We start from the raw sequence: 228018 nt of genomic DNA, 5'->3' as shown, positions 1-228018 counted from the left end.
ATCGTCAACATGGCGCTGGTCGGCGTGTTCGTCGGCTACGCGGTGGCGGTGGCGCTGCGCCCCCTCGCCCGCCGCAGCCGTGCCGGCCTGGTGGCCACGGCGTTCGTGGCCGCGTTCGTGAACACGGTGGTCGCGTCGCTCGCGTTCGTCCTGGAGTACGCGATCGGCGGCGCGGGTGGCGCCTCGCTCGGCACGGTCTTCACCCTGATGATCGGCCTCCACGTCCTGATCGGCATCGGCGAGGGGGTCATCACCGCGGCCACCGTCGGAGCGGTCGCCTCGATCCGGCCCGATCTCGTCCACCTCCTGCGCGGTACCGCGCCGCCTCTGCAGCTGCGCCGAACCACCGAGAACAGCGCCACCGAGGGGAACCCGTCATGACCGCTCCCGCACCGAACCGGCGGGTTACCGGCTTCTTCCTCGGCTTCCTCGCGGTCGCCCTGCTCGTCGCGGGCGCGCTGTCCTACTTCGCCAGCCCCCATCCCGACGGGCTGGACACCGTCACGCTGCAGGGCTGCCAGGTCGTCGAGTCCGACGCCGGGGAGCAGCTCGAGGGCACCTGTATCGCGCAGAACGCCACCGACCATTCGCTCGCGGGCAGTCCGCTGGCCGACTACTCGGTGGAGGGCGGCGAGGGCACGGTCGGGGCCGCAGGCGTGATCGGTGTCCTCGTCACGCTCGTCGTGGCGGGCGGCCTGTTCTGGGTGCTGCGCAGGCGCGGCCCGAAGCACGAGCGCTAGTGGCGGGCACCGGCCACGGCCACCCGCTCCATCTCCCCGGCACCTCGCCGGTGCACCTGCTCCCGGCCGAGGTGAAGATCGTCGCCGCGTTCCTCGGCGTGGTCTGCGTGGTCCTCACGCCGCGGGAGGCCTTCCCGGTCTTCGGCGGCTACCTGGCGCTGCTGGCCACGATCTGGGTCGTGGCCCGCATCCCGCCGGGGTGGATGCTGCGGCGGTCGGTGATCGAGGCGCCGTTCGTGGTGCTCGCGGTGCTCCTGCCGCTCACCGGAGGCGGCCCGCACGTCGAGTGGCTGGGCCTCCAGCTCTCCGAACCGGGGTTGCTCGGGGCGTGGAACATCCTCGTCAAGGGCACCCTCGGCGTGCTGACCTCGCTCACCCTGGCCGCCACCACCTCGCTGCGTGACCTGCTGCTCGGGCTGCAACGGCTGCACGCGCCCGCTCTGGTCGTCACGATCGTCACCCTGATGCTGCGCTACGTCGACGTGATCGCCGCCGAGGCCCGCCGGATGCGGCTGGCCCGGATCTCCCGGGGCCACGACCCGCGCTTCCTGTGGCAGGCCGGGGCCACCGCCCGCGGCGTCGGGTCGCTGTTCGTCCGCTCCTACGAACGCGGCGAACGCGTACACCTCGCGATGCTCTCGCGCGGCTGGACCGGCGCCATGCCCCGGCTGAGCGACGCCCCCACCACGCGGCGGGACTGGATCGCCGGGCTCGCCCCGGTGGCCGTCGCGCTCTGCCTGGCCGTCACCGGATGGGCGATCGCGTGATCTCGCCCGACCATGCCGCCCTGCCGGACAGCTCGCCGTCGGCGACCGCACCGCCGTCCCTCCAGGTCAGCGACCTCGCCTTCGCCTATCCGGACGGTCGGCAGGCCCTCTTCGGGGTGGACCTCACCATCAACCGCGGCGAGCGGGTGGCACTGCTGGGCCCCAACGGCGCGGGAAAGACCACGCTCGTGCTGCACCTCAACGGCATCCTCGCGGCGGGCCACGGGACGGTCACCGTGGGCGGCCTGGCCGTCGCCAAGCAGAACCTGCGGGAGATCAGACGGCGGGTCGGCATCGTCTTCCAGGATCCGGACGACCAGCTGTTCATGCCCAGCGTCGCCGAGGACGTGGCCTTCGGGCCGGCCAACTTCGGAGTCACCGGCGACGACCTGCGGGCCCGGGTGGACACGGCTCTCGCCACGGTCGGCATGCAGGAGCACCGCGACCGCTCCCCCTTGCACCTGTCCGGTGGCCAGCGCCGGCGGGTCGCGCTGGCCACCGTGCTGGCCTGCGAGCCGGAGATCCTCGTGCTGGACGAGCCATCGTCCAACCTCGACCCGGTGGCCCGCCGCGAGCTCGCCGAGGTGCTGCTCGGCCTCGACGCCACCATGCTGATGGTGACCCACGACCTGCCCTACGCGCTGCAGCTCTGCCCGCGGGGCGTGGTGCTCGACGACGGCGTCATCGTGGCCGACGGGCCGATGCGCGAGCTCCTCGCCGACCCCGACCTGCTGCGCCGCCACCGCCTCGAGCTGCCCTTCGGCTTCACCCTGTCCTGACCGGCGGGGGCGGCGCAGACCCGGACTACTCCTGGGTGGGCGGCTTCTCGAGATCCGGTGCCGGGGGCACCTGGGGGATTCCGCGCGGCGGAGTGGGCACCGCACTCTCCGGCAGCGCCCGCTGCGCGGACGCGGACGGGTTCTGCAGCTGCGGGGCAGGCCCGTTGTTGTGGGGCACGTGCGGCGTGGACAGGTGCGGGGTCTCCGCGCCGAGCGCGGGCACCTCCTTGCGGGCCTGCGCCTCGGCGTCGGCCACCACCTTCGCGATCGCCGGGTCACCCGCGGTGTCGAACCAGTCCTTGATCGCCTCGTCGTCCTCCTCGGGCTTCGACACCGCGTCGTCCACCGGAGAGGGCTCGAACCGGAACACGCCGTCCCCGCCGGGCGCCCCCAGCATCCGCGTGAAGCCCTCCAGCGCCTTGCCGAAGTCGGACGGGACGATCCAGACCTTGTTGGCGTCGCCCTCCGCCATCAGCGGCAGCGTCTGCAGGTACTGGTAGGCGAGCAGCTCCGGGGTGGGCCTGCCCGCCTTGATCGCGGCGAACACCTTCTCGATGGCCTTCGCCTCGCCCTGCGCCTCGAGGTAGCGGGCAGCACGGTCACCCTGGGCGCGCAGGATGCGGGACTGCCGCTCGGCCTCGGCGTTGAGGATCGCGGCCTGCTTGGCGCCCTCGGCGGTGAGGATCTGGGCCTGCTTCTGTCCCTCGGCGCTGCGGATCGCCGACTCCCGCTGCCCCTCCGCGGTGAGGATCGTCGCCCGCTTCTCGCGGTCGGCCTTCATCTGCCGCTCCATCGACTCCTGGATCGACGCCGGCGGGTCGATGGCCTTGATCTCCACGCGGGCGACCCGGATCCCCCACCGGCCGGTGGCCTCGTCGAGCTCGCCGCGCAGCACCGTGTTGATCTCGTCGCGGGAGGTGAGCGTGCCCTCCAGGCTCATGCCACCGACCACGTTGCGCAGCGTCGTGGTGGTGATCTGCTCGACGCCGACGATGTAGTCGTTGATCTCGTAGACGGCGGACTTCGGGTCGGTGACCTGGTAGTAGACGACCGTGTCGATGTTCACCGTGAGGTTGTCCTGCGTGATCACCGGCTGCGGCGGGAACGAGACCACCTGCTCGCGCAGGTCGATCCGCTCGCGGACCTTGTCGATGAACGGCACCAGGAACACCAGCCCGGGGTCGGCCGTGCCCTTGAACCTGCCCAGCCGCTCGATCACGGCGGCGGTGGCCTGCGGAATGATCTGGATCGCCTTGACCAGCGAGACCACGACCAGCAACACAACCAGCGCCACGATGACGAGCAGCACCGTAGAATCGGTCACCGCTTCTCCCTCCCTCTTTCCATCCGACGCTGGATGTCAGCGGTCGGGTCCTCGCACGCCGGCTCGCTGCTGGTGACTCCGGTGTACTCCTGTTGCACCAGGACTGCTCCGGTCAGTCCTGCCCGACGACGAGCGCCGTGGCCCCCGAGATGTCCAGGACCGTGACCTTCGCCCCCGGCTCGATCACCTCGTGCCCGTCGCTGGACCGGGCGGACCACACCTCGCCGCCGATCTTGACGCGGCCCCCGTGCCCGTCGACCTGTGCGACCACCACACCGGTGGTGCCGACGAGCGCCTTGTGGTGCATCACCGAGTGGTCGATCCCGCGGTTCAGCTTCCGGCGCAGCGCCGGGCGCACCGCGAAGACCAGCAGAACCGATGCGATGACGAACGCAACCGCGCCGACGACCGGCCCGGCGACGACGAACGAGACACCGGCCGCCGCGAGCGCCGCCCCGCCGAGCATCAGCAGGACGAAGTCGCCGGAAAGCACCTCGGCAGCGATCAGCACCAGGCCCAGGATGAGCCAGATCACAGCGGCCGACATGGGACGATCCTGCCAGAAGACGGCGTGCGGTGATCAGCCCGTTACGAAATCGATGAGCCGTTCCACCGAGTTGATCAGGGGCACTTCGAGGTCGCGGAAGCTGCGGACCGCGCCGAGCACCCGGCGGGCCCCGTCGGCCGGTTCGCCCCAGCGCAGCGCCGCGCAGACCCCGGTCTTCCAGTCGGTACCGCGGGGCACCTCGGGCCACGCCCGGATCCCGACGACCGACGGCTTCACCGCCTGCCACACGTCGACGTAGGGGTGCCCGGCGACGAGCACGTGCGCACCCGCGACGGCCGCGGCGGCGCGCGTCTCCTTCGAGCCCTCCACGAGGTGGTCCACCAGCACACCGAGCCGGCGATCCGGTCCGGGACCGAACTCGGCAACCGCGGCCGCGAGATCGTCCATGCCGTGCATCGGCTCGACCACCACGCCCTCGACCCGCAGGTCGTGGCCCCACACCCGTTCCACCAGTTCGGCGTCGTGCAGGCCCTCCACCCAGATCCGGGCGGCCCGCGCCGTCCGGGCGGTGTGCCCCTGCACCTTCACCGAGCCCGATGCGGACCGAGCCGGAGCCGCCGGGGCGCGCTTCGGGAGCACGAGCGTGGCGGGAGCGCCCTCGAACAGGAACGCGGCCGGGCGCAGCGGGAAGACCCGCCGGCGGCCGTGGCGGTCCTCCAGCGTCACCTCACGCACCGTGGCCGCGACGACCGCGCCGCAGAAGCCGCTGGCGGGATCCTCCACGACGAGGCCTGCCTCGGCGGGAACCTCCGGGATCTGCCGGCGCACCGTGGCGCGGGAGCCGTCGGCGCCGAACATCCCTCGGTAGTCGTGCGAGCGCGTCACACCCGTTTTCTACCGTCGCGCGGGCCGCAGAGGCCGTCGCGACACGCGCAGACCGTTGATCCACCCGGTCCGACCTGCGGCAACGCAGTGTATTCGGGTTCACCCGCACGGCAGCGGTGCTCCTGACCCCGGACGTGGCTAGCCTGACGCCCGTGCCCTGCCCCTCCGCCACCTTCACCGTGTGGACATCGGCCTGGCTCGCGGGTGCTGCGGCACCCGACGACGTGCTCGATGCGCTCGGCCCGTGGGCCGACGCGCACGACGTCCAGGCCGCCGACGCGGACACCGCCCGCGTCACCGCGCTCCCCTCACCCGGCGAGCCGGTGTCCTCGGTGACGTTCCTCCTCGCCGCACTCCGTCGTGCGGCGCCGCGCGGACCCGCGCGGCTGGTGCTCCCCGTCCCCGGTGACGTGCGCGGGCTGCCCGGTCCCGGCCACTTCAGCCAGCAGGCCCTGGCGGCGGGCGAGGGCGTGCTGTTCGCGGACGCCGGGCTGGGCATCGTGCCGACGGCGGTCGCCGACGGCGTCCTGCGCTGGACGGTCTACCCGGTGCCCGACCCCGGTCCTCCCCCGGAGTTCGTCGCGTTGAACCAGGCCGAGCGGGAACTGCGCGACCAGGTCCGCCAGTCGGCGTCGGTACTCACCTCGCTCGGCGTGGCCCGGCACCGGCCCGGCGTGCGGGAGGAGATCGCCGCGGCCCTGAGCGCGCGCCCGAAGTCGCTGTGGCCCGTTGGCATGCCCGGGCAGCCGCTGCGCGTGCTGCAGCACGCCGACGAGGTGGAGGCCATCCTCGCCGCTGCGTCCGTCGACGAGCCGGGCGGCGCGCTGTCCGCCTCGGCCGCCGCAGCCCGCCGGGAGGCCCTGCGCCCGATCGAGACCGCGGTGCGGGTGGCCCGGCGGGCCGCCGTGGCCGAGGCCGTGCGCGTGCTGGCCACCAGCCCACTGGTCTGACCGACCGCGCCTGACGCAGATCCCGGACGGGATCTGCGTCTTGTGCTGTGATGGTGGCGATACGAGTGGGAAAATAGAGCGACACCCGCTTGCCCGGAAGAATTCTTGCAATTTCACCCGGTCGATAGCACTTCCGGCCGAGAACACCACGACGGCATGAGATTGCTCTTCTGTGCATCAATTGTTGTCGACACATTGACCAACGATCAGATCAGTGATGCGGTCGTGCGCGTGAGGTATCCGCCCGCATCGAGAAATCTGACGCCGCCGACCCGGAGCCGAGAATTCGCGCGGCACCGTGGCGGTGGTGTCGAATTGTTTCCAGTAGCCGGACATCATCGTGCGACTCCGGACGTGGATCTCGTCGAGGACGACGGAGGGCTGGTCACGGCGCTGCTCGTCACGGAGGTGACCCGCGCGCCGGGCGCCGGCCTCACCACCGAGGGCGGCCGCACCAGGTTGCCCGGCAGCCGCCGACAGGCCCCGGGCCCCCGATTTCCGTGGTCACATTACGCAATCTGTGGCATATGCTGAACGCCACTGTGGACTCGTGCAGCGGATCAGTTCGACGACAGGTCCGGCCCCGGGTTACCGCAGCACCTGGCCCTTCGTCTCGGGCAGGGTCAGGATCACCAGGAAGGCGATCGCCGCGCCTGCGGCCACGTACCAGAAGAACGCCTCGGCGACGCCCGCGCCGGACAGCGCCTGGATCACCAGCGGCGCCGTGCCGCCGAAGATGGCGACGGTCAGGTTGTACCAGGCCCCGATGCCCAGCCCCCGCAGCTCGGTGGGGAACAGCTCGCTCATCACCGCGGGAGCGATGGAGGTCATCATCGTGTACAGCCCGAGGCCGACGCAGAACACGACGAGCAGGTTGCCCAGCCCGGGCCCGATCAGATACGACAGCGGGACGATCAGCACCGCCGTCGCGGCCGACCACACCAGCAGCTGCGGCCTGCGGCCGAACCGGTCCGACACCGCTCCCATCGGGTACTGCAGCGTGACGAACAACGCGGTGGCGATGGACAGCGCGACGAAGACCTCGTTGGCGCTGGCGCCCCGCGAGGTCACCGCGAACGGGGTGAGCGCGGAGAAGAAGGTGTAGTAGCAGAGGGTCGAGAGCAGGGTGAACCCGATGAGCTGCCCGACGGCCTTCGGGTGCTCGCGCAGCGTCGTCATCAGCGGGTGGCGCAGGGCCTGGGCCGCCGCCTTGTTCTCCTCGAACTGGTCGGTCTCCGGCATGGCCCGGCGCAGCCACAGCCCGACGAAGCCGAGCACGCCCCCGATGAGGAACGGGATCCGCCAGCCGTAGGAGGCCAGCTGCTCAGGGTCGAGCACCTGGGTCAGCAGCGCGCCGAGCAGCGACGCCACGAGCACCGCCGAACCGGTCGAGATGTAGAAGAAGGACGAGTACCGGCCACGGCGTTCGGGCGGGGCGATCTCGGCCAGGTAGGCCGAGGCGTTGGACACCTCCCCGCCCAGTGACATCCCCTGCGCGATGCGCGCGATCAGGAGCAGCGCGGGCGCGAGCCAGCCGACCATCGCGAACGTCGGCAGCAGCCCGATGGCGAGCGAGCCGAGTGCCATCAGCAGGATCGTCACGAGCATGGCCGTGCGGCGACCGTGCAGGTCGGCGAACCGGCCCAGCAGCCAGCCGCCCAGCGGGCGGAAGAAGAACGCCACCGCGTACGTGGCCAGCGTGCTGAGCAACGCCAGCGCCGCGTTCTCCTTCGGGAAGATCTGCGTGGCGAAGAATATGCTGAACGTCACATAGATCGTCCAGTCGTACCACTCGATGGCGTTCCCGATCGACGCGGCGAACAGCGTGCGGACGGGCAACCGGTGTCGGTCGGTGGTACCCCCGGCCGGATCGGGCGATGTGGATGTCGTCTGATCGGACACAGTGACCCCTGGCTGCCGGCGACGGAGGATCGGCAGAGGGTAGCCAGTTGTCCGGCCGCCGTCACCCGCTAGGACGTCGACACTGGATCCGCAGCCACCAGGAGTGGCCGGGGCCGGGCGCTACCCGGCGCGTACGCCCTCGATGAAGGCACCGGCGAGGTCGAGCAGTTCGGCGCTGGTCGTGGTGGTCTGGCCGAAGTCGATGAACACCTCGTCCGCACCCACCTCCACGAGCGAACGGGCGTAGTCGACCTGCTGGGCGAGCGTGCCCTGATTCGGAACCTGCTCGACCTCGGCCTTCTCGTCGGTCAGGTGGGGGTTGATCCGCACGATGCACCGGATGTCGGCGGGGTTGCGACCGGCCTCCTCGGCCTCCCGGCGGACGTTGCCCCACAGGTACTGCAGCGCAGGCAACGGGGCACCCACACCGAGCCAGCCGTCCGCCCGCCGTCCGACGCGGCGGATCGCGGCAGGTGAGAAGCCGGGGAGCAGGATCGGCGGCCGCGGCCGCTGCACGGGCTTGGGCTCGATCGGCGCCGGGACCACCGTGAACAACGGACCGTCGTGATCCACGACGTCCGAGGTCCAGATCTTCTCGAGGAGGTCCAGCGTCTCCTCCAGCCGGGCGCCCTTGCCCGTCCACGGGACGTTCACCGCGGTGTACTCGTCACGCATCCACCCGATCCCGAACCCGGCGTCGAGGCGTCCTCGGCTGAGGATGTCGAGAGTGGTCAGCGTGCGCGCGAGGATCACCGGCGGGTACCACGTGGCGTTGAGCGTGCTCGTGCCCAGCCGGACGCGCTCGGTGTGCGCGGCCGCGAACGTCAGTGCCGTGAGCGGGTCGAGGTACGTCCCGAACTGGGGCGGGATCACGCCGCCGCTCGGGTAGGGGTCGCTCGGCTCGACCGGGATGAAGAGGCGATCTCCCGTCCACAGGCTGTCGTAGCCCATGGCCTCCGCAGCCTTGCTGACCTCTACCAGGGTGTCGACGGTGGCGAGGTCGCCGTAGTGGGGCAGGCCGAGACCGATTCGCATGGGGACCCTTCGGATGATCCGCGCTGCGGGCGGCGTCTCCGCCCGGCATCGCCGATCACGGTACCCAACGGCCTCCGGTCCCCTGAGCAGGCCATTCCCCCGGAATGGCAATCTCCACGAACAGGACAGACGCCCCGCGAGTCGCCCGTTCCCCACCCGCGAGTCGCCCGTTCTGGGTGCGCGAGTCGCCCGTCCCGCGCGACGCAGCGCCGCCGGGGACCCCGGTTCAGCCCGCTGGACGGTCGGTGGAGACGGCCAGGTCCGCGTAGGCCTCGAGGTCGGCGAGCTGACGCTGCAGCTTGTCGCGGATGCGATCGACGGCCGCCGCTCCCAGCGGCAGCCGCAGGGGCCCCGACCCCGCTCGGACCGTTCCGATGATCGCCTCGACCGCCAGTACCGGGTCACCCGGTTGCTGCCTGTCCTGGTTCGAGAACCGTTCACGCAGCTGACCGGGCGCCCCGTCCTGGTAGTCCGGGATCGGCGTGGCCTTGCCGAGCGACCGGCCCAGGAAGTCGGTGCGGAACGGCCCGGGTTCGACGATCGTCACCCGGATCCCGAACGGGGCGACTTCGCCGGCGAGCGCCTCCGACGCCCCCTCCAGCGCGAACTTCGACGTCGCGTAGGCCGCGTGGCCCGGGTTCCCGACGACCCCGCCGACCGAGGAGATCTGCACGATGTGCCCGCTGCGGCGGGCGCGCATGTGCGGCAGCACGGCGCGCGTGACGGCCAGGGCGCCGAACAGGTTGACGTCCAGCAAGCGGTGCAGCTGCTCGTCGGACAGTTCCTCGAGCGCCCCGAGGAGACCGCGGCCCGCGTTGTTGACGAGGACGTCGATGCCGCCGCTGTCGAGCGCGGCCCCGACCGCCGTCGCGATCTGGCCGGGGTCGGTCACGTCGAGCGGCAGGGCGAGCGCCGCCCCGGGGTAGCGCTCCGGGAGGTCGGAGATCGTCTCGGGGTTGCGTGCGGTGGCCACCACCTGATCGCCCTGGGCCAGCAACGTCTCGGCGAACGTGCGCCCGAACCCGGTGGATGCCCCCGTGATGAACCAGCGGAGTTGCGTCATGCTTCCATCCTGCGCCTGGCCCCTGCGCGGCTCGGCACCCACTCGCCGCGGCCGGCGGCTCTTCACGCTGGACCGACATCGACGGCGTCGAGTACCCGTACTCGGACCAGCTCGTCTGGGCCGGTCTGGCCACCATGCCCGGCCTGCCCGCCACCGCCGTACCAGCGGGCCTCAGAAGGTCTCGCGCGCCGGACGGCAGATCCTGGAGGTCCGCGCGACATCCCCTTCCGCAATGGTCAAGGATCGTTGACCATTGCGCGCATACCGACCGATGATCTTCCCGAGACGTTCCACGTCACCACGGACGAGCAACTGCGCGCCGTCTCCAACCTCACCCGCCACCGGATCATGGCCGTGCTCCGCTTCGAGCCGGCGACGATCACGCAGATCGCCGAGCGGGTGGGCCTTGCGAAGGGGAGTTCCAGCGATCACGTGCGGCTGCTGGAGCGGGCCGGCCTGGTGAAGGTGGTACGGACGCGAAAGGTGCGGGGTGTCATCGAGCGGTACTACGCGATGGCCGCCCGGGCGATCGCGCTGCCGGATCCGGGCGAGGGAGGGCCGGATGTGCTGATGCGCCATGGGGTGGCGGACCTGGAGGCGTCGCCGGTGGATGAGCGGCACGTACGGATGGCGCATCTGCGGCTCACCGAGGAGCAGTTCGCGCAGCTGGGGGCGCGGCTGCAGGCACTGGCGGACGAGTACCAGGAGCTGTCCGATCCGTCGCTGCCGGACGCGTCACCCGTCTTCGCCCTCTTCCACCCGGCACCGCGCGAGCAGGCCGAGGGGGGCGCCAAGTGACCTCGGACGTTCGGGAGTTTCCGACCGGGTTCGGACGGCTGTGGACCGCGCAGACGGTGTCCTCGCTCGGTGACGGGGTGTCGCATGCCGCGCTGCCGCTGCTCGCGTTGACGTTGACGCGGGATCCGATGGCGCTCGCCGTCGTCACGGCCGCCGGGACGCTGCCGTGGCTGCTCTTCGGGGTGCTCGGCGGTGCGCTGGTGGACCGCTGGGACCGCCGGCGCACGATGTGGGTCACGGACGCGGCGCGTGCGGTGCTGCTCGCGATCCCAGCGGCAGCGGCCGTGCTCGACGTGCTGAGTATTCCGCTGCTCGCGGCCGTCGCCTTCCTGCTCGGCCTCGGTGGACTCGCCGCCCTCCTTCTGTCGATGACGGCCGTCACGGCATCCATGACCAGCAACCGCCGGGTCGAAGCGGCGCTGCGTGCCGCCGCCCCGGCCGGCGGTCCAGATCACCCGGCAGCTGAGGTTCCCGCCCAGGAGAGTGCAGCCGCGGGGCGCACCGAGTAGCCGGCTCGGTCGGGTGTGCCGGCCGTCAATCCTCAGAGTCCTGGCTCAGAAGCCTGATCAGCCATATCTGCCCGATTCTCGGCGACTGCCACGGGGAAGCCCTCACCCCGCACCGCCGCCGTGACGAGGGCCCGCAGCTCGTCGGTGTCCCGCTCCCGCACGGCGGTCAGCTCGGCCCGGACCCGTGCGAGGTCGGCGTGGGCCCGGTCGACCTCCGCGCGCAACCGCTCCAGCTCACGGTCGGCGCGGTCCCGCAGGGCCACCTCGGTCTCGACGCGCGCCTGTGCCGCGGAGAGCGCCTGCTCCGCCTGCTGCCGCGCCTCCCGCTCGCCGGCCAGGGCATCGATCGCGGCGCTCGCCCGGCGTACTGCGTCGTCCCGGGCGTTCGTGCTGGTGGTCAGCTCGGCCCGAACGGCGTCGCGATCGGTCCGGCTCTCCTCGGCCTCCGTCCGCAACTCCTGCGCACGTGCCTGCGCCGCGGCGCGTTCGGCGTCGGCCCGCTCCGCCCGCACGACCGCCTCCTGGCCCACCCGCTCCGCCTCGGCAGCCCGCCGGGCCTCGGCGGTGGCCCGCTCCTCGGCGGCCTGGCGGGCGCGCGTGGCCTCCTCGGCCACCTGCCGCGCCGCGCCGAGCGCCTCGGTCGCCTCCAGCGCCTGCCGGGCCGCGGCCGTCGCCCGTTCGACGGCCGTGGCGCGCTCCTCCACCGCTCGCGCCGTCCGGTCCTGAGCCTCCCGGGACTCCCTCTCGGCCCGTTCCCGGGCCTGCTGCGCCTCGAGCCGCAGCGCCTCTGCTTCCGCCGCGCCGCGGTTGGCGGTCTCGACGGCGGCGAGAGCAGCGCCCTCCACCTCCTCCAGCCGCTCCATGACACCCGCGAGGGCAGCGGCCAACTCCGTGACGGGCCCCCGTACCGCGTCGACGTGCTCCCGCAGCCGTTCGGCGTCGAGACGGAAGGCGGAACGCCCCGAGTCGAGCCCCAGCGCGTCGAGGGCGTCGCGCTCGGCCTTGGCCATCTGGGCGCAGGACCGCCCACCGGGCCAGCGCGTCTCCCGGCAGAAGGAGCGGCGACGGCCGCCCTGCGGGCCCGGAGGGGGGAGCTCGGCCCGGCACTTGCTGTAGCCGCAGCGTACGGCCTCTTCGATCATGGTCGGGACCGTACCAGTTCGATGCTTGCAAACGATCGAACTAGTTCGCTGTTTCGAAAACTGAACGTGCTACCAACGAAACCTGTGTTTCGTTGGTCGGCCCCGAGCGCAGGCGGCACGAAGACTGGGAGCGTTGTCCTGGCTCAGCGGAGGTGATGCCGGCGCAGGTGAGCTGATGCGAAGGCCGGGTTACCTGATGCCTGACTCAGGAAAGGTGATGGGGCCCTGCCACCATTGGCTGTCGCGGTTCCAGGTCGACCACGTCATCGCTGGCCTTACATGACCTGGCTCAGCGGACTCGACAGCGCTCAGTGCACACGCCGGCGAGCATGGGGTCGGCGCCGCAGACCTCTGGCCTGCTGCGCGGCGACCCTTGCTGCTGGCCATCCAGTTCGGGATGGTCCGGCGGACCCTCACCGCCGCTCCGACCGGGTGCTGGCCGCAGAGCTGTCCACGCATAAATGCCCGACGCCTGCAACCTGGCCGGTCGATGGCCTGTTCGCATCGCGCGTGGCCCCTTCATCGTGGCCTTCGTCATCCGGATCGTGATCCGGCTCACCCAGGCGAGGCTTTCTCGACCTGGGCCGGAACCCTCATGGTCGCCACCCTGCTCGTCGTTGTCGCTTCGCAGGTCCCGAAGCTCGGTGACCGCGGTCCCGTTCTACGTCGTGTTCCTGGTCGTCATGGCGGGCCTCGGACTGGCCGTCTCCCGGGCCTTCCGCCTCGATTCGAGCGCTCGACGCGCGATCATCTTCACCGGCGCGACGCGCAACTCACTCGTCGTGCTCCCCTTGGCGTTGGCCGTGCCGACCCCCGCGACCGCGGCCGTCGTGATCGTGACGCAGACACCGGTCGAGGTGCTGGGCATGGTGGTCTGCGTGCGAGCGATCCCGCGGCTGCTGCCGGAATCGGTCGACGGCTAGCCCGGGATCACCCCTCGGGCTGTGCCGGCCGAAGTGGCCGCCGTCCTGAGTGGTTCCCGCTCGGGAGCTGGCTGAGGCGTTCACGCCGACGGTCGCCGAGGGTGCGTGGGCTCGGGAGAAGACGCAGAACGATCAGCATCTGCTGGCCTTGGTGGTGTGGCTGAAGTCGTATCAGCGGCTGGGGTTTTTCCCGAAGCTGGACGAGGTTCCCGCGGTGGTGGTCGAGCACGTACGCGGCTTGCTGGGGCTGTCCAGTCAGGTGACGGCCGAGCATGACGCGGACCGGACCGCGAAGTGGCATCGCGGGCTGGTCCGGGCAATGGTGGGCGTGGAGTACGACGCAGGCAAGGCCCGCGTGATCGCCGAGGAGGCGATCCGCAAGGCGGTCACCACGAAGGACAACCCGGCCGACTTGATCAACGTGGCGTTGGAGGAGCTGGTGCGGGCGCGGTGTGAGCTGCCCGGGTTCTCCACGCTGGACCGGCTGGTCGCGGCGATCCGGTCGACGACGAACATCGCGCTGTACGCGATGGTCGCGGCCCGGATCGACTTGACGGGCAAGGCCCGACTGGCGCGGCTGCTGTGGCTGGACCCGACCTCGGGCCGCAGCGAGTTCGACCGGCTCAAGACACCGGCGAAGGCGGCGTCGCTGGGAAAGTTCAAGCTGCGCCTGGCCCACCGGCAAGCGCTCGACGAGCTCGGCGCGACCGAGCGGTGGCTCGACGGCATCCCGGCGACGAAGATCGCGCATTTCGCCGGAGAGGCGCGGGTGACCGACGTCGGCGACCTGCGGGACATCGGCGAGGCGAAGCGGTGGACGCTGCTGGCCGCCTGCTGGACGTGTTCGGCGACGTCCTGGCCGGCGCGCGGGAGGCCACCTCCCCTCCCGAGAACGCCGCGGCCGCGGTGGCCGAGCGGGCCGGGAGGCTGGTGCTCAAGACGTTCGCGGACGCGGGCGGGATCGAGCGGCTCTCGGCCGCGCACGAGGTGGTGGTGGCGGCGCACCACGGCAACAACTACTTGCCGCTGCTGGAGAGGTTCTACAAGAGCCACCGCTCCGCGCTGTTCACCCTGCTCGACACCCTCGGCCTGGAGCCGACCAGCGCCGATCACAGCGTGATCGACGCGGTCGAGTTCCTGCGCGCGATCCGGGGCCGCACCGGCGAATATGTGCCCGAGAAGGTGACCGTCGGCCGCGGGGACGACGCGGTGACGGTGGCGATCGATATCGACTTCGTCACCGAGGCGTGGCGCAAGATCCTGGTGGTGAAAGACCGGCCCGGGAAGCTGTGCGTCGCCACCTGGAGGTGTGCGTGTTCTCCTACCTTGCCTCGGAGCTGCGCTCCGGCGACATCGCCGTGGCCGGCGCCGATTCCTACGCCAACCTGCACGCGCAACTGATGTACTGGGACGAGTGCCTGCCGCTGGCCGGGAAGTTCTGCGGCCAGGCCGGGATCCCGTCGGACCCGAAGCAGCTCACCGCGCATTACCCGGCCGCTTTGGGCGACATCGCCGCGGTGGTGGACGCCGGGTTCCCGCACAACACCGATCTGTCCTTCGAGGAAGGCCGCCCGATCCTGCGCCGCCGCAAGGGCGCCGACCGGCGCCCGTCCGCGCTCGCCCTGGAAGACGCGATCCACCAGCGGCTCCCGGAACGCGGGCTGCTGGACATCCTGGCCCGTACCGCACACCTGCTGGGCTGGACCCGGCACTTCGGGCCGGTGTCGGGGTCGGATCCGAAGATCCGCGACGCGATGGCCCGCTACGTCCTGACCGTGTTCGCCAACGGCACGCTGCTGGGCCCGGCGCAGGTCGCGCGGCACATGCGCGACCAGGTCAACGCCCATGAGCTGTCGGTCGCGGCGAACAAGCACACGACGTCCGCGAAGATCGACGCCGCCTCGACGGACGTGATCAACGAGTACGCGAAGCTCGACGTCACCGGCATGTGGGGCGACCGGCGGGTGGTCGCCGCCGACGGGACGCAGGTCGACACCTGGGAGAACAACATCCTCGCCGAGTCCCACATCCGCTACGGCGGCTACGGCGGGATCGCCTACCGGCACATCTCCGACACCTACATCGCCCTGTTCAGCCACTTCATCCCGTGCGGGGTGTGGGAGGCCGTCTACATCATCGAAGGGTTGCTGCGCAACGACTCCGACATCCAGCCCGACACCATCCACGCCGACACCCAGGGCCAGTCGCTGCCGGTGTTCGGGCTCGCGGCGCTGCTCGGGTTCGACTTGCTCCCACGCATCCGCAACTGGGCCGACCTGAACTTCTACCGCCCCAGCGTGGACACCGGGTACGAGCACATCGACTCGCTGTTCGGCGACAACGTGATCGACTGGGGCCTGATCGAGACGCACTGGACCGATCTCCTGCGCACCGCGATCTCGATCAGCGAGGGCCGCCTGTCGTCGGTCACCCTGTTGCGCCGGCTGGGCGACAACTCCCGCAAGAACCGCCTCTACCGGGCCTTCCGCGAGCTCGGCCGGGTGATCCGCACGATCAACGCTGCTGCGATTCCTGGCCGATGCGCAACTGCGCGAGCAGATCACCGCGATCACCAACAAGGCCGAGGCGTTCCACGGGTTCTCCGCGTGGCTGCGCTTCGGCGGCGAGGCGATCGGCCGCAACGACCCGGACTACCAGGAGAAGATCGTCAAGTTCAACGAGCTACTGGCCAACTGCGTGATCTACTCCAACGCCTGCGACATCACCGCCGCGGCGAACGCCCTGGCTGCCGATGGGCACCCGATCGACGCCGACGACCTGGCCACGATCTCCCCGTACATCACCCACACCATCCGCCGCTTCGGCGACTGGGTGCTGGACCTGTCGCCGCCGGAGGCGGTGCCGGTCACCACGCTCGACCTGGTGCCGGGTGCGTTGTTCCCCGGCGACATCACCACGGCCGTGGTGCCGGCCGCCACCGCGCCGCGCCGGACACGGGCGCGCGCCATCTCGAGAAAAGGTTCCTGATGACCACTCGCTGGGCCCGCTACGTCGTCCCGGTCATGGTCGAGATCGACTGCAACAACGACGCAATCGACTGTGGCGTCGCCCTGCCCGGCGAGACGAGGGAGGATCGCGACGACCGCGGCCAGTTCTGCATCTACGGGACCTACGCGAGCCATATGGCAGCTTCGGCTCACCTCGAACTCCGAAGCTGCCTCGCCCGGGCTCTGTGCACGGGCGTCGGCGATGATTTGGTCCAGTTCCCCGTCGTGCTCGGCTGCTGCGCGCCGGACCACCTCGCCGTGCGGCAGTGGGAGGTGTGCGGTCAGGGCGGTGACGGCGTCGAACACACCGTCGAGGGCGATGACAGCGAGGCGCCGCTCATGGGCTGCCGCTCGAGGCGCCAGGTAGCCGCCGAGGCCCAGACGGGCTCACCACCTTGGCCAGTGCCTGACCGTGAAGACCCAATCCCGGTGTGCGGGCGTTGATTCCGTAGACGATGCCGCCGAGTCCGGCCAGGCTTACACCCAGCCGCACCGGCCACCATCGCCGTGGCACCCATTGCCCCGTCACTACCACCGTCGTCGCTCCTTATCTGCATCTGCCGTAGCGCAACGATGTCACTGACCAACCCGAGCAGGCCACAGCGCACCGATCGATCACTCGTGCAAGCCAGATCACCCTGGTCGCGCGGCCTCAGCCTTGCGACCAGGGTGGGAGAACGATAGGGGTGGTTAACGCCGTCGGCGCCCCCGCATCTTGAAGGCCATCACGCCCACCACGGCGAGGACAGCCACGGTCAGCCACACCGCGGTTGGCACACCGGACAACAGTCCAATGGCAGTCAGCAGGGATCCGATCAACATGGGTGGTGCTCCTTCGATGGTCACTATCGCGACGGCATAACCGTTGATGACGACGCTACGAACACCGCCCCGGGTGTGTCGTCGGTTCGCGGTAGGAAACCGCGGTGGAGATTTCCCAGGCAGATATCCACCCCGATCTCCACCTCCAGCACGAGGACACCCTGCCCGGAAACCGCCTAGTGTCACCGCCGATCGCCTCAGTGACCGCACGGGATCAGGGAGGGTGTGATGGCGAGCATGCATGCTGCATCGGCGCCGGTCAGGGCGGTGCGGACCCCGGCAGGGGATCCGGCCTGGTTGGTCAGCGGCTACGACGAGGTGCGGGCGCTGATCGCTGACTCGCGTCTGTCGTGGACCACGAGCGCAGCGGGTGCCTCTCGCTACTCGCAGGCGGCGATGATGGGCCACCCCGATGCGCCTGGGCAGAACTCCGGTGCGGGTATGTCCTTCGCGAAGGTGCTGGCCCGCTCGTTTGCTCCTCGCCGCATACAGCGGCTGCGTCCGCGGGTGCAGCAACTCTGCGATGACCTGCTGGATGAGCTCGCCGCACAGACCCCGCCGGTCGATTTCCACGAGGCGGTGTCATTCCCGCTGCCGGCGATGGTGATCTGCGAGGTCCTCGGTGTGCCACCGCAGGACCGGACCGAGTTTCGCATCTGGTCGGACGAGGCAGCCTGCACGACCGACCGGGGCCGGGCGCAGGCCGGCCGGGACCAGCTGCACACCTACATGGCTGCACTGATCGAGGACAAGCGTGCCCACCCCGGCCAGGATGTGCTCACGGACCTGGTCGCGGCCGCCGACGCGCAGGGCCACGATCCCCAGAAGGTGGTCGTCCGGTTGGCTGCCGGGTTGCTGTTCGCCGGGCACGAAACCACGGTCGGAGCCAAGATCGGCCTGACCGTGGACTCGCTGCAGATCCAGAGCATCGACGACCAGGATGTCGGCTACATCCAGGCGATGGCGGCCCCGCACAACGCGGCCATCCAGCGCGAGGCGCAGATCGCGCAGGCGCGGGCGAACCAGGCCGCCGCGGAGGCGCAGCAGGAGTCCCAGCGCAACCAGGCCGAGTACGCGCGGCAGACCTCGATCGTGCAGGCGCAGTACAAGGCCGAGGTGGACAAGGCGCAGGCCGAGGCCGGTCAGGCCGGGCCACTGGCGCACGCCCAGGCGCAGCGCGACGTGATCGCCGCGCAGACCGAGCTGGCCCAGCGGCAGGCCGAACTGCGGCAGCAGGAGCTGGTCTCCGAGGTGGTCAAGCCGGCCGATGCGGAGGCCGAGCGGGTGCGCATCCTGGCCCTGGCCGAGGCCGAACGCACCACCATTCAGGCCGAGGCCGCCGCCTCGCACAACCGGGTCGCGCTGGACCAGCAGCTGATCGCCCAGCTCCCGCAGATCGTGCAGCAGGCCGCGCGGGGCCTGTCCGGTGCGAACGTCATCGTGCTCAACGGCACCGACGGGCTCGGCGATCTCACCGCCGGCCTGGTCAGCCGGGGGCTGCGGATCTTCGACTCGGTGCGGCAGAACCTCGGCAACGACGCGCCTGGTACGGCGCCGGCAATGCGCCAGGACGGGGACCGGTGACCGACGTCCTGATCGCGGGCGCCGGACCCACCGGGCTCACGCTGGCCATCGAGCTGGCCCGCCGGGGCGTCGACGTGCGCATCGTCGACCGAGCTGCCGAGCACTTCCCCGGTTCGCGCGGCAAGGGGCTCACCGCACGCACCCAGGAGGTGCTGGACGACCTCGGTGTCGCCGACGAGGTGCTGCACTACGGGTTCCGGCACCTGCCACACCGGCGGTACCTCGACGGCGACCTGGTTGCCGAGGCCGACCCGCACGCCCAGCGGACACCCACACCGGATCGGCCCTACGACGGCGGGCTGCTGATCCCGCAGTGGCGGATCGAGCGGATCCTGCGCGCGCGGCTCGCCGAGCACGGCGTGCGGGTGGAACTGGCCGCAGGCCTCGCCGAGTTCAGCCAGTCCGCGAACGGTGTGCATGCGGTGCTGGATACCGGCGAGCGGGTGGCTGCGCGCTACCTGGTCGGCTGCGACGGCGGCCGCAGCACCGTGCGCAAGGCACTCGGCGTGCGCTTCGAGGGCCAGAACGGGGAGCAGGCCATGCTGCTCGGGGACGTCGAGCTCGGCGGGCTCGAACCGGACGCCTGGTACCAATGGACCGTCCGCCGGCGCGGGTTCCTGGCCCTGTGCCCGTTCCGCCACGAGCGGTCCTGGCAACTGCAGGCCGTACCGTTCAGCGACTTCGGCGCGGAGGGCAGCCTCCCCGAACCCTCGCTGCCGTACTTCCGGCGGATCGTGGACGATCTCGCCGACGGGCACGGCATCCGGCTCTCGAAGGCAAGCTGGCTGTCCACGTACCGGGTGAACGTGCGGATGGCCGACCGGTTCAGGGTGGGCCGGGTGTTGCTGGCCGGCGACGCAGCGCACGTGCATCCGCCGGCCGGCGGCCTCGGCATGAACACCGGCATCCAGGACGCGTACAACCTCGGCTGGAAGCTCGCCATGGTGTGTTCCGGCGCGCGGCAGTCGCTGCTGGACAGCTACCAGGAGGAGCGGCTCCCGGTCGCCTCGTGGACGCTCGGCGTGAGTGCCGAGGGGCTGCGCAGGGTCGCGGGGCGGTTCGTCAACGGCGGCAGCACGGACATCGCGGGCGGCGCGCCCCCGGACGGCCAGCAGCTCGGGCTCGGCTACCCGGCCAGCTCGCTGTCCGTCGACGGCGACGCCGGGAATGGACCGCGCGCCGGTGATCGTGCGCCCGACGCGCCCTGCGTGGACAGCTCCGGCACGCCACGGCGGCTGTTCGACGCCTTCCGCGGCCCGCATTTCACCCTGCTCGGCTTCGGCGAGTCCTGCGCCGGTCCACTGCAGGACGTCGGCACCGCCCACCGTGGACTCATCAAGCCGGTGGCGGTCGGCGCGCCGGGCAGCGGTGCCGATCTGGTGGACGTCGAGGGGCACGCGCGGACCGCGTACGGCGTCACCGGGGACACCCTCGTCCTGGTGCGGCCTGATGGCTACCTCGCGCTGCGCGCACCCGGCGCGAGCAGGACTGCCGTGCAGGACTACCTGGACCGGGTCGGCGTCAGCCGGAGCGCTTGACCGCCGAGACGTCGACGTCCAGGGTGACCTTGTCGCCGACCAGCACGCCGCCGGCCTCCAGTGACGCGTTCCAAGTGATACCCCAGTCCTTGCGGTTGACCGTGCAGCCGATCTCGAACCCGATCCGGTCGTTGCCCATCGGGTCGTGCGCCGCCCCGGTGAACTCCACGTCCAGGGTCACCGGCTTGGTCGTGCCCTTGATCGACAGGTCACCGGTCACCCGGTAGCTGTCGCCGCCGCCATGCTCGACGGCGGTGCTGGTGAAGGTGATCTCCGGGTAGGTCGGCATGTCGAAGAAGTCGTTGCTGCGCAGGTGCTCGTCCCGGTCCTTGACGCCGGTGTCGATGCTGGTGGCCACGATGCGCAGGGTGCCGCTGGAGCGCGTCGGGTCCTCGCCGTCGACGTGCAGGTGGCCCTCGAACCAGCAACGGTGGCAGCATCCGGCGGTAGTAGTTCGAGTACGAGGATCGCAGCACGGTGCGTACCCGTGCTCGGAAGGCACGCTCGTTGGCTTTGGCCTCCCGGACCAGTTCCCACAACGTTTTCTCGCCTACCACTGGAAGTAGGCATCCCGCACCACATCGTCCGGGTGCTCGACGGCCGCCTCGGCCAGCCGGAACAGGATGCCCTCCTTGCCGCGAACCCAGACCGCGCTACTGCGGGCCATCGCCGAGAGCCAGGTCAACAACATGGGCGGCCACACCTACTACGGCCGCACCGACGGAGGCCGGTACCAGAAGCTGACCGCGCGGGTGCGCGACCTTCGCGACCTTGGGCTGATCAACCCGTACGGCGTTGCGATCAAGCACGGCAAGACGATGCCGGCGACCGAGCAGTTCGCCGACCACTTCGTCGTCACCCTCACGAACCACGGGGAACAAGCCCTCGCCACGACGGAAGTCCCGTGACATGAACGAACAGAACCTGCCGACCTGGAAATACATCCTGCACAACACCCGCGCCAGCCTGACCACCGCCCGGACGTCGCTGGCCGACGCACGCGACCACCTCAGCTCCGACTGGCGCCCGGTCGGCACCGAACTCGCCCAGCACGAAACCGACGCCCGCACCTGCGCGTTCGCGCTGATCGGCCAGGCCAAAGCCCTGATCGGCAAGGCGAAGAACGTGCTCTACGACGCACAGCGATAGCCGCGAGGAAACCGCTGACCAGCAGATTTGCAGGCTCATTGCCCGTTTCGCTCATATCCCGGCAGGCCCCCTACGTCGCCGACCTGGTCATCGGCGGGTCGATCCCGAGCACGGGCACCGGCGCTCGGGGACGGCGACGAGGACTACACCGGGCTCGACGGCCGCCGGGCGGGCATCGCGCGCATGGTCCGGCTGCTGAACAGTCGCGTGGGCGCCCAGGCCGTCGACTGCCCGTGGTGCTTGGCACCCGCCGGTGAGCCCTGCGTCGGCTCGCGCGGTCCGCTGGTTCGCTCGGCCACCAAATATCTCGGCAGTCACTCCGACCTCACCGCCGGCGCCCTGATCGCCCGGCCGACCTCCTCAGCCCGGTGAGTCTGTGGCGCAAGAACCTCGGTCAGGTCATCGCCCCGGAGACCGCGTTCCTGCTCGCCCGCTCCCTGCGGTCCCTGACCGTGCGCGTCGCCGCGCAGAACGCCACCGCCGCCGCGGTCGCCGTCTTCCTCGCCGCACATCCCCCGCATCGGGCAGGTCAACTACCCCGGCCTGATCCGCCTCTCCGTCGGCCTCGAGGACGCCGACGACCTCATCAAGGACCTCTCTCAAGCACTCGGCGCCTCCTGACCCCGCCCAGGAAAGGACCGGGGTATCCGGGTGGCTCCTGCGACCGGCCACCTTGGCCGCGCTGGTCCTCACCTAGGCCGCTGACCGTCCGGATCGGTGACGATCGCGTAGCTCAAGCCCTTGCTGTCGAGTCGGGTCTGGATGTCGGCGGCGAGTTCGTGCGGGCGCAGCGTGGACGGTCCGGGCTCCATCACATCGTTCGCGACCGCGGTGGGTTCGGGGCCGTCGAGCCTGCTGCCGCGGAGCCTGCCCAGGAGGACACCCCCATCGGTGGTGGCGAGCGCGAAGCCGTACGCCGAACGCCGAACGCGATCACGTACTTCGGCGATGAGTTCGGTCGGTCCGACGGTGACGACGTCGTTGCGCAGGTAGCGGCCGATCGTTCGGCGGACGGCATCGGTGCCCTCGACCGCGAGGTTGCGGGCGAGCCAGTCTACCTTGCCGGCCACATAGTCATAGATCTGAGCGAAGTCGAGCGTGGCGAGCCGACACGCCGCTCGGGGGCTCAGATCTCAAAGGCCGTCCCAGCAGTACACGATCACGGGTCTGTCTCGCTCGAGAGCGGCGGTGGTGGTTGCGTCCATGGCCCGAAGCGGGATGTTCACCGCCCCCGGAAGGTGCATCTCCGTGTACTCCTCCTCGGGCAGGACCTCGACCAGTTGTGCGCCCTCGTCGCTCTGCGGACCACCCCTGACCGGAGTCGGTACCGCGCGCCTCTCCGGGGTCCCCGGTTTTGACTCGGTGGTAACCGTGACGGGTCGAGGAGGTCAGAGTCCCGGAGAACCTCGAGCAGCAGCTGAGGGAGCAGATCGTGGCGTGCATGCGTTTGCAGGCCTGCACCGCACCCAGGCAGGCTGAGACGGTTCGGTTCGTGGCAGACCTGCTTGGCCCCGGACATACCTACCAGCAGGAGGCCGAGTTCTCCGGTCAGCAGCAGAGCATGAGGGGTGCTGGCGGTGATGCACCCGGCACGCCTCGCGGCAACACTGGTCTCCCAGAACCGGTGCAGCCCCGTGCGCTCCACCTGGCACGGCTGGCGACGAATGACCGGACGGTCCACAAGCGATCGGAGTACACCCTCGTGTCCCTCGACCACACTGAATTCCTCCGATTGAGCAGGATCGCAGAATCCCTCAGAACAACCGACCCGGAGCTGGCCCGTAAGCTTGCCGCTCCCATGCGCCGTCGCTCGCTGTGGTGCGTGCTCGGGCGAGCGTTCGCCGGCAAGTGCGCAGCAGCTACACCACCGCCCATAGCGCCCGCGCGGCCATGAGCCTGAGCAGGCCCGGCCACGAGCTTCTTGTTCGTGGTCTTTGGACGGGCCGAGGCTGTGGTCGCCAGGAAGGTCAGCTCACGAGTTGAGTTCGGGCCGCTTTGGCAGGCGAGGTCGTCGCGGGCGCAGTAATCCCTGAAGTGGTCGGCGTAGGTGTAGTAATCCCTGAGGTGGTCGGCGTAGGCGTCGAGGTTTCCCGGGGAGCGATGACCTGGGCTCCTTGGGACCAGCCCAGCAGCACGACGGCCTGGTGTGGCCGGGCTCGGGCATTGTCCTCCAGGAGGGTCAGCAGTGCTGTGACGCCGAGCTGAGGGCTTTCGCCGAGGTCGAAGCGGGCCGGGTAGCCGGCGTCGAACTGGACGTAGGTCGCCGGGTAGTGCAGTTCGGTGTCAGCCACGGGCACGGGCGATCTGGCGGCGATCGCCTGCGCGACAGGGAGCAGTAGTCGGCTTCCGCTTTGTGGCTCGGTGCTGCCGCGCACCGACACGATGTGTACAGGTGCAAGATCGGCTCCGACGAAGCCCTCGCGTGAGGAACTGGAGTTCATTGCCGTTCCGGGTGGACGTGGTGAGCGTGACGAGGCTGTCGGCGTCGGCTGGCGGAGGCGAGGCTCCGTTGCCATTCGAGCCCGACGTAGCCCAGGCCCGGATGGATGGTGGACAGCCCGCGCAGTTGCTGGGGCGCCCCACTGGTGTCGAGCGCGCCGAGCCCGGCCAGGTAGCCGAGGTCGGGGCGGTAGCCGGTGGCGAGCAGGATCGTGTCGACTTGTTCGCTGTGCCCGTCGGCCCAGGTGAGGCGGGTGCCGTCCATGCCGGTGAACAGCGGTGCGCGTGGTGGCCGGTCGGCGTTGATGGCGGTGCGATAGGTGCCGGTGTCGAAGACGGGCACGGTCGGTTTGGTGCGCAGCTGCGGTCCGATGGGCAGGTGGTCGATCCCGAGCGCGGCGAACCAGCAGTGAAGGTCGCGCCCCAGTGGGCGTTGCGGCACGTAGTTCACGGGTGAGCGGGTGGCCAGCGTGACGCGGGCGTGTTGGGCGAGTTCGACGCCGATCTGGACGGCGGTTCCCGGCGCCGACGATCGCGACGTGCTGCCCGGCGAACCGTTCAGGGGATCGGTACCGGCTGGCGTGTAGAACCTCGCCGGTGAAGGTGTCCAGGCCGGGCAGCGGGGGCCGGTAGGGGTTGCCGAAGCCGCCGGTGGCGGCGATCAGCATCGGGGCGGTCAGTGTCTGGGTCGGGGTGTGCACGGCGAACCCGCCGTTGTCGGCGTGGACGGCGAGGGCGCGCTGTCCGGTCTTGATGTCGGTGTCGAGGGTGGCGGCGTAGCGGCGTAGGGATTGTTCATGGGCACCTCAAAGATCCAGTCCTCCGGATGGGGGAACCGTGGGTCAGCAGCTACGGCGGGTTGAGCGGCGCTGTCCGCGGGGTCTTGTCAGAGGTCGTCGGTGCGGCGGCGCTCCAGGAAGACGGTGTCGCGCCAGACGCCGTGGTGTTGGCCGATGCGTTCGCGCATGCCGAGGGTGCGGAACCCGGCGGACTGATGCAGGGCGATCGCGGCCCGGTTCTCGGGGAAGATCGTCGTCTGCAGGGTCCAGAGGCCGGCGTCGTCGGCGGTGGTGACCTGCCGGTGGATCAGCGCCTTGCCGACGCCACGGCCGCGGAAGCCGTCGCCCACGTAGATCGAGGTCTCCGCGACCCCGGAGTAGGCAGGCTGGCTGGAGACTGCGCGGGCGGCGGCCCAGCCCACGACCTGGCCGTCGAGCTCGGCGACCCAGCGGTGGTCGGGCAGCCAGGCGTGATCGAGAGAGCGGCGCTCGGGCACGCTGGTTTCGAAGGTGGCGTTGCCGGTGGCGATGCCTTCGGCGTAGATGCGCCGCACGTCGGCCCAGTCGCCGCGTTCGAGGGCGCGGACGCCCACGTCGGCGGGCAGGTCCTGCGGGCAGCACGGGCGCGGCCCGAGCATGCCCATCACCGCGTCCGCGGCGTGCGGCAGCCCGGTGCAGCAGGTCGGGTTGACCGACACCAGAGTGGCCGTGCGTTCCTTGCGCAGCTGTACGAATCCGACGTCGGCAAGCTTGCGCAGGTGGTGTGAGCAGGTGGACTGGGTGATGCCCAGCTGCCCGGTCAGCTCCCCGACCGTCACCTCGCCCCCGGCCACGGCGACTGCGTGCAGCAGCCGTACCCGCATCGGCTCGGCCAGGCAGGCGAACCACTCCGCGTAGGTCGCCGCGTCCTGGGTCGCCAGTTGCGGCGCCGGCTGGGGCACGACGGTCAGGGGCACAGACACGCTCATGCCCACACTTTATCGACGAAAACCGATGCGTCAATCGATTTGCATCGATAGAGTCGGCATCGTTGGATCGACGCAGATCGATGGAGGACGTTGTGGACGACGTTGCGAACGCGACCGGGCTGCCGGTCGTCGTGATCGGTGCGGGGCCGGCCGGCCTGGCCGCGGCAGCGCACCTGGTGAGCCGAGGGCTGACCCCGCTGGTGCTGGAGGCGGGCCCGGTGGCCGGGGCCGCCGTGCGGCAGTGGAATCACGTGCGACTGTTCTCCCGTTGGGGCGAGCTCGTCGATGCCGCTGCGGAGAAGCTGCTGGCTCCGACCGGGTGGCAGGCGCCGGACCCGGATGACTACCCGACCGGGGCGGTGTGGGCGCAGCGTTATCTGCAGCCGCTGGCCGACGTGCTTGGCGATCAGGTGCGGTACGGGGCCCGGGTCGTCGGGGTGGCTCGGCAGGGCTGGGACCGCGTGGTCGACGCCGCGCGGGCGGCCGAGCCGCTCACGGTGCGGGTGCAGACATCCGACGGGGAGGAGCGGATCACGGCGCGGGCGGTGATCGACGCGTCCGGGACGTGGGGGTCGCCCAACCCGTTGGGCGGGGACGGCTTGCCGGCGCTGGGCGAGCGCGCGGCCGCGGATCGGATCCGGTACCGGGTGCCGGACCTGACCGACCCGGGTGAGCGCGCCCGGTACGCGGGCAAGCGGATTGCGGTTGCCGGCAGCGGCCACTCGGCGCTGACCGCGCTCGTGGCCTTCGCCGAGCTCGCCGAAGACGCGCCCGGCACCCACGTCGACTGGTTGCTGCGCCGCGGGGAGGTGGGCGACACGTTCGGCGGTGGGGACGCCGACCAGCTGCCTGCCCGGGGTGCGCTGGGTCAGCGTGCCACCCAGGCCGTGGCGGCCGGGCACATCGCCACGGTGACAGGGTTCCGCACCAGCGCCGTGCACCACGACGGCGATGCACTGGTGTTGGAGTCGTTCCACGGGGCCCGGACGGGCCCGGTGGACCAGGTCGTGGCGCTGACCGGGTTCCGCCCGGATCTGAGCTTTCTGTCCGAGATCCGGCTGGATCTGGACCCGGTGCTGCAGGCGCCCAGGGCGCTGGCCCCGTTGATCGACCCGAACGTGCACTCCTGCGGCACCGTGTACCCGCACGGCGCGGTGGAGCTGGCCCAACCCGAACCCGACGTCTACCTGGTGGGCATGAAGAGCTACGGGCGCGCGCCGACGTTCCTGTCGCTGACCGGCTACGAGCAGGTCCGTTCCGTCGTTGCGGCGATCGCCGGCGACCGGGAGGCCGCAGAACGGGTCGAGCTGGTGCTGCCCGAGACCGGCGTGTGCTCCGGCGGCGGCCTGGTCGACCAGACCGACGACGACGCAGCGCCCGGCGGGTGTTGCGGCCCGACGGCGCCGGTCGAGCTGTCCCTAGCCGCTCCGACGGGGGCCGGAGCGGACCGCTGACCGAGCGAGTCGACCCAGGTGCAACCGGAACAGATGACCGCGGAGCCCGGCGCGCTGTCGAGCGCTGGGCTCCGCCGGGTGCTCACGATCCTGTGCGTCACCGAGATCACCAGCTGGGGGGTGCTGTATTACGCCTTCCCGGTCCTCGCCCCGAGCATCGCCGCGGACACCGGCTGGTCGATCGGCACGATCACGGCCGCGTTCTCTCTCGGCCTGGTGGTCTCCGCGCTGGTCGGCATCCCGGCCGGGCGCTGGCTCGACCGCCTCGGGCCGCGGCTGATCATGACCGGCGGGTCGGTGCTGGCGGCGCCGGCCCTGCTGGGCATCGCCACGGCCCCGTCGCTGCCGTGGTTCTTCGCCGCATGGGCGCTGGCCGGGGTGGCCATGGCGTGCGTGCTCTACCAACCCGCGTTCGCCGCGCTGACCCGCTGGTGGGGGCCGCGGCGGGTCACCGCGCTGACCGCCGTCACGCTGCTGGGCGGGCTGGCCAGCACCGTCTTCGCCCCCCTGACCGCAACCCTGGCCGAGCACCTGGCCTGGCGCCACACCTACCTGATCCTCGCCGCCGTTCTCGCGGCAGTGACGATCCCGGCGCACCTGTTCGGACTCCGCGGACGCTGGCCGCGACCCGACCCGGTCGAGCAGCACGCGCATGCCCACCGCGATCCCGGCGTGATAGCACGCAGCCGGGCGTTCGTGCTGCTGGTCGCGGCGATCGGCCTGGGCACCTTCTCCGGATTCGCCGTGGTCGTCAATCAGGTGCCCCTGCTCATCAGCCGAGGCCTGTCGACCTCCACCGCGGCCTGGGCGCTCGGGCTGGGCGGGCTGGGGCAGGTGCTGGGACGGCTGGGCTACGGCACCCTCACCGCCCGCACCAGCGTGCGGCTGCGCGCCGTGGTCATTCTCGCCGCGTTCGCCGCGGCGACCATGCTGCTCGCCGTGCTTCCCGGCCCGGCCGCGCTGCTCATCGCCGCAGCGATGCTCGCCGGCTCCGCCCGCGGGGTGTTCACCCTGCTGCAGGCCACCGCCATCAGCGACCGCTGGGGCGCCACCCACTACGGGCGCCTCAACGGGATCCTGACCGCACCGGCCATGGTCGCCACCGCCCTCGCGCCCTGGGCCGGCGCCGCCCTGTCGGAGGTCCTCGGCGGCTACCCCACCGTGTTCTGGCTTCTCGGCGGGGTCGCCGTGCTCGCCGCCGCTCTGGCTGCGGGCAGCGTCCCCTCCGCCGCCCCGGCCGAGCGCGCGGCCGAGCATCACCGGCGCGGTGACGACAGCGGAGGGGCCGAGCCGGGTGCAGCCTGAACGGATGACCGCGCAGCCCGGTGCCCTGTCCCGCGGCGGGCTCCGCCGGGTGCTGGTCGTCCTCTGTGTCACCGAGATCGTCAGCTGGGGCGTGCTGTACTACGCCTTCCCGGTCCTCGCGCCGAGCATCGCCGCGGACACGGGCTGGCCGGTCAGCACGATCACGGCGGCGTTCTCCCTCGGCCTGGTGGTCTCCGCGGTGGTCGGCATCCCGGCCGGGCGGTGGCTCGACCGGTGGGGGCCGCGTCCGGTGATGACGATCGGGTCGGTGCTGGCGGCCCCGGCCGTGCTGGGGATCGCGACCGCACGATCGCTGCCGTGGTTCTTCGCCGCGTGGGTGCTGGCCGGGGTGGCCATGGGCGGGGTGCTCTACCAGCCCGCTTTCGCCGCGCTGACGCGCTGGTGGGGACCGCGTCACGTCGTCGCGCTCACCGCGCTGACCCTGTTGGCCGGGCTGTCGAGCACGATCTTTGCCCCCGTGACCGCCGCGCTGGTCGAGCGGCTGGAGTGGCGTCGGACCTACCTCGTCCTGGCCGTGGTCCTGGCCGTGATCACGATCCCCGCTCACCTGTTCGGCCTGCGCGGAGCATGGCCGAAGCCGCAGCCCCACGAGACGGAACAGGACCCGGACGCCATCGCGCGTGGCCGGCCGTTCGTGCTGTTGGTGGCGGCGATCGGGCTCGCGTCGTTCAGTGCGTTCGCGGTGGTGGTCAACCAGGTTCCGCTGCTGATCGAGCGCGGATTGTCCACGACCGCGGCCGCCTGGGCGCTCGGGCTGGGCGGCGTAGGTCAGGTCCTCGGCCGGTTCGGCTACGGCCTGATCACCCGCACGACAGGGATCCGCACCCGCGGCGTGCTGATCATCGGCGCCGGCGCTGTCACGACCGCCCTGATGGCAGTCCTACCCGGCCCCGAAGCACTGCTCATCGCCGTGGGAATGCTGGTCGGCGCGGCTCGTGGCCTTCTCACCCTGCTCCAAGCGACATCGATCAGCGAGCGGTGGGGATCTGCGCACTACGGCCGGCTCGGCGGGTTGCTCGCGGCACCCGCGATGTTCGCGACCGCTCTCGCACCCTGGGCGGGAGCGGCGCTCGCCGATGTGCTCGGGAGCTATGCCGACGTCTTCCTCCTCCTGGCCGTGCTGGCAGTGGTGGCTGCCGTCCTCATGGCCGGCAGCGTCCCCGCTACCTCGAGGGAGACAGCCCCGAGCGGGGAGGCGTGATCGCGATCGCGCGTGTCGCCGGCCAGCTCGTCGACGTGCTCGTCGCGGTGGCCCGTGTGTCGTACCCTCCCGGCTGACCGAACGTCTGAACCTCAGCTTTGACGAGCGCACGGCACAGCCGGTCCGCGAGCGCGGGGCAGCGCGTAGGTGGTCCAGCCCCGTCGGCTGATCCGACGCACCCTCGATTGAGTGCGTGGAGCCGACTGGCTCGCGACGGAGTTCCCACGCGCCGCATGTCCCGCGTCTCGTACTGGGTCAGGGTCGTCGCGGGCTCGAGCTGCGTCTCCATCGCTTCTCGCCCTCCTCGGGGCCGTTGACAGCCGACCATTACCTCAGCAAGTATTGAGTCAATGACTACTGAGCGATCTGACCGGCTGGTGCGGAGGGCCGCCCTGCACGGCGCGCTGAGCGATCCGGGCAGGTTGGCGATCGTCGACGCTTTGATGCTCGGTGAGGCGTCGCCCTCGGAACTGCAGACGCTGCTCGACATGTCCTCGAACCTGCTGGCACATCACGTGCGGGTACTCGAGCAGGCCGGCATGATCCAGCGACACCGCTCCGAGGGCGACCGGCGCCGTACCTACCTCGCCCTGGTCTCCGGCACCCTGGACGTACTGCGCCCGAGCGCGGTGCACGATGCCGTGCGGGTCGTGTTCGTCTGCACCGAGAACTCGGCCCGGTCTCAACTCGCGGTCGCACTGTGGTCCGGGGAAAGCGCTGTGCCCGCCGCCTCGGCCGGGACGGCCCCCGCTCGAGCCGTGCATCCCGGCGCCGTGGCCGCCGCAAAGCGACGCCGGCTCGAGCTGACCCCCACGACTCCGCGTCATGTCGACGAGGTTCTCCACCCCGACGATGTCGTGATCACGGTGTGCGACGCGGCCCACGAACACCTCGGCGCCGGCCCCGACCGGCTGCACTGGTCGATTCCCGACCCGGCACGCAGCGGCGAGGACGCCGCCTTCGATCGGGCCATCGACGCGCTCGGTGACCGCATCTCCCGGCTCGCTCCCGCGATCCGGCCCGCCACCTGAGGAGTCGACTCATGCCCGCCACCGTCCGCCGCCCCGACCTAGCGATCGACCAGCAACTCGCGCTCCGCACGGCGGCGTCGAATCTGGCCCGCGATTTCGACGGCATGTACGGGGCCGAGACCATCGAGCGGTTCCTGCACACCTCCTACGCCGAGTTCGCCGACCGGGCCGTCGTCATCAACTACCTGCCGCTGCTCGCCGAACGCTTCGCGCGCCAGCGTCTGCGCGCCCTGGCGAAGATCGAGGGCAAGTGCACCACGGGAACACCGGTCGCACTGTTCCTCTGCACGCACAACGCCGGCCGTTCCCAGATGGCGATGGGCTTCTTCACCCACCTCGCCGGGGACCGGGCCACCGCCTGGTCGGGGGGATCCGAGCCGGACACGCGGATCAACGCCGCCGCGATCGACGCCATGGCCGAGCGAGGCATCGACATCTCCGGCGAGTACCCCAAGCCCTGGACAGATGAGGTCGTCCGCGCCGCGGACGTCGTGGTCACCATGGGCTGCGGCGACGCCTGCCCGGTCTTCCCCGGCCACCGCTACGAGGACTGGCCCGTCGCCGACCCGGCCGGCCTCGACGTGAACGAGGTCCGGCCCATCCGCGACGACATCGAACGCCGAGTCCGCGGGCTCCTCGCCGAGCTCGCCATCCCGCTCGCTTAGACCGGCTCCCCACTCGCGGGACAGCTGATCGCCCGGAGGTGACCGTCACATTGCCAGGTTGCTTTGAAGGACTTCAAAATAGACGCGTGTCGAAGTATGAGCTGCCCGTCATCGAGGTATGCGAACCGGCCACCCTGACCGGGGCCGCGTTGAGCCCGGCCGACGCCGCAACGCTCGCTGCCGCGTTCCGGGCCATCGCAGACCCCACCCGCTTGCGGCTGCTGAGCCTCATCGGCGCGCACGCCGGCGGCGAAGCCTGCGTGTGCGACCTGACCGGCGAATTCGACCTGACCGGACCGACCATCAGCCACCACCTCAAGGTGCTGCGCGAGGCCGGCCTGATCACCGGCGAGCGCCGCGGGACCTGGATCTACTACCGGGTCGTCCGCGACGCCCTGGCCACCCTCTCGCAGGCACTCTCGCCCGCCGCCCACGAACTGGAAGTGACCGCATGACCACCACTTCTGAGATCGACGCCCCGGTCGTTGCGCGGCTGTCCACCCTCGACCGGTTCCTGCCTGTCTGGATCATCGCCGCCATGGCCCTCGGTCTGATCTGTGGCCGTCTCATCCCGGGTCTGGGCTCAGCACTGGACGCGATTTCGGTCAGTGGTGTCTCGCTGCCGATCGCGCTCGGCTTGCTGATCATGATGTATCCGGTTCTCGCGAAGGTCCGCTATGACCGCCTCGACTCCGTCACCGGCGACAAGAAACTGTTGGTGGCATCCCTGGTCCTGAACTGGGTGCTCGGCCCGGCCCTGATGTTCACCCTCGCCTGGTTGCTGCTTCCCGACCTGCCCGAATACCGGACCGGTCTGATCATCGTCGGGCTCGCGCGATGCATCGCCATGGTCATCATCTGGAACGACCTCGCTTGCGGCGACCGCGAAGCCGCGGCCGTGCTCGTGGCGATCAACTCGGTGTTCCAGGTGATCGCGTTCGCCGCGCTCGGCTGGTTCTACCTCGATGTACTGCCCGGCTGGCTCGGCCTCGCCCAGACCGACCTCAACATCTCACCCTGGCAGATTGCCATCTCGGTGTTGGTCTTCCTCGGCGTTCCGCTCGTCGCCGGCTACCTGACCCGGACCTTCGGGGAACGCGCGAAGGGCCGCACCTGGTACGAGTCGAAGTTCCTGCCCAAGATCGGACCCTTCGCGCTCTACGGCCTGCTGTTCACGATCATCATCCTGTTCGCGCTGCAGGGCGACGCCATCACCAGCAAGCCACTCGACGTCGTGCGCATCGCGCTGCCGCTGATCATCTACTTCGCGGTCATGTGGGCCGGCTCCTACGGTCTGGGCCGGGCAATCGGCCTGAGCTACGAGCGCACGACGACGCTGGCGTTCACCGCAGCGGGCAACAACTTCGAGCTCGCCATCGCCGTCGCCATCGCCACCTTCGGCGTCACCTCCGGCCAAGCCCTGGCCGGCGTGGTCGGACCACTCATCGAGGTGCCCGTGCTCGTCGGGCTCGTCTACGTCTCCCTCGCCGCCCGCCGCCGCTGGTTCCCCACCGCCAAGCCCACGGCAACGGCACAGGCAACGGCCCAACCCACCCAGGAGTCCTGATGGCCGAGATCCCCACCGTCCTGTTCGTCTGCGTGCACAACGCCGGCCGCTCCCAGATGGCCGCCGCCCTACTCGCGCATCACGCCGCCGGCGCCGTCGAGGTCCGCTCCGCGGGCTCCGAGCCCGCGGACGCCGTCAACCCGGCCGTCCGCGAGGTGATGACCGAGCTCGGCATCGACCTGTCAGCCGAGAAGCCCAAGCGGCTCACCACCGACGCCGTCGAGGCCTCCGACGTCGTCATCACCATGGGCTGCGGCGACGCGTGCCCGATCTTCCCCGGCAAGCGCTACCTCGACTGGGACCTCACCGACCCTGCCGGCAAGACCATCGAGGAGATCCGCCCGATCCGCGACGACATCGATTCCCGCGTCCGGATGCTGCTCGCCGAGCTGGTACCCAGCCCTACCAGCTGAGGCATCACTCCCTGTAGCATCGTCCCGCTCGGAGCAGGAGCCCAGCATGCACCTGTGACCAAGGTCAGGCCGGGGAGCAGGTGAGGCCGACGAGACGAGCATTGCCCGGACGCTGTCCGCGCTGCTCGACCGCGCCGGTGCGGGCCCCGCCCGTCCCGAGGACGAACGTGTTGCCACGCACGGCGCGGCGGCCGCGGCGCGACCGCCGATCAAGCCGGTCGACCTTCGCGAGGGCGACGACTTCGACGCCGGTTCGGAGAGGCCCGGCTGACGTCGCTGCTCAAGGTCCACGAGGTTCTTCCCCCGAAGGTCGGCGCCGCTGCGGTGGCGGCTGCCGCTCAGCAGTCGCTCTCGTCCCGCCGAGCCCGTCGCGGCGAACCTGTCCTTACCGCCGCCCAACTGTCCCGCTGACCGAGGTCGGAACTGGTTCAGCCGGCGATCCCGTTCATCCGGTCCCGGAGAGGCTTCGTGCCATCGTCGGCGCTCAGCGCCTCGGAGACGGCCCGGGCGCCGGCCCGCAGCGTCTCGCTGGTTCGCGCGGTCTCGATTGCGGCGATGAGGGCGTCCGACCGCAGACCCTTCGCGGGCAGCGGGCGGGTGCCGGCGTCGAGGGCGGCCAGCCTGCGGCCCCAGAACGGCTGGTCCGTGTGCACCGGCACCGGCACCGACGGCACACCCGCCCGCAGCGCCGCGGCGGTGACCCCGGCGCCGGCCTGATGCACGACCGCAGCGGCGCGAGGCAGCAGCAGGTTGTGCGGGACGTCCCCGATCGCCAGGACGTTCGGAGCGTCGATGTCCATGCCCTGGACCATCGGCGGATACGCGGAGCTGGGCTCCGCAGGCTGCAACAACGCCTCGACGGACGGGACGCCCAGCGCCTCGGCGATGTCGTGGCCGTACGGGGAGATCGCATTGGTCAGCACCGCCTCCGCACCGGGGGAGGCGGTCAGTGCGGCTGCCGCGGCCACGTCCATGTAGGCCCGCAGAGTGGCCAGGTAGCCACGAACACCCGCGGCATCGGATGGCGGTGTCATCGGCGCCTCGATGGCGACGTGGGTGCAGCCCGCCCCCGTACCAGGTGCCCGTACTCGGCATTCGCGACGATCGTCACCTCGTGCCCGTCGGCGGCGAACGCGCTGCCGAGTCCGGACGCAGGCACGACGTCTCCGCGTATCCCAGGGCTCAAAATCAGAATCTTCACTCTTCCCACCTCACGCGGGTGCCGCGAACACGAGCACGAGCGCCGGCCTCGCCAGCGCCTCGATTCCGGCGAACCACAAGGAACGCCACCGACTGCAGAGCGTCGCGCGCCTGACGTGCGACGTCGTCGACGAGAGCCATGAACACCAACCCGGCGCCGACTCCCACCCCGCCGACGGCAAGGCCGAAGCCGAGCACGCTGATCGATCCTGTGATCGCCATCCGCCCCTCGGGGGGTTGCTCTTGCCGACTGTTTAGCGAACAGTGTTCGCAATCGTACGTCATGCGAACACCGTTCGCTAAACGGGAAGGTGCCCCAGGAAAATAGGTTACGGTGCGTTGCGTATCCCGAGAATGTATGCCGCGGTCAGCGCAACGGCACGGTCGTCGTCGTGCGACAGATCTGCGAGGGCGTGGGACGCCGTGCCTCCCGGGATGTCCGCGAGCGCCTGTGTCAGCCTGAGCCGAGCCGACGGTTCGACGGCGGTGCGGGCGAGACGATCGACGAGCCGGGTGGCGATCCGGTCCGCCGACCCGGGACAGCTCGCCAGCGCGCTCAGCGCATCGGCCGCGTCGACGTCGTTCGTCCCCTCCACGACCATGTCGACGAGGGTCGGGACCGCGTCGGCGACTCCACGTGCCCCCAGCGCCAGAGCGGCATACCTGCGGACCACGACGTCGGGGTTCGCGAGGGCGGCCTGCAGCAGTGCTGTCGCCGCACCGTCCGGGATCTCGGCGATGGACTGGACGGCACGTTTCCGCACCTCGGCCGTCGGTGAGCCGAGACCCTCCGCCAGCAGCGCCGCGCCGCCATCGCCCGACTGAGCCAGCGCCCAGTGCAGGGCTCCGGCGACGTGGGGGTCCGCCTCGGTCAGCGCTGCCTCGACCAGCGCTTCCACCGGCACCGGGACCTCGTCGACCGAGGACAAGGCCGCGCGCTGGCGCTTCCCGGCGCTCGGTGACCCCAACGCCTGCAGGAGCGCGACGACCTGGAGGACCTCCTCCCAGCCGGCGGGTTCCACGGCACCGATCCGGGACAGTCGCGTGAGCAGTTCGGTCTCCCGTGCGATGCGTTCTCGCGTCTGGCGGATGAGGTCGTCGACGAGTGCGGTGGGCGTGAAGCCGGGGTCATCGAGCGCGCGCCGGACATCACGCAGCGACAGCCCCAGCGACCGCAGGCTCTCGATGTGGAAGATCCGCCGGATGTCCTCGCCGGAGTACTCGCGATAGCCGGCGCCGGTACGACCCGTCGGCCGCACCAGCCCGAGCGAGTCGTAGTGCCTGAGCATGCGGGCGCTGACCCCGGACCGTCGTGCCACCTCACCGATCAACACTGCCCATCATCCCTCCTGGCCCATCACGCCTCCTGACCGGTCCTGCCGAGGGCTACGACGCGCTTCGCCTCCTCGACCGCGAACCCGAATCCGGCATCAGGGTCGCGCAACAGCCGTTCCGTGGCGATCGCGTGTGCGCGTACGCGAGGGTCGCGGTGCGTCATCGCAGCGTGCAGAGCCGGCACGATCACCTCACCGAGCGCGATCAGCGCCCGGCTGAGGCTCAGCTGCGTCTCCCGTTCGCCGCGCCCCAGCTGGGTCGACAGCACTGCGGCCAACCCGGGCTCGTCGCCGTCGGGCACCAGCACGACCGCTGCCCGCCAGGCGCTCCGCGCCACCTCGTCGTCGGCGTCGGACAGAAGTGCCCGGGTGATCGACGGCCACGCCTGCCGATCCCCGATCTTGGACAACGTGTGCAACGCCTGGCTTCGAGCCTGCGCCCGCTCCGAACGCAGCTCGTGGAGAAGCGCTGGGACCGTCGTCGATGCCGGGTGCCGGGTGAGTGCCCACGTCAGCATGTCGCGCACGTAGAACTCCGGTTCGACCGCGCATCGTTCGATGAGCGCGTCGACGAATCGCGGGTCAGGGGTGGTGCCCACCGCCAGCGCCGCCCGCAGCCGCACTGACGAGTTGCTGTCCTCCAGCCCCCGGAAAACCCGAGTCGTGTCCGTGGCCTCTGTCGGCATGGTCATCGGAACCACCTCCTCGGCACAGTGAAGGGCTTGTCACCATGTCAAGGTCAAGCGGAGCCACGCCGACGACGACCCCGTCCACGCAGTGGACGGGGTCGGTTCGAATCGGTCACGCGCTGTCCGGTCGCAGCCGGCCTCCGGCCCATCGGTGCGGACCGGCCGGAGGTGGCTACTGCTGGGCGAGCCACTCGTCGAAGGTGATCTCCCCGCGCTGGGCGTCCGGCTCCGGGATGAGGGTCCGCTCGCTCAGCAGGGCACCGGAGTAGCGGGCCTGCTCGTCGGCGACGACCTTCCTGGCGTCGCCGGTGGCTGCGAGGCTCTTGCCCACCAGCTCGTCGAGCCGGAACACCTCGGGGCCGCCGACCTCGCGGATCCCGTTGAGCGGCTCCCCCACCGCCACGCGTCCGACCGCGGCAGCGACGTCGTCGGACGCCATCGGCTGGAACAGGACGGGCGCGAGGTGGACCTCGTCGCCCACCGTGCTGAAGTCCGCGATGGCCTTGACGAACTCGAAGAACTGGGGGGCGTGCACGATCGAGTACGGCCGTCCCGACTCGCGGATCAGCTTCTCCTGGGCGTTCTTCGCGCGGAAGTACCCCGACTCCGAGAGCCGGTCGGTGCCGACCACCGACAGCGCCACGTAGTGCCCGACGCCCGCCTTCGCGGAGTACTCGAGCAGGTTGGTGGTGGAGGTCCGGAAGAACTCCATCACCGGGTCGTCGGCGAACGAGGGCGAGTTCGACACGTCCACAACGACCGCCGCCCCGTCGAGGACCTCCGCGAGCCCTTCGCCGGTCAGCGTGTTCACGCCGGTGCTCGGGGCTGCCGGCACCGCCTCGTGCCCGTGCTCTCCCAGCTTGGCCACCAGCTTCGAGCCGATGAGCCCCGTTCCACCGATCACGACAAACTTCACGACGAGTTCCTTCCGTTCGACGACCTGATACCGCCGTCCCCTGCCGTGTGCAGGGTGGCGTCGGAAGGAGGACAGGACGGCCGGCGGATTTGTGACGGTGGCTCCCGGAGCGCGCCGGGGGGTCGCTAGTGGACGTTTCTCGCCCGCACCGCGGCGGCGATGCGCTCCAGCTTCGGGGGGTTCAGGACCCAGTAGATGCGATCGATGCCGTCCCCGGTGCCGCTGACGGTCAACCACGCCACCGGCACGTCGTCCCGGGAGACCAGCACGGACGGGCGGCCGTTCGCCTCGACCCACTCCACCTGCACCCCGGTCCAGAACCGGGGGGCGAAAGCCCTGACGTACTTCGCCACCTGCGTGCGACCGAACACCGGGATGCGCGACGCGCCTCGCACGCCGCCGCCGTCGGTGTAGCTGGCGACCTCCGCGGCGAACAGCGACTCCAGCTCGTCGAAGTCCCCCGCCTGCGCGGCGGAGAGGAACGCCGACAGCAGCCTCCGCTGGTGCGGCGCGTCGACCGACGTCCGCCGCTCCGCCGCGACGGCCTGCCGCGCGCGGCTGAGGAGCTTGCGCGCGTTGCTCGCCTTCGTCTGCAACACCTCGGCGATGCGGTCGTACGGGTAGTCGAACGCCTCCCTCAGGACGAACGCCGCGCGCTCGCTCGGCGAGAGCTTCTCCAGGAGGACGAGCACCGCGGTCTCCAGCGCCTCGCCTCGCTCGGCGCCCAACTCGGGGTCGGCGGTGGTGTCCACCGGCTCCGGGAGCCAGGGGCCCACGTAGGTCTCCCGCCGGGCGCGGGCCGTCTGCGTCGCGTTGATCGACAGCCGGGTGGTCATCGTGACGAGGAAGGCGGTGGCGTCCCGCACCGTGGCGCGGTCCTGGGCCTGCCACTTCACCCAGACGTCCTGCACGATGTCCTCGGCGTCGGCGGCGCTCCCGAGCATCCGGTACGCGATCCCGAACAGACGGGGGCGGATCTGCGCGAAGTCGGCCGCCACGCCGTCCAGCCCACCGTCCTGACCCGACGGCCCGGGCTCGACGCTATCCACGGCGCGCCTGCCGTGCCGGGAGCAGGTCGTCCGCGGCGCGGCTCCGCGTGGCTGACGCACTCGCCGTCGACATGGCTCTCCTCGAGATGACCGACCACCGGCCACGTTAGCCCATCGGCGGGCGCGCCCGACCGACCGCAGCGGCGGTGTAGCGGCGGGCCAGGTGGGCGAAGGGGGCCCGGTCGGGGTGCGCGGGGTGATCCGGTCGGCGCGGAAGGTGCGCCAGTCCTCGCGGTCGAGGTCCCAGGCGACGAGGTACCAGCGCCCGCCCCAGGTGACCAGGTGATGGGGCTGCACCCGACCCGGTGGGGGCGGCGGGTAGTCGAAACGCAGTTCCTCGCGGGCGTGGACGGCGGCGCTGAGCGGCGTGAGCACGCTGCTGTCGACCGGTGGGTCCGGTCGGGTCGAGCTGGCGCAGGCGGTCGACATCACGGCGCACGGTGCGCAAGCAGTCGCGCCGAAGTCTTGGGCACGATCCCGGTGGTGCCCGGAGAAGCGGCCACTCCCCGACCGCTTCGTCTGCAACTGTCGTCGGGTGCCGGTCGACGACATCACCGCGCCCACCCTCGACGCCGAGCGGACCGACCTGCTCGCCGCCCTGGCGACCGCGCGATCCGCCCTGACCACCACCGTCCGGGGGCTCAGCGACGAGCAGCTCGGCGAGCGCCCGACGGCCAGTGCGCTGTGCCTGGGCGGGCTGATCAAGCACGTCGCGTCCATCGAGGAAGGGTGGCTGCGCTTCGTGCTCGACGGGCCCTCGGCGCTGCGCTACGACCTGCCCGACGGTGTCACTGGGCCGACCTCGCGGCCCGCCGAGACCGCCCAGCACGCCGGCCACGCCGACATACTGCGGGAGACGCTCGACGGGCAGAGATCCACCTGAGCGGATGACCGTTCTCGACACCCGGGCGCTCAACCGCGCGACGCTCGCCCGGCAGTTGTTGCTCGAGCACGCCGACGTGCCGGTCCTCGACGCCGTCGCGCACCTGTGCGGCCTGCAGGCGCAGGAGCCGCAGGAACCGTTCGTCGGGCTCTGGTCGCGGGTGCGCGCGTTCGACCCGGCGGTGCTCTCGGACCTGCTGGTACGGCGGAGCGTGGTGCGGACCCACCTCATGCGCCGCACCGTCCACCTGCTCACCGCCGACGACACCCTGGCCTGGCGGGCCCGCCACGACGCCATGCTGCGTCAACGGGTGCTCGGTACCTACCGCGGCGAGCTCGCCGGAGTGGACCTCGAGGAGCTCGCCGCCGCCGGCCGCGCGGTGATGGCCGACGGTGAGCCCCGCTCGATGACCGAGCTCGCGCGGGCGGTGGCCGAGCGCTGGCCGACGCCGGGCTCGCGGGCACTGGGCGAGATGCTGATCGCCGCCCTCATCCCGGTGGCGCAGCTTCCGCCGCGTGGGCTGTGGCGCACGAGGGCGGGAGTGCGCAACGTCGTGCTCTCCTCCTGGCTGGGGCGCGAGGCCGACCCGCCCGGCCCGGAGGGGTCCGATCCGGTCGGGGAAGCGCTGGTACGGCGCTACCTCGCCGCGTACGGCCCGGCCGCCGCGGCCGACCTGCGCGCCTGGTGCGGGCTCGCCGGACTGCCCGCCGCGGTCGCCGCGATACGCGGGGAGCTGGTCTCCTTCCGTGACGAGCGGGGCCGGGAACTGCTGGATCTCCCGGACGCGCCGCGCCCCGATCCCGACACCCCCGCCCCGGTGCGGTTCCTGCCGGCGTTCGACAACGCGCTCCTCGGCTACCAGGACCGCGGCCGCATCATCGACGACGCCCACCGCGGCCTGTCCGTCGCCGGGGCTCGCGTCGTGCTGGTCGACGGTCGGGTTGCCGCGACCTGGGGCGTCGAGGCCGACACCGTGATCGTCACCCCGCTGCACCGCTTCTCCCGGGCCGACCGCACCGCCGTCGGCGAGCAGGGACGGGCGCTGGCGGCGTTCCTCTCCGACGGCGCGAGCCGGCGCCTCCAGATCGCCGCGTCGCCCCGCTGAACGAGCGGGCAGATGGCCGTTCGATCAACGGCGAGATCGACGTGGGGGTGGTGGGGGTGCGGCCGCGGCCACGCTGATGTCGATGGCGACGTCAGGGACCAGGCCGTTCACGCTTGTTCGAGTTCCTGGTCCCTGATCCGGTCGTAGTCGATGAACAGGTGTTGCGGGCCGCGGAAAATCTGGTTGCGCCGGTACGGCGGCGGATCGACGACGAGCCGTGGGTTCTCCACACGGCGCAGAAAGACCTCCAGCGCGATGTTCACCTCCAGGCGCGCCAGTGGACCGCCGAAGCAGGTGTGGATGCCGCTGCCCCAGCCGAAGTGCTCGTTGGCGCGACGTTCGGGGTCGAACCTGCCCGGGTCGGGGAACCGGCCGGGATCACGGTTGGCGGCGCCGTACATCAGGAAGATCGCCGAGCCCTCCGGGATGACCGTGCCACCGACCTCGATGTCGGCGGTGGCGGACCGGCTCGGGAAGAACTGGACCGCCGACTGGAGGCGCAGCACCTCCTCGATGGCCCGCGGGATCAGTCCTGGCCTGCGACGCAGAAGCTCGATGCTCCCGGGGTTGCGCAGCAGGGTCAGCACACAATGGGAGATCGTGTTGACCGTGGAGTCGTGACCGGCGATGAGCAGCAGCAGCGCGTTGGCCGATGCTTCCGCGGGCTCCATGGGCCCGTCCGGGCCACCGTCGTTCACCAGTCCCGAGAGCAGGCCCTCGCCGGGTTTCCGGGCGTAACCCTCGACCAGCGCTCGCAGATACTCGGTGAGCGCGGCCGTGCTCTCCTTTCCTTTCGCGGCCCGGACCTGCCCTTCCTCGGTGGCCGCCTCCGGGCCCAGGTCCAGACCCGCCATGAAGTCGAAGATCCAGCCATGGAACGCCTTCTCGTCCTCCAGCGGAACTCCCAGGACCTTGCAGATCACCGTCACCGGAACCAGGTAGCCGTACTCGTCGACGACGTCGATACGGGTCTTGTCGGCGGCCTTCCCGAGCAGGTCGTTGCAGAGCCGCTCGATACTCGGTTCCATACTCGGGATGAGGTCCGGCGAATGGGGAGGGCCGAAGTGCCGCATGGCCTGGCGGCGCGCTCGGTCGTGGTAGGGCGGATCCGACATGATCATGCTCGGCTGCCTGCCGTATGCCGTCAGGTGCTCGGCCCCGGGCGGGGGCTCCTCCGCGCCCGGCCGCATGGCCGACACCGGACTACGACTGATGTCGGAGCTCACCCGCGGATCGTGGGCCAGTGTCAGGAGTTCCCAGTAGCCGGTGACGACGTAGATGTCGTCCGCCACCCGCGCAACGGGAGTCTTCCGGAGCTCGTCGAAGAACCGGTACGGGTCGGGCCGGTTCTCGAACTTCATGGCCTCCGCCCAGGCGATCTCTGGCCTCATGGATGCCTCCTCTGTCGCCTCGCGGCTCAGCGCTTCTTCGGCCGGTACTCGTACGTGGCTCCGCGCTCGGTCGGGTCATGGCCGGTCAGGACGACATCCGGATTCCCGGTGGGCAAGCTCGGTTTCGGGAACCGAGCGGGCACGGGTTCCATACCGTTGGCCTGGTCGTAACCCGGCGGAGGGGGCGGGAACGGAGCCGACCGCTCGATCAGTGCCCCGTAGTACTCCAGCCATTTGCCGTGGTTGAACGTGACCGCTGCGACAATGCGGCCCTGGTGGCCATAGGCGGCAGCGAAACGCCGGTCCGCAACGGATCCCTGGGTGATGACGATCTCGTCAGCGAAGGGGCCGACGCCGACGCCCTTGATGTTGACGCCGAACTGACCCGACCAGAACGCGGGCAATGGCAGGTGCGGAAGGCGCTGGGGCTCGATGCTCACCATGTTGTGCGCCGCGATCCGGCCCCCGATATCGGCATTGTCCCAGTGCTCCTGCACGAGGAACTGGTAGTCGTACAAAACGTGCGGGGCGCGTGCGATGTCGCCCGCGACGAAGATGCTGTCGGTCACCACCCCGTTGATGTCGAAGACGCGGCAGCCTGCATCGCAGGCGACGCCCCAACGGCCGGTGGCGAGACCCGCGCCCTCCAGCCACTCGGTGTTGCGGATCGAACCGAGCGAGGCCACGACCACGTCGACGTCGAGGGTGGTCCCGTCGGAGAGCCGGGCCCGGCGCACGTGCCCCTCCGCATCTCCCTCCAGCGCCTCGACCGAGACTCCGGTGCGGAGGTCGACTCCGTGGTCGCGCTGCATGTCGGCGGCGATGTCGCCGATCACGCCTCCGAGCGCGCCGACGAGTGGGCCATCGGCGCGCTCGGCGACGGTCACGGTTAGATCGAGCTCGCGACAGACCGAGGCCATCTCCGAACCGATGAAGCCGGCGCCGATGATCAGGACCCGGCCCGGGCCGGCTGCCAGTGCCGCCCGCAGCCGGCCCGCGTCATCGGCCGTGCGCAGCGTGAACACTCCCTCCAGCGCAGCCTCCTGCGGGTTGAACCACGGCCGTGAGCGCGTGCCGGTCGCGATCAGCAGGCGGTCGAACGGAACCTCCTCGCCGGTGGCCAGGCGCACCTGTTTGGCGCGGCGGTCGAGGCCGGTGGCGGCCACCCCGAGCCGCCAGTCCGCATCGACCTTCCGCATTCGCGGAAGCAGGGTGTGGTCGGCCCGCGCCAAGCCCTTCAGCACCTGTTTGGAGAGCGGAGGACGGTCGTACGGCTCCTGCTTCTCGTCCCCGATGATGGTCAGCGGCCCGGTGAAGCCCTCGTCGCGCAGGGTTTCGGCGGCACGGAGCCCGGCCAGCGAGGCTCCGACGATGACGATCCGGCCGTTGGCCTTGAACTCCGCCACCACGTTCGCGACGAGCTCCGACCTCACGAGCTATCCCCGATCTCGTCCAGCCGGTCCACGACGATGGCCTGAACGGGGCAGGAAGCCGCGGCTCGCAGGACGTGCTGGCGCAGCGAGTCGTCCGGGTTGGGGTCGTACATGAGCGCCTCCTCGCCGTGCAGATGGAGGACCTCCGGCGCCAACGGGACGCATTGCGCATATCCTTGGCATCGATTCAGATCAACGACCATTCGCATGGGTATTCCCTCCGCCGATCCGGGACGCCACCGTCGACGGCCCCGACCCGGCGCGCATCACCCGCAACGGGCGATTGGCTCCTGCGGAGGCGTGCTCGGCCGCCGGGGACCTGGCCGGGGCTGCGTCCGCGCCCACTTACGATCGTCGGCTATGGAACATGCGCGCGTGCGTGACGCGGTCGACCGGGCGTGGGCGGACCATGTGATCCCCAGCCTGTCGGAGCTGGTGGAGATCCCTGCCGTGTCTCCTGCCTACGACGCCTCGTGGCGGGCCGCCGGCCAGTTGCACGCTGCGGTCGACCACGTGCGGCGGTGGGTCGAGTCCTACGACCTGCCCGACGCGGTGTGCGAGGTGGTGGAACTCGACGGCCGTACCCCCCTGTTGCTGGTGGACGTGCCGGCGACGCCGGGGTCGGCCGCGAGCGGGACCGTGGTCTTCTACGGGCACCTCGACAAGCAGCCCGCCTTGGGCGAGTGGTCGCCCGGGCTGGGCCCCTGGCAGGCGGTCCGGCGCGGAGACCGGCTCTACGGCAGGGGCTCGGTCGACGACGGGTACGCGGCCTATGCGGCGGTGACCGCCCTCGGCGCAGTGCGCGCTGCGGGCGGAGAACACGCCCGGGCGGTGGTGCTGCTGGAAACGGGCGAGGAGTCCGGCAGTCCCGACCTGCCCGTCTATCTGGAGCATCTCGCCGACCGGCTGGGCGACGTGACGCTGGTGGTGTGCCTGGACAGCGGGGGCGACGACCACGAGCGGCTGTGGCTGACCTCCAGCCTGCGCGGCGCGGTCCAGGCCACGGTGACAGTGCGTGTCCTCAGCGCGCCCGTCCACTCCGGGCTGGGCGGCGGCATCGTGCCCAACCCGTTCCTCGTCATGCGCCGGCTCCTCGACCGCCTAGAGGACCCGGCGACCGGCGAGGTCAGGGTGCCCGAGATGCACACCCCCCTCCCGGACGGTCTGCGCGAGGAGATCGAGGAGCTCGTCGCCCTCGACCCGGGTGGGGTCATCCGGCGCTTCCCACTGGTCGACGGCGCCGTGCCGCTCCACGCCGACGACGTCGAGCTGATCGTGAACAACACCTGGCGCCCGGCGCTGTCGGTCATCGGCGCCGCCGGTCTCCCGGACGCCCCGAGCGCGGGCGCGGTCCTGCTCGATGCGGTGTCGCTGCGCCTGAGCTTCCGCCTCCCGCCCACGGTCGACGCCGAGACGGCCCGCGCCGCGCTCGACAAGGTCGTGACGACCGACGTGCCCTTTGGCGCGCAGGTCGAGGTCACCGACGTCATGACCATCAACGGGTGGCACGAGCCGGCGGTGGCGCCGTGGCTGTCCTCCGCCTTGGCGGACGTCGCCCAGCAGGTGTTCGGCGAGCCCTGCCGCCGTGCCGGTCTCGGCGGCGGCATCCCGTTCATGGACACGCTCGGGAGGCGCTACCCGGACGCCCAGTTCGTCGTCACCGGAGCCCTGGGGCCCGACTCGAACCTGCACGTGCCGGACGAGTGGCTCAACATTCCTTTCGCCCGGCAGCTGACCGAGTCCATCGCGCACATCGTCGACGCACACTCCGCAAGCCGGTAGGTCCGGCGTACGTCCGGATCATCGGGCTCATGTCGCCGTATACCGCCCACACCTCGGATTGCGCATAACTGCGCGGCCATGCTCGCATTCCTGACACCGGAGTGGGAATTGCCGACCGTGTCGTGTGCGAATCCCCACGACCCGTGGGCACATTTCTGAGTTCCGATTAGCGTGCCTCGCATGATCATCGTGATTCGGCGGAACGATCGGCCACGTCGGGGTGCCGAGTGACCACGGTCGACGGCGACAGTGGCGCCGCCACCCCGGCCGGCGCTTCGCGGGTGCCCCCGTCGCCGTATTTCGTGGGTCCCGCGGAGTTCCAGCGGGTACGCATGCACACCGGCGGCAGCGCCGGGATCTGCTGGATCACCCTCGACCGGCCCGAGCGGCTCAACGCCTTCGACTGGCGGATGCTCGTCGAGCTTCGGGCGGCGCTGTGGCAGGCCACCTTCGACGACGGGATCCGCGTGGTCGTCATCACCGGCGCCGGGCGCGGCTTCAGCGCCGGCCGCGACATCAACGACCTGCGCTGGCAACGCGGCCTGCCGGGCAACAGCTACCGGTCCTACGTGCGGACCAACCACTCGACCTTCGACGACATCGAGACCATCGAGAAGCCGGTGATCGCGGCGATCAACGGGCCGTGTGCCGGCGGCGGGGTGGAACTGGCGGTCTCGTGCGACTTCCGGATCGCCGCACAGGAGGCGACGTTCACGCTCCCGGAGATCAACATCGGCGTCCTCCCGGCGTCCGGTGCGTGCTCACGGATGAGCCGTCTCATCGGCGTCGAGCGGCTCAAGGAGATGGTCATGACCGGCCGGCAGTACAGCGCCGCGCAGGCCGGGGCGATGGGGCTCGTCTCCGAGGTGGTGCCCGGGGCCGAGCTCGTGGCCACCGTGGAGGCGCTCGCGGCCGATCTCATGACGGGCGCCCCTCGGGCGGTCGGCCTCGCGAAGCACGTGATCAACATGTGTGAAGGCGTGGATCCGCACACGGGTCGCGACATCGAGCGGCTGGGCCAGTCCTGGCTCGCCCAGAGCAACGACTCGTGGGAAGGCCTCTCGGCGTTCCTGGAGAAGCGGTCGCCCGATTTCCGGGGCTAGATCAGCAGATACACGGGACGCATCAGATTCGCGGATCAGGAGAGGGAGGGGCACGGAGTGGCGGTGTTGACGGACCCGTATCACCGGGCGCTGCGGGTGGGGGACGTGCCGCGGTTGCACGCGTCCAACCCCGCCAGTAGCGACCGCGTGTCGGTGGTCGAGGGTGAGCACACGCGCACCTGGCAGCAGCTCGAGGACCGCTCCACCGGCATCGCCGCCGGTCTCGCGCACTACGGCGTGCGCAGCGGCGACCCGGTCGGCCTCTACTCGGGGAACCGGATCGAGTACATCGAGCTCATGTACGGCCTGGCCAAGGCGGGCTGTCCGATCGTTCCGCTGAGCCCGCGCCTCGTGGCCGGGGAGGTGGCGCGCACCCTGCGCTTCACCGGGGCGACGGCGGTCGTCACCGACGTGCTCGACGCCCTGGGCCCGGCGGGTGCCGGCGTCCCGGCCGGGGAGCTGGCCGTGGCCCGGCTGCGGGACACCCCTGGCGACCCGGCGGCGCCCCTGCACGAACGCGCCGAGGACGTCCGACGCTACGAGGACGTCGTCGTCGACCCCGCCGGCGCGCGGCTGCCGGAGATCGACGAGTCCACGCCGTTCCGGCTGGCGCTCACCAGCGGGACGACCGGATCGCCGAAGGTGTGCGTGATCCCGCACCGGGTGACCGTCCAGGGCTGGGCCGAGATGAGCGTCGAGCTCGGGATCGGCCCGCATGACGTCGAGCTGGTGGTGGGGCCGCTCTTCCACGGCCTCGGGTTCACCTGTGCACTGCAGCAGCTCTACGTCGGAGGTGCGCTGAACATCCACCGCCACTTCGACGCGCGGCGCGTGCTCGACTCGATCGCCCACGACCGGCCGACGGTTCTCCCGGGCGCGCCGGTGATCTTCGACCGGCTGGCCGACGCGGCGGAAAGCTCGGCCGAGACCGTCGACACGACCTCGCTCCGCCTGGTGCTCAGCTCCAGCGCCCGCGCAGGCGGCACGCTGAAGCGCCGGCTCGCCAGGGTGTTTCCCGAGGCGCGGATCGGCGAGTTCCTGGCCGGCACCGAGACGGCGTGCGTCACCATCAACCTGGAGGACCCGTTCGGCCCGAAGGCGGAGTCCTGCGGGCGGCCGTTCTTCCGTACCGAGGTGGCCATCCTGAACCCCGATGGAGGGTTCCAACCGGCAGGCGAGGTCGGGGAGGTCGCGAAGCGGGGCCTGCTGACCGGACCGGTCTACCTCGGCGACCAGAAGCGCACCGACGAGGCGTTCCGCGACGACTGGTTCCGGACCGGAGACCTGGGCTACCAGGACGAGGACGGCTTCGTCTTCATCGTCGGGCGCCTCAAGGACGTCATCGTCAGTGGCGGCATCAACATCTACCCGGCCGAGATCGAGGAGACCGTTCGCGGCATCGCCGGTGTGCGGGAGGTCGCCGTGGTCGGCGTGCCCGACGAGGAGTGGGGCGAGAGCGTCAAGGCCGTGGTGGTGCTCGAGGACGGTGCCAGCCACACGCCTGAGGACATCGAGCGGCAGTGCCGGGTGGAGCTCGCCGGGTACAAGGTGCCCCGGGTGATCGCGTTCATCGACGCGCTGCCGCGCAGCCCCTCGGGCAAGGTGCTCAACCGCGAGGTCGCCGGCCTGTCCGGCGGCTTCCGGCGCACCGGGAACGGCTGGCAGAGCACCAGCACCGAACCGGTCCGGCAGCGGCAGGGCTCCGCAGCGGAAGCGCAGCGTTAGGCTGCCGATCATGGCAGCGTCCGAGCCGTTGGCCGTCCTGGAGGCGCTGGCCGACCACCGCTCTGCTGCCGCACCCGCAGTCACGGCCTCGGGCGTCTCGGACTGGCCTGGCGTCGCCGACCCCGAAGGGCTGCGCGCCCAGCTGATCGACTGGCTCGGGCAGTACGCCAACGGCGGCACCCGCCGCACCTACGCCTACGCGCTGGGTCTGCCGATCGCCTGGGTCGACGCCATCGGCGGAGCGAGAGCGGAGGGCTCCGGCCGTGGCGCCCCACCGCCCGCCCCGGCCGGACCGCTGCACGACCTCGCCTGGTTCCGGTGGTGCGCCCGCCAGACCCTCGACCCCCGCGACGCAACAGCGCGTCACGTCAAGGCCTGGTTGCACGCCCTCGACGCCGCCGGCGCGCAGCGGCGCACACGCCAGCGGATGCTCTCCACGCTCTCGGCGCTCTACGGGCACCTCGCCGAGACCGGCGTCGTCGCGGCGAACCCGGCAGCGCTCAACCGGGCCCGGCTGGGCTTGTCGTCCACCGCCCGGGACGCCTCACCGACCGTGCGGCTCACAGCCGAGCAGCTCAAGGCACTGCTCGTCGCCGCGGCCCGCCTGCCCTACTCGCGCAGCCCACGGCTCGCCCGGCTCTACGCCTTGCGCGCGGTGGCCATGGTGGCACTGCTGACGCTGGGACTGCGGATCTCGGAGGTGGTCGGCCTCGACCGCGGCGATCTCTACCGGACGGGCGGCGACGACGTGCTCCGCGTGCTCGGGAAGGGCGGCCTGCACCGCGAGGTCTACCTCACCGATCTCGTTCGTGACGCGCTGGTGGCCTACCTCGCCGAGCGCGACCGCCTGAGCGACTCGGCCACGCCGGCACGCCGGGGCCGCACGGGCGCGGACAGCACACCGATGCTCGCCACCCGCGGCGGCGGCCGCTGCTCACGCGTGGACCTCTACACGCTGCTGCGGCGCATCGCGGCCCACGCAGGGCCGGCGCTGGACGGCCTCGCCGACCGCGTGCACCCGCACGCCCTGCGGCACGCCTACGTGACGATCGCCCTCGAGCAGGACGCCCGGATCCAGCACGTCCAGGCCGACGTCGGACACGCCACGATCGCCACCACCCAGCACTACGACCGGGGCCGACGCTCCCGGGCGAGCACGGCGGCCGACCTGGTGGCTGCGGCGATCGCGGCCGCGCCGGCCCCGGCCGACCCCCTCCCCTGACCCACTCCCCCATGGCCCCCGGTCAGCTCTCCGGGAGCAGGCGCGTCACCATCGCGTCGATCAGTACGTCGAGCCGGTGGGGCGCGAGCAGATCCGGGACGGTGAGGTCGTCGATGATCAGTCCCAGCATCGCCAGGTAGAGCAGGACCACCGCCGTGCGGTCGCCCGGCAGGCCCGGGTCCGCCTCATCACCTGACCCAGCAGTTCGGCATCGCATCCACCCTCGACGGATTCATCGCCGGGCCGGACGGGAGCGACCCCACCGGCCCCGACGGCTTCTGGCCCGTCCCCCAGGACTACATCGAGCACCTCGCCACCGAGCTCCCGGAGATCCTGCCCGGGCCGGCCAGGGCCGCGTTGTCGGTCACCGCGGAGGGCAGCATTTCGACACGGCGAAGGTCACCGAAGCTACGAGATCGGGCTGACGGCCGGGATCGCCGACGCCTACCCGCACCTGCGCCACCTCGTGTTCTCCCGGACCCTCACGGCGAGCGCGGACCCGCACGTCGAACTGGTCGCCGCCGACCCGAGGGCGGTGGTCCGGGGCTGAAGCGGGAGGACGGCAAGGACATCTGGCTGCTGGGCGGGAGCGAGCTCGCGGGAGCGTTGTACCCGGAGATCGACCGGCTGATCGTCAAGCTCGGCCCGCGGACCATCGGCTCAGGCATACCGCTCTTCTCCAGGGAGACCGCGTTCGACCCGCGCACCTGGCAGATGACCGACCACACCGTCCTGACGAGCGGGGCGGCGTTCCTGACCTACGCGCGCCGCTGAGCCAGCCCGAATGCCGGCCATTGCTTATATAAGGGAGTGCTGCTACTTTCCTGCTGTGCACGCCTTCGACGTTCTCGGGGACCCGGTTCGCCGGCGGATCCTGGAGCTGCTCGCCGGCGGCGAGATGACCTCCGGAGCGGTGTGCGCAGCGATCCAGGAGGAGTTCGGCATCTCCCAGCCCGCCGTCTCCCAGCACCTGCGGGTACTGCGCGACAACGGGTTCGCCACCGTCCGCCCCGAGGGCACGCGCCGGCTCTACAGCGTGCGACCCGAGCCGCTGCGTGACGTCGACACCTGGCTCGACCACTTCCGGCGCTTCTGGACTCCCCATCTGGACGCGCTGGCCACCGAACTGGCCCGCGGACGGCGCGAGCGCCGGCTCCGCGAGTCCGACGAGAGGACCGACCCATGATCGACGTGACCCACCAGATCAACTCCGTGCAGCGCACGGTCGGCACCCGCACGCTCGAGGCGGGTGAGGCCCGCGTCATGACCATCAGCCGGACCTACACCGCCGACATCGACGACCTGTGGGACACCTGCACCAACCCGGGGCGCATCCCGCGGTGGTTCCTCCCGGTGTCCGGGGACCTCCGCGTCGGCGGGCGCTACCAGCTGGACGGCAACGCAGGCGGCACCGTGGAGCGCTGCGACCCCCCGCACGCCTTCGCCGCGACCTGGGAGTTCGGCGGCGAGGTGAGCTGGATCGAGGTCCGGCTCACCGAGGTCGCCGACGGGCGCACCCGGTTCGAGCTCGAGCACGTCGCCCACGTCGACGACGAACGCTGGACCGAGTACGGCCCCGGCGCGGTCGGGGTGGGCTGGGACCTGGCCGTCATCGGGCTCGGACTGCACGTGTCGTCGGGTCAGCCGGTCGACCCGGCGGCGGTCGAGGTCTGGTCCGGCTCGGACGAGGGCAGACAGTTCATCACGTCGTCCAGCGACCTGTGGTGCGATGCGGCGGTGGCGGCAGGCACCGACCCCGCAGCTGCCCGCGCCGCGGCCGACCGCACCACGTCCTTCTACACCGCAGTGCCCGACCAGGCCTGAGGCTTCTCGTTCACTCCGGACGTGCCGGACGCCGGGCCGGCATGCAGCAGTCCACCGCACACGGCATCCCGTTGACCGTGCACCCGGCCCCCGTCACGTCCCCCAGGTGCCGCGGGGCCGACTCGTGGAGATGCTCGGCGATCAGCTCCACCACCATGTCGGCGAACCGCGGGTCAGGACCGGCCGTCGACGCCCGGGCGAAGCCCATACCCAGCTCGGCAGCGCGTTCCTTCGCCTCCGTGTCGAGGTCCCAGACCACCTCGACGTGGTCGGACACGAACCCCACCGGGCTCACGACCACCGCAGGGACGCCTCGGGCGTGCAGCGCGTCGATGTGGTCGACGATGTCGGGCTCCAACCACGGCACCTGCGGTGGTCCCGACCGCGACTGCCACACGACGTCGTACTCCGCAACTCCCAGATCCTCCGCTACCAGCCGCGCCGCCTCGGCCACCTGCCGCGAGTAGCGGTGGCCGCCCTCGTCGGGCGGGCCCGCGGCGGCATCGGCTGCGGTCGGCACCGAGTGGGCGGTGAACACGAGCCGCGCGCTGTCACGGACGTCGGCAGGAAGCCGGGCGGCGGCCGCGCGCACGGCGTCGGCGTTGGCGGCGATGAAGTCCGGGTGGTTGAAGAAGTGGCGCAGCTTCACCAGCTGCGGCGCCTCGTCCCCCACCGCCTTCCGCGCCCGTGCGATGTCCTCCTGGTACTGCCGGCACGCCGAGTACCCGCCGTACGCGCTGGTGGCGAACACGAGCGCGCGGCGCACCCCGTCGCGCGTCATCTCGGCGACGGTGTCCTCGACCAGCGGGTGCCAGTTGCGGTTGCCGAAGTACACGGGCAGGTCCGTGCGCTCGCGGATCGCGGCGATCAGCTCACGGTTGCGCGCATTCAGCGGGCTTACGCCACCGAAGTGCTGGTAGTGCTCCTCCACGGCGTCGAGCCGCTCCGGAGGTACGCCGCGGCCGCGGACCACCCTCTCCAGGAAGGGCCGCACCTCGTCGGGCCCTTCGGGCCCGCCGAAGCTCAGCACCAGCAGAGCGTCCGCCTGTTCTCGCACGGTCTGATTAGACACCGATCGCGTGGAACCCGCCGTCCGCCCACACCATCGAGCCGGTGGTGACCGGCAACCAGTCCGAGAACAGCGCGCACACCGTCTTCGCGACGGGCACCGGGTCGTTGACGTCCCAGCCGAGCGGCGCACGCCCGTCCCAGGCGTCCTCGAAGGCGGCGAAGCCCGGGATGGACTTCGCGGCCATCGTCCTGACCGGTCCGGCGGCGACGAGGTTGACCCGGATGCCCTTCGGCCCGAGGTCACGCGCCAGGTACCGGGTGACCGACTCCAACGTGGACTTGGCCACGCCCATCCAGTCGTAGGCCGGCCAGGCCTGCCGGTTGTCGAAGTCCATGCCGACGATCGAGCTGCCCGGCCCGAGCAGCGGCAGCACAGCCGTGGACAGCGACTTGAACGAGTAGGCGCTGACCTGGATCGTCGTGGCCACGTCCTCCCACGGCGCGTTCAGGAACGCGTTCTCACCGAGGCACGACGCCGGTGCGAAACCGATCGAGTGCAGCACGCCGTCGAGCTTGGGCTCGTCCTGCCCGGTGGCGGTGAGGTGCGGCGAGACCCGCTCGACGAGGCTGTCGAGCTGGGACTGGTCCGACACGTCCAGCTCCACGACCGCGGCCGGCTTCGGCAGCCGCTGCGCGATCCGCTCCACCAGCCGCATCCGTCCGAAGCCGGTGAGCACCACGTCCGCGCCCTGTTCCTGGGCGATCTTCGCAGCGTGGAACGCCAACGAAGCGTCCGTGATCACACCGGTGACGAGCAGGCGCTTGCCATCGAGCAGTCCCATGTGAGCCTTTCCGTGTTCCGGGAGCGAGTGACTAGTGGCCCATGCCGAGGCCGCCGTCGACCGGGATCACCGCGCCGGTGATGTACCCGGCGGCCTCCGAGCCCAGCCAGGCGACCGTGTCGGCCACCTCCTCGGGGCTCGCGTACCGACCCAGCGGCACCTGCGTGAGGATCTCGGCGCGCCGCGCGTCGGACAGGGCGCGGGTCATGTCGGTGTCGACGAAGCCGGGGGCCACGACGTTGGCCGTGATACCGCGCGAGCCCAGCTCACGCGCCACGGAGCGGGCCAGCCCGACGAGGCCTGCCTTGGAGGCCGCGTAGTTGACCTGGCCGGCCGAGCCGCTGAGGCCGACCACGCTGGAGACGAACACCATGCGGCCGCTCCTCGCCTTGAGCATCCCGCGGGAGGCGCGCTTCGCGACCCGGTAGGCAGCGGTGAGATTGGCGTCGACGACCCGGGTGAACGACTCCTCGCTCATCCGCATGAGCAGGCCGTCGTCGTTGATCCCGGCGTTCGAGACCAGCACCTGCACCGGCCCGTGCTTGTCCTCGACCTCACTGAACGCCGCGTCCACGGCGGCGGTGTCGGTGACGTCGCACTGCACCGGCAACAGCTCGCCGGGCAGGCCCTCCACAGGGCTGCGGTGCGTCACAGCCACCTGGTCGCCCTGCGCCGCGAACGCCTTCGCGATCGCGAGCCCGATACCGCGGTTGCCTCCGGTCACCAGCACGCTGCGTCCCACGCCGCCACCCTATGGGCCGCCGCCCGGCCCGCGGAAACCGGGCGACTCGGGAGCGCAATCCGGGCGACTCGCGCGGACAGAACGGGCGACTCGCGGGACCACAAGGGGCGACTCGCGGGGCAGCGCAGCCCCCCGCGAGTCGCCCGTTTCGTGCGCGCGAGTCGCCCGTTTCGTGCGCGCGAGTCGCCCGGTTCCTGCGCGCGAGTCGCCCGGGTTTAGGGGAAGCGGCGGCCCAGGGCCAGGCCGCTGCCCACCCCCACCACGAGCAGGAGGGCACCGCCCGCGAGCCACGGCCTGCTCGTGTCGACGCGCCGCACCTCGTAGCCGATCTGCTCGCCGAGCTCGGCGTACACCTGTCGCAGCTCGTCCTCGGTGGCTGCGGTGAAGAACTGGCCGCCGGAGAGCTCGGCGATCTGGCGCATCGACGCGTCGTCCACCGCGACCGGCGTGCGCTCCCCCGGGTTGATCTCGATCGAGCCGTAGTCGGTGCCGAAGGAGATCGTGGAGACGGGAATGCCGGCGGCAGCGGCCGCGCGGGCCGCCGTGAACGAGCCGCGGGGCTCCTCCTCCGGCATCACGCCGCCCGGGACGGTCTGCTTGCCGTCACTCATCAACACGATCCGGGCGGGTGGCGGCCCCTCGGCGGCGGCCCCGGCGATCGCCTGAGAGAACGTCTCCACCGACTGCATCGCGGCGAAGATCGCCTCGCCGGTGGCGGTCGACTCCGACAGCTTCAGCCCGTCCACCGCACGCTTGATCGGCTCGCGGTCGACGGTGGGCGAGACGAGCACCGCGGCCGTACCCGCGAACGACACCAGTCCCAGGTTGATCCCGGGGGTGAGCTGGTCGGCGAACGCCTTGGCCGCGGCCTGTGCCGCGGCCAGCCTGCTCGGCTCGACGTCGGTGGCCTGCATCGACAGCGAGACGTCGATGACGAGGACGACCGTGGCCCGGTTGCGGGGCACCCGCGCCTCCGCCTGCGGCCCGGCCAGCGCGATGGTCAGCACGGCGAGGGCCGCGATCAGCGCCGCCGCCGGAACGTGCCGGTACCAGTTGGGTCTGTCGGGAGCCACCCGGTCGAGCAGCTCCAGGTTCGTGAACCGGACGACGTCGCGACGGCGCCTGCGCAGCAACAGCACGTACCCGGCCGCCATGGCGGCGACCACGGCGAGCAGCAGCAGCCACCAGGGGTTGGTGAACATCTACCGCCCACCCCCCGACCAGGCGCGCTTGCGGGCCAGGACGAACCGCACGATGTCGGAGATCCAGTCGGAGTCGGTGCGCAGCGTGAGGTGCGCGGCGCCGCAGCGGCGCAGGGTGGCGGCCACGCGATCCCGGTGCTCTGCTGCGGCGGCGGCGAACTCCCGGCGCAGCAGCGGGCTGGTGACGACCTCGCGCTGACGACCGGTCTCGGGATCGGCCAGCACCACGGTGCCGACGTCGGGCAGTTCCAGCTCACGCGGGTCGAGCACCTCGACGGCCAGGAGGTCGTGCCGGTTCGACAGCGCGCGCAGGGAGCGTTCCCACTCGGGTTCGCCGAGGAAGTCGGAGATGACGACGGCCAGCCCCCGGCGCCGGGGTGGGCGGCGTAGCTGCTCGATCGCGGCGGTGAGGTCGCCGCGGGTGCCGTCGGGTGCCCGGGGGGTCAGGGCGACACGGCGCAACAGCCCGCGGGCGTGCGCGAGGCCGCCCCGAGCCGGGATGCGGACGGTCTGCTCCCCGGTGGAGACGAGAGCGCCGATCCGGTTGCCCCCACCGCGGGTGAGATGGGTGACGGCGGCGAGGGCCGCGATCGCGAGGTCACGCTTCTCGCACGACGCGGTGCCGAAGTCGAGGCTCGGCGACAGGTCGAGCACGACCCACGTCTCCAGCTCCCGGTCGGCCACGGTCTCCCGGACGTGCGGCTGCGTGGTCCGTGCGGTGACGGCCCAGTCCATGCGGCGGACGTCGTCGCCGGGCTGGTAGGCCCGCGCCTCCCCCGGCTCGCTGCCGGGCCCGGGAACGAGGCCGAGGTGGTTGCCCTGCAACAGCCCGTCGAGCCGGCCCCGCACGGTGAGCTCCAGCGTCCGCAACGCCGCCTCGACCCGTCCGTCGCGGAACGACGGCGGCGCGGCAGGCGCGGGACGCCGCCCAGGTTCAGGAAAGCCACTTTCCTGAACCGGCGGGGCCGGAAGGTGGCCTTCCTCAACCCCGGGCGTCGGGATGGTCACGTCGAGCTGCCCGCCGCCGTGTAGGGCGCCGCGGCGGCCGGGTCGTGCTGTGGGCGGGCGGTGACCTGCGGCAGCGGAACGGTGGCGAGCACCCGGGAGATGATGTGGTCCATGGGCACGCCGTCGGCGACGGCGTCGTAGGACAGCACGAGCCGGTGGCGCAGCACGTCGGGCGCGACGTCGAGGATGTCCTGCGGGAGCACGTAGTCGCGGCCGCGCACCAGCGCGAGTGCCCGCGCGGCGGCGACGATGCCGAGGGTGGCTCGCGGTGAGGCGCCGTAGGACACCCAGCCCGCGATGTCGGTGAGCCCGTGGTCGGCGGGCGTGCGGGTGGCGACCACGAGCCGCACGACGTAGTCGACGAGCGCGTGGTGGACGAACACCCGGGACGCCACGGCCTGCAGCCGCAGGAGCTCGCCCGGGTCGATCACCTGCTGCGCGACGGGCGGCTCGGCGCCCATCCGGTAGACGATCTCCCGCTCCTCCTCCACGCCCGGGTACTCGACGATGATCTTGAAGAGGAAACGGTCGCGCTGCGCCTCCGGCAACGGGTAGACGCCCTCGTTCTCGATCGGGTTCTGGGTGGCCAGCACGAGGAACGGCTCGGGCATCGGGAACGTCTTGCCCCCGATCGAGAGGTGCCGCTCGGCCATCACCTCGAGCATGGCCGACTGCACCTTCGCCGGCGCGCGGTTGATCTCGTCGGCGAGCACGAAGTTGGCCACGACCGGCCCCAGTTCGACGTCGAACTCCTCGCGACCCTGGCGGTAGATCCGGGTGCCGAGGATGTCGGCGGGCACGAGGTCCGGGGTGAACTGCAGGCGCGAGAACGAGCCGCCGACGACCTTCGCGACGGTCTCGACCGCAAGGGTCTTCGCGACGCCGGGCACGCCTTCGAGCAGCAGGTGACCCTTGGCCAGCAGCCCGACGAGCATCCGCTCGACAAGCCGGTCCTGGCCGACGATCACACGCTTGATCTCGAAGACGACCCGCTCGAGCCGCTCACCCTCGTGGGCCGGGCTGGGGACGGACTCCTGCACAGTCACCGCGCCATCCCACCCTGCCGAGCGTGAGACGCCGGTGAACCCGGCGCGGGGCATGACCTTCGTTTTCAGGGCAGTCGGCCCGGAGGGCCGTCGATGTCAATGTTTGATGCACTTTTCGTTGGCGTCAATGTTTCATTGACACCAGAAGGGGACACCTGCTCTGACCTCCGACGATCACCCCGTTCACAGCACCCGGGTCGCCTGCGGCACGAGGCCCTTCGTCCGCAGCGGCACCACCCGGACCCGCGCGCCCGTGTAGGGAGCTTCGACCATCTGCCCGTTGCCGATGTAGAGCGCGACGTGGTGGATGGGCGCTCCCCCGTTCTTGTAGAACACCATGTCGCCGGGGCGGAGGTCGGAGATCGGCACCTTGCGGCCGGCGTTGTACTGGTTGCGACTCACCCGGGGCAGCGACACGCCCACGCCGTTGAACGCGAAGAGCATCAGGCCCGAGCAGTCGAAGCCCACGCGGTTGAGCGGTGAGCCGAGGCCGTCGGGAATCCCCGTGCTCGGACCACGGCCGTTGCCGCCACCCCAGACGTACTGCCTGCCGAGCTGCGACAGCGCGCGGTCGATCACCCGCCGCACGGCCGCACTCCCCCTGCGGGGTGCGTCGTCATGGCCGCCCAGCCTGGACTCGGCCGCCTCCCGCGCGGCCCGTTCCCTGGCGGCCTGCTCCTGCGCCAACCGGCGCTGCCAGTCGTCGAACCGGGCGCGCTGCTGGCGCAGTCCGGCGTCGGCCGACTCGGCGGCGTCGAGGCGGCGCTGCACCTCGGCCCGCTCCGCGGCGACGGCCGCGAGCTGCTCGGCCTGCGCGCGCGCCGCCGACTCGGCGGCGGCGACAGCCGCATCGGCAGCCAACTTCGCGGTGTTCGCCTCGGCCTCGCGGGCGCGCGCGTCCTCCAGCGCGGCACGGGCCGCGGAGTCCGCGTTGGCCTTCTCGACGCGGGCGCGCTCCAGCCCGTCCTGCGCGGTGATCTGGGCCCGGGCGATCAGGTCGTTGGCCTCGGCCCGCGCGACGAGGTCCTCGGGACTGGTGGCGTCGGTGAGCAGCCCGAGCGGACCGATGTCCAGACCCCGCTGGTAGGTGGCGGTGACGAACTCGTCGAGACGGGCGCGCGCCTCGTCGATCGCGACGGAGGCGGCCCGGGTCGCGATCCTGGCCGCGACGGCCCGCTGGGCGGCCGCGGCCGCCGCGTCCTGAGCCGCCTGCAGATCGACGAGTGCGGCCTCGGCCGTCTCACGCTGTGCGGCCAGCGCGGCCTGCAGATCGTCGGTCCGGCTGTCGAGCTCCGCGAGCCGGGCCGACAGGCGTCCGACCTCGCCCGCCCGCTGGTTCACGTCGGTGCGACTGCGCTGCAGGTCGTCGTCACTCGGGTTCGGCGGTGGCGGCGGCGGCTGGGCGCCCGCGGTGGACGTGGTCCCGCCCAGCAGCGCGACCAGCACCACCAGCACGAGCCCGTGGCGGCGCCATGCCGGGAGCCCGCTCCCCCGGTCCCGCCCCGACGACGACCGCGGCCCGCCTCGATACCGCACGCGCCGCCTCCGTCCCCTCGTGATCTCCAGGAGCGAGCGCACTGTGGCACCCGGACGGCGGGCGGCCAGGGAGCCACACGCGTATCAGGACGAACATTGACCACACGGGTGAAAGGGACATGCCGAGCCGTGACCGACGAGCCGGATCGAGATCGCTCGTCACCCGGTGGGAGGACCCCTCCCCCGGCTCGACCATGTAGCAGGACAAGCGTACTGTTTTGACTGGACGGGGTCGCTGCGCCGGGGACGCGCCGGTGCACCAGACTCCGAAAAAACCTCATCTCAGCGACATTCGAGCGGCATCCCAGCGCCCACCACCGCCAGGAGGACAACGACGTGGCCAGCACGGACAGCTTCGGAGCGAGAGGAACGATCCAGGCGGGCGGGGGCGAGCACGAGATCTACCGGCTCTCGGCCGTCGAGGGCGCCGAGCGCCTACCGTTCAGCCTCAAGGTGCTCCTGGAGAACCTCCTGCGCACCGAGGACGGCGCGAACGTCACCGCGGAGCACGTGCGTGCGCTGGCGAACTGGGATCCCGCAGCAGAGCCGGACACCGAGATCCAGTTCACCCCCGCCCGCGTGGTCATGCAGGACTTCACCGGCGTCCCCTGCGTGGTCGACCTGGCCACCATGCGCGAGGCCGTCACAGAGCTGGGCGGTGACCCCGCCAAGGTCAACCCGCTCGCGCCCGCCGAGCTGGTGATCGACCACTCCGTGATCATCGACGTCTTCGGCCGCCCGGACGCGTTCGAGCGCAACGTCGACTTCGAGTACCAGCGCAACAAGGAGCGCTACCAGTTCCTGCGCTGGGGCCAGGGCGCGTTCGACGAGTTCAAGGTCGTCCCGCCGGGCACCGGCATCGTGCACCAGGTCAACATCGAACACCTGGCCCGCGTGGTCATGACCAGGAACGGCCAGGCCTACCCCGACACCCTCGTCGGCACCGACTCCCACACCACGATGGTCAACGGCCTCGGCGTGCTGGGCTGGGGCGTCGGCGGCATCGAGGCCGAGGCGGCCATGCTCGGCCAGCCCGTCTCGATGCTCATCCCCCGCGTGGTCGGGTTCAAGCTCACCGGTGAGATCCCGGCGGGCGCCACCGCCACCGACGTCGTGCTGACGATCACCGAGATGCTGCGCCGCCACGGCGTGGTGGGCAAGTTCGTCGAGTTCTACGGCGAGGGCGTCGGCGCGGTGCCGCTGGCCAACCGCGCCACGATCGGGAACATGAGCCCGGAGTTCGGCTCCACCGCGGCGATCTTCCCCATCGACGACGAGACCGTGCGCTACCTCAAGCTCACCGGCCGCTCCGCCGAGCAGATCGAGCTCGTCGAGGCCTACGCCAAGGAGCAGGGGCTCTGGCACGACCCGTCCCGCGAGTTCGTCTACTCCGAGACCCTCGAGCTCGACCTCTCGACGGTCGTCCCGTCGATCGCCGGCCCGAAGCGCCCGCAGGACCGCATCGCGCTCTCGGAGTCGAAGGAGGCCTTCCGCGAGGCGCTGGTCGACTACGCGGGCGCCCCCGACCAGCGCGACCCCGACGACGCCGCCGGCACCCCCTCCTCCGTGGACGAGGCAGGCGAGGAGAGCTTCCCGGCCAGCGACCCGGCGTCGCCCAGCAGCGGCAACGGAGACGGCGCACCGCGCACCGCGGTGTCCGCGGCCACCGGCGCGACCGGCCGCACGACCAAGCCGACCCGCGTGGCACCGGCCGACGGAGCGTCGTTCGAGATCGACCACGGAGCCGTGGTGATCGCCTCGATCACCTCCTGCACCAACACCTCCAACCCCTCGGTGATGCTGGGCGCAGCCCTCCTCGCCAAGAACGCCGTCGACAAGGGCCTCGCGGTCAAGCCGTGGGTGAAGACGTCGATGGCGCCGGGCTCGAAGGTCGTCACCGACTACTACGAGAAGGCCGGCCTCTGGCCGTACCTGGAGAAGCTGGGCTACCACCTCGTCGGCTACGGCTGCACCACCTGCATCGGCAACTCCGGGCCGCTGGCCGAGGAGATCTCCGCCGCCGTCAACGAGGCCGACCTCGCGGTCGTCTCGGTGCTCTCGGGCAACCGCAACTTCGAGGGCCGGATCAACCCCGACGTCAAGATGAACTACCTGGCCTCGCCGCCGCTGGTCATCGCGTACGCCCTGGCCGGCACGATGGACTTCGACTTCGAGAACCAGCCCCTCGGCCAGGACACCAGCGGAAACGACGTCTTCCTCCGCGACCTCTGGCCCTCGGCCCAGGACGTCCAGGCCACCATCGACAGCGCCATCAGCCAGGAGATGTTCACCAAGGACTACGCGGACGTCTTCGCCGGTGACGAGCGCTGGCGCTCGCTCCCGACCCCGGAGGGCAGCACCTTCGCCTGGGACCCGGAGTCGACCTACGTCCGCAAGCCCCCGTACTTCGAGGGCATGCAGCCCGAGCCGTCGCCGGTGCAGGACATCGCGGGCGCGCGGGTGCTGGCACTGCTGGGAGACTCCGTGACCACCGACCACATCTCGCCCGCCGGTTCCATCAAGGAGGACACCCCTGCCGGGCAGTACCTGCGCGGGCACGGCGTGGAGAAGAAGGACTTCAACTCCTACGGCTCCCGCCGCGGCAACCACGAGGTCATGATCCGCGGGACCTTCGCCAACATCCGGCTGCGCAACCAACTGCTGGACGGGGTGAGCGGCGGGTACACCCGCGACTTCACGCAGGAGGGTGGCCCGCAGGCATTCATCTACGACGCCGCCGAGAACTACGCCGCGCAGGGCACTCCCCTCGTGGTGCTGGGCGGCAAGGAGTACGGCTCGGGTTCGTCGCGTGACTGGGCGGCCAAGGGCACCGCGCTCCTCGGCGTCACGGCCGTGATCGTGGAGAGCTACGAGCGGATCCACCGGTCGAACCTCATCGGCATGGGCGTGCTGCCGCTGCAGTTCCCGCAGGGCGAGTCGGCCGCGTCGCTCGGCCTGGACGGCACCGAGACGTTCGACGTCTCCGGCGTCACCGCGCTGAACGACGGCCCGACGCCGCGCACCGTGCACGTCACGGCCACCAAGGAGAGCGGCGAGAAGGTGGAGTTCGACGCCACCGTCCGCATCGACACCCCCGGCGAGGCCGACTACTACCGCAACGGCGGGATCATGCAGTACGTCCTGCGCGGAATGCTCCGCAACTAGTCCCACTCCCCCTCGACGGCGGGCGCCCGGTTTCCGGGTCGCCCGCCGTCGTCGTCGCTGCGTGCGGTGATGTCGTCGATAGATCGACGGAGCGCTGGCGTCAATGTATGATTGACACCAGTTCTCTTGATCAGAGCGAGATTCGGGTTTACGGTCCTCCAGAGGGCGAAGACGCGGATCGCGCAACGATCATGCTGGTACGCACCTGGTGGCTGGACACCCGACACTCCCCCACGGCGCCGTTGCCGCGGGCGGGCGGGCCGGTTACGCCAGCTGCTTGGGACGGGTCATGCCCTCTCCCACCTTGGCCATGGTGGCGCGGGGCAGGAAGCGCGGCATCAGCGCGGTGAGCTTCCACCGCAGCCCGACGACGACGAGCGGCCGGTTCCTCTCGACGGCGGCCAGGGCCGCGGCGACCACGCCCTGCGGTGGGGCCTTGGGACCGAAGCGGGCCTCCTCGTCGTTGCCGAGCACGTCGTAGTACTCGGTGTCGGTGGCCGCGGGGCAGACGGCGACCACACGCACCCCACGCTCCCGGTTCTCCGCCCACAGCGCCTCGCTGAACGACTGGGTGAAGGCCTTCGACGCCGCGTACACGGCCTGGTGGGCGAGGGGCTGGAACGCCCCTGCCGACGACACGTTGATCACCACCCCGTCGCGCCGCTCGACCATTCCGGGCAGGTACGCATGCGTCAGGTCGACGATCGCCGCGACGTTGACCATCACCTGGGCGTGGTCGGCGTTCGGATCGATGGTCTCGTAGCGACCATAGGTGCCGAAGCCGGCGTTGTTGACCAGCGTGTCGACGCGCACGTTCAGCGCGTCGGTCCGGCTCCGGATCTCGGCCACGGCGCCCGGCCGGGCCAGATCCGCCGCCACGACGTGCGCTGTGATGCCGTGAGCCCGCTCCAGCTCGCCCGCCAGGTCGGTCAGCCGGTGCTCCCGGCGGGCGACCAGCACCAGGTTGCAGCCTCGGACAGCGAGCTCGCGCGCGAAGGCCGCGCCGATCCCTGAAGACGCCCCGGTGACCAGGGCGGTACGGCCTGCATAGCGCATCGTGACCTCGCGGTACTCGAACTCTCGAACTTCGGACGGCCGAGCGTACTGGTACTCAGTTCCGATTGGGACACAGTCCCATTCGGGCCACGGCTCTATAGTCGTCGCTCGTGACCGACCCCGCGCCGCTCTCCCTCCGCGAGCGCAAGCAGCAGCGCACCCGGCAGGCCATCCGGGACGCCGCTCTGGAGCTCTTCGCCGAACACGGCTACGACGCGGTCAGCGTCACCGAGATCGCCGCCCGCGCCGAGGTGGGCCGCAGCACCTTCTTCCGGTACTTCGCCGACAAGCAGGAGGTGCTGTTCGACGACGACTCCGGGATGCACCTGCTCCTCGCGCAGGCTGTCGGGCGCGCCGCGGCTCCGATGGCCCCGCTCGGCAGTTCCCTGCGCAACGCAGTGCGCGCCTTCCACTCCGCCGCGGTCGTCCTCGCCGAGGCGAAGGCACGCGAGGCAGTGCACCACAGCCCGGTGCGCGACCAGCTGATCGCCACCCACCCGCAGCTGCAGTCGTGCAATCTCGCGCGGGAACGCGGGTATACCGACGCGGGCCTCGCCGCGCTGATCGAGCACGGGGCCGACCCCCAGACCGCGCGGCTGGCCGCCCACATCGGCACGGTCTGCTACGCGCTGGGCCACGACGAGGTGATCGACGACCCGCTCCGCCTCCCCGATGCCGTCGACAAGGCGTTCCGCCGGCTCGCGGAACTCCAGGAGCGGGAAGACAGCGCCTGACAGCCGGCCGCGGAGCTACGCTCGGTCAGGGCGGTGGTGACTCCTGGCGCGGTGGCCCCGCCCAGCGGCGCGCCTCCGGAGCCGGCAGGTCCAGCTGGTCGAGCACCCGCGACACGATGTGGTCGACCACGTCGGCCACGGACTGGGGGTGGTTGTAGAAGGCGGGCATCGGCGGCACGAGCACCGCTCCCATCCGGGTCAGCGCGAGCATGTTCTCCAGATGGATCTCGCTGAGCGGGGTCTCGCGCGGGACGAGCACGAGCTTGCGGCGCTCCTTGAGGGTGACGTCGGCGGCACGGGGCAACAGGCCGTCGGCGTACCCGGTGCGGATCCCGGCGAGGGTCTTCATGCTGCAGGGGACGACCACCATCCCGTCGGTCCGGAACGAGCCCGACGAGATCGGGGCGGCCTGGTCACCGTGGCCGTAGACAGCGTCGGCCAGCTTCCCGACCTCACGCACGGTGTAGGGGGTCTCCAGCTCGATCGTGACCCGCGCCCACCGGCTCAGCACCAGATGCGTCTCCACGTCCGGCATCTCGTGCAGCGCCTCGAGCAGCCTGACACCGAGCGCCGCACCGGTGGCCCCGGTCATCCCCACGACCAGCTTCATGCCCCGCTCCCCTCGTTCGCCTGGTCAGGTCGGCACGCCCGCACAGCGACCCCGGCCAGTGGGTGCGCGCACTCGTCCCGCCCTCGAACGGCGCGCCGAGGTGACCACTCCCCCTTGCCCGCGCCGGCCGCCGCCGGGCCGGGCGTCACCGGCGGTCGGGAGCAGCACCCGAGCAGCCCCAGCCTACGGTTCGGGGTGTTCTTCCCGGCCGCACCGAACGGCCCGGAACGGCCGGTCCGGCCCGGCACGGGCGCTTCGGAGCAGCGCCGACAGGACCGAACGGCCCAATACGGGAGCCTCCGCAGCGGCCTGTCGTTCCGGATGTGACCTCTGCCGGGTCGCCGGCCGGCCCCGTCAGGAGCCACGAGATACCGGTCACGTTCAGGGCGCCGGGTGCGCCGGGTCCGTCCAGAGCACCTGCTCGGGTTCGCTCACGCCCTCGATGTCCAGGTTCACCACGATCGGTTCCTGCCCGCTGCGCGTGAGCACGCACTCGAGAGGCTCGTCGTCCAGCGCGTTGATCTCCTGGTGCGGCACGAACGGCGGGACGAAGATGAAGCCGCCCGGACCGGCCTCCGCGGTGAACTCGAGGTTGTCGCCCCACCGCATCCGGGCCCGCCCGCGCACCACGTAGATCACGCTCTCCAGCTCACCGTGGTGGTGGGCGCCGGTGCGGGCACCCGGGTGGATGGTGACCGTGCCCGCCCACAGCTTCTCCGAACCCACCCTTGCGTGCGTGACCGCCGCCGCGCGATGCATACCCGGCGTCTGCGGGGTGTTGCTGTCCAGTGCATCCCCGGGAATCACCCGCACCCCGCTGGTCCGCCACGCCCCGTCGTCGCTCATCGCACGAGATTAACCCCGCGCGCACATCGCACGGAGGAGCCGTAGTGCTGTCGGAGGCCCCCTCCAACAGCACTACGGCTCCATAGTTCCGCCGGGTCGTCAGGCGGCGGTGGCGAGGGTCAGTGCGAAACGGTCCTGGGGGTCGGTCCACACGCGGGTGACCGTGAAGTCGGCGGCCGCCAGCATCGCGCGCACCCCGGAGGGGCGGAACTTGGCGGAGATCTCGGTGCACATCTCCTCGCCCTTCGCGAACTGCACCTGCAGGTCGAGCTCGGCGAGCGTGACGGTGATGTCGCGCCCGGCCACCAGCCGCATCTCGATCCACTCCCGCTCGGTGTTCCACACCGCGCGGTGGGCGAACGCCTCGACGGGGAAGTCGGCGCCCAGCTCCCGGTTGAGCACGCGCAGCACGTTGCGGTTGAAGTCGGCCGTGACACCGGCCGGGTCGTCGTAGGCGCGGACGAGCACGTCCTCCTCGATCACCAGCCCGGTGCCGAGCAGGAGCTGCTCGCCGGGCTGCAGCACCGCGCGCAGCTGGTGCAGGAACGCCGCCCGCTCCACGGGCCGCAGGTTGCCGATGGTGCCCCCGAGGAACGCGACCATCCGGCGGTCGCCCCGCGGCAGGCGGTCGAGATGGCTGGTGAAGTCGCCGACCACGCCGTGGAGCTCGAGCTTCGGGTACTCCGCGGCGAGGGCGTCCATCGCCTGGCGCAGGGCCGCCTCGCTGACGTCCTGCGGCACGTACCGGCGCAGCGACCCGGCCCGCGCGAACGCGTCGAGCAGCAGCCGGGTCTTGGCCGAGGACCCCGACCCGAGCTCCACGAGCGTGTCGGCACCCGAGGCCACCGCGATCTCGTCGGCGCTGCGGTCCAGCAGCGCCCGCTCGGTGCGGGTCGGGTAGTACTCCGGCAGCTCGGTGATCATCTCGAACAGCTCGCTGCCCCGGGCGTCGTAGAACCACTTGGGAGGCAACTGTTTGGGGACCGCCGTCAGACCGGCGCGCGCGTCGGCGCGCAGTGCGGCGTCGGCGTCTCCGTCGGTGAGGTGGATGTCGAGCAGGGCGGGGCTCATGAATCTCCCGATGTCGTCAGTTCTTCGACGCGCTGGTGACCCGGACGGGCCACCACGAGGTGCCGGTCCGGCACCGCGTTCCAGGTGGGGGAGCTGTCGATCGGCTCGGAGGCGACGAGCACGGAGTCGGGGGTGGTGCGCACCGACAGGGCGTGGTCCCAGGCCGTGGCCCAGATCCCGCTCCCGTCGGTGAGCAGCAGGTTCAGCCGCGATCCCGGCGCGGCCGCGGCCACCCCGGTGACGACGGCCGCCAGTGCGTCGGCCGGGTCGGCGCCGGCGCGCAGCCGGTGGCGCACCAGCGCCCACAGCAGCGCTGCGTCCGTCGGCGCGTCGAGCGTGATCAGGTCGACGGCGGGGAGACCGGAGGCGATCGGGGCGACCGACTGCGGCCAGCCGCGGACCACGCCGTTGTGGCTGAACAGCCACCGGCCCTCGACGAACGGAGCGGCGGCCGTGTCGGTGACCGGCATGCCGACCGTGGCCGACCGGACGGCCGCCAGCAGGGCGCCCGAGCGCGTGGCCCCCGCGGTGGCCGCGAAGGAGGCGTCGGACCACAGGGGAGCCGCGCTGCGGTAGCGCACCGCGTCGGCTCCGGCCGCGGGGTACCAACCGGCACCGAACCCGTCGGCGTTGATCGTGCCGCCCCCGCGCATGTCCGCGGGGGCGTAGGACTGCCGCAGCAGCCCGTGGGGTGCCTCCAGGACCAGTGACGACACTGTCACCGGCGGCCCGAGGTACGCCAGATGTCGGCACACGCCTCGCTACGCCGACTCGCCGGGTGAGACGTCCCGCGCGCAGCGGAAGCCCGCGAAGATCTGCCGGCGGATCGGGTGGTCCCAGTTGCGGAACGTGCCCCGGACGGCCCCCGGGTCGGTGCCGAAGGACCCGCCGCGCAGCACCCGGTAGTCACCCCCGAAGAACACCTGCGAGTACTCGGCATAGGGGAACACCTCGAATCCCGGGTAGGGGTGCCAGCCCGAGCTGGTCCACTCCCACACGTCGCCCATCAGCTGCTGGACGCCCAGCGGGGACGCCCCGGCGGGGAACGCTCCGGCCGGCGCGGGCTGCAGGTACCGCTGCCCGAGGTTGGCGTGCTCCGGGGTGGGGTCCTCGTCGCCCCACGGGAACCGCCGCGAACGACCGGTGGCCGGGTCGAACCGCGCGGCCTTCTCCCACTCCGCCTCGGTGGGCAGGCGCTTGCCCGCCCACCGCGCGTACGCCTCCGCCTCGTGGAAGCAGACGTGGACGACCGGCTCGTCGGCGGCCACCTGCTCGAGCACACCGAACCGCCGCCGGTACCACTCCCCCGAGCCGTCGCGCTCCCAGAACTGGGGTGCCGTGAGCCCGTCCTGCACGCGGTGGGCCCAGCCTGCCTCGCTCCACCAGCGCTGGTCGTCGTAACCGCCCGCCGCGATGAACTCGGCATACTCACCGTTGGTGACGGCCGCCGCGTCGATGACGAACGCGGGGACCTCCACGACGTGTGCCGGGCGCTCGTTGTCCAGCGCCCACGGCTCCGTGGACGTGCCCATCGTGAACGGGCCACCCGGCACCAGCACCTCACGTGCGGCGAGCGGCCGCCCGGCGGGCGGGGCGGGCGCGTGCAGCACCGGAGCGCCGACGCGGAGCTGGTGGGTGGCGAGCATGGTCTCGTCGTGCTGCTGCTCGTGCTGCACGATCATGCCGAACGCGAACCCGTGCTCCAGCAGCCTGCGCCCCGTGAGCGGGCTGCGGTCCAGGGCGTCGAGGGCCTTGTCGCGCACCTCCGCCACGTAGGTGCGGGCCTCTGCCGGGGTGAGCAGGGGCAGCTCGATGCGGCTGGCGCGGGAGTGCTGGAACGCGTCGTAGAGCGCGTCGATCTCGGGGCGCAGCGGATCGCGGCCGCCGACGTCGCGGACCAGCCAGAGCTCCTCCTGGCTGCCGATGTGGGCGTAGTCCCACACCAGCGGCGACATCAGCGGCGAGTGCTGGGCCACGAGGTCGGCCTCGTCGACGGCGTCGGTGAGCGCGGTGCTGCGAGCACGGGACGCGGTGAGCAGTGCGGCCACGCGGGTGCGCAGCTGTTCGGCGTCGGACGCGATCTGGTCGCTGACGGTCATGACGTCTCTCCCTCCGGAGGCTCCGGATGGTCGGCGCAGTCCTGTGCGCGGTCTTCTGGGCTGTCGTCTGCGGGATCGGGTAGGGAAGCCCTGGCGTGGTGGTCGGCGGGGCACAGGCCGCGCAGCACCAGGCGCTCGGTCATGTCGCCCAGGTCGTGGGTCACCCACGGCGGTGCACCGAGGGCCGGGAGCCGCGCGCCTGCCAGCTCGAACAGGACGCCGGCGGCCCGCGCGAGCACCGGATCGGCCAGGCCGTGGCGGGCGGCGTCGTCCCAGCGGTCCTGCGCAGGCTCGCACGCGGCCCGCGCCTGATCGGTGACGGCGGGGTCGGACAGCAACGCGGCGATCACAGCGACGGGCAGCGCCCACCGGCGCCCCGGCTGGGCGTCGACGTAGCGCACCTCGAGGTGCCCGTGCGGACGGACCGGCGGGAACAGTGTGGACACGTGGTAGTCGAGGTCGGCGGTGGTGGGCGGCACCGGGAGAGCACCCTTGATCCAGTCGGCGAACGTGATGCCGTGGGGCACCTGCCAGCCGTCGTCGCGGCGCACGACCAGCACCGTGGTGTCCAGCACCCGACGGGCCCACGCCCCGCCCGGATCGAACCCTGTGACGTCGGACACCGGCGGCGGGACCGTGCGCGCCGGATCGGCCCGCTGCCAGGACGCCCACCGCGAGGACTTCCAGCCCGTGCGCCTGCCGTGCATCAGTGGTGAGTTGGCGAACGCGGCCAGCAGCGTCGGCCCGAACGCGTGTACCGCGGCCCACCGACCTGCGACGTCGTGCTGCTCGCCCGAGTCGATGCACACCTGGACCGCGGCGGTGGAACACATCGCGCTGCGTCCGTGCGGGCCCAGCCGGTCGAACGCCTGCTCCATGGCCCGGTAGCGGGGAACGTCGAGCAGGCGGACCGGCGGACGGAGCGGGTCGGCGGCGCGGAGGTGGGGCTGGAGCCCCTGAGTGGCGAGCATCCGGTGCAGGGCGTCGGCGTCGGCGCGGACGGTCTGCAGGAGCCCCCCGAGATCGGGAAGGGGCCGGCTCGCGAGTTCGATCTGGCCGCCCGGTTCGACGGTGACGTCGGAGCCGGCCGGGAGCGGGAGGGCGGACGAGGACGGGTCGAGCGTGGTGGGCGTGTGCGGCCCGAGCGCTGTGACCAGCGCGGAGATGTCGGGCGGCACCTCGGGAGCCGACGGCCGGTGCAGCAGCCATTCGAGCTCCACCCCGACGAGCCGAGGTGGGCCGATCTTGAAGCAGACCGAGGCTACGTAGGCCTCCGCATCGGCGCAGTCGCGCAGGACGGATGGGCCCGCGTCGGGCGGGGCGGGGGCCGGAGCACCCACCGCCGAGACCATCGCTATGCCCACGTTCTCAGCCACGCCCGAGAACGCTACCCGCGGACTCCGACGATTTCAGGTCCTCGGACCCTCAGCCGTTGCTGATCCGTAAGGACTCTTCCCAAGACGTACGTACGTCCGGCTTCTCGCTATCCTCGACGGATGCCCCGCGTCAGCGCCGATCAGCTCGCCGCGCGGCGCCAGCAGATCCTGGACGGGGCCCGGTCCTGCTTCGCCCGCCACGGCTACGAAGGAGCCACGGTGCGCAGGCTCGAACAGTCCACGGGCCTGTCGCGCGGCGCCATCTTCCACCATTTCCGCGACAAGGACGCATTGTTCCTCGCACTCGCCGAACAGGACGCCGAGCGCATGACGGACATCGTCGCCCAGCAGGGCCTGGTGCAGGTGATGCGGGAGCTGCTGTCCTCACCCGAGCGGATCGACGCGGGCTGGACGGGCACGTTCCTGGAGATCGCCCGCCGGGGACGCACCGACCCGGGGTTCCGCGACCGCTGGCGGGCGCACGCCGAGGCACTCACCGCCGCCACGCAGGAACGGCTCGAACGCCAGGCGCTGGCCGGCACGCTGCGCGACGACGTCCCCGTGCCCGTACTGGCCCGTTATCTGGAACTGGTGCTGGAAGGCCTGGTCTCGCACCTGTCGATGGGCCTGCCCGCCGAGCATCTCAGTAGCGTGCTCGACCTCGTGGAGGGTGCGGTCCGGCGCCGCTGACGGCCCGGTGGGCGCCGTTCAGCCCCGCCCGCCGCCGATTCCCCGAGCCGGGTTCCAGCCGCCGGTGTCGGGCCGCTGAGCGTCGGGGGGAAGCGTCTCACCGCACGCCACGGCGCCTGCCGGGTGGACGTAGGAGTACCGCCACACCATGCTGCCGTCGGCATAGGCCTCCGCGACGTGGGCCAGGCGGACCACGGCCTCGCCATCGCCGATGGGCGCGTAGCAGCGCTCGCAGATCATGATCATGGTTGTGCTCCAGCCCGGCTGCACGTCGCCGACCGAGGACCGTCAGGGATTTGGGCGCTGCAGTCGGCGTCGACTCATCCGTCCAGAACTCCATCGTCCCTCGTCAACGCGCCGCCCGGACGTGTCCTCCCCCACGCCGTGCACCGGTCAGCCGACCAGGTGCTCCTCCCGGTGGCGCACGGTGCAGCCCTCGATGCCGCATTCAACGCCGACCGGCTCCGGCCCGTCGGCGGCCGTGGCAGCGGCGTCGGCGGCGGCGTCGGCGTCGGCGGCACCGTCGGCGAACTGTGTGCGGTGCAGCACCGCGTAGCGGCCGTCGAGTGCGAGCAGTTCCTCGTGGGTCCCCCGCTCGACGATCCGCCCGTGGTCGACCACCGCGATCTCGTCGGCGGCGCGGATCGTGGAGAGCCGGTGGGCGATCACGATGGCGGTGCGGCCCGCGAGCGCCTCGGCGAGTGCGGCCTGCACGGCGACCTCCGACTCGGAGTCGAGATGCGCCGTGGCCTCGTCGAGGATCACCACCCGCGGCCTGGCCAGCAGCAGACGGGCGATCGTCAGCCGCTGCCGCTCCCCTCCGGAGAGCCGGTACCCGCGCTCCCCCACCACCGTGTCGAGGCCGTCGGGCAGCGTGGCGAGCACCTCGCCGAGGCGGGCCCGGCGCAGCGCGTCGACGATCTCGGCGTCGGTGGCGTCCGGCGAGGCGTAGCGGAGGTTGGCGCGGATGGTGTCGTGGAACAGGTGCCCGTCCTGGGTGACCACGCCGACCGCGCCGCGCAGCGCGGCGAAGGTGAGGTCCCGCACATCGATCCCGGCGAGCTCGACCGCGCCCGCGTCGACGTCGTAGAGCCGCGGGACCAGCGAGGCCAGCGTGGACTTGCCCGCGCCGGAGGACCCGACGAGGGCGAGCAGCCGCCCGGGACCGACCTCGAGGTCGATCCCGTGCAGCACCTCCTCGTTGACCCGGTTGTCCAGCACGGCCACCTCCTCCAGGGAGGCCAGCGACACCTGCTCCGCGCTCGGGTAGCCGAACCGGACGTCGCGCAGCCGCACGCCGACCGGCCCGTCGGGCAACGTGACGGCCCCCGGCTTCTCGCTGATCATCGGCCTCAGGTCGAGCACCTCGAAGACCCGCTCGAACGACACGAGCGCCGTCATGACGTCGACGCGGGCGTTGGCGAGCGCGGTCATGGGCGTGTACAGGCGGGTCAGCAGCAGGGCGAGGGTGACCACGGTGCCCGGCTCGATCTGACCGGTCACCGCGAGGTAGCCGCCGAGGCCGTAGACCAGCGCCTGGGCCAGCGCCGACACCAGCGAGAGCGCGGTGACGAAGACCCGCGAGACCATCGCGGTACGCACGCCGATGTCGCGCACCCGCTCGGCCCGCTCGCCGAACTCGCGGGCCTCCGACCCCGGATGGCCGAAGAGCTTCACCAAAGTGGCACCCGGCGCGGAGAACCGCTCGGTCATCTGCGTGCTCATGCCGGCGTTGAGGTCGGCCGACTCGCGCCGCAGGTCGGCGATCGTGCGGCCCATCCGGCGGGCCGGCAGCACGAAGACCGGGAGCAGCAGGAGCGCCAGCAGCGTCACCTGCCAGGCGAGGCTGATCATCACGGCGAGGGCGAGCACCAGCTGGACGGCGTTGCTCAGCACGGACGCCAGGGTCGACGTGATCGCCGACTGCGCGCCCATCACGTCGTTGTTGAGCCTGCTCACGAGCGCGCCCGTACGGGTGCGGGTGAAGAAGGCGATCGGCATCCGCTGCACGTGCTCGAAGACCGCGCGGCGCAGGTCGACGATCAGCCCCTCGCCGATGCGGGAGGAGAACCACCGCGACACCAGGCCGACCACCGCCTCCAGCACGGCGAGGACCGCGATGCCGACGGCCAGGCCGAGCACGGTGCCCGCGGCCGTGGAGACGTCACCGCGGGCCACGATGGTGTTCACCACGCGTCCCGCCAGCACCGGGGTGAGCACCCCGATGGTCGCGGAGACCACCGTCAGCAGCAGGAAGGCCAGCAGCCACCGGCGGTAGGGCCGGGCGAAGGTCCAGATCCGCGGGACCGTGCCCTTCTTCACCGACGTCGGCGCGTCCACGCCGCGGGCCACGCCCCGCATCATCCCCCAGGCCCGGTCCACCGCGGCCCCCTTACTTACACGGTTACAGAAGCTGTCTCAGCGCAGCAACGCCGCGACGGCGTCCGTTTACTCCCGCTCGCGCCGGATCAACCCTCGGCGGGGACCATGGCCCGCAGGAGGCGCAGTTGCGCGGCCCGCTCGGCCGAGAGGGCGTCTGCGGGGTCGAGACCCTCGGCCACCCCGGAGAGCAGGCCGAGGGTCTCGGTGGCGGCCCCGGGTGGAGCGGTGAGAAGGGCGGAGACGAGGGCGTCGACCTCGGCGTCCAGTTCCCCGACGGGAACCGCACGCAGTGCGAGCCCCGACGCCACCGCCTCCTCCGCTCCCACCCGGCGCCCGGTCAGGCAGATCTCCACGGCGCGGGCGTAGCCCACGGCGTGGACGAGCGGGTGGGTACCGCCGAGGTCCGGGACGATCCCCAAGGAGGTCTCCGCCATGCAGAACTGCACGTCGTCGGCCACCACCCGCAGGTCGCAGGCCAGCGCGAGCTGGAATCCCGCTCCGATCGCGTGGCCCTGCACCCCCGCCACGGTGACCCGTGCCGGGTGCCGCAGCCACGAGAAACCGGCCTGGAAACCGGCGATGACCGCGTCGGCTTCCCGGTCGGGCAATGTCGCGATGCCGGCGATGCCGGGCGTTCCGTCGATCTCCTGCGCCGTGAAGAAGCGCTTGTCGAGACCGGCCGAGAACGCCCGACCCTCGCCACGTACGACCACCACTCGAACCTCGTCGGGAAGCGCCTCGCCTATCGAGCGAAGCGCCTCCCACGTGGTGGGCATCTGCGCGTTCAACACCTCGGGTCGCGCGAGCCTGATCGTCGCCCGCGAACCGTCGATGTCGAGCACGATCCCGCCGCGCTCGAGGAGACCGGGGTCCATCACCGCTGTCGTCATGCGGGCAGGCTAGCCCGCAGCGGATCTTCTACTTCTTCTTCGTACGCGTTGCCCCGCCGCGACCCCGCAGCGGAACGCCCGTCTCGCTCAGGACCCGGTGCACGAATCCGTACGACCGCCCCGTCTGCTCAGCGAGGGCCCGGATGCTCGCGCCCTTCTCGTACTTCTTCTTGAGATCTGTAGCGAGCTTGTCGCGCTGGGTGCCGGTGATACGTGCACCCTTCTTCAGGTCGGCCACGGCCGTTTCCTCCTCTGTCCGCGGCGGAACTTCCGCGCGCGGTTCGTTCCCGGCCCCCCGGTGCGCGCAATGATCGTCCTCCATGGAAGCTCTAACCAGGAGATCCACTCGATGATCGGTGAACGGTTCCGCCGAACGGACCACGCGGACGGGTGATCATTGCCGCACCGATCTCACCTCACTGTCACCCCCACGCCACCCCTTTGTCGCTCAGGAGAGCGCACTCGGGACTCCGTACGGATCGGAGGATCACCGCAGGTCAACACGACACGCGGAATAAGTTTGTCCGATCGGGTGGTACTCGCGGGGGTGCAAATCCCCCGATCAGGCCAACTGCACGAGCTCCAGATACTCGGCGGACCAGAGATCCTCGGTGCCATCGGGCAGCACGATCACCTTGTCCGGGTGTAGCGCCTCCACGGCACCGGAGTCGTGCGTGACGAGTACGACGGCGCCCGCGAAGCGACGCAAAGCATCGAGAACCTGTTCTCGGCTCGCCGGATCGAGGTTGTTGGTCGGTTCGTCGAGCAAGAGGACGTTGGCTGCACTCGAGACGAGACCGGCCAACGCGAGGCGGGTCTTCTCCCCACCGGAGAGCGTGCCGGCCGGTTGCTGGAGCTGGTCGCCGGAGAACATGAACGAGCCCAGCAATGTGCGGAGTTGCTGTTCCGGAGTGTCCGGAGAAGCGTGCCGAACGTTCTCCCACACGGTGGCATCGAGGTCGAGAGTGTCGTGCTCCTGCGCGTAGTAGCCCGTGCGCAATCCGTGGCCGGGCAGGACGCGTCCCGCGTCGGGCGCCTCGGTGCCGGCCAGCAGCCGCAGCAGCGTGGTCTTCCCCGCGCCGTTGAGCCCGAGTACGACGACCTTGGCCCCCCGGTCGACCGCGAGGTCGACGCCGGTGAACACCTCCAGCGAGCCGAACGCCTTGCTCAGCCCCTCGGCGGTGAGCGGGGTGCGCCCGCACGGCGCCGGGTCCGGGAACCGGATCTTCGCCACCCGGTCGTTCTTCCGCTCGGGCTCGAGGCCCGCAAGCATCTGGTCGGCGCGGCGCGCCATGTTCTTGGCGGCCACCGCCTTCGTGGCCTTGGCGCCCATCTTCGCGGCCTGTGTGTGCAGCACGGCCGCCTTCTTCTCGGCGTTGGCGCGCTCGCGACGGCGGCGCTTCTCGTCGGTGGCGCGCGCCTCCTGGTAGCGCTTCCAGTCCATGTTGTAGACGTCGACCTCGCCGCGCGTGGCGTCGAGGAACCACACCTTGTTGACGACGGCGGCCAGCAGTTCGGTGTCGTGGCTGATCACCACGAGACCACCGTCGTGGGCGGCGAGGAAGGACCGCAGCCAGGTGATCGAGTCGGCGTCGAGGTGGTTGGTGGGCTCGTCCAGCAGCAGCGTGGTGGCGCTGGGCGCTCCCCCGCCGCCGCCGTCGGACGCGGCGAACAGGATGCGCGCCAGCTCCACGCGGCGGCGCTGGCCGCCGGAGAGGGTGGCGATCTGCTGGTGGAGCACGCGGTCGGGCAGGCCGAGGTGGGCGCAGATGCGGGCGGCCTCGCTCTCGGCGGCGTACCCCCCGAGTGCGGAGAACCGCTCCTCGATGCGCCCGTACTCGCGCACGGCCTTGTCGTTCTGCGCCCCGTCGACCAGCTCGGCCATGGCCGTCTGGGCCTTCTCCATCTTCCGCAGCATCTCGTCGAGGCCACGGGCGGACAGGACCCGGTCCTTCGCCGTGACGGTCAGGTCGCCCTCGCGAGGGTCCTGGGGGAGGTATCCGACGGAGCTGTTGGCGCCGACCGTGCCGCCGTACGGCTCGCCCTCGCCCGCCAGCACCCGCATCGACGTGGTCTTGCCCGCGCCGTTGCGCCCGACGAGCCCGATGCGGTCGCCCGCCTGGACACGCAGGTTGGCGCCGGACAGGAGGATGCGGGACCCGGCCCGCAGTTCCAGGTCTGTAGCGGTGATCACGAGGAGAACTCCAGGAGGTCCGGAAGAGGGCGTGCGCGGGCAGGGAGAGCCACTGCTTCGCTACTCGGTCCGGACCACGCACCCAGAGTACCGACCGGCACGAGCGGATTCGGTCAGTAGGGTGCCGCGCATGACCGATCTCACCGACCTGTCCGGCCGGGCCGCCCTCATCACCGGTGCGAGCCGAGGCATCGGGTTCGCCATCGCAGGCGAGCTGCTCTCCCGCGGCGCCTCGGTGACGATCACGGCACGCAAGCCCGACGAGCTCGCCGCCGCCGCCGAGAAGCTGGTCGCCGACGCCGCTGGTGGCGACGCCTCCCGCGTGCTGGCGGTGGCGGGCAACGCCGGCTCCGAGGAGGCACGCGAGGAGGCGGTCACGAAGACCGTCGAGGCCTTCGGCAGCCTCGGGATCCTGGTCAACAACACCGGCATCAACCCGATCTACGGTTCCCTCATGGACGCCGACCTGGGTGCGGTCCGCAAGATCTTCGACACCAACGTGGTCGCGGCGCTGGCGTTCGTGCAGCTGGCCTACCGGGCGTGGATGCGCGACAACGGTGGCGTGGTGATCAATCTCGCATCCACAGCGGGGCTGCGTTCCACGGGGGCGATCCCGGTGTACGGCGCGTCCAAGGCCGCGCTGATCCGGCTCACCGAGGAGCTGGCATGGCAGCTCGGGCCGGGCATCCGCGTCAACGCCGTGGCGCCGTCGGTGGTGAAGACGAAGTTCGCCACCGCGCTCTACGCGGAGGGCGAGGAGAAGGTCAGCGCCGCCTACCCGCTGAAGCGCCTCGGCGAGCCCGAGGACATCGCCCGGCTCGTCGGGTTCCTGGTGTCCGACGCGGCGTCGTGGATCACCGGGGAGACCGTGCGGATCGACGGGGGGATCCTGGCCACCGGCTCGCTGGGTTCCGGCTGACCCCGCCGGGGGCTTTCCCCTACAGCACAGCCGCGTCGGTCCAGAGCCGCGCGGAGCGGCCGGTCAGCACGTCGAGCAGCGCGCTGGCCTGGCCGTCGGTCAGGGACGCGACGTAGTCCACCACCGCGCGGCCGCGGGCCATCCGGTCCACGTCCGGGGCGGGTACGAGCGCGGCGAACTCACCACGGGCGAGCTCCACGAGGTCGCGCAGCCGCGGGGGCTTGTGCGTCTCGTCGTCGTCGTGGGACAGCCAGTCGTGCAGCGCACCGACCAGCCCGGCGAGCACGGTGGCCTGTCCGCGCTGGTGGGAGGCGAGGTCGGCGCGCTCCAGCACGAACCGGCGGTGCACGAACTTCAGCACCGCCACCTCGTGCCACTGCTCGGTGGCCAGCGTGACGTGAGCCGAGCGGACCGGCGGGTCGGACAGCACCCGCACCCCGCCCACGAGGCGGGCCGTCCAGCGGGCGGAGAACTCCGCGACGGCCCGCTCGGCCGCCATCGACCCGTCGAACGACGCGGCCAGCAGGCCGTCCGCCAACTCGGCCCGCACCCGTTCGACGGCGGCGGCGAACGCGTCGTCCTCGTAGGCCCAGCCGTCCTTGTCGCGCAGCCGGCGGCGCAACCGTTCCAGGGCGCCCCCGGGACGGTCCGGACCGGCCGCGGCACCGGCCCGTTGCCACCCGCGGAGCTCGCCGGCCACCCCGGCCTGCTGCAGCACGCCGACCCGGTGGAAGTCCTCGACGTCGTGGATCGCGTAGGCGATGTCGTCGGCGATGTCCATCACGGCCGCCTCGACCGTCTGCTGCCACGGCCCGACCTGGCCGAACGCCGCGCGGCTCGCCCGCAGGTCGTCCAGCTCGGTGGAGTACGCGGAGAACTTGGCCGACCCTGCCTCCGGCGCCCCCGGCAACGGGCCGGCACCGCGCGGCGGCAGTGCGGCCGCGCTCGGGTGCGGATCGGGGTGGCCCAGCCGCGACCACGGGTACTTCAGTACGGCGGCGCGGACCGCGGCGGTGAGGTCCAGCCCCGTGCCGCCGGGGCCGTGCAGGTCGATCGTCGTGACGATGCGGAAGCTCTGCGCGTTGCCCTCGAACCCGTCGGGCAGCCCGAGTCGCCCGCGGGCGAGCCGGTCGAGCACCTGCTCCCCGAGATGCCCGAACGGCGGGTGTCCGAGGTCGTGGGCCAGCGCCGCGGCCTCCACGACATCGGCGTCGAGGCCGCCCAGCCGGTCGACCACGGCCGCCGCGGCCGCGTCGCCCGTCAGGCGTTCGGCGATGGCCCGGGCCACCTGCGCCACCTGCAGGCTGTGGGTGAGCCGGTTGTGGACCAGCAGGCCCGAGCCCGTCGGGCTGACCACCTGGGTCACCCCGGCGAGCCGGGCGAAGAACGGCGAGGCCACGATCCGGTCCCGGTCGACGCGGAACGGGCTGCGGGCCAGTGCCGCACCGGTCTCCGCCGTCCGCGAACGCCGGGCCACGCGCGCCGTGTGGTCCACGGCGCCGGCTGCCGCCACCGCGCCCGTCCCGACGGGTGCCGGGCCTCGTCCGGGCGTCGCTCCTGGAGCGAGCGCCCCCTGATCGGTCACCGCAGCAGGCTAATGGCCGCCCGTACCGGTAGAACGGGCCCGTGCCCCGCCCCGCAACGGACGTCCTGGTGGTCGGCGGCGGTCCCGCCGGTCGGGCACTGGCCGCGGAGTGCGGCCTCCGCGGGCTGCGCACCGTGCTGCTGGATCCGGCGCCCGCCGCGCCGTGGCGGGTGACCTACGGCTGCTGGGCCGACGAGCTCCCGGCTGCCCTGCCCGCGTCGGTCGTCGCCGCGAAGGTGCAGGGGCGGGCGACCGCACTCACCCACCACGACCTGGGCTGGGACTACGCCGTGCTGGACGTCCCCGCGCTGCGGGCGCACCTCGACTCCCGGCTCGCCCGCGCAGGCGTCACCGTCACGGCCGGGCGGGTGACGGGGTGGACAGCCCCTGGCACCGTCGCGCTCGCGGACGGCCGCCACGTCGGCGCCGCGGTCGTCGTCGACGCCGGTGGCCGCCGCCAGCCGCTCCGGACGGCGCCCGAGCCGGGACACGAGCGCCCGTCGGCGGAGCAGACGGCCTACGGGGTCGTGGTCGACGAGTCGGCCGCCGGCCCCGTCGTCGCCCCGGGTACGGCGCTGTTCATGGACTGGCGCCGCGACCACGGCGAGCCGGGCTGGCCGACGTTCCTCTACGCCGTCCCGCTCGGCGGCGGCGCGGTACTGCTCGAGGAGACCTCGCTGGCGCGGCGACCCGCACTCCCCGTGCCGGTGCTGCGGCGCAGGCTGCTCGCCCGGCTGGCGGCCCACGGCGTCACCCCGCAGGCGGACGCGCCGGTCGAACGCGTGCGCTTCCCGGTCGACTCGCCACGGCACCGGACGCCCGGGGTGCTCGGCTTCGGCGCGGCGGCCCCGCTGGTGCATCCGGCCACCGGGTTCAGCGTGGCGACCTCGCTCACCCTCGCGCCGGCGGTGGCGGACGCCGTCGCCGCCCACCTCCCGGCCGGCCCTCGCCACGCGCTGGCCGCGGCCGAGGCGACCCTCTGGCCTCCCGCGGCCCGTGCCGTCCACCGCCTGCGCCGCATCGGGCTGGAGGCCCTGCTGCGGATGCCGGCCGCCGAGGTGCCGGGGTTCTTCGAGGTGTTCCTCGGCCTGCCGGAACGGCACCGGTGGGCCTACCTCACCGGGCGTGACGATCTGCGCGGCATGGTGGCCACCATGAACGCGCTGTTCGGCCGGGCCGACTGGCAGCTGCGCAGGCGGTTGGTGGGGCCCGCACTGCGTCCACCTGCTCCGGCCGCGCCCGACGAGGCCGCCCGGGCCCGGTGACGGGGGAACCGGGCGGCGGTCGCTCCGGCTACCGGCGGTAACCTCACGGCCGACGTTTCCCCCAGACGGAGGCACCCATGTCCGCCTACCGCACCATCGTCGTCGGCACCGACGGTTCAGCCACCTCCTTCGCCGCCGTGGACCGCGCCGCCGCCGTGGCCGGCGACAGCAACGCCGAGCTCGTCATCGTCTGCGCCTACACCCCGGCGGGCCGGGACGACACCGCCCAGGCCGAGGACATCCTCAAGGAGGAGGCCTACCTCGTGCGGGGCTGGACCCCGGCGGAGGAGACTCTGCGGTCGGCCGAGGAGCGCGCCCTCGCCGCGGGCGCGGGCCGGGTCCGCACGGTCGCGGCCGACGGCGCACCGGTCGAGGTGCTGCGCAAGGCGGTCGCCGACGCGAACGCCGACCTGCTGGTCGTCGGGAACCGCGGGCTCAACACGCTGAGCGGGCGGCTGCTCGGCTCCGTCCCCTCCGACGTCGCGCGCCGCGCAGGCGTGGACGTGCTCATCGTCCACACCACCTGACGTGGCCGGGGCCGACGGCGGGTGGCTGGCGGGCATCGCCCGGCTGCTCCGCGGACGGCAGCCGGTCGGCCGGTCCGACCTCCCTCTCGACGAAGCGCTCGAGGAGGTCGTGCTCGGAGCGCCGCGGCGCTACACGCGGCTGCAGGTGAGCGCGGCCGCCGGGCTCGACCACGAGGAGGGCCGCAGGCTGTGGCGCTCGCTCGGATTCGCCGAGGTGGCCGACGACGCCGTCCTGTTCACCCAGCCCGACATCGACGCGGCGCAGCTGATGTCCGGCCTCACGGAGGCGGGCGTGCTCGAACCCGACGTCCGGGAGGCGGTCGCCCGAGCCGTCGCCCAGCAGATGTCGCGGCTCGCGGAGTGGCAGGTCGGCCTGGTCAGACGGCTCGTCGAGAGCCGGCCGGAGGAGGTCACGGCGCAGCAGGTCCTGGAGATCACCGCTGCGGTCGTGCCGGCGCTCCAGGAGCTGCAGACCTACGTGTGGCGCCGCCACCTCGCCGCCGCGGTCGACCGGCTGCTGGCGACGTCCGGGTCCGTCGACGGCTCGCCCGACACCTGGCCGCTCGTCGTCGGGTTCGCGGACATGGTGGGCTTCACCCGCACCACCCGGCGCCGCTCCACCGCCGAGCTCGGCGAGATGATCGAGCGGTTCGGCTCCAGCACCACCGAGGTGATCGCCGACGGGCGCGGCCGGATCGTCAAGACGGTCGGGGACGAGGTGCTGTTCGTCGCCGACGAGATCGCCGACGGCGCGGCGATCGCATTGGGCCTGCTCCGCCGCGTGCGCGCCGAACCCGCACTCCCCCGGCTGCGGATCGGGCTGGCCGCCGGGCCCGTCCTCGTCCGGTACGGGGACGTGTACGGCGAGGTCGTCAACATCGCCGCGCGGCTCACCACCCACGCCCACCCCGACTCCGTGCTCGTCGACCGGACGGTCGCCGAGGCGCTGTCGGGCGACCCCCGCTTCACGGTGCGCCCGCTGCGGCCGCTGGCCGTCCGCGGCTACCGGAACCTGCACCCGTGGTTGCTCGAACCAAACAGTTGACCACAACCCGGGTGCGGCTCCCACAATGATCCATATGACCGTCACCAGCCTGGAAACCCCGGCTCTGACCGCGTATGTCGACCGGATCGGCTCACCCGAGGTCACCGGGCCCGACCTCCCGACCCTGCGCCGCATCGTCGCGGCGCACAGCCGGTCGATCGCGTTCGAGAACCTCGACCCCTTCACCCGCCGGGACGTGCGGCTCGACCAGGAGAGCCTGACCGCGAAGCTCGTGGCCGGCCGCCGGGGCGGCTGGTGCTTCGAACAGAACCACCTGCTGCGCGGAGCCCTCGACGCGCTGGGCTACCGCACCACCGGCCTCGCCGCGCGGGTGCTGTGGGGCAGACCTGCCGACGCCCCCGTCCCGGCCCGGGGCCACATGCTGCTGCGCGTCGATCTGCCCGAGGGGCCGCACGTCGTCGACGTCGGCTTCGGGGGGCTCACCCTCACCGGCGTGCTGGCGATCGAACCGGACGTCGAGCAGCCCACCCCGCACGAGCCGTTCCGTCTGCTGGCCGACGGCGACGACTTCGTGATGCAGGCCCGGGTCGGTGCCGAGTGGCGGCCGCTGTACCGGTTCGACCTGACCCCGCAGCACCCGGCCGACTACGACATCAGCAACTGGTACCTCGGGCACCACCCGGCGTCGCACTTCCTCGCCGGTGTGATGGCCGCCCGTCCCGACACCGACCGGCGCTACGCCCTCAACGGCACCGGCTTCGCGGTGCACCACCTCCACGGCCCGACGGAGCGGCGCACCCTCGAGAGCCCGGCCGCGGTGTGCGCCGTGCTGGAGGAGCACTTCCGCCTCGACCTCTCCGGGCTCCCGGACCTGGAGACCGCACTCGCCAGGCTGTTCTGATCACGCCGTCGGCACGAGCGTGCTGCTCTGGACGTACTCCATCGCCGCGATGAACCCGGGCTCCCCGGCCCGGCGTTCCGCCTCCTGCGCGTCCACCTCCACCACCCGTGTCTGGATCCACCAGAGGTTGCCGAACGGGTCACGCACCCGCCCCACCCGGTCACCCCAGAACAGCTCGGTCATCTCCGTCACGGCCGTGGCGCCGGCGGCGAGCGCCCTCCGGAACACCGCGTCGCCGTCGGGGACGTAGAGACGCAGGAACGCCGGCGTGTCGGGCCACTCGGGGCGCCCGTCGAACATCATCACCACGGCGTCGCCGATCCGGACCTCGGCGTGCCCGATCACACCGTCCGGTCCGGCCAGCCGCTCGATCTCCTCGGCCCCGAACGCCTCCCGCAGGAACTCGATCAGGCCCGCGGTGTCGCGCCCGATGATCCATGGCGTGACGGTGGTGTAGCCCTCCGGAACAGGGCAGATCGCCTTCTCGGTCATGGGGGGACGGTAGGGACCGTACAGGTCAGTTCCTGACCTGTACGCCGGGACCGGAGCGCGTTGCATGATCGGCACGAGACCCGCGTTCCGGCCCCCAGCAGGGCGAACAGCCACACCTCACGCCCACCAGCCGCCGCCCCGGACCCCGGCGAGTCGCCCGATTTCTGCGGCCGACTCGCCCCCGCCGGTCACCAAGATCGGCTCGAGATCCGCATGTCCGCCCTCCGGAGGGCGAACAGCCGAATCACGCAACGATCATGACGGCCGCGGCACCCGGCGCGTCCGCGCGGAGGTTGGCGCCCGGTTACACCGTGACCGGCCCGGTCGGTACCGGGTCGGCGATCGGGTAGGGGAGGTCGCCGGGCAGGAGCATCTGCGGTATCTGCTCGAACCGCCAGCCGTTCCCGTTGCGGGTGAAGGTCCACACGACGTCGTAACGGTCACGAGGCCAGTGGGTGGGCGGGGCCGGGGTCACGTCGCCCAACTGCTCGACGATGCTGTGGATGTTCTCGTGGTTCCAGGCCACCACGGTGGCACCCGGGCGGGCGTTGAGCTCCCTGGCCAGGTGCGCCTCGTCGCCCGCGGCGTAGCGCCTGACCACGTCCAGCCCGAGCCGGGCGGCCAGCGGCGACACCGTCTGCACCGACCGCTTGCTGTGGCCGTTCTCGTACGCCGTGCCGTACACGGTGTCCGGCCGATGGAGGCCGGCAGGCGGTTCTCCCCGGGACGGGGCGAACAGCCCGACCAGAGCCCCCGCCCGGATCCACCCGTACACCGTGAGGGAGTGCCGGTCGAACTGCCCCTCCGGGGTGATGCCGCGTGGAGTGCCGGCATGGCCGGGCTTCTCCGCGTGCCGGATGATCATCACCACGTGCTGTGCCGGGGTCGGCTCTCCCGCGTGCGGCCAGCCGCTCGTCGTGGTCGTCATCCGCGCACCCCCGGGGTCACCGCTTCCTCGGCGGGCAGCAGATCAGCAGGCAGCATCTCCGTCAGTGGCTTCTCGACGGGCAGGGCCGGTGGCTCGTCGAGGACGCCACCGCGGCGCAGGTGCACCGTGCGCGTGGCCAGCCGGGTCAGTGCGGGTTGGTGGGTGGTCATGATCACCGTGCGGTCCTCGACCAACCGGGTCAGTGCTTGCACCACGAGCTCCTCAGCATTCACGTCCAGCCCTGCGGTGGGTTCGTCCAGCAGCACCACCGGCGCGTCGACCAGCAGGGCCCTGGCGATCCCGACGCGCTGGCGCTGGCCGCCCGACAGGCCGATCCCGCCGGCGGAGATGGTGGTCTCGAGGCCGTTGGGCAGCCGGTCGGCGAACTCGTTGACCAGCGCGTTCTCGGCGACCCGCGCTACCTCGTCGTCGGTGGCGTCGGGCCGGCCGTAACGCAGGTTGTCGGCCAGCGTGCCCGAGAACAGGAAAGTGTCCTGCAGAACCATCGCCACCTGCTGGTGCAGCCAGTGCTCGGGCGCGTCGGGCACCGACAGCCCGTCGAGCAGCACCTGCCCGCAGGTGGGCCGGTACAGGCCACCGATCAGCGACAGTGTCGTGGACTTCCCGGCGCCGTTGTCGCCCAGCAGCGCGATACGTTCCTGGGCGCGGATGGTCAGGTTGAGGCCGTTCAGCACCGGGCCACGGCCGTAGTCCAGGCCCACATCGCGCAGCTCGATCTCACCGCTGACCCGGCCGGGCAGCCCGCTGATGGAGCCGAGGTGTTCCTGGGGCTGGTCCAGGATGGCCGAGATCCGCTCCGCGGAGGCGGCGGCCTGGGTGAAGCTCGGGAGCAGCTTCGCCAGGTCCTTCATCGGCTTGAGAATGTTCTGCAGGTAGCTGGTCACCACGACCAGCAACCCGACCGTCCACCAGCTCTGCAGCACCCCGAAACCACCGACGAAGAGCAGCACCGCGGTTCCGATCGCGGCCACCGACTCCAGCGCCGGGGTGAACCGGGCGCTCAGATCCACCCCGCGCAGCCCGAGGTTCAACACCGACTTGTTCGTCGAACCGAAACGCCGGTCCTCCAGGTCCTGGCTGCCGAAAGCGTGCACCGTGCGGATGCCCTGCAGCGACTCGGTGACGAAGCCCGTCAGCTCCCCCACCGCCGCCCGGCGCTGGCGCGAGTTCACGCGCGTCAACCGGGCGTAGCGGACCGCGGTGAGGAACACCAACGGCGCCGCGCAGAGCATGATCAGCCCGAGGCGCCACTCCACCGAGATCAGCACTGCCGCCGTGCCGACCAGCGCGAGGACACCGGGAACCAGCGTGGAGAACAGATCGGTCAGGCTGCCCTCGATCCGCTCGGTATCCGTCACCACCCGGCTCGTCAGCTCACCGATGGCGTGGTGGTCGTGATAGTCCTGCGGCAGCCGCTCCATGTACCCGAACACGTCGGAGCGGATGCGCGAGCTGATCCGTTCGCCCGCGCCGTTCATGAACAGGTCACCCAGGTAGTCGAAGAGGCCGGATGCCACGGTGATCACCAGCACAGCGACCGCGGCGACCGCGAGCATGGCCACCGCCGACCCACCGAACCACTGGGCCACGTACCGGAGGGGACCGCTCTTGTGCTGGCCTCGGATCAGGTCGTCGATCACCAGGGCCAGCGGCCACGGCGCAGCCAGGTCCGCGGCGAGTTCACAACCGCGCATCCCCACCCCGAACAACAACGGCCGCAGCTCGGACTGCCCGTAGGAACGGAACCGCCACAGCGCACGCAGCGTCCCGACGTCCCCCTTGGCGGGACCACCGGCACTGAGCGCCCCGGACCCGCCACCCGACGGCGCACCGGCCGGGGATGCTTCCGCACTCATTCGCACACCCCTCCGGGCCGGCAACGGCGCCGCGCCTTCTTGATGTCGTGGGGCATGGCGGTCGCTCCTCCAATTCGTGTACGGGTCATCTGTTCTCAGTAGGCCGAAACTGCTCCGTAGGGCGGAGCTGCTGTACCGCCGACCCCTCACGGATATCAGCTCGGCGGATTCGATTTTGCGAGCTGACGGCCTGAGCGCAACCGCCCCGCCATGACTTCGCAGGCCGATGACCTGCACCCGACCATGTTCGCGGCCGGGTAGCAGCACAACCCGTCAGATGTCGTGGCAAGACCGGTCGACCGCCGGGAAGACCTGCGACAGAATGGGCACGAAACCTGTCGACATCACGGTCGGCAGTCGCCCGCTGTCACTGCGTGCAGGTAGCGGACAGCATTCCCGAGGCCCGGCTGGAGTAACATACAAAATTGATCTTACCGGGCATCGGCCGACTCCTTATCCTGATCACGTCGCGCGCCGCTGTACGGCTTTATGACAGAATCATCAGACTAGGATATCCGTTCCCGAAACCGGCGTGATCTGAATCACTTTACCAAAATGGAACGGCTATACGGACAAAAAGAACGTATTGGCCGGCATACCGGAAGACCGAATCCGGACAAAAAACAAACGGCACCATCATCCGGACGTACCGGATGAAAGTGCCGTTCGTCGAGAGGGCGGGTGCGTCAGACGCGGAAGCCCAGCGCCCGCAGCTGCTCGCGGCCGTCCTCGGTGATCTTGTCCGGCCCCCACGGCGGCATCCAGACCCAGTTGATCTTGATGTCGTCGACCAGGCCGGCGGTGCCGGTGAGGGCGGCCCGAGTCTGCTCCTCGATCACGTCCGTCAGCGGGCAGGCCGCCGACGTGAGAGTCATGTCGATGGTGGCGACCCCGCCCTCGGCCTGGATGCCGTACACCAGGCCCAGGTCGACGACGTTGATGCCCAGCTCGGGGTCGACCACGTCGCGCATGGCCTCCTCGAGGTCGTCGACAGAGGGCTCCTCGGCACGCTGAGCCGGGGGCTCGGGCATGCCGGCCGCGCCGCGCACCACCTCGTCGCCGGCACCGGGGGTGCCGGTGGTCTCCGTCGTCGCGGTGGTCTCGGTGGTCTCGCTCATGACTGTGCCTCCTCGGGATCGCGCGCTGCCTGTGTCTGCGGGGCGTCCTGCGTCTGCGCGGTGCGGACGACGGCATCCTTGAACGCCATCCATCCGAGCAACGCGCACTTGACCCGTGCCGGGTAGCGGGCCACACCCGCGAACGCGACGCCGTCACCGAGCACGTCCTCGTCCGGCTCCACCTGGCCGCGCCCCTGCGCCATCTCCTGGAACGCCGTGAGCACCCGCATCGAGTCCTCGACCGAGCGGCCGACGACGAGATCGGTGAGCACCGACGCCGACGCCTGGCTGATGGAGCAACCCAGGGTCTCGTAGGACACGTCCGACACGGTGTCACCGTCGAGCTTGACGCGCAGGGTGATCTCGTCGCCGCAGGTGGGGTTGATCTGGAACGACTCGGCGTCGAACGGCTCGCGCAGTCCGGCGCCGTGCGGTGTGCGGTAGTGGTCCAGGATGATCTCCTGGTACATCTGCTCCAACTGCACGGCTAGCTCACTACTCCGAAGAACTCGCGCGCGGCCTGCACACCCTCGACCAGGGCGGCGACCTCATCAGGTGTGTTGTACACATGGAACGACGCCCGCACGGTAGCGGCGACGCCGAACCTGCGGTGCAATGGCCAGGCGCAGTGGTGACCCACCCGCACGGCGACACCACGGTCGTCGAGGACCTGGCCGACGTCGTGGGCGTGCACCCCGTCGACCACGAACGCGACGGCGCCGCCGCGGTCGGTGATGTCCTGCGGCCCGATGATCCGGACGCCCGGCACGGCCGCGAGCCCGTCGATGGCCTGGCGGACCAGTGCGATCTCGTGGGCGTGGATCACGTCGATGCCGATGTCGTTGATGTAGTCGACGGCCGCGCCGAGGCCCACGGCCTGCGACGTCATCGGCACGCCTGCCTCGAACCGCTGTGGCGGTGCGGCGTAGGTGGTGTGCTCCATGCGCACCACCTCGATCATCGAGCCGCCCGTGAGGAACGGCGGCATCGCGGCCAGCAGCTCGCCGCGCCCGTAGAGCACACCGACGCCGGACGGCCCGAGCATCTTGTGCCCGGAGAACACCGCGAAGTCGACGTCGAGCTCGCCGAGGTTCACCGGCATGTGCGGCACCGACTGGCACGCGTCCAGCACCACGAGTGCCCCGACCGCGCGGGCGCGGCGCACCAGCTCCGCGACCGGCAGGATCGTGCCGAGCACATTGGACTGATGGGCGAACGCCACCACCTTGGTGCGCTCGGTGAGCTCGATCGAGTCGAGGTCCACCCGGCCATCGTCGGTGATCGAGTACCAGCGCAGGGTGGCACCGGTGCGCCGGCACAGCTCCTGCCACGGCACCAGGTTGGCGTGGTGCTCCAGCTCGGTGATCACGACCTCGTCGCCGGGCCCGAGCGCGAAGCGCTCCGACTCCGGGCCCAGGCCCGTGCGGATGCTCGAGTTGCTCATGGCGTACGCGACGAGGTTGATGCCCTCGGTGGCGTTCTTGGTGAACACCACCTCGCCCGGCCCGGCACCGATGAACGCGGCGATGCGTGCCCGCGCCGACTCGTAGGCGTCGGTGGCTTCCTCGGCGAGCTGGTGGGCGCCGCGGTGCACCGCGGCGTTGTGCTGCTCGAGGAACGCGCGCTCGGCGTCGAGAACCTGGCGGGGCCGCTGCGACGTGGCCCCGGAGTCCAGGTAGACCAGCGGCCGCCCCTCGCGAACGGTGCGCGTGAGGATCGGGAAGTCCGCCCGTACCTTCTGGACGTCCAACCCTTCGATCGTGGTCATCAGACCGCGGCCTCGGTCACCGCGCTGTCGGCGGCCATACCGGCGAACCGCACGTAGCCGGTCTTCTCCAGCTCGTCGGCCAGCTCCGGGCCGCCGGACTCGACGATGCGACCGCCCGCGAAGACGTGCACCACGTCGGGCGTGATGTGCTGCAGGATCCGCGTGTAGTGCGTGATCAGCAGGACGCCGGTGTCGCCGCCCGCCCGGAAGCGGTTGACGCCCTCGGACACGACGCGCAGCGCGTCGACGTCCAGGCCGGAGTCGGTCTCGTCGAGCACCGCGATCTTCGGCTTGAGCAGGGCGAGCTGCAGCACCTCGTGGCGCTTCTTCTCGCCGCCGGAGAAGCCCTCGTTGACGTTGCGCTCGGCGAAGTCGGAGTCGATGTCGAGGTCGCTCATCGCGCCCTTGACCTCCTTGACCCAGGTGCGCAGCTTCGGCGCCTCGCCGCGGACGGCGGTGGCCGCCGCGCGCAGGAAGTTGGACGTCGAGACGCCCGGGACCTCCACCGGGTACTGCATGGCGAGGAAGAGGCCGGCGCGGGCGCGCTCGTCGACGGTCATCGCGAGGACGTCCTCGCCGTCGAGCGTGACCTCGCCCGAGGTGACCTCGTACTTCGGGTGCCCGGCGATGGCGTAGGCCAGCGTGGACTTGCCGGACCCGTTCGGGCCCATGATCGCGTGGGTCTCGCCGGCGCGGATCGTGAGGTCGACGCCCTTCAGGATCTCCTTGGCGCCGTCGTCGGTGGCGACCGAGACGTGCAGGTCCTTGATCTCCAAGGTGGACATGGTGTCAGTGCTCCGTGTGGTTGTGTGGCGTCAGACGCCGATGACGGCGAGCTCGGCCTCGATCGCCGCTTCCAGGCGCTCGCGCAGCTCGGGAAGGGTGATCCGGCTCAGGATCTCGCCGAAGAAGCCGCGCACGACGAGCCTGCGGGCGACGTCCTCGGGAATGCCGCGGCTCTGCAGGTAGAACAGCTGCTCGTCGTCGAACCGGCCCGTGGCGCTCGCGTGGCCGGCACCGGCGATCTCGCCGGTCTCGATCTCCAGGTTCGGCACCGAGTCGGCGCGCGCGTGTTCGGTGAGCACGAGGTTGCGGTTGAGCTCGAACGTCCGCGTGTTCTCCGCGGCCGCGCGGATGAGCACGTCGCCGATCCACACGGTGTGGGCGGTGAGGCCCTTCGTGCTCTGCAGCGCGTTCTTGTAGACCACGTTCGACGTGCAGTTGGGCACCGCGTGGTCGACCAGCAGCCGCTGCTCGAGGTGCTGCCCGGCGTCGGCGAAGCCGAGCCCGGCCAGTTCGGCGTCGCCGCCGGGACCGCGGTACTTCACGGTGGGGCTGATCCGCACCAGGTCGCCGCCCAGCGCCACCGAGGTGGCGCGCAGGACCGCGTCGCGCCCGATCGACAGGTGTTGCGCGCCGACGTGCACGGCGTCGTCGGCCCACTCGCCGGTGACCACCAGGGTGAGCCGGGACCCGTCGCCCAGCACCACCTCGAGGTTGTCGGCGAGCACACCCGAGCCGCGGTACTCCACGACGACGGTGGCCTCGCTGTGGGGCGTGGTGCGCAGCTGCAGGTGCCCGGCCGCGGTGGCGCCCGCCCCCGGGCCCGTGACGGTGACGGTGACCGGGGCCGGGGTGCCGTCGAGCGTCACCAGGGTGGCCTCGCGGAACGTCGACCACGCGGCAGCGGCCACGCGGTCGGCGGGAACGCCGCCCTCGCCGATCCGCGCGTCGTCACGGCCGACGGTCTCGACGGTGGCGCCTTCAGTAGCGGCGACGTCGATCGTCGCCGTGCCCTCGAACGTCGCCGAGCCGTCGTGCAGGCCGTGCAGCCTGCGCAGCGGCGTGAAGCGCCAGTTCTCCTCGCGCCCGCCGGGGACCTCGAAGGCCTCGACGTCGTAGGCGGTGAAGCGCTCGCTCGCCGACGCGATCGGCGACTCGCCCTGCCCCTTCTTCGCACCCGCGAGTTCAGGTGCGAGCCCTGCAACCTCGGGTGCGCTACTAGGAACCGTCATCCGACGGAGCCCTCCATCTGCAGTTCGATGAGTCGGTTCAGCTCCAGCGCGTACTCCATGGGCAGCTCGCGCGCGATGGGCTCGACGAACCCGCGCACGACCATCGCCATGGCCTCGTCCTCGGTCAGCCCGCGGCTCATCAGGTAGAAGAGCTGGTCGCCGCTGACCTTCGAGACCGTGGCCTCGTGGCCCATCGAGACCTCGTCGTTGCGGACGTCGACGTAGGGATAGGTGTCGGACCGGCTGATCGTGTCGACCAGCAGGGCGTCGCACTTCACCGTGGAGCGGCTGTGGTGGGCCCGCGGGTTGACCTGCACCAGACCCCGGTAGGACGTGCGGCCACCGCCACGCGCCACCGACTTCGAGATGATCGTGGAGGACGTGTGCGGCGCGAGGTGCACCATCTTCGCCCCGGCGTCCTGGTGCTGGCCCTCACCGGCGAACGCGATGGACAGGACCTCGCCCTTGGCGTGCTCGCCCATCAGCCAGACGGCCGGGTACTTCATGGTGACCTTGGAGCCGAGGTTGCCGTCGACCCACTCCATGGTGGCGCCCTCTTCGGCCTTGGCCCGCTTCGTCACCAGGTTGTAGACGTTGTTCGACCAGTTCTGGATCGTCGTGTAGCGGCAGCGGCCGCCCTTCTTCACGATGATCTCGACCACGGCCGAGTGCAGCGAGTCGGACTTGTAGATCGGCGCGGTGCAGCCCTCGACGTAGTGCACGTAGGCACCCTCGTCGACGATGATCAGCGTGCGCTCGAACTGGCCCATGTTCTCGGTGTTGATCCGGAAGTAGGCCTGCAGCGGGATGTCCACCTTGACGCCCTTGGGGACGTAGATGAACGAGCCTCCCGACCACACCGCCGAGTTGAGCGCGGAGAACTTGTTGTCCCCGGACGGGATCACCGAGCCGAAGTACTCCTGGAACAGCTCGGGGTGCTCCCTGAGCGCGGTGTCGGTGTCGAGGAAGATCACGCCCTGCTGCTCCAGGTCCTCACGGATCTGGTGGTAGACGACCTCCGACTCGTACTGCGCCGCGACACCGGACACCAGGCGGGCCTTCTCGGCCTCCGGGATCCCCAGCTTGTCGTAGGTGTTCTTGATGTCGGCCGGCAGCTCGTCCCAGGACGTGGCCTGCTTCTCCGTGGAGCGCACGAAGTACTTGATGTTGTCGAAGTCGATGCCCGAGAGGTCGGCGCCCCAGCGCGGCATCGGCTTGCGCTCGAACAGGTCGAGCGCCTTGAGCCTGAAGTCGAGCATCCATTGCGGCTCGTTCTTCAGTGCGGAGATGTCGGCGACGACGTCGGCGGACAGGCCGCGACGTGCAGTGGCGCCGGCGGCGTCCGGATCGGCCCAGCCGAAGTCGTAGCGGCCGAGCGTCGCGAGCGTCTCCTCCTGGGTAAGTGCCTCAGGAGCGGTCGTCATTCGGACTGCCTCCCTCTCAGGGACGTGCCTGTCGAGATCGTGGTGGTGGTCGTGTAACCCCGCCGGTCTTCGGGAGCTTCCAGCGGAACGTGGGTGGTGCACGCGGAGTCGCCCCGCGCGATGGTGGCCAAGCGCTGCACGTGGGTGCCGAGCAGCTCGGCGAAAGCTTGGGTCTCAGCCTCGCACAGCACCGGGAACTCGGCGGCCACGTGGGCCACCGGGCAGTGGTGCTGGCACAGCTGCACGCCCGAACCCGCCTCGCGGGCCTGTGCGGCATAGCCACGGGTGGTGAGCACGTCCGCGAGTGCACCGGTTCGCGCATCACGGCCGTGGGCGGCTGCGACCTGCTCCGCCCCCGCTCCGCCGAGCAGGTTCTCGACGCGGCTGCGCGCGAACCCGCGTACCGCCGCCTCTCCCCCGTGCTCGGCGAGATAGCGCAGCGCGGCCACGGCGAGATCGTCGTAGCCGTGCCCGAACCGGGCGCGCCCGGCGTCGGTGAGCAGGTAGTGCTTGGCCGGGCGGCCCCGGCCACGCGGCCCCCGGCGGGACGCCTCGCGCACCTCTGCCTCACCGGCCGTGATGAGCGCGTCGAGGTGACGCCGGACGGCCGGAGCGGACAGCGCGAGCTCGGCGGCCACCGCCGTGGCGGTGATCGGCCCCTGCTCCATCAGCAGGCGCGCCACACCCGCCCGGGTGCGGCCGTCAACGCTCGACTGCCCCTCGTGGGCGTCGACCGTCGGCTGTGGACCGCTTTTCACAACACCAGTGTTGCGTATTTGCCGCTACGGGGCAAAGCCCACCTGCTGCGGGTGACCACGCTCACTCCGAAACAGGCTCGCTACGCTGCAGGCATGGTCGCAGGGGAGCTGGACGGCGCACGCGCTCCGGTCCCGGTCGAGGCACCCCCGCGCGACCCCAGCCGGGCCGCTCGCCGGCTGGGGCTGACCGGAACCCTGCTGATGGGAGTCGGTGCACTCGGATCCGGCGCGCTCCCCGTGCCCAACCCGCTGTTCGGTCTGCGGCTGCTCGGTCTGCCCAGCCGCAATGCCACCATCGCCATCGCCATCACCTATGCCGGCATCGGGATGCTGGTGCTCGCCTGGCTGTGGATCGGCAAGATGCTCCGGTGGAACGGCGCCGTCCCACCGGCCCCGAACCGCGCGCAGCTGGCCCGCACGGCGGTGCTGTGGGCGATCCCGCTGGCCGTGGCCCCTCCGTTGTTCTCCCGCGACGTCTACAGCTACCTCGCGCAGAGCGCGATCCTCGCGCGCGGGCTCGACCCGTACGTCCTCGGCCCGGCCCAGGCCCTCGGCGTCGACGATCCGCTGACACGCAGCATCCCCACCATCTGGCGGGACACCCCCGCGCCGTACGGGCCGCTCTTCCTCTGGCTCGGCCGCGGCATCACGGCGCTCACGGGCAACGACGTCGTACTCGGCCTGTTCGCCCACCGGGTGCTGGCGCTGCTGGGCGTCGGCCTCATCGTCTGGGCGCTGCCCCGCCTGGCCCGTCGGTGCGGGCTCGACGCGGGGCTCGCGCTGTGGCTCGGCGCGGCCAACCCGCTGGTGCTGTTCCACCTGGTCAGCGGCATCCACAACGAGTCGCTGATGATCGGCCTGATGCTGGCCGGCATGGAGGTCGGCCTCCGGGCGGGTCCACGGGTGCTCGATACGAGGTTCCTGTTCGGGGCCCTGCTCATCGTCGGGGCGTCGGCGGTGAAGGTGCCTGCGCTGCTGGCGCTCGGCTTCCTGGGCACCGAATGGGCCAGGCGCCACGGCGGCAGGCTGCGTGACGTCGCGGTGTCCGCCGGAACGCTCGCCGCCGTCACAGTCGTGGGCTACGCCGCGCTCGCGCTCGTCACCGGGCTCGGGCTCGGGTGGGTCACCACGCTCGACACCCCGAGCCTCATCCGCAGCTGGATGTCGGTGTCCACCGACCTCGGCCTGATCGGCGGCCAGATCGGCATCCTGGGCGGCCTGGGTGACCACACCGACAGCGTGCTGGTGCTCACCCGCGGCCTGGGCGGTCTCGCCGCCGGGATCGTGGTGCTGATGCTGCTGCTGGCCAGCCTCCGCGGCCGGCTCGACCCCGTCACGGGGATGGGCGCCGGGCTGGGTGCGGTCGTGCTGCTCGGCCCGATCGTGCATCCCTGGTACCTGCTCTGGGCGGCGATACCGCTCGCCGCGTCGCAGGGTCTGCCCCACTACCGGCGGGCCGCGCTGGCCGCGTCCGCCGTGCTCGCCCTGCTCGTGCCGCCCACGGGTGCCGACTTCAGCTTCCGCGCCTACCAGCTGCCGATGGCTATCCTGGCCGGGATCGTCATGCTCGTGCTGGTTCTCCTCGTGCAGCGGCGCCAGCTCGCCGGGAAGCAGGGCGCAGACGTCGACGCGTGGTCGGGCCGGGTGCCAGCTCGGGAGCCGGACCCCTCACCTCACTAGACTGGACCGCCGTGAACACTCCGCCGCCCGCCGTCGCGGTCCGGGGGCTGGTGAAGCGGTACGGACGCACCGTCGCTGTCGACGGGCTCGACCTCGACCTGGCCGCCGGATCGGTGCTGGCCCTGCTCGGTCCCAACGGTGCAGGCAAGACCACCACCGTCGAGATCTGCGAGGGCTTCCTGCGCGGCGACGCCGGTGAGGTGCGGGTACTCGGCCTTGATCCGGCCGACGCGCCCGATGCGCTGCGCGCCCGGATCGGCGTGATGCCGCAGGGCGGCGGCGCCTATCCCACCGTCCGCGCCGCCGAGATGCTGCGGCTGGTCGCCGCCTGCTCCGCCCACCCGCTCGACGTCGGGTGGCTCACCGACGTGCTCGGCCTCGACGGCTGCGCCCGCACCCCGTACAAGCGGCTGTCGGGCGGGCAGCAGCAGCGGCTCGCGCTGGCCTGCGCCGTGGTCGGCCGCCCGGAGCTGGTGTTCCTCGACGAACCCACCGCCGGGATGGACCCCCAGGCTCGCCGGGTCGTGTGGGACCTGATCCAGGCGCTGCGCCGCGACGGGGTGGCCGTCCTGCTCACCACCCACCTCATGGAGGAGGCCGAGGCCCTCGCCGACGAGGTGGTGATCGTCGACCGTGGCCGGGTCGTCGCGCAGGGCTCCCCCACCGCGCTCACCTCGACCACCGAGCAGCAGGAGCTGCGCTTCCGGGCCCGGTCCGGCATGGACGTCGACGGCCTGATCGCGGCGCTGCCCACCGGGTACGGGGCGGCCGAACCGATCGCCGGGCGCTACGTCGTGCGGGGCCGGATCGACCCCGCGGTGCTGTCCACCATCACCACGTGGTGCGCCGGGCAGGGGGCGCTGGCCGACGACGTCCAGGTGGCCAGACGCAGCCTCGAGGACGTCTTCCTGGAGCTGACCGGACGGGAGCTTCGCTCGTGAACCGCTTCCCACCGGGCACCTTCGCCCCGCGGCCCGGCGCCGGTGCGCCGCTGCGGATGCTCGCCGTGCAGTCGGGCACCGAGATGCGCCTCGCCCTGCGCAACGGCGAGCAGGTGCTGCTCACGCTGCTGATCCCGGTCGTGCTGCTGGTCGGGCTGAGCACGCTCGACGTGGTGCCGCTGCCGGAACCGCGGATCGCCTCCGTGGTGCCCGGTGTGCTCGCGCTGGCGGTGATGTCCACGGCCTTCACCGGGCAGGCCATCGCGCTGGGCTTCGACCGCCGCTACGGCGTGGTCCGGCGGCTCGCAGCCACCGCGTTGCCGCGCTGGCTGCTGGTGGCGGGACGGCTCGTCGCGGTGCTGGGCACGGTCGCGCTGCAGGTGGTGGTGCTCGGCGTGATCGCCGTGGCACTGGGCTGGCGCCCGGCGCCCTCCGGGCTCGCCTGGGCGCTGTTGCTGTTGCTGCTCGGCTGCGCCGCGTTCGGCTCGCTGGGGATCCTCCTCGGCGGATCGCTGCGGGCCGAGATCACCCTCGCCGTGGCCAACCTGGTCTGGTTCGTCCTGCTGCTGGCCGGCGGCATCGTCGTCCCGCTCGGGATGCTTCCCGGGCCGCTCGCCGCCGTCGGCGCCGCGCTGCCGTCCGGGGCGCTGGCCGAGGGCCTGCGCGCGGCACTGGTCGGCGGCCACGCACCGAGCGGCGCGCAGGTGCTCGTGCTGCTGGCCTGGACCGCCGTGGCGTCCGCGCTGGCGGTGCGCACGGTCAAGCTGCGCTGACGGGGCGCGCGCTCAGCGCCACTCCAGCCAGGCCGCGCCGGGATGGGCCCGGCCCAGCAGCGCGCCGCTGCGCCGCCCTCCGCGTACCCGGACCCGCCCGATCACCCCGAAGACGCCACCGTCCCGGGCGTCGCGCACCCAGCCGGCCGGCACGTCGAGGCCCTGCACACCGGCCCGGGCATCCGGGCCGAGAGGAACGAGCGGGTCGACCGAGATCCACTCCAGGTCGCGCCGGCGTCCGAGGTCCGCCAGGAGGCGGTCGAACCGCAGCAGGTCGGCCGGCGGCAGGAAGACGTGCACGTAGGTGTCGACGAGGCAGACCAGCACCTCGGGCGGGATCGACGCGACGACGTCCCCGAGCACGTCGAGGACGTTCCCGCGCACTGCGCGTGCCGGATCGGCGCGGGCGACGGCCGCCGCGGCCGCGAACCGCGTGACGGCACCTGCCTCGGGCGGGACGCACGCGGCCAGCCAGGCGAACGTGTGCGGATCGGCGACGTCGAGCGGCTCGACGTCCACCCCCACCCGGTCGGTCACCACCGGAAGCGCGGACGGCACGGGCAGGCGGTCGCCCCCCGACCGCACCTCGCACGTCAGGCGGACCGGCGAGGACGGGTCCCCCGTCGTCCGGTCGGGCGAGCCCGCGATCCGGTAGGTGTAGTGGTAGCGGTCCAGGTGCAGCCCGAGGCCGGCGCCGGTGCCCAGGTCCACCACCGCCAGCGGGCGGTCGTCCTCCTCGGCGATCGTGGTGAGCACGGGGAGCACGTCGGCGCAGCGGCCCACCTCGTTCATCTGGTAGCGGTGGGTGGCACACAGTTCCGCGAGCGCATCCCGCTCCGTCCGCGCGAAGTCGACGAGCTCCGCGCGGAAGCCGGGATCTCGCGGGGGCTGACCGCCACCCGGCTCGGGGTAGTGGCGGGCCATCGGGGAGCGTCGCTCCCGTACCAGGAAGCTCACCGCCGCTCCGAGCAGCAGCGGCGGCAGGCGGTCGAGCGGGATCGCGGCGGCGAGATCGAGGAGCACGTCCTCCTCCGCGATCGCCACGAGAGTCTCCGCCGTGAGCCACCAACCGGCCGGGGCGTCCACCGGCGACCAGGCGTCCGCGATGGCGCGAGCCTGACCGGCCACGACGGCGCGGGCGTCCTGCTGAGCGGGCCTCACGAGGCGAACTGGTCCTCCTCGAACTCGAACCGATGCCGCTGCGGCGCCGGGCCGACGGCGGCGGCCGCAGCGCCGGAGACGAGGGTGCCGATGGCCAGCCCGATCACCAGGTGGATCGCGGCGGTGGCGACGGCGACGCTCATCGGCACGGGCGACAGGAACGGCACGACAGCGGCCATGGCGATGAGGAGCCCGACCAACGAGGCGAAGCGGTCCATCGGCCGGGGTGCGCCGATGAGGAGCAGGTGGGCGAGACCGGTGACGGCGAGAGCGGCCACGGCCGCCAGCCCGCAGAGCACGGCGGTGTCGGTGTCGCCCAACGGGCCGGCCGTGCTCGGGGCGTAGAGCGCGATCCGGAGGACCACGCGCACGATGAGCACTCCCACCAGCCCGATCAACGCGGCGACCGCGGCGGTGGCCAGGCCACCCACCCAGAGCCGGGAGACGTCGATCCGGCCGCTGCAGCGTGGCGGCCGACGGCGGGCGCCGACGCGATCGGTCTCGTCGTGGTATCCGGCCATCGAGCGCTCCGATCCCGGTCAGCGGCGGTGGGACGTGCCAGGATCGTGGCACGTCCCGGCGGGAAAGCCGCAGGACATGACACGTTCGGGGCGACCGGTGCCCCGGTCGTCGGACGACGGGAGGTGCCCCCGTGACCGGCCTCGACCTCGAACTGCTGCCTCAGTTCACGCGTACCCACGCGCTCGTCGGGTGGATGGTGGGCGCGTTCCTGATCACCTTCCTCGCCACGCGGGCGGTCACCCACGCCATCCGCCGCGGCCGCGGCCCGTTCCGCAACGCGAGCCTGGGCGGCGTGCACGTGCACCACCAGGTGTACGGGATCTTCCTGCTGCTCGGCGTGGGCACCGCCGAGTTCGCCTACCGTCCCGACGCGCCGTGGGCCGACGTGCTGGCGGTGCTGTTCGGCGCCGGTGCGGCACTGACGCTCGACGAGTTCGCGCTCTGGCTGCGGCTCGACGACGTCTACTGGGCGCGGGAGGGCCGCAGCTCGGTGGACGCCGTCCTGGTCGCGTTCGTGATCGGCATCCTGCTCCTGGTGGGCGCCTCCCCGTTCGACGCCGACACAGGTGAGGACGCGGTCGGGCTGACGATCACCATCGTGGTCAACCTCGCCTTCGCGCTCGTCGCGGTCCTCAAGGGCCGCACGGTGCTCGGGGTGATCGGCGTGTTCGTCCCACTGCTGGCCATGGTGGCGGCCCTGCGGCTGGCGCGGCCGTCCTCGCCGTGGGCCACCCGCCGGTACGACGAGCGGCGGCTGGCCCGCGCCCGGGCCCGCTTCCCTCCGGGGAAGCGCAACCGCTGGGACCGGATCGTCGACCTGTTCGCCGCGGCGCCGCCGGTCAGCGAGCTGCGCCGCTCGCCGTAGGAGCCGCGGGTCCCGGGCCTGCGCCGTGGGCGAAGGAGGCCGCCTCGGGTCCGCGCTGCGGTGCGGGCTGCGACCTCAGCCGGTCCAGCACCCGGCTCAGGTCGTCCATCAGCAGGTCGGCGAGGTCGTGCGACATCCCGTTGCGCACGACGATCCGCAGCACCGCCAGCTCGGTGAGATCGGGAGGGAACGTGTAGGCGGGGACGAGCCAGCCCTCCTCGCGCAGACCTGCGGACACGTCGAAGACCGAGTAGTTCGTGACGTCGTCGGCCAGGGTGAACGCGAGGACCGGGAGCTCGCTGCCGTCGGTGATCAGGCGGAACGGGCCCAGCGCCCCGATCCGCGACGCCAGCGACATGGCGACGTCACGGCAGGTCTGCTGCACCCGGCGGTAGCCGTCGAAGCCCAGCCTCAGGAACAGGTAGTACTGCGCGATCACCTGGCCGCCGGGACGCGAGAAGTTCAGGGCGAAGCTCGGCATGTCACCCCCGAGGTAGTTCACCCGGAAGACGAGGTCGTCGGGCAGGGCAGCCGCGTCGCGCCACACGATCCAGCCCACACCGGGGCTGACCAGCCCGAACTTGTGCCCCGACGTGTTGATCGACGCCACCCGCGGCAACCGGAAGTCCCACTCCAGATCCGGGTCGCAGAACGGTGCGATCATCGCGCCGGATGCCCCGTCGACGTGCACGGGGATGTCGAGTCCGGTGCGTTCCTGCAGCGCGTCGAGGGCGGCGCAGATCTCGGCCACCGGCTCGTAGCTGCCGTCGAACGTCGAGCCGAGGATCGCGACCACGCCGATCGTGTTCTCGTCGCACTGCGCCACCGCCTCCTCGGCGGTGAGGTGGTGGCGCCCGGGTGCCATCGGTACCAGCCGTGGCTCGACGTCGAAGTAGTTGGCGAACTTGTCCCAGCACACCTGCACGTTGACGCCCATGACGATGTTGGGCCGGTCCGCGGGCCGGCCGGCGGCGAGCCGGGCGTTGCGCCACCGCCGCTTCAGCGCGAGCCCGCCGAGCATGCAGGCCTCGCTCGACCCCGTGGTCGAACAGCCCGGCGCGGCCAGCGGATCGGCCGCGTGCCACAGCCCGGCGAGTATCCGTACGCAGCGCAGCTCGAGGTCCGCGGTGCGCGGGTACTCGTCCTTGTCGACGATGTTCTTCTCGAAGGACTCCGCCATCAGCGTGCGGGCGTGCGGCTCGGCCCAGGTGGTGACGAAGGTGGCCAGGTTGAGCCGCGCGTTGCCGTCGAGCATCAGCTCGTCGTGCACGATCTGGTAGGCGATCACCGGGTCGATCCCCTGCTCGGCGAGCGCGTGGCGCGGCACCACCAGTGGCTCGGCGGAGAAGACGGGGTTGACCGGGAGCGGGCGGGACTCCCCGCTGTTCTCGGACGGCGGATGTGCGATCGGCATCAGCCCAGCGTAGGAGCCCAGAGTGACAGGATGGCACTCACGAGGCAGGTCGACGCTTTTGTGTCATGGTGGGGTCAGTGAGCGTCGGTGATACTGCCGGGACGGTTGTGAGGTCAGCAGCGGACGGCGCGCCTCGAGGGAGCGGCCATGACGGCATCACGGGCGACGCGTGTCGTGGTGGCGCTCGGAGGCGTCCTCACAGCCTGCGGCGCGGCGTGCACAGCAGCGCCTGCCGCCCCGTCCGCGCCCGCGGCTGCCGGGCAGAGCGCCGCGGCGGTGCTCAGCCCCATCGCGGTCTTCCCGCTCGCCGGGGTGGCTCCGGTGCTCGGCGCCGACAACCGCATGCACCTGGCCTACGAGCTCGCGATGGCCAACCAGAGCAGCCAGGACGTGCAGCTGCGCAGCGTCACGACGTTGGATGCCTCCCGCGCCGACGCCGTCGTCACCACGCTGGAGGGCGATGCGCTGGCCCGGATGTTCCGGCCGTCCGGCGACTCGGCAGGGGCCACCCTGCGACCCGGCGAGTACGGCACGCTGTTCCTCGACGCCACGATGGCATCGGACGCGCCGCTGCCCGGCCTCGTCCGCCACCGGTTCGCGCTCGCCCTCCAGCAGGCACAGGCGCCCGAGGACGTCGGTCCGCGCGACACCGACCCGGCTCCGCCCGCCCCGCAGAACATCGAGTTCACCGGCGTGCCCGTCCCGGTGGCCCCGGGGCCGGCCGTGACGCTCTCTCCCCCGCTGCGCGGGCCCCGCTGGGTGGCGGGCAACGGCTGCTGTGACGCGATCACCGCCCACCGCGGCGCGACACTGGCGATCGACGGCACGGTGCACGTTCCCGAGCGGTTCGCGATCGACTTCGTGCAGCTCGACGACACCGACCGGCTGTACTCCGGCCCACCGACGGACAACGCGTCGTTCCGGTACTTCGGCGACGAGATCCTGTCCGTCGCCGACGGCACCGTGGTGACGGTGGTGGACGGGATGCCTGAGCAGACGCCCGGCAGGCTGCCCGCCGGGATCACGATCGCCACGGCGGGCGGCAACCACGTCGTGGTGGACATCGGCGGTGGTCGTTACGCCTTCTACGCGCACCTGCAGCCCGGGTCGCCCCGCGTGCGGGCCGGTGATCGTGTGCGGGCCGGAGACGTGATCGGGCTGCTCGGCAACACCGGCAACACCGATGCCCCGCACCTGCACTTCCACGTCATGGACGGCCCGTCGCCCCTGGAGTCGAACGGGCTGCCGTTCGTCTTCACCGGGTTCACCGGCCAGGGTGTCGTCACCGACGAGGCGGTCCTCGCCGACACCACGAAGCCCGACGCGCCCGCCGCGCCCGTCGACCGTGGCCTGCTCAGCGGGCCGCACCGGGCCCAGCTGCCGCTCAACCTGCAGATCGTCGACTTCGGCTGATCCGCCTCCCGTGCCGTCCACCGCTCGGAGTGACCGGGTGACCACGCGACACCCCGCGTCCGCCGCCCTGCTGCTCGCCGTGCTCTGCGGCGTCCCCGCCTGCGCGGGCGCCGCTCCCTCACCCGGTGCCGCGCCGCCGGTCTCCGCCGAACCGGTGCTGCCAGGCATCGCGCGCACGGCAAGGGTCTGCGCCTACGACCGCCCCGGGACCCCGCGCTACACCGAGCGCCCCGGCACGGTGACCGACCGCACGAGCCCGGCACCGATGCCGCGTACAGCCGGCGACGTCGTCGCCGACCTGCACGCACTGCTCACCGCGGCGCGCGTACCGGGGCCCTACATCCTCGTGGCGCACTCGCTGGGCGGGGTGTTCGCCCGCCTCTACGCACAGACGTACCCCGACGACGTGGCCGGGCTCGTGCTCGTCGACACGTTCTCGCCCGAGGTGCCCCGGATCTCCGGTGCGACGTGCAGGTCCGGCAACCCGACCTGGTGATCACCGCGCACCGGCTGGTCGCGCAGCGGGCCGCGACGGGCCGATAGCCGCGGCGTCAGCGCGCGCGGGGATCGTCCTGGGGCTGCTGCTCCTCGCCGACCTCATGGGCCATGCGTTCCGACGCACCCGCGCGCTGACCGACGTGCGCCTCCTCGCGGAAACGTTCGACCAGGTGCGGGTAGTGCAGCTCGAACGCCGGACGCTCCGAGCGGATCCGCGGCAGCTCCGTGAAGTTGTGCCGCGGCGGCGGGCAACTCGTGGCCCACTCCAGCGAGTTGCCGAAGCCCCACGGGTCGTCGACGGTGACCACCCGGCCGAACCGGTAGCTGCGGAACACGTTCCAGATGAACGGCAGCGTGGAGGCCCCCAGCACGAACGCCCCGATCGAGGACACCATGTTCAGCGTGGTGAACCCGTCGGTCGGCAGGTAGTCGACATAACGGCGGGGCATACCTTCGTTGCCCAGCCAGTGCTGCACCAGGAACGTCAGGTGGAACCCGATGAACGTGAGCCAGAAATGGACCTTCCCCCACGTCTCGTCCAACATCCGACCGGTCATCTTCGGGAACCAGAAGTAGATCCCGGAGTACGTGGCGAAGACGATCGTGCCGAACAGCACATAGTGGAAGTGGGCCACCACGAAGTACGTGTCCGAGACGTGGAAGTCGACCGGTGGGGACGCCAGGAGTACCCCGGTGAGGCCACCGAGCAGGAACGTGATCAGGAACCCGACACTGAAGAGCATCGGCGTCTCGAATGTGATCTTTCCCTTCCACATGGTGCCGACCCAGGCGACGAACTTGATCCCGGTGGGCACGGCGATGAGGAACGTCGTCAAGGAGAAGAACGCGAGCAGGACGGCGCCGGTGGCGTACATGTGATGGGCCCACACGGCCGCCGACAGGGCGCCGATCGCGATCGTCGCGAACACCAGGAACCGGTAGCCGAACTGTGGTTTGCGGCTGAACACCGGGATCACCTCGGTGACGATGCCGAAGAACGGCAGGGCCACGATGTAGACCTCGGGATGGCCGAAGAACCAGAACAGGTGCTGCCACAGGATCGCCCCGCCGTTGGCCGGGTCGAAGACGTGGGTGCCGAGGTGCCGGTCGGCGAGCATGCCGAACAGGCCGGCCGTGAGCAGCGGGAAGGCGATCAGGATGAGGATCACCGTGACCAGGATGTTCCACGTGAAGATCGGCATCCGGAACACCGTCATCCCGGGCGCGCGCATGCAGACGATCGTGGTGACGAAGTTGACGCCGCCGAGGATCGTGCCCAGCCCGGAGAGGATCAGGCCGATCGCCCAGAGGCTGCCACCGGCCCCCGGCGAGAACGTCTCGCTGTGCAGCGGCGCGTAGGCGAACCAGCCGAAGTCGGCCGCGCCACCCGGGGTGAGGAACCCCGACAGTACGGTCAGACCCCCGAACAGGAACAACCAGTAGGAAAACGCATTCAGCCGCGGGAAAGCGACGTCGGGCGAGCCGATCTGCAGCGGCACGATGTAGTTCGCGAAGCCGAACAGGATCGGCGTCGCGTACAGCAGCAGCATGATCGTGCCGTGCATCGTGAACAGCTGGTTGTACTGCTCGTTGGACAGGAACTGCTGCCCGGGCACCGCGAGCTCTCCGCGCATCAGCAGCGCCATGGCTCCACCGGCCAGGAAGAACCCGAACGACGTCACCAGGTACAGGATGGCGATGTCCTTGGGATCCGTGGTGTGGAGCATCTTGATCAGCGCGGACCCCTTGCGCGGCCGGTGTGCCGGATAAGGGCGCGCCACTACCGGTTTCGGCGAGACAGCGGTCATAGGAGTGCCTCCTGGGCCGTGGACCTGCTGCGAGTCGACGTCCGCGTGGATGGACCGTAAGAGTAAAGCGACGGTGTTGTCCACACCCGTTCGAAGCACTCGTGTCCTTTGTTGCGACTTCTCGCGGTGCGCCGGGCGCTCGGGACGGTAGTTTCGCGCTCAGGCCCTACGTCGCGGGACCGGACGGACCGCGGCCGAGGCCGGCGTCCGACGCGGTGCGTGCCGGGCGGGGACGGCCTGCTGCCACGCGGTCGCGACGCCTGCCCGGAAGGACGCCGCTGTGCCCGTGGCGGCGACAACGCCGGTGCGCCCTCGCACGGGACGGGGCGCGCAGAACAGCGCACGCGGGACAAGGGCGCAGCACCCGGACACAAGCAGGTGCAGCCTGCAGCAGAGGAGTCGAGCATGAGGATCGCAATGGTGGGCCTGGGCCGGATGGGCGCGAACATGGTGCGCCGCCTGATCCGCGACGGCCACGAGTGCGTCGTCCACGACATCTCCGAGGATGCGGTGCGCCGCATGGAGGGCGAGGGGGCCCAGGGCGCCGCTTCCCTGCAGGAGCTCGTCACGGCACTCGAGCCGCCGCGCAGCGTGTGGCTCATGCTTCCCGCCGCCATCACCGGGTCCACGGTGAGCGAGCTGCTCGATCTGCTCGAGGGCGGCGACGCGATCATCGACGGCGGCAACTCCTCCTACCGCGACGACATCGACCGCGCGGAGGTCGCCGCCGTCCACGACGTCGACTACGTCGACTGCGGCACGAGCGGCGGCGTCTGGGGCCTGGAGCGCGGGTACTCGCTGATGATCGGCGGACCCGACCGCGCGGTACAGCGGCTGGACCCGGTGTTCGCCTCCCTCGCTCCCGGCATCGACTCCGCCGAACGCACCCCCGGCCGCACCGGCCCGGTGTCGCGTGCCGAACAGGGCTACCTGCACTGCGGCCCCTCCGGAGCCGGGCACTTCGTGAAGATGGTCCACAACGGCATCGAGTACGCGATCATGGCGGCCTACGCGGAGGGCCTGAACGTGATCCGCGGTGCAGGCGTCGGCAAGCACCAGTCCGACTCCGACGCCGAGACCGCCCCCCTGCGCGAGCCCCGTTACTACCCGTACGACTCCGTCGACCTCGCGGACGTCGCCGAGGTCTGGCGCCGCGGCAGCGTCATCGGCTCGTGGCTACTGGATCTCACCGCCGAAGCGCTGGTCGCCGATCCCCAGCTCGAGCAGTTCACCGGCCGGGTCTCCGACTCCGGTGAGGGCCGCTGGACGTCGATCGCCGCCATCGAGGAGGGGGTCCCCGCACCTCTGCTCACGGCGGCGCTCTACAGCCGGTTCGCCTCGCGCGGCAGCGAGCTGTTCGCCAACAAGGTGGAGTCGGCGCAGCGCAAGGAGTTCGGCGGACACGACGAGAAGCCGGCGGCGTCATGACCACGACCGGTCCGGCAGCCGATGCCCTGGTGCTCTACGGCGTCACCGGTGACCTCGCCCGGAAGATGATCCTGCCCGCGCTGTACCGGCTCACCGAGCGGGGTGAGCTGACCGTCCCGGTGGTCGGGGTCGCCCGCAGCGACTGGGACGCCGCCGCCCTGAACAAGCACATCGAGGAGAGCGTGCGGGCCGCGGAGTCCGACGTCGACGACGGGGTGCTCGAGCGGTTGCAGCGCAGCGTCTGCATGGTGTCCGGCGACTACAACGACCGTGCGACGTTCCAGAACCTCGCTGACACCCTGCGGGAGAAGGCAGGCGCGGACCCGCTCACGGTGCACTACATGGCCGTGCCGCCCGCGCTGTTCGGCACGGTGGCCGACGGTCTGGCCGACGTCGGGCTCACCGAGCGGGCCCGGCTCGTGGTGGAGAAGCCGTTCGGCCACGACCTCGCCTCGGCCAGGGCCCTCAACGCCCAGCTGCGCAAGCACGTGCCCGACGACCGCCTGTTCCGCGTCGACCACTACCTCGGCAAGGAGCCGGTGGAGGACCTGCTGGTGCTCCGCTTCGCCAACACGCTGCTCGAACCGCTGTGGAACCGCACCTGGGTCGACCGCATCGAGATCACGATGGCCGAGAACTTCGACGTGGCCGACCGCGGCTCGTTCTACGACGCCGTCGGCACCATCCGCGACGTCGTGCAGAACCACCTGCTGCAGGTGCTGGCCTATCTGACGATGGAGGCGCCGGCGTCCGACTCCGCCGAGGACCAGCGCGACGCGAAAAGCGGGCTCCTGAAGGCCGTGCGCACGATCGACCCGGCCGAGGTGGTGCGCGGCCAGTACACCGGCTACCGCGATGTGCCCGGTGTCGCCCCCGACTCGACGACCGAGACGTTCGTGGCCCTCACCCTGCACATCGACAACTGGCGCTGGACCGGCGTGCCGGTCCACATCCGGGCCGGGAAGGCCCTGCCCGAGACGGTGCTCGACCTCGTCGTCGTGCTCAAGCCGCCGCCCTGCACGCTGTTCCCGACGGTGGGCGACGGGCCACCGCCGCCCAACCGGATCCAGCTGCGCCTGCAGCCGGACGCCGGGATCACCTTCTTCGTGCTCGCGAAGCAGCCCGGGGGTAGTGACGTCGCCACCGAGCTGCCGGTCTCGGTCGACTTCCGGGCGGCGCTGGGCCCCGTGTACGCCGCCTATGAGCGGATCTTCGCCGACGCCATCGCCGGAGATCCCGCTCACTTCGCCCGCATGGACAACCTGGAGGAGGCATGGCGGATCGTGGAGCCCATCCTCGACCAGAGCACGCCGCCCCTGCCCTACGCGCCGGGCACGTGGGGTCCGGCGTGACCTCCGGCGCCTGCCCGCGCAGCGTCGACCACAGGCGCGGCGTCGATGCGGCCACGCCCCGCCCGGCCCTCTGAGCCGGGCGGAGGAGCGACCGTGGCCGACCGGCGTGGTGGCCGGCTGCGGTCGCGGCTGTCGTCGTCCCTGAACAGCCGCGATCCCGGCCACCTCGTCGTCCACCGTGCGGTGCGCGTCACCGCGGCGGCCAGCTCGGGGTTCTTCCTGTGCCGCTACGGGCTCGACGACCCCAACACGGCCGTCTACGCCCTCTTCGGCGCGGTCGCGCTGGGTGCGCTGTCCGAGGTGACCGGACCCCCCGGGCAGCGCACCCGGACCTATCTGGCCGCCCTGGTCGTCGGCCTCGTACTCGTCTCGCTGGGCACGCTGCTCGCGGTGAGCACCTGGGCGGCCGCCGCCGGGATGCTGGTGGTCGGGTTCGTGGTGGCCTACGCAGGCGTCGGTGGCCCCCGGGTGGCCGCGGTCGCCACCGGTCTGCAGCTGTTCTACGTGCTGCCGTGCTTCCCGCCGTACGCGCCCGACATGCTCGGCGAGCGCCTCACCGGCCTGGCGGTCGGGATCCTGCTGCTCGCGCTCGCAGACCGGCTGGTGTGGCCCGCTCCGCCGCCACCGGAGCTGACCCCGCGCATCGCCGAAGCGGCAGGTGCCGCGGCCGCATACGCCGATGCCCTACGGACCTGCCTCGTCACCGGAGATCCCGGTGGGGGCACAGGCCTCGCCACCCTCCGGGACGCGGCGGACCGGGCGGCGGGGGAACTGCGGCTCAGCACGCTGCCGCCTGCCGCGCGCCCCACCGGAGCAGGCAGGCACGACCGGAGCGTGGCCAGGGCGGCGCTCGCCGTGCGGATGGCCATCGGCCAGCTCGGCTCCGTGGCCGATCGCCTCACAGGCCAGAACGCCGAGGGCGCCACCGGTGATCCGGCCGAGGTGCCGGGCAGGGGAGCTCCGGCACCCGACCCGGGGCCGGAGTCCGGCCCCGACACGGCAGGGCTCCTCGCGATCGACCGGGACGCGCTGCAGGCCGTGCAGGCCGCTCTGCTCGGGACCGGCGCCCCGCCCGCGGCGGACGTCGTGGACCGCCCACTCGCCACCTACTCCCACCGCGAGACCCTCCGGCTCGCCGGCGTGGCCGACCCCGCGCCCTGGGCGCGCGGCGAGCTGGCGGTGGTGTCGGTCACCGAAGCGGTGCGCGCACTGGTGCTGGCCGCGCGGGCCACCGTCGGCGCTCCCCCGCCGAGTCCCGCCGACACCCCGGCCGATCTCTGGTTCCTGCACGTCTCCTCCCCGAGGCTCTGGTGGCTGCGCCTGCTCGTGCACCTGACCCCGCGGTCGGTCTACCTCCAGAACGCGGTGCGGCTGGCGCTGGGCCTGGCCGTCGCCCGCCTCGTCGCGGGGGCGCTGGAGCTGACCCACGGGTTCTGGGTGCTGCTGGCCACGCTGAGCCTGATGCGCACCTCTGCCGTGGCCAGCAGGGCCGTGCTGGTGCGGGCGTTCGCCGGGACGATGGTGGGGGCGATCATCGCCGCACTCGTGCTCGCGCTGGTGGGGCCGAACACCACGGTCTACGCCTGGCTCACCCCGCTGTTGATGCTCGTGGCCTTCGCGGCGGGCCCGCTGCTCGGCCTGGCGGCGGCGCAGGCGGGCTTCACCGTCGTCGTCGCCGCGGTGTTCGCCCAGGTCGCACCGGCCACCTGGACGCTCGCGGAGGACCGGCTGCTCGCGGTGGTCCTGGGCGGCCTGGTCGGGGCGGTCATCGGAGCGGCCGTGTGGCCGCGCGGCGGGGCCGGCGAGGTGCACCGGGCGGCCGCGGACTGCCTGCACGCCGCCGCCGCCGAGATCGTGGCCACCGCGGCCTTCCTGACCGGCTCACCCGCATCACCACCGGCGGCCTCGCTCGAACGGATGGCATCGCTGTTCGAGCACACCTACATCCAGTACCGCTCCGAGCCGTGCGGGCCGGGCCCCGAGCCCGACTGGCTGGTGGTGCTGTCCGTGTCGCACCGCCTCGCCGACCAGGTCCAGATCCTGCGGGCGCGCTATCCCCAGACCGCGCCGCTGCCCTGGCCGGACTTCGGGATCCTGTTGCGGGCCGACGCGGAGGACGTCGCCGCCGCCTACCGCGCCGCCGCCGCGGCGGTGGCGGCAGGCGGCCCGCCCACCCGTGGCACGGCCACGCAGCTGCGGAAGCGGGTCGCGGCACAGCACATGGCCGTGCGGTTCGCCGATGCGCCCGTGGAGGCGCTGCGCGCGTTCGACGCGTGGGGCTGGCTGCACGGGCTCGTGGACGGGCTGGAGCAGGTGGAGCACGCGCTCGATCCGCCGCAGGCGACACGCCCCGCTCCCGCCCCCGCGGCCACAAGCGGGTGACACCATCGGGTGGCAGCCCCTACACCTGCGGTAACGGCCGAACGGGGCCGGGCGACTACCCCCGACCGGGCAGGAGCAGAAACCCTCGTGGAGGACGCATGGCCGAGAGCGCGGTACTCGTCGCGGGGGCCGGACCGGTCGGGCTCACGGCCGCCGTGGAGCTACGGCGACGCGGTGTCGACTGCCGGGTGATCGACCGGCTCGCGGCACCCATCCCGTACGCCAAGGCAGTCGGCATCCAGCCCCGCACCCTCGAACTGTGGGAGTCGGCCGGGGTGCTCGCCCGGGCACTCGACGCCGCGCGGCCGATGTACGGCCAGCTCGTCTTCGTCAACGGCGAGCAGGTGGCGAAGCTGGAGCTCACGCTGCCGCCGGAGGTGCCCTACGGCTTCGTGGCGCTGCCCCAGTACGAGACGGAGCGGCTGCTCGAGCAGCGCTACGTCGAGCTCGGCGGCCGGGTCGAGCGCGGCGTCGAGCTCGTGAGCTTCAGCCAGGACGCCGACGGTGTCACGGCCGTGCTGCGCGGGCCCGACGGGGAGTCGCAGGTGCGGCTGGGCTACCTCGTGGGAGCCGACGGCGCCCACAGCACGGTCCGCAAGGGCCTGGGGCTCGCGTTCACGGGCGGAGCCTTCCCCGAGCAGTACATGCTCGGGGACGTGGAGGTCGACTGGGGCCAGCCTGCGGGCTACGGCATCCGGTCCTCGCACCAGACCGACGGCACCACCGACGACCTGCTCGTCGCCATCCCGCTGCCGGGGCGGCGCCGCTACCGGATGTCCATGCTGGTGCCCGACGAGCTGTCCGCGGCGGGCGGTGACGGCGTCGAGCACGGGTTCAGCGCCGGTCCGGCCCCTGAGCTGCATCACATCCAGGCCGTACTCGACCGCCTCGCCCCCGAGCCGACCCGCGCGTCCCGCCTGCGCTGGGCGTCGGTGTTCCGGATCAGCCACCGCATCGTCGACTCCTACGGGAGCGGTCGCGTGTTCGTGGCGGGAGACGCCGCGCACATCCACCCGCCGACGGGGGCGCAGGGGATGAACACCGGCATCCAGGACGCGGCCGCGCTCGCGTGGCGGCTCGCGCTGGCCGTGCATGGTGACGCCGCCGACGGGCTCCTGGACAGCTACGACGCCGAACGCCGGCCGGTGGGCGAGGAGGTCGTGGGCCGCACGGTCCGGCACGCACGTGCGGGCTTCGACGGCGACGACATGGCGACGGTGCTGCTGCGAGAGGCCCAACTGCTGGTGGCCTACCCCGACAGCCCCGTCGTCGGCGAGGGCGGCGGAGCGGAGGTCCTGAAGGGCGGTCCGGCACCCGGCGAACGCGCCCCGGACTGCCGCGGCCTGCGGCGCGCCGCTGTGGCGTTCCCGGTGCGGCTGTACGAGGCGCTCGACGGGCGCCGGCACACGCTCCTGCTCTACGCCGACCACACCGAGCAGGTGGCCGATCTCGTGACGGCGGCGGACGCGGCACGGGAGCGGGCTCGCGGCCACCTCGACGTCCGGATCGTCCTCGCCGGTGGTGCGGTCATCGCGGACGACGTGGCCGACGGGCTGCTCGCCGGTCCCCCCGTACCCGTGCTGCACGACGCGGGCGGCGAGTTCCGCACCGCGTACGGCGCCGTGGGCGGGTGCTGCTACCTGGTGCGCCCCGACGGTCACGTCGGCTTCCGCGCGGGCCGGGCGGCCGCCGGCGAGCTGGGTGCCCACCTCGCGCTGGTCTTCACGTGAACCGTGACCAGCGACTCCGGCCGGAGCGCACCCCGGTCGGGGGATCCGGAACCTGTGGGTCGCGCCGGTCGTCGACATTGTCGTGGCGACGATGACCTCCGGTACCGATGCCCCCGGGCAGCACGCGGATCAGCGGGAACACCGGCTGCAGAAGCTCGCGGCGGCCCGTGCCGGGCACGGCCTCCCCTACCGCTACCCCACCGACACCACGGCCGCCGCGATCCGGGCGGCCCACCACGGGCTGGCTCCCGACACGTTCACCACCGACCACGTGCGCATCGCGGGCCGGGTGGACCTCGTCCGGCGCCAGGGCGGCCTGAGCTTCGCCGTGCTCCGCGACCGGACCGGCACCGTCCAGCTCTTCGTCGACACGGCCGTGCTGGGTGCGGACCGCCACCGCGACTTCGACGAGCTCGACCGGGGCGACTGGGTCGGCGTCGAGGGCACCGTGATGACCACGCGGCGCGGCGAGCTCTCCCTCTGCGTGCAGGCCTTCGACCTGCTGGGCAAGGCGCTGCTCGAGGCTCCCGACAAGCACCACGGTCTCACCGACGTCGAGACCCGCTACCGGCAGCGCTACGTCGACCTCGCCGCCAACGAACGCACCCGCGAGATCTTCCGGATCCGGCACACCGCCATCCGCGCGATCCGCCGGTACCTGGAGGACCGCGACTTCACCGAGGTCGAGGGCCCGGTGCTGCAGACGATCCAGGGCGGCGCGTCGGCCCGGCCGTTCGTCACCCACCACAACGCTCTCGACCTGGACATGTACCTGCGCATCGCGCTGGAGCTGCACCTCAAGCGGCTGATCGTGGGCGGGCTGGAGCGGGTGTTCGAGATCGGCCGGGTGTTCCGCAACGAGGGGATCGACACCCGGCACAACCCCGAGTTCACGATGCTCGAGGCCTACCAGGCCTTCGCCGACTACCACGACATGATGGACCTCGTCGAAGGGATGATCACGGCCGCGGCGCGGGCGGCGCTGGGCGGTGCCGACGGCGCCACCGGCGAGCTGGTGGTGCACTACGGCGGACAGGCGATCGACCTGGGAGCCGGACCCTGGCCGCGGGCCCGCTTCGCCGACATGATCGCCGAGAAGACCGGCGCCACCATGCACCCCGGCATGCCCGTCGAGGAGGCCAGGGCCGTGCTCGACCGGCTGCACATCCCGTACGACCGCAGCTGGGGCGCCGGGCGGCTGATGAAGGAGGTCTACGACGAGAAGGTGCAGCACGACGTCGTGGGGCCGGTCTTCTGCATCGACTACCCGCGCGAGGTCTCCCCGCTGGCACGGGCACACCGGGACGACCCCGACTACGTGGAGCGCTTCGAGCTGATCGTCGCCGGGTTCGAGCTCTGCAACGCCTACTCCGAGCAGAACGACCCGGTCGAGCAGCTGGCGGCCTTCGAGGCGGAGGCCCGCGCGAAGGCCGGTGGCGACCCGGAGGCGGGCGACATCGACCTCGACTACATCCGCGCCCTGGAGCACGGGATGCCTTGCACCGGCGGCCTGGGCGTCGGGATCGACCGGCTGGTCATGCTGCTGGCCAGCGTCGACTCGATCCGCGAGGTGATCCTCTTCCCCACGCTGCGCCCGGAGTTCGCCGCCCCCGAGGGCGCCGGACCCCGCGGCGCGCCGCGCCCGGTGCTGCGCCCCACCCCGGTGGCGGCCGACCGCCCGCGGGCGGACACCCCGGCCGGGACCGGAGCACCGGGGTCCGGGCCGCTCGTGGCGCTGCCCGACCTGGCGCCTGCGGCCCACCCGATCCCCGAACCGCAGCGGCCTCCCGAGCGCGGCAGGCGCGTCGTGCAGATCATCGCGGTGCTCACCGCGTTGGGCGGGGTGCTGCAGCTGCTCGCCCAGATCCCCCTCGTGCACGCCCGGCTCGACGGCCGCGAGGACGCGATCGACCAGCTCTGGCTCCCGGTGGCGGGGCACGTCGTCTCGGTGATCGTCGGGCTGCTGCTGATCCTGCTGGCCGACCAGCTGGCGAAGCGCAAGCGGCTGGCGTGGCGCCTGGCCCTCGCGCTCTTCACGGTGGGCGGCCTGGCGCACATGGCCAAGGGGCCGCACCCGGTGGCGGTCACGATCTGTGCCGGGATGCTGGTGGCGCTGGTGTGGCACCGCGACCTGTTCCGGGCCCCGGCCGACCCGCCGTCCCTGCTGCGCCTGCTCCGGTTCGTGCCCGTCTACCTGGCGGGCGTGTTCGCGTTCGGGTTCGTGGCGCTCGCCGTGGAACGCGACCGTCTCGACCCGGACCTCACCTTCGGCGGCGGGCTCGTCACCATCCTCGGCGGGCTCGTCGGGGTGGACGGCCCCTACACCTACCGCTCGCCGTTCTTCGCCGCCTTCTTCCCCACCGCGCTGGTGGCGCTCGGCGTGGCCGGGCTGCTCGTGTTCGCGGTGCTGCTGTTCCGGCCCCTGGTGGGCAGGCGCCCGCACACCGAGAGCGACTGGGAGCACGCCAACCGGCTCGTCCGCACCTACGGCTGGGACACCCTCGCCTACTTCTCGCTCCGCGACGACAAGAGCTTCTTCTTCTCCTCCGACGGCGAGGCCGTGCTCGCCTACACCTACCTCGGCGGCTACGCCCTGGTCTCGGCCGACCCGATCGGCTCCCGCGAGTCGGTGGTCCAGGTGCTCGACGAGTTCCTCGCCACCTGTGAGGAGCGGGCCTGGAACCCGGCGTTCCTCGCCGTCCGCGAGGCCAGCATGCCGCTCTACGCCTCCCGCGGGTTCTCGAGCTTCTATCTGGGCGACGAGGCGATCCTCGACTGCGCGCGGTTCACCCTCGACGGCCCGGGGCGCAAGAGCCTGCGGGCCGCGGTCCGCCGGGTCGGGCGCACCTACCGGTTCCAGCTGATCGCCGAGTCCAACGCGTCGGCGCGGCTGGTCGGGCAGCTCAACGCGATCAGCGAGAAGTGGCGGGGCAAGGCACCCGAGCGCGGGTTCACGATGTCGCTGTCGCAGGACGTCACCGGGGCCGGGGCGAACCCGGAGTTCCTGCTCTGCGTGGCCCTGGACGAGGACGGCGTCCCGGGCGGCTTCCTGCGCGTGGTGCCCGCGTACGGGTCCGAGTTCGGCTACACGCTCGACGTGATGCGCCACGACCCGGACGCCCCCAACGGCATGACGGAGTTCCTCATCGCCTCCACCGCGGCGGCCCTCGGGGAGCGCGGCGTGCGGAGGCTGTCGATGAACTTCGCGATGTGGGGGCGGCTGTTCGCCGACGACATCCCGTTCAGTCCCGCCCAGCGCGCGGCCCGCTGGGCGGTCGGCGTGCTCAACCCGTTCTTCCAGATCAAGTCGCTGCACGACTTCAACGCCAAGTTCGACCCGGAGTGGATGCCGCGGGTTCTGGCCTACCGCCGGCGCATCGACCTGCCGCGCGTCGGCCTGCTCTATGCCGGCGCGGAGGGCTTCCTCGCCCTGCCCGTGGTCGGCGAGCTCCTGGTGCCGAAGGCCGTCGGGGGCGTGACCGCACCGTCCGCACCGCGGGGCGCAGCCGGGACCGACGCCGCCTGATCGGCCTCAGCACCGTCGCATTCCGCCGGTTGCCGCCCCGCTGTTCACGAAACGGTTCTTCTGCCATTCGTGACGGATGAGGAAATCGGCCGGATCCGACACAACTTTCACGGGAGGTTCCGCTGTGCTTCCCGCACATCTCGGTCCGAATGCCCGACGGGAAAGCAAGATCGTCCGTCGTGACCGAACTGACACGCCGCCGCCTCCTCGGGTCCGCAGCCGGAGTCGCCGCCGCGGCGGCCGCGACAACCCTGATGCCACCCAGCGTCCAGCGCGCGCTCGCGGCGACACGGCCCGCTCACGGGGCGCTCGGCGACATCGAGCACGTGGTGCTGCTGATGCAGGAGAACCGCTCCTTCGACCACTACTTCGGCACGCTGTCGGGGGTCCGCGGCTTCGACGACCCGCACGCCGCGTCACTGCCGAGCGGCAAGTCCGTGTTCTACCAGCCCGACGCCGCCAATCCTGCGGGCTACGCCTTGCCGTTCCACCTTGACACACACGCCACGAACGCTCAGAAGATCCCCTCGACCTCACACGCCTGGCAGGTCCAGCACGACGCGCTCAACGGCGGGAAGATGGACAACTGGCTGCCCGCCCACCGCAAGGCCGACGGCAAGGACGGCCCTTATGTGATGGGCTACCACACACGCGCCGACCTGCCGTTCCAGTTCGCACTGGCCGAGGCGTTCACGGTGTGCGACGCCTACCACTGTTCAGTGCTCGGTCCGACCTGGCCCAACCGGATGATGTGGATGACCGGCACCATCGACCCCGACGGTGATCACGCCGGCCCCATCCTCGACAACAACGCCCCGCCCGACGGCTACACCTGGACGACCTACGCCGAGCGGCTCACCGAGGCCGGTGTCAGCTGGCGGGTCTACGAGCAGGACGACACGTACGGATGCAACATGCTGGAGAACTTCGCCACATTCCGGCAGGCGGCCAAGAGCTCCCCGCTCTACGTCAACGGGCTCACCCACCGGCCCGAGGGCCAGTTCGAGTACGACGCGCGCCATGACCAGCTGCCGGCGGTCTCCTGGATCATCTGCACGAGCTCGGCCTCGGAGCACCCGGACTACACGCCCGCCGAGGGCGCGGCCTTCGTCGCCAGCAAGATCGACGCCATCGCGTCGAATCCCGACGTGTGGGCCAAGACCGTGTTCATCCTGAGCTACGACGAGAACGACGGCCTGTTCGACCATGTCATCCCACCGGTGCCACCGGACGGGACGCCCGGCGAGTTCGTCACGAAGACCTCGCCCGGCGGTACCCCGGGCAACGGGCTGTCGGTAGGGGCGGGCTACCGGGTTCCGGCGATCATCGTCTCGCCGTGGACTGCGGGTGGCTGGGTCTGCAGCGAGCCCTTCGACCACACGTCCACCCTGCAGTTCCTCGAGAAGGTGACCGGGGTGCGCGAGCCGAACATCTCGGACTGGCGCCGGGCGACGTTCGGGGATCTGACCTCGGCCTTCCGGTTCACCGACCAGGTGGCGGATCCGCCGGCGCTCCCGGACACCAGCGGCCCGCTCACCCTCTCGCGCTACGAGATCGCGAACCTGCCCGCGCCGGTGTTCCCCGGCGCCGGCCAGAAGCCGCCGACACAGGAACCCGGTCAGCGCCCCCGCACACCCCGCGAGAGCTGACCCACCGGCCGTACGGCGGCGCGGGCGGGGCCCGCCGTGGAAGCTCGGGTCAGGCGGTCACGGGGCCGGCCACCGCCGCCGTCGTCCGCGCCGACGAGCGGGCCAACGCGGTGGTGGCCGCCACCATCACGGCGACGAGCACGACGATCAGTGCCCACTCCGCGCCGTCGGCCTGCAGCTCCTCCTGCAGCACCACCGTGCCGATCACCACGGCGACCACCGGCTCACCCACGATCATGGTGGGCAACGACGCCCTGAGCTCACCCGCCTGGAACGCCGACTGCTGCAGCAGCGTGCCTGCCACGGACACGACGACGAGCACGTAGGTCTCCCAGCTGGTCAGCACGGCGAGGAGGCCCTCGTCCAGCCGGCCGACGACACCTTTGGTGAGCGCCGCCGCCACCCCGTAGCAGAGGGCGGTGGCGGCGGCGAGCAGCATCGCGCGCGCCGGCCCCCGGGTCCGGGTCGCGGCCACCACGCAGACCACGAACAGCCCGGCCAGGGCGGCACCCGTCGGCAGCCAGTCGTGCAGCGGGGCCCGGTCGACCCCGGCGGTGGGGTTCCCGGCGATCACGAACACCGCCAGCGACACGGCGAGCAGCACCGCCCAGACCCAGTCCGCACTCGCGAGCGTGCGACCCGCCCAGGCCGCACCGAGCGGCAGCGCGAAGAGCAGGGTGGTGACGAGCAGTGGCTGCACGAGCAGGAGCGACCCGAAACCCAGCGCGGCGGCCTGCATCAGGTAGCCGCCACCGTCGCCGACGATCCCCGCCCACCACACCGGCCGGCGGACCAGCACGCGGATCAGCCCGAGACCCCGCGCGCTGTCGTCCGGCACGGTGGCGGCGGAGCGCTGCTGCGCGACCGTGGAGACCGCGAAGAGGGCTGAGGCCAGCAGCGCCAGCCCGGCCGCGAGAAGCGTCACCGGCCACATCCTGCCCGCTCCGGCTCAGAGGCGCGGGCGCTGGAACAGCCGCGACAGCACGACCGCGCTGCGCGTGCGGTTCATCTTCGCGTTGCTCCGGATCAGCTCGATCACGTCCTCGAGCTCGGCCATGCTGCCGGTCATGACGTGCACGAGCGCGTCGGCGTCGCCGGTGACGCTCCAGACGCCCACGACCTGCGGGATGGTCGAGAGGTTGGTCTCCAGCTCGGACTTGAGGACGTTCCCGTCGTAGTAGAGCTCGACGTAGGCCTCGGTGCCCCACCCGAGGGCGGACGGGTCGATCACCGCGGTGAACCCGGCGATCTCGCCACGGGCCACCATCTGGTCGACCCGGCGTTTCACGGCAGGGGCGGAGAGGTTCACCTGCCGGCCGATCGCCTGGAAGCTCGCGCGCCCGTCGGCGAGCAGGATGCGGATGATCTCCCGGTTGGTGGCGTCCATCGCGACCTTTCGAATCATGCGTCCGTGGGCGGCGATTCAGACCATAGCCACAAATCGCAGCAGGAAACGCGACGAATCTGCTGCCGCGATACCCACCCTGAGCCGCCCAGGCCATGACGAGATCGACACCAGGGGGCTTTTTCCCGCGCTCCACCCCTCCCATGTCGACCTCGCTCGCCCGGACGGCCGTTCCCCGGGCAGCCGAACGCGACGAGACGGGCGCGACAGCCGAGCGCCGGGGCGCCGCAGGTGGCGCCGCGCGGGTGCCCACCTACCATCTAGGAGTGGCCCGACCCGCACTTCTGCACCGACTTCCCGCGACCCCACCTGCTCTGATGCGCCGGCTCGCGATCGCCGCCGTCGTCGCACAGGCAGGCATCGCGGTCACCGGCTCCGTGGTCCGCGTGACGGGTTCCGGCCTCGGCTGCCCGACGTGGCCGGAGTGCTTCCCCGGCAGCCTCGTGCCAACCCCCCACCCCGAGGTCGCCGAGTTGCGACAGTGGATCGAGTTCAGCAACCGGCTCCTCACGGTCGCCGTGGTGCTGGTCGCCGGGGCCTGCCTGATCGCGGCACTGGCCACGCGCCCGCGGCGGGCGCGGCTCACCCGGCTCGCACTGGTTCAGCCGCTCGGCGTGGTCGCCCAGGCCGTGATCGGCGGGATCACGGTGCTCACCGGCCTGGTCTGGTGGAGCGTCTCGGTCCACTTCCTGGTCTCGATGGTGCTGGTCTGGCTGGGGGTGCAGCTGGTCGACGCCGCCACGGACGGCGACGGCCCACCGCGCCGGACGGTCGGCGGCGCCGTCCGCGCACTCGTGGCCACGAGCACCGTCGTGCTCGCCGGGCTGCTCGCCGCGGGCACGCTCGTCACGGCAGCAGGCCCCCACGCGGGCGACGCGGCCACCCCGCGGCTCGGCATCGGCGTGCCCGCTGCCGCACAGCTGCACGCCGACCTGCTCTTCGCCTACCTCGGCATGCTCGTGGCACTCGGGTTCACCCTCGCGGCCGTCGCGGCACCGCGGGCGCTCCGCAGGCGGTACGCAGTGCTCGTCGTCGCCGTGGTGGCCCAGGGCGCTCTCGGCGGCATCCAGTACGCACTCGGTGTCCCCGAGGCGCTGGTGTCGCTGCACGTGCTCGGCGCCGCCCTCGTCACGGTCGGGGCCGCCGCGCTCTGGTCCGGCACCACCGAGCGCCCGCAGCTCGCGTCCCCCACCGCACCCGCGACGCCTGCCCCGGAACCCGCGCTGGCCGGTGCTCCACTCCCCACGCGCAAGGCATGATCGGCCGATGCGCGCCATCCAGATCAGCACCGCCGGGGGCCCGGAGGTCCTGACCCCGACCGACCTGCCCGATCCCGAGCCGGGGCCCGGCGAGCTCCTCGTCGACGTCGCCGCGGCCGGGGTCAACTTCATCGACATCTACCAGCGCGGCGGCACCTACCCGATGCCGATGCCGTACGTGCCGGGGCTGGAAGGCGCCGGGCGGGTGCTGGCGCTCGGCGAGGGGGTCACCGGGTTCGCCGCCGGTGACCGCGTGGCGTGGTCCGAGGCGCTCGGCAGCTACGCCGAGCGGGTCACCGTGACGGCGGAGAAGGCCGTTGCCGTGCCCGGCGACGTCTCCGACGATTTGGCGGCCGCCGTGCTGCTGCAGGGGATGACGGCACACTTCCTCGTCCACGACACCCATCCCGTGCAGGCGGGCGAGGACGTGCTGGTGCACGCCGCGGCAGGCGGGGTGGGGCTCCTGCTCACCCAGTTCGCGGCAGCCCGTGGGGCCCGTGTCATCGCCACGGTGTCCACGGCCGAGAAGGAGGAGCTGGCGCGCGGAGCCGGGGCGGCCGAGGTGATCCGGTACACCGAGGTCGACGACCTCGCCGCCGAGGTCAGAGCGCTCACCGGCGGCGCGGGCGTCGTCGTCGCGTACGACAGCGTCGGGCGCACCACGTTCGACGCGAGCCTGGGCAGCCTGCGCCGCCGCGGGATGCTGGTGCTCTTCGGCGGCTCCAGCGGTCCCGTGCCGCCGGTGGACCCCCAGCGGCTCAACAGCGCGGGCTCGCTGTTCCTCACCCGGCCGAAGCTCTTCGACCACATCGCCACCCGCGAGGAGCTGACGGCCCGCGCGGGCGCCGTGCTGGCCGCGGTCGCCGACGGCACGCTGGACGTCCGGATCGGACACCGCTACCCGCTGGCCGACGCCGCCACCGCCCACGAGGACCTGCAGGCCCGGCGCACCACGGGGAAGCTGCTCCTGCTGCCCTGACCGCCCGTTCCGCACCCGCGAGTCGCCCGTTCCGCATCCGCGAGTCGCCCGATTCCTGCTGCGGGCCGCCCCGGTGACAGCGTTGTGGTCCCGTGTCGCAGTTCACGTGCGGCCCCCGGCCGCCCTCACGATCAGAGCAGCCCGACCTCCTGCAGCACGGCCTCGCTGCGGTCCAGCGAGCCGAGGTCGGCGACGTCCACGTCGGGCGGGGAGAGCGAGCGCAGTGGCTCGAGGTCGGAGGGCCGCGTCGGGGTCACCCCGTCGAGCACCGGGTACTCGCCGGTCTCGTCCACGAAGTACTGCTGGGCCTTGCGGGACAACAGGAACGCAACCGCCCGCCGGGCTTCCTCCTGCCGGTCGCTCGCGGCCACCACGCCCGCCGCCGCCACGGTCACCAGCCCAAGCGGGTCGTCCGGGACGTAGTGGTTGCGCACGGGGTAGCCGGCGGGGTCCAGATCGGCGGTCCGGCGGGACAGGTAGTAGTGGTTCACCAGTCCCGCGTCGATCGTGCCCGCCGCCACGGCGTCCAGGATCTCGGCGTTGCCGTCGAAGGGCTGCGGACGCTGCGCGGCGAACGCGGTGAGCCACCGGCGGGCGCCCTCCTCCCCCCGGACGAGCCGCAGGCCGGTGACGAAGGAGAGCCACGACGCGTTGGCCGGTGCGTAGCCGAGCCGCCCCGTCCACCGCGGGGCGAGCAGGTCGTCCAGGCCGGTGGGCAGCTCGGGCTCCGAAACCAGATCCGGGTTGTAGGCCACGACCCGGGCGCGGGCCGTGACGCCCACCCACGTGGAGTCGGTGGCCCGGTAGCGCGCCGGCACCGGCGCCACGACGTCCGCGGGCAGCGGCGCGAGGAGCCCGGCGGCGCCGAGGCTGCCCAGCGCTCCGGCGTCCTGGCCGAAGAACACGTCGGCGGGCGAGCCGGTGCCCTCCTGCAGCAGCTGCGCGGCCAGCTCGTCGGTACTGCCGTAGCGGACCGTCACGTCGGCACCGACCGCGGCCTCCAGCTGCGCGAGCAGCGGGGCGACGAGCTTCTCGCTGCGTCCCGAGTAGATCGTCACCGCGTCCTCCGCCGACGGCCAGATCTGCCCAGGGACGCCGGTGCAACCGGCCAGGAGGGCGAGCACCACCACACCCATCACGCCGAACCTGTTCCGTCGCGGGAGCAGGGGTCGTCGATCCATTCGGCGCCTCTCCGTCGATGCGGAGCCGGAGACTATCGGGCGCGGGTGTGATCACCGGGACCCGTGCTAGACATCGATGGTGACGGAGACCCCGCAGACACCGAACACGCCATTCCACGACCTCCAGGACTATGTGGCGCTCCCCCGCCTCAGCGGGCTCGCGCTGTCCGCCGACGGCACCCGCCTCGTCACCACGGTGGCGGCCCTCGTCCCGGAGAAGAACCGGTACCGCCCGGCGCTGTGGGAGGTCGACCCCACGGGAGAGCGGCCCGCGCGCCGGCTCACCCGGGGCCCGACCGGCGAGTCCTCCCCGGTCTTCACCCCCGACGGCGACCTGCTGTTCACCTCCGCGCGGCCGGACCCCGACGCCACGGAGCAGCCCGCCGACGCACCGCAGGCGCTGTGGCGACTGCCGGCGAACGGCGAGGCGCACGTGGTCGGCACCCGGCCCGGCGGCATCGGCGCCCCCGTGGTCGCACGGGAGGCAGGCACGGTCGCCGTCACCTCGATGACGCTGCCGTCCGCCGTCACCGCCGCCGACGACGAGAAGCGCCGCAAGGAACGGCGCGACAAGAAGGTCGACGCGATCCTGCACGCCGGCTACCCCGTGCGGCACTGGGACCACGACCTCGGCCCGGACGAGTCCCGGCTGCTCGTCGCGACCGTGGACGCGCTGCAGGGGGACGAGCCCGTCGACTGGCACGACCTGACCCCGGCACCCGGCAAGGCTCTGCTCGAGACCAGCCACGACATCACCCCGGACGGCGCTGCAGTCGTCACCACGTGGCAGGTCGCCGAGCCCGGCGGGTCGCTGCGCAGCATCCTCGTGGCGATCGACGTGGCCACCGGGGAACGGCGGGTGCTGGCCGACGACGCAGGTCACGACTTCGGCCATCCGGTGATCAGCCCCGACGGCGCCCAGGTGGCGTGCCTGCGGGAGTCGCTCTCCACGCCCACCACCCCGGCCGACGTCCGGCTCGTCGTGCTCCCGCTGGCCGGCGGGGTGGCACGCGACGTGGCGCCCGGCTGGGACCGCTGGGTCTCCGACGTGCGCTGGACGCCCGACGCCGCGGCGCTCGTCGTCACCGCCGACGACGGCGGCCGCTCCCCCGTCTTCCGGATCGAACTGGCCGACGGCACGCTCACCCGCCTGACCGGCGACCACGGCGCCTACACCGACGTGCAGGTGTCGCCGGACGGCCGGTACGTCTACGCGCTCCGCAGCGCCGTCGACCACCCGCCTGCGCCCGTCCGGCTCGATGCGGCCACCGCGGACCAGCAGCCCGTTGCGCTGCCCGGGCCGGTGCAGTCCCCCGAGCTTCCCGGCACGCTCACGGAGGTGCACGCCACGGCCGCCGACGGCAGCCCGCTGCGGGCCTGGCTCGTGCTGCCCGACGGCACGACGGACAGCTCTCCCGCGCCGCTGGTGCTGTGGGCGCACGGGGGCCCGCTGGGCAGCTGGAACGCCTGGCAGTGGCGCTGGAACCCCTGGCTGATGGCCGCCCGCGGCTACGCGGTGCTCCTGCCGGACCCCGCTCTGTCCACCGGGTACGGGCTCGACTTCATCGCCCGCGGCTGGGGCCGGTGGGGCGCGGAGCCCTACACGGACCTCATGACGATCACCGACGCCGCCGTCGACCGCCCCGACATCGACCGCGACCGCACGGCGGCCATGGGTGGCTCCTTCGGCGGGTACATGGCGAACTGGATCGCCGGACACACCGACCGGTTCCGGGCGATCGTCACGCACGCCAGCCTCTGGGCGCTCGACCAGTTCGGGCCCACCACCGACGCATCGTTCTACTGGGTGCGCGAGATGACGCCCGAGATGGCCGACCACAACAGCCCCCACCACCACGTCGACGCCATCGTCACGCCGATGCTGGTGATCCACGGCGACAAGGACTACCGGGTGCCGATCGGCGAGGGCCTGCGCCTGTGGTGGGACCTGGTCTCCCGGCACGACGGCGACCCGGCCGATCTTCCGCACCGGTTCCTGTACTTCCCGGCGGAGAACCACTGGGTGCTCTCCCCTCAGCACGCCGTCGTCTGGTATCAGACCGTCAGCGCGTTCCTGGACCACCACGTTCTGGGCAAGGACTGGCAGACGCCCGACCTCCTGCGCTGACCCCGGGGCGCTGACACCGCTCGCTACGACGGCATCACCCGGATCCGCGAACGGGTGATGCCGTCATTGCGCCGACTGCCGTGTTCCTGCACGTGGACGATGCACCAAGTGGTCCGACGGCCGGGAAAGCTCAGCGCAACGGTGCCTGCTGCCCTTGCGCGGGCGTCCGCCCGCGAGTACGCCTCCAAGAGAAATCGAGGAGGAAACGAAATGGGTGGCAACAAGATCGTTGTATACAAGGAGCCCGGCGTGGTCGCGGTCGAGGACCACGACGCACCGAAGCTCGAGGTCCCCACCGACGTGGCCAAGGCGAAGGGGTTGACGCAGAAAGCCGTGCACGGCGTGATCCTGCGCAACATCGCCACGAACATCTGCGGTTCCGACCAGCACATGGTCCGCGGACGCACCACCGCCCCGCCCGGCCAGACGCTCGGCCACGAGATCATGGGCGAGATCGTCGAGAAGGGCGAGGACGTCCAGTTCCTCGATGTCGGTGACATCTGCTCCGTGCCGTTCAACATCGCCTGCGGGCGCTGTCGCAACTGCAAGGAAGGCCAGACCGGCGTCTGTCTCAACGTCAACCCCGCCAGGGCCGGGTCGGCCTACGGGTACGTCGACATGGGCGGCTGGGAGGGCGGCCAGGCGCAGTACGTCATGGTGCCCTTCGCCGACTTCAACCTGCTGAAGATCCCGAGCCGGGAGCAGGCACTGGAGAAGGTCCTCGACCTCACCATGCTCTCGGACATCTTCCCCACCGGGTACCACGGGGCCTACACCGCCGGTGTGACCACCGGGTCGACGGTCTACGTCGCGGGTGCCGGACCCGTCGGGCTCGCCGCGGCGTACTCGGCGCAGTTGCTCGGTGCCGCGGCCGTCATCGTCGGGGACCGCAACGCCGACCGGCTCGCGCAGGCGCGCTCGTTCGGCTGCGAGACGGTGGACATCACGGAGGACGCCTCGCTGGAGGACCAGATCGCCGAGATCCTCGGGACGAACGAGGTGGACTGCGCCGTCGACGCCGTGGGCTTCGAGGCCAGCGGCCACGGAAAGGGCGCGGGAGAAGCCCCGGCCACCGTGCTGAACTCGATCATGGCGCTCACGCGGGCGGGCGGCAAGCTCGGTATCCCCGGCCTCTACGTCACCGGAGACCCGGGGGCGCCCGACGAGGACGCGAAGACGGGCACGCTCAAGGTGCGGCTGGGGCTCGGCTGGGCGAAGAGCCACTCCTTCACCACCGGGCAGTGCCCGGTGATGAAGTACAACCGCCAGTTGATGACGAGCATCCTGCACGACAAGGCGCACATCGCCGACGCGGTCAACGCGACGGTGATCCCGCTGGACGACGCGCCTCGCGGCTACCAGGAGTTCGACCAGGGCGCGGCGCGCAAGTACGTGCTCGACCCGAACGGGATGATCCCGAAGGCGTCCTAGCGCCTGCACCGCGCCGGGCTACGCCGGAACGGCCACCCCGGCGGCGGCCAGCAGTTCACGGCGGTCGGGGCCGGGCACCGCATACTGCGGTGCTCCGGCCCCGGCCGCCAGCACGCGCTCCACCATTCCTGGCCGGCCGAGCACCTCCCGCGGCAGCGCCCGCATCGAGGCGATGTCGAGCAGCCCGCGCAGGACGTCCGGGTCGCGGCGGGAGCCCGCGGCCAGTGCCTTGGCGGTCGCCCACCCGCGGTCCGCCGGCGCGTACGGCACGCCGGAACGGTCGGCTTCGATCACGGCGAGGCGATGGCGGTCGCTGCCGATGGTGGTGCGGTACCAGGGCTCGAGCACCGCGGCCGTCGCCTCGGCCCAGCGCAGGGACAGCTCGGCCGGGCTCTCGCCGTCCGCGGCCCGCACCACGTCGCGCAGCACGACCGCGTGCGCCAGCGCCATCGACATCCCGCGCCCGAGCGACGGATTGGTGCAGGCCCACGCGTCGCCGACGGGGAGCAGGCCCGTGGCGACCGGCCGCCCGTCGAGCACGTAGTGCCGGATGCGGTCCTCGATACCGGCCATCACCCGCACGTCGCCCACCGGTTCGGCATCCAGCCAAGCCGCGATCGCCGGGAAGCACCGGGCCGCCGCCGTCCACCGGTCGGACTCGCGCAGGACGCGCAGCTCCTTGTCCAGGGCGCCGGCCGCGAACGTGACGCTCCAGGTGCCGCGGTCCGACGGCAGGGTCAGAACCGACACCGAGTCGTAGGCCTGGTTGACCATGGTCTGCAGCGCCGGGAACGACCCGTCGGCGTGGAAGAACCGGGCGTAGTACACGAATCCGCTGTCCTCGCGCTCCTCGGCGGGCGCGACGCCACCGGACGCTTCGAGGAGCGCGGGCATCGTGGAACGCCGCCCGCCGGCGTCGACCACCAGATCGGCGCGCACCTGCTCGCCGTCCGAGGTGACCACACCGACGACGCCGGGCACACCCGTGCGATCCGGGGTGTCGGTCAGGACGCCCCGCACGACCAATCCGCGGCGGACCGTCACCCCCGGCTGCGCCTCCGCGGTCCGGGCGACGACGGCCTCGAGCACCGGGCGTCGCACGGCGAGCGCGACGTAGCGGTCGTCGCTGTCGCGACGGCCCGCGGTGATCGACTCGGGCAGCTCGTCGACGACGTCGTACTCCTCGGCGCCCCCCGCGAGGAGGCCGGCGGAGACGGCGGGCAGCTCGGTCTCCAGCAGCTGCCGGAACCGCGGGAGCACGTAGTGCGGCAGGTGGAACTGCGCGATGCCGCGCCGGTCCCACTCCTCCCACGCGGCCGCCGGCTCCGGAGGAGCCACCGGGTCACGTTCCAGGACGGTCACGCGGTGGCCGTCCTGCGCCAGCAGCATGGCCGTGGACAGGCCGGCCACGCCGCCGCCGACGACGAGAACGTGCAGGGACGCGGGCACCAGATACCTCCAGGGACAGCGGCCTCGGGCGAACAGCCCGAAAAGAGGTCGCAAGTCACGACGACCTCGTGCCAGAGGCTACGGCGGCCCCAGAGGTTCCCGTCCGGGCGAATCCGAGACATCGATCACCCATTCGGTGACCCAATCGGTCAGAAATGCAGGACCGGCAAACCCACGGCGGCATCGACCGCGATTGCGGCGAAGAGCACGCACAGATACATGTTGGACAGATGGAAGAGCTTCATCGGGGACACGTCGCGTCCCGCGACGATCCCGGCGTGGAGCCGGTGGGCCCGGAACACGAACCACGCGCCCCCGAGCACCGCCACGCCCGCGTAGATCCAGGACGTGGCCGGCAGCAGCAGCAGCGTCCAGGCCACCATCACCCACGAGTACGCGACGATGCGGCGCGAGACCTGCACTGGCGTGGCGACCACCGGAAGCATCGGCACCCCGGCGGCCGCATAGTCGTCGCGGTAGCGCATGGCCAGCGCCCAGAAATGCGGTGGCGTCCAGAAGAAGATCACACCGAACATCACCAGCGCGGGCCACTGCACGGAACCGGTGACCGCAGCCCAGCCGATCACCACGGGCATGCAGCCCGCCGCCCCGCCCCACACGATGTTCTGGGACGTGCGGCGCTTGAGCAGCAGCGTGTAGACCAGCACGTAGAACGCGATGGCGGCCACCGACAGCCCGGCTGCCAGCCAGTTGGTGGTGAGCCCGAGCCACACGGCGCTGAGCGCCCCGAGCGCGAGCCCGAAGATCAGGGCATTGCGCGGGGGCACCTGGCCCTTGGCGAGCGGGCGCCGGGCGGTCCGCTTCATCACCGCGTCGATGTCGGCGTCGACCACGCAGTTGAGCGCGTGGGCGCTCGCCGCGGCAGCCGCTCCGCCGACGAGCGTGGCGATGATCAGCCACACCGACGGGATGCCGCGCTGCGCGAGGAACATCGCCGGCACGGTGACGACGAGCAACTGCTCGATGATGCGGGTCTTCGTCAGCCCGAGATAGGCCAGGACAGTGGCGCGCGCCCGGTACAACGCGGCCCGGACACCCTGGGCAGGCGGCACCTGCGACGCCCCCTGCTGGGACACGGGCACACTCACCGGCAACCTCAATCCGCGTGGTGGGGCGATCGGACGTACCTAGTTCTACGGCCTGTCGATGATAACCGGGGGCATGCCGGGCCACACTCGCGGGTAGACCGAGCGGGCACCGTAATGACAGTGATCACCCCAGTCTCCGCGCCGTCGGTAGGCTGGCCCACAAGCTTGATGCGCTGAGGCGTACCGCGCCTGCGCCCCCATTCGATACCTAGGGAAGTGCCGTGGCCGACACCGACATCGAGACACTCACCCGAGCCCATCTGCCCGCCGACTGGAGCGACCTGGACCGCCGCACGGTCGACACAATCAGAGTCCTCGCCGCCGACGCGGTGCAGAAGGTGGGCAACGGCCACCCCGGCACCGCGATGAGCCTCGCCCCACTGGCCTACACGCTGTTCCAGCGGGTGATGCGGCACGACCCGACCGACCCGGACTGGATCGGGCGCGACCGGTTCGTGCTGTCGGCGGGCCACTCCAGCCTGACGCTCTACATCCAGCTCTACCTCGCCGGCTACGGCCTGGAGCTCGCCGACCTCGAGGCCCTGCGCACCTGGGGCTCCAAGACGCCTGGTCACCCCGAGCACCGCCACACCGTCGGCGTGGAGATCACCACCGGGCCGCTGGGGCAGGGCCTCGCGTCCGCCGTGGGCATGGCCATCGCCGCCCGCCGCGAGCGCGGTCTGTTCGACCCGGAGCCCGCCGAGGGCGAGAGCCCGTTCGACCACCAGATCTACGTGATCGCGTCCGACGGCGACATCGAGGAGGGCATCACCTCCGAGGCGTCGTCGCTCGCCGGGCGCCAGCAGCTGGGCAACCTCACGGTGATCTACGACGACAACAAGATCTCCATCGAGGACGACACCACCATCGCGCTGTCGGAGGACACCGCGAAGCGCTACGAGGCCTACGGCTGGCACGTGCAGGTCGTCGAGGGCGGGGAGAACGTCTCCGACATCGAGGCCGCGCTGGAGAACGCCAGGGCCGAGACGAAGCGCCCGTCCTTCATCCTGCTGCGCACCATCATCGGCTTCCCCGCGCCCACCAAGATGAACACCGGCAAGGCGCACGGGTCCGCGCTGGGCGACGAGGAGGTCGCGAAGGTCAAGGAGATCCTCGGCTTCGACCCCGACAAGACCTTCCAGGTCGACGACGACGTGCTCGCGCACGCCCGCAAGGTCATCGACCGCGGCACCGAGGCCCATCAGGCCTGGACGAAGCAGTACGACGACTGGACCACCCGGGAGCCGGAGCGCAAGGAGCTGCTGGAGCGCATGCTCGGGCGCGACCTGCCGGTGGGCTGGGAGAAGGCGCTGCCCAGCTGGGAGCCGGACGCCAACGGGCCGGCCACGCGCAAGGCGTCCGGAGAGGTGCTCAAGTCCCTCGCCGACGTGCTGCCCGAGCTGTGGGGCGGTTCGGCCGACCTCGCCGAGAGCAACAACACCACGATGGAGGGCGCCGACTCCTTCGGCCCCGAAGCCGCCGCCACGAAGATGTGGAACGCCCACCCCTACGGCCGCACGCTGCACTTCGGCGTCCGCGAGCACGCGATGGGCGCCATCCTCAACGGCATCGCCCTGCACGGCCCCACCCGGCCCTACGGCGGCACGTTCCTGACGTTCAGCGACTACATGCGCCCCGCCGTCCGGCTGGCGGCGCTCATGAAGTCCAGCGTCATCTACGTGTGGACGCACGACTCGATCGGTCTCGGCGAGGACGGGCCGACCCACCAGCCCATCGAGCACTACGCAGCGCTGCGTGCGATCCCCGGCCTCGCGTTCCTCCGGCCCGGCGACGCGAACGAGACCGCCTACGCGTGGCGGGCCGCGCTGGAGCGGCCCGAGGGCCCGAAGGGGCTCGCGCTCACCCGGCAGAACCTGCCCGTGCTGGAGGGCACGTCGTACGAGGGTGTCGCCCGCGGCGGCTACGTGCTGGCCGAGGCATCGTCCGGCGAGCCCCAGCTGATCATCATGGCCACCGGGTCCGAGCTGCAGATCGCCGTCGAGGCCCGCCGGGTGCTCGAGGACGACGGCGTGCCCACCCGGGTCGTATCGATGCCGTGCGTCGACTGGTTCACCGAGCAGGACGACGAGTACCGCGAGTCGGTGCTGCCCGCCGCGGTCAAGGCCCGGGTCAGCGTCGAAGCGGGAATTGCGCAACCCTGGTACCGGTTCACCGGGGACGCGGGCGAGATCGTCTCCATCGAGCACTACGGGGCGAGTGCCGACTACAAGACACTGTTCCGAGAGTTCGGTTTCACCACCGAGAACGTCGTCGCGGCCGCGCGACGCAGCCTGGCGAAGACCTCCTGAGGAGCAGAACATCATGAGCAACGATCGGCTCGGCGCCCTGGCTGACGTGGGCGTCTCCATCTGGCTCGACGACCTGTCGCGGGAACGCCTGCAGACCGGCAACCTGCGGCAGCTCATCACCGACAAGCACGTCGTCGGAGTCACCACCAACCCCACGATCTTCGCGAGCGCGCTGGCGAACGGGGAGGCCTACGACCAGCAGGTCCGCGAGCTCGCGGCCCGCGGCGCCTCGGTCCCCGACGCGATCCGCGAGATCACCGTGGCCGACGTCCAGCAGGCGTGCGACGTCTTCAGCGGCACCTGGGAGACCACCGGCGGCATCGACGGCCGGGTCTCCCTCGAGGTCGACCCCGGCCTGGCCCGCGACACCGAGGGCACGGTCGCGCAGGCGAGCGACCTGTGGAAGGCCGTGGACCGGCCCAACCTGCTGGTCAAGATCCCGGCCACCGAGGCGGGGCTGCCGGCCATCACCCGCGCCATCGCCGAGGGGATCAGCGTCAACGTCACCCTCATCTTCTCGGTGGAGCGCTACCGCGCGGTGATGGGCGCCTACCTCGACGGTCTGGAGCAGGCCGCCGCCAACGGCCAGCAGCTCGCCGGCATCGCGTCGGTCGCCAGCTTCTTCGTCTCGCGCGTCGACTCGGAGATCGACAAGCGGCTGGAGGCGATCGGCACCGACGAGGCGCTCGCGCTGCGCGGCAAGGCCGGCATCGCCAACTCCCGGCTCGCCTACGCCGCGTACGAGAAGGTCTTCGCCGGCGAGCGCTGGGAAGCCCTCGCCGCGAAGGGCGCACGGGTACAGCGGCCGCTCTGGGCGTCCACGGGCGTCAAGAACCCCGACTACCCCGACACCATGTACGTCACCGAGCTCGCCGTCGCCGGCACCGTCAACACCATGCCGGAGAAGACGCTCGACGCCGTCGCCGACCACGGCGAGGTCCACGGCGACCGCGTGAGCGGCACGGCGGACGAGGCGCAGCAGGTCTTCGACGGCCTCGAGCGCCTGGGCGTGGACCTCACCGACGTGTTCCTGACGCTGGAGAACGAGGGCGTCGACAAGTTCGACAAGTCATGGGCCGAGCTCGGCGAGACCGTCGGCCACCAGCTCGACGGAGCACGCTGACCACGTGACCGCACGACTGCTGTCGTCCGTTTCGCCGCAGGCCGAGGTGGTCGAGCGGCTCGTCCGTGACGCCGTGGCGTCCCGGATCGCCGAGTGCGACCCCACGCTCTGGCCGCGCGCTGCGCGGCCGGGGTGGGTCGTGGCGCCACGGACGTCGCGGCCGCTGGTGGGCCAGATCGAGGCGTTGCGCGAGCAGTTGCGGGTCGTGGGGCAGGTACGGGTCGTGCTGGCCGCCACCGGAGGTGTCGGGGTGGCCGCCGAGGTGCTCTCCGACGCCGACCCACGGCTGATCGTGCTCGACACCACCGACCCGGCCCAGGTCGCCGACGCACTCGCCGGCGACCTGGCGGCCACGGTGCTCGTCGTGTCCGTACCGCCGGGAGAGGATCCGGCGCCGGTGCAGCTCGTGCGCGACACCGTGCACCGCGCGTTCCGGGCCGACGGGCTCGACCCGGACGAGCACACCATCGTCGTCACCGCCCCCGGCGGCCCGCTGCAGGAGCAGGCGGGCGCAGCCACCGTCGTGCTCGGCCCGTCCGACGTGGACGGGCTGTGGGCGGCGCTCACCGCGTTCGCGCTGGTTCCGGCCGGGCTCGCAGGCGCCGACGTCGGCGCGCTGCTCGCCGACGCCGTCGCGGCCCGCGCCGAGCTGGCCGCCGACGACCCGGCCAACCCGTGCCTGACCCTCGGCGCCCTGCTCGCCGCGGCACCGGTCGTCGCGCTCGCCGAGGACGGTGCGCCCGGCCTCGCCGAGTGGGCCGCCCAGCTCGTCGGGGGTGGCCTGGGCAAGAACGGCCGCGGGCCGCTGCCGGTGGTGGTCGAGGGACCGGACGCCCCGGAGTGGGCCGACCCCGAGTCGGTCCGGCCGGGCACCCTCACCGCGGGCCTCGGCGAGGTACCCGGAGCCGCCGTCACCACCGTCGGAGCGCCCGCCGCCCAGCTGGTGCTGTGGCAGCACGCCACCGCCGTGGCGGCGCATCTGATGGGAGTCGACCCCACCGACCGGCCCGACTCCGACCGCGGCACGGTCGGGCAGAACGGCAGCACCGGCAGCGCCCCCGGCACCGGTGCCCACTTCACCGACGGGGACGTCGACGTCCACGCCGGACCGTGGCTCCCCACGGGCACCAGCACCGTCGCCGAGGCGCTGCGGGCCCTCGTCGGCACCGCGGAGGCAGGTGCCCACCTCACCGTCCACGCCTACCTCGACCGGCTCGACGACGCCTCGGCCGCGGTGCTGCGGCCCGAGCTGACCCGCCGCACCGGACTCCCCACCACCTTCGGCTGGGCACCCCGCTGCCTGCCCGGCGGCGGGCAGCGCGACAAGGGCGGCCCCGCCGACGCCGTCGTCTGCCAGCTCACCGGCGACGCGGAGCCCGACCTGCCCGAGGAGCTCGCCCAGCTCCAGCAGGCACAGGCCCGTGCCGACGCCGACGCGCTCGCCGATCGGGGCCTCCCGGTGCTGCGACTGCACTTCACCGATCGGGTGGCGGGTCTCGTCACACTGGCCAGGGCGGTGCAACAGCTGTAGACCAGGCTGGCACGGCATGAGCCGGCGTCGGCCGACGGCGCAGCGTTCCACCGACACCACCGAATACCGAACTGCCAACATCGAGAACTGGGAGACACCGATGGGAACCCGCACGATCGGGGGCGGCCAGTGGACCAACCCGCTCCGGGATCCGCGCGACAAGCGGCTCCCGCGGATCGCCGGACCGTGCAGCCTGGTGATCTTCGGGGTCACCGGCGACCTCTCCCGCAAGAAGCTCATGCCCGCCATCTACGACCTGGCCAACCGCGGTCTGCTTCCGCCGGGCTTCGCCCTCACGGGCTTCGCGCGCCGTGACTGGGACACGCAGGACTTCGGCCAGATCGTCTACGACGCGGTACGCGAGCACGCCCGCACGCCCTTCCGGCAGACGGTCTGGGACCGGCTCTCCGAGGGCTTCCGGTTCGTGCCGGGCAGCTTCGACGACGACGACGCCTTCGACCAGCTCGAGAAGACCGTCCGCGACCTGGACCGGGTGCGCGGCACGGGCGGCAACCACGCCTTCTACCTCTCCATCCCGCCCAACGCCTTCCCCGTGGTGCTCAAGCAGCTGTCCCGATCCGGGCTCTCCGCCCAGGACGGCGACCAGTGGCGGCGCGTGGTGATCGAGAAGCCGTTCGGGCACGACCTCAAGTCGGCCATCGAGCTGAACGAGATCGTCAACGACGTCTTCCCCGAGGACTCGGTGTTCCGCATCGACCACTACCTCGGCAAGGAGACGGTGCAGAACATCCTGGCGATGCGCTTCGCCAACCAGCTGTTCGAGCCGGTCTGGAACTCCCACTACGTCGACCACGTGCAGATCACCATGGCCGAGGACATCGGCCTGGGTGGCCGCGCGGGCTACTACGACGGAATAGGAGCCGCCCGCGACGTCATCCAGAACCACCTGCTCCAGCTCCTCGCGTTCACCGCGATGGAGGAGCCGACGTCGTTCTCCTCCGACGAGCTGCGCAGCGAGAAGATCAAGGTCCTCAACGCCACGAAGCTCGTCGGCCCGATCGACGAGACCACCGCACACGGGCAGTACACCGGCGGCTGGCAGGGCGGCGAGCTCGTCAAGGGGCTCAAGGAGGAGGAGGGCTTCGACCCGAACTCCAACACCGAGACCTACGCGGCGATCACCTGCGAGATCGACACCCGGCGCTGGGCGGGCGTCCCGTTCTACCTGCGCACCGGCAAGCGGCTCGGCCGCCGCGTCACCGAGATCGCGGTGATCTTCAAGCGTGCCCCGCACCTGCCCTTCGACGCGACGATGACCGAGGAGCTCGGGCAGAACGCGTTCGTCATCCGGGTTCAGCCCGACGAGGGCGTCACGATGCGGTTCGGGTCGAAGGTGCCGGGCAGCCAGATGGAGGTCCGTGACGTCACGATGGACTTCGGCTACGGCACCGCGTTCACCGAGGCCTCCCCGGAGGCCTACGAGCGGCTGATCCTCGACGTACTGCTCGGAGAGCCCTCCCTCTTCCCGGTGAACGAGGAGGTCGAGCGTTCCTGGGAGATCCTCGACCCGGTGATGGAGCACTGGGCCGACGAGGCCAAGGGCCCCGACCCGTACGCCGCAGGCAGCTGGGGCCCGGAGTCGGCCAACGCGATGCTGGCACGCACCGGGCGCACCTGGCGCAGGCCGTGAACTCCGAACGATCCGTACCCGGGAGCTGGACATGATCGTCGACCTGCCGTCGAGCACCACCTCGGCGGTCAACAAGAAGCTCGTCGAGCTGCGCGAGAGCAACGGCGTGCTGGCGCTGGGCCGCGTGCTCACCCTCGTGATACTCACCGACGACGGCAGCGCCATCGAGGGCGCCATCGAGGCCGCGAACGCCGCGAGCCGCGAGCACCCCTGCCGGGTGATCGTGCTCGCCCGTGGTCAGCGCAAGGCCGCACCGCGGCTCGACGCGCAGATCCGCGTGGGCGGTGACGCGGGCGCCAGCGAGGTGATCGTGCTGCGCGGCTACGGCCCGCTGGCCTCCGAGGAAGCCGGCGCAGGCATGGTGATGCCGCTCCTGCTCCCCGACGCGCCCGTCGTGGCGTGGTGGCCGGGCGAGGCCCCGGCCATCCCGTCGCAGGACGCGGTCGGGCGGCTCGCCCAGCGCCGGATCACCGACGCGCTGTCGTCGAAGAACCCACTCAAGGCGTTCGAGCAGCGGCGGGCCCACCACGTGGCGGGCGACACCGACCTCACGTGGACGCGTCTCACGTCGTGGCGCGCGTTGCTCGCCACCGCGCTCGACGCGCCTCCGCACGAGGACGTCACCGGCGCCACTGTCGCGGGGGAGGCCGTGTCGCCCTCCACGGACCTGCTGGCCGGCTGGCTCGCGGTCCGGCTCGACGCGCGGGTCAAGCGGTCCCCGGCCGAGGCCGGCCCCGGGCTGGTGTCGGTGCGGCTGGACCGGCGGTCCGGTCCGGTCGAGCTGCTCCGCCCGGACGGGAAGATCGGGAGCCTGCGCCAGCCCGGCCAACCCGACCGGCTCGTCGCGCTGGCCCGCCGCGAGGTGCGGGACTGCCTCGCCGAGGAGCTGCGCAGGCTCGATCCCGACGAGATCTACGGCGCCGCGCTCACGGGCGTCGGGCGGGTCACCCGGGGCCGGGCGCCGGTCAAGATTCCCGCCGTCACGGCCGGTTCCTGATGACCACGCCCGACATCGCGGTCCACTCGCACACCAACGTGCTCGCCGCGGCGGCCGCGGCGCGGCTGGTGACGCGGCTGGTCGACCTGCAGGCGGCCGGCAACACCCCGAAGATCGTGCTCACCGGCGGCACCACCGGTGTGGCGGTGCTGGGGCAGATCCGGGCCAGCGTGGCACGCGACGCGGTCGACTGGAGCCGCGTCGAGTTCTACTGGGGCGACGAGCGGTTCGTGGCACCCGACGACCCGGAGCGCAACGAGAAGCAGGCCCGCGACGCGCTGCTCGACCACATCCCGGTCGACCCGGCGAAGGTCTTCCCGATGGGTGCCGACACGGGTAGCGGCCCGAGTGGCGCCGAGGCCGCCGCGCAGGAGTACGCCGAGGTGCTGGCCCGCGCGGCCCGGCCGGAGGACCACGGGCCGGTCCCGTCGTTCGACGTGCTGATGCTCGGCATGGGCGAGGAGGGCCACACGGCGTCGGTGTTCCCGCACTCCCCCGCCGTGTACGAGACGGAGCGCTCGGTGGTGGCCGTGCACGGTTGCCCCAAGCCCCCGCCCACCCGCGTCTCGCTCACCCTCCCGGCGATCCGGCGCGCCGCCGAGGTGTGGGTCATGACCACCGGCGAGGCGAAGGCCGCGGCGGTGGCGATGGCGCTCGGTGGTGCGGGCGAGGTCGCGATCCCGGTGGCCGGCGCGCGCGGGCGGCGGCGCACCCTGTTCCTGCTCGACCGCGCCGCCGCGGCGAAGCTCCCCCGGGACCTGGTGCCGCCGATCGGGTGACCGGCGCACGCCGGTTCCCTGTGCACCCCGGAGGTGCCCGTGCTCCACGTGATCGTCGACGGTGCGAACGTCGTGGGCTCGCGACCGGACGGATGGTGGCGCGACCGGCCCGGTGCCGCGCGCAAGCTCGCCGGGAAGCTGTCGGCCGCGCTCACCGCCGGACCGGCCCTGCTGGCCCGGGGGCTGGGACAGGAGGCTGCGGACGAGGACGTGCGCGTGCATCTCGTGCTGGAGGGTGCCGCGGCGCAGGTCGAGGACCTGCCCACGCACCCCCTGCTGGAGGTCCTCCCTGCGCCTGCCGACGGTGACTCGGCGATCGCGGCGCTGGCCGCCGATCTCGCCGCAGAGCCGGTGCTCGTGGTGACGGCCGACCGCGGCCTGCGCGACCGGGTGCGCGCCACCGGCGCGGGAACGGTCGGCCCGGGGATGCTGCTGCGCACGCTGCCCGGCTGACCGCGCTCGGCGGCTACGCCGGCTCAGGCCTTGCGGCGCGTCGCACGCGTGGTGGCGGCGTTGTTGCCCGCCGCGGTCCCCACCACGGATCGGCGCGGCAGAGGGCTGGAGTACACGACGCTCGTGGTCACGGCACCGAGGGCGGAGATGCGCCCGGTGACCTCCTCGAGGTGACGCATCGACCGGCTGAGGACCGTCAGCACGAAGCAGTCCTCGCCCGTGACGTGGTGGGCTTCGGTGATCTCCGGGGTGGTGGCGAGCAGATCCCGGAACGGCTTGTAGTTCCCGTGCGGGTAGCGCAGCCGCACCAGCCCCGTGATCGGCAGCCCGAGCTTCTCCGGGTTCACCTCTGCGGTGTAGCCGGTGATCACCCCGGACTCCTCCAGCCTGCGCACCCGTTCGGTGACGGCACTGGCCGAGAGCCCCACGAGCCGGCCCAGGTCGGCATAGCTCGCCCGGCCGTCACGCTGCAGCGCTTCCAGCACGCGCCAGTCCACCTCGTCGAGGGATTCCACGGCCACCCGGCGAATCTACCGTCCGTTTCGTCCGGAGAACCCGTAGGGGTCGAATTCGATGCCGGGGAAAAACCGGTGAATCCCATCCTTGACCGGGGTTCGCCCATTCCGCCGGGGGTGCGCGGTGCCTACCGTCGCGGCCATGAGCATCGATCATGTGGCGTTCTTCACCGCCCGCCTGACGTTCCAGACCGACGTGGCCGACGTGCGGGCCGCGCTCGCCACGGGTAACCCCGGCTTCGTGCTCGTCGATTCCCGGAGTGCTGCCGCGTGGGACCAGGGGCGGATCCCGGGCGCCGTGCACCTGCCCACCGACGTCGTACCGGAGCGGGCGGCCCGGCTGCTCGATCCGGCCGTGCCGGTGGTGACCTACTGCTGGGGCCCCGGCTGCAACGGCGCCACGCGGGCGGCGCTCGCCTTCGCCCACCTCGGGTACCGGGTGCGGGAGATGATCGGCGGGATCGAGTACTGGGTCCGGGAGGGCTTCCCGGTCCTCACGGACACCGGCACGACCACCGGTGCACCCGACCCGTTGACCGTGCCCTGCGGTTGCTGATCGGAGCCGCTGCCGGTGGCTGCCCGAACGGCCGGTGGACCTTGCCCTGGCGTCCCTTTCCTCTGCGGCGCGCCAGACGTAGACAACTCTGAGAGCAATGACTTCGTGGAGGCCCGGCTGTGCATGCGCACCATCACGACGACAGGCTTCCCACCGGACGGTCCGTACCCGCAACCCGGACGCCGGTGCCCACCACGCCCGTGACAGGGCTGCGGGCCCTGCAGCGCAGCGCCGGCAACGCTGCCATGTGCCGCTGGATCGGCGAGACGCGGAACCCCACGACGGTCCAGCGAAACTACGACTGGAAGAACACTCCGACCAAGAAGGCACTGAAGGCCCAGAAGACGGTGGCGCCGAACGACCCGTTCATCCACTCCCTGCACCACATCGTGCCCCAGTCGATGCTGGAGGACTTCGCTCACCTGCTCCATCCGGCACAGATGGTGCGGGTCATCAACGCTCTTCGCCCCCACGCTCCGACGGCGATCACCATGCCGACCGGGTCCTACACGCAGGCCGGTGTGCCGGCCGACGCCGTGGCGAAGGCGCTGAAGAACCTCCCTGCCAACTTCGTACTCGGTCCCAACCCGAGAGCCAGAGCGGACGACCCCGGCGCGCAGCCGGATTACAACTACGCGGACGACGGGTCGATCACGCCACGGTCCGAAGAGCTGGAGAGGGTGTACGAGTTCATCAGCTCCAGGATCGCGAGTGGCGCACAGGTGCCCACGACGGAGCTGGTCGACAAGTTCATCACCCCGCTCGTCACCGCGTCCCAGCTGCACAACGCCGGCGCCCAGAACGGTGCGATCGACCCGAACCGCGCCACCTGGTCAGGCGATCCGGCACGGGCGAACGCCCGGCGCACCGCTCCTCCCGGGTCCCTCCTGGACTGAGAGCCCGGTGCGTCACCCGTGCTCCTCCAGCAGCCTGCCGCCCAGGTGGTCGTCGTAGGCCGACAGGTCCAGGAAGCCGTGGCCGGAGTAGTTGAAGAGGATCACCCGCTCCTCGCCCGTCGCCTTCGCGGCGAGCGCCTCGTCGATCGTGGCCCGGATGGCGTGCGCGCACTCCGGGGCGGCGATGCGGCCCTCGACCTTGGCGAACTGCACCGCGGCGTCGAACACCCGCCCCTGCGGGTGGGCGACCGCCTCCATGCGGCCGTCGCGGACCAGCGCGGAGATCAGCGGAGAGTTGCCGTGGTAGCGCAACCCCCCTGCGTGGATGGACGGCGGCACGAAGTCGTGGCCCAGCGTGTACATCGGCAGCAGCGGGGTGAGGCCCGCCGTGTCACCGAAGTCGTAGTCGAACGTCCCCTTCGTGAGCGTCGGGCACGACATCGGCTCGACGGCCAGCAGCCGCACGCCGGCGTCGGGCACGAACGGGAACGCGATGCCACCGAGGTTCGACCCTCCCCCGCAGGAGGCGATGACCACGTCGGGCAGCCGCTCCCCCGCGAGCTCCAGCTGCTCCTTCGCCTCCAGACCGATCACCGTCTGGTGCAGGAGCACGTGGTTGAGCACCGAGCCCAGCGCGTAGTGCGTGTCGGCACGGCCGGCACAGTCGCGCACCGCGTCGGAGATCGCGGCACCGAGCGAGCCGGGATGGTCCGGGGCGTCCACCGGCGACGGGACGACGGAGCCACCCCACGTCTGCATGGCGACCCGCCGGTAGGGCTTCTGGTCGTAGGACGCCCGCACCATGTAGACCTGCAGGTCCAGGTCGAACTGGGCGCAGGCGAACGCGAGCGCAGTGCCCCACTGACCGGCGCCGGTCTCCGTGGTGAGCCGGGTGATGCCCTCCCGGGCGTTGTAGAACGCCTGCGGGACGGCGGTGTTCGGCTTGTGGCTCCCGGCGGGCGACACCGACTCGTCCTTGTAGTAGATCCGCGCCGGGGTGCCCAGCGCCCTCTCCAGGCGCACGGCGCGGTGCAGTGGCGTCGGCCGCCACAGCCGGAGGATGTCGAGCACCTCCCCCGGCACGTCGATCCAGGGCTCTGCCGACACCTCCTGACCGATCAGCGCCATCGGGAACAGCGGGGCGAGATCGTCCGGACCGACCGGCTCGCGCGTGCCGGGGTGCAAGGGGGGCTGCGGCGGTTTCGGGAGGTGTGGGACCACGTTGAACCAGGCGTCCGGAATGCGGTCGGGGGGCAGCGTCCACCGGGTCATGCCCGTCGAGGCTAGTGGGGTGGCCGACGACGATGCCGGACCGTTCGAGTGATCGGCACGACGGCGCAACAGCGACGAGCGCCACCACCCGATGAGATCACCGGGCTCGTAGGCTGGGGATCATGTCTCTGCTCGACACACCGGTCGACGCGCTCGCCGGCGGCCCCCTCGACCTCGACGCCCTGCGCGGCCGCGCGGTGCTCGTGGTCAACGTCGCCTCGCGGTGCGGGATGACGCCCCAGTACAGCGAGCTCGAAGAGCTGCAGCGCCGCTACAGCGACCGGGGCTTCACGGTGCTCGGCGTGCCTTGCAACCAGTTCGGCGGGCAGGAGCCGGGCACCGCGGAGGAGATCAGCACGTTCTGCTCCACCACCTACGGCGTCACGTTCCCGCTCACGGAGAAGGTCGAGGTCAACGGGCCGGGCCGGCACCCGCTCTACCGCGAGCTCACCGCCACCCCCGATGCCGACGGCACCGCGGGCGACGTGCAGTGGAACTTCGAGAAGTTCCTCGTCGGGGCCGATGGCACCGTGCTGAGCCGCTTCCGGTCGCGGACCGCCCCCGCCTCCCCCGAGGTCGTCGCGGCCATCGAGGCGGCGCTGCCGCAGAGCTGACGCGGGCGGCATGGGAAGGTTCGGGGCGTGGGGGACGACCGACGGGAGAGATGGTCAGCGGTGACCATCTCCCGCACCATGGCCATGTTGACCGGGGCGCTGACGGGCGCGCTGGCCGGCGCCGCGCTGCTCGGGGGGTGCTCTCTCGGAGCCGACCCGGGCCGGTCCGGGTCCGCGGCGCCACCGCCCCCGCCACCACCCGCCCCGCCGGCCGCGTGTGTGCTCGACACCGCGACCCTGGCCACCGCCACGGGCCTCACCTGGACGCCCGACGCGACCACGGCGAGCGACACCCGGTGCGTGTACGACCCGACCGCCGGCGTCCCTGCCTCCGGTGGTCCGGCCTCGGGCGCCCCGGCCGCCGGCACCACCGCGGCACGCGACGATCCGGACGGCCCCGCTTTCCTGGCCGTCGATGTCGCGCCGACCGGCGAGAAGGCGGCCGACGCCGTGCTCGACACGGTGGCTGCGGCGTGCACGGCGACGTCACGCACGGAGGTGCCCACCGCCGGCGACGGGTTCGTCTGCCGGTTCGAGGGCGGAAGTGTGTTGGCCGCCGCGGTGCGCGACGACCGGCTCGTCACCGTGGCGGCCTCGGCGGTGCCGTCCGGCACCACTGCGGCTCAGCTCGTGACGGCATTGCGCGAGCAGATCGGGGCCCTCCGGTAACCGGAGGGCCCCGATGCCGCTAGCTGCTACAGCTCGCGGGAGGCCCGCAGCCTGCCGAGCGCCTCTTCGAGGATCGCGGCCCCGTCGGCGTCGCTGCGCCGCTCCTTGACGTAGGCGAGATGCGTCTTGTACGGCTCCGTGCGCGGCGGAGCCGGCGGGTTCTCGCCGTCGCGTCCGGCGGGAAGACCGCAGCGCGGGCAGTCCCAGGAGTCCGGGATGTCGGCTTCGGAGGCGAAGGACGGGGTGGTGATGTGCCCGTTCGAGCAGAAGTACGAGATGCGCGATCGCGGCGCCGTCTCGCCCCGCTCCGACTCACCCATCGGACCGGCACCCACACGGGTGCCCCGGATCGCGTTGCCGCCAGCCATGGCCATACCTCCTCAGACCCCGAGCTTCACGAGCAGACCGGTACCGATGATGGCGATCACCCAGATCGCGCCCGTGAACAGGGTGAGCCGGTCGAGGTTCTTCTCGACCACGCTCGACCCCGAGAGGCTGGACTGCACGCCTCCACCGAACAGGCTCGACAGACCACCTCCGCGACCCCGGTGGAGCAGGATCAACAACACCAGCACCACGCTGGAGATGATCAGTACGATCTGCAGGGCGAGTTGCATCCCATCCTCATTCTGTCGGGCGGACGACCTGTGTTGGCGCGTCCCACCGCTGGCGAACCCGAGGGTACCCGGGTCTGATCCGTAGTTTGTCGCGGGTCACACCCGCCCCATACCTCGCAGGAGCGACCGACCGCCCACCGACGGCAATCGACCGATCGCCGTCGGTCAGGTCATCACGCGAGCCGGACCGCTCCCGCAGCCGAGATCACGGCAGCGGGCCGCCCGCTGCGATCGCGCACAGCTGCGCGAACTCGTCGGCGTCCAGGCTCGCGCCTCCCACCAGCGCACCGTCCACGTCACGTCCGGCCATGATCTCGCCGACGTTCTTCGCCTTGACGGAGCCGCCGTACAGCACCCGCACGCTCGCCGCGATGGCCTGGCCGTACTTCGCCGCCACCGCCTCGCGGATGGCCGTGCAGACCTCCTGCGCGTCGGCAGCGCTCGCGACGCGGCCGGTGCCGATCGCCCACACCGGCTCATAGGCGATCACGAGCGACTGGGCGTGCTGGCTCTGCACCTTCTCCAGCGCTGCCGTGACCTGCTGGGTGCAGTAGGCGACGTGCTCCCCCGCCTCGCGGACCACGAGCCCCTCTCCCACACACAGGATCGGGACGATCCCGTGCCGGATCGCGGCGTGCAGCTTGGCGTTGACGAGCGCGTCGTCCTCACCGTGGATCTCCCGGCGCTCGGAGTGCCCGACCACGACGTAGCTGCAGCCGAGCTTCGCGAGCATCGCCCCGGACACGTCACCGGTGTAGGCACCCGAGTCGTGCGGGGAGAGGTCCTGGGCGCCGTGCACCATCAGCAGCTTGTCGCCGTCGATGAGGGTCTGGACGCTGCGGATGTCGGTGAACGGCGGCAGCACCACCACTTCGACCTTGTCGTAGTACTTCTCCGGCAGCGCGAAAGCGAGCTTCTGAACCACCGCGAGAGCCTCGAGGTGGTTGCAGTTCATCTTCCAGTTGCCGGCGATGAGCGGCCTGCGCGGGGCAGGACGCTCGTCGGTGCCCGATGCCATCTACTGCTCCAGAACCGCGAGGCCGGGGAGGGACTTGCCCTCCAGGTACTCCAGCGACGCGCCGCCGCCGGTCGAGATGTGGGAGAACCCGTCCTCCGGCAGCCCCAGCGCCCGCACCGCGGCCGCGGAGTCGCCGCCGCCCACCACGCTGAACGCCCCGTCGCCTGCCGTCGCGTCGACGATCGCCTGTGCCACCCCTCGGGTGCCCTCGGCGAAGGGCGCGAGCTCGAACACGCCCATCGGGCCGTTCCAGAACACCGTGGCCGCACCGTCGAGCACCTCACGGAACGCGGTGACCGAGTCGGGGCCGATGTCGAGCCCCTTCCAGCCGTCCGGGATGGCATCGACGGCGACCGTGCGCGTGGTCGCCTCGGCCGAGAAGTCGTCGGCCACCACCACGTCCGTCGGCAGGACGATCTTGCCCGACTCGAGGAGCTTGCGGCACGTCCCGATCTGGTCGCGCTCCAGGAGCGAGTCGCCGACGCCGTACCCGTTGGCGGCCAGGAACGTGTAGCACATCCCGCCCCCGACGAGCAGCGCGTCGACCTTCGGCAGCAACGCCTCGATCACCGCGAGCTTGTCGGAGACCTTCGAGCCCCCGAGCACCACCACGTAGGGCCGCTTCGGCGTCTCGGTGAGCCTGCGCAGCACCTCGACCTCGGCGAGCACGAGATCGCCCGCGTAGGACGGGAGGTCGCGGGCCACGTCGTACACCGACGCCTGCTTGCGGTGCACCACGCCGAACCCGTCGGAGACGAACACGCCTTCGGGGCCGGCCAGCGCCGCGAGCTCACGCGCGAGCGACGCCCGCTCGTCGTCGTTCTTCGACGTCTCGCGCGAGTCGAACCGGATGTTCTCCAGCAGCGCGACGCCGCCCTCCGGGAGCGCGTCGACCGTGAACGTGGCCTCGTCGCCGAGGTCGGCCAGCGGCACCTGCATGCCGAGGAGCTCGCCGAGCCGTTCGGCGACGGGTCCCAGCGAGAGCGCCGGGTCGGGCCCGCCCTTCGGCCGCCCGAGGTGCGCGACGACCACGATCCGGGTGCCGGTCTCGCTCAGCCGCGCCAACGTGGGCACCGAGGCCCGGATCCGGCCGTCGTCGGTGATCCTCGAACCGTCGAGGGGCACGTTCAGGTCGGCACGGACGAGCACGCGCCTGCCGAACAGGTCCTCGTTCAACGAGGCGACGAGGTCGTCCAGGGTCTTCACAGCTTCGACGCCACCAGCGCGGTGATGTCGGCGAGACGGTTGGAGTAGCCCCACTCGTTGTCGTACCAGCCGACGACCTTGACCTGGTTGCCGATCACCTTGGTGAGGCCCGAGTCGAAGATGCAGGACGCCGGGTCGGTGACGATGTCCGAGGAGACGATCGGCGCGTCGGTGTAGGAGAGGATGCCCTTGAGCGGGCCCTCGGCCGCCGCCTTGTAAGCCGCGTTGATCTCCTCGACCGACGCTTCCTTCCGCACCTCCACCGTGAGGTCGGTGGCCGAGCCCGTGGGGATCGGCACGCGCAGCGCGAACCCGTCGAGCTTGCCCTTGAGGTGCGGCAGCACCAGGCCGATCGCCTTGGCGGCGCCGGTGGAGGTGGGCACGATGTTGATCGCGGCGGCACGGGCGCGGCGCAGGTCCTTGTGCGGGCCGTCCTGCAGGTTCTGGTCCTGCGTGTACGCGTGGATCGTGGTCATCAGACCCTTCTCGATCCCCAGCAGGTCGTCGAGCACCTTGGCCAGCGGCGCGAGGCAGTTGGTGGTGCAGGACGCGTTGGACACGATCGACTGCGACCCGTCGTAGGCGCCGTCGTTCACGCCCTTGACCACGGTGAGGTCCTCACCGGTGGCCGGCGCGGAGATGACGACCTTCTTGGCGCCGGCGTCGAGGTGCTTTGCCGCGACCTCGCGCTTGGTGAACAGGCCCGTCGACTCGATCACCACGTCGACGCCGAGGTCCTTCCACGGCAGCTCCGCGGGGTCGCGCACGGCGAGCCCCTTGAAGCCCTTGCCGTCGACGATGATCTCGTCGTCGGTGGAGGACACGTCGTAGGGCAGCCGGCCCAGGATCGAGTCGTACTTGAGCAGGTGCGCCAGCGTGGCGTTGTCGGTGATGTCGTTGACCGCCACGATCTCGATCTCGCTGGTACCGGCGGCGCGCTGTGCGTCGACGGCTCGCCAGAAGTTGCGGCCGATCCGACCGAATCCGTTCACGCCTACCCGCACAGTCATGTGCGCGCCTCCCTCTCTGATGCCTGCTCGACCAGCCATAACTCTAGTGCCGCGGAAACGAGGCCGACTCACCCGCCTCCGGGCGAGGAACCTCGTTTCCACGACAGTAGCGCCCGAATTCCGCACGAGCGGGGCCAGGGCTGGATCGATTCACCGGTTTCGGCCCTCGACCCGGGGCTCCGCGCGGTCGGCGACGGCCCGCACCTCCCGAGCCACCCGCGGCCACACCGCGCTCGGCAGGTCGTGCCCGACCCCCGGGAGCACCACGAGCGTCGCGCCGCGGATCGCCCGCGCGGCGGCCCGCCCGGCGGCGGGGCGGACGATCTGGTCGTCCGTGCCGCACAGCACGAGGGCGGGGACCCGCAGGTCAGCCGGTCGACCGCCGCTCCACCTCACCCCGATCTGGCGGCTCTGGGCGCGGTTGTCGCGGATCCCGCTGACGCCGCAGACCGAGAGCTCGCGTTCGGCCATCGCCCGCGCGGCCGGCTCGTCGAAGGGGTAGCCGGGCGAGGCGATCGCCCTGGCCAGTGCCACCCCGGCGGCGACGTCCCCGTCGTGCCCCTCGGGGAACCGCATCCGGGCCACCCGGAACACGGTGCCGAACCGCAGGTACCGCAGCATCCGCAGCCGGCCGGCGTCGCTCGGCAGCGCGCCCGAGCTGGTGAGGCTGCGGACCCGGGCGGGATGACGCAAGGCGATCCGCTGCGCCAGCAGGCCACCCATCGAATGGCCGAACAGGTGCGCGGAGTCCCAGCCGAGGGCGTCCAGCACCGCGACGGCGTCGTCGGTCATGTCCTCCGACGAGTAGACCGGGCGCCCGCCGCCTGCCAGCGCCACGAACGGGTTGCGGGCCGAGGTCTCCGGCAGCCTGGTGGACTCCCCCGCGTCACGTTGGTCGTAGGCCACGACGTGGAAGCCCTCCCCCACCAGCGCGTCGGCAAAGCCCGGCGGCCACCAGAACCGGGACACGCCGAGCCCCGAGACCAGCAGCAGCGGGTCACCGCCCGCGCCGCCGAGATCCTCGTACGCGATCTCGACGTCGCCGTTGCGCGCGAACCTCGCCACGTCACCACCCCTCCTCTGCGAACACTGTGTCCAGAGGAAGGTAAGGGACCGCGAACGCCGTTCGCAATAGGTGTGGGGCTCTCAGGCCTCTTCCAGCATGTCCGCGGTGACGGCCGATTCGGTGTCGGGGATGCCCAGGTCGGCCGCGCGCTTGTCGGCCATGTGGAGGAGCCTGCGGATCCGGCCTGCCACCGCGTCCTTCGTCATCGGCGGCTCGGCCAGCTGACCCAGCTCCTCCAGCGACGCCTGCGTGTGCTCGGCCCGCAGCCGGCCGGCGGCGAGCAGGTGCTGCGGCACGTCGTCGCCGAGGATCTCCAGCGCCCGCGCCACCCTCGCCGCGGCCGCCACGGCGGCACGGGCCGAGCGGCGCAGGTTGGCGTCGTCGAAGTTGGCGAGCCGGTTGGCGGTGGCGCGGACCTCGCGGCGCATCCGCCGCTCCTCCCACGCCATCACGCTCTCGTGCGCACCCATGCGCGTGAGCAGCGCGCCGATCGCGTCGCCGTCACGGACCACCACACGGTCGGCGCCACGGACCTCCCGCCACTTCGCGGTGACGCCGAGGCGGCGGGCGGCACCCACCAGCGCCATCGCCGCCTCCTGCCCGGGGCAGGTGACCTCGAGTGCGGAACTGCGCCCCGGCTCGGTGAGCGAGCCGTGAGCGAGGAACGCCCCCCGCCACGCGGCCTCCGCATCACAGAGCCCGCCGGAGACGACGGGCGGCGGCAGCCCTCGCACCGGACGGCCGCGGGCGTCGAGCAGGCCCGTCTGGCGCGCCAGCCCCTCCCCGTCACGCACCACCCGCAGCACGTAACGGGCGCCACGGCGCAGACCACCCGCGGTGATCACGTGGGCCTCGCAGGTGTGCCCGTACAGCTCGTGGATCTCCCGGCGCAGCCTGCGCGCGACGGAACCGGTGTCGACCTCCGCCTCGACGACGACCCGGCCGCCGACGATGTGCAGACCACCGGCGAACCTCAGCAGCGCCGCCACCTCCGACCGGCGGCAGCACGGCTTCGTGACGACGAGCCGGCTGAGCTCGTCCTTGACCGATGCGGTCATCGCCATCGGAACCTCCTGGCGGGATGGGACACGGGAGCGCAGGCCACGTTCACGTTCTCCTCCTCTCGGCGGCGCCCGGTGCCGACGGCACGCGCACCGCATCGGGCGAGCCCGGTTGCGACCCGATCTCGGCCAGCACGGCTCCGAGGGCGGATGCGAGCGCCACGGGGTCGTGGCGTGGCACCGCCGGATCAGCGGCGGCGACCGGGGCCAGATGGACCCGCCCGCCCGGGGAGAGCATCACCGCCGCCGCGCGGTGCAACCGGTCGGGCACCGGCACCGCGGCGACGTCGGCCACGACCGCGTCGACCCGCAGCTCCGGGGCGTGCTGGGAGAGTACGGCCAGGTGCTGCTCCGGCGAGAACCCGGCGGTCTCCCCCGGCTCCGGAGCGAGGTTGAGCACGATGACCCGGCGGGCGCGACTGGTGATGATCGCGTCCCGCAGTTCGGGCACCAGCAGGTGCGGCAGCACGCTGGTGAACCAGGAGCCCGGCCCGAGCAGCAGCACGTCAGCGGTGCGGACGGCCTCGACCGCCTCCGCACACGCCCGCGGTCGCTCCGGCCGCAGCCAGACCTGCCGGACCCGGCCCGGAGTGGACGCGACGGCCACCTGGCCGCGGATGCGGTGCGCCTGGGCGGGCTGCTCACCGAGCCCCGTGACCTCCGCCTCGATGTCCAGCGGGTCGCAGCTCATGGGCAGCACCCGCCCCCGCAGCCCGAGCAGGGCGCCCACCTCGTCCAGCGCGGCCACCGGGTTGCCCAGCACCTCCATGAGGCCCGCGAGCAGCAGATTGCCCACGGCGTGGCCGGCCAGCGCGCCGGTGCCGCCGAAGCGGTGCTGCACGAGCGCCCCCCACCGGCGCCCGGCAGGCCCGTCGGCTGCGAGTGCGGCCAGCGCCATGCGCAGGTCACCGGGCGGGAGTACGCCCAGCTCGCGGCGGAGACGGCCGGAGGAACCGCCGTCGTCGGCCACCGTGACCACGGCCGTGACGTGGTCGGCGAGCGTGCCGCTGCCGGCGAGGAGCCGCAGCGCCGACAGGGTGGCGTGCAGGCCGTGGCCCCCGCCGAGGGCCACCGCGGCCGGACCGGTGGAGCCGGCCCCACTGCTCGACGCGGTGCTCGACGCGGTGATCACTCGCGCCCCAGGTCGCGGTGCGCGACGTTGACGCTGACACCCTCGGCCCCTTCGAGCCTGCGGGCGATCTCCTCGCTGATCGCGACGCTGCGGTGCTTGCCGCCGGTGCAGCCGACAGACACCGTCAGGTAGCGCTTGCCCTCGCGGCGGTAGCCGGCCCCGACGAGGCCCAGCAGCTCGAGGTAGCGGGTGATGAACTCGTCGGCGCCGTCCTGGCTCAGCACGTAGTCGCGCACGGGCTCGTCCCGGCCGGTCTGGTCGCGCAGCTCCGGGATCCAGAACGGGTTGGGCAGGAAGCGGACGTCCACAACCAGGTCCGAGTCCATCGGCAGACCGTACTTGTAGCCGAATGACACTAAAGTGACACGCGTGACCTGCGCAGACTCCGCGCCGAACGCACGTTCGAGGGTGGCTCGCAGCTGCGGGACGGCCACAGCGGAGGTGTCGACGACCAGGTCGGCGTTCTCCCGCAGGGGGCGCAGCAGCTCCCGCTCGGCGGCGATGCCGTCGACGAGCCTGCCGTCGCCCTGCAGCGGATGGCTGCGCCGCACCTGCTCGAACCGGCGCACCAGCACCGCGTCGGAGGCCTCCAGGAACAGCAGCCGGGGCTTGTAGCCGCGCGCGTCCAGGTCCTTGATCACGGCGCCGAGGTCGGCGGAGAACGCCCGGCTGCGGACGTCCATCACCACGGCGATGCGGGTGATCTCCCCGCGGGCGCGGGCGCCGAGGTCGACCATCGTGGCGATCAGCTCGGGCGGCAGGTTGTCGACCACGAACCAGCCGAGGTCCTCCAGCACCTTCGCCGCGGTACTGCGGCCGGCCCCCGAGAGGCCACTGACCAGCGCCACCTCGATGCCGGCCGGCTCCGTCTGCACGGTGGACGTCACGACGCCGGCACCTCCGCTTCGGTTCGGTCCGGCCGGTCGGCCGGGTCGGACAGGTCGGCCGGGTCGGCCGGGTCGGCGGACTCGGCCGGGTCGGCGGCGTGCAGCGCGGCCAGCACGGCCGCCGCGGTGCGCGGACCGAAGCCGGGAAGCGCCGCGATGGCGTCGACGTCGGCCGCCTTGAGCTTGCGCAACGACCCGAAGTGCTTCAGCAGCGCGGCACGGCGGGTGGGGCCCAGCCCGGGGATCGCGTCGAGCTCTGAGTTGATCATGCTCTTGGAGCGCCGCTGCCGGTGGTAGGTGATGGCGAAGCGGTGTGCCTCGTCGCGCACCCGTTGCAGCAGGTAGAGACCCTCGCTGGTACGCGACATGATCACCGGGTCGGGCTCGGCGGGCAGCCACACCTCCTCGAGGCGCTTGGCCAGCCCGCAGATCGCGACGTCGGTGACGCCGAGGTCGGCGAGCACGTCGGCGGCCGCCTCGACCTGCGGCTGGCCACCGTCGACCACCAGGAGGTTGGGCGGATAGGCGAACCGCCTCGGACGTCCGGTGTCGGGGTCGATGCCGGGACGCACCGGGGAAGCCAGGGCAGGGATGCCGGTGGGGGAAGCGATATCGGGGGCTTCGCCCTGATCTTGTACCGCGTTACCCCCCGCGACGCCTGTCCCGTCGTCGGTTCCGTTCTCGGCACCGCTCTCGGCCCTGTTGTCGGCCAGGTGGCGCCGGAACCTGCGCCGGACCACCTCGGAGATGGCCGCGACGTCCCCGCCCTCCGCGCCGCCCCGGATCTCGAACCGCCGGTAGTCCGACTTGCGCGCGAGCCCGTCCTCGAACACCACGAGCGACGCGACGACGTTGCTGCCCTGGACGTGGCTGACGTCGACGCACTCGATGCGCAGTGGTGCGCTGTCGAGCCCGAGAGCGTCCTGGATCTCCTGCAGCGCCGCCGAGCGCGCCGTGAGGTCGCCCGCCCGGCGGAGCTTGTGCTGGGTGAACGCCTCCGCCGCGTTGCGGGCCACGGTCTCGGCGAGCGCACGCTTGTCGCCGCGCTGCGGAACGCGCACCTGCACCCGCGAACCACGCAGCCCCGAGAGCCAGTGGACGAGCGTGTCGAGCTCGGCCGGGAGCTCCGGGACGAGGATCTCCTTCGGCACGGGCTGGTGGGCGTCGTCGGCGGAGCCCGCCAGCGCCGCCTGCTCGCCGTAGAACTGGGTGAGGAACCGCTCGACGAGCTGCGCGGTGTCGGTGGGTTCGACCTTGTCGACCACCCAGCCGCGCTGCCCGCGGACCCGGCCGCCGCGCACGTGGAAGACCTGGACGGCCGCCTCGAGCTCGTCCTCGGCGAACGCGACGACGTCGGCGTCGGTGCCGTCGCCCAGCACCACGGCCTGGCGTTCCATCGCCCGCCGCAGCGCGCCGATGTCGTCGCGCAGCCGGGCGGCGCGCTCGAACTCCAGCCCGGCGGAGGCCTCGGCCATCTTGCGCTCGAGCTGCCGGACGAGGTGGTCGGTGCGCCCGGAGAGGAAGTCGCAGAAGTCCTCGACGATGTCGCGGTGCTCCTGGGCGTCGACGCGCCCGACGCACGGCGCCGAGCACTTGTCGATGTAGCCGAGCAGGCACGGGCGCCCGATCTGGCCGTGGCGCTTGAACACCCCGGCACTGCAGGTGCGCGCCGGGAACACGCGCAGCAGCATGTCGAGGGTCTCGCGGATCGCCCAGGCGTGGGCGAACGGGCCGAAGTAGCGCACACCCTTGCGCCGCGGCCCCCGGTAGACGGACAGCCGCGGGAACTCCTCGTGCATCGTGACCGCGAGCACCGGATAGGTCTTGTCGTCGCGGTAGCGGACGTTGAACCGCGGGTCGAACTCCTTGATCCAGTTGTACTCGAGCTGCAGCGCCTCGACCTCGGTGGCGACCACCGTCCACTGCACGTGGGCCGCCGAGGTGACCATCTGCCGCGTGCGCGGGTGCAGGCCGGAGAGGTCGGCGAAGTAGGAGTTGAGGCGCTGGCGCAGGCTCTTCGCCTTGCCCACGTAGATGACCCGGCCGTGCTGGTCGGAGAAGCGGTACACCCCAGGGGCCTCCGGGATGGACCCGGGGGCCGGACGGTAGGTGGCGGGATCAGCCATGGCCCCACCAGGGTAGGACCGGCCCCCGACACGCCGTGATCGGACCGCCCCCTCGGCGCGTCACGGGTGTGGTGTACACGGAACGGTCGGCCCGTCGTGATAGGACTTGCCGTGCGATGCGAACGCACGTTCGAACCGACGGGGGGATCCGATGGGGCTCGACAAGCTCGACACGATCCGCAAGCTGCTCGCCAAGGCGGAGCGCGCGGCCACCGGCGCCGAGGCCGAGACGTACACGGCCAAGGCGATCGAGCTGATGGCCCGCCACGGCGTCGACACCGCGCTGCTCGCCGCCACCCGGCCCGGCACCGACCGGATCGGGCCGCAGCGCATCGCCATGCAGGATCCCTACAGCGCCGGCAAGGCCAGGCTGCTCGGCTGGACCGCCGCCGCGCTCGGCTGCCGGTGGGTGCTGCACGGCGCACGGGGCGGCAAGGTCGCCGCGGTCACGGTGTTCGGTCACGCCTCGGATCGCCAACGCGCCGAGCTGCTCTACACGTCGCTGCAACTGCAGGCCACCACCCAGCTGGTCCGGGTGCGCCCGGCTCGGCCCGGTGAGTCCGTGGCCGCCTACCGCCGCTCGTGGCTGCACGGCTTCGCCGTCGAGGTCCACCGCAGGCTCAGCACCGCGGAGGAACGCGCCGCCACGGGTGCGGACGTGCCCGCCACCGGTGGGCCGTCCGTCGCGCTGGTGCTGGCCGATCGCCGCGAACAGGTCGATCGCGCCTACGCTGCCGCGTTTCCGCGGCTGGCCACGGCCCGGCGCGCCGTGCTGTCCGGTTCGGGCTTCGCGGCAGGCGCCATGGCGGGCGAGCGGGCCGATCTCGGCCACGGTGGTCTCGACTCCGACCGACGCCCAGCTCTAGGAGCGCGCTGAACAACTCGGCCCTGCTGCGCGGTGATCGCTACGAGCTACGAGCGGAGTTGTTCAGCACCCTCCTAGGCGCCTGAGATGTGCGCCTGCGGGTCAGGCCGGCAGGGCGATGAGGCGATCCACCACCAGCTCGAGGTCCTCGCCCACCACGTGCGGGCGCACCACCACGTCGGGCACCGCGCCTTCGAGCCGGGTGGCGAAGCCGCCGATCAGCCCGGCCCGCACGGCACCGTGCACGTCCCAGGAGTGCACGGCCACCAGGGCCACGCGGTCCCCCATGGCGTCCACCTGCTGGCAGGCCCAGTTGTACACGCGGGCGGGTGGCTTGAAGGAGCGGATCTCCTCGGTGGAGAGCACTCCCCGCAGGTAGGTGCGCAGCCCGGCCCGGTCGAGCGCGTCGGAGGCCACCTCGGCGCCGCCCTGGGTGAACGCGTAGGCGGGGATCCGGGCCCGCGCGAGCGCGCGCAGCGCCGGCTCCACGTCCGGGTACGGAGGCAGCTCCGCGAAGCCGGCCAGCACGTGGTCGAGCGCCTCCTCCGACAGGGTGTGCTGCGCGGTGGTGCGCAGCGCCGCCCTCGCCACCTCGGCGAACGGCCGCACCGCGCCGGCGAGCGTGAGGGCCATCCCGTCCCGCAGCGTCCGGGTGTAGAACAGCTCCCACTCGTGGTCGGGCCGTCCCACGTCCACGAAGCGCGACCGCAGCGCCGACACCTGCAGCATCGTCTCGAACACGTCGAAGAGCACCACGCGTGGCCGTCGATCGGGCACACGCATGCGGTCCAGCTGGCTTGCGCCCTCCACCGTGCTCATCGTGCCCCGTCCGTCGTGCCCTGCTCGCTGCGGCGGGGTCTGTGGGTCGTGCCGGGTCTCATCGTGCTGGGTCTCATCGTGCCGTGTTCATCGCGCCGTGTCGTGCTTCCACTCGTCGCTCACCCGGGCCGCCCTACGGCGTACCACCCGGGCCGTACGGATGAAGATCGTTGCTCAGCGCGACGGAGCGGAGCGGAGCGGAAGCGTTCCGTAGCGCCGAACGGCGTTCAGAACGCGCCGAACGTGCAGAGCGCGCAGCGGCGCGAGCGCGTATCCGGGGTAGCTGGCCAACCACGTCGCGCTCCCGAGACTCACGGCGTCGGCACCCGCCCAGAAGTACTCCCGGCAGTCGTCCACCGTGCGGATCCCGCCGGTCGCGATGATCGGCAGGGTCACCCCGGCCTCCCTGAGCTCGCTCACCACCCGCAGTCCGATCGGCTTGATCGCCCGTCCGGAGAGGCCGCCGTAGCGGTTGGCGAGCCATGGGGTGCCCGTCCGTGGGTCCAGGCGCAGCGCCTTCACCGTGTTGATCGCCGTCAGCGCCGACACGCCCGCCTTCGCGGCCTGTTCCGCGTTGCGCAGGTAGTCGTAGTCCGGCGACAGCTTCAGGATCACCGGGTGGTTGCTGCGGGGCACCGCCTCGTCGAGCACGTCCTGCAGGATCGTGGAGAAGTCGAAGTTGACGTTGTGGCAGGAGACGTTGAACTCGACCGCGGCGATGTCTCCGGGCGGCACGGCGGCGTTCACCCGGTCCACGAGGGTCACGAACTCCTCGGCGGAGAAGCCACCGAGAGAGATGATCACGCGCTGGTCGCGGGTACGCGGGTAGTAGTCGCGCAGGTAGGCGTCGATCCCGACGTTGCACCACCCGAACGCGTTGAGCCAGCCGCCGTCGGTGCCGCGCAGCACCGTGCGGTACCGCTTGAGCAGGCCGGGCAGCTCGCTGAGGGCGTAGTCGTCCCGCGTGGTGAAGTGGCCTTCGCGCGGCTCCACCGTCAGCGTCCTGGTGGTCACGGCCCCGAACTCGGCCAGCGGCACGAACAGCGACACCGGGCTCATGCCGTACGGCACGAGCGGGGAGTTCGACACCCCGTATCCCAGCAGGCTCGACGACGTGACCAGCCGGTTGCGGAGCACGATGTCGCCGAGGCGGACACTCTCTTCGCCGGACGGATCCCGGCCGACCTGATCACGGGCACGCAGCACGGCACCGATGGTACGTGCGATCCGCTACCGGTCCGTCGCCCGCGTCCATCGGCCGCGACGGCCCGGTACGTGCGCGCGGCTCAGTACGTGCGGGCGGCGGCGTGCAGCGCGCGCAGCTTCCCGATGGCGTCCACCGCGCGGAAGCCGTCCACGGCCTGGATGGCCAGCACCGGCAGGTACTCGTCGTCGGGCAGGTCGAGCCGGGCCCAGGACGCCCCGTCCGGGAACGCCACGCGCCGCACGTGCTCCCACGGCACGCGCCGGCTCGTGAAGAGGTTGCGCACCTCCACGCCCTCGGCGTCGGCCCGCACCCGGGGCAGCGCGAGCAGGAGCACACCACCGGCCACCATCAGGCCCAGCAGCACGAGCGCCACCTGGTCGGCGAACCGGAAGTACACCCCGGTCTGGGTGGTACGCAGCAACACGCCCACCACGATGAACAGCACCACCACCGCCACGGCACCCACCCACGCGGCGATCAGCACCTTGCGCGGCCGCAGCACCAGCGGCGCGGGCCGATCGGCAGGGCCGCCGGGTGCGGCGTCCCCGAGGTCCGGCCGGACCTCGCCACTGCCGGGTTGGGTCACGAGCTCCTCCGCAGGTCACGCAGCGCCAGTGCGGTGTGCAACGCCGCGAGGCAGGCCTCCGCGCCCTTGTCCTCCGCCGAGCCGGGAGCGCCGGAACGGTCCACCGCCTGGGCCAGGGTCTCACAGGTGAGCACACCGTTGCCCACCGGCGTGCGCTCGTCCAGCGACACGCGCGTGAGCCCGGCGGTCACCGCATCACACACGTACTCGAAGTGCGGGGTGCCACCCCTGATCACCACGCCCAGTGCCACCACCGCGTCGTGGCCCGTGGCGAGCTCCTGGCACACCACCGGGAGTTCGATGGTGCCGGGCACCCGCACGACGGTCGGGCTCTCCACACCGGCCTTCGCGGCGAGCTCCAGCGCGCGTTCCAGCATGGTGTCCACGATGTCGGCGTGCCAGCTGGCCGCGGCCACGGCCAGCCGCACCCGGCCGGCGTCCGGGATGTCCTGGACGACCGGCCGGCCCTCGCCGCTCATCTGCTGTCCGCCGGGCTCATGTCCCCGTCCCGTCCGCCGCCACCACAGCGGCGACCTCGTCGAGACCGGGCAGGTCGTGGCCCATCCGGTCGCGCTTCGTCCGCAGGTAGCGAAGGTTCTCACGGCTCGCCCGCACCGGCAACGACACGCGGCCGGTGATGGTGAGGCCGTAGCCCTCCAGCCCCGCGCGCTTGTCGGGGTTGTTGGTGAGCAGCCGCATCGTGGTGATGCCGAGATCCACCAGGATCTGTGCGCCGATCCCGTAGTCCCGCGCGTCGGCGGGCAGGCCGAGCGCCAGGTTGGCGTCCACCGTGTCGGCGCCCGCCTCCTGCAGCTGGTATGCCTGCAGCTTGTGCAGCAGGCCGATGCCCCGGCCCTCGTGCCCACGCATGTAGAGCACCACCCCGCGGCCCTCCGCGGCCACGGCGGCGAGCGCCGCGTCGAGCTGGGGGCCACAGTCGCAGCGCATCGAGCCGAACACGTCACCGGTGAGGCACTCGGAGTGCACGCGCACCAGCACGTCCTCGCCGCTGCCCTCGGGCGTCCCCACGTCACCGCGCACCATCGCGATGTGCTCGATCCCGTCGAGCAGCGAGTCGTAGCCGTAGGCGATGAACTCGCCGTGAGCGGTGGGGATGCGGGCCTGCGCCACGCGCACCACGTGCTTCTCGAAGCGGCGGCGGTAGGCGATCAGGTCGCCGATGGTGATGAGGGTGAGGTCGTGGTCCTCGGCGAACACGCGAAGCTCGTCGCCACGGGCCATGTCACCGTCGTTCTTCTGCGACACGATCTCGCACAGCGCACCCGCGGGCGAGAGCCCGGCGAGCCGGGCCAGGTCCACGGCCGCCTCGGTGTGCCCGGCACGCCGCAGCACGCCGCCCTCCCGGGCCCGCAGCGGCAGCACGTGGCCAGGGCGCACCAGGTCGCCGGGGCCCGCGGTCGCGTCGGCCAGCAGCCGGATCGTGTGCGCCCGGTCGGTGGCCGAGATGCCGGTGGTGATCCCCGCCTTCGCGTCCACCGTCACCGTGAAGGCGGTACGGAAGTTGTCGCTGTTGGAGTGGTGCATCGGAGGCAGGTCGAGCCGGTCGCACTCCACCTCGGTGAGCGCCACGCAGACGTAGCCGGAGGTGTAGCGGACCATGAACGACACAAGCTCGGGGGTCGCCATCTCGGCCGCGAAGATGAGGTCGCCCTCGTTCTCGCGTTCCTCGTCGTCCACCACCACCACGGGCTTACCGGCCCGCAGGTCGGCCAGGGCCCGCTCGATCGCCTCGAAGCTGCCGCGCCGCGGGTCGGCCGGGGGCGCATCCGTACCGGCGACAGCAGGTGCCGGCTCCTCCGGGGCTGCCTGACCGTCCATCGCTCCACCGTTCACCGGACCACCGTTTTCTGCCCTGTTCACTGGGCTCTGGCCTCCTCGCCGACCGTCGTCGCGGAACCGGAACCGCTCCCACCCAGGTACCCGACGGCAAGCCGTTCCACATACTTTGCGACGACATCGACCTCCACGTTCACGTTATCCCCCGGTTCGCGGAAACCGAGTGTGGTGTGTGACAAGGTCGTAGGGATCAGCGCCACCACGAAACTGTCGGGCGCCACGGCCGCCACGGTCAGCGACACGCCGTCCACGGCCACCGAGCCCTTCTCCACCACGTATCGGGCCAGGTCCGGCGGCAGGCTGAACCTCAGCTCGTCGCTGCGCTCCCCCGGCGTGCGCGACAGCAGCGTCGCCACCCCGTCCACGTGCCCCTGCACGATGTGGCCGCCCAGCCGTCCGGTCACCGGCACGGCGCGCTCCAGGTTCACCCGGGCGCCCTCGGTCACCGCCGCCAGGCTCGAGCGCTTGAGCGTCTCGGGCACCAGCTCCACGGTGAACGTGCCGTCGGTGCTGCCGTCGGGGTCGATGACGGTGAGACACACCCCGTTCACGGCGATCGAGTCGCCGTGACGGGCATCGGTGGTCACGGTGCGCCCGCGCACGGTGAACACCACCACCTCGGCGCTCTCGCGTACCGCGAGCACCTCGCCGATCTCCTCGACGATCCCGGTGAACATGTGCGTGCTCCCTTTCCGCCGCCTCGGCCGCACCTCGTGCAACCGCGGGCCACCGCTGTTCGTTACCCGGCCCGCCATGATCATGCTCGCCGGGCGGACCGCTCCGTCAGGGCGCCCACCGGCGGTGGGCCGACGCCTGCACCACACGTTCCCGCAGCGCCTGCACCGCCCGCGCCGGATCGTCGGCGCCGTACACGGCCGAGCCCGCCACGAAGCAGTCCACCCCGGCCTCGGCCGCCGCCTCGATCGTGTCGGCGTTGATGCCACCGTCGATCTCCACCAGCAGCGTCAGGTGTCCGGTGTCCACCATCCGCCGGGCCGCCCGCACCTTCTCGAGCACCTCGGGCATGAAGCTCTGCCCGCCGAACCCGGGCTCCACGCTCATCACGAGCAGCGTGTCGTAGTGGCGCAGCGTCTCCAGGTACGGCTCCAGCGGCGTGCCCGGCTTCACCGACAGGCCGGCGCGAGCGCCCGCCGCGCGCAGGTCGGCGGCCAGGGCCACCGGATCGCGCGCCGCCTCCACGTGCACGGTCACGTTGTGCGCCCCGGCCTCGGCGTAGCCCACCGCCCAGCGGTCCGGATCGTCGATCATGAGATGACAGTCCAGCGGGATCGTGGTGGCCCGGATCAGCGACTCCACCACCGGCAGCCCGAGGGTCAGGTTCGGCACGAAGTGGGCGTCCATCACGTCGACGTGCAGCCAGTCGGCACCACTGCCGGGCGGACCGCTCACCGCGGCTGCCTCGTCGGCGAGCCGGGCGAAGTCGGCCGCGAGAATGCTCGGGGCGATCATCGGTTGCACCTACCGAAGATTACGCCGCACGGTCCGGGCGTCCGGTGACTCCCGGTGTCTCCGGAAATGTCGGGGGCCTGCGGTGCACTACTCCTCATGTCAGCACCCCGGTCGGTCGACGAGCAGCTGCGCCACCTGCTCGTCGGCGAGTCGCCCGCCGTCGCCGCACTCGTCCACCGGCTCCGGGCCGTCGTCCGCACCGCCCATCCCGACCTGCGCGAGCGCGTCTACCCGGGGTGGCACGGGCTCGGTTTCCACCACCCGCGCGCCGGCTACCTGTGCGCGCTGTTCCCGCGCGACGGCGGCGTCAACGTGGGGTTCGAGCACGGCGCCGACCTGCCCGACCCGCACGGCAGGCTGCTGGGCGAAGGCCGTCGGATGCGCGACGTCCGCGTGGAGGTGACGGCCGGGCCCGACGAGGACGACGTGGTGGTCGACTACCTCGACCTGGCGCTCGACTGGGCCCTCGACCGCGCGGCGGGCAACCGCGCCGGCCGGGCCCGCTGAGCCTGCGTCACGCCGTGCGGCGCAGCACGGCGAGGAACATGGCGTCGGTGCCGTGGCGGTGCGGCCACAGCTGCACCGTGGGGCCGTCGCCGAGGTCGGGCACACCGGGCAGGTACTCCCTGGCATCGAGCCGTTCCACATCCGGGTGCTTGCGCAGCACGCCCGTGAGCACGCCCACCGTCTCGGCCAGGTGGGGGGAACAGGTGACGTAGGCCACCACGCCACCCGGCCGGACGTGGCGCAGCGCGGCCGTCAGGAGCTCCCGTTGGAGCTTCGTCAGCCCCGACACGTCCTCCGGCCGGCGCCGCCAGCGCGCCTCCGGGCGCCTCCGCAGCGCGCCGAGGCCGGTGCAGGGGGCGTCCACCAGCACGCGGTCGTACGCCCCGTCGGGGAGCGGGGCCTCCCGGCCGTCGGCCACGTGGACTGTGACCGGGAGTCCGTCGACGGCGCGGCGCACCAGGTCGGCGCGGTGCGTGCTCACCTCCACGGCGTCCACGTCCACCCCGTCGAGCGCGGCCAGGCCACCGAGCAGCGCGGCCTTGCCGCCGGGGCCGGCACACAGGTCCAGCCACCGGCCGGTGTCGGTGCCGGTGAGCCCGGCCCGCGACAGGGCGAGCGCCACCAGCTGGCTGCCCTCGTCCTGCACCACGGCAAGGCCTTCGTTCACCGCGTCCAGCTCGCCGATGGCGCCGCTGCCCGGCTCGAGGTGCACCCCGTACGGGGAGTACGGGGCCTCCTCCCCGCCGGTCACCAGGGCCAGCTCGGCCGCGGTGATCTCACCCGGCCGCGCCAGCAGGTGCACGGCGGGGCGGGCGTCGTCGGCCGCGAGTGCGGCGTCGAGCTCGTCGGGGGCCCCGAGCGCGTCGGCGAAGGCCTGGGCGATCCAGCGGGGGTGGGCGTGCGCCATCGCCGCGTGGCCCACCGGGTCCTCGGCGGCCGGCGGGGCCAGGCGGTCCACCCAGGCCTGCTCGTCGTGCTCCCCCACCCTGCGCAGGATCGCGTTGACGAACCCGGCCGCGCGGGTGCCGGCATCGCCCCGCACGAGCTCCACCGTGGTGTCGACGGCCGCGTGCGGCGGGATCCGGGTGCGCAGGAGCTGGTACGCCCCGAGCCGGAGCGCGTCGAGCAGCGGCGGTTCCACCCGGATCAGCGGCCGGTCGGTGCAGGCCTCGAGGATCGCGTCGAGCAGTCCCTTGGCCCGCAGCGTGCCGTAGCCGAGCTCGGTGGCCAGCGCCGCTTCGCGGTCGTGCAGCCCGTGGCGCCGCAGGATCGACGGCAGGGCGAGGTTGGCGTAGGCGTCGCGCACCCGCACGGAGGTGAGCAGGTCGAGCGCGGCCTGCCGGGCCGGGTCGGGTTCCGGGGGCCGGGGTGGCCCGCTGCGCCCGCGCGGCGGACCGGCGGTGCGGTGGCCGCCCGGTGCCGGAGCGCCCGCGCGCCGGCGCGGCCGCCGTCCCGGCGCGCTCACGCCACTGTCCAGGACGCGCGACCGGGTGTGCCGGCGCGTCGAATGCCGAGACGTCGAATGCCGAGGTCGGCTCGGGTGCTCATGTCAGGAGGTCTCCCGGCTCGATGTGTGCCCCGCGGGCCCAGTCCGGTGCCGGCATCGCCCGCTTGCCCACCGGTTGCACCTCGCCCAGCTGCAGGGGCGCCGCCACGGTACCGACGAGCACCCGGCGCTTCTCCACGTGCAGCTCGCCGGGCTTGAGCACCACGGGTTCGGTGTCCGGCACGGTGGTGACGGGCCCGAGGCCGAGCCGCTCACCGCGGAAGGTGGTCCAGGCGCCGGGCTCCGGGGTGACCGACCGGATCAGCCGGTCGATGGCCAGGGGCGGGGCGGCCCAGTCGATGCGGGCGTCGGCGGTGGTCACCTTGGGCGCGCGCGACACACCCTCGGCAGGCTGGGGCCGGGGCCGCAGCGTGCCGTCGGCGATGCCGTCCATCGTGGCCAGCAGCAGTGCCGCCCCGGAGACGGCCAGCCGCCCGAGCAGGTCGCCTGCGGTGTCGGCGGGCCCGACGGGCTCCGTGACCACGCCGAAGGTCGGCCCGGTGTCCATGCCCTCCTCCAGGAGGAACGTGGTGGCTCCGGTGACCTCGTCGCCGTGGCGCACCGCGGCCTGCACCGGGGCCGCACCCCGCCACGCCGGCAGCAGCGAGAAGTGCAGGTTGACCCATCCCTCGCGCGGGATGTCGAGCACGGCCCGCGGGATGAGCGCGCCGTAGGCGACCACCGGGCAGCAGTCCGGCGCGATCCCGGCGAGCTCCGCCTGGAACGCCGGGTCCGACGGCCGTCCGGGGGTCAGCACCGGGATCCCGGCCTCGTCGGCGAGCGCCCCGACGGGCGACCGGACGAGTTTGCGTCCCCGGCCCGCGGGGGCGTCGGGACGGGTGACCACGGCGGCCACCTCGTGCCGCGACGACTCGAGCAGCGCCCGCAGGGACGGCACCGCAGGCTCGGGGGTCCCGGCGAACACCAGTTTCACCGGCCGCTACCTGACCTTGCCGAAGATGGGGTGGGGGCTGACCTTGACCTGCGGCGCCGACGAGCCGAACCACTCGGCCGCGCGGATCTCCGCCATGGCCTGCCTGCGGGTCTCCTGGTCGAGGCGGTCGACGAAGAGCACGCCGTCGAGGTGGTCGGTCTCGTGCTGGATGCAGCGCGCCAGCCGCTCACTGCCCTCGACGGTGACCGGCTCGCCGTGCTCGTTCCAGCCGCGGGCCACCACGTGCAGGTGGCGCCGGCAGTCCCAGCGCAGTCCGGGGATCGACAGGCATCCCTCCGGCCCCAGCTGCTCCTCGTCGCCCACCACCTCGAAGGTGGGGTTGACCAGGTGGCCCGCGAACCCGTCGCAGTCGTAGGTGAACACCCGCAGGCCGACGCCGAGCTGGGGCGCCGCGAGCCCGGCCCCACCCTCGTCGTGCATCGTCTCGGTGAGGTCGGCGACCAGCTTGCGCAGCTCCGCGTCGAAGGTGGTGACCTCGACGGCGGGCGTGCGCAGCACCGGGTCACCGAAGAGCCTGATGGGCTGGACGGACACGGATCTCCTCGCGGACGACAGCGGACGGGACGAGCGGACGGGACGGCAGCGGATTCGGACGGGGACGGGCGGCACGGCCACCGGCAGACATCGATTCTGCCACGTGCGCACCGGCCGGACGGACGCCGCGGGGGTCGATGCAGGGAGACGCCGCCGTGGGGTCAGCCGATCTCGACGGGGTCGAGACGCACCCGCACCGGATCGGGCACCTTCCGGGCGGTGCGCGCGGCCTGCGCCGCGTGCAGAGCCGCGGCCATCGCGCGCCCCTCGGTGCGGGGCACGCGCAGCAGCGCCCGTTCCCGGACCTCGGGCGGTTCGTCGCCTGCGCCGGTTGCGACCGGCTCGAGCTCGACGGGGCCGAGCACCTCGACGACCGACGGCAGCTCCGCGAGCATGTCGGCGACGGCAGCGGCCGTGCCCTCGACGGTGGCCATCCGCACGGCGGGGGGGAAGCCGACCTCGGCCCGGGACGCGAGCTCGGCCGCCGCATGCCCTGCGGGATCCCAGCGCACGAGTGACTGCACCACCGGGATCGCGGTATCAGCCATCACGATGACGCGGCCTCCCTCGGTGTGCGGGACGACGAGCGCCGCTGCCGCGAGCCAGCGCCGCAGCGTCTCCTCGGCCACGCGCAGGTCGGGCCGGGACAGCATCGCCCACCCGTCGAGCAGTAGCGCGGCGCCGTAGCCACCCGAGGCGCGCGGCTCGGCGCCGGGGGTGGCGACCACGAGCTCCGGCTTGGCGGCCACCTCTGCGAGCACGGGGGCGCCACCGCCCGAGGACCGCACCGTGGTGCCGGGGAACGCCCGCCCGAGCTCCTCGGCGGTGCGCCCGGACCCGACCACCCCGGCCCGCAGCCGGCGCGACCCGCACGCCGGGCAGCGGAACGCGCTGTCGGGCCTGCCGCACCATCGGCAGTGGGGCAGCCCGGCGGCGTCGCCGTGGTCGCCGTCGCGCCCGCGCCTGCCGGTGAGCCCGAGCGGCCCGGCGCAGTGGCGGCAGCGGGCCGTCTCCCGGCAGCTGCCGCAGGCGAGCCACGGCAGGTATCCGGAGCGCGGGACCTGCACCAGCACCGGTCGTCCCGCGCCCAGCGCGGCACGGGCCGCCTCGAAGGCGAGGTGCGGCAGCCGGGCGGCCCGGGAGTCGGGGTCGCGGACGAGCTGCGCGTCGGTCTCGCCGAGCGCGGTGATCCGCGGCATCGTCGCACGCACCGTGGCGCGCTCGGCGACGACCTCCCGCGCCCAGCCGGACTCGACGAGCACGTGCGCCTCGGCGGTGCGGGCGAAACCGCCCACCAGCAGTGCCGCGCCCGCACTGTGGGCACGCAGCACGAGGACGTCGCGGACGTGGGGGTACGGGGCCCGCGGTTCGGAGTGCAGGTCGTCGCCGTCGTCCCAGACGGCGAGCAGACCGAGCCGCTCGACGGGGGCGAACGCGGCGGACCGGGTGCCCACGACGACCCGGACGTGGCCACGGCGCACCGCGAGCCACCGCCGGTACCGCTCCGCGGGGCCCAGCTCGGCGGTGAGCGCGACCACGCCATCGGCCCCGAGCCGCGCGACGCATGCGGCGTGCAGGGCCGCGACGTCGCGCTGGTCGGGCACCACCAGCACGGCACCGCGCCCCGCCGCGACGGTGGCCGCGGCCGCCTCGGCGAGCCGTTCGGGCCAGCTCTCCCCCGGCAGCGCCTGCCACACCGCGTGGGCGGTGCGGCCGCCGGCGAGCGCGTCGAGCAGAGCCGCACCGTGCTGGTAGCGCCGCCACGCGGCCGGCTCGCGTGCCGGCGCGGGTGCAGGCGCGGGTGCCGGCGCAGTGCGCTCGGCCGGCACCTCGACGTTCTCCGCTGCGGCCTCCACCTTGGCGTGCCGTGGCGGCACGGCGAGCCTCAGGACGTCGGCGAGCACGCCCGCGTACCGGTCGGCGACCGCGCGGCACAGCGCGGCCACCTCCGGGGTGAGCACGGGTTCGGGTGACACCACCTTCTCCACCCAGGCGAGCTTGCCGGTGTGGGGCGACTCGGCCAGCCGCTCCAGCAGGTACCCGTCGACCAGCCGCCCGGCGAAGCGCACCCGCAGCCGCACCCCCGCCACAGCGACCGCGTCGAGGTGCTCGGGGACGCGGTAGTCGAAGGGGCGGTCCAGATGCGCGAGCGCGACGTCGACCGCGACCCGCGCCACGGGGAGCTCGGCGGCAGGCCGCCACTCACCACGGTTGCGGCCCGGTCGCGCCACGGAACCTCCTCGCTGCGGGCCGCCCGGTCTACCAGACACCGCGGGGCCCGCCCGTGGCGGCGCGTCGGCGACGGCACCGTCGGCCGGGCCGGCCCCGCGGAGCAACGCGGTGCCCTCCGGCGCCCGCTCGACCTCCGACGGACGAGCAGGGGCCGGCACAGCGTCGGCGGCGCGGGACCGGTGAACCGTGCTAGTGCTGGTGGTGCTGGTCATGCCGCCATCGTGAGGGCCGCCCCCGACAGTCACGCCGGGTGCAGCGCGCCGCGGTACGGATCCATCCCCAGGGCGGCCGGCTCGCTCAGCGGCCCGCCGCGGCCTTGAGCGCGTCGGCGCGGGAGGTGCTCTCCCACGGCAGGTCCACGTCCGTGCGGCCGAAGTGGCCGTAGGCAGCGGTCTGGGCGTAGATCGGGCGCAGCAGGTCGAGGTCGCGGATGATCGCGGCCGGACGCAGGTCGAACACCTCGCTGATCGCCGACTGGATCTTGATCGGGTCGACGTGCTCGGTGCCGAACGTCTCGACGAACAGGCCCACCGGGGCCGCCTTGCCGATGGCGTAGGCCACCTGCACCTCGATGCGCTCGGCCAGCCCCGCGGCGACCGCGTTCTTGGCGACCCAGCGCATCGCGTAGGCGGCCGACCGGTCGACCTTCGACGGGTCCTTGCCGGAGAACGCGCCGCCGCCGTGACGGGCGAAGCCGCCGTAGGTGTCGACGATGATCTTGCGGCCGGTCAGGCCGGCGTCACCCATCGGGCCGCCGACGACGAACCGCCCGGTGGGGTTGACCAGCAGTCGCAGGTCACCGACGTCGAGCCCCAGCTCGCGGATCTCCGGGTCGACGACGTGCTCGCGGATGTCGGGGGCGAGCATCCCGTCGAGGTCGATGTCGGCGGCGTGCTGGCTGGAGACGACCACGGTGTCCAGCCGGACGGCCTTGTCGCCGTCGTACTCGATGGTGACCTGGGTCTTGCCGTCCGGGCGCAGGTAGGGCAGCAGGCCGGACTTGCGCACGTCGGTGAGCCTGCGGGCCAGCCGGTGGGCCAGCGCGATCGGCAGCGGCAGCAGCTCCGGCGTGTCGGTGTTGGCGTAGCCGAACATGAGGCCCTGGTCGCCTGCACCCTGGCGGGCGATCTCGTCCTCGCTCGACTCGACCCGGCTCTCGTACGCGGTGTCGACGCCCTGGGCGATGTCGGCCGACTGGGCCCCGATCGCCACGTTGACCCCGCACGACGCCCCGTCGAAGCCCTTGGCCGACGAGTCGTAGCCGATGTCGAGGACCTTCTCGCGCACCAGCGTGGGGATGTCGGCGTAGGCGCTCGTGGTGACCTCACCCGCCACGTGGACCTGCCCGGTGGTCACCAGCGTCTCCACCGCCACCCGGCTGCGGGGATCCTGGGCCAGCAGTGCGTCGAGCACCGTGTCGCTGATGGCGTCACACATCTTGTCCGGGTGACCCTCGGTCACCGACTCGCTGGTGAACAACCGCCGGCCTGCGTTCGCCACGCCGTACTCCATCCGTTCTCGCTCGATCCGCTCTCGCGACCGCAGCTCAGGTGATCTCCGACCGGCCAGCCTAGTGGACGCCCGTGTACAGCCTCCCAGGAGTGGTGTTCGGGCGAAATGTGCGGTTCTTGTGACGGTGCGCGCACCAATGCGTGCGCGTCACCCTTTCCGGTGATTCCGGTCGGCGGGCCGAATCGGTTTGCCCGCGCCTCGTTGGGGGCAGCGAGTAACCACTGCAATGCGGGTCCCCCGGACGGAGGAACGCGACGATGAACGCCCTCACCTCACTGCGGTATCGTCCGGGCAGGCGCGAGGCCGCACTCGGCGCGGTGGTCGCGGTCGCCGCGGCCGGGGTCATGGCCTCGGTCGCCGGGACCGCCGACGGGGCGACCGCACCCGCCGGCCGGTGCACCGAGAACGTCAACGTCCGGTCCGCACCGGATCCCGGCGCAGAGATCGTCGCGGTGTGCCCGGCAGGCACCGAGATGCACGTGGGCGAGGCACACGGCGGGTTCGTGCGGCTGATCGACATCGACGGCTGGGCGGTGGCGCAGTACGTGACGGTGCCTGCGGTCGCCGCGGCGCTCCCCGTGCAGCGGGCACCGGACCAGGACGTGGCCCTCACCCCGCCCCCGACGCCGGAGACCGAGTTCCACGGTTGACGGCGCAGGCGCCCAGGTCAGAGCCGGGCGGCCACGGCGTCCCAGAGGGAGGAGGCCAGCAGGGCCTTGGAGCCCGACGCGAGCTCGCTCTCGGTGCCGTCGGCCCCGAGCAACCACCCCGAGTTGTCGGACACCTCGAACGCCTTGCCGTCGCCCACGGCGTTGACGACGAGCAGGTCGCAGCCCTTGCGAACGAGCTTGGCCCGGCCGTGGTGCAGGGCATCGCCCGTGGCGTCACCGGTCTCGGCCGCGAAGCCGACCACGATCTGCCCGGGCTCCCTGGCCTGCACGAGCTCGATGAGGATGTCCGGGTTGACGGTCAACGCCAGCGGCTCGGGATCGCCGGACCCCTTCTTGATCTTGTGCTCGACGAGCGCGACGGGCCGGAAGTCGGCCACCGCGGCGTTCATCACCACGGCGTCGGCACCCTTGGCCGCAGCGCGCATCGCGTCGCGCAGCTCCCTGGCCGATCCGGCGCGCACGACCTCGACCGCGGCCGGGTCGGCGAGGTCGGCGGTGTGCCCCGCCACCAGGGTGACGGCAGCTCCGCGCTGGGCCGCGACCCTGGCGATGGCGTAGCCCTGCCGGCCCGACGAGCGGTTGCCGAGGTAACGCACCGGGTCGAGGGCCTCCCGGGTGCCGCCTGCGGACACGACGACCCGGCGACCCACCAGGTCGCGGGGCAGCGCGTCGCCGCGTTCGAGCAGCAGGCGGGCGAACTCCGCGATCTCGTCGGGGTCGGGCAGCCGCCCCGGGCCGGTGTCCTTGCCGGTGAGCCGCCCCGAGGCAGGCTCCAGGACGACGACGCCGCGGGAGCGCAGCACTTCGACGTTGGCGCGCGTGGCCGGGTGCTCCCACATCTCGGTGTGCATGGCCGGCGCGAACAGCACCGGGCACCGGGCGGTGAGCAGCGACGCGGTGAGCAGGTCGTCGGCACGGCCGGAGGCGGCACGGGCCATCAGGTCGGCGGTGGCGGGAGCGACGACGACGAGGTCGGCCCCCTGGCCGAGCTTCACGTGCGGCACCGCAGGCACGTCGGTGAACACGCCGGTGTGCACGGGCTGCCCCGAGAGCGCCTCGAAGGTGGCGGCGCCGACGAACTCCAGTGCGGCCGCGGTGGGCAGCACCCGCACGGAGTGGCCGGTCTCGGTGAGCCGCCGCAGCAGCTCCGCGCTCTTGTAGGCCGCGATGCCACCGGCCACCCCGAGCAGCACCCGGGGCTTGGTCAGGGACTCCATGCGTGACCTCGCGGCCTCACCACTCGCCTGCCGACTGCTCGCCTGTTACTGCTCGCCCTCGGTGTGCTCGAGCAGACCGGCCTGGATCTCACGCATGGCGATCGAGAGCGGCTTCTCGCGCGGGCCCGGCTCCACGAGCGGGCCGACGTACTCGAGCAGGCCCTCGCCGAGCTGCGAGTAGTAGTCGTTGATCTGGCGGGCCCGTTTGGCGGCGTAGATCACGAGGGCATACTTCGAGCTGACCTGGCCCAGCAGGTCGTCGATGGGCGGGTTGGTGATGCCCTCGGGGATGGAACCGGCAACAGGACCGGTCAGAGGCATGCTCACGAAGAAGACTCCTGGGTGTGGTCGGGCGTCGGGACCGTGTCACGGACGGACCGGTCACAATCTGACGGGTCGTGAGACGGGCCGACCAGCAAGTCTACCAACCGCGCAACAACGTCCTTCACCTCGTCATTCACGACGACGACGTCGAACTCGTGGCGGGAGGCCAGCTCCTCGCGCGCGGTCTCGAGCCTGCGCTCGTACTGCGCCTGCGACTCGGTGCCACGCCCGCGCAGCCGGCGCGCCAGCTCCTCGAAGGAGGGCGGCTCGAGGAAGACCGTGATGGCCTCCGGCAGCGCGGTCTTGATCACCCTGGCGCCCTGCAGGTCGACCTCGACCAGCACGGGTCGGCCTGCGGCCAGCGCCTGCTCGACGGGCTCGCGCGGGGTGCCGGAACGCTGGAGGCCACCGTGGATCTCGGCCCATTCCAGCAGCTCGTCGCGTTGGATCAGGTCGTCGAAGCCTGCCGGCCCGACGAAGCGGTAGTGGACGCCGTCGACCTCGCCGGCGCGTGGATCTCTGGTGGTGGCGGAGACACTGAAGTACAGCGTGGGCAGCTGCGCACGTAGCTCGCTGACCACGCTGCTCTTCCCGACGCCGGAGGGACCGGCCAGTACTACCAGCCGGCCCCTCCGCCCGTACGGGCTTGTGCGGCTACTGATCCTGAGCTCGCAAAGCTCGCTCAGGACTCGAAGTCGGCCAGCAGCGCTTTGCGCTGCCGGTCGCCGAGACCCCGCAGTCGACGCGACGGCGCAATCTCGAGCCGCTCCATGATCTGAGCCGCCCTGACCTTGCCGACGCCTGGCATTGCCTCGAGCAGCGCCGAGACCTTCATCTTGCCCAACACCTCATCGGTGTCGGACTGCTTGAGAACCTCCGGGAGGGTGGTTCCGCCGCGCTTGAGCCGGTCCTTCAGCTCGGCCCGGGCCCGGCGCGCCGCAGCCGCCTTCTCCAAGGCGGCAGCACGCTGTTCCTCGGTCAGCTGGGGAAGGGCCACGGTCTCCTCCGTCTTTCGTCGTGCGGCCTGGAATCAGGGCGCATCCTCACCACCGTCGCGGGCGTGCCGCGGCTATCACTGAACGTACTCACGCCTCCCCCGTAAGGGGAAACGGGGGGTGCCACCTGGAGGTTCTTTCGGTGCGTAGCCATCCGATCGATACCACGTGAAACTGCCGGAACGGGTATACAACCCGCCCGTTCACCGCACCGTAGGGACCGTCCCCTGACGGGTGCACCCCACAGAGACATACGAAAATCAGGACCGCAGTGTTTCTTGTTGATCGGAACTCGTCGACGAAAGGGAGGAGTCGGTCAGCTCAGCTCGTCGCGCAGCTTCTCCGCGGCCGAGCGGAGAGCCGACGGATCCGGCCCGGCCGCCAGCACCGAGCGGGCGGCTGCGGGCAGCACGATCCCGTGCAGATGGGCGAAACGTGCCTTGATGTCGGCCGGACCCGCTCCCTGGGCACCCAGTCCGGGTGCGAGGACCGCGCCGTTGAGCGTGGACAGGTCGAGCCCGTGGTCGATCGTCGCGCCCACCACCACGCCGACGTCGCCGAGCGGCTCGGCGCCGGCGTTGCGGGCGGCCGCCGAGTCCACCACCCGCTGGCCGACGCCGCGGCCCGTCCACTCGGCGAGCTGCACCTCCCCGCCCTCGGGGTTGGACGTGCGGGCCAGCACGAACGAACCGCGCCCGGCGTCGGCCGCGGCGTCGAGGGCGGGCGCCAGCGAGCCGAACCCGAGGTACGGCGACAGCGTGACGGCGTCGGCACCCAGCGGCGCACCGATCGCGAGGTACGCGTCGGCGTAACCGTCCATCGTCGAGCCGATGTCCCCGCGCTTGGCGTCGAGCAGCGTGAGCGTGGGGCTCTGCGCGAACGCGGCCAGCACCCGTTCCAGCACCGCGATCCCCGCCGACCCGTGCCGCTCGAAGAACGCCGACTGCGGCTTCACCACGGCCACGTGCCCGGCCAGGGCGTCGACGCAGGACATGGCGAACCGCTCGAGGCCGTCCGGGTCGTCGGTGAGGCCCCATTCGGCCAGCAGGCCGGGATGCGGGTCGATGCCCACGCACAACGTCCCGTACCGGGAGACGACCCCGGTGAGCCGGGCCCCGAACGTGGTGGCGTTCCGGCCCGTCACGGCCGGGACTTCCGCAGCGCCGCGTGTGCGTCCTGGAGGGACCGCACCCCGATCGAGCCGCTGATCATCGCCTCGATCCCCTGTACCGCAGCCGCGGCACCCTGCACCGTGGTGACGCACGGGATGCCGCGCGACACGGCAGCCGCCCGGATCTCGTAACCGTCCACCCGCGGCCCGGAGTTGCCGTAGGGCGTGTTGATGATCATGTCGACCTCGCCCGCCAGGATCATGTCGACGATGGTCTCCCCGCCCTCGAAGTGCTTGCGCACCGTCGTGGCGGCCACCCCGTGGCGGCGCAGCACGTCGGCCGTGCCCGCCGTGGCCAGCACCTCGAAGCCGAGGGCGGCCAGCCGCAGCACCGGGAACACCATCGCGCGCTTGTCCCGGTCGGCCATCGAGACGAACACCCGCCCCGAGGTCGGCATCGAGCCGTAGGCCGCCGCCTGCGACTTGGCGAACGCCGCGCCGAAGGAGGCGTCGAAACCCATCACCTCGCCGGTCGACTTCATCTCGGGGCCGAGCAGGGGGTCGACACCCTCCCCGTCGCGCGTGCGGAAGCGGTGGAACGGCAGCACCGCCTCCTTCACGGCGATCGGGGAGTCCGGAGGGAGCTCGCCGCCGTCGCCATCGGCCGGGAGCAGGCCCTCGTCGCGGAGCTGGGCGATCGTCGCGCCGAGCATGATCCGGGCCGCCGCCTTCGCCAGTGGCACGGCCGTGGCCTTCGACACGAACGGCACGGTGCGGGACGCGCGGGGGTTGGCCTCCAGCACGTACAGGGTCTCGCCGTGCAGGGCGTACTGGACGTTCAGGAGCCCCCGCACGCCCACCCCGTGTGCGATGGCCTCCGTCGAACGGCGGACCTGCTCCAGCACGGAGCGGCCCAGCGTGATGGGCGGCAGGGTGCAGGAGGAGTCACCGGAGTGGATGCCCGCCTCCTCGATGTGCTCCATCACGCCGCCGAGGAAGACCTCCTCGCCGTCGCACAGCGCGTCGACGTCGATCTCGATCGCGTCGTCGAGGAACCGGTCGACGAGCACGGGGCGTTCCGGGCTGATCTCCGTGGCGCGCGAGATGTAGCCGGCGAGCGTCTCGTCGTCGTAGACGATCTCCATGCCGCGCCCGCCGAGCACGTAGGACGGCCGCACGAGCACCGGGTAGCCGATCCGCTCGGCGATCTCGCGGGCCTGGTCGAACGAGGTGGCCATGCCGAACGCCGGCGCCGGGAGACCCGCCTTCCGCAGGACCTCCCCGAAGGCGCCCCGGTCCTCGGCCAGGTCGATCGCCGCGGCGGACGTGCCCACCACCGGCACCCCGGCGGCGGTCAGCCGCTGGGCGAGGCCGAGCGGGGTCTGGCCGCCGAGCTGCACGAGAACGCCCGCGACGGTGCCGCTCTGCTGCTCGGCGTGGACCACCTCGAGGACGTCCTCGAACGTGAGCGGCTCGAAGTAGAGCCGGTCGGCCGTGTCGTAGTCGGTGGAGACCGTCTCCGGGTTGCAGTTGACCATCACGGTCTCGAACCCGGCCTCCCGCAGCGCCATCACCGCGTGCACGCAGGAGTAGTCGAACTCGATGCCCTGACCGATGCGGTTGGGCCCGGACCCCAGGATGAGCACCTTCGGCTTCTCGGTCTGGGGCGCGATCTCCGACTCCGCGGCGGGATCGGTCTCGTAGGCGCTGTAGTGGTAGGGCGTGCGCGCCGCGAACTCCGCGGCACAGGTGTCGACCGTCTTGTAGACCGGGCGGATCCCGAGCCGGTGGCGCAGCGTGCGCACGCCGTCCTCCCCGGCGAACTCCGGGCGCAGCGCGGCGAGCTGCCGGTCCGAGAGCCCCGACCGCTTGGCCCGGCGCAGCAGCGGCGCGTCGAGCACGGGGGCGCCGAGGATCTCCTGGCGCAGCTCGGTGAGCCCGAGGATCTGGTCGAGGAACCACGGGTCGATGCCCGAGCGCTGTGCCACCTCCGCCACGGTCGCCCCGCCGCGCAGGGCGCGCTCGACGGCGTAGATGCGGCCGTCGAGTGCGGTGGCGACGTCGGGCTCGCCGCCGGGGTCGGGGGTGGTCCAGAACCCGGCCGCGGTCGTCTCCATCGAGCGCAGCGCCTTGCCCAGCGCCTCGGGGAACGACCGGCCCAGCGCCATGGCCTCGCCGACGCTCTTCATCGTGGTGGTCAGCTCGGGGTCGGCGCCGGGGAACTTCTCGAACGCGAACCGCGGGATCTTCACCACCACGTAGTCGAGGGTGGGCTCGAACGCCGCCGGCGTCTCACCGGTGATGTCGTTGCGGATCTCGTCGAGCGTGTAGCCGATCGCCAGCTTGGCCGCGATCTTCGCGATGGGGAAACCGGTGGCCTTGGACGCCAGCGCCGAGGACCGCGAGACCCGGGGGTTCATCTCGATCACGACCAGGCGCCCGGTGGCGGGGTTGATCGCGAACTGGATGTTGCAGCCCCCGGTGTCGACGCCGACCGCACGCAGCACGGCGATGCCCACGTCCCGCATGTGCTGGTACTCGCGGTCGGTGAGGGTCATCGCGGGCGCCACCGTGATCGAGTCGCCGGTGTGCACGCCCATCGGGTCGAAGTTCTCGATCGAGCAGACGACCACCACGTTGTCGTGGTGGTCGCGCATCAGCTCGAGCTCGTACTCCTTCCACCCGAGCACGGACTCCTCGATGAGCACCTCGTGCACCGGCGAGGCGGCGAGCCCGCCGCCCGCCAGCCGCTCCAGGTCGGCCGCGTCGTGGGCCATGCCCGACCCGAACCCGCCCATGGTGAACGACGGCCGGATGACGACCGGGAGGCCGAGCTCGGCGACGGCGGCACGCACCTCGTCCATCGAGTGGCAGACGGCGGAGCGCGGTACGTCACCGCCGATCGACTGCACGATCTCCTTGAACTTCAGCCGGTCCTCACCGCGCTGGATGGCGTCGAAGTCGGCGCCGATGAGCTCCACCCCGTAGCGCTCCAGCACGCCGTTCTCGTGCAGCGCCACCGCCGTGTTCAGCGCGGTCTGGCCGCCGAGGGTGGCCAGGATCGCGTCCGGGCGCTCCGCGGCGATGACCTGCTCCACGAACTCGGGCGTGATCGGCTCGACGTAGGTGGCGTCGGCGAACTCGGGGTCGGTCATGATCGTGGCCGGGTTCGAGTTGACCAGCGACACCCGGATGCCCTCGGCCTGCAGCACCCGGCAGGCCTGCGTGCCGGAGTAGTCGAACTCCGAGGCCTGACCGATGACGATCGGCCCGGAGCCGATCACCATGACGTGCCGGATGTCATCGCGCTTCGGCATCAGGCGCCTTCCTTGCTCGACCCGTGCCGGCCAGGGGCGCTGCCGGCTTCCATCAGATTCACGAACCGGTCGAACAGGTCGCCCGCGTCGTGCGGGCCCGCTGCGGCCTCCGGGTGGTACTGCACGCTGAACGCGGGAACCTCCAGCGCCTGCAAGCCCTCGACACAGCCGTCGTTCGGGCAGGTGTGCGTGATCTCGGCCGGCCCGAACGGCGTGTCGAACCGCTCCCCCGCCTCGCCCTCCACGGCGAACCCGTGGTTCTGCGAGGTGATCGCGACGCGGCCGGTGGCGTGCTCCATGACGGGGATGTTCAGGCCGCGGTGGCCGTAGCGCAGCTTGTAGGTGCCACGGCCCAGCGCGCGGGCGAGGATCTGGTTGCCGAAGCAGATCCCGAACAGCGGGATCCGCCGCTCCAGCACCTGCCTGGTCAGCGCGACGGGGCCGTCCGCCGTGGCCGGGTCGCCCGGCCCGTTGGACAGGAAGAACCCGTGCGGCGCCAGCTCCTCGATCGCCTCGACGGGCGTGTCGGCGGGGAGCACGTGCACCTCGATGCCGCGCGCGGCCAGCATCCGTGGGGTGTTGGACTTGATGCCGACGTCCAGGGCCGCCACGCGGAAGCGCGTCGGGCCGTCAGCAGGCACCACGTAGGGCTGCGCGGTGGTGACGGCGCCGTACAGGTCCGACCCCTCCATCCGCGGGCTGTCGAGGACCCGCCGCACCAGTTCGTCGTGCGGGGCGAGCGCGTCACCGGAGAACACCCCGGCCCGCATGGCCCCCTGCTCGCGCAGGTGGCGCACCAGCTGCCGGGTGTCGATACCCGCCAGGCCGACGACCCCCTGTGCGGTGAGCGCGTCGGCGAGCGACCGGCGGGAACGCCAGTTGGACGGCACGCGGCTCGGGTCGCGCACCACGTAGCCCGCCACCTGGATCCGTGCCGACTCGTCGTCCTCGTCGTTCCAGCCGGTGTTGCCGATCTGCGGGGCGGTCTGCACCACGATCTGCCGGTGGTAGGACGGGTCGGTCAAGGTCTCCTGGTAGCCGGTCATGCCGGTGGTGAACACGGCCTCCCCGAGCGTCTGCCCGGTGGCGCCGTAGGCCTCTCCCCGGAAGACCCGGCCGTCCTCGAGTACGAGTACCGCCGTCATGACCGCACCTCTCCCTGTGTCGTGGTGATCCGGCCCCGCAGCACCGTGGCCACGACCGTGGCCGGCAGCCGCATGCCCTCGAACGGTGTGTTGGCCGCCCTGCTCGCGAGCTTCGCGCCGCGCACCGTCCACACCCCGTCGGGGTCGACGAGCGCGAAGTTCGCCGGTTCGCCCGCAGCGATCGGACGGCCCTGGTCGGGCAGCCCGGCGATCTCCGCGGGCCGCTCCGAGAGCACGCGGGCCACGCCGCGCCAGTCCAGCAGGCCAGGTTCGAGCATCGTGTGCACCACCACGGACAGCGCCGTCTGCAACCCCAGCATGCCGGGGCGGGCCGCGGCCCACTCCGTGTCCTTGTACTGGGCGGCGTGCGGGGCGTGGTCGGTGGCCACCACGTCGATGACGCCCTCGGCGAGCGCCTCCCGCATCGCCCGGGTGTCGGCCCCCGTGCGCAGCGGCGGGTTGACCTTGTGCACCGGGTCGTAGCTCGTGAGCGCCGCGTCGGTGAGCAGCAGGTGGTGCGGGGTGACCTCGGCGCTCACCCGCACACCCGCCGCCTTCGCCGCGCGCAGGACGTCGATCGTGCGGGCCGAGGAGACGTGGCAGACGTGCAGCGCCGCCCCGGCCTCCCTGGCCAGCGCGCAGTCGCGGGCGACGATCGTCTCTTCCGCGGTGGCCGGCCACCCGGCCAGGCCGAGCCGCGACGCGACGACGCCCTCGTGCGCCTGCGCGCCGGCGGTGAGCCGGTGGTCCTCGGCGTGCTGGGCGATGACCACGTCGAGCGCCGAGGCGTACTCGAGCGCGCGGCGCATCACCAGCGGGTCGTGCACGCAGCGGCCGTCGTCGCTGAACATCCGGACCTGGGCCCGGGAGCGGGCCATCGTGCCGAGCTCGGCCATCTTCACGCCCTCGAGCCCGACGGTCACCGCGCCGACGGGGTGGACGTCGACCAGCCCGACCTCCTCACCGCGGCGGCGCACGTGCTCCACGACCACGGCCGTGTCGGCCACGGGGTCGGTGTTGGGCATCGCGAAGACGGCGGTGTAGCCGCCGAGCGCGGCCGCGGCGGACCCGGTGGCGACGTCCTCGGACTCCTCACCACCGGGCTCCCGCAGGTGCGTGTGCAGGTCGACGAACCCGGGCAGCAGGACGTGCCTGCCGGCGTCGAGCACCTCGACGCCGTCCGGTGCGTCGAGTCCGCGCCCGATCTCGGTGACGACCCCGTCCCGCACCAGCAGGTCGACGGCGTCCCCGCCGTACGGCCGTGCGTTGCTGATCAGCAGGTCGACGCTCACGAGTTCCTCCGGTCCAGGTTCAGGAAAGCCACTTCGCTGCCCGGAGAGTTCGGGAAAGTGGCTTTCCTGAACCCGGGCGTGCACCGCCGCGCGCTCACTCCGGCGCCCCGGCCAGGAGGTGGTAGAGCACGGCCATGCGGACGTGCACCCCGTTCGACACCTGCGCCAGGATCGCCGCCGACGGGCTGTCGGCCACGCTCGGCGCGATCTCCATCCCCCGCACCATGGGGCCGGGGTGCAGCACCACGGCGTGGTCGGGCAGCAGCGCGGCCCGGTCGGCGGACAGGCCGTAGCCGATGGCGTACTCGCGGGCGGACGGGAAGAACGACCCGTGCATCCGCTCGGCCTGCACGCGCAGCATCATCACCGCGTCCAGGGTGGGGAGCTCCGCGTCCAGCTCCGCCCCGACGCGGCACGGCCACTCCTCGACGCCTGCCGGCAGCAGCGTGGGCGGCGCCACGAGCACCACGTCGGCGCCCAGCGTGGCGAGCAGGAGGACGTTGGAGCGGGCGACGCGGCTGTGCAGCACGTCGCCCACGATCCCGATCCGGCGCCCGGCGATCCCGCCGAGCCGGTCGCGCAGGGTCGCCGCGTCCAGCAGCGCCTGGGTGGGGTGCTCGTGGGTGCCGTCGCCCGCGTTGACGACGGAGGTGTGCGTGCCGGTGGTCTCCCGGTCGCGGTCGACCCAGCCGGCGAGCCGGTGCGCCGCACCGGAGGCGGGGTGGCGGACGATCACGCAGTCGGCACCCATCGCCGAAAGGGTGAGCGACGTGTCGCGCAGCGACTCGCCCTTCGACACCGACGAGCCCTTCGCGCTGACGTTGACCGTGTCGGCGCTCATCCACTTGCCGGCGATCTCGAACGACACGCGGGTGCGCGTGGAGTCCTCGTAGAACATCGTGATCACGGTGCGTCCGCGCAGCGTCGGCAGCTTGCGGACCTCCCGGCCCAGCAACGCCTGCTTGAGCCGGTCGGCGGTGTCCAGCAGGCCGGTGGCCGCTGCCGCGTCGAGGTCGGAGATCGAGAGCAGGTGCTTCATGCGTCCGCTCCCGCGCGCCGCAGCCGGACGCCGTCGCTACCGTCGATCTCGCTCAGCAGCACGAGGATCTGTTCGTCACGCGCGGTCGGCACGTTCTTCCCCACGTAGTCGGCACGGATGGGCAGCTCGCGGTGCCCGCGGTCGACCAGCACGGCCAGTTGCACCGCGCGCGGACGACCGTGTTCGGACAGCGCGTCGAGCGCGGCCCGCACGGTGCGCCCGGACATCAGCACGTCGTCGACCAGCACCACCAGCGCGTCGTCCACGCCGGTGTCGGGGACGGCCGTGTCCTCCAGCGCGCGGGCCGGGCGGCGGCGCAGGTCGTCGCGGTACAGCGTGGGGTCGACGGATCCGACCGGTGGGGCGCTGCCCTCGAACTCGGCGATCGCGGCGGCCAGCCGGTGGGCGAGCACGGTGCCGCGGGTGGGGATGCCGATGAGCACGACACCCTCGACGCCTGCGGTCTTCTCGATGATCTGGTGCGCGATACGCGCGATGGTGCGGGTGACGTCGGCAGCGCTCAGCAACTCCCGGGGGGGAGGTGTCGCACCAGCCGGGTCCCCGCGGCGGTCGTCCGCCACGAGTCGCTCCTTCCCCGCCTCACCGGACGGGTCTTAAAGGAAATCCGGTCGGTCGAACGCTACCAGCGAGCCCCCGCCGTACCTGTCTCAGCGCGCTCGGACATCATGAGCGTCACACCGCGTGGGATCCGCCAGTGCGTCCTTCACCCCGGACCGGCCGCAAGCCCTAGGGTGAACTGTGACCATGGGAGAAGGCAGCGACGCGCCGGACATCGCGTAACGCCTGGCGGGGGACCCTCGATCAGCCGTTCGAGTGGTCCTCACGCTCTACGGCCCCGGGAGGGGCCAGCGAACTTGACCGATCGGCCACGCGAGCGCATGATTACTCTCCGTATTGATTGATTGCTCCCAGGGTGGCCGCGGTTGCGGGGGGCACCACCTCGGGACGGGAGCCGGCGCGCCACGGCGCGCCGGAAGGCACCCGCACCACAGGAATTCGGTCCCGCGGCCGATGAACCAGCAAGTGAGGAGGTCGCCAGATGGGCGACTACGCCAAGGCGCTCGGTGGCAAGCTCCGTGCCATCCGGCAGCAGCAGGGGTTGTCGCTGCACGGGGTCGAGCAGAAGTCGGGCGGTCGCTGGAAGGCGGTCGTCGTCGGCTCCTACGAGCGCGGTGACCGGGCGGTCACCGTGCAGAAGCTGGCCGAACTGGCCGACTTCTACGGTGTTCCCGTTGCCGAGCTACTTCCCGAGGGCCGCGTCCCTTCCGGCTCCGAGCCGGCCACCAAGATCGTCATCAATCTGGAGCGGTTGCAGCAGCTGCCGGCCGACAAGGTCGGCCCGCTGGCGCGTTACGCGGCCGCCATCCAGAGCCAGCGCGGTGACTACAACGGCAAGGTGCTCTCGATCCGCGCCGAGGACCTGCGGTCACTGTCGATCATCTACGACATGACACCGGGCGAGCTCACCGACCAGCTCATCGAGTGGGGTGTGCTGCCGCCCGAGGCTCGGCCCACGGCATAGTTCCGCCCGCGCGACCCCGGTCCCCGGCGCGCGGGCACTCGCCCGTGAGCGGTCGGGGTGACGGCAGATGCACGGGCCGGCCGCGGCACGAGGTGCCCGGCCCGCCCGGCTCGCGCCCAGTTCGGCTCGCGCCCAGTTCGGCTCGCGCCCAGTTCGGCTCGCGCCCAGTTCGGCTCGCGCCCAGTTCGGCTCGCGCGCAGCCGCGACGGGGGTCAGCGGCTGGCGCGCAGGTGTTCGGCGATGTCGGCGATGCGCCCCAGTACCCCGTTGAGGTAGCGGGGACTGTCGTCCGTGGAGAGCGTGCGCGCCAGCTCCACGGCCTCCGTGATGGCCACAGGGTCGTCGATCTCGTCCACCCAGAGCAGCTCGAACACCCCGATCCGCAGCAGCGTGCGGTCGACGGCGGGCATCCGCGCCACCGTCCAGCCCTCGGCGTGCTCGGCCAGTAGCTGGTCGATGCGGTCCCGGTGCTGCACGACGCCCTCCACGAGCATCGCGGCGTAGTCGGAGACCGGCGGCGCGTCGTCGGTCTCGCGGCGCTGGGTGAGCACCACGAGCGGGTCGTCGCCGCGGGCCTCCGACTCGAAGAGGATGTCGAGCGCCCGTTTGCGCGCCTTCGTCCGTGCCCGCTGCATCAGCCGGATACGCGGCCGAGGTAGCGCCCGTCGCGGGTGTCCACCTTGACCTTCTCGCCGGTGGTGACGAACAGCGGCACCTGGATCTCGGCGCCCGTCTCCACGGTGGCGGGCTTGGTGCCGCCGGTGGACCGGTCGCCCTGCAGGCCGGGGTCGGTGTGCGAGATCACGAGCTCGACCGACGTGGGCAGCTCGACGTAGAGCGGCACGCCTTCGTGCAGCGCCACCATCGCCGTCTGGTTCTCCAGCAGGTAGTTCGCCGCATCGCCGACGGTGGCCTCGGGGATCGGGATCTGGTCGAACGTGTCGCCGTCCATGAAGACGAAGTCGGCGCCGTCGCGGTAGAGGAAGGTCATGTCCCGGCGGTCGACGGTGGCGGTGTCGACCTTGGTGCCGGCGTTGAAGGTGCGGTCGACGACCTTTCCGGTGAGCACGTTCTTCAGGGTGGTGCGCACGAACGCACCCCCCTTGCCGGGCTTGACGTGCTGGAACGCCGTGACCGCCCACAGCTGGCCGTCGATGTTGAGCACCAAGCCGTTCTTCAGGTCGTTCGTGGTGGCCACGTGCGGGCTTCTCCTGCGTCTCTACGGGCCGCGTCGATCGGCTGAAGGGCACCGCGATGCGGCACCGCCGTCACGCGCCGGGGGTGTGCTGAGTGACCGGCACCTGATGGCGCCGTCGTCCGTCGCCAAGGGTACCTCTACAGCTCGACGAGTTCCCTGGTGGTGCGGGTGAGGAGGGAGGGCTCGCCGTCGCGCACGACGAGCGTGTCCTCGATCCGTACCCCGCCCCGCCCTTCCAGGTAGACGCCCGGCTCGACGGTCACCACCATGCCGGCGGCCAGCGCACCCGTTCCGGTCCGTGCCAGCGCGGGCGCCTCGTGGATCTGCAGGCCGACGCCGTGGCCGAGGCCGTGCATGAACTCCGCGCCCCGGCCCGCCTCCTCCACCACGCGCCGCGCGGCACCGTCCACGTCGGAGACCTCCGTGCCGGGCCGCAGCGCGTCCCGGCCGGCCGCCTGGGCCGCGGAGACCAGCTCGTGCAGCTCCCGCTGCCACGCCGCGGCGGTGCCGAGCACGACGGTGCGGGTCATGTCCGAGTGGTAGCCGTCGACCAGCGCCCCGAAGTCCATCTTCACCAAGTCACCGGCGCGCAGTTCGGCGCCGGTGGGGCTGTGGTGCGGCACCGCCGAGTGCGGTCCCGCCGCCACGATCGTCTCGAAGGCCGGCCCGGCGGCCCCGTGCTCCCGCATCCGGGTCTCCAGGTCGAGCGCGACCTCCCGCTCGGTGCGGCCCGGCCGCAGCCCGCCGGCGGCCAGCAGGTCGGCCAGGGCGGCGTCCGCGGCCGCGCAGGCGGCCCGCAACATGGTGATCTCCCCGTTGTCCTTCACCACCCGCAGGTGCTGGACGAGCCCCGGCAGCCGGTGCAGCTCGACGCCGTCGGCCGCGTCCGCCATGGCCGCGTGCGCGTCGACGGTGACCGCGTCGGACTCGAACCCGAGCCGTTCCACCTGCCACCCGCCTGCCGACCCCGCGAGGGCCATGGCGCTGGCGCGCTCCACCACGGTCTCCAGCTCGGGCACCTGCTGTGCGGCGTGCGCCCGGTAGCGCCCGTCGGTGCAGAACCGGCTGGCCGCGTCGCCGTCGACGTGCACGAGCAGCGCCGCGTTGGAGCCGGTGAAGCCGGTGAGGTAGCGGATGTTGACGAGGTCGGTGACGAGCAGGGCGTCGACCTCGACCTCCGATGCACGGAGCAGGCCGCGCAGGGCGGAACGGCGGGACTCGAACATGGCCGCACCGTACGGGACGTACGACGCACCGGCGCGATCTCCGGCCCACCGTCTTGACCGTGAAAAGACCTAGTGATTTAGTCACTTCATGCCCCGCGCCGACCGGACCCTGTCCGAGCGACTCTCCGACGACATCGTCGAGATCATCCGCGCCGAGCAGCTGGGTCCCGGTGACGCCCTCGCGTCGTCGCGTGATCTCGCCCGGCGCCTCGACGTCACCACACCGACCCTGCGCGAGGCGCTCCGCAGGCTCGAAGCCACCGGCGTCGTGCAGTTCCGGCACGGGTCGGGCACCTACGTCGGCCCCGGCATCCACCGCAGGCTGCTGGCCAACCCGCACCGCCCGCGGATCGACCGCGAGTCCGTGCTCGAGCTCGTCGAGGCCCGTCTCGTGCTGGAGCCCGCCATCGCCGCGGCCGCCGCACGCGCACGGACGGAGGTGGGCCTGGAGCAGCTGGAGGCGGCCGTCACCAACGCGCTGCAGCCCCCGGTCCGCGACGTGCGTCCCGCCGTCCACTTCCACGTCGCACTGGCCACCGCGAGCGGCAACGCGCTCCTGCGCGAGACCGTCGAGGCGCTGCTGCACGTCCGGGTCCTCGACCAGATCGAGATCCGGCACCGCTACGACGACCGGGCGCGCGACCACGCCGAGCACGTCCACATCCTCGACGCCGTCCGCAGCGGCGACGAGGAGGCGGCCGAGCGGCTCACGCGCGTGCACCTGACGTCGATCCGGGACGTCGTCGCGGCCGCCGACCTCCCCCGGTCCGGCGAATGAGCCACCCGGTGCGGCTGGGCGAGATGACCACCGTGGAGGCGGCCGAGGCGGTGACCAGCAGCCCCGTCGTGATCATTCCGGCCGGGGCCTTCGAACAGCACGGGCCCGGGATGCCGCTCGCCACCGACCAGATCCGGGCCGAGGGGGTGGTCGACCGCGTGGCCGTCGCGCTCCGCGGCCGGGCCGTGATCGGGCCACCCCTTCCCGTCGGCGTCTCCCCTCACCACCTCGGCTTCTCCGGCACGGTCTCGCTCACCAGCACGACCTTCGCCGCGCTGGTGCGCGAGTACGCCGACAACCTGCACCGCCACGGGTGGCGCAAGGTCCTCGTGGTCACGGGGCACGGCGGCAACAACGCCACCCTCACCACCGTCGCCCAGGACCTGCTGACCACCCACCCCGACCTGCAGTTCGCCTGGACCCCCGTCTCAGCGCTCGCCGCCGAGGTGATCGCCGGGATGCGGGTCGGCGAGGTGCACGGGCACAGCGGTGAGGCCGAGACCGCTCAGATGCTCTTCATGGCTCCCCACCTCGTGCACGAGGACCGGCTCGCCGCGGGCGCACGCTCCCGCGCCGACCTCGGTCCGCTCGCCGGGCTGGCGCTGCGTGGCAGCCATCCCACCCTGACCGTCCGCTACGACCAGCTCAGCGAGAACGGCGTGCTGGGCGATCCGCGGCGGGCCACGTCCGAGGACGGGGAAGCGATCGTCGACGCCGTCGTGCGCCGGATCGTCGCCTTCGTCGAGGAGTGGCTGACCACCTGAGATCGAGGAGGATCCGATGGGAAGCACGACAGCTCGCATCGTCGGAACGCTGGGGGCGGCCCTGGCGGGGCTCGCGCTCGTGGGGAGCGCCCTCGCCCCGCCCGCGACGGCATCGCCACCACCCCAGGCGGCGAGCACGGACGCCGCCGGCTGCCGGTCGTCGCCGGACCAGCAACCCGGTACCAGCGTCCTGCACACCATCCACAGCGGTGGGCGGGACCGGACCTACCAGCTCCATCTGCCGAAGGACTACAGCGCGAAGCGCTCGTGGCCGCTCATCCTCGCGTTCCACGGCCGCGGCAACACCGGTGCGGGCACCGAGACGTTCTCCGGGCTCTCGACGCTCCCGGCCGTCGTCGCCTACCCCAACGGTGTCGTCGGCACCGGCGACGGCGACCGGCAGGCGTGGGAGGGCGCGCCCTACGCCGCAGCCGGGGTGGACGACGTGGCGTTCACCGGGGACCTCCTGAACTCGCTCGAGAAGACGCTCTGCATCGACCAGCAGCGGGTCTACGCCACCGGCAAGTCCAACGGTGCCGGGTTCACCGGGCTTCTCGCCTGCCGCATGGCCGACCGGTTCACCGCCATCGCCCCGGTGGCGGGCGCCTTCTACGGCCAGACCGGTGACGACTGCCATCCCTCACGTCCGGTGCCGGTGATCGAGTTCCACGGCACCGCCGACGCGACCATCCCGTACGGCGGCGACGCCGGGCGCGGGCTCCCGGCGATCATGGACTGGGCCGCGGGCTGGGCCTCACGGGACGGGTGCCGCTCCAAGCCCGCCACGAGCAGCCTCGGGCCGGACGTCACGGAGTCGACCTGGACGGGCTGCAAGAGCGGCGCGGAGGTCCGCCAGGTCGCGATCGCCGGCGGTGGTCACACCTGGCCGGGCGCCGAGAGCTACAGCGGTGGTGGCGTCACGACCCACACCATCAAGGCCCAGGACGTGCTCTGGCAGTTCGTCAGCCGCTTCCGGCTGCCCGGGCGCTGATCGCCCGCTCGCACGACCCCGCCCATCGTCAACGGTGATCGACGAGGAGACACCATGACCACCCGAATCCCCGGCGACGCCGGTCCCGACGCCGCGCTGGATCCGGCTGCGGAGCCCCGGTTGCCGCTGATCATCCGGGCGATGGGCGGGATCGAGCGGGTCGGCAACGCCCTGCCCCACCCGTTCTGGCTGTTCTGGATCCTGTCCGGGATCCTCGCGGTCGCGAGCGCCGTGCTTGCCGGTATCGGCGTGTCGGTGGTGTCGCCGAGCGACGGCGAGACCGTCACCGTCCAGAACCTGCTGAGCGGTGACGGTCTGGCCATGGCCGTCTCCACGATGGTCGACAACTTCGCGTCGTTCCCCCCGATGGCCACCATCGTCGTGGTGATCATGGGCGTGGCGGTGGCCGAGCGCAGCGGCTTCCTGGCCGCGTTGATGCGGATGAGCGTCTCGCGGGTGTCGGCGTCCTGGGTGGTCTTCGCCGTCGCCTTCGCCGGCACGGTGGCCCACGTCGCCTCCGCCGCCGCGTACATCATCCTGGTGCCGCTCGGCGGCCTCGCCTTCCGCGCCGTCGGCCGGTCCCCGATCCTCGGCATCGTCGTGGCCTACACCGCCATCGCGTCCGGGTACGACGCGAGCCCCGTCCCCACCCCGAACGACGCGATCTTCGCCGGCATCACCACTGCGGCGGCCCGGATCGTCGACCCCGACGCGTACGTCTCGCCGCTCAGCAACTGGTTCTTCAACATCGCCTCGTCGCTCGTGCTCGCCGTGGTGATCACGCTGGTGACGAAGTTCGTGCTCAGCAAACGTCCCGACCTCGACGCCGACCCCGACGCCGACCTGGAGGACATCGGCTCGCTCAGCCTCAGCGCCGCGGAGCGCTCCGGTGTGCGCCGGGCGCTGGCCGCCCTGCTGGCCGCGCTCATCGTGCTGACGCTCGTGGTGCTGCCCGTCTCCTCGCCACTGCGCGGCGACGGCGGCAGCATCGTCGACTCCCCGCTGCTCGACGGGATCGCCGCCGTGGTGGCGTTGCTGTTCGGCCTGGTCGGCATCGTGTACGGGCGGCGATCCGGCTCGATCACCAAAGCCGGCGACGTCCCGAACCTGATGCTGCAGGGCATCAAGCAGATGGCCCCGGTGCTGGTCCTTTTCTTCGCGATCGCCCAGTTCCTCGCCTACTTCGACTGGAGCCACATCGGCGACGTCATCGCGGTGGAGGCGGCCGAGGCGCTGCAGGCCAGCGGCGCGCCCATCGTGGTCGTGTTCCTGCTGATCCTCGTCCTCCTGACGCTGGTCAACATCATGGTCACCAGCGGCTCGGCGATGTGGGCGGTGGCGGCCCCGGTGATCGTCCCGATGTTGATGCTGGTGGCGGTCCCGCCGGAGACGACGCAGGCGCTGTTCCGCATCGCCGACTCGGGATCCACCGCGATCACGCCGATGAGCCCCTACTTCGTCATGGCGCTGGGCTTCCTGCAGCGCTACCGGCGCAGCGCCGGCATCGGGACGCTCGCGTCGTACACACTGCCGCTGGCCGTCGCCATGACGGTGGTGTGGACCCTGCTGTTCCTGGTCTGGTGGTGGCTCGGCATCCCGCTGGGTCCCGGCGCGCCGGTGCGGTGAGTCGCAGGGCGGGGAGTCGCAGGGCGGGGAGTCGCAGGGCGGGGAGTCGCAGGGCGGGGAGGCTCCGGCGAGGGTTCAGCGCGGCTACTGAGCCGGGCCGTCCTGCCGGGCGATCCACCGCAGCGCGAGCGCGTAGCCGTCGACGCCCAGCCCGACGATCACGCCGGTGGCCACGGCCGAGATGTAGGAGTGGTGGCGGAACTCCTCGCGGGCGTGCACGTTGCTGATGTGCACCTCCACCAGCGGTGCCGTGAGCTGGGAACACGCGTCGCGCACCGCCACCGAGGTGTGCGTCCACGCCGCGGCGTTGAGCACCACCGGGGTGGCGGCGTCCGCGGCAGCGTGCAGCCAGCCGAGCAGCTCGCCCTCGTGGTCGGTCTGGCGGACCTCCACGGCCAGGCCGAGCTCCTTGCCGGTGCGCTCGCAGAGGTCCACGAGGTCGGCGTAGGTCGTGGCGCCGTAGACCGCCGGTTCCCGGGTACCGAGCCTGCCCAGGTTCGGCCCGTTGAGCACCAGCACGGGGCGGCTCATGCCGACACCGCCGCGTACGCCTTCTCCAGCAGCTCCGGCGCCGGGCCCTCCAGCCTGCCGGGTGCCGCGAGCCCGTCCAGCACGACGAAGCGCAACATCCCGGCGCGGGACTTCTTGTCCCCCCGCATCGTCTCCACCAGCTCCGGGAGCGCCCCCGCCTCGTAGGCGACCGGCAGCCCGATCGACTGCAGGATCGCGCGGTGGCGGGCCGCGGTCTCCGCGTCGAGACGGCCCGCCTCGCGGGCGAGCTCCGCGGCGAACACCAGCCCGACGCTGACGGCGGCGCCGTGGCGCCAGCGGTACTCCTCGCGGCGTTCGATGGCGTGCGCCAGCGTGTGGCCGTAGTTGAGGATCTCGCGCAGGTGAGACTCCCGCAGGTCGGACGCCACCACGTCGGCCTTCACCCGGATCGAGCGGCGGACGAGCTCGGGGAGGACGGAGCCCGTGGGGTCCAGCGCGGCGACCGGGTCGGCCTCGATCAGCTCCAGGATCACCGGATCGACGATGAACCCGGTCTTGACGATCTCCGCGCTGCCGGCGGCCAGCTCGGCGGCGGGCAGGGTGTCGAGCACGGCGAGATCGACCAGCACCGCCGACGGCTCGTGGAACGCACCCACCAGGTTCTTGCCGGCGGCGGTGTTGATGCCGGTCTTGCCCCCGACGGCCGCGTCCACCATCGCCAGGAGCGTGGTGGGCACGTGGACCACCCGCACCCCGCGCATCCAGGTGGCTGCCACGAAGCCGGCGAGATCGGTGGCGGCTCCGCCGCCCAGCGACACCACCACGTCGCCGCGGGTGAGGCCGATCCGGCCACACACCTCCCAGCAGAACCCCGCCACGCCGAGCGCCTTACCGTCCTCGGCGTCGGGGATCTCCACGCGATGGGCGTCGACACCGGCGGCGGCGAGATCGCCGCGGACCCGCTCGGCCACGTCGGCCAGCGCGGGCTGGTGCACCAGCACCGCGGCCGCGGCACCGAGCCCGGTGACGGTGGTGGCCAGCTCGTCACGCACACCCCGGCCCACGAGCACCGGGTAGGGCCGCTCGCCCCCCACCTCGATCCGCACGATCTCACTCACGACGGCCACCCTACTGACGGCCGGCACCCGCGCCTGCCAGGCCCGACACCGGAGCCCCTCCCGGGCTCAGGAGCGCAGGCCGGGGTCCGGGAGCAGTGCGCTCTCGTGCGGCGTGGGCAGGTCCAGCGGGTCGTCAGGGTCGACCGGCTCGTCGGGCGCGGACGCCGGCAGCTCCCCGACCGCCACCAGCACCGCCCGCGCCACCTGGTTGGCGCTGCGCCGGTCGGTCTCGATCTCCACCGTGGCGACCTCGCGGTACAGGGGGGCCCGCGCGTCGAGCAGGGCCTTGAACGTGGCGCGCGGGTTGACCCCGGCGAGCAGCGGGCGCGCGGTGGACATCCCGGTGCGGCGCAGGCCGTCGGCGAGCCCGACCGTGAGGTAGACGACGCGGTGCCCCCGCAACCGCTCGCGGGTCTCCGGCGCGAGCACGGAGCCGCCACCCAGAGCCAGCACCCCGTCGGTGCCGACCAGCGCCTCGGCGACCACCTGGCGTTCCAGCGCGCGGAAGACGTCCTCCCCGTCCTGCAGGAAGATGTCGGCGATGGGCTTCCCGGCCCGCTCGACGAGCAGCGCGTCGACGTCGGTGAACTCGACCCCGAGCCGGCGCGCGAGTACCCGGCCGACCGTGGTCTTGCCAGCCCCCGGCGGGCCGACGATGACCATCGCGGGACGTCTCTCGAGGCTCACCCGCCCCAGCGTAGTGCGGCGGCCAGGAACGTCGGTGGGGTGAGTCGAGCGCCGGTGGACGCTTCCGGCCGCCGCACTACTGACCTCCGCGGATGATGCCGGAGGCCCTTGGCCGGGTGTCAAGGCGGCCAGTTACCCTGCGATCACGGCGGCGCATACCTGTGATCTCTGCGGCACTGCCGAGCCGTGTCGTGGTGCACGTGGATCTGTGGGATCGGGGAGCTGGAATGGACGACGGCGGGGGCGGGCAGGGCGGTCGGGGCACACCCCCCGGCGGGGCATGGCGACCGGTGGACCGCCGCCAGCCGCATCGTCAGGACCGCGAGAAGCCCCCCACGCTGCGCACCGGTGACGACCCTCCACCCCCGGCCCGTGAGCAGCTGCCCCTCCCCCGGCGGCGGCGGCAGGCCCACCTGGAGCCGCAGCTGCGCAACCCCGGGGGCGGCGACGTCGGCACCCCCTTCTCCGCGTTCAGCACCCAGAACGACAAGCCTGCTGAGACCAGCCCGGACGCCACCGTGCCCACAGGTGGCCCCGACGCCGCCGCGGCCTTCCACTCCGCCACCCGGCGCGGCCGGATGCGCAGGCGCCCTCGCTTCCGCGAGGGCTGAGCCCGGGGCAAGGACCCCACCCCGGGCGCGCCGCCCTGGTCAGTGCTGCGTGGAGTCCTGGTAGGCGCGGAAGTTACGGCGGGTCTCGGCCAGGGAGTCGCCACCGAACTTCTCCAGCGCGGCATCGGCCAGCACCAGCGCGACCATCGCCTCGGCCACCACACCCGCCGCAGGCACCGCGCACACGTCGGAGCGCTGGTGGATGGCCTGGGCGGCCTCCCCGGTGGCGACGTCCACGGTCTGCAGGGCACGGGGGACGGTGGAGATCGGCTTCATCGCCGCCCGCACCCGCACGGGCTCGCCGTTGGTCATGCCGCCCTCGATCCCACCGGCCCGGTTGGACAGCCGCTTCACCGGATCGCCGGGGATCATCTCGTCGTGGGCCATGCTGCCCCGGCGGCGGGCGGTGCGGAAACCGTCGCCGATCTCGACGCCCTTCATCGCCTGGATCCCCATCAGTGCACCGGCGAGGCGCGCGTCCAGCCTGCGGTCGGACTGCACGTACGAGCCCAGCCCGACGGGCAGCCCGTACGCGATCACCTCGACCACACCGCCGAGGGTGTCGCCGTCGCGCTGCGCGGCGTCGACCTCCTCCACCATGGCCGCGGTGGCGGCCTCGGAGTACGCCCGGACAGGGCTGGCGTCCACCCGCTCCAGATCAGCCGGGCCGGGCTGCTCGTCGTCGGAGGCCTCCACGGACCCGAGCGCGACCACGTGGGACACGATCGCGACGTCGAACGCCTGCTGGAGGAACGCCTTGGCCACGGTGCCCAGCACGACCCGCGACGCCGTCTCCCGGGCACTCGCGCGTTCGAGCACCGGGCGTGCGTCGTCGAAGCCGAACTTCGTCATGCCCGCGAGGTCGGCGTGACCCGGCCGGGGCCGGGTGAGTGGCGCGTTGCGGGCCCGTCCCGCGATCAGTTCGGGGTCGACGGGGTCGGCGGCCATGACCGTCTCCCACTTGGGCCACTCGCTGTTGCCGATCCGCACCGCGACGGGACCGCCCTGGGTGACGCCGTGGCGCACCCCGCCGATGACCTCGAGCACGTCGGCCTCGAACGCCATCCGCGCGCCACGGCCGTGGCCCAGCCGGCGGCGGGCCAGCTCGGCGGCCAGCTCCTTGGTGGTGACCTCGACACCGGCGACCATGCCCTCGAGCACAGCAACCAGCGCGGGACCGTGGGATTCCCCGGCAGTGATCCAGCGCAGCACGCCCTCAATTCTGTCACCCCGCTCCCGCATGGGTGGGTACCGCACCCGCCGCAGCCAGCCACGAGGCCACCAACCAGGTGGACACCAGCATGGACGGCCCGTGCGGCACGGCCGCTCCCCGCCGTGCCCTCCCCGTGGCGAGGGCGCCGGCCCCGAGCGCCGCGGTGAGGACCGCGGCCAGCAGCGCCGCGAGGACGAGCGCCGGCCACCCGGCGGCCGCCAGCACCGCACCGAGCGGCGCGGCGAGCTTCACGTCGCCCGCACCCATCGCGCCCCCGGCGAGGAGATGGACGGCGGCGTGGGCGCCAGCGGCGACCACGGCACCGGCCGCGGCGTGCAGGGCGGCGGGGCCGCCGACGGGCAGCAGGAGCAGCAGCGCGGCAGGCAGCGCCGGCAGGGTGAGCGCGTCGGGGAGCCTGCGGTGCACCACGTCGACCGCCCCGGCGGCCACGCCGAACCAGCCGAGCCCGAGCAGCACCGGCAGCCACGCCGCCGGGAGGGCACCGGCGGACCACCCGGCGGCGGTGGCGGCCCACAGCACCCCCACCGCGAGCTCGCACCACGGCGGCCGGATCCGGGCGCCCCGGCGCAGCCTTCCCAGCAGCACCCGTGCCACCGTGCCCGCAGCACACCCCACGGCACCCGCGCACAGCACCGCAGCAACCACGGCAGGCGATGCCCCCGCGCCGGCCGCTGCCGCGACGAACCCTGCCGCCAGGAGCCCAGCCGACACGCCCACCACCGGCCCGGCCACCACCGGCCCGACCATGGCGCTGCGGCGCCGCTCCCGATCGTTCACGGGGTCGATCCTCGACAGCGCGGGTCCGGCCCGCCAGTGGCCGGGCGCAGCTGTGGATGGCCGGGCCGTGAGGTGGACAACCGGCCGGGTGGCATGGCTGCGGATCTCCGCGCGTTGGCGTTGAGTGGTATCCCCGTCCCCGACACGAGGAGCAGACATGGCCACGAGCAGCGGCATCGACCCCGCGCTTGTCGAGCTGTTCGCCCAGCAGCACAACGGCATCCTGATCACCCTGAAGCGCGACGGCAGGCCGCAGTCGTCGGTCGTCACCCATGCCTTCGACCCCGCCACCACCACGGTGCGCATCTCCCTCACCGGCGACCGCGCGAAGACCCGCAACCTGCGCCGTGACCCCCGCGCCAGCTACCACGTCACCCGGGCCGACTACGGCGCCTACGTCGTCGGCGAGGGCACGGCCGAGCTGTCTGCCGAGGCCGCCGACCCGCACGACGACACGGTGGAGGCGCTGGTGGGCTACTACCGCGACCTGCGCGGCGAGCACCCCGACTGGGACGAGTACCGCGCGGCGATGGTCGCCGAACGCCGGTTGGTGCTCACCTTGGCGCTCGACCACGCCTACGGGTGGGCCCGCCCCGGGGGATGACGTGCTCGATGGAGCAGGATCGGGGGGTGCACGGACCGACGGAGCCGGAGGAGCGGGTGGCGCGCGCGGTCGTCCACGCCGAGGTGGACCACGGGCACGCCGAGCTGCTGGGTGACCCCGACCGGCCCCAGGGCTGGACGCTGCTCCTGGGCGGCACGGCGCAGTCCCACGTCGATCTCGACGACCCGACCCACCTGGAGTTCGAGTACGTGCGCCGCTTCGGCCACGTCGTCGACCTGCTGGCGCCGCAGGGCGCTCCGCTGCGGGTGTTGCACCTCGGAGGCGGGGCGTGGACGCTGGCGCGCTACGTCGCCACCACGCGGCCCCGGTCGGTCCAGCATGTCGTCGAGCTCGACGCCGCGCTGGTCGACCTCGTCCGCTCGCGCCTGCCCGCCGACGGGCTCGGCATCGACGTGATCGTCGGCGACGCGCGTGCCGCTCTCGCGCGGGCGACGCCGGGTTCGGTCGACCTGCTCGTGCTCGACGTGTTCGCCGGGGCCCGCACCCCGGCGCACCTGACGTCCACGCAGTTCCTCGACTCGGCGGCGGCGGCGCTCACGCCCGGCGGGGTGTACGCGGCCAACGTCGCCGACGGCGGCGACCTGCGCTTCGCGCGGACGCAGGTGGCCGCTGCGCTGTCCCGGTTCGCGGACGTGGCGGTGCTCGCCGCGCCCGACCTGCTGCACGGGCGGCGGTTCGGCAACCTCGTGCTCCTGGGCAGCGCGGAGGACCTCCCGGTGCACGGGCTGGTGCGTCGCGCCGCGTCCGACCCGTTCCCGGCCCGCGTGCTGGCGGGCGAGGACGTCCGCCGGTTCGCCGGCGACGCGGCCGCGCCGTCGGATCGCGCCGCCACCCCGTCGCCGGAGCCCCCGCCGGGCTTCTTCGGCCGCCCGCCCGGCTGATCGCGGCCCGCTCCGGGACGGGCCCGGAACAGGGTCAGAAGGCGCCGTTCTTGCGGGCCTCCGCGACGTTGGCGGAGTGCTCGGGGAAGGTGGCGGCGAAGCACGAGGACCCGTTGGTCTGGCACCGGACGAAGAAGAACCAGGGACCGGGAGCGGGGGTGAGCGCCGCCTTGATCGCGTCGATCCCCGGGGCCGAGATCGGGGTGGGCGGCAGGCCGGCCACCACGTAGCTGTTGTACGGTCCGGGGCGCGCCCGGTCGGCCGCGGTGGTGCGCAGGGCCTGCAGGTCGAGCGGGTAGTTGACCATCGAGTCGAGCTCGAGCCGCTGACCGGCGCCGAGCCGGTTGTAGATCACCCTGGCTACCTTCGGCATGTCCGGGGTGATGGCCTCCTTCTCCACCAGCGAGGCGATCGTCAGCACGGTGTACGGGGTGGACCCGATGCTCTGGGCGCCGGCCACGAGCCCGGACGCCTCGAGCCGCGCGTCCGACGTGGTGAGCAGACCGCGCAGCACGTCGACGGCCGACGTGCCGGGCTCCACGTTGTAGCGGCCCGGCATCAGCAGGCCTTCGAGCCGGCGGGCCGGTTCGGCCTTGGCCACCTCCTCCAGCGCCCACGCCGGCACGCCGAGCGCGGCCGGGTCGGTGCCGGTCATCGCGGCCCGCAGCGCGTCGACCGAGACGCACTGCTGGGCGCCGTTCTGCGTGAAGCACGTGGCCTTCGAGATCAGGCTGAGCACGCCGGGCGCCACCGTGCCGTCGGGTGCGCTGGTGTCGTCGAGCTGGACACCACCGCGGATCTCCAGCTGCCCGACCCGCGCCGACGGGTCCAGGAGCAGCTCCACCGCCGACTCCCCGGACATCCGCGACCGCATCTGGTAGTAGCCGGGCTGTACCGACCGGATGCGGCCGTCCTGCGCCGCGGCCTCGGTGAACGCCTGGACACCCGCCACGACCCCGCGCTGGGCCAGCGTGCCGCCGATCTGGGTGGTCGAGTCGCCGTCGTGCACCTGCACGATGACGTCACCGGTGCCACTGCCCTCGAAGTCGGGCGTGGAGAACAACGACGAGACCACGTAGTACCCGCCGCCGGCGACGGCACCGAGCAGCAGGAGCGCGGCGAGCACCACCACGAGGTTGCGGCGGCGCCGCTTCTGCGTGCGGGAGCGCTGGCCGGCACGCCGGGACGCGAGCTGCTCCTGGCGGGAGGGGTACACCCCGACCTGTCCGGTGCCCTGCGAACCGTCCGCCCCACCATCCTGGTGGTGCGGCCCTCGCTGGTCCCATCCGTCCGGGTTCACAATGCTCGACAGTAACGAGCGTGCTGGTGACCCTGCATCGCCGGGTCAGAGCCGGGGCGGGGCGGGGTCAGCGCCGCCGCGCGGCGTCCAACCAGCCTTGCAGGATCGCGACCGCGGCGGCCTGATCGATGACTGCGCGCTGCTTACGTCCCTTCACACCGCGCTCGCGCAGCTGTCGGGTGGCGACAACGGTGGTGAGCCGCTCGTCGGAGAGCTCGACGGGGACGTCCACGACGCCCTCGAGCCCGACGGCGAACTCGCGCGCCGCCTCGGCGGCAGCACCCTCCCGCCCGGCCAGCGTGCGCGGCAGCCCGACGACGATGCCGACCACGCCGTGCTCGGCGGCCAGGTCGGCGATCGTCCGCAGGTCGGTGCCGTGGTCGGTGTCCCGCGGGACGGTGAGCAGCGGGGTGGCGAGCACACCGTCGGGATCGGAGAGGGCGACGCCCACGCGAACGGCACCGACGTCGATACCGAGGCGGCGCCCTCTCACATCGATCCCGGCCCCGTCACCGGCATGGTCACCGGCGCAGGGCCGAACGCAGCGCCGCGACGGCGTCCGGGATGCCCGCGGGGTTGGTGCCACCGCCCTGGGCCAGGTCCGGCTTGCCGCCGCCCCGGCCTCCGACGGCCGCGGCGAACGCGGGGATGAGCTTGCCCGCGGCCAGTCCGCGGTCTCTGGCGGCGGCCGTGGTGGCCACCACGAAGGAGACCTTGTCACCGTCGCCGGAGAAGAGCGCCACCACGCCGGGCCGCGACCCGAGCCTGCCGCGGACGTCGGAGGCGAGGGCACGCAGGTCGTTGCCCGCCACCCCGTCGGGCGCGGCCACCGCCACGAGCGCGACCCCGTCGACGTCCTCGGCGCCCGCGGCGAGAGCCCCGGCCGAGGCCAGCACAGCGTCGGCACGGACCTTCTCGAGGTCTCGCTCGGCCGTGCGCAGCCGTTCGACCAGCCCGTTGATCCGCTCCGGGAGGTCCTCCGGACGCGACTTCAGCTGGTCGGCCAGCGTGGAGACGAGCAGGTGCTCCTTCGAGAGGTGACGGAAGGCGTCGAGCCCGACCAGCGCGTCCACGCGACGCACGCCGGAACCGATCGAGGCCTCCGACAGCACCTTGATCATGCCGATCTCGCCGGTGCGCCCGACGTGGGTGCCACCGCACAGCTCGCGGGAGTAGTCGCCCATGTCGACCACCCGGACCCGGTCGCCGTACTTCTCGCCGAACAGCATCATCGCGCCGAGCTTCTTGGCGTCGTCCATCGTGGTCTCGTAGGCCTCGACCTCGCGGTTCTGCTGCAGAACCGTGTTGACCTCGTCCTCGATCTCGGCGAGCGCGGCGGGCGCGACCGCTCCGGTGGGCGAGGTGAAGTCGAACCGCAGCCTGCCCGGGGCGTTGAGCGAGCCGGCCTGCGCGGCGGCGGTGCCCAGCGCGCCACGGACGCCCGCGTGCACGAGGTGGGTGGCGGTGTGGGCCCGCGACACCGACGCGCGGCGTGACCTGTCGACCTCGGCCACGACGGCGGCGTCGAGCGACACCTCACCGGCGACGACGACGCCGCGGTGCACCCGCAGCCCGGCGACCGGCGACTGCACGTCGTCGACGCGGACGGTGAACGACGCGCCGCGCAGCTCGCCGGTGTCGGCCTGTTGGCCGCCCGCCTCGGCGTAGAACGGGGTGCGGTCGAGCACGACCTCCACGTGCTCGCCCTCCCGCGCGGCAGGCACCGGGACCCCGTCGACGAGCAGGCCGACGACCGTGGCCTCGGCGGAGAGGTCGCTGTAGCCGAGGAACTCGGTGACGCCGTGGGTGTCGAGCACGGTGCGGTAGATCGAACCGTCGCCGTGACCGACCTTGCGGGTGGCGGCGTCGGCCTTCGCGCGGGAGCGCTGCTCGTTCATCAGCGCGGCGAAGCGGTCCTGGTCGACCTCGAGACCCGCCTCCGACGCCATCTCGAGGGTGAGGTCGATCGGGAAGCCGTAGGTGTCGTGCAGCTGGAACGCCCGGTCCCCCGGCAGCACGAGGCTGCCGCCGCGCTTCGTCTCCGCCACGGCGGTGTCGAAGATGCGCGAGCCCGCGCTGAGCGTGGAGAGGAACGCCTCCTCCTCGGCCTCGACGACCGCGGAGATCCGCTCGAAGCCGCTGACGAGCTCCGGGTAGGTCGGCGCCATCTCGTCGCGCACGACCTCGGCGAACGACCGGAGCACCGGCTCGTTCACCCCCAGCAGCCGCGACGAGCGCACGATGCGCCGCAGCAGGCGCCGCAGCACGTACCCGCGGCCCTCGTTGGACGGCGTGACGCCGTCACCGATGATCATGACGCCGGACCGGGCGTGGTCGGCGATCACCCGGAACCGGACGTCGTCGGCGTTGTCGGCGCCGTAGCGGCGGCCGGAGAACTCCTCGGCCCGAGCGATCACGGGACGCACGAGGTCGGTCTCGTAGACGTTGTCGACGCCCTGGAGCAGGTACGCGACCCGCTCCACACCCATGCCCGTGTCGATGTTCTTCTTCGGCAGCGAGCCGATGGGCGGGTGGTCGTCCTTCGGGCTCAGCTCACCCCGCACGTCCTGCATGAAGACGAGGTTCCAGATCTCCAGGTACCGGTCCTCGTCGGCCTCGGGGCCGCCCTCGCGACCGTGCTCCGGCCCCCGGTCGTAGTAGATCTCGGAGGAGGGACCGCCCGGACCGGGCACGCCCATGTCCCAGTAGTTGTCCTTGCCACCGCGGCGCTGGATGCGCTCCAGCGGCAGCCCGGCGATCTTGCGCCAGAGGTCGATGGCCTCGTCGTCGTCGCGGAAGACCGTGACCCAGATGCGGTCGGGGTCGAAGCCGTAGCCCCCGGCGTCCTGGCTGCTCGTGATCAGTGTCCAGGCGTGCTCGATCGCGCCGGCCTTGAAGTAGTCGCCGAACGAGAAGTTGCCGGCCATCTGGAAGAACGTGTTGTGCCGGGTGGTGCGGCCGACCTCGTCGATGTCGCCGGTGCGCACGCACTTCTGGATGGAGGTGGCGCGCGCGTAGGGCGGCGGCACGTCGCCGAGGAAGTACGGCTTGAACTGCACCATGCCCGCGTTGACGAACAGCAGGTTCGGGTCGTCGAGGATCAACGACGCGCTGGGCACCAACATGTGTCCGGCCGCGGTGAAGTGGTCGGTGAAGCGACGAGTGATCTCGTGGGTCTGCACGGCGGTGCTTTCTGGGTGGTGTGCGACGAGGAAGGCCTACGACAAGTCTCCCCCACGGGCGAGGGTGCGGTTCGGCAGGGGAGGACGCCGCTGCGCCGCTACTCCCCTGCCCCGCGCGCTCGCGCGCGCTGACGCACGACGGGCTCCGGGTCGGCGAACGCATCGCCGAGGCTCGGCAGCCCACTTCCCGTACGACGCTCGACGAGCGCGGTGAGCTCGCGCTCCCGGTCGATCATACCCGCACGCACCTCGGCACCGAAGGCACCGAGGCCCGCTCCCACCTCGCGCAGACCGTCGGCGATGTTGGCCCCGACCCCGGCCGGGGTGAGGCTGTGCGCCGCGGCGGTGGCCCGCCGGGTGGCGTACGCCCCGGCGGCGAGCCCGAGCCCCAGCCAGAACAGCCTTCTCACCGCCGGCCCTTCCGCCGTCCGGGGCGGGTGCGCATCGAGTGGGCACCGGCATCACGCCCCGCCCGCCGCGCCTTGACGGCCTTGTTCAGGCCGTAGGAGAACGCGGCGGCCCGCACGAGCGGGCCACCCAGGGTGGCGGTGAACAGCGACGTGAGCACGGAGACGTTGCTCGTGACCGCGCGGGCGCTCGACGTGATGCCGTCGACCCGCTCCAACTGCGTGTTGACCTGGTGCAGGGTGGTCTGCGCGTTGTCCAGCAGCGGCGCACTGCCCTCGTGGGCCTTGCGGATCGCGATGGTGGCCTCGTCGAGCGTGCGGGACAGCTTCAGGAGCGGCACGGCCAGCAGCAGCACGAGCACCACGAAGGCCCCGGCGGCGATCAGTGCAGCGATCTGGCCAGCCGACACGACGACGCCTCCTCCATACCCACCCGACCGGAAGTTGATCGCCGACAGGCTACTCCCCGGCGGTTCGCCGGGATCCGGAGGGCTGTACGTCAGGCGGTCACCGCTCGTCCGGTTCGTCCACCTCCTCGACGAACAGACCGGCGAGGATCCGGCGCAGCCGGTTGAGCGCGCGATGCTGCGTGACGCGGACGGCGCCGGGTGTCGAACCGACGGCCTGCGCCGTCTCCTCGGCACTCATCCCGACCGCGATCCGCAGCACCAGCACCTCGCGCTGCCGCGGGGTGAGATGGCACAGCAGGCTGCCGAGCCGCTCGGTGAGCTCGCTCGCGAGCAGGTGGTGCTCCGGACCGTCGTACACGACCGGGCTGTCGGGCAGATCCGCCATCGGCTCCGCGCGGTTGCGACTGATGGCGCGGAACGCGTCGGTCACCTTGTGGGCCGCGATGCCGTACACGAACGCCCGGAACGACAGGCCCCGGATCGTGTAGCCGGGAAGCGCGTTGACGACGGCCAGACACACCTCCTGCGCGATGTCGTCGGCCGACCCGATGACCGTCTCCTGACGGCCGAGACGTCCGCGGCAGTACCGCAGCACGAGCGGATGGATCGCGCCGAGCAGCCGGTCGCGTGCCCGCGGTTCCCCGGCGACGGCGTCGGCCACCAGCGCATCCAGCAGCGCGGGCTCGGCCATCTCCTCCTGTGGAGAGCAGCCCTCCGGCTCGCCCGCCCCCCCGGACTCTGGTCGCCCGGACCCGTCGGACACGGGCACGCGGCCCACGTCGACCGGGCCACGCTGGGTCGGTACGAGACCGGAGAGCCCGGTCTCGTCGACCGCCACCGCGAGGGCGCTCATCGGCTTTTACCTGTGCTTACAGCGTCTTTGCGCTCTACAGGCCTGAACATCGCTAGGGTCCCCTCCCTGCACCGGCGACCTCCACCGGTGTGACGCGTGCACCGCCAGCCCACCGTCGGGGCGTATGGCGGTCGTACTGAGGAGAAACCGAACATTGCGGCAGATACCTGCTGTCCCCCGACAGCCGCGCCGACGTCCGGCCCCGCCCCTCCTAACCCCCGTGCACCTGCCATGCCCAGCAAGGTGATCGAAGTCGTTCTACGTTCAAGTACGCAGTTTGGGTGACACCCAAGTTGGAGTCAAGAGAACTTCGACCAATGGTTGGTTACTCTACGATCAATGCCTTCCATCGACTCTCCTCGTCCGGACGATCCACGGGTCCGCGCCGCACGGACGAAGCGCTTCCGCACCAGGCGGGCGCTACTGGATGCGGCCGATGTGGCGTTCGCTTCACACGGTTGGGCGAACGCGAGGATGGAAGACATCGCTGCGGCCGCCGGTGTGAGCGCTGCCACCGCATACAACCACTTCCCCTCCAAGCATGCGCTCCTCGGCCACGTCTACAGCCCCCTGATCCAGCCCCTCCAGCTCGAGGCCGAACGCGACATAGCGGCCGGGCGTCCGATGGTCGACGCCCTGCGTGACCAGGTGAAAGCCCTCACGCGGATCACCTTCCGCTACCGGCCGCTCACCGCGGCGTTCTGGTCGGCCGTCCAGGACTACACGATACGGGTCGGGGGCCCGGCCGACCCGTCGGACGACATCGACCCCCGCACCCTCGCGCCCATCCCCGCCTCGATCCGGATCCTCGTCGAGCACGGCCAGGAGACCGGCGAGCTGCGCGGGTTCCCCAGCCCTCACGAGGTGAGCGGGCTGATCATCAACATGCTGCTGATCCGGAGCATCAACCGGCCCCACGAGCAGCCCGGGGTCACGTGCGAGATGTTGCTGACCGTGATGTTCGGGATGCTCCGCCCGGAGCTGCTCGTGGACGCCGGCGCCGACGGCAGGCCCTTCCGCCACCTGATCTGACGGTGGGGCCGGCCTGGCCGGAGCCGTTCACCGCAGCTCGGCGAGCACACCGGCCAGCGCGTCCACGGCGGACGCCAGCTCGTCGTCGGTGACCACGAGCGGGGGCGAGAGCCGGATCGTCGAGCCGTGGGTGTCCTTGACCAGGACGCCGCGCCGCACCAGCCGCTCCGCCACGTCCCGGCCGCTCCCGAGCCGGGGGTCGACGTCGATCCCGGCCCACAGCCCGCTGCGGCGCACGGCGACCACCCCGTGGCCCACGAGCGCTGCCAGCCGCTCCGCCGCGACCTCGCCCAGCCGGTCCGCCGCGGCGAGCACCCCCCGCGGGCCGGTGTCGCCGAGAAGCTCGATCACGGCCCTCCCGACGGCGCAGGCCAGCGGGTTGCCGCCGAAGGTGCTCCCGTGCTGGCCAGGGCGCAACACCCCGAGCACCGCGGCGTCGGCGACCACGGCCGACAGCGGCACGATCCCGCCCCCGAGCGCCTTGCCGAGCAGGTACACGTCGGCGTCGACGCCGGCGCCCCGGGTGGCGAGCACGTGCCCGGTGCGGCCGAGGCCGGACTGCACCTCGTCGGCGACGAACAGCACGCCCGCCCCGTCGCAGATCTCGCGGACGGCAGCCAGGTACCCCGCGGGCGGGACGACCACGCCCGCCTCCCCCTGCACGGGCTCGATCAGCACCGCGACCGTCTCGGGGGTGATCGCCGCGCGCAACGCGTGGCGGTCGCCGTAGGGGACCACGTCGAAGCCCGGGGTGAACGGCCCGAACCCGCCGCGCGCGTCCGGGTCGGTGGAGAAGCTGACGATGCTGATCGTGCGGCCGTGGAAGCCGCCGGCCGCGACGACGATGCGCGCCCGGTCCTCGGGCACGCCCTTCACCTCGTAGCCCCACTTGCGCGCGACCTTGAGCCCGCTCTCCACCGCCTCCGCGCCCGTGTTCATCGGCAGGACCTGCTGCTTGCCCACGAGCGCGGCGAGCTCCGCGCAGAACGGCCCGAGCTGGTCGTTACCGAAGGCCCGGCTGGTGAGGGTCACGCGGTCGAGCTGGCGGTGGGCCGCCGCGACGAGCGCGGGGTGACCGTGCCCGAAGTTCAGCGCGGAGTAGCCGGCCAGGCAGTCGAGGTAGCGGCGGCCCTCGACGTCGGTGACCCAGGCCCCGGCCGCCTGGGCGACCACCACCGGCAGCGGGTGGTAGTTGTGCGCCGAGTACTCGTCCACGAGGCGCTCGTGGTGTGCGGTCGCCGTGCCGGTCTCGATGGTCGTCATGCGCGTACCTCCAGCGTGCAGCACTTGGGTCCACCGCCTCCCTTGAGCAGCTCGGACATCTCCACCGGGACGGGCGTGAAGCCGCGCTCGGCGACGGCGGCGGCGAGCCGGGTGGCCGGGGCGGGCAGGACGACGTGGCGCCCGTCGCTGACGGCGTTGAGGCCGAGCACCGCGGCGTCGGCCGGGTCGGCGACGAGCGCGTCGGGGAACCGCTCACGCAGCACCGCCTGCGACGCGGGTGTGAACGCCTCGGGCAGCCAGGCGATGGTCGCCTCGTCGAGCACGGCGATCGCCGTGTCGAGGTGGTAGTAGCGCGGGTCCACCAGCTCCAGCGACACCACCGGCCTGCCGAGCGCGGCGGCCGCCTCCGCATGGGCGCGCGGATCGGTGCGGAAGCCCGTGCCTGCCAGCACCACGCCGCCCGCGCCGGGATCGACCACGAGCAGGTCGCCCTCCCCCTCGTTCACGAACTCCGGCTCGACGACGCGCGCGAACCCGGCCGCGTGGAACCAGTCCCGGTGCGCGACGGCCTCGGCGGCGCGTACGCCGTGCCGGAACCGGGCGCCGAGCACGACCCCGCCGACCACGGTGGCCCCGTTGGCCGCGTAGACCATGTCGGGCAGTCCCCGCACCGGTTCCAGCAGGTCGACCCGGTGGCCGAGGCCGAGGTAGGTGCGCCGCAGGGCGTCCCACTGGGCCAGCGCCAGCCCCCGGTCGACGGGGACGCCGGGGTGCATCCACGGGTTGATCGCGTACTCGACGGCGAAGTGCACCGGCGGGCACATGAGGTAGTGGCGCCGGGAGGCGGTGCGTTCGGGGGTACCGATCGGCCGGGGCAGGACGCTGGTCACGGGCTCGCTCCACGAAGTGGCAGGGTGGCCGCGGCGACGGGACCGGGACGTTCACCAGGTTAGGAACGGCCGCGGTGACGGACAATCGCGATGCGTTGCCCGTCGGCGGCGGATTCCTGCGCGCGAACCGATCGTGGCGTTGATTCGTTGCGCGCGGCTCGTCGTGACGGCGGCGGCAGCCCGCGGTGCAGGATGGCGGCATGTACCGCGTGGATTCCGAGGTCGGGCGCCTGCACCAGGTGATCCTGCACCGCCCCGGCCTGGAGCTGAAGCGACTGACCCCCGGCAACAAGGACCGCCTGCTGTTCGACGACGTGCTGTGGGTGGCCAGGGCGCAGGAGGAGCACGACCGGTTCGCGGCCCTGCTGCAGGAGCGCGACATCACGGTGCACCTGTTCGGCGAGCTGCTGCGCACCACGGTGGAGATCCCGGAGGCGCGCAAGTACATCCTCGACCGGATCTTCGACGACCGGGTGTACGGGCCGCTCGCGATCGACGCGCTGCGCAACTGCTTCGACGCGATGGACGTCGACGCCCTCACGGAGCACCTGATCGGCGGCATCACCAAGCGCGAGGTGCTGGACCGGATCGAGGAGCCCCGTTCGATCGCCTTCCACGTGCTCGATCCCGACGACTTCGTGCTCGAGCCGCTGCCCAACCACCTCTACACCCGCGACACGTCGGCCTGGATCCACGGCGGCGTGTCGATCAACAGCATGCGCAAGAAGGCCCGGATGCGCGAGACCGTGCACTACGAGGCCGTGTACCGGTGGCATCCGCTGTTCACCCGCTCCGACTACACGATCTGGTCCGACGGCTCCGTGAACGGGCCTGCCACCACCGAGGGCGGGGACATGCACGTGCTCGGCGGTGGGGCCCTGCTGATCGGGATCTCGGAGCGGACCACCGCGGCAGGCGTCGAGCGGCTGGCCAAGCGCCTGTTCGCCGGCGGCGAGGTCGACCGGATCGTCGCGCTGCGGATGCCGAAGCAGCGGGCGTTCATGCACCTCGACACCGTGATGACGATGGTCGACCCGGAGACGTTCGTGGAGTACTCGGGGCTGGGCAAGCTGCCCGCGTACACGGTGCGGCCCGGCGACTCGGAGAAGGAGCTCGACCTCACCGACCATCCGGCCGAGGACATGCACGAGGCGATCGCCGCCGCACTCGGGCTGGCGTCGGTCCGGGTGCTGACCCCCGAGCAGGACGTGCACGCCGCCGCCCGCGAGCAGTGGGACGACGGCTGCAACGCGCTCGCCGTGGCCCCCGGGGTGGTGGTCACCTACGAGCGCAACGTCACGACCAACCGGTTCCTGCGCCGCCACGGCATCGAGGTGCTCGACATCCCCGGCGGCGAGCTGGGCCGGGGGCGCGGCGGGCCGCGCTGCATGAGCTGCCCGATCGTGCGCGACGGCGTGTGACCCGGCCGCGTCAACGGCGGCGGACGAGGGGCGCCGCCGCCCGACGGGTCCGCCCCGCCAGGCTCTAGGTGTAGTGCCCATGAGCGTTGTTGACGGCGTGTCGGCCTGAAGAGGGGGAGACCTTCGGGCGGGGTGTGAGTTGTCGACGCTCACGAGCCACCGGCTACAAGTGGCTGTCGCCGGCCAGGACTGCAGCGCGGGCACATGTGTCCCCCCAGCGATCACAGGGGTTCTGCCGACCGCGCCCGTCTGTTCGACCCCTTACGCGGCGAGGTGCAGAAGCGGTTTCCGGCGGGGTCTTCGCTGCGGATCGATCCAGGCCGGTGGGATCAACTCGGGGAGCCCGTCACGGATACGGACTTCCCACTCGGAATGATGCTGGAGCCGGTGACACGCCCGGCAGAGCATCACGCAGTTGTGCAGGGCCGTGTCGCCACCGTCCTGCCAGGCCGTGATGTGGTGGACCTCGCACCACGACGGTGGCCGCCCGCAGCCGGCGCAGCCGCGGTCGCGGGCGGCGATCGCGCGGCGCAGCCCGTCGGGAATGGTGCGGGTGACCCGCCCGACGTCGAGGGGCTGGCCCGTCCCGTTGAGCACGACCGGGACGACCGCGGCATCACAGGCCAGCATCCGCAGCGACTCCGGCGACAGGGTGCCGCCGAAGTCCAGGCAGGCGGCGCGGGCCCGGTTCTCCAGGTCCTCCAGCCGGATCAGCACACTCAGGTGCGGGCGGCGCCCGCCACACTCGGGCACCTCACCGTGGTCGAGCACATAGCCACACACATCCGCCAGTGCTTCGGCCTGCCGCTGCGCGGCGCTGCGCTGCTCGTCGCCGCTGACCGGCCGGGCGTGGGCGTCGATCACGGTGGCGATGGCGTCGAACATGGCCCCGTCGTCGAACCGGCCCTTGAGGCTGCCGCCCGCTTTGCCGCGGTGGCGGACCAGGTGAAGTTCGTTGACCGGGGCGGGTGGGCGGTCGTCGGGCTCGGGCCCGTCCTCGTCGAGGGCCTCGATCAGCGCGACACCCCAGGTCTGCAGCTCCGAGGGGGTGTAGACGGCGGCTTTCTCGGCGAGTTGGGCTTCAGCCCCGGCCCACACTTCGGGCGTGAGCCGCTGCGCGGCCGGGCTCGCAAGCACCCGCGCGATCACCGCAACGTGCCGCAGCCCGGTGTGCCCGGCGGCGAACACCCCGGCCGTCGCAGCGAGTCTCGGGGGCAGTGCGGTGCCGTCGAGGCTCACCCGCGGGCACACCTGCTCGGCGGCAACCACCCGGTGACGGGCCTCGAACCGCTCCCAGCCGAGCAGATCGCCCAGCGCGGCCGGAGTGGACTTGTAGCCCCGCTCCGCGAACGTCCCGCGCCGCTCCAGCGCGGACACGGTGGCGACGGTAAGCCGGTCCAACCGCCTACTCGTGCCCTCGCACAGGGTGAGCACGGACAGCAGGTCGTCGTCGGTGGCGCCGGACTCGGCAGCGGCGGACAGCGTGTCGATCGCCTCGACCAGGAGGCGGTGCGCGATGGTGAGCGGGCTGTCCGACACACCTTCATCATACTCGAACACTTGTTCGGATCACTGTTCGTTGCCGCAGGTCAACGGCCGTTCGGCGCTCGTGGCGGTGGCCTGCCGGACCCGCCTCGCTCCACGCCGTCCGACCCGCCACGGACTTGCCCGGCCGGCCTGGCTCGACCGCCCCACCGGCACGGTGTCCGCCGCTGCGGACACGCCCGCCCGGGCGAGCTGGTGCACGTGGACGCGAAGAAGCTCGGCAGGCTCCGCGACGGCAGGCGCCGGCGGGTGCACGGCCGCACCAGCGACCAGTCCAGCCAGACCCGCACCGGCCACTGGCCGGGTTCAACTCCCTCCACGCCGCCATCGACGGTCACGCCCGCCTGGCCTACGCCGCGAGATCCACCCCGACGAGAAAGCCCACCACGGCCACACCCCGCTCGGCGGCCCACCCACTCATCAGCCGGGTCAACAAGCCGGCTGGGCATTAGAGCTAGTCCGCGTGGCCGACGATGTTGACCACGATGCCGTGGGGGTCCCGGACGAAGAAGCGCCGCACGCCCCAGGGCTCGTGGGTGAGGGGGTGGACGATCTCGTAGCCGCGGCGTTGGGCGTCGGCGTAGGCGGCGTCGACATCGGCTACGGCGACGCTGAGCGACGACGGCTCCGGCGCGGTGCGGTCGCCGGAGACGAGGCTCACCTGCACGGTGGGGTTCGTCGGTGACCGGAAGCTGGCGACCCAGCCCATGTCGAACTCCTTCCGCAGCCCGAGGAACTCCTCGTAGAACTCGTGGCCGGTGGTGGCGTCGTCGACGTTGAGGTTCGACACGATGCGGCGGTGGATCATCGACGCGCTCCCAGGGTCGGTGGTCGGGAAGCCCATCCTGCGCAGTCTCCGCACCGGGTCAAGCGTTGACGGCGGCGTCTTGTGGCGCAGTTGTCGGCCACCGAGGCGCTACGGGAAACTGGATGCGTGACTCGCGAGGACGTCCCGGCACCGCCGACGACCAGCACGTCCATCGTGCTGCTCACGTTGGCGCACCGGATCGAGTCGGAGTTGGCCACCGCGCTGGCGCCGTTGGGCCTGACGGTGAGCAGGTTGAGCTTGCTCGGGCACATCTCGGGCGTGCCCGGCGCCTCGTTCAGTGATCTGGCCCGGATGTCCGGGGTCGCCGTCCAGAGCGTCCACGCGGCGGTGAAGTCACTGGTCGGTGCGGGGTTGGTCCGCGACACCACCGCGCGCGCCGGGTCGGCGTCGAACATCGAGTTGACCCCGGAAGGCGTCCGGCTGCTGCGCAAGGCCATGGAGGGGGTGGCCGGCGTCGATGCGCTGCTCTTCGGGCCGGACGCCGACCCGATCCAGCAACGGGTCGCCGCCGCGCTCGACGGCGTCTTCGGTGAGCGCCCCAGACCCTGACGATCAGCTTCAGTCGACCTGAAGGTCCTGCTAGGCTTCAGCCTCTCTGAAGGTTGAGGGACGGGGTCTGGCTGTGGAAGCTCTGTTGTTGTCGGTGCATGTGCTCGCCGGCATCGTCTTCGTCGGAGGGTCGGCCGTCGCGGCGAGCCTGTTCTCCCGCTACGCGCCGGTCACCGCCGAGGTGGTGGTGGGGCCGGACGCGGCGGGCGTCGACGCCGCGTCGCCGTCCGACAGGGAGGGCGGGCGCAGCCGGGCCGTCGCCGTCGCGCTGCACCGCATCACCCGGGGCTACGGGATCTTCGGTATCGCCGTGCCGGTCGTGGGAATCGCGCTCGCCGTCGCCCAGGGGCGGATGGGGGAGATCTGGATCAACATCGCCATGGTCCTCACCCTCGCTGCCGGCCTGCTGCTCGCCCTCCTGATCGTCCCGGGGCAGCGGGATGCGCTCGCCGAGCCCGACGACGGCTCTCGCCTGCGCAGGCTGAGCATGTTCGCGGGCATCTACAACGTGTTGTGGGCGGTCGTCGTGGTGCTGATGATCGTCCGGCCGGGCGCGTACGTCTGACTCGGCACTGGGCCACGGCGGCGCTGCTGACCATCGCCAGGCTTGCCAGGCGCATGTGGTCTTCGGGGTGTTGTACGAGTCGGTGGTGCGATTCCCGACCGGCTCTCCATGGACCGGGTCCTCGCCGCCGGAGTGGACGAGCCGGGCCCCCGCCCCCGCTCCGTCCCGGCAACCCGGCGCTCTACTTCCTCCCGAGCGCGCCGCTGACCCTCGCGGCCTCGCTCGGTGTACTGGTAGCCGGCAGGAGAGCCCCGGCCGGCCGCCGCTGGTCGGCCACTTCGGCCGCCGCGACCTCGCGTTCGTGGTGGAGACGGCCACCGTCCTGCATCCCGTCAACGAGCGGCTCTTCCACGCGGTCGAGCCGCCCACCGACGACGAGCGTGCTGAGCTTCTGCGGCGGTGGTACCGGCTGAACGCGATCCGGCTCGTGTTCGTCGGGATCGCGTGGGCGAGCAGCCAGCGGGCGAAGTCCCGGCTCCGCGGCACATCGCCCGCCTGACTTCGGATCGAGCGTGCACTGGTTCAGACGCGATCATGAACCGTTGCGCGTTCGGCTGCAGCGATGTGACACGACGTGCATTGATGCGCGCCGTGCACGTTTGTAGAGTGGCCGCGCCCTCCCACCACGGGCAGCCACGCGACTGCGTGCCTGGAAAGGACGTTGATGAGCGCGACCAGCGAGCAGACCCCGAACGAGTCCCCGGCGGGGGCTGCGACCGCGATGACCCGGGTCCTGCCCGCGGACATGACCGAACGCGGGAAGTGCCCGTTCGATCCGGCGCCCGGACTGGAGCGGCGCCGTGGTGACGGGGCGGTGCAGCCGTTGCCGCTGCTCAACGGCGCCCACGCCATCCTGGTGACCGGCTTCGAGGAGGCCCGGGCGGTGCTGGCCGATCCGCGGTTCAGCTCCGACCGGGTACGCCACCGCGACGCCTCCCAGCTCCAGCCGCACGAGGTCGCCGAGATGGCCACCGCAGCCGAGCGGGGCGACGCACCGGCCCGGCCCGCGGTGGACAGCCGTACCGACGGGATGTTCGTGTTCATGGACCCGCCCGAGCACACGCGGCTGCGGCGCCTGCTCACCGGCCAGTTCACCGTGCGGCGGATGAAGGCTCTGGAGTCGCGGCTCACCGAGATCGCCGTCGAGCACATCGAGGCCATGAAGGCGGCGGGCACCGAGGCCGATCTGGTGGCCGCCTACGCACTGCCGATCCCGTCGCTGATGATCTGCGAGCTGCTCGGCGTCGACTACGCCGACCGCGAGGAGTTCCAGGAGAACACGGCCATCTCGCTGAACATCAACTCCAGCGGCGAGGAGCGGGCGCGTTCCGGTGCGGCGCTCTACGGGTTCATACAGCGCCTGGTGAACGAGAAGCGGCAGAACCCGACCGACGACCTGCTCTCCGGACTCGTCCACGACTCCGAGCCACCACTGACCGACGCCCAACTGGTCGACATGGCGCTGGTGCTGCTCGGGGCCGGCCACGAGACCACCGCGAACATGCTCGGCCTGGGCACGCTGGCACTACTGGAGAACCCCGACCAGCTCGCCGCGCTGCGCGCCGACCCCGACTTGATCGACAACGCGGTCGAGGAGCTGCTGCGTTACCTGAGCATCGTCCAGCTCGGGCTCACCCGGGTGGCGACCGAGGACGTCACCGTCGGCGGGGTCGACATCCCCGCCGGGACGACCGCGGTGATCGCGATGCCCGAATCCAACCGCGACCCCCGGCAGTTCCGCGATCCCGACCTGCTCGACGTGCACCGGCACCGCACCCCGCACCTGGCCTTCGGCCACGGCGTCCACCAGTGCCTGGGCCAGCAGTTGGCCCGCATCGAGATGCGCATCGGGTTCAGCGAGATGCTCACCCGCCTGCCGAACCTGCGCCTGGCCGTTCCCGCCGAGGAGGTCCCGCTGCGCAACGACATGCAGATCTTCGGCGTCCACGCGCTGCCGGTGACCTGGGCCTGAGCGGCATGAGGTCGATGCCGGGCCGGGCGGTGGATCCGGTCCGGCGTCGTCCAGCCTCTCGGCGGCGGTGATACTCGGACAGCACCTCAGGGCGAGCCCAGGTCCCGGACGGCCCCGGACGGAGGTGTCTGAGCTGGGCACGACCACGAGGGGGACAGGATGGCTGTTTCCGTGCCGCCGGGTACGCAGTCCCGCGCCGGCGACACCGCGGCGGTACCGGGGCGTCGGGAACGGAAGAAGCTGGCCACCCGGGCTGCCGTGCGCGAGGCGGCGCTCCGGCTGTCCGTTCGGCACGGCGTCGAGAACGTCACCGTCGAACAGATCGCGGCGGAAGCCGACATCGCCCTGCGAACCTTCTTCAACCACTTCCCCAGCAAGGAAGACGCGGTGGTGGCCGCATCGGCGGCCGGCGCCGACGCGGTCGTCGTGGCCTTCCGGGCCCGGCCACGAACGGAATCAGTGCTCCAGGCGATCCGCGAAGCGGTGCTCGTCGTCATGGACCAGAGCGACGCGGCCGGCCGTGATCACCTCGAGGCACTGCGGTTGATCCGCAAGGCGCCCTCACTGGTCCCGCACCAACTCGCCATCCTCGCCGTGGCCGAGAAGGCACTCGCCGAGGCGATCACCGAGCGCCTCGACCCCCTCGGACACTCGGCCCGGACGGCCGTTTCACCTGCCGCCGGGCCGTCAGGGGCGATCTACCCGGCTCTCTGCGCCGCAGCGGCGTTCGCGGCTCTGCGTCTCGTCGTCGACCGGTGGCTCGACCAGGCCACCGGCCCCGACGACACCCCGTCCCTCGACGCCTTGCGCGCGGAGATCGACCAGGCGATCACCGAGTTGGCCGCCGGCCTGGACCGACCCGGTACCTAGGGAACAGAGGAACCCACCCAGAACGTGCGCCACCCCCGTCGGAACCCGGAACCGGGATCCGACGGGGGTGGCGGGTAAGGCGGTGACGAATCAAGCTTCGTGACGTCCCGTGCGCTGCGTCATGGTGCGACGCGCGGTGGATGTGGCTGCTCCGCCAGGCGTGGCCGGAGCAGCCCCGTCACTAGTAGGACTCGTGGGAGTCCTTCTTGTCCTTGTCGTGGTCCTTGTACTCGGCGTTGTCGTAGGACTTGTGGGAGTCCTTGTCATGGCCCTTCTCGTCGCCGTACTTGTCCTTGTCCTTCTGGCCCTCGTCGCGGCCGCGGTCGTCGCCGCGGTCGTCGCCGCGGTCGCCGCGGTCGCCGCGGTCGCCGCGGTCACGGTCACCGTGGTCGTCGCCGCGGTCACCGGGGAAGCCGGGGAAGCCGGGGAATCCGGGGAAGCCGGGGAAGTTCGGGAAGTCGGGCCGGTCGTCGCCAATTCCCGGAATCGTGATTCCCGGAATGGTGATCGGGCCGATGACGATCGGCGGAATGACGATCGGCGGGATCGGGGGGGTCACCGTCGGGGTGGTGGTGGGCGGCGCGGTGGTGGTGGTCGTCGGCGGGACGACGTCGCAGTCGGGCCGGGTGATCGTGTTGGTGTCCAGGGTGACCGCGCCGTTGCGGGCCAGCAGCCGTCCCTCCACGTCGGCGCCGGTCTGGGCGGTGATCGAGGTCAGCGCCAGGATGGTTCCGACGAAGTCCGAGCCGGTGCCCAGGGTGGCCGAGCTACCCACCTGCCAGAACACGTTGCAGGGGTCCGCCCCGTTGATCAGGGAGACATCGCTGGCCGACGCGGTGATCAGCGTGGACGCCGCCTGGAAGATGAAGACCGCGTTGGGGTCACCCTGCGCGTCGAGGGTGAGCGTGCCGGTGATCTGCAAGGTACCGCCGCCGTACACGCCCGGAGCCAGCGTCAGACCGCCGAGTTCGGGGCCCACCGCGGTGACCGGGGAGCGCCCCGCGGCGTCGTTGTACGCGGTGGTCAGGTCGTTCTGGGCCTGTGCCGCAACGGCGTCGGCCTCGTGGAAGACGCCGTTCACCACGATTCCCGGCGGGAAGCCGACGATCGCCGATCCCGGGCTGACGCCCACGTCGCCGGAGATGACCGAGGGGCCGGTGTTGGTCACCGTCGAGCCCGCAAGCACGGCGAAGGATGTGGCCGTACCCAACCCGACCGGCGCCTGGGCCGACTGCGCCGATGCCGGCGACATCCCCGCGACACCCACCATGAGCACCATGACTGCGGCAGTTCCCACCGCCAGGACGGCTCCCAGCGAGGCGCGCAGCCTGTTTGGGTGAGCCGAATGTTTTGCCGATGTCACGAAGTTTCTCCCTACCGGTGAACGTCCCGAAGACCGGCACCCGATTGAATTCGGGCCCGTCGGAAACGGATCTGACTCCTCAGCGACATAACGAACGTCGCTCGGTGCGGCAACGGCGGGAGAAGACAGTTACACTTCTTTCACACCTGTGTTCAGGAATACCCATTCGGGTGGAGAAAATGTTGGATCTGCAAACACGGTGCGTGACGAGAAACCGGGTGGGAGCGGTCCTGGTTCGCCCGCTCGCGCCGCACCGCCACTCGTAGCGCCCAGCGTGGGCCATCACGTGAGCGATGACGGCACGGCAGACGGGTGGCAGGGTCCCCCCGAACGGCCGCTCGCCGCGCTCCCCTGGTGGATCAGGATCGTGGCTGGTGGCTAGGGTGAACGCCGCAGCGAGAACGTACGCAACTCGAGGGAGGTGGGACCGATCACTGCTGGTTCAGGCCGGGTGTTCTCCCTCCACGGCCGCGCGGTCGACCCGACGTAGGTCACCGGGGGAAGCGCCCACGGGAATCTCGAAAGGGCCCCCCATGTCGGCTTCACCGTCAGCTTCCTCCTCCATGTCTCTCCCCGAACCGGAGTCCGTCACCGTCGGCAGGCTGCGCGCCGCAGGCTGTGTCTATGCCGAGGACGAGGCGCGCCTGCTCCGCTCCGCGGCCCGGAACCCGGCCGACCTCGTCGAGATGGTGGACCGCCGGGTCGCCGGCGTGCCCCTCGAGCAGGTCCTCGGCTGGGCGGAGTTCTGCGGCCTGCGGATAGCCGTGGACCCCGGGGTCTTCGTGCCCCGCCGCCGCACCGAGTTCCTCGTGCAGCAGGCTGCCGCGCTCGGACGGCTCGCCGGGTCCGGCACCCGGGTCGTCGTCGACATCTGCTGCGGGTCCGGTGCGGTGGGCGCCGCGCTGGCCGCGACCCTGGAGCGGGTCGAGGTGCATGCCGTCGACATCGACCCCGTCGAGGTGCGGTGCGCCCGTCGCAACCTCGCCGACACCGGTGGTCACGTCTACGAGGGCGATCTCTTCGAGCCGCTGCCCACCGTGCTGCGAGGCCGGGTGGACATCCTGGTGGCCATCACGCCCTACGTGCCGACCGAGGCGATCAGGTTGATGCCACCGGAGGCCCGGCTCCACGAGCCGCGGGTGGCGCTCGACGGCGGCGCGGACGGGCTCGACATCCTCCGGCGGGTGTCCGCCGCGGCGCCGCTGTGGCTGGCCCCGGGTGGCCACCTGCTGACCGAGACGAGTGAACGCCAGGCGCCGCGGGCCATGGCCGCACTGGCGGAGGGCGGGCTGATCCCGCGGGTGGTCGGCTCCGAGGACCTGGGGGCCACCGTCGTGATCGGGACCCGACCCGGCTAGGAGCGCCGTCAGAGGCCGGCGGCCACTGTCACGCGGCGAGCCGTTCATAGTTCGGGGCGAAGCCCAGTAGCTCCTCCAGCGACAGGGCGAGGCGCAGCAGCCGCGCGTCGGTGCCGCGCCGGCCGACGAGTTGGACGCCGAGGGGCAGGCCGTGCTCGCCCAGCGTCGCGGGCAGGCAGACCGCCGGTGTGCCGGCCAGGCTCCACCTCGTGCAGAAGCGGGGGTCACCGTTGTCGCCGGCCGGTGGGGCGGCGCCGGCCGCCGGAACGGTGAGCACCGCGTCGACGGCGGAGAGCGTGCCGTCCAGCCCGGCGAGGAGTTCGGTGCGCCGGTCGAGCGCGTGGCCGTAGGTCTCGGCGCTGATCGTGGAGGCGTGCTCGAGGAGTTCGCGGACCTTCTCCCCGAGGAGGTCGGTGCGCTCGATCCGCAGCCGTCCGATGCCGGCCGCGCCCTCGAACTCCGAGATCGTCCGGTGCAGCGAGAGGCCTTCCTCGCCGCAGAGCGGGGTGGTCAGCTCGTCCACCTTCGCGCCGGCCTCCGCCAGCAGCCGTGCCGTGCGCTCCAGCGCCGCGCGCATCTCGCCGGTGGTCATCGACCAGTCCTGGGTGCGGACCACCGCGATCCGCAGGCCCGCGGGGTCGAGCGGCCCGGAGGCGACGTCGAATCCCAGACGACCAGCGGCCATCACGTCGGCGGCGGTGCCCGCCAGTGAGACCGTGCGGGCGAACGCCCCCACCGTGTCGAAGCTCGGCGCGAACAACCACAGTCCCTCGGTGGGGATGGAGCCGTACGTGGGCTTGACGCCGACCACCCCGCAGTAGGAGGCGGGCCGGACCACCGAGCCGTTGGTCTGCGTCCCGATCGCCAGTGGCACCTCGCCCGCGCCCACCGCGGCTGCTGATCCCGTGGAGGAGCCGCCCGCGCTGAAGGCGGGATGCCACGGGTTGCGGGTGGCACTCGCGCCGAAGTAGGCGAACTCGCTGGTCACGGTCTTGCCGACGACCACGGCGCGCCATCGTTGGAGCGCGGTGACCGCTGCGGCGGTGCGCTCCGCCTGCCGCGCGGGCACGGCCGCGGTGCCGAGCGAGGTCGGCAGGCCGGCGACGTCGAACAGGTCCTTGACGCCCAGCGCGAGTGCGTCGGGCCGATCGTCGGAGGCGCCCGGGGACGTGCCGACGCACGTGAACGCCCGCAGGCTCCGGTCCAGCTCGGACACGCGGTCGAGTCGGTCGGTCATCGTTCTCCGCCTCTCACTCTCCGGACAGCGCACGGAACCGCCGGCGCAGGATCACCCGCTCCATCCTCCCGACGGCGCTCTGCAGGGCAAGCAGAGGAAACCGACGACGATCCGGTTCGCTATTGACCGATGCCGTACTCTCAACCAAGTGGTTGGTGGAGAGCAGGCGGGCCGCCGCGACCAGCTGGTCGCCGCGGCGTTCCGGCGGGTTGCCGAGATGGGGTTCGAGGGGCTGCGGCTGCGACAGGTCGCCGAGGACGTCGGCATCGACCACTCGACACTGCACCACCACTTCGCCACCAAGCAGGACCTGGTCGGAGCGGTCGCCGAGTACACGACGAGGCATTTCTGGGCGGCGGCACCGCAGAGCACCGAGCCGGCCACCGCGCTGCGCGAGCACCTGGCGGCGCTCCGCCGGATGATCGAGGACCGGCCCGACCTCCTCGTCGTCACGGCCGAGCTCGACCTGAGGGGGCGCCGCGATCCGGCGGTGGCCGCCGAGATGGAGCACCACGAGGCCGGGTGGCGCGAGGTGCTGACGGGGGTGCTGGCCGCCGGCGCCGCGCAAGGGGTGTGGGCGAGGTCCGTCGAGCCGGTGGTCGCCACCGAGCTCGTGATCGCGACGGTCAAGGGTGTGCGGCTCACCCCCCGCGTCGCGGCACAGGCGTTCGAACAGCTCGAGGCCCTGCTGATCGGCGGGGCATCCGGGAACGCGGAGGGGGAGCGGCAGTGAGCGCACCAGGACGAGTGATCATCATCGGCGGCGGAATCGGCGGTCTGTGCCTCGCCCAAGGTCTGCTCCGAGCGGGCATCGACGTCACGGTCCACGAGCGTGACCAGGCCCTGGGCAGCCGGTGGGAGGGGTACCGGATCCACGTCAACCCGGTGGGGGCGCGAGCGCTGCACGCCTGCCTGCCCGATGCCCGTTGGCAGGAGTTCCTGGCCACCACCGGGCCGGGCGGCGACTTCGGCTTCCTGACCGAGCAGATGGACGAGCTCGTCGTCGTCGAGGAGTCGGTCATGTACCCCGACGGCGCGGACCCGGCGGAGAACCACTACGCCGCCGACCGGGCCACGCTGCGCCGGCTCCTGCTGACGGGTCTGGAGGACGTCGTGCAGTTCGGCGCCGAGTTCGTCGGCTACGAGCAGCGTCCGGACGGCACGGTCGAGGCGTCGTTCGCCGACGGGCGCACCGTGGTCGGGGACGTGCTGGTCGGAGCGGACGGGGCCTCGTCGCGCGTCCGCCGGCAGTACCTGCCCCACATCCGCACGGTCGATGCCGGCGCGGTCGGGGTGGCACACAAGATCTGGCTCACCGACGAGGTGCGCACCGCACTGCCGTCACGGCTCGGCACGGGCATGAACATCGTCAACGTGAACGCGCCCTGCTTCCTGTTCACCTCGGTCTTCGAGCCGCCGGACAGCTCCTCCGCGCCGTACCTGCTCTGTGCTCTCGTGACCCGTCCCGACCTGCTCCCGCCGGATGTCAGCGAGCTCGACAGCGATGCGCTGCGGGCCGTGGTCGACGTGCTCGTCGCAGGCTGGCATCCGCAGCTGCGCCGCGCGCTGGCCGAGTCGGACCGCGGCAGCCGCAGCGCCATCGCCTTCCGCGCAGCGGAGCCGGGGGAGCCGTGGCCGACCACACCGGTGACGGTCATGGGTGACGCGATCCACCTCATGCCGCCCATCGGAGGGCTCGGCGGCAACACCGCGCTGCGCGACGCGCACCTGCTCAGCCGGCTGCTGGCTTCGGTCGCCCGCGGTGAGCGCGACACCGTCTCGGCGATCGGCGAGTACGAGTCCGAGATGCGGGAGTACGGCACCGCGACCGTCCGCTACGTGCTGGCGCAGAAGGAGCAGGCCCTGTCCCGGGGCGTGCTGGCGACGGCGGGGGCCCGCGGTTGGTTCCGGCTGTGCGCCGCGGTGCCCGCGTTGCGCCGCCGCACCCTCGGGAGCGGCTTCGCGGGCCCGGCCGCGGCCCGTGCCTGGGAACGGGTGTGAGTGCGGCCGAGCCGGACGTCAGCGCCCGGCGGCGGATCCGGGTGTGCGGCTCGTGACGGCCGGGATGCGCCGCGCCAGCGCGGCGATGACCGCGACGCCTGCGCCCAGCGGCACCGCGAGGAAGAGGGCTCCGACCGGCCACAGGTTCGCGCCGACCACCTCGGCGGCCGCGCTGTAGACGCAGAACAGCACCAACGCCGGCACGGCGACACCCACCAGCGCCACCCGCACCCCGCGCAGGTATCCGGCGGCTCCCGACAGGACGGCCAGCCCGGCGCCTGCCGTCGCCCAGTGGGCCACCCGCACCGGTGACGCGAGGGTATTCGGGTCGCGGGTGGGCACCACGCTCCAGTCGGCGGGGAACACCACCCACCACAGTGCGGCCGTGGCCAGGGCCGAACAGCGCCGTGACACCCGCGGCCCGGATCATCCGGCGTCCACGAACTCGATCTCGGGCTCCACCCGCACGGGGGTGGCAAGGCTGTTGGCGATGAAGCACTCGCGGTGTGCCACCTCCACGAGGTGGCGCACGCGCTCCTCGCTCGGGCCTGCGACGAGCACGATCCGGGGCCGCAGCACGATCTCCGCGAGCCGGATCGGACGCTCCGCCTCCGGCATCGTGGCCGTCGCGTCGTCGCGGTAGTCGCGCACGTCGAGGCGCGCTCTCGCGGCGACGGCCAGGAACGACAGCAGCTGGCAGGACGCGGCGGCGAGCACCACGAGCTGCTCGGGGTTGAGCAGGGCCGGGTCGCCGCGGAACGCCGGATCGGAGGACAGCGCGAGCTCCGCCCCGGCGGGTGGGGCCGACCCGGTGTGTGCCCGTCCGTAGTGCTCGAAGCCCGCTGCGGTGGAGCCGGACCACGAGCAGAGGGCGCGGTACCGGTGGACGGGCGGCTCATCCATGATCAGAATCTAGCCTGCTCAGGCGAGCGCGCTGAGCAGTGCGGCGAGCTCGGCGGGCCGGTTCTCCGGGACCATGTGGTTGGTCGCGATCTCGTGGTAGCGCCAGGCCGGGCTCTCCCGCGCGTGCCGGGCCGGTATCTCGAAGGGACCGCCGGGGTCGGCGGTCGCCCGGATGTACGTGCGGCCCAAGTGCTGCTCCTCCAGCGGCACGGGGAGCCGGACCGGCTCGGTGAACGTCCCGACCGGCTGCGCCGTGCGGCGCAGGTTCGACCACGCCCCCGTCGCCGGGTCATCGAACTCCCGCGGGTCGGCCGGGACGAGCCACGGCGCTCCGATCTCCGCCACCGGGCCCGCGGGGGGCTGCCCGCTCAGCGAGGTGATGCTCTCGCCGTCGGCCGGTACGAACGCATCGAGGTAGACGAGTTCGCGTACGCGGTCGCCGATGTGCTCCAGCGCGCCCGTGACGACCATGCCCCCGTAGGAGTAGCCGAGGAGCACGACGTCGTCGAGGTCCTCGTAGCGCACCACGTTGACGACGTCGAGCACGTGCAGCGACAGATCGACGTGCGGGCCGGTCAGGTGTGAGCGTTCGCCGATGCCGGTGAGGGCCGGGGTGAACACCTCGTGGCCGTCGGCCTGGAGCAGCCGCCGTACGAGCCGGAACCCGTAGGAGCCGCCCCAGGCGCCGTGTACCAGGACGTAGCAGGCCACCTGGTCAGCGGGTGGGAAGACCGGCGTCGCGGCCGCCGGTGCGGTCGGCCGTGGGCCGGGGAGCGAGCGGGCCGCGCGAGCGGCGCCCCAGGAAGTCGCGGCCCTTCTTCAGCATCCGGCTCGCCGAAGTCGGTCCCCGCCGAGCCTCGATGAGGTCGCCGATGCGTCCGAGCAGCCAGCCCACGAGCGGTGCCGCGACCGCCAGGATGAGCCACATCCGCAGTCGCGCCGAGAAGAATGCCCACATCGGGCCCACCTCCATCGAGCCGGTCGGTCCGGCCCGGCGGCGGGGAGCCTATGCGGGTGCGACCCGTCCCGCACGATCAAGCGCCGCCGTCACCGGGCCCCGGACCGGACCCGAGCGTCAGCGCAGGTGCTTGATGACCTCGGCGAACGCGGCCATGTGCGGCTCCAGGACGCTGATGTAGCTGAGTCCGAACTCCTCGCGGTAGTGCCGCAGCCGGTCCGCGACCTCGGCGGGGGAGCCGATCAGGACACCGGGAAGTTGGGTGATCTGGTCCTCGGGCAGGCCGCTGGCCTGGCGGACGATCTCGACGTCGACCTTCTCGGTGCTCTCGCCCAGCGCCGCGATGAACAGGTTCAGCTCGATGTCGTCGAAACGGTCGCCTGCGGCGTCGCGCAGCACCTGGATGCGGCGGGCGAGCGCCTCCTGCGGGGCGACCCCCGGGGTCACCCCGGCCATGATGGAGAAGCTGAAGATGTCGGCCTCGCGGCCGGCGAGACGCAGCATGCGCTCGCCCGCGCCCCCCAGCATGATCGGCGGCTGGGGGTGGTCGGCCTGCGCGGCCAGCAGCGCACGCGTCTCCGCCAGGGTCGTCTCCAGCTTGCGCAGCCGCTCACCCGCGGTGCCGAACGGCACGCCGGCGGCCTCGAACTCGGTCGGGACGTAGCCGGTGCCCAGCCCCAGTTCGAGGCGGCCGTCGGTGAGGCGGTGCACGTCGGCGACGTCCCGGGCCAGGTATGCGGGGCTGAGAATGCCGGCGTTGAGCACGAACGTGCCCAGCCGGATGCTCGTCACGTCGGCCGCGGCCACCAACGCCGGGAACGGCGCGGTCAGACCCAGGTGGTCGGCCACCTGAAGCACGTCGTACCCGAGGTCCTCCACCTCCTGCACACGCGCTCGCCAGGCCGATCGGGAGCCGACGGTGAGCAGGGTGACACCGAAGCGGAACGGGTGGTTGGTCATGGCTGCCTTTCGTGCTGATGAACGGGTGAGCCGCCGAGGCGTCCCGAGTGGAGTACGTACACCAGCACTGCCGGGTTCACGATCTTCGTGTCGACCGGAACGGGTTCGACCCTCCGGACCCTGTCCGCTGTTCGGCACGCGATCACATCTTGGCCGCGGCGCTCTTGATCGCCTCGCGGATGCGGAAGTAGGTGCCGCAGCGGCAGACGTTCTCGATCTCGTCGATCTCCGCGTCCGTCGGGTCGGCGGTCCTGTTGAGGAGGGCGACGGCAGCCATGATCTGGCCCGGCTGGCAGTAGCCGCACTGGGCGACGTCCTGCTCCAGCCAGGCCTCCTGCACGGGGTGCAACTCGTCGCCGTCGGCGAGGCCCTCGATCGTGGTGACGTCGCGGCCCTCCACCTCCGACACCGGCGTGACGCAGGGGTTGAACGCCTCGCCGTCCAGGTGGCTGGTGCAGGCCTTGCAGACGTCGATCCCGCAGCCGTACTTCGGACCGGTGACGCCCAGCTTGTCGCGCAGTGCCCAGAGGGTGGGCAGGTCGGCCGGGGCGTCGACGGTGACCGAACGGCCGTTGACCGTGAAGCTGTAGCTCGGCATGGCGGTGCCTCCTAGCGAGGGAAGGGCTCGAAGTCGACCGGGAAGTTGATCGGGAAGCTGCGCGGGGTGATGCCGGTGGCGCGGGCGTACGCATTGGCGATCGCGCCGGCCGCGGCGGGTACACCGAGCTCGCCGGCCCCGCCCGGCTCCGACTCTCCCGGCAGGATGAAGATCTGCACGTCGGCGGGGGAGTCCGCCTGGCGCGCGTAGTGGAACTGCGAGTAGCTCCCCTCCAGCGGCAGCCCCTTGTCGATGTGCAGGCCGGCCCGCAGCGTCACCGAGATCGCGTCGGTGAGACCGCCGAGCAGCTGCGCCTTCAGCCCCCGGGGGTTGATCGGCAGACCGTAGTCACCCGCGATCACGGCCTTCGTCACGCGCGGTGCGCGCGGGTCACGGCCGTCGACCTCCACCAGGCAGGCGGTACGGGACCGGTACTCCTCGTGGAACGCGATGCCCTGGGCGAAACCGTCGTCCATCGAGCGGCCCCAGTCGCCCTCCTCGGCGACCTTGTCGAGCACCGCACGCTGCGCGTCGGTCTTGAGGAAGGCGCGGCGGAACTCGTAGGGGTCCTTGCCGAGCTTCGCCGCGACCGCGTCCACGACGATCTCCTCGCACCCCCGCGAGCTCACCGAGTAGACCGAACGCCATGCGCCGGTGTGCATGTTGATCGGTGCTTCGGTGAGCACCTGCTCCACGGCGCCGAAGTTGTAGGGGCTCTTCACGGTGAGTAGGAAGACGCTCTGCGCGAAGCCGAGGTTGCCGCCCGGCAGCTCTGCGGCGGTCGCAGTGAGGATCTCGCCGAGGCCGTGCGTCCAGTCGGTCTCGACGAACGCGGTGTGGTGCTCGAGCCGCAGCACCGTGTCGGGCCCGAGAGTGGCCCTGAAGCGGTGGTGCGCAGGCGGTCTGGCCCGGCCGTGACGCATGTCGTCGGTGCGCGACCACATCAGTTTGACCACCCGGCCTGTCGCCTGGGAGATCCGCGCCGCCTCCAGCGGGCCGTCCCAGAACAGCCTGCGCCCGAACGAGCCGCCCGCCTGCACCACGTGGCAGACGACCTTGCCCGGCGGCAGGCCGAGCTCCTTCGCGATCTGCTGCTGGGCCACGATCGGCGACTTCATGCCGCCCCAGATCTCGGCCTTCCCGCCGCGGACGTCGGCCACCGCCGAGTTGGTCTCCATGGGCGCGTGGCTGATGGGGGCCCAGTCGAACTCGAAGTCCATCTGGTTCGGCAGCGAGATCGGAGGGATCAGCGGCAGCGTCGTCTTGCGCAGCGCATCCCTGATGCCCTCGTCCGACAGATCGTCGACCGTGCCGGGGCCCCAGCTGACGTCCAGCGCGGTCACCGCGTCGAGTGCCTGGCCGAACGTCTCGGCGAGGACGGCGACCCCGGTCTCGATCACCGCGATCTCGAGGACGCCCGGCATGGCCCGGACGTCGTCCTCGTTGTGCACCTGCTCGACCGTGCCGTTGACCGTCGGGGGGCGGCGGACCATGGTGGGCGTGGCATCCGGGATGTCCAGGTCGAGCGTGTAGGTGAAGGCGCCGGTCACCATGGCGCGGGCGTCCACCCGCGGCTGCGGCGTGCCCACGAGCGTGAACTCCGACGGAGACTTCGGCCGGGCCACCAGCTCGTCGATCGGCAGGCTCGCCGCGAGGCGGGTGAGCTCGCCGTAGCCGGCGCTGCGTCCGTCGGCGGCGAGGACGCGGCCGCCTTCCGTGCGCAGGCCATCGGCCGCAACGCCCCAGCGGTCGGCCGCGGCCCCACACAACCGGGCCCGGGCCGCCGCTGCTGCCGCGCGTACGGGCCCGTAGACCGACCGGATCGAGTTCGACCCGCCCGTGAGCTGGTTCATCAGCAGCTCCGGCCGCGCCGGCGCCAGCGGCATGTCGACCCGGTCGAGCGGGAGGTCGAGCTCTTCCGCGACCAGCATCGCGACCGCCGTCGTCAGGCCCTGGCCCACCTCCATGCGGGGCAGCTCGGCCCGGACCCGGCCGCCCTCGGTGACCTCCACCGTGAACAGCAGCGCATCGGTCGGCCTTCCCGCCAGGATCAGGACGTCGCCGAGATCCTGCAGGTCGGCCGGCTGGGGCAGGCTGGGCGTCGGCACGGCGGACGCCCAGCCGGGGGCGAGGGTGTCGACGCCGAGCTTCGCGGCAACCGTCAACGTCGAACCCGCCACCAGATAGGTGAGGAACCTGCGGCGGTCGACGACCGGGCCGCGAAGCCCGGGGTGGACCGTGCGGTGGCGTCCGCGTGCCGGCTCGTCTGTGGGGTGTTGTGCCATCCGGGCTCCTCATGAGGGCACGACGGCGTGCCCCTCATCGCGGGGGGTGGGGGTAGCGGGTCGGACAGGGGAAGGCCGGCGGCGGCTCGGGGGCGGAGTGGCCTGGGTCACCAAGATCAAGGCCTCGTGGCACTCAACGACGGTCGCGTTGATCAGAAACGTCGAGAACGCCGGGAAGGGTGCCGATTCCGGGTTTCGCCTGTTGGGGGGTTTCCGGGCCCTGTCGGGCAGGTAGCCTCGTCGAGGTGACGGGCGACCGTCCGGTCCTGCTGGGCCTGCTGCTGTACCTACTCCTCGCGGCGACGCCGACAGTCCTGTTCTGGGTGGTGTCGCGAGTAGTGCCTGCTGTGCTCGACCGGCTGGCCGAGCGGCGCCACCGCAACCGCGTCGAGCCCGCCGGGCCCACACTGGAATGCGTGGTGGCCAACCTGCGGCGGTTGCGCCGCGAGGTGTGTGCCCGCTCGCAGCCCACGCACGTCCGACGCGTCGCGGTGCTCGCCGCCTACGACGACACTCTCGTGCAGACCTGCGGGCTGGTGGACGTCGACGCCCCGCTGGCCTCGGCGGCCGCCCCGGATCGTGCCTTCGCCCGGCTCCTCACGGAGGCGGCACTGGAGGACGCGGGGATCGCTCTCGACCCGCCGGAGGACGGGACTGCCGCCGCCTGAGAAGAACACAGTAAAGTCCGCTTTACGAACCCGGGAACGCCGGAGCCCGCTTCGGCGTTGGACATCACGGATGCCCAAGACGCTTCCGAGGAGGAACAGGTGCGCACCAGTAGCAACCCGGCGTTCCGCAACCTGCCCACCGGGCAGGGCGGCGGATACGCCACGTTCGACCGCCGCGGCGGCGCGATGGGCGGGGCAGCCGCCTATGGCGACGCCCAGGCCGCGCAGGTCGGATACGGGCGTGCCGAGATCGGTGAGCGCCCGCTCACGATGGACGACGTCGTCACGAAGACGGCCCTCACGGCTGGTGTCGCGCTCGTCACCGGCGTGCTCACCGCGATCAGCGGTCTTTTCGCGCTCGTACTCCCGGCGTTCATCGTCGGGATCGTGCTGTCGTTCGTCCTGATCTTCAAGCCGCAGTGGGCGAAGGCGCCGCTGGTGCTGCTGTACTCGGCCGCGATGGGTGTGGCGCTCGGTGGCATCACCGGCGCGCTGGAGCTGTCGGGCACGCAGTTCCAGGGCATCGGCCTGCAGGCCGTCATCGGCACCGCCGGCGTGTTCGTCGGCATGCTCGTGGTCTACAAGACCGGCGCGGTGCGCGTCACGCCGAAGTTCACGAAGTGGCTGATGGGCGCCCTGATCGGCGTCACGGTGCTGGCCGTATTCAACCTCATCTTCAGCTTCTTCATCCCCGGCGGTCTCGGGGTGCGGGAGCCGTCGCTGATCGGCTACCTGTTCAGCATCGTGTGCATCGGCGTCGCCGCGTTCAGCCTGCTGCTCGACTTCGACATGGCTGACCGTGCCGTCCGCGACGGTGCCCCGGCGAAGTTCGCCTGGTACATCGCGTTCGGCCTGATGACCACGCTGGTCTGGCTGTACATCGAGATCCTGCGGCTGCTGAGCTACCTCCGGCAGGACTGACCCCAAACGTTCCACCGCGCGTCGCGGCCCGGCACCCCTGAGGGATGCCGGGCCGCTGTCATCTGCCGCCGGTCAGCTCAGGCGCTCGAGCACCATCGCCATGCCCTGGCCCCCGCCGACGCACATCGTCTCCAGCCCGATCTGCTTGTCGTGGGTGCGCAGCCCGTTGAGCAGCGTGGTGGTGATGCGGGCCCCGGTCATGCCGAACGGGTGTCCCAGCGCGATCGCGCCGCCGTTGACGTTGAGCTTGTCCTCGGGGATGCCGAGCTCACGGGCCGACGGGATGACCTGCGCCGCGAACGCCTCGTTGATCTCGACGAGATCGACGTCGTCGATGGTCATGCCGGCCCGGGCGAGCGCCTGCTTCGACGCCTCGACCGGCCCGAGACCCATGATCTCCGGCGAGAGTCCGGAGACCCCGGTGGAGACGATCCGCGCGAGCGGCGTGATGCCCAGCTCGGCCGCCTTGGTGTCGGACATGATCACCAGGGCCGCTGCGCCGTCGTTGAGCGGGCAGCAGTTGCCTGCGGTGACCTTGCCGTCGGGGCGGAACACCGGCTTGAGCTGGCTGACCGCCTCGTACGTGACGCCGGACCGCGGCCCGTCGTCGGCGGAGATGACGGTGCCGTCGGGCAGGGTCACCGGGGTGATCTCCCGGGCGAAGAACCCGTCGGCGATCGCCTTCTCCGCGAGGTTCTGCGAGCGGACGCCGAAGCGGTCCATCTCCTCGCGGCTGATGCCCTTGAGCAGCGCGACGTTCTCCGCCGTCTGGCCCATCGCGATGTAGATGTCGGGCAGGTGCTCGTCGGGGCGCGGGTCGCTCCACGAGTCGGCACCGTTCTCGGCGATGTGCCTCGTACGGTCCGCGGCGTCGCCGAAGATCGGGTTGCGGGTGTCGGGCCACGAGTCGGAGCTGCCCTTCGTGAACCGGGAGACCGTCTCCACCCCTGCGGAGATGAACACGTCACCCTCGCCCGCCCTGATCGCGTGCAGGGCCATCCTGGTGGTCTGCACCGACGACGAGCAGTAGCGCGTGACGGTGGTGCCCGGCAGGGTGTCGTAGCCCAGCAGCACCGCGACGACCCGCGCCATGTTGAAGCCCTGCTCGCCACCCGGCAGTCCGCACCCGAGCATCAGGTCGTCGATGTCGGACGGGTCGAGCTGCGGCACCTGGGCGAGCGCGGCCCGGACGAGCTGCACGGTCAGATCGTCGGGCCGGATGGTGGTGAGCGACCCTTTGTGCGCACGGCCGATCGGTGATCGGGCCGCTGCGACGATCACGGCTTCGGGCATCGTCTTCTCCTCTGCAGTGGCTACCGTCGGACAATACCGCCGGGTAACCGTGGCGGGGGGCGGCCGCGGAACTGAGCCCGCCGCGCATACCTGACCCGATGTGTCAGGTTCTCCGTCCATGCTGTCGGCATGGCCACGTGGAACGACATCGAGAACGCCGAGCCCGAGTTCGCCGCCCGGGTCCGCCGCCTCTTCGAGATGCACAAACACAAGACGATCGCCACGCTCCGGGCCGACGGGTCGCCGCGCATCTCGGGCATCGAGACGGAGTTCGCCGGCGGCGAGCTGACGTTCGGGTCGATGCCGGGCGCGCGCAAGGGGGCGGACCTGCGCCGGGACCCGCGGTTCGCGCTGCACAGCGCGTCGGTCGACCCGCCGGAGGGGAATGAGTCGGCCTGGGCCGGCGACGCGAAGGTCGCGGGACGCGCGGTGTTCGCCGGCCCGCTCGACGGTGACGTGTCCGGTGACCTGTTCCGCACCGAACTCGAGGAGGTCGTGGTCACCGGCCTCAACCCGGAGGCCACCGCGCTGGTGATCGAGATCTGGACCACGGCCGGAGGGTTGCGCCGCGTCGAACGCGCCTAGAGCCCGCGCGCACCCGTGCTGTCGATACCGCGCGCGGCCGTTCGTCGTCATGCTGTGTGGCACCTCGCCACCGGGACCACCAGTGTGACGACAAGGAGCTTCGATTGAAGTACATGCTGCTGCTCTACGGCGCCCAGCCGGCCGAACCGCAGACCGAGCAGGCCATCCAGGAGGAGATGGACGAGTACTGGCCCTATGAGAAGGCCATCACCGACGCGGGTGTGAAGGTGGCGAGCGATGCGCTGCAGGGCGTGGAGACCGCCACCACCGTGCAGGTCCGCGACGACGGCGAGCGGGTCGTCACCGACGGGCCGTTCGCCGAGACCCGCGAGATCCTCGGCGGTTACTACCTGATCGACGCTCCCGATCTCGACGCAGCACTCGACTGGGCGGCCCGCTGCCCCGCCTCCCGCCGCGGCGGGAAGGTGGAGGTTCGCCCGATCCTGGAGTTCGAGGCACCGTGACCCTGGGAGCAGCCGGCTCCGTCGAAGCCGTGTTCCGTGAGGAGCGGGGCCGGCTGCTCGCCACTCTCGTGCGCCAGTTCGGCGATCTCGACCTGGCCGAGGAGGTCGCCTCCGAGGCCGTGGCCGCCGCGCTCGAGCACTGGCCCGTCGATGGGGTCCCCGGCAGACCTGCCGCGTGGTTGCTCACCACCGCGCGCCGGAAGGCCGTCGACAGGCTGCGGCGCGACAAGGCCTACGCCGCCCGGCTCGCCCTGATGCACGCCGACGCCGAGCGCGAGGTGTCCGGCCTCCCCACCGAGGAGGACGACGTTCCCGACGAGCGCCTCCGGCTGTTCTTCACCTGCTGTCATCCGGCCCTGCCGGTCGAGGCGCAGACGGCGCTGACCCTGCGTTGCCTCGCCGGGCTGTCCACACCCGAGGTGGCGCGCGCGTTCCTCGTCCCGGCCGCGACGATGGCGCAGCGCATCGTGCGGGCGAAACGCAAGATCCGGGACGCCCGCATCCCGTTCCGGGTGCCGGACGCGCACGAGCTACCCGGCCGGCTCCCGGGCGTCCTCCGTGTCGTCTACCTGATCTTCACCGAGGCCTACGCGGCGAGCGCGGGGCCCGAACTGGTCCGCGCGGACCTCGCCGAGGAGTCGATCCGGCTGGCCCGGATCCTGCACCGGCTGCTCCCCGCAGAGCACGAGGTGATGGGCCTGCTGGCGCTGCTCCTGCTCGTCGACGCCCGGCGGGCGGCCCGGACCGACGCGGACGGCGCGCTGGTGCTGCTCGACGAGCAGGACCGGTCACTCTGGGACCGCGACCGCATCGCCGAGGGGCGCACGCTCGTCGTCGCCGCGCTGCGCGCCAGGGCGCCGGGGCAGTACGGGCTGCAGGCGGCGATCGCGGCGGTGCACGACGAGGCCGCCGACGTGGCCACCACCGACTGGCCACAGGTGGTGGATCTCTACGGCGTGCTCGCGCAGGTGGCGCCGTCGCCGCTGGTCGACCTCAACCGAGCCGTGGCGGTGGCGATGCGCGACGGCCCGGCTGCCGGCCTGGAACTGATCGACGCGATGGCCGACGACGGGCGGCTGCGCGGCTACCACCTGCTGCCCTCTGCGCGGGCCGACCTGCTGCGCAGGCTCGGGCGGCACGGGGACGCCGCCGTGGCCTACCGGATGGCGCTGGAGACGGTGGGCAACGAACCGGAGCGCGCGTACCTGGAACGCCGGCTGTCCGAGATGGTGCGCGCCCAGCGCTAGCGGCGAGGAACCGTCGGTGTCATCCGGAGCGGCGCTTCGCGGCGAGCACGCGCAGCTTGTTCAGCGCCCGGTGCTGGGTGACGCGCACGGCGCCCGCCGTGGAATCGACGATGCGGGCGGTCTCCTCGGCGCTCAGCCCCAGCGCGACCCGCAGCACCAGCACCTCGCGGTGGTGCTCGGGGAGGTGCTCGAGGAGCTGTCGCAGCTCGGCGATCTGCGTGCCGAGCACGGCGATCGTCTCCGGGCCCGCGCTGGAGTCGGCCGAGTCGGGAAGGACCTCGGTGGCGACGGAACGGTTGCGCCCGGCTGCGCGGTAGGCGTCGACCACCTTGTTGCTGGCGATTCCGTAGACGAAGGCCATCACCCGCGTCTCACCGGGGCGCCAGCGCTCGAGTGCGTGGAAGAGCGCCAGGAGGACGTCCTGCGTGACGTCGTCGGGGGTCGCCATGCCCATCATCCCGCCCCCGATGCGCGCCCGGCAGTAGCGCACGACCAGCGGGCGGACGTGATGCAGCAACTTGTCCAGCGACGCCTTGTGCCCGCCGGCGGCCCGGGTGGCGAGGTCGTCCAGTTCGGCATCGCGCTTGGCCAGGCGAAAGGCTTCGGCTCGGTCGGATTCCTCCGCCGCGAAGTCGTCGTCCCCGACCGATGGCACCGGTGCGCCCCTCCTGCTCATCGGTCGGAACCGGGAACGGTCGCGGACGCGGGACCTCAGAAGGTTCCGGCCCGACCACTCCCGGGGAGTCGTGGGTCAACCGGCCGCTGCACGCTCAGCCGGGTGAGGTTTGTCCGTGCTGAGGAAGACTAGTCCGTTCGCCACGTTTTGTACTCCCGATCGGCCGGACGGCTGAGAGCGCAACGACCTTGCGTGGAGAGCCCGGGCCCACACCTCGTCCGTCGGGCGACCGATGCGCGGTGTCCACCGACCGTTCGGCGCCCGGGTGGGAGCATGGAGCCATGCGTTATGTCGAGCACGTCGCCGACCTCGTCGGGAACACTCCGCTCGTCCGGCTCGGCACGGTGGCGGAGGGCGTCGCCGCGCCCGTCCTCGCCAAGGTGGAGTACTTCAACCCCGGTGGGAGCGTGAAGGACCGCATCGCCCTGCGGATGGTGGAGGCGGCCGAGGCGTCGGGTGAGCTGCGGCCCGGCGGCACGATCGTCGAGCCCACGTCCGGCAACACCGGCGTCGGCCTCGCCATGATCGCCCAGCGCAAGGGTTACAGCTGCGTGTTCGTGTGTCCCGACAAGGTGAGCGACGACAAGCGCAACGTGCTGCGCGCCTACGGCGCCGAGGTCGTGGTCTGCCCCACCGCCGTCGAGCCCGACCACCCGGACTCCTACTACCGGGTCTCCGACCGGCTGGTCAGCGAGATCGAGGGCGCCTGGAAGCCCAACCAGTACGCCAACGTGAACAACCCCGAGTCGCACTACCTCGGCACGGGCCCGGAGATCTGGGAGCAGACCGACGGCCGGATCACCCACTTCGTGGCCGGTATCGGCACCGGCGGCACCATCAGCGGTACCGGGCGCTACCTGAAGGAGGTGTCCGACGGTCGGGTGCAGGTGATCGGCGCCGACCCCGAGGGCTCCGTGTACAGCGGTGGCGGCGGCCGGCCCTACCTCGTGGAGGGCGTCGGCGAGGACTTCTGGCCCACCACCTACGACAAGGACATCTGCGACCGGATCGTCGCGGTCTCCGACGCCGACTCCTTCCACATGACCCGCCGGCTCGCCCGCGAGGAGGCGCTGCTCGTCGGTGGCTCGTGCGGAATGGCGGTGGCGGCGGCGCTGGTCGTCGCCCGCGAACTCCCGGCGGACGCGGTGGTGGTCGTGCTGCTGCCGGACGGCGGCCGCGGCTACCTCGGCAAGGTCTTCAACGACTCCTGGATGGCGAGCTACGGCTTCCTTCCCCCGGCGCAGGGCGCCACCGTGGGTGACGTGCTCCGCCGCAAGGACGGCTCGATCCCCGCCCTCGTGCACGCCCATCCGAACGAGACCGTGGCCGACGCCGTGCAGTACCTGCGCGAGTTCGGCGTCTCGCAGATGCCGGTCGTCCGGGCGGAGCCGCCCGTGATGGCGGCGGAGGTGGCGGGCGCGGTGGTCGAGCGCGACCTGCTCGACTCGCTGTTCACCGGCCGCGCGCAGCTGTCGGACCGGCTGGAGAAGCACATGTCCGTGCCACTGCCCACCATCGGCGCAGGCGAGGCGCTGGACACGGCCATGAGCGCGTTCGCCACCGCCGACGCCGCGCTGGTGCTGGTGGACGGCAAGCCCGCCGGCGTCGTGACCCGCTCCGACGTGCTGGCGTTCCTGGGCAGCTGAACTGCGGCGGCTCGTTGCAGCAAAGCCACTTTCACGCAACCGGGTGGCATGAACGTGGCTTTGCTGCAACAGGGACCACCGCACGGCCCGACCCGTCGCGGTCCGCGTAGCGTGCTCTCATGCGCGGCTTCTCCACCAACGCCATCCACGCCGGCCAGGAGCCGGACCCGACGACCGGTGCGGTGATCACGCCGATCCACCAGTCATCCACCTTCGCCCAGGACGGGGTGGGTGGTTTACGCGGCGGCTACGAGTACTCGCGCAGCGCCAACCCCACCCGCACGGCCCTGCAGGAGTGTCTGGCCGCCCTCGAAGGCGGACGGCACGCGCTCGCGTTCGGTTCCGGGATGGGCGCGTCCGACGTGCTGCTGCGGGTGCTGCTGCGCCCCGGCGACCACATCGTCATCCCGCACGACGCGTACGGCGGCACCTTCCGGCTCGTCGACAAGGTGCTGGCGCAGTGGGGCATCGAGCACACCCCGGCCGACCTCGCCGACATCGACGCGCTGCGCGCCGCCCTGCGGCCGACCACCCGCGCCATCTGGTGCGAGACGCCCACCAACCCCCTGCTCGGGATCGGCGACATCGCGGCGCTCGCCGATGTCGCACGGTCCGCAGGCGCGCGGCTCGTCGTCGACAACACCTTCGCGTCGCCCTACCTGCAGAACCCGCTCGGTCTCGGCGCCGACGTGGTGCTGCACTCCACCACCAAGTACGTCGGCGGTCACTCCGACGTGGTCGGCGGCGCGCTGGTCACGAGCGACGACGAGCTGGCCGAGAAGCTGCGCTTCACCCAGAACTCCGTCGGGTCGGTCCCGGGCCCGTTCGACGCGTGGCTCACCCTGCGCGGGGTCAAGACCCTCGCGGTGCGGATGGAGCGCCACAGCGACAACGCGGAGCGCGTGGCCGAGGTGCTCACCGGGCAGAAGGGCGTGGAGAACGTCCTCTACCCGGGCCTGCCCGAGCACCCGGGCCACGAGGTCGCGGCGAAGCAGATGCGCAGGTTCGGCGGGATGGTGTCCTTCACCCTGGCGGGCGGCCGCGAGGCGGCCCAGCGCGTGTGCGCGGCCACGGAGATCTTCACGCTGGCCGAGTCGCTCGGCGGTGTCGAGTCGCTGATCGAGCACCCCGGTGCCATGACGCACGCGTCGGTGGCCGGTTCGGTACTGGAGGTGCCCGACAACCTCGTGCGCCTCTCGGTGGGGATCGAGGACGTCGAGGATCTGGTGGAGGACCTCAGGCAGGCGCTCGCCGCCGCCACCCGCTGACCCGGGGGATCAGCTCTTCGCCGGGGTGCCCAGCTCCGTGGGCGCCGGGGGCTGCTGGCCGGGTTCGGGCACCACGAGGTCGCCCGGGGCGATGCAGCCCCCCACGAGCTCGTAGCCGTTGACCCCGAGCTCGTAGCGGCCCGGATCGTCGCAGCCGGCACCCTCGACGGTGGCCACCGCCACCGCTGCCAGCACCGCGGCCACGAGCAGCGGAGCCATGGCCCGCAGCCGAGTCATCCGACCTCCCTGCCGGCGGCGCCCTCGGAGCGCCACCCACCATCTGTCCACAGGTTACCCGGGGGACGCCGACGGTCGCTGCCACGGTGCGAGGATGGACGCATGGTCACTGCTGGTCCCGTCGCCTCGCCGCCCGTCGGGTTGGCAGATGTCCGTAGCGCTCAGGAGCTACTGCGCGGGGTCGTCTCGCCCACTCCCATGGCAGGCTCGCGTGCGCTGAGCGAGCTGTGCGGCGGACCCGTGTGGTTGAAGTGCGAGAACCTGCAGCGCACCGGGTCGTTCAAGATCCGCGGCGCTTACACCCGCATCGCCCGCCTTGACGACGAGCAGCGCGCCCGCGGGGTGGTGGCCGCCAGCGCGGGCAACCACGCGCAGGGGGTGGCGCTGGCCGCCCAGATGCTCGGCATCGAGGCCACGGTCTTCATGCCCGCACAGGCGGCGATCCCGAAGGTCGGCGCCACGCGCGGCTACGGCGCCCGGGTGCACCTCGTCGGGGAGCACATCGATGGCAGCATCGCCGCGGCCATCGAGTTCGCCGAGCGCACCGGGGCCGTTTTCGTCCACCCGTTCGACCACCCGGACATCATCGCCGGGCAGGGCACGGTCGGGCTGGAGCTGCTCGAGCAGGTGCCGGACGTGCGCACCGTGCTCGTCTGCACCGGCGGCGGTGGGCTGCTCGGCGGCATCGCCGCGGCCGTGAAGGCCCAGCGACCCGACGTCGCGGTGGTGGGGGTGCAGGCGGCGGGAGCGGCGGCCTGGCCGGCGTCGCTCGAGGCAGGCGTGCCCACCGCGCTCGCCTCGATGCGCACGATCGCCGACGGGATCGCCGTCGGACAGCCGGGAAAGGTCACGTTCCCCCAGGTGGCAGCCCTCGTCGACGAGATCCTCACCGTCGACGACGACGCGCTGTCCCGGGCCCTTCTGCTCTGCCTCGAACGCGCGAAGCTGCTGGTCGAACCGGCAGGCGCCG

223 protein-coding genes and 5 pseudogenes (2 of these 228 cut by a window edge) are annotated in these 228018 nt (G+C 72.1%); 100 read left to right on the top strand and 128 right to left on the bottom strand.

The window, feature by feature from the left end:
* The 4 genes in view from AC5L35_RS12370 to AC5L35_RS12355 are tightly spaced (each overlapping or abutting the next) and all read left to right on the top strand, a layout consistent with a single transcriptional unit that may run on beyond the window.
* Positions 1-381, top strand: partial view of an energy-coupling factor ABC transporter permease gene (locus AC5L35_RS12370; RefSeq protein WP_495059715.1) — the 3' portion only. 351 nt of this gene lie to the left of the window's left edge; the window shows 381 of its 732 coding nt (coding positions 352-732); its start codon lies off the left edge, out of view; its stop codon occupies positions 379-381.
* Complete coding sequence (locus AC5L35_RS12365; protein ID WP_495059714.1) at positions 378-740, top strand: PDGLE domain-containing protein; 363 nt, start codon at positions 378-380, stop codon at positions 738-740. The genes AC5L35_RS12370 and AC5L35_RS12365 overlap by 4 nt, the downstream gene beginning before the upstream one ends.
* Positions 740-1507: a cobalt ECF transporter T component CbiQ gene (gene cbiQ / locus AC5L35_RS12360; protein ID WP_495059713.1), complete on the top strand. Its 768-nt coding sequence runs from the start codon at positions 740-742 to the stop codon at positions 1505-1507. The genes AC5L35_RS12365 and cbiQ overlap by 1 nt, the downstream gene beginning before the upstream one ends.
* Complete coding sequence (locus AC5L35_RS12355; RefSeq protein WP_495059712.1) at positions 1492-2286, top strand: energy-coupling factor ABC transporter ATP-binding protein; 795 nt, start codon at positions 1492-1494, stop codon at positions 2284-2286. The genes cbiQ and AC5L35_RS12355 overlap by 16 nt, the downstream gene beginning before the upstream one ends.
* A 25-nt stretch (positions 2287-2311) precedes the next feature.
* Here AC5L35_RS12355 and AC5L35_RS12350 read toward each other — a convergent pair whose 3' ends face one another.
* From AC5L35_RS12350 to AC5L35_RS12340, 3 genes are all read right to left on the bottom strand, one after another.
* Entirely contained in the window at positions 2312-3610 is a 1299-nt protein-coding gene (locus AC5L35_RS12350) for an SPFH domain-containing protein (protein ID WP_495059711.1), read from the bottom strand.
* Between the two features lie 112 nt (positions 3611-3722).
* Entirely contained in the window at positions 3723-4157 is a 435-nt protein-coding gene (locus AC5L35_RS12345; protein ID WP_495059710.1) for an NfeD family protein, read from the bottom strand.
* Between the two features lie 33 nt (positions 4158-4190).
* Positions 4191-4976, bottom strand: a complete 786-nt coding sequence (locus AC5L35_RS12340) for a DUF3097 family protein (RefSeq protein ID WP_495059850.1) — start codon at positions 4974-4976, stop codon at positions 4191-4193.
* A 179-nt stretch (positions 4977-5155) separates the two neighbouring features.
* Between AC5L35_RS12340 and AC5L35_RS12335 the strand changes: the two genes are divergently transcribed.
* On the top strand, positions 5156-5953 hold the full coding sequence (locus AC5L35_RS12335; protein ID WP_495059709.1) for an Rv1486c family protein: 798 nt from the start codon (positions 5156-5158) through the stop codon (positions 5951-5953).
* 588 nt (positions 5954-6541) lie between these two features.
* On the opposite strand, the gene AC5L35_RS12330 is transcribed toward AC5L35_RS12335, so the two are convergent.
* From AC5L35_RS12330 to AC5L35_RS12320, 3 genes are all read right to left on the bottom strand, one after another.
* On the bottom strand, positions 6542-7792 hold the full coding sequence (locus AC5L35_RS12330; protein ID WP_495059708.1) for an MFS transporter: 1251 nt from the start codon (positions 7790-7792) through the stop codon (positions 6542-6544).
* 183 nt (positions 7793-7975) lie between these two features.
* On the bottom strand, positions 7976-8890 hold the full coding sequence (locus AC5L35_RS12325) for a TIGR03619 family F420-dependent LLM class oxidoreductase (RefSeq protein ID WP_495059707.1): 915 nt from the start codon (positions 8888-8890) through the stop codon (positions 7976-7978).
* A 226-nt stretch (positions 8891-9116) separates the two neighbouring features.
* Positions 9117-9953, bottom strand: a complete 837-nt coding sequence (locus AC5L35_RS12320; RefSeq protein ID WP_495059706.1) for an oxidoreductase — start codon at positions 9951-9953, stop codon at positions 9117-9119.
* A gap of 246 nt (positions 9954-10199) precedes the next feature.
* Here AC5L35_RS12320 and AC5L35_RS12315 point away from each other — a divergent pair, with 246 nt between their 5' ends.
* Both AC5L35_RS12315 and AC5L35_RS12310 read left to right on the top strand, forming a co-directional pair.
* Complete coding sequence (locus AC5L35_RS12315; protein ID WP_495059705.1) at positions 10200-10751, top strand: ArsR/SmtB family transcription factor; 552 nt, start codon at positions 10200-10202, stop codon at positions 10749-10751.
* On the top strand, positions 10748-11260 hold the full coding sequence (locus tag AC5L35_RS12310) for an MFS transporter (protein WP_495059704.1): 513 nt from the start codon (positions 10748-10750) through the stop codon (positions 11258-11260). The genes AC5L35_RS12315 and AC5L35_RS12310 overlap by 4 nt, the downstream gene beginning before the upstream one ends.
* 32 nt (positions 11261-11292) lie before the next feature.
* Here the strand turns inward: AC5L35_RS12310 and AC5L35_RS12305 are convergent, their stop codons facing one another.
* The gene (locus tag AC5L35_RS12305; RefSeq protein ID WP_495059703.1) at positions 11293-12402 is read right to left on the bottom strand and encodes a response regulator receiver protein; all 1110 of its coding nucleotides are present in this window, start codon (positions 12400-12402) and stop codon (positions 11293-11295) included.
* A 644-nt stretch (positions 12403-13046) separates the two neighbouring features.
* Here AC5L35_RS12305 and AC5L35_RS12300 point away from each other — a divergent pair.
* The 7 genes and pseudogenes from AC5L35_RS12300 (at position 13047) to AC5L35_RS12270 (ending at position 20277) form a co-directional block, all read left to right on the top strand.
* On the top strand, positions 13047-13325 hold the full coding sequence (locus tag AC5L35_RS12300; RefSeq protein WP_495059702.1) for a hypothetical protein: 279 nt from the start codon (positions 13047-13049) through the stop codon (positions 13323-13325).
* A gap of 49 nt (positions 13326-13374) precedes the next feature.
* Positions 13375-13761 (top strand): annotated as a pseudogene (locus AC5L35_RS12295) (DUF4158 domain-containing protein); the annotation flags it as partial.
* Between the two features lie 404 nt (positions 13762-14165).
* Entirely contained in the window at positions 14166-14726 is a 561-nt protein-coding gene (locus AC5L35_RS12290) for a hypothetical protein (protein ID WP_495059862.1), read from the top strand.
* Positions 14726-15781 (top strand): annotated as a pseudogene (locus tag AC5L35_RS12285) (Tn3 family transposase); the annotation flags it as partial. The gene AC5L35_RS12290 and the pseudogene AC5L35_RS12285, both read left to right, overlap by 1 nt.
* A gap of 64 nt (positions 15782-15845) precedes the next feature.
* On the top strand, positions 15846-16313 hold the full coding sequence (locus AC5L35_RS12280) for a Tn3 family transposase (RefSeq protein ID WP_495059849.1): 468 nt from the start codon (positions 15846-15848) through the stop codon (positions 16311-16313).
* Positions 16314-17383: 1070 nt separating this feature from the next.
* A complete protein-coding gene (locus AC5L35_RS12275; protein WP_495059701.1) occupies positions 17384-18739 on the top strand; it encodes a flotillin domain-containing protein in 1356 nt (451 codons plus the stop codon).
* A complete protein-coding gene (locus tag AC5L35_RS12270) occupies positions 18736-20277 on the top strand; it encodes an FAD-dependent oxidoreductase (RefSeq protein ID WP_495059700.1) in 1542 nt (513 codons plus the stop codon). The genes AC5L35_RS12275 and AC5L35_RS12270 overlap by 4 nt, the downstream gene beginning before the upstream one ends.
* On the opposite strand, the gene AC5L35_RS12265 is transcribed toward AC5L35_RS12270, so the two are convergent.
* Positions 20261-20779, bottom strand: a complete 519-nt coding sequence (locus AC5L35_RS12265) for a YceI family protein (RefSeq protein WP_495059699.1) — start codon at positions 20777-20779, stop codon at positions 20261-20263. The two genes, AC5L35_RS12270 and AC5L35_RS12265, sit on opposite strands and share 17 nt — an antisense overlap.
* A 48-nt stretch (positions 20780-20827) precedes the next feature.
* The gene (locus tag AC5L35_RS12260; protein ID WP_495059698.1) at positions 20828-20968 is read right to left on the bottom strand and encodes a hypothetical protein; all 141 of its coding nucleotides are present in this window, start codon (positions 20966-20968) and stop codon (positions 20828-20830) included.
* Between AC5L35_RS12260 and AC5L35_RS12255 the strand changes: the two genes are divergently transcribed.
* The 5 genes and pseudogenes from AC5L35_RS12255 to AC5L35_RS12235 all read left to right on the top strand — a co-directional run bounded on the left by AC5L35_RS12255 (position 20967) and on the right by AC5L35_RS12235 (position 22047).
* Positions 20967-21185 carry a hypothetical protein gene (locus tag AC5L35_RS12255; protein WP_495059697.1) on the top strand — a complete coding sequence of 73 codons (219 nt, stop codon included), beginning with the start codon at positions 20967-20969 and terminating at the stop codon, positions 21183-21185. The two genes, AC5L35_RS12260 and AC5L35_RS12255, sit on opposite strands and share 2 nt — an antisense overlap.
* Position 21186: 1 nt before the next feature.
* Complete coding sequence (locus AC5L35_RS12250; protein ID WP_495059696.1) at positions 21187-21426, top strand: hypothetical protein; 240 nt, start codon at positions 21187-21189, stop codon at positions 21424-21426.
* Between the two features lie 183 nt (positions 21427-21609).
* Positions 21610-21798, top strand: coding sequence for a zinc finger domain-containing protein (locus AC5L35_RS12245; protein WP_495059695.1), 189 nt, complete (start codon positions 21610-21612; stop codon positions 21796-21798).
* Positions 21795-21881 (top strand): annotated as a pseudogene (locus AC5L35_RS12240) (hypothetical protein); the annotation flags it as partial. The gene AC5L35_RS12245 and the pseudogene AC5L35_RS12240, both read left to right, overlap by 4 nt.
* A gap of 55 nt (positions 21882-21936) precedes the next feature.
* Complete coding sequence (locus AC5L35_RS12235) at positions 21937-22047, top strand: PLP-dependent transferase (RefSeq protein WP_495059848.1); 111 nt, start codon at positions 21937-21939, stop codon at positions 22045-22047.
* Positions 22048-22115: 68 nt separating this feature from the next.
* Here AC5L35_RS12235 and AC5L35_RS12230 read toward each other — a convergent pair whose 3' ends face one another.
* The 6 genes and pseudogenes from AC5L35_RS12230 to AC5L35_RS12205 form a co-directional block, all read right to left on the bottom strand.
* Entirely contained in the window at positions 22116-22496 is a 381-nt protein-coding gene (locus AC5L35_RS12230) for a CBS domain-containing protein (RefSeq protein WP_495059861.1), read from the bottom strand.
* 63 nt (positions 22497-22559) lie between these two features.
* Positions 22560-22712: pseudogene (locus tag AC5L35_RS12225) on the bottom strand (rhodanese-like domain-containing protein); the annotation flags it as partial.
* A gap of 681 nt (positions 22713-23393) precedes the next feature.
* Complete coding sequence (locus tag AC5L35_RS12220) at positions 23394-23867, bottom strand: cutinase family protein (RefSeq protein WP_495059694.1); 474 nt, start codon at positions 23865-23867, stop codon at positions 23394-23396.
* On the bottom strand, positions 23864-24316 hold the full coding sequence (locus AC5L35_RS12215) for a hypothetical protein (RefSeq protein WP_495059693.1): 453 nt from the start codon (positions 24314-24316) through the stop codon (positions 23864-23866). Before AC5L35_RS12215 ends, AC5L35_RS12220 begins: the two co-directional genes overlap by 4 nt.
* A 118-nt stretch (positions 24317-24434) precedes the next feature.
* Positions 24435-24620: pseudogene (locus AC5L35_RS12210) on the bottom strand (NAD(P)-binding domain-containing protein); the annotation flags it as partial.
* Between the two features lie 131 nt (positions 24621-24751).
* Positions 24752-25612 carry a helix-turn-helix domain-containing GNAT family N-acetyltransferase gene (locus AC5L35_RS12205; protein ID WP_495059692.1) on the bottom strand — a complete coding sequence of 287 codons (861 nt, stop codon included), beginning with the start codon at positions 25610-25612 and terminating at the stop codon, positions 24752-24754.
* Between the two features lie 92 nt (positions 25613-25704).
* Between AC5L35_RS12205 and AC5L35_RS12200 the strand changes: the two genes are divergently transcribed.
* The 8 genes from AC5L35_RS12200 (at position 25705) to AC5L35_RS12165 (ending at position 33269) form a co-directional block, all read left to right on the top strand.
* On the top strand, positions 25705-27066 hold the full coding sequence (locus tag AC5L35_RS12200; RefSeq protein WP_495059691.1) for an NAD(P)-binding domain-containing protein: 1362 nt from the start codon (positions 25705-25707) through the stop codon (positions 27064-27066).
* Positions 27067-27099: 33 nt separating this feature from the next.
* Entirely contained in the window at positions 27100-28371 is a 1272-nt protein-coding gene (locus AC5L35_RS12195; RefSeq protein ID WP_495059690.1) for an MFS transporter, read from the top strand.
* A gap of 4 nt (positions 28372-28375) precedes the next feature.
* On the top strand, positions 28376-29593 hold the full coding sequence (locus AC5L35_RS12190) for an MFS transporter (protein ID WP_495059689.1): 1218 nt from the start codon (positions 28376-28378) through the stop codon (positions 29591-29593).
* A 350-nt stretch (positions 29594-29943) separates the two neighbouring features.
* Positions 29944-30624 (top strand): arsenate reductase/protein-tyrosine-phosphatase family protein, encoded by a 681-nt coding sequence (locus tag AC5L35_RS12185; RefSeq protein ID WP_495059688.1) that lies wholly within the window; start codon positions 29944-29946, stop codon positions 30622-30624.
* 11 nt (positions 30625-30635) lie between these two features.
* A complete protein-coding gene (locus AC5L35_RS12180) occupies positions 30636-31289 on the top strand; it encodes an arsenate reductase ArsC (protein WP_495059687.1) in 654 nt (217 codons plus the stop codon).
* A 110-nt stretch (positions 31290-31399) separates the two neighbouring features.
* Entirely contained in the window at positions 31400-31744 is a 345-nt protein-coding gene (locus tag AC5L35_RS12175; protein WP_495059847.1) for an ArsR/SmtB family transcription factor, read from the top strand.
* Positions 31741-32856, top strand: coding sequence for an ACR3 family arsenite efflux transporter (gene arsB / locus AC5L35_RS12170; RefSeq protein ID WP_495059686.1), 1116 nt, complete (start codon positions 31741-31743; stop codon positions 32854-32856). The genes AC5L35_RS12175 and arsB overlap by 4 nt, the downstream gene beginning before the upstream one ends.
* Positions 32856-33269: an arsenate reductase ArsC gene (locus AC5L35_RS12165; protein WP_495059685.1), complete on the top strand. Its 414-nt coding sequence runs from the start codon at positions 32856-32858 to the stop codon at positions 33267-33269. The genes arsB and AC5L35_RS12165 overlap by 1 nt, the downstream gene beginning before the upstream one ends.
* Before the next feature lie 428 nt (positions 33270-33697).
* On the opposite strand, the gene AC5L35_RS12160 is transcribed toward AC5L35_RS12165, so the two are convergent.
* The 6 genes from AC5L35_RS12160 to AC5L35_RS12135 all read right to left on the bottom strand — a co-directional run bounded on the left by AC5L35_RS12160 (position 33698) and on the right by AC5L35_RS12135 (position 38886).
* Positions 33698-34303 carry a glycosyltransferase gene (locus AC5L35_RS12160; protein WP_495059684.1) on the bottom strand — a complete coding sequence of 202 codons (606 nt, stop codon included), beginning with the start codon at positions 34301-34303 and terminating at the stop codon, positions 33698-33700.
* A gap of 163 nt (positions 34304-34466) precedes the next feature.
* A complete protein-coding gene (locus AC5L35_RS12155) occupies positions 34467-34754 on the bottom strand; it encodes a hypothetical protein (RefSeq protein ID WP_495059683.1) in 288 nt (95 codons plus the stop codon).
* Positions 34755-34798: 44 nt separating this feature from the next.
* Positions 34799-35803, bottom strand: a complete 1005-nt coding sequence (locus AC5L35_RS12150) for a HEAT repeat domain-containing protein (RefSeq protein ID WP_495059682.1) — start codon at positions 35801-35803, stop codon at positions 34799-34801.
* A 23-nt stretch (positions 35804-35826) separates the two neighbouring features.
* A complete protein-coding gene (locus AC5L35_RS12145; RefSeq protein WP_495059681.1) occupies positions 35827-36495 on the bottom strand; it encodes a HEAT repeat domain-containing protein in 669 nt (222 codons plus the stop codon).
* A 169-nt stretch (positions 36496-36664) separates the two neighbouring features.
* Positions 36665-37408: an SDR family oxidoreductase gene (locus tag AC5L35_RS12140; RefSeq protein ID WP_495059680.1), complete on the bottom strand. Its 744-nt coding sequence runs from the start codon at positions 37406-37408 to the stop codon at positions 36665-36667.
* Positions 37409-37533: 125 nt separating this feature from the next.
* Positions 37534-38886, bottom strand: a complete 1353-nt coding sequence (locus AC5L35_RS12135; protein WP_495059679.1) for an RNA polymerase sigma-70 factor — start codon at positions 38884-38886, stop codon at positions 37534-37536.
* A gap of 106 nt (positions 38887-38992) precedes the next feature.
* Here AC5L35_RS12135 and AC5L35_RS12130 point away from each other — a divergent pair, with 106 nt between their 5' ends.
* Together AC5L35_RS12130 and AC5L35_RS12125 are read left to right on the top strand one after the other, a co-directional pair.
* Positions 38993-39340: a mycothiol transferase gene (locus tag AC5L35_RS12130; protein ID WP_495059678.1), complete on the top strand. Its 348-nt coding sequence runs from the start codon at positions 38993-38995 to the stop codon at positions 39338-39340.
* A gap of 4 nt (positions 39341-39344) precedes the next feature.
* Positions 39345-40445 (top strand): winged helix DNA-binding domain-containing protein, encoded by a 1101-nt coding sequence (locus tag AC5L35_RS12125; RefSeq protein WP_495059677.1) that lies wholly within the window; start codon positions 39345-39347, stop codon positions 40443-40445.
* Positions 40446-40552: 107 nt separating this feature from the next.
* Here AC5L35_RS12125 and AC5L35_RS12120 read toward each other — a convergent pair whose 3' ends face one another.
* Genes AC5L35_RS12120 through AC5L35_RS12110 form a run of 3 tightly spaced genes read right to left on the bottom strand, consistent with a single transcriptional unit; the run spans position 40553 to position 43472 of the window.
* A complete protein-coding gene (locus AC5L35_RS12120; RefSeq protein WP_495059676.1) occupies positions 40553-41836 on the bottom strand; it encodes a cytochrome P450 in 1284 nt (427 codons plus the stop codon).
* A 26-nt stretch (positions 41837-41862) separates the two neighbouring features.
* On the bottom strand, positions 41863-43269 hold the full coding sequence (locus AC5L35_RS12115; RefSeq protein ID WP_495059675.1) for an NAD(P)/FAD-dependent oxidoreductase: 1407 nt from the start codon (positions 43267-43269) through the stop codon (positions 41863-41865).
* On the bottom strand, positions 43266-43472 hold the full coding sequence (locus AC5L35_RS12110) for a ferredoxin (protein ID WP_495059674.1): 207 nt from the start codon (positions 43470-43472) through the stop codon (positions 43266-43268). Before AC5L35_RS12110 ends, AC5L35_RS12115 begins: the two co-directional genes overlap by 4 nt.
* 157 nt (positions 43473-43629) lie before the next feature.
* Between AC5L35_RS12110 and AC5L35_RS12105 the strand changes: the two genes are divergently transcribed.
* The 4 genes from AC5L35_RS12105 to AC5L35_RS12090 all read left to right on the top strand — a co-directional run bounded on the left by AC5L35_RS12105 (position 43630) and on the right by AC5L35_RS12090 (position 49101).
* Complete coding sequence (locus tag AC5L35_RS12105; RefSeq protein ID WP_495059673.1) at positions 43630-45051, top strand: M20/M25/M40 family metallo-hydrolase; 1422 nt, start codon at positions 43630-43632, stop codon at positions 45049-45051.
* 227 nt (positions 45052-45278) lie between these two features.
* Positions 45279-46154, top strand: coding sequence for an enoyl-CoA hydratase/isomerase family protein (locus AC5L35_RS12100; protein WP_495059672.1), 876 nt, complete (start codon positions 45279-45281; stop codon positions 46152-46154).
* A gap of 63 nt (positions 46155-46217) precedes the next feature.
* Positions 46218-47879, top strand: coding sequence for a class I adenylate-forming enzyme family protein (locus AC5L35_RS12095; RefSeq protein WP_495059671.1), 1662 nt, complete (start codon positions 46218-46220; stop codon positions 47877-47879).
* A gap of 10 nt (positions 47880-47889) precedes the next feature.
* Complete coding sequence (locus tag AC5L35_RS12090) at positions 47890-49101, top strand: tyrosine-type recombinase/integrase (protein ID WP_495059670.1); 1212 nt, start codon at positions 47890-47892, stop codon at positions 49099-49101.
* A 22-nt stretch (positions 49102-49123) separates the two neighbouring features.
* Here AC5L35_RS12090 and AC5L35_RS12085 read toward each other — a convergent pair whose 3' ends face one another.
* Positions 49124-49252 (bottom strand): hypothetical protein, encoded by a 129-nt coding sequence (locus AC5L35_RS12085; RefSeq protein ID WP_495059669.1) that lies wholly within the window; start codon positions 49250-49252, stop codon positions 49124-49126.
* 455 nt (positions 49253-49707) lie between these two features.
* Between AC5L35_RS12085 and AC5L35_RS12080 the strand changes: the two genes are divergently transcribed.
* From AC5L35_RS12080 to AC5L35_RS12070, 3 genes are read left to right on the top strand one after another with little or no spacing between them, the layout of a single operon-like run.
* Entirely contained in the window at positions 49708-49875 is a 168-nt protein-coding gene (locus tag AC5L35_RS12080) for a hypothetical protein (protein ID WP_495059668.1), read from the top strand.
* 55 nt (positions 49876-49930) lie between these two features.
* Positions 49931-50287 carry an ArsR/SmtB family transcription factor gene (locus tag AC5L35_RS12075; RefSeq protein ID WP_495059667.1) on the top strand — a complete coding sequence of 119 codons (357 nt, stop codon included), beginning with the start codon at positions 49931-49933 and terminating at the stop codon, positions 50285-50287.
* On the top strand, positions 50284-50925 hold the full coding sequence (locus AC5L35_RS12070; RefSeq protein ID WP_495059666.1) for an SRPBCC family protein: 642 nt from the start codon (positions 50284-50286) through the stop codon (positions 50923-50925). Before AC5L35_RS12075 ends, AC5L35_RS12070 begins: the two co-directional genes overlap by 4 nt.
* Positions 50926-50935: 10 nt before the next feature.
* Here the strand turns inward: AC5L35_RS12070 and AC5L35_RS12065 are convergent, their stop codons facing one another.
* The 7 genes from AC5L35_RS12065 to AC5L35_RS12035 form a co-directional block, all read right to left on the bottom strand.
* The gene (locus AC5L35_RS12065; RefSeq protein ID WP_495059665.1) at positions 50936-51982 is read right to left on the bottom strand and encodes a ferrochelatase; all 1047 of its coding nucleotides are present in this window, start codon (positions 51980-51982) and stop codon (positions 50936-50938) included.
* A gap of 7 nt (positions 51983-51989) precedes the next feature.
* The gene (fabI, locus tag AC5L35_RS12060) at positions 51990-52778 is read right to left on the bottom strand and encodes an enoyl-ACP reductase FabI (protein ID WP_495059664.1); all 789 of its coding nucleotides are present in this window, start codon (positions 52776-52778) and stop codon (positions 51990-51992) included.
* A 31-nt stretch (positions 52779-52809) separates the two neighbouring features.
* The gene (fabG, locus tag AC5L35_RS12055; protein WP_495059663.1) at positions 52810-53520 is read right to left on the bottom strand and encodes a 3-oxoacyl-ACP reductase FabG; all 711 of its coding nucleotides are present in this window, start codon (positions 53518-53520) and stop codon (positions 52810-52812) included.
* A gap of 215 nt (positions 53521-53735) precedes the next feature.
* Entirely contained in the window at positions 53736-54722 is a 987-nt protein-coding gene (locus AC5L35_RS12050; RefSeq protein WP_495059662.1) for a VWA domain-containing protein, read from the bottom strand.
* Positions 54723-55724 carry a DUF58 domain-containing protein gene (locus tag AC5L35_RS12045; RefSeq protein WP_495059846.1) on the bottom strand — a complete coding sequence of 334 codons (1002 nt, stop codon included), beginning with the start codon at positions 55722-55724 and terminating at the stop codon, positions 54723-54725.
* Between the two features lie 2 nt (positions 55725-55726).
* Positions 55727-56776 carry an AAA family ATPase gene (locus AC5L35_RS12040; RefSeq protein ID WP_495059661.1) on the bottom strand — a complete coding sequence of 350 codons (1050 nt, stop codon included), beginning with the start codon at positions 56774-56776 and terminating at the stop codon, positions 55727-55729.
* 183 nt (positions 56777-56959) lie between these two features.
* On the bottom strand, positions 56960-58312 hold the full coding sequence (locus AC5L35_RS12035; RefSeq protein ID WP_495059660.1) for an NlpC/P60 family protein: 1353 nt from the start codon (positions 58310-58312) through the stop codon (positions 56960-56962).
* 336 nt (positions 58313-58648) lie between these two features.
* Here AC5L35_RS12035 and AC5L35_RS12030 point away from each other — a divergent pair, with 336 nt between their 5' ends.
* Complete coding sequence (locus tag AC5L35_RS12030) at positions 58649-61477, top strand: aconitate hydratase (RefSeq protein ID WP_495059659.1); 2829 nt, start codon at positions 58649-58651, stop codon at positions 61475-61477.
* A gap of 264 nt (positions 61478-61741) precedes the next feature.
* Here AC5L35_RS12030 and AC5L35_RS12025 read toward each other — a convergent pair whose 3' ends face one another.
* Entirely contained in the window at positions 61742-62533 is a 792-nt protein-coding gene (locus AC5L35_RS12025) for an SDR family NAD(P)-dependent oxidoreductase (protein ID WP_495059658.1), read from the bottom strand.
* Between the two features lie 110 nt (positions 62534-62643).
* Between AC5L35_RS12025 and AC5L35_RS12020 the strand changes: the two genes are divergently transcribed.
* Positions 62644-63267, top strand: a complete 624-nt coding sequence (locus AC5L35_RS12020; RefSeq protein WP_495059657.1) for a TetR family transcriptional regulator — start codon at positions 62644-62646, stop codon at positions 63265-63267.
* A 25-nt stretch (positions 63268-63292) separates the two neighbouring features.
* Here AC5L35_RS12020 and AC5L35_RS12015 read toward each other — a convergent pair whose 3' ends face one another.
* From AC5L35_RS12015 to egtA, 6 genes are all read right to left on the bottom strand, one after another.
* Complete coding sequence (locus AC5L35_RS12015) at positions 63293-63877, bottom strand: non-oxidative hydroxyarylic acid decarboxylases subunit B (protein WP_495059656.1); 585 nt, start codon at positions 63875-63877, stop codon at positions 63293-63295.
* A gap of 381 nt (positions 63878-64258) precedes the next feature.
* The gene (locus AC5L35_RS12010; RefSeq protein ID WP_495059655.1) at positions 64259-64723 is read right to left on the bottom strand and encodes a cupin domain-containing protein; all 465 of its coding nucleotides are present in this window, start codon (positions 64721-64723) and stop codon (positions 64259-64261) included.
* A gap of 99 nt (positions 64724-64822) precedes the next feature.
* Positions 64823-65794 carry an L-histidine N(alpha)-methyltransferase gene (gene egtD, locus AC5L35_RS12005; protein WP_495059654.1) on the bottom strand — a complete coding sequence of 324 codons (972 nt, stop codon included), beginning with the start codon at positions 65792-65794 and terminating at the stop codon, positions 64823-64825.
* A complete protein-coding gene (egtC, locus tag AC5L35_RS12000; RefSeq protein WP_495059653.1) occupies positions 65791-66549 on the bottom strand; it encodes an ergothioneine biosynthesis protein EgtC in 759 nt (252 codons plus the stop codon). The genes egtD and egtC overlap by 4 nt, the downstream gene beginning before the upstream one ends.
* A 6-nt stretch (positions 66550-66555) precedes the next feature.
* A complete protein-coding gene (gene egtB / locus AC5L35_RS11995) occupies positions 66556-67893 on the bottom strand; it encodes an ergothioneine biosynthesis protein EgtB (RefSeq protein WP_495059652.1) in 1338 nt (445 codons plus the stop codon).
* Positions 67890-69269 (bottom strand): ergothioneine biosynthesis glutamate--cysteine ligase EgtA, encoded by a 1380-nt coding sequence (gene egtA, locus AC5L35_RS11990; protein ID WP_495059651.1) that lies wholly within the window; start codon positions 69267-69269, stop codon positions 67890-67892. The genes egtB and egtA overlap by 4 nt, the downstream gene beginning before the upstream one ends.
* Positions 69270-69389: 120 nt before the next feature.
* Between egtA and AC5L35_RS11985 the strand changes: the two genes are divergently transcribed.
* Positions 69390-69959, top strand: a complete 570-nt coding sequence (locus tag AC5L35_RS11985; protein WP_495059650.1) for a TetR/AcrR family transcriptional regulator — start codon at positions 69390-69392, stop codon at positions 69957-69959.
* An 18-nt stretch (positions 69960-69977) separates the two neighbouring features.
* On the opposite strand, the gene AC5L35_RS11980 is transcribed toward AC5L35_RS11985, so the two are convergent.
* The 5 genes from AC5L35_RS11980 to AC5L35_RS11960 form a co-directional block, all read right to left on the bottom strand.
* Positions 69978-70205, bottom strand: coding sequence for a hypothetical protein (locus AC5L35_RS11980; protein WP_495059649.1), 228 nt, complete (start codon positions 70203-70205; stop codon positions 69978-69980).
* Between the two features lie 147 nt (positions 70206-70352).
* The gene (locus AC5L35_RS11975) at positions 70353-72320 is read right to left on the bottom strand and encodes an ABC transporter ATP-binding protein (RefSeq protein ID WP_495059845.1); all 1968 of its coding nucleotides are present in this window, start codon (positions 72318-72320) and stop codon (positions 70353-70355) included.
* Positions 72321-72427: 107 nt separating this feature from the next.
* Positions 72428-73231 (bottom strand): enoyl-CoA hydratase/isomerase family protein, encoded by an 804-nt coding sequence (locus AC5L35_RS11970; RefSeq protein WP_495059648.1) that lies wholly within the window; start codon positions 73229-73231, stop codon positions 72428-72430.
* 28 nt (positions 73232-73259) lie between these two features.
* Positions 73260-73469 carry a helix-turn-helix domain-containing protein gene (locus AC5L35_RS11965; RefSeq protein WP_169400030.1) on the bottom strand — a complete coding sequence of 70 codons (210 nt, stop codon included), beginning with the start codon at positions 73467-73469 and terminating at the stop codon, positions 73260-73262.
* Positions 73470-73793: 324 nt separating this feature from the next.
* Positions 73794-75425 carry an ABC-F family ATP-binding cassette domain-containing protein gene (locus AC5L35_RS11960; RefSeq protein ID WP_495059647.1) on the bottom strand — a complete coding sequence of 544 codons (1632 nt, stop codon included), beginning with the start codon at positions 75423-75425 and terminating at the stop codon, positions 73794-73796.
* A 130-nt stretch (positions 75426-75555) separates the two neighbouring features.
* Here AC5L35_RS11960 and AC5L35_RS11955 point away from each other — a divergent pair, with 130 nt between their 5' ends.
* Positions 75556-76344, top strand: a complete 789-nt coding sequence (locus AC5L35_RS11955; protein ID WP_495059646.1) for an SDR family oxidoreductase — start codon at positions 75556-75558, stop codon at positions 76342-76344.
* A gap of 19 nt (positions 76345-76363) precedes the next feature.
* Here the strand turns inward: AC5L35_RS11955 and AC5L35_RS11950 are convergent, their stop codons facing one another.
* Positions 76364-77839: a deoxyguanosinetriphosphate triphosphohydrolase family protein gene (locus tag AC5L35_RS11950; protein ID WP_495059844.1), complete on the bottom strand. Its 1476-nt coding sequence runs from the start codon at positions 77837-77839 to the stop codon at positions 76364-76366.
* A gap of 131 nt (positions 77840-77970) precedes the next feature.
* On the opposite strand from AC5L35_RS11950, the gene AC5L35_RS11945 reads away from it, so the two are divergent.
* From AC5L35_RS11945 to AC5L35_RS11930, 4 genes are all read left to right on the top strand, one after another.
* A complete protein-coding gene (locus tag AC5L35_RS11945) occupies positions 77971-79194 on the top strand; it encodes a lycopene cyclase family protein (RefSeq protein ID WP_495059645.1) in 1224 nt (407 codons plus the stop codon).
* 77 nt (positions 79195-79271) lie between these two features.
* Positions 79272-79721 carry a universal stress protein gene (locus AC5L35_RS11940; RefSeq protein ID WP_495059644.1) on the top strand — a complete coding sequence of 150 codons (450 nt, stop codon included), beginning with the start codon at positions 79272-79274 and terminating at the stop codon, positions 79719-79721.
* A gap of 1 nt (position 79722) precedes the next feature.
* Positions 79723-80766: an adenylate/guanylate cyclase domain-containing protein gene (locus AC5L35_RS11935; protein WP_495059643.1), complete on the top strand. Its 1044-nt coding sequence runs from the start codon at positions 79723-79725 to the stop codon at positions 80764-80766.
* 34 nt (positions 80767-80800) lie between these two features.
* Positions 80801-81628, top strand: a complete 828-nt coding sequence (locus AC5L35_RS11930) for an arylamine N-acetyltransferase family protein (RefSeq protein WP_495059642.1) — start codon at positions 80801-80803, stop codon at positions 81626-81628.
* Here AC5L35_RS11930 and AC5L35_RS11925 read toward each other — a convergent pair whose 3' ends face one another.
* The 10 genes from AC5L35_RS11925 to AC5L35_RS11880 all read right to left on the bottom strand — a co-directional run bounded on the left by AC5L35_RS11925 (position 81629) and on the right by AC5L35_RS11880 (position 92026).
* A complete protein-coding gene (locus AC5L35_RS11925) occupies positions 81629-82120 on the bottom strand; it encodes a VOC family protein (protein WP_495059641.1) in 492 nt (163 codons plus the stop codon).
* A 304-nt stretch (positions 82121-82424) separates the two neighbouring features.
* Complete coding sequence (locus tag AC5L35_RS11920; protein ID WP_495059640.1) at positions 82425-83048, bottom strand: hypothetical protein; 624 nt, start codon at positions 83046-83048, stop codon at positions 82425-82427.
* The gene (locus AC5L35_RS11915; protein WP_495059639.1) at positions 83045-84925 is read right to left on the bottom strand and encodes an ABC transporter ATP-binding protein; all 1881 of its coding nucleotides are present in this window, start codon (positions 84923-84925) and stop codon (positions 83045-83047) included. The genes AC5L35_RS11920 and AC5L35_RS11915 overlap by 4 nt, the downstream gene beginning before the upstream one ends.
* A gap of 686 nt (positions 84926-85611) precedes the next feature.
* Positions 85612-86043, bottom strand: a complete 432-nt coding sequence (locus tag AC5L35_RS11910) for a metal-sulfur cluster assembly factor (protein WP_495059638.1) — start codon at positions 86041-86043, stop codon at positions 85612-85614.
* On the bottom strand, positions 86040-86528 hold the full coding sequence (sufU, locus tag AC5L35_RS11905) for a Fe-S cluster assembly sulfur transfer protein SufU (protein ID WP_495059637.1): 489 nt from the start codon (positions 86526-86528) through the stop codon (positions 86040-86042). Before sufU ends, AC5L35_RS11910 begins: the two co-directional genes overlap by 4 nt.
* Positions 86529-86530: 2 nt before the next feature.
* Entirely contained in the window at positions 86531-87811 is a 1281-nt protein-coding gene (locus AC5L35_RS11900; protein ID WP_495059636.1) for a cysteine desulfurase, read from the bottom strand.
* On the bottom strand, positions 87811-88596 hold the full coding sequence (gene sufC / locus AC5L35_RS11895; RefSeq protein ID WP_495059635.1) for a Fe-S cluster assembly ATPase SufC: 786 nt from the start codon (positions 88594-88596) through the stop codon (positions 87811-87813). The genes AC5L35_RS11900 and sufC overlap by 1 nt, the downstream gene beginning before the upstream one ends.
* Before the next feature lie 30 nt (positions 88597-88626).
* Positions 88627-89826: a Fe-S cluster assembly protein SufD gene (gene sufD, locus AC5L35_RS11890; RefSeq protein WP_495059634.1), complete on the bottom strand. Its 1200-nt coding sequence runs from the start codon at positions 89824-89826 to the stop codon at positions 88627-88629.
* Positions 89823-91250 (bottom strand): Fe-S cluster assembly protein SufB, encoded by a 1428-nt coding sequence (sufB, locus tag AC5L35_RS11885; RefSeq protein WP_495059633.1) that lies wholly within the window; start codon positions 91248-91250, stop codon positions 89823-89825. The genes sufD and sufB overlap by 4 nt, the downstream gene beginning before the upstream one ends.
* Positions 91247-92026, bottom strand: coding sequence for a helix-turn-helix transcriptional regulator (locus AC5L35_RS11880; protein ID WP_495059843.1), 780 nt, complete (start codon positions 92024-92026; stop codon positions 91247-91249). Before AC5L35_RS11880 ends, sufB begins: the two co-directional genes overlap by 4 nt.
* A gap of 75 nt (positions 92027-92101) precedes the next feature.
* On the opposite strand from AC5L35_RS11880, the gene mptB reads away from it, so the two are divergent.
* The 3 genes from mptB to AC5L35_RS11865 are packed head-to-tail and all read left to right on the top strand — an operon-like array spanning position 92102 to position 95402.
* Positions 92102-93688, top strand: coding sequence for a polyprenol phosphomannose-dependent alpha 1,6 mannosyltransferase MptB (gene mptB / locus AC5L35_RS11875; protein ID WP_495059632.1), 1587 nt, complete (start codon positions 92102-92104; stop codon positions 93686-93688).
* Between the two features lie 11 nt (positions 93689-93699).
* Positions 93700-94629: an ABC transporter ATP-binding protein gene (locus AC5L35_RS11870; protein ID WP_495059631.1), complete on the top strand. Its 930-nt coding sequence runs from the start codon at positions 93700-93702 to the stop codon at positions 94627-94629.
* A gap of 56 nt (positions 94630-94685) precedes the next feature.
* Entirely contained in the window at positions 94686-95402 is a 717-nt protein-coding gene (locus tag AC5L35_RS11865; RefSeq protein WP_495059842.1) for an ABC transporter permease, read from the top strand.
* Between the two features lie 12 nt (positions 95403-95414).
* Here AC5L35_RS11865 and AC5L35_RS11860 read toward each other — a convergent pair whose 3' ends face one another.
* Together AC5L35_RS11860 and AC5L35_RS11855 are read right to left on the bottom strand one after the other, a co-directional pair.
* Complete coding sequence (locus AC5L35_RS11860; RefSeq protein ID WP_495059630.1) at positions 95415-96563, bottom strand: DUF2332 family protein; 1149 nt, start codon at positions 96561-96563, stop codon at positions 95415-95417.
* Positions 96560-97084 (bottom strand): DUF6069 family protein, encoded by a 525-nt coding sequence (locus AC5L35_RS11855; protein WP_495059629.1) that lies wholly within the window; start codon positions 97082-97084, stop codon positions 96560-96562. The genes AC5L35_RS11860 and AC5L35_RS11855 overlap by 4 nt, the downstream gene beginning before the upstream one ends.
* Positions 97085-97215: 131 nt before the next feature.
* On the opposite strand from AC5L35_RS11855, the gene AC5L35_RS11850 reads away from it, so the two are divergent.
* Positions 97216-97950 (top strand): hypothetical protein, encoded by a 735-nt coding sequence (locus tag AC5L35_RS11850; protein ID WP_495059628.1) that lies wholly within the window; start codon positions 97216-97218, stop codon positions 97948-97950.
* Here the strand turns inward: AC5L35_RS11850 and gad are convergent.
* Positions 97925-99364: a glutamate decarboxylase gene (gad, locus tag AC5L35_RS11845; RefSeq protein ID WP_495059627.1), complete on the bottom strand. Its 1440-nt coding sequence runs from the start codon at positions 99362-99364 to the stop codon at positions 97925-97927. The genes AC5L35_RS11850 and gad overlap by 26 nt on opposite strands.
* A gap of 147 nt (positions 99365-99511) precedes the next feature.
* Between gad and AC5L35_RS11840 the strand changes: the two genes are divergently transcribed.
* Positions 99512-100777 (top strand): M23 family metallopeptidase, encoded by a 1266-nt coding sequence (locus tag AC5L35_RS11840; protein WP_495059626.1) that lies wholly within the window; start codon positions 99512-99514, stop codon positions 100775-100777.
* A 37-nt stretch (positions 100778-100814) separates the two neighbouring features.
* Positions 100815-101273, top strand: a complete 459-nt coding sequence (locus AC5L35_RS11835; protein WP_495059625.1) for an alpha/beta fold hydrolase — start codon at positions 100815-100817, stop codon at positions 101271-101273.
* Between the two features lie 55 nt (positions 101274-101328).
* Here the strand turns inward: AC5L35_RS11835 and ctaD are convergent, their stop codons facing one another.
* A complete protein-coding gene (gene ctaD, locus AC5L35_RS11830; RefSeq protein WP_495059624.1) occupies positions 101329-103083 on the bottom strand; it encodes an aa3-type cytochrome oxidase subunit I in 1755 nt (584 codons plus the stop codon).
* Positions 103084-103488: 405 nt separating this feature from the next.
* Here ctaD and gnd point away from each other — a divergent pair, with 405 nt between their 5' ends.
* The 6 genes from gnd (at position 103489) to AC5L35_RS11800 (ending at position 115150) form a co-directional block, all read left to right on the top strand.
* Positions 103489-104511: a phosphogluconate dehydrogenase (NAD(+)-dependent, decarboxylating) gene (gnd, locus tag AC5L35_RS11825; protein ID WP_495059623.1), complete on the top strand. Its 1023-nt coding sequence runs from the start codon at positions 103489-103491 to the stop codon at positions 104509-104511.
* Positions 104508-105863, top strand: coding sequence for a glucose-6-phosphate dehydrogenase (gene zwf, locus AC5L35_RS11820; RefSeq protein WP_495059622.1), 1356 nt, complete (start codon positions 104508-104510; stop codon positions 105861-105863). The genes gnd and zwf (AC5L35_RS11820) overlap by 4 nt, the downstream gene beginning before the upstream one ends.
* Before the next feature lie 93 nt (positions 105864-105956).
* Entirely contained in the window at positions 105957-108245 is a 2289-nt protein-coding gene (locus AC5L35_RS11815) for an FUSC family protein (RefSeq protein WP_495059621.1), read from the top strand.
* Between the two features lie 98 nt (positions 108246-108343).
* Positions 108344-109975: an FAD-dependent monooxygenase gene (locus AC5L35_RS11810; RefSeq protein ID WP_495059620.1), complete on the top strand. Its 1632-nt coding sequence runs from the start codon at positions 108344-108346 to the stop codon at positions 109973-109975.
* A 91-nt stretch (positions 109976-110066) separates the two neighbouring features.
* On the top strand, positions 110067-113501 hold the full coding sequence (lysS, locus tag AC5L35_RS11805) for a lysine--tRNA ligase (protein WP_495059619.1): 3435 nt from the start codon (positions 110067-110069) through the stop codon (positions 113499-113501).
* A gap of 179 nt (positions 113502-113680) precedes the next feature.
* Positions 113681-115150 (top strand): alkaline phosphatase family protein, encoded by a 1470-nt coding sequence (locus AC5L35_RS11800; RefSeq protein WP_495059618.1) that lies wholly within the window; start codon positions 113681-113683, stop codon positions 115148-115150.
* Between the two features lie 49 nt (positions 115151-115199).
* Here AC5L35_RS11800 and AC5L35_RS11795 read toward each other — a convergent pair whose 3' ends face one another.
* A complete protein-coding gene (locus AC5L35_RS11795; RefSeq protein WP_495059617.1) occupies positions 115200-116075 on the bottom strand; it encodes a DMT family transporter in 876 nt (291 codons plus the stop codon).
* A gap of 24 nt (positions 116076-116099) precedes the next feature.
* Positions 116100-116555 carry an Lrp/AsnC family transcriptional regulator gene (locus tag AC5L35_RS11790; RefSeq protein WP_495059616.1) on the bottom strand — a complete coding sequence of 152 codons (456 nt, stop codon included), beginning with the start codon at positions 116553-116555 and terminating at the stop codon, positions 116100-116102.
* A 266-nt stretch (positions 116556-116821) separates the two neighbouring features.
* On the opposite strand from AC5L35_RS11790, the gene AC5L35_RS11785 reads away from it, so the two are divergent.
* Together AC5L35_RS11785 and AC5L35_RS11780 are read left to right on the top strand one after the other, a co-directional pair.
* Entirely contained in the window at positions 116822-117814 is a 993-nt protein-coding gene (locus AC5L35_RS11785) for a COX15/CtaA family protein (protein WP_495059615.1), read from the top strand.
* A gap of 7 nt (positions 117815-117821) precedes the next feature.
* The gene (locus AC5L35_RS11780) at positions 117822-118793 is read left to right on the top strand and encodes a quinone oxidoreductase family protein (protein WP_495059614.1); all 972 of its coding nucleotides are present in this window, start codon (positions 117822-117824) and stop codon (positions 118791-118793) included.
* Between the two features lie 131 nt (positions 118794-118924).
* On the opposite strand, the gene AC5L35_RS11775 is transcribed toward AC5L35_RS11780, so the two are convergent.
* A complete protein-coding gene (locus AC5L35_RS11775) occupies positions 118925-119974 on the bottom strand; it encodes an extracellular solute-binding protein (protein WP_495059613.1) in 1050 nt (349 codons plus the stop codon).
* Between the two features lie 79 nt (positions 119975-120053).
* Between AC5L35_RS11775 and AC5L35_RS11770 the strand changes: the two genes are divergently transcribed.
* Together AC5L35_RS11770 and fdhA are read left to right on the top strand one after the other, a co-directional pair.
* Positions 120054-122102 (top strand): S9 family peptidase, encoded by a 2049-nt coding sequence (locus AC5L35_RS11770; RefSeq protein WP_495059612.1) that lies wholly within the window; start codon positions 120054-120056, stop codon positions 122100-122102.
* 210 nt (positions 122103-122312) lie between these two features.
* Positions 122313-123533: a formaldehyde dehydrogenase, glutathione-independent gene (gene fdhA, locus AC5L35_RS11765; protein ID WP_495059611.1), complete on the top strand. Its 1221-nt coding sequence runs from the start codon at positions 122313-122315 to the stop codon at positions 123531-123533.
* Between the two features lie 18 nt (positions 123534-123551).
* Here fdhA and AC5L35_RS11760 read toward each other — a convergent pair whose 3' ends face one another.
* Both AC5L35_RS11760 and AC5L35_RS11755 read right to left on the bottom strand, forming a co-directional pair.
* Complete coding sequence (locus tag AC5L35_RS11760) at positions 123552-124982, bottom strand: NAD(P)/FAD-dependent oxidoreductase (RefSeq protein WP_495059610.1); 1431 nt, start codon at positions 124980-124982, stop codon at positions 123552-123554.
* A 149-nt stretch (positions 124983-125131) separates the two neighbouring features.
* The gene (locus AC5L35_RS11755) at positions 125132-126055 is read right to left on the bottom strand and encodes a heme o synthase (protein WP_495059841.1); all 924 of its coding nucleotides are present in this window, start codon (positions 126053-126055) and stop codon (positions 125132-125134) included.
* Positions 126056-126312: 257 nt separating this feature from the next.
* Between AC5L35_RS11755 and tkt the strand changes: the two genes are divergently transcribed.
* The 7 genes from tkt (at position 126313) to AC5L35_RS11720 (ending at position 134934) form a co-directional block, all read left to right on the top strand.
* Positions 126313-128400, top strand: coding sequence for a transketolase (tkt, locus tag AC5L35_RS11750; protein WP_495059609.1), 2088 nt, complete (start codon positions 126313-126315; stop codon positions 128398-128400).
* A gap of 13 nt (positions 128401-128413) precedes the next feature.
* A complete protein-coding gene (gene tal, locus AC5L35_RS11745) occupies positions 128414-129523 on the top strand; it encodes a transaldolase (RefSeq protein ID WP_495059608.1) in 1110 nt (369 codons plus the stop codon).
* A gap of 4 nt (positions 129524-129527) precedes the next feature.
* Complete coding sequence (locus tag AC5L35_RS11740; RefSeq protein ID WP_495059607.1) at positions 129528-131054, top strand: glucose-6-phosphate isomerase; 1527 nt, start codon at positions 129528-129530, stop codon at positions 131052-131054.
* A 100-nt stretch (positions 131055-131154) separates the two neighbouring features.
* Positions 131155-132705, top strand: a complete 1551-nt coding sequence (gene zwf / locus AC5L35_RS11735; protein WP_495059606.1) for a glucose-6-phosphate dehydrogenase — start codon at positions 131155-131157, stop codon at positions 132703-132705.
* Positions 132706-132736: 31 nt separating this feature from the next.
* Positions 132737-133702, top strand: coding sequence for a glucose-6-phosphate dehydrogenase assembly protein OpcA (gene opcA / locus AC5L35_RS11730; RefSeq protein WP_495059605.1), 966 nt, complete (start codon positions 132737-132739; stop codon positions 133700-133702).
* Positions 133702-134481: a 6-phosphogluconolactonase gene (pgl, locus tag AC5L35_RS11725; RefSeq protein WP_495059604.1), complete on the top strand. Its 780-nt coding sequence runs from the start codon at positions 133702-133704 to the stop codon at positions 134479-134481. The genes opcA and pgl overlap by 1 nt, the downstream gene beginning before the upstream one ends.
* A 39-nt stretch (positions 134482-134520) precedes the next feature.
* The gene (locus tag AC5L35_RS11720) at positions 134521-134934 is read left to right on the top strand and encodes a hypothetical protein (protein ID WP_495059603.1); all 414 of its coding nucleotides are present in this window, start codon (positions 134521-134523) and stop codon (positions 134932-134934) included.
* Between the two features lie 23 nt (positions 134935-134957).
* Here the strand turns inward: AC5L35_RS11720 and AC5L35_RS11715 are convergent, their stop codons facing one another.
* On the bottom strand, positions 134958-135455 hold the full coding sequence (locus AC5L35_RS11715) for an Lrp/AsnC family transcriptional regulator (RefSeq protein WP_495059602.1): 498 nt from the start codon (positions 135453-135455) through the stop codon (positions 134958-134960).
* A gap of 136 nt (positions 135456-135591) precedes the next feature.
* On the opposite strand from AC5L35_RS11715, the gene AC5L35_RS11710 reads away from it, so the two are divergent.
* Both AC5L35_RS11710 and AC5L35_RS11705 read left to right on the top strand, forming a co-directional pair.
* The gene (locus tag AC5L35_RS11710; protein WP_495059601.1) at positions 135592-136005 is read left to right on the top strand and encodes a rhodanese-like domain-containing protein; all 414 of its coding nucleotides are present in this window, start codon (positions 135592-135594) and stop codon (positions 136003-136005) included.
* A gap of 185 nt (positions 136006-136190) precedes the next feature.
* Positions 136191-136901, top strand: coding sequence for a hypothetical protein (locus AC5L35_RS11705; RefSeq protein WP_495059600.1), 711 nt, complete (start codon positions 136191-136193; stop codon positions 136899-136901).
* Positions 136902-136913: 12 nt separating this feature from the next.
* Here AC5L35_RS11705 and AC5L35_RS11700 read toward each other — a convergent pair whose 3' ends face one another.
* Positions 136914-138173 (bottom strand): TrpB-like pyridoxal phosphate-dependent enzyme, encoded by a 1260-nt coding sequence (locus AC5L35_RS11700; protein WP_495059599.1) that lies wholly within the window; start codon positions 138171-138173, stop codon positions 136914-136916.
* Between the two features lie 122 nt (positions 138174-138295).
* Between AC5L35_RS11700 and AC5L35_RS11695 the strand changes: the two genes are divergently transcribed.
* Together AC5L35_RS11695 and AC5L35_RS11690 are read left to right on the top strand one after the other, a co-directional pair.
* Positions 138296-138787: a glutathione peroxidase gene (locus AC5L35_RS11695; protein ID WP_495059598.1), complete on the top strand. Its 492-nt coding sequence runs from the start codon at positions 138296-138298 to the stop codon at positions 138785-138787.
* Positions 138788-138847: 60 nt separating this feature from the next.
* Positions 138848-139456 (top strand): hypothetical protein, encoded by a 609-nt coding sequence (locus AC5L35_RS11690; RefSeq protein WP_495059597.1) that lies wholly within the window; start codon positions 138848-138850, stop codon positions 139454-139456.
* Positions 139457-139482: 26 nt separating this feature from the next.
* Here the strand turns inward: AC5L35_RS11690 and AC5L35_RS11685 are convergent, their stop codons facing one another.
* The 10 genes from AC5L35_RS11685 to uvrC all read right to left on the bottom strand — a co-directional run bounded on the left by AC5L35_RS11685 (position 139483) and on the right by uvrC (position 149579).
* The gene (locus AC5L35_RS11685; RefSeq protein WP_169399845.1) at positions 139483-139824 is read right to left on the bottom strand and encodes an RNA polymerase-binding protein RbpA; all 342 of its coding nucleotides are present in this window, start codon (positions 139822-139824) and stop codon (positions 139483-139485) included.
* 12 nt (positions 139825-139836) lie between these two features.
* On the bottom strand, positions 139837-140073 hold the full coding sequence (gene secG, locus AC5L35_RS11680) for a preprotein translocase subunit SecG (RefSeq protein ID WP_169399846.1): 237 nt from the start codon (positions 140071-140073) through the stop codon (positions 139837-139839).
* 205 nt (positions 140074-140278) lie between these two features.
* The gene (gene tpiA / locus AC5L35_RS11675; RefSeq protein WP_495059596.1) at positions 140279-141091 is read right to left on the bottom strand and encodes a triose-phosphate isomerase; all 813 of its coding nucleotides are present in this window, start codon (positions 141089-141091) and stop codon (positions 140279-140281) included.
* A complete protein-coding gene (locus tag AC5L35_RS11670; RefSeq protein ID WP_495059595.1) occupies positions 141092-142297 on the bottom strand; it encodes a phosphoglycerate kinase in 1206 nt (401 codons plus the stop codon).
* The gene (gene gap / locus AC5L35_RS11665) at positions 142294-143307 is read right to left on the bottom strand and encodes a type I glyceraldehyde-3-phosphate dehydrogenase (RefSeq protein WP_495059594.1); all 1014 of its coding nucleotides are present in this window, start codon (positions 143305-143307) and stop codon (positions 142294-142296) included. Before gap ends, AC5L35_RS11670 begins: the two co-directional genes overlap by 4 nt.
* A 150-nt stretch (positions 143308-143457) precedes the next feature.
* Positions 143458-144372, bottom strand: coding sequence for an alpha/beta fold hydrolase (locus AC5L35_RS11660; RefSeq protein ID WP_495059593.1), 915 nt, complete (start codon positions 144370-144372; stop codon positions 143458-143460).
* An 81-nt stretch (positions 144373-144453) separates the two neighbouring features.
* On the bottom strand, positions 144454-145437 hold the full coding sequence (gene whiA / locus AC5L35_RS11655; RefSeq protein WP_169399850.1) for a DNA-binding protein WhiA: 984 nt from the start codon (positions 145435-145437) through the stop codon (positions 144454-144456).
* A gap of 43 nt (positions 145438-145480) precedes the next feature.
* On the bottom strand, positions 145481-146566 hold the full coding sequence (locus tag AC5L35_RS11650; protein ID WP_495059592.1) for a gluconeogenesis factor YvcK family protein: 1086 nt from the start codon (positions 146564-146566) through the stop codon (positions 145481-145483).
* On the bottom strand, positions 146563-147453 hold the full coding sequence (gene rapZ / locus AC5L35_RS11645) for an RNase adapter RapZ (protein ID WP_495059591.1): 891 nt from the start codon (positions 147451-147453) through the stop codon (positions 146563-146565). The genes AC5L35_RS11650 and rapZ overlap by 4 nt, the downstream gene beginning before the upstream one ends.
* Positions 147450-149579: an excinuclease ABC subunit UvrC gene (gene uvrC, locus AC5L35_RS11640; RefSeq protein WP_495059590.1), complete on the bottom strand. Its 2130-nt coding sequence runs from the start codon at positions 149577-149579 to the stop codon at positions 147450-147452. The genes rapZ and uvrC overlap by 4 nt, the downstream gene beginning before the upstream one ends.
* A 151-nt stretch (positions 149580-149730) precedes the next feature.
* Between uvrC and AC5L35_RS11635 the strand changes: the two genes are divergently transcribed.
* Positions 149731-150456, top strand: a complete 726-nt coding sequence (locus tag AC5L35_RS11635; protein ID WP_495059589.1) for a DUF2786 domain-containing protein — start codon at positions 149731-149733, stop codon at positions 150454-150456.
* 90 nt (positions 150457-150546) lie between these two features.
* Here the strand turns inward: AC5L35_RS11635 and AC5L35_RS11630 are convergent, their stop codons facing one another.
* The 7 genes from AC5L35_RS11630 to rpe all read right to left on the bottom strand — a co-directional run bounded on the left by AC5L35_RS11630 (position 150547) and on the right by rpe (position 156383).
* A complete protein-coding gene (locus tag AC5L35_RS11630) occupies positions 150547-151263 on the bottom strand; it encodes an HAD-IA family hydrolase (RefSeq protein WP_495059588.1) in 717 nt (238 codons plus the stop codon).
* Positions 151264-151437: 174 nt separating this feature from the next.
* Positions 151438-152469, bottom strand: a complete 1032-nt coding sequence (locus AC5L35_RS11625) for a beta/alpha barrel domain-containing protein (RefSeq protein ID WP_495059587.1) — start codon at positions 152467-152469, stop codon at positions 151438-151440.
* A gap of 80 nt (positions 152470-152549) precedes the next feature.
* Positions 152550-152975: a PH domain-containing protein gene (locus AC5L35_RS11620; protein WP_495059840.1), complete on the bottom strand. Its 426-nt coding sequence runs from the start codon at positions 152973-152975 to the stop codon at positions 152550-152552.
* Positions 152976-153052: 77 nt separating this feature from the next.
* The gene (gene ribH / locus AC5L35_RS11615; protein ID WP_495059586.1) at positions 153053-153535 is read right to left on the bottom strand and encodes a 6,7-dimethyl-8-ribityllumazine synthase; all 483 of its coding nucleotides are present in this window, start codon (positions 153533-153535) and stop codon (positions 153053-153055) included.
* Between the two features lie 16 nt (positions 153536-153551).
* The gene (locus tag AC5L35_RS11610; RefSeq protein ID WP_495059585.1) at positions 153552-154895 is read right to left on the bottom strand and encodes a bifunctional 3,4-dihydroxy-2-butanone-4-phosphate synthase/GTP cyclohydrolase II; all 1344 of its coding nucleotides are present in this window, start codon (positions 154893-154895) and stop codon (positions 153552-153554) included.
* A 38-nt stretch (positions 154896-154933) separates the two neighbouring features.
* Entirely contained in the window at positions 154934-155590 is a 657-nt protein-coding gene (locus AC5L35_RS11605) for a riboflavin synthase (RefSeq protein ID WP_495059584.1), read from the bottom strand.
* Between the two features lie 106 nt (positions 155591-155696).
* Positions 155697-156383, bottom strand: a complete 687-nt coding sequence (gene rpe / locus AC5L35_RS11600; protein WP_495059583.1) for a ribulose-phosphate 3-epimerase — start codon at positions 156381-156383, stop codon at positions 155697-155699.
* Positions 156384-156479: 96 nt separating this feature from the next.
* Here rpe and AC5L35_RS11595 point away from each other — a divergent pair, with 96 nt between their 5' ends.
* Positions 156480-156890 carry a hypothetical protein gene (locus AC5L35_RS11595; RefSeq protein ID WP_495059582.1) on the top strand — a complete coding sequence of 137 codons (411 nt, stop codon included), beginning with the start codon at positions 156480-156482 and terminating at the stop codon, positions 156888-156890.
* A gap of 7 nt (positions 156891-156897) precedes the next feature.
* On the opposite strand, the gene AC5L35_RS11590 is transcribed toward AC5L35_RS11595, so the two are convergent.
* The 5 genes from AC5L35_RS11590 to metK all read right to left on the bottom strand — a co-directional run bounded on the left by AC5L35_RS11590 (position 156898) and on the right by metK (position 163657).
* Entirely contained in the window at positions 156898-158355 is a 1458-nt protein-coding gene (locus tag AC5L35_RS11590) for an RsmB/NOP family class I SAM-dependent RNA methyltransferase (RefSeq protein ID WP_495059581.1), read from the bottom strand.
* 79 nt (positions 158356-158434) lie between these two features.
* On the bottom strand, positions 158435-159370 hold the full coding sequence (gene fmt / locus AC5L35_RS11585; protein ID WP_495059580.1) for a methionyl-tRNA formyltransferase: 936 nt from the start codon (positions 159368-159370) through the stop codon (positions 158435-158437).
* Positions 159371-159376: 6 nt separating this feature from the next.
* Positions 159377-159925, bottom strand: coding sequence for a peptide deformylase (gene def, locus AC5L35_RS11580; RefSeq protein WP_495059579.1), 549 nt, complete (start codon positions 159923-159925; stop codon positions 159377-159379).
* Between the two features lie 161 nt (positions 159926-160086).
* On the bottom strand, positions 160087-162156 hold the full coding sequence (locus AC5L35_RS11575; RefSeq protein ID WP_495059578.1) for a primosomal protein N': 2070 nt from the start codon (positions 162154-162156) through the stop codon (positions 160087-160089).
* A gap of 298 nt (positions 162157-162454) precedes the next feature.
* On the bottom strand, positions 162455-163657 hold the full coding sequence (gene metK, locus AC5L35_RS11570) for a methionine adenosyltransferase (protein ID WP_495059577.1): 1203 nt from the start codon (positions 163655-163657) through the stop codon (positions 162455-162457).
* A 269-nt stretch (positions 163658-163926) separates the two neighbouring features.
* Here metK and AC5L35_RS11565 point away from each other — a divergent pair, with 269 nt between their 5' ends.
* A complete protein-coding gene (locus AC5L35_RS11565; RefSeq protein WP_495059576.1) occupies positions 163927-164319 on the top strand; it encodes an SH3 domain-containing protein in 393 nt (130 codons plus the stop codon).
* A 17-nt stretch (positions 164320-164336) separates the two neighbouring features.
* Here AC5L35_RS11565 and coaBC read toward each other — a convergent pair whose 3' ends face one another.
* The 10 genes from coaBC to pyrR all read right to left on the bottom strand — a co-directional run bounded on the left by coaBC (position 164337) and on the right by pyrR (position 175361).
* A complete protein-coding gene (gene coaBC, locus AC5L35_RS11560) occupies positions 164337-165557 on the bottom strand; it encodes a bifunctional phosphopantothenoylcysteine decarboxylase/phosphopantothenate--cysteine ligase CoaBC (protein WP_495059575.1) in 1221 nt (406 codons plus the stop codon).
* 45 nt (positions 165558-165602) lie between these two features.
* Entirely contained in the window at positions 165603-165878 is a 276-nt protein-coding gene (gene rpoZ / locus AC5L35_RS11555; protein ID WP_169397564.1) for a DNA-directed RNA polymerase subunit omega, read from the bottom strand.
* A gap of 2 nt (positions 165879-165880) precedes the next feature.
* Positions 165881-166504, bottom strand: coding sequence for a guanylate kinase (gmk, locus tag AC5L35_RS11550; protein ID WP_495059839.1), 624 nt, complete (start codon positions 166502-166504; stop codon positions 165881-165883).
* A 59-nt stretch (positions 166505-166563) separates the two neighbouring features.
* Positions 166564-166878 (bottom strand): integration host factor, actinobacterial type, encoded by a 315-nt coding sequence (gene mihF / locus AC5L35_RS11545; protein ID WP_169397544.1) that lies wholly within the window; start codon positions 166876-166878, stop codon positions 166564-166566.
* A 314-nt stretch (positions 166879-167192) separates the two neighbouring features.
* Positions 167193-168020, bottom strand: coding sequence for an orotidine-5'-phosphate decarboxylase (pyrF, locus tag AC5L35_RS11540; RefSeq protein WP_495059574.1), 828 nt, complete (start codon positions 168018-168020; stop codon positions 167193-167195).
* A complete protein-coding gene (gene carB, locus AC5L35_RS11535; RefSeq protein WP_495059573.1) occupies positions 168017-171304 on the bottom strand; it encodes a carbamoyl-phosphate synthase large subunit in 3288 nt (1095 codons plus the stop codon). Before carB ends, pyrF begins: the two co-directional genes overlap by 4 nt.
* Entirely contained in the window at positions 171304-172449 is a 1146-nt protein-coding gene (gene carA, locus AC5L35_RS11530; protein ID WP_495059572.1) for a glutamine-hydrolyzing carbamoyl-phosphate synthase small subunit, read from the bottom strand. Before carA ends, carB begins: the two co-directional genes overlap by 1 nt.
* The gene (locus AC5L35_RS11525; RefSeq protein ID WP_495059571.1) at positions 172446-173741 is read right to left on the bottom strand and encodes a dihydroorotase; all 1296 of its coding nucleotides are present in this window, start codon (positions 173739-173741) and stop codon (positions 172446-172448) included. The genes carA and AC5L35_RS11525 overlap by 4 nt, the downstream gene beginning before the upstream one ends.
* A 94-nt stretch (positions 173742-173835) precedes the next feature.
* Complete coding sequence (locus AC5L35_RS11520; protein ID WP_495059570.1) at positions 173836-174780, bottom strand: aspartate carbamoyltransferase catalytic subunit; 945 nt, start codon at positions 174778-174780, stop codon at positions 173836-173838.
* A complete protein-coding gene (gene pyrR, locus AC5L35_RS11515; protein WP_495059569.1) occupies positions 174777-175361 on the bottom strand; it encodes a bifunctional pyr operon transcriptional regulator/uracil phosphoribosyltransferase PyrR in 585 nt (194 codons plus the stop codon). Before pyrR ends, AC5L35_RS11520 begins: the two co-directional genes overlap by 4 nt.
* Before the next feature lie 479 nt (positions 175362-175840).
* Between pyrR and bldD the strand changes: the two genes are divergently transcribed.
* Positions 175841-176323, top strand: a complete 483-nt coding sequence (bldD, locus tag AC5L35_RS11510) for a transcriptional regulator BldD (protein ID WP_169397551.1) — start codon at positions 175841-175843, stop codon at positions 176321-176323.
* Positions 176324-176535: 212 nt separating this feature from the next.
* On the opposite strand, the gene nusB is transcribed toward bldD, so the two are convergent.
* The 3 genes from nusB to AC5L35_RS11495 all read right to left on the bottom strand — a co-directional run bounded on the left by nusB (position 176536) and on the right by AC5L35_RS11495 (position 178747).
* Positions 176536-176958 (bottom strand): transcription antitermination factor NusB, encoded by a 423-nt coding sequence (gene nusB / locus AC5L35_RS11505; RefSeq protein ID WP_495059568.1) that lies wholly within the window; start codon positions 176956-176958, stop codon positions 176536-176538.
* A complete protein-coding gene (gene efp / locus AC5L35_RS11500) occupies positions 176958-177521 on the bottom strand; it encodes an elongation factor P (RefSeq protein WP_495059567.1) in 564 nt (187 codons plus the stop codon). The genes nusB and efp overlap by 1 nt, the downstream gene beginning before the upstream one ends.
* A 137-nt stretch (positions 177522-177658) precedes the next feature.
* Positions 177659-178747: a M24 family metallopeptidase gene (locus AC5L35_RS11495; protein WP_495059566.1), complete on the bottom strand. Its 1089-nt coding sequence runs from the start codon at positions 178745-178747 to the stop codon at positions 177659-177661.
* Between the two features lie 88 nt (positions 178748-178835).
* Here AC5L35_RS11495 and AC5L35_RS11490 point away from each other — a divergent pair, with 88 nt between their 5' ends.
* From AC5L35_RS11490 to AC5L35_RS11475, 4 genes are all read left to right on the top strand, one after another.
* Positions 178836-179525 (top strand): FadR/GntR family transcriptional regulator, encoded by a 690-nt coding sequence (locus AC5L35_RS11490; protein ID WP_495059565.1) that lies wholly within the window; start codon positions 178836-178838, stop codon positions 179523-179525.
* A complete protein-coding gene (locus AC5L35_RS11485) occupies positions 179522-180289 on the top strand; it encodes a creatininase family protein (RefSeq protein WP_495059564.1) in 768 nt (255 codons plus the stop codon). The genes AC5L35_RS11490 and AC5L35_RS11485 overlap by 4 nt, the downstream gene beginning before the upstream one ends.
* Positions 180290-180305: 16 nt before the next feature.
* Positions 180306-181280 (top strand): CE1 family esterase, encoded by a 975-nt coding sequence (locus tag AC5L35_RS11480; RefSeq protein ID WP_495059563.1) that lies wholly within the window; start codon positions 180306-180308, stop codon positions 181278-181280.
* Between the two features lie 141 nt (positions 181281-181421).
* Positions 181422-182906, top strand: coding sequence for an AbgT family transporter (locus tag AC5L35_RS11475; protein ID WP_495059838.1), 1485 nt, complete (start codon positions 181422-181424; stop codon positions 182904-182906).
* An 84-nt stretch (positions 182907-182990) separates the two neighbouring features.
* Here the strand turns inward: AC5L35_RS11475 and aroQ are convergent, their stop codons facing one another.
* From aroQ to AC5L35_RS11460, 3 genes are all read right to left on the bottom strand, one after another.
* Positions 182991-183437 (bottom strand): type II 3-dehydroquinate dehydratase, encoded by a 447-nt coding sequence (gene aroQ, locus AC5L35_RS11470; RefSeq protein ID WP_495059562.1) that lies wholly within the window; start codon positions 183435-183437, stop codon positions 182991-182993.
* Complete coding sequence (aroB, locus tag AC5L35_RS11465) at positions 183434-184516, bottom strand: 3-dehydroquinate synthase (RefSeq protein WP_495059561.1); 1083 nt, start codon at positions 184514-184516, stop codon at positions 183434-183436. The genes aroQ and aroB overlap by 4 nt, the downstream gene beginning before the upstream one ends.
* A 66-nt stretch (positions 184517-184582) precedes the next feature.
* Positions 184583-185203 carry a shikimate kinase gene (locus AC5L35_RS11460; protein WP_495059560.1) on the bottom strand — a complete coding sequence of 207 codons (621 nt, stop codon included), beginning with the start codon at positions 185201-185203 and terminating at the stop codon, positions 184583-184585.
* A 227-nt stretch (positions 185204-185430) separates the two neighbouring features.
* Here AC5L35_RS11460 and AC5L35_RS11455 point away from each other — a divergent pair, with 227 nt between their 5' ends.
* Positions 185431-185814, top strand: a complete 384-nt coding sequence (locus AC5L35_RS11455) for a hypothetical protein (protein ID WP_495059559.1) — start codon at positions 185431-185433, stop codon at positions 185812-185814.
* A 39-nt stretch (positions 185815-185853) separates the two neighbouring features.
* On the opposite strand, the gene aroC is transcribed toward AC5L35_RS11455, so the two are convergent.
* Both aroC and AC5L35_RS11445 read right to left on the bottom strand, forming a co-directional pair.
* Complete coding sequence (aroC, locus tag AC5L35_RS11450; protein WP_495059558.1) at positions 185854-187026, bottom strand: chorismate synthase; 1173 nt, start codon at positions 187024-187026, stop codon at positions 185854-185856.
* A gap of 13 nt (positions 187027-187039) precedes the next feature.
* Complete coding sequence (locus tag AC5L35_RS11445; protein ID WP_495059557.1) at positions 187040-187825, bottom strand: prepilin peptidase; 786 nt, start codon at positions 187823-187825, stop codon at positions 187040-187042.
* Positions 187826-187982: 157 nt separating this feature from the next.
* On the opposite strand from AC5L35_RS11445, the gene AC5L35_RS11440 reads away from it, so the two are divergent.
* Entirely contained in the window at positions 187983-188429 is a 447-nt protein-coding gene (locus tag AC5L35_RS11440) for a PPOX class F420-dependent oxidoreductase (RefSeq protein ID WP_495059556.1), read from the top strand.
* A gap of 26 nt (positions 188430-188455) precedes the next feature.
* On the top strand, positions 188456-189331 hold the full coding sequence (locus AC5L35_RS11435) for a spermidine synthase (RefSeq protein WP_495059555.1): 876 nt from the start codon (positions 188456-188458) through the stop codon (positions 189329-189331).
* A 34-nt stretch (positions 189332-189365) separates the two neighbouring features.
* On the opposite strand, the gene AC5L35_RS11430 is transcribed toward AC5L35_RS11435, so the two are convergent.
* The 6 genes from AC5L35_RS11430 to shbA (AC5L35_RS11405) form a co-directional block, all read right to left on the bottom strand.
* A complete protein-coding gene (locus AC5L35_RS11430; RefSeq protein WP_495059554.1) occupies positions 189366-190631 on the bottom strand; it encodes an endolytic transglycosylase MltG in 1266 nt (421 codons plus the stop codon).
* A gap of 67 nt (positions 190632-190698) precedes the next feature.
* On the bottom strand, positions 190699-191124 hold the full coding sequence (gene ruvX, locus AC5L35_RS11425; RefSeq protein WP_495059553.1) for a Holliday junction resolvase RuvX: 426 nt from the start codon (positions 191122-191124) through the stop codon (positions 190699-190701).
* Between the two features lie 28 nt (positions 191125-191152).
* A complete protein-coding gene (gene alaS, locus AC5L35_RS11420; protein ID WP_495059552.1) occupies positions 191153-193813 on the bottom strand; it encodes an alanine--tRNA ligase in 2661 nt (886 codons plus the stop codon).
* A gap of 98 nt (positions 193814-193911) precedes the next feature.
* A complete protein-coding gene (locus AC5L35_RS11415) occupies positions 193912-194223 on the bottom strand; it encodes a hypothetical protein (protein WP_495059551.1) in 312 nt (103 codons plus the stop codon).
* On the bottom strand, positions 194220-194630 hold the full coding sequence (locus AC5L35_RS11410; RefSeq protein ID WP_169398542.1) for a DUF948 domain-containing protein: 411 nt from the start codon (positions 194628-194630) through the stop codon (positions 194220-194222). The genes AC5L35_RS11415 and AC5L35_RS11410 overlap by 4 nt, the downstream gene beginning before the upstream one ends.
* A 97-nt stretch (positions 194631-194727) precedes the next feature.
* Positions 194728-195321, bottom strand: a complete 594-nt coding sequence (gene shbA, locus AC5L35_RS11405) for an RNA polymerase sigma factor ShbA (RefSeq protein ID WP_495059837.1) — start codon at positions 195319-195321, stop codon at positions 194728-194730.
* A gap of 501 nt (positions 195322-195822) precedes the next feature.
* Between shbA (AC5L35_RS11405) and AC5L35_RS11400 the strand changes: the two genes are divergently transcribed.
* Positions 195823-196515: a TetR/AcrR family transcriptional regulator gene (locus AC5L35_RS11400; RefSeq protein WP_495059550.1), complete on the top strand. Its 693-nt coding sequence runs from the start codon at positions 195823-195825 to the stop codon at positions 196513-196515.
* 27 nt (positions 196516-196542) lie between these two features.
* Here the strand turns inward: AC5L35_RS11400 and rocD are convergent, their stop codons facing one another.
* Together rocD and ddaH are read right to left on the bottom strand one after the other, a co-directional pair.
* Positions 196543-197778 carry an ornithine--oxo-acid transaminase gene (gene rocD / locus AC5L35_RS11395; protein WP_495059549.1) on the bottom strand — a complete coding sequence of 412 codons (1236 nt, stop codon included), beginning with the start codon at positions 197776-197778 and terminating at the stop codon, positions 196543-196545.
* The gene (gene ddaH / locus AC5L35_RS11390) at positions 197775-198629 is read right to left on the bottom strand and encodes a dimethylargininase (protein ID WP_495059548.1); all 855 of its coding nucleotides are present in this window, start codon (positions 198627-198629) and stop codon (positions 197775-197777) included. The genes rocD and ddaH overlap by 4 nt, the downstream gene beginning before the upstream one ends.
* A gap of 200 nt (positions 198630-198829) precedes the next feature.
* On the opposite strand from ddaH, the gene AC5L35_RS11385 reads away from it, so the two are divergent.
* Positions 198830-200050, top strand: coding sequence for an arginine deiminase (locus AC5L35_RS11385; protein WP_495059547.1), 1221 nt, complete (start codon positions 198830-198832; stop codon positions 200048-200050).
* 261 nt (positions 200051-200311) lie between these two features.
* On the opposite strand, the gene AC5L35_RS11380 is transcribed toward AC5L35_RS11385, so the two are convergent.
* Together AC5L35_RS11380 and AC5L35_RS11375 are read right to left on the bottom strand one after the other, a co-directional pair.
* A complete protein-coding gene (locus AC5L35_RS11380) occupies positions 200312-201589 on the bottom strand; it encodes an HNH endonuclease signature motif containing protein (RefSeq protein ID WP_495059546.1) in 1278 nt (425 codons plus the stop codon).
* Between the two features lie 460 nt (positions 201590-202049).
* Complete coding sequence (locus AC5L35_RS11375; RefSeq protein WP_495059545.1) at positions 202050-202439, bottom strand: VOC family protein; 390 nt, start codon at positions 202437-202439, stop codon at positions 202050-202052.
* A 90-nt stretch (positions 202440-202529) separates the two neighbouring features.
* Between AC5L35_RS11375 and AC5L35_RS11370 the strand changes: the two genes are divergently transcribed.
* From AC5L35_RS11370 to AC5L35_RS11350, 5 genes are all read left to right on the top strand, one after another.
* A complete protein-coding gene (locus AC5L35_RS11370; protein WP_495059544.1) occupies positions 202530-202973 on the top strand; it encodes a MarR family winged helix-turn-helix transcriptional regulator in 444 nt (147 codons plus the stop codon).
* A gap of 73 nt (positions 202974-203046) precedes the next feature.
* Entirely contained in the window at positions 203047-203538 is a 492-nt protein-coding gene (locus AC5L35_RS11365) for a hypothetical protein (protein ID WP_495059543.1), read from the top strand.
* Positions 203539-203623: 85 nt separating this feature from the next.
* Positions 203624-204037 (top strand): anthrone oxygenase family protein, encoded by a 414-nt coding sequence (locus tag AC5L35_RS11360; protein WP_495059542.1) that lies wholly within the window; start codon positions 203624-203626, stop codon positions 204035-204037.
* Positions 204038-204202: 165 nt separating this feature from the next.
* A complete protein-coding gene (locus AC5L35_RS11355; protein WP_495059541.1) occupies positions 204203-205510 on the top strand; it encodes a cytochrome P450 in 1308 nt (435 codons plus the stop codon).
* 159 nt (positions 205511-205669) lie between these two features.
* Complete coding sequence (locus AC5L35_RS11350; protein WP_495059540.1) at positions 205670-206380, top strand: TetR/AcrR family transcriptional regulator; 711 nt, start codon at positions 205670-205672, stop codon at positions 206378-206380.
* A gap of 181 nt (positions 206381-206561) precedes the next feature.
* Here AC5L35_RS11350 and AC5L35_RS11345 read toward each other — a convergent pair whose 3' ends face one another.
* The gene (locus AC5L35_RS11345; RefSeq protein ID WP_495059539.1) at positions 206562-207677 is read right to left on the bottom strand and encodes an ice-binding family protein; all 1116 of its coding nucleotides are present in this window, start codon (positions 207675-207677) and stop codon (positions 206562-206564) included.
* A 629-nt stretch (positions 207678-208306) separates the two neighbouring features.
* Here AC5L35_RS11345 and AC5L35_RS11340 point away from each other — a divergent pair.
* On the top strand, positions 208307-209101 hold the full coding sequence (locus AC5L35_RS11340) for a putative protein N(5)-glutamine methyltransferase (RefSeq protein WP_495059538.1): 795 nt from the start codon (positions 208307-208309) through the stop codon (positions 209099-209101).
* A gap of 28 nt (positions 209102-209129) precedes the next feature.
* On the opposite strand, the gene AC5L35_RS11335 is transcribed toward AC5L35_RS11340, so the two are convergent.
* Positions 209130-210338 carry an amidase gene (locus AC5L35_RS11335; protein ID WP_495059537.1) on the bottom strand — a complete coding sequence of 403 codons (1209 nt, stop codon included), beginning with the start codon at positions 210336-210338 and terminating at the stop codon, positions 209130-209132.
* Positions 210339-210486: 148 nt separating this feature from the next.
* Here AC5L35_RS11335 and AC5L35_RS11330 point away from each other — a divergent pair, with 148 nt between their 5' ends.
* Both AC5L35_RS11330 and AC5L35_RS11325 read left to right on the top strand, forming a co-directional pair.
* Positions 210487-211071 carry a TetR/AcrR family transcriptional regulator gene (locus tag AC5L35_RS11330; protein WP_495059536.1) on the top strand — a complete coding sequence of 195 codons (585 nt, stop codon included), beginning with the start codon at positions 210487-210489 and terminating at the stop codon, positions 211069-211071.
* Positions 211068-212339 (top strand): FAD-dependent oxidoreductase, encoded by a 1272-nt coding sequence (locus AC5L35_RS11325; protein WP_495059535.1) that lies wholly within the window; start codon positions 211068-211070, stop codon positions 212337-212339. Before AC5L35_RS11330 ends, AC5L35_RS11325 begins: the two co-directional genes overlap by 4 nt.
* A gap of 18 nt (positions 212340-212357) precedes the next feature.
* Here the strand turns inward: AC5L35_RS11325 and AC5L35_RS11320 are convergent, their stop codons facing one another.
* The 7 genes from AC5L35_RS11320 to AC5L35_RS11290 all read right to left on the bottom strand — a co-directional run bounded on the left by AC5L35_RS11320 (position 212358) and on the right by AC5L35_RS11290 (position 218043).
* Complete coding sequence (locus AC5L35_RS11320) at positions 212358-212753, bottom strand: hypothetical protein (RefSeq protein WP_495059534.1); 396 nt, start codon at positions 212751-212753, stop codon at positions 212358-212360.
* A 12-nt stretch (positions 212754-212765) separates the two neighbouring features.
* Positions 212766-213242, bottom strand: a complete 477-nt coding sequence (locus AC5L35_RS11315; protein ID WP_495059533.1) for an OsmC family protein — start codon at positions 213240-213242, stop codon at positions 212766-212768.
* Positions 213243-213260: 18 nt separating this feature from the next.
* A complete protein-coding gene (locus AC5L35_RS11310; protein WP_495059532.1) occupies positions 213261-213953 on the bottom strand; it encodes an alpha/beta fold hydrolase in 693 nt (230 codons plus the stop codon).
* Between the two features lie 4 nt (positions 213954-213957).
* Complete coding sequence (locus AC5L35_RS11305) at positions 213958-214200, bottom strand: hypothetical protein (RefSeq protein WP_495059531.1); 243 nt, start codon at positions 214198-214200, stop codon at positions 213958-213960.
* 117 nt (positions 214201-214317) lie between these two features.
* The gene (locus AC5L35_RS11300) at positions 214318-215160 is read right to left on the bottom strand and encodes a TIGR03621 family F420-dependent LLM class oxidoreductase (RefSeq protein ID WP_495059530.1); all 843 of its coding nucleotides are present in this window, start codon (positions 215158-215160) and stop codon (positions 214318-214320) included.
* A 142-nt stretch (positions 215161-215302) separates the two neighbouring features.
* Entirely contained in the window at positions 215303-215758 is a 456-nt protein-coding gene (locus AC5L35_RS11295; RefSeq protein ID WP_433278519.1) for a (2Fe-2S)-binding protein, read from the bottom strand.
* Between the two features lie 11 nt (positions 215759-215769).
* Positions 215770-218043 (bottom strand): xanthine dehydrogenase family protein molybdopterin-binding subunit, encoded by a 2274-nt coding sequence (locus AC5L35_RS11290; RefSeq protein WP_495059529.1) that lies wholly within the window; start codon positions 218041-218043, stop codon positions 215770-215772.
* Between the two features lie 245 nt (positions 218044-218288).
* Between AC5L35_RS11290 and AC5L35_RS11285 the strand changes: the two genes are divergently transcribed.
* Both AC5L35_RS11285 and AC5L35_RS11280 read left to right on the top strand, forming a co-directional pair.
* Positions 218289-218711 (top strand): hypothetical protein, encoded by a 423-nt coding sequence (locus AC5L35_RS11285; RefSeq protein ID WP_495059528.1) that lies wholly within the window; start codon positions 218289-218291, stop codon positions 218709-218711.
* Between the two features lie 99 nt (positions 218712-218810).
* Positions 218811-219632, top strand: a complete 822-nt coding sequence (locus tag AC5L35_RS11280) for a Bax inhibitor-1/YccA family protein (RefSeq protein ID WP_433557934.1) — start codon at positions 218811-218813, stop codon at positions 219630-219632.
* Between the two features lie 72 nt (positions 219633-219704).
* Here AC5L35_RS11280 and AC5L35_RS11275 read toward each other — a convergent pair whose 3' ends face one another.
* Entirely contained in the window at positions 219705-220925 is a 1221-nt protein-coding gene (locus tag AC5L35_RS11275) for an acetyl-CoA C-acetyltransferase (protein WP_495059527.1), read from the bottom strand.
* Positions 220926-221054: 129 nt separating this feature from the next.
* Between AC5L35_RS11275 and AC5L35_RS11270 the strand changes: the two genes are divergently transcribed.
* The 3 genes from AC5L35_RS11270 to AC5L35_RS11260 all read left to right on the top strand — a co-directional run bounded on the left by AC5L35_RS11270 (position 221055) and on the right by AC5L35_RS11260 (position 223221).
* Positions 221055-221510 (top strand): pyridoxamine 5'-phosphate oxidase family protein, encoded by a 456-nt coding sequence (locus AC5L35_RS11270; RefSeq protein ID WP_495059526.1) that lies wholly within the window; start codon positions 221055-221057, stop codon positions 221508-221510.
* Positions 221511-221623: 113 nt separating this feature from the next.
* Positions 221624-221974 carry a YciI family protein gene (locus AC5L35_RS11265; protein ID WP_495059836.1) on the top strand — a complete coding sequence of 117 codons (351 nt, stop codon included), beginning with the start codon at positions 221624-221626 and terminating at the stop codon, positions 221972-221974.
* A gap of 2 nt (positions 221975-221976) precedes the next feature.
* Entirely contained in the window at positions 221977-223221 is a 1245-nt protein-coding gene (locus AC5L35_RS11260; protein ID WP_495059835.1) for an RNA polymerase sigma factor, read from the top strand.
* A gap of 19 nt (positions 223222-223240) precedes the next feature.
* Here AC5L35_RS11260 and shbA (AC5L35_RS11255) read toward each other — a convergent pair whose 3' ends face one another.
* The gene (gene shbA / locus AC5L35_RS11255; protein WP_495059525.1) at positions 223241-223876 is read right to left on the bottom strand and encodes an RNA polymerase sigma factor ShbA; all 636 of its coding nucleotides are present in this window, start codon (positions 223874-223876) and stop codon (positions 223241-223243) included.
* Between the two features lie 302 nt (positions 223877-224178).
* On the opposite strand from shbA (AC5L35_RS11255), the gene AC5L35_RS11250 reads away from it, so the two are divergent.
* Positions 224179-225543: a cystathionine beta-synthase gene (locus AC5L35_RS11250; protein ID WP_495059524.1), complete on the top strand. Its 1365-nt coding sequence runs from the start codon at positions 224179-224181 to the stop codon at positions 225541-225543.
* 119 nt (positions 225544-225662) lie between these two features.
* On the top strand, positions 225663-226811 hold the full coding sequence (locus tag AC5L35_RS11245; protein ID WP_495059523.1) for a cystathionine gamma-synthase: 1149 nt from the start codon (positions 225663-225665) through the stop codon (positions 226809-226811).
* A gap of 9 nt (positions 226812-226820) precedes the next feature.
* Here the strand turns inward: AC5L35_RS11245 and AC5L35_RS11240 are convergent, their stop codons facing one another.
* Positions 226821-227048, bottom strand: coding sequence for a hypothetical protein (locus tag AC5L35_RS11240; RefSeq protein WP_495059522.1), 228 nt, complete (start codon positions 227046-227048; stop codon positions 226821-226823).
* Between the two features lie 102 nt (positions 227049-227150).
* Here AC5L35_RS11240 and ilvA point away from each other — a divergent pair, with 102 nt between their 5' ends.
* Positions 227151-228018, top strand: partial view of a threonine ammonia-lyase gene (gene ilvA, locus AC5L35_RS11235; RefSeq protein WP_495059521.1) — the 5' portion only. It continues 377 nt past the right edge of the window; only the first 868 of its 1245 coding nucleotides appear in the window; its start codon is at positions 227151-227153; its stop codon lies off the right edge, out of view.

The organism is Pseudonocardia sp. OZ21, assembly GCF_059359135.1.
The sequence above is the reverse complement of the archived record's forward strand: the minus strand, read 5'-3'. Positions and strand labels throughout refer to the sequence as shown.

Coding starts and splice junctions, on each gene's coding strand:
- AC5L35_RS11270 (WP_495059526.1), top strand. CDS start 221,055: ATGGCCACGTGGAACGACATCGAGAACGCCGAGCCCGAGTTCGCCGCC.
- AC5L35_RS11630 (WP_495059588.1), bottom strand. CDS start 151,263: ATGAGCACGGTGGAGGGCGCAAGCCAGCTGGACCGCATGCGTGTGCCC.
- AC5L35_RS11355 (WP_495059541.1), top strand. CDS start 204,203: ATGAGCGCGACCAGCGAGCAGACCCCGAACGAGTCCCCGGCGGGGGCT.
- AC5L35_RS12070 (WP_495059666.1), top strand. CDS start 50,284: ATGATCGACGTGACCCACCAGATCAACTCCGTGCAGCGCACGGTCGGC.
- AC5L35_RS11290 (WP_495059529.1), bottom strand. CDS start 218,043: ATGGCACAACACCCCACAGACGAGCCGGCACGCGGACGCCACCGCACG.
- AC5L35_RS11335 (WP_495059537.1), bottom strand. CDS start 210,338: ATGACCGACCGACTCGACCGCGTGTCCGAGCTGGACCGGAGCCTGCGG.
- AC5L35_RS11520 (WP_495059570.1), bottom strand. CDS start 174,780: ATGAAGCACCTGCTCTCGATCTCCGACCTCGACGCGGCAGCGGCCACC.
- AC5L35_RS11855 (WP_495059629.1), bottom strand. CDS start 97,084: ATGGCCGGATACCACGACGAGACCGATCGCGTCGGCGCCCGCCGTCGG.
- secG (WP_169399846.1), bottom strand. CDS start 140,073: ATGCAACTCGCCCTGCAGATCGTACTGATCATCTCCAGCGTGGTGCTG.
- zwf (WP_495059606.1), top strand. CDS start 131,155: ATGGGAACCCGCACGATCGGGGGCGGCCAGTGGACCAACCCGCTCCGG.
- AC5L35_RS11565 (WP_495059576.1), top strand. CDS start 163,927: ATGAACGCCCTCACCTCACTGCGGTATCGTCCGGGCAGGCGCGAGGCC.
- AC5L35_RS12250 (WP_495059696.1), top strand. CDS start 21,187: ATGAACGAACAGAACCTGCCGACCTGGAAATACATCCTGCACAACACC.
- AC5L35_RS11295 (WP_433278519.1), bottom strand. CDS start 215,758: ATGCCGAGCTACAGCTTCACGGTCAACGGCCGTTCGGTCACCGTCGAC.
- AC5L35_RS11265 (WP_495059836.1), top strand. CDS start 221,624: ATGCTGCTGCTCTACGGCGCCCAGCCGGCCGAACCGCAGACCGAGCAG.
- AC5L35_RS12195 (WP_495059690.1), top strand. CDS start 27,100: ATGACCGCGGAGCCCGGCGCGCTGTCGAGCGCTGGGCTCCGCCGGGTG.
- AC5L35_RS11865 (WP_495059842.1), top strand. CDS start 94,686: ATGCTCGCCGTGCAGTCGGGCACCGAGATGCGCCTCGCCCTGCGCAAC.
- AC5L35_RS12135 (WP_495059679.1), bottom strand. CDS start 38,886: ATGTCGACCGCCTGCGCCAGCTCGACCCGACCGGACCCACCGGTCGAC.
- AC5L35_RS12320 (WP_495059706.1), bottom strand. CDS start 9,953: ATGACGCAACTCCGCTGGTTCATCACGGGGGCATCCACCGGGTTCGGG.
- AC5L35_RS11605 (WP_495059584.1), bottom strand. CDS start 155,590: ATGTTCACCGGGATCGTCGAGGAGATCGGCGAGGTGCTCGCGGTACGC.
- AC5L35_RS11475 (WP_495059838.1), top strand. CDS start 181,422: ATGGGCGGGATCGAGCGGGTCGGCAACGCCCTGCCCCACCCGTTCTGG.
- gap (WP_495059594.1), bottom strand. CDS start 143,307: ATGACTGTGCGGGTAGGCGTGAACGGATTCGGTCGGATCGGCCGCAAC.
- AC5L35_RS11790 (WP_495059616.1), bottom strand. CDS start 116,555: ATGATTCGAAAGGTCGCGATGGACGCCACCAACCGGGAGATCATCCGC.
- AC5L35_RS11925 (WP_495059641.1), bottom strand. CDS start 82,120: ATGACCGAGAAGGCGATCTGCCCTGTTCCGGAGGGCTACACCACCGTC.
- AC5L35_RS11400 (WP_495059550.1), top strand. CDS start 195,823: ATGCCTTCCATCGACTCTCCTCGTCCGGACGATCCACGGGTCCGCGCC.
- fabI (WP_495059664.1), bottom strand. CDS start 52,778: ATGGGACTGCTCGATGGCAAGCGCCTGCTCGTCACCGGTGTGATCACG.
- AC5L35_RS11910 (WP_495059638.1), bottom strand. CDS start 86,043: ATGAGCGAGACCACCGAGACCACCGCGACGACGGAGACCACCGGCACC.
- AC5L35_RS11300 (WP_495059530.1), bottom strand. CDS start 215,160: ATGACCAACCACCCGTTCCGCTTCGGTGTCACCCTGCTCACCGTCGGC.
- AC5L35_RS12345 (WP_495059710.1), bottom strand. CDS start 4,157: ATGTCGGCCGCTGTGATCTGGCTCATCCTGGGCCTGGTGCTGATCGCT.
- AC5L35_RS12110 (WP_495059674.1), bottom strand. CDS start 43,472: ATGGTCGTTGATCTGAATCGATGCCAAGGATATGCGCAATGCGTCCCG.
- arsB (WP_495059686.1), top strand. CDS start 31,741: ATGACCACCACTTCTGAGATCGACGCCCCGGTCGTTGCGCGGCTGTCC.
- sufD (WP_495059634.1), bottom strand. CDS start 89,826: ATGACGGTTCCTAGTAGCGCACCCGAGGTTGCAGGGCTCGCACCTGAA.
- AC5L35_RS11840 (WP_495059626.1), top strand. CDS start 99,512: ATGACGGCATCACGGGCGACGCGTGTCGTGGTGGCGCTCGGAGGCGTC.
- ribH (WP_495059586.1), bottom strand. CDS start 153,535: ATGAGCGGCGAGGGCCGGCCGGTCGTCCAGGACATCCCGGACGCCGGC.
- AC5L35_RS12325 (WP_495059707.1), bottom strand. CDS start 8,890: ATGCGAATCGGTCTCGGCCTGCCCCACTACGGCGACCTCGCCACCGTC.
- AC5L35_RS12260 (WP_495059698.1), bottom strand. CDS start 20,968: ATGTTGTTGACCTGGCTCTCGGCGATGGCCCGCAGTAGCGCGGTCTGG.
- AC5L35_RS11780 (WP_495059614.1), top strand. CDS start 117,822: ATGCGCGCCATCCAGATCAGCACCGCCGGGGGCCCGGAGGTCCTGACC.
- AC5L35_RS12190 (WP_495059689.1), top strand. CDS start 28,376: ATGACCGCGCAGCCCGGTGCCCTGTCCCGCGGCGGGCTCCGCCGGGTG.
- AC5L35_RS12275 (WP_495059701.1), top strand. CDS start 17,384: ATGGCGAGCATGCATGCTGCATCGGCGCCGGTCAGGGCGGTGCGGACC.
- lysS (WP_495059619.1), top strand. CDS start 110,067: ATGACCTCCGGTACCGATGCCCCCGGGCAGCACGCGGATCAGCGGGAA.
- AC5L35_RS12340 (WP_495059850.1), bottom strand. CDS start 4,976: ATGTTCGGCGCCGACGGCTCCCGCGCCACGGTGCGCCGGCAGATCCCG.
- AC5L35_RS11685 (WP_169399845.1), bottom strand. CDS start 139,824: ATGGCTGGCGGCAACGCGATCCGGGGCACCCGTGTGGGTGCCGGTCCG.
- AC5L35_RS11595 (WP_495059582.1), top strand. CDS start 156,480: ATGTCAGCACCCCGGTCGGTCGACGAGCAGCTGCGCCACCTGCTCGTC.
- AC5L35_RS11340 (WP_495059538.1), top strand. CDS start 208,307: ATGTCTCTCCCCGAACCGGAGTCCGTCACCGTCGGCAGGCTGCGCGCC.
- AC5L35_RS11930 (WP_495059642.1), top strand. CDS start 80,801: ATGACCGTCACCAGCCTGGAAACCCCGGCTCTGACCGCGTATGTCGAC.
- AC5L35_RS11305 (WP_495059531.1), bottom strand. CDS start 214,200: ATGTGGGCATTCTTCTCGGCGCGACTGCGGATGTGGCTCATCCTGGCG.
- AC5L35_RS11375 (WP_495059545.1), bottom strand. CDS start 202,439: ATGGGCTTCCCGACCACCGACCCTGGGAGCGCGTCGATGATCCACCGC.
- AC5L35_RS12120 (WP_495059676.1), bottom strand. CDS start 41,836: ATGAGGCCAGAGATCGCCTGGGCGGAGGCCATGAAGTTCGAGAACCGG.
- AC5L35_RS12205 (WP_495059692.1), bottom strand. CDS start 25,612: ATGAGCGTGTCTGTGCCCCTGACCGTCGTGCCCCAGCCGGCGCCGCAA.
- AC5L35_RS12355 (WP_495059712.1), top strand. CDS start 1,492: ATGGGCGATCGCGTGATCTCGCCCGACCATGCCGCCCTGCCGGACAGC.
- AC5L35_RS11810 (WP_495059620.1), top strand. CDS start 108,344: ATGGCCGAGAGCGCGGTACTCGTCGCGGGGGCCGGACCGGTCGGGCTC.
- AC5L35_RS11985 (WP_495059650.1), top strand. CDS start 69,390: ATGCCCCGCGTCAGCGCCGATCAGCTCGCCGCGCGGCGCCAGCAGATC.
- AC5L35_RS11245 (WP_495059523.1), top strand. CDS start 225,663: ATGCGCGGCTTCTCCACCAACGCCATCCACGCCGGCCAGGAGCCGGAC.
- AC5L35_RS12025 (WP_495059658.1), bottom strand. CDS start 62,533: ATGCGCTATGCAGGCCGTACCGCCCTGGTCACCGGGGCGTCTTCAGGG.
- shbA (WP_495059837.1), bottom strand. CDS start 195,321: ATGGCCGAGCCCGCGCTGCTGGATGCGCTGGTGGCCGACGCCGTCGCC.
- nusB (WP_495059568.1), bottom strand. CDS start 176,958: ATGCAGCGGGCACGGACGAAGGCGCGCAAACGGGCGCTCGACATCCTC.
- AC5L35_RS12015 (WP_495059656.1), bottom strand. CDS start 63,877: ATGAAGCTGGTCGTGGGGATGACCGGGGCCACCGGTGCGGCGCTCGGT.
- AC5L35_RS11775 (WP_495059613.1), bottom strand. CDS start 119,974: ATGGATCGACGACCCCTGCTCCCGCGACGGAACAGGTTCGGCGTGATG.
- AC5L35_RS11275 (WP_495059527.1), bottom strand. CDS start 220,925: ATGCCCGAAGCCGTGATCGTCGCAGCGGCCCGATCACCGATCGGCCGT.
- coaBC (WP_495059575.1), bottom strand. CDS start 165,557: ATGGAGTCCCTGACCAAGCCCCGGGTGCTGCTCGGGGTGGCCGGTGGC.
- AC5L35_RS12125 (WP_495059677.1), top strand. CDS start 39,345: ATGACCGTTCTCGACACCCGGGCGCTCAACCGCGCGACGCTCGCCCGG.
- AC5L35_RS11915 (WP_495059639.1), bottom strand. CDS start 84,925: ATGAGTGCGGAAGCATCCCCGGCCGGTGCGCCGTCGGGTGGCGGGTCC.
- AC5L35_RS11480 (WP_495059563.1), top strand. CDS start 180,306: ATGGGAAGCACGACAGCTCGCATCGTCGGAACGCTGGGGGCGGCCCTG.
- opcA (WP_495059605.1), top strand. CDS start 132,737: ATGATCGTCGACCTGCCGTCGAGCACCACCTCGGCGGTCAACAAGAAG.
- AC5L35_RS11710 (WP_495059601.1), top strand. CDS start 135,592: ATGAGCATCGATCATGTGGCGTTCTTCACCGCCCGCCTGACGTTCCAG.
- AC5L35_RS12050 (WP_495059662.1), bottom strand. CDS start 54,722: ATGTTCACCAACCCCTGGTGGCTGCTGCTGCTCGCCGTGGTCGCCGCC.
- gad (WP_495059627.1), bottom strand. CDS start 99,364: ATGCCGATCGCACATCCGCCGTCCGAGAACAGCGGGGAGTCCCGCCCG.
- AC5L35_RS12180 (WP_495059687.1), top strand. CDS start 30,636: ATGCCCGCCACCGTCCGCCGCCCCGACCTAGCGATCGACCAGCAACTC.
- AC5L35_RS12255 (WP_495059697.1), top strand. CDS start 20,967: ATGGGCGGCCACACCTACTACGGCCGCACCGACGGAGGCCGGTACCAG.
- AC5L35_RS11250 (WP_495059524.1), top strand. CDS start 224,179: ATGCGTTATGTCGAGCACGTCGCCGACCTCGTCGGGAACACTCCGCTC.
- AC5L35_RS12165 (WP_495059685.1), top strand. CDS start 32,856: ATGGCCGAGATCCCCACCGTCCTGTTCGTCTGCGTGCACAACGCCGGC.
- AC5L35_RS11350 (WP_495059540.1), top strand. CDS start 205,670: ATGGCTGTTTCCGTGCCGCCGGGTACGCAGTCCCGCGCCGGCGACACC.
- AC5L35_RS11975 (WP_495059845.1), bottom strand. CDS start 72,320: ATGCGGGGCGTGGCCCGCGGCGTGGACGCGCCGACGTCGGTGAAGAAG.
- AC5L35_RS11970 (WP_495059648.1), bottom strand. CDS start 73,231: ATGACGACAGCGGTGATGGACCCCGGTCTCCTCGAGCGCGGCGGGATC.
- AC5L35_RS12220 (WP_495059694.1), bottom strand. CDS start 23,867: ATGAACTCCAGTTCCTCACGCGAGGGCTTCGTCGGAGCCGATCTTGCA.
- carA (WP_495059572.1), bottom strand. CDS start 172,449: ATGACGGCGGTACTCGTACTCGAGGACGGCCGGGTCTTCCGGGGAGAG.
- AC5L35_RS12155 (WP_495059683.1), bottom strand. CDS start 34,754: ATGACGTACGATTGCGAACACTGTTCGCTAAACAGTCGGCAAGAGCAA.
- AC5L35_RS11490 (WP_495059565.1), top strand. CDS start 178,836: ATGCCCCGCGCCGACCGGACCCTGTCCGAGCGACTCTCCGACGACATC.
- AC5L35_RS11700 (WP_495059599.1), bottom strand. CDS start 138,173: ATGACCCGGTGGACGCTGCCCCCCGACCGCATTCCGGACGCCTGGTTC.
- AC5L35_RS12365 (WP_495059714.1), top strand. CDS start 378: ATGACCGCTCCCGCACCGAACCGGCGGGTTACCGGCTTCTTCCTCGGC.
- rpe (WP_495059583.1), bottom strand. CDS start 156,383: ATGATCGCCCCGAGCATTCTCGCGGCCGACTTCGCCCGGCTCGCCGAC.
- rocD (WP_495059549.1), bottom strand. CDS start 197,778: ATGACGACCATCGAGACCGGCACGGCGACCGCACACCACGAGCGCCTC.
- AC5L35_RS11485 (WP_495059564.1), top strand. CDS start 179,522: ATGAGCCACCCGGTGCGGCTGGGCGAGATGACCACCGTGGAGGCGGCC.
- AC5L35_RS12185 (WP_495059688.1), top strand. CDS start 29,944: ATGACTACTGAGCGATCTGACCGGCTGGTGCGGAGGGCCGCCCTGCAC.
- AC5L35_RS11955 (WP_495059646.1), top strand. CDS start 75,556: ATGACCGATCTCACCGACCTGTCCGGCCGGGCCGCCCTCATCACCGGT.
- AC5L35_RS11635 (WP_495059589.1), top strand. CDS start 149,731: ATGGGGCTCGACAAGCTCGACACGATCCGCAAGCTGCTCGCCAAGGCG.
- whiA (WP_169399850.1), bottom strand. CDS start 145,437: ATGGCGATGACCGCATCGGTCAAGGACGAGCTCAGCCGGCTCGTCGTC.
- AC5L35_RS12145 (WP_495059681.1), bottom strand. CDS start 36,495: ATGACCATGCCGACAGAGGCCACGGACACGACTCGGGTTTTCCGGGGG.
- AC5L35_RS12305 (WP_495059703.1), bottom strand. CDS start 12,402: ATGATCGAAGAGGCCGTACGCTGCGGCTACAGCAAGTGCCGGGCCGAG.
- sufC (WP_495059635.1), bottom strand. CDS start 88,596: ATGTCCACCTTGGAGATCAAGGACCTGCACGTCTCGGTCGCCACCGAC.
- AC5L35_RS11900 (WP_495059636.1), bottom strand. CDS start 87,811: ATGACCACGATCGAAGGGTTGGACGTCCAGAAGGTACGGGCGGACTTC.
- AC5L35_RS11695 (WP_495059598.1), top strand. CDS start 138,296: ATGTCTCTGCTCGACACACCGGTCGACGCGCTCGCCGGCGGCCCCCTC.
- bldD (WP_169397551.1), top strand. CDS start 175,841: ATGGGCGACTACGCCAAGGCGCTCGGTGGCAAGCTCCGTGCCATCCGG.
- egtB (WP_495059652.1), bottom strand. CDS start 67,893: ATGACCGTCAGCGACCAGATCGCGTCCGACGCCGAACAGCTGCGCACC.
- tal (WP_495059608.1), top strand. CDS start 128,414: ATGAGCAACGATCGGCTCGGCGCCCTGGCTGACGTGGGCGTCTCCATC.
- AC5L35_RS12245 (WP_495059695.1), top strand. CDS start 21,610: ATGGTCCGGCTGCTGAACAGTCGCGTGGGCGCCCAGGCCGTCGACTGC.
- AC5L35_RS12090 (WP_495059670.1), top strand. CDS start 47,890: ATGGCAGCGTCCGAGCCGTTGGCCGTCCTGGAGGCGCTGGCCGACCAC.
- AC5L35_RS11495 (WP_495059566.1), bottom strand. CDS start 178,747: ATGTTCGAGTCCCGCCGTTCCGCCCTGCGCGGCCTGCTCCGTGCATCG.
- egtD (WP_495059654.1), bottom strand. CDS start 65,794: ATGAGCCCCGCCCTGCTCGACATCCACCTCACCGACGGAGACGCCGAC.
- mptB (WP_495059632.1), top strand. CDS start 92,102: ATGGTCGCAGGGGAGCTGGACGGCGCACGCGCTCCGGTCCCGGTCGAG.
- fdhA (WP_495059611.1), top strand. CDS start 122,313: ATGGGTGGCAACAAGATCGTTGTATACAAGGAGCCCGGCGTGGTCGCG.
- AC5L35_RS11920 (WP_495059640.1), bottom strand. CDS start 83,048: ATGACGACCACGACGAGCGGCTGGCCGCACGCGGGAGAGCCGACCCCG.
- ctaD (WP_495059624.1), bottom strand. CDS start 103,083: ATGACCGCTGTCTCGCCGAAACCGGTAGTGGCGCGCCCTTATCCGGCA.
- AC5L35_RS12160 (WP_495059684.1), bottom strand. CDS start 34,303: ATGACACCGCCATCCGATGCCGCGGGTGTTCGTGGCTACCTGGCCACT.
- AC5L35_RS11385 (WP_495059547.1), top strand. CDS start 198,830: ATGTACCGCGTGGATTCCGAGGTCGGGCGCCTGCACCAGGTGATCCTG.
- tpiA (WP_495059596.1), bottom strand. CDS start 141,091: ATGGCATCGGGCACCGACGAGCGTCCTGCCCCGCGCAGGCCGCTCATC.
- AC5L35_RS11240 (WP_495059522.1), bottom strand. CDS start 227,048: ATGACTCGGCTGCGGGCCATGGCTCCGCTGCTCGTGGCCGCGGTGCTG.
- AC5L35_RS12010 (WP_495059655.1), bottom strand. CDS start 64,723: ATGAGCGACGACGGGGCGTGGCGGACCAGCGGGGTGCGGGTGATTCCC.
- rpoZ (WP_169397564.1), bottom strand. CDS start 165,878: ATGCCTCTGACCGGTCCTGTTGCCGGTTCCATCCCCGAGGGCATCACC.
- pgl (WP_495059604.1), top strand. CDS start 133,702: ATGACCACGCCCGACATCGCGGTCCACTCGCACACCAACGTGCTCGCC.
- AC5L35_RS11440 (WP_495059556.1), top strand. CDS start 187,983: ATGGCCACGAGCAGCGGCATCGACCCCGCGCTTGTCGAGCTGTTCGCC.
- zwf (WP_495059622.1), top strand. CDS start 104,508: ATGACCACGACCGGTCCGGCAGCCGATGCCCTGGTGCTCTACGGCGTC.
- gnd (WP_495059623.1), top strand. CDS start 103,489: ATGAGGATCGCAATGGTGGGCCTGGGCCGGATGGGCGCGAACATGGTG.
- AC5L35_RS11940 (WP_495059644.1), top strand. CDS start 79,272: ATGTCCGCCTACCGCACCATCGTCGTCGGCACCGACGGTTCAGCCACC.
- AC5L35_RS11610 (WP_495059585.1), bottom strand. CDS start 154,895: ATGGACGGTCAGGCAGCCCCGGAGGAGCCGGCACCTGCTGTCGCCGGT.
- AC5L35_RS11980 (WP_495059649.1), bottom strand. CDS start 70,205: ATGATCATGATCTGCGAGCGCTGCTACGCGCCCATCGGCGATGGCGAG.
- carB (WP_495059573.1), bottom strand. CDS start 171,304: ATGCCGAAGCGCGATGACATCCGGCACGTCATGGTGATCGGCTCCGGG.
- sufB (WP_495059633.1), bottom strand. CDS start 91,250: ATGACGACCGCTCCTGAGGCACTTACCCAGGAGGAGACGCTCGCGACG.
- aroQ (WP_495059562.1), bottom strand. CDS start 183,437: ATGAGCCGCCCCGTGCTGGTGCTCAACGGGCCGAACCTGGGCAGGCTC.
- AC5L35_RS11315 (WP_495059533.1), bottom strand. CDS start 213,242: ATGGATGAGCCGCCCGTCCACCGGTACCGCGCCCTCTGCTCGTGGTCC.
- AC5L35_RS12105 (WP_495059673.1), top strand. CDS start 43,630: ATGGAACATGCGCGCGTGCGTGACGCGGTCGACCGGGCGTGGGCGGAC.
- uvrC (WP_495059590.1), bottom strand. CDS start 149,579: ATGGCTGATCCCGCCACCTACCGTCCGGCCCCCGGGTCCATCCCGGAG.
- AC5L35_RS11455 (WP_495059559.1), top strand. CDS start 185,431: ATGGACGACGGCGGGGGCGGGCAGGGCGGTCGGGGCACACCCCCCGGC.